Here is a 223308-nt window from a genome sequence, read left to right as displayed (position 1 = left end):
CGTTCGCCCACCGGCCGGCCATCCCCGAGAAGCTGGACCTGACCGAGGCGAAGGCGATGGGTCCCGGCGGGATCACCATCTTCAGCAACGACGGCCGCACGGCGTACCGCGCGCTCGTCACGACGCAGACGTTCGCCTCCACCGGTGAGCTCGCCACAGCGATCGTCGCCACGACGACGAGCCAGATCGACACGGTGATGGCGAGCTTCCTGGCGATCTTCCTCGGCTTCGGCGTCATCGTCATCATCGTCGGAGCCGGACTGACCCGGATGCTGGTCACGACGACGTTCTCGCCGCTGCGGGAGGTCGAGCAGACGGCCGCGGCCATCGCCGACGGCGACTTCAGCCAGCGCCTCGGCGGGGCGACCCCGAACACCGAGGTCGGCCGCCTCAACCGCTCGCTCAACACGATGCTGAACCGCATCGACCGCGCCTTCAACGACCGCGCCCGCACGATCGACCAGATGCGGCGGTTCGTGGGCGACGCCTCCCACGAGTTGCGAACGCCGCTGGTGTCGGTGCGCGGCTACGCCGAGCTGTACCGGATGGGCGCGCTGCAGACGCCGGAGGACGTCGCGCAGGCGATGGAGCGCATCGAGAAGGAGGCGATCCGGATGGGCCTCCTGGTGGAGGACCTGCTGGAACTCGCGCGCCTCGACGAGACGAAGCCGCTCGACCTCCACCCGGTCGACCTCGTGCGCATCGCGCAGGATGCCGCCATGGACGCCATGGCCGGGGCCCCCGGCCGCCGGGTGACCGTGCTGACGCCCGCTCCCGTGCTGGCCCACGCACCGTCCGACTACGCCGAGCCCGGACTGGACACCGTGCCCATGTCGCTGCCGGAGGACCTGTCCCGCCCGGCAGGCGCCACAGGCCCGATCGCCTTCGCCGGCTCGGCGCTGGCGCGGCTGCGGCGCAGCAACCGGGCACGTCGTGGCACAACGGGACCGATTGCGGTCACGACCGCCGAGAAGGTGGTCCTCGCCGCCCCGCCCGCCGAGCCCGCGATCGTGATGGCCGAGGAGAACAAGCTCCGCCAGGTCGTCACCAACCTGATGGGCAACGCCCTCCGCTACACCCCGGAGGACAGCCCGATCGAGATCGCGGTGCAGGTCGACCACCGCACGGATCGCGCGCTGCTCGAGGTGCGCGACCACGGCGAGGGCATCCCGCCGCAGATCCGCGACAAGATCTTCCAGCGCTTCTGGCGCGCCGACACCTCCCGCGCCCGCGAGACGGGCGGAAGCGGCCTGGGCCTCGCGATCGTCTCCTCGATCGTCTCGGCCCACCACGGCACTGTGGAAGTCGTGGAGACCGACGGCGGCGGCGCGACCTTCCGGGTCTCGCTGCCGCTGGTGGACGCGAAGCGGGTCGCGGAGGCGCCGCGCGCCGGAGCCTGACGCGCGAGCGCTGTCTCAGCGGCCGCCGGCGACCCGCAGCGTGGTGGCGGTGACGTAACCCGCATCCGGGCCGAGCAGCCAGGCGACGGCGGCCGCGATCTCGTCCGGGTCGGCGGCCCGCTGCAACGGGATGCCCCCGGCGTCATGCGCTCGACGCGGTCCGGGTCGCCGGTCGTGGCGTGGAGCTCGGTGTCGACCAGGCCGGGCGCGACGCCCACGACGCGGATGCCGTGCGGTCCGACCTCCTTGCCGAGGCCCATCGTGAAGGCGTCCAGGCCGGCTTTCGCCGCCGCGTAGTGCGTGTACTCCCCCGGGCTGCCGAGCGTCGCCGCACCCGAGGTGATGTTGACGATCACGCCAGCGGCGCCGGTGCGCAGGAACTCGCGGACGGCCAGGCGCGCACTGAGGACCGCTGCGACGAAGTCCACCTCGATGGTCTGGCGCACCTCCTCGGCGGGGGTGTCGGCGAGGGGCGCGTAGCGCGTGCTGACGCCCGCGTTGTTGACCAGCGCGTCCAGTCGCCCGAACCGTTCGGCAGCCACGTCGAACGGGGCCTGGATGCCAGAGTCCGTCCCGAGGTCGGCTCGGACCAGCTCGACGCGCGCACCCGTGCCGGCGACGGAGGCCGCGACGCGCTGTGCCGCCGCCTCGTCCGACCGGAAGGTGACCACCAGGTCGTATCCCGCGCCGGCCAGCCGGCGCACGATGGCGGCGCCGATCCCCCGCGAACCTCCGGTGACGATGGCGACGGGGCGCTGGCTGTCCATGCCCTCCAGCCTAGAGTCGGCCGGCCACCCACTCCACGACGGACGACGCCTGGTCGTCGGAGCCCGACACCGCGGAGAACTGGATCCAGGCGTCGCCGGCCAGGGCGTCGACCACCGTCTCGGCCGGGGTGGAACCGGAGGCGTCCGTATGGCGGATCAGCGCGGGGAGTTCGCTGCTGCCGACCTGGAGCGTGCTGCCGCTGGCGTCCGGGTCGCGGCCGACGACCAGGGCGTGGTAGGTCGCGTAGGCGGCCGCGGCGCCGCGGAGGACCGAGACCGTGCCGATCAGCGAGGAGTCCGTGTTCCCGCCCGCGCGGTACGCGCAGACGGCGGCGCCAGGGACGTCCAGGAGCGCGCTCTGCACTCCGAACGACTGCGCCGTGTCGAGGGTTGCGACCGACGGCGGGCCGTAGACGCCGGCGACGGCCTTCAGCCAGGCGGGGTCGGCGCAGGACAGCGCCTTCGCCGGGGCGGGCGTCGCCGCGCGGGCGTCGATCGCGGCGACAGTCGGGACGAACGACTGGACCAGCGCGTGGAACGCCTTCTCGTCGATGACGGAGGAGCCGCTGACGGCGTCGACCGCCAGCCACGAGCCGCCGATCAGGACATTCGTGTGGCAGGAGCTCCCGGCACCGGATGCCGGGTGCGCGCAGTCGCCGCCGCGCGACTCGCCGCCGTCATAATGTGCGCCGTTCGCGGCGGAGTCCGGGTACTGCTGGGCCAGCCGCTGCCAGCTCGCGCTCGCGTGCGGCAGGACCTGCACGGACAGCAGGTGCACGGCCGCCGGGGTGGCAGTCGCCGGGGCGCCCGCCGAGCCTGCCGGATCGTCGCCCCAGCGGCACCAGCCGCCACCGGCCGCCTGCGCACCGAACGGCCCGCGCGCCGCCGGCGTCGCGAGCGCGTCCGCCGGGGTCGTCGCCAGTGGCGCACTGCCGCCGAGCAGCGCCTCGACAGCCGGAGTCGCGGTGAAGGCCGCGCAGTCGAGGGGCGGCGCGACGTCCACCGCGGGTTCGGAGGTGACGCGCGGCGTCGTCGGCCCCGCGCCGGGCAGTCCCAGCACCTGGCAGCCGGAGAGGCAGAGCAGCGCGGCTGAGAGCGCGGCCGTCATCGCCACCGCTCCCGACCACCGTCTCGCCGTCATGCTCCCCCTCGATCGAGTCGACGATAACAGCGAAGAGGGCGCCTCCCGCGAACGGGAGACGCCCTCTGATACTGCGTGTCGGCTGGACTCAGAAGTCCATGCCCGCGCCCGGGTCGCCCACCGGCGCCGGGTTCTTCTCGGGCTTGTCGGCGACGACGGCCTCGGTGGTGAGGAACAGTCCCGCGATGGACGCGGCGTTCTGCAGCGCCGAGCGGGTGACCTTCACCGGGTCGTTGATGCCGGAGGCCAGCATGTCGACGTACTCGCCGGTCGCGGCGTTGAGGCCGTGGCCGACCGGGAGCTCGCGCACCTTGGCGACGACGACGCCGGCCTCGAGGCCCGCGTTGACGGCGATCTGCTTCAGCGGAGCCTCGATCGCGACCTTGACGATGTTCGCGCCGGTCGCCTCGTCGCCCTCGAGCGACAGCTTCTCGAACGCGGTCTTGCCGGCCTGGATGAGGGCCACGCCACCACCGGCGACGATGCCCTCCTCGACGGCGGCCTTCGCGTTGCGGACGGCGTCCTCGATGCGGTGCTTGCGCTCCTTGAGCTCGACCTCGGTGGCCGCGCCCGCCTTGATGACGGCGACGCCGCCGGCGAGCTTCGCGAGACGCTCCTGGAGCTTCTCACGGTCGTAGTCCGAGTCGGTGTTCTCGATCTCGCCGCGGATCTGGGCCACGCGGCCGGCGATGGCCTCGGGGTCGCCCGCGCCCTCGACGATGGTGGTCTCGTCCTTGGTGATGACGACCTTGCGGGCCTGGCCGAGCAGGTCGAGGGTGACGTTCTCGAGCTTGAGGCCGACCTCCTCGGAGATGACCTGGCCGCCGGTGAGGATCGCGATGTCCTGCAGCATGGCCTTGCGGCGGTCGCCGAAGCCCGGGGCCTTGACGGCGACGGACTTGAAGATGCCGCGGATCTTGTTGACGATCAGGGTGGCCAGGGCCTCCCCGTCGACGTCCTCGGCGATGATGAGGAGCTGCTTGTTGGCCTGGATCACCTTGTCGACGATCGGGAGCAGGTCCTTGATCGAGGAGATCTTCTGGTTGGCGATGAGGATGTACGGGTCCTCGAACACCGCCTCCTGGCGGTCCTGGTCGGTGACGAAGTACTGCGACAGGAAGCCCTTGTCGAAGCGCATGCCCTCGGTCAGCTCGAGCTCGGTGCCGAAGGTGTTCGACTCCTCGACGGTGACGACGCCCTCCTTGCCGACCTTGTCGATCGCCTCGGCGATGATCTCGCCGATGGTGGTGTCGCCGGCGGAGATGGACGCGGTGGCGGCGATCTCGGCCTTGGTCTCGACCTCCTTGGCGCTGGAGACGAGCTCGTCGGTGACGGCCGCGACGGCCTTCTCGATGCCGCGCTTCAGCGTGATGGGGTCGGCGCCGGCGGCCACGTTGCGGAGGCCCTCCTTGACGAGCGCCTGAGCCAGGACGGTCGCGGTGGTGGTGCCGTCGCCCGCGACGTCGTCGGTCTTCTTCGCGACCTCCTTGACCAGCTCGGCGCCGATCTTCTCGTACGGGTCGTCGAGCTCGATCTCCTTCGCGATGGAGACGCCGTCGTTCGTGATGGTGGGAGCGCCCCACTTCTTCTCGAGGACGACGTTGCGACCGCGCGGGCCCAGCGTCACCTTGACGGTGTCGGCCAGGATGTTGAGGCCGCGCTCGAGGCCGCGACGGGCGTCCTCGTCGAAAGCAATGATCTTTGCCATGTGTTTCTCGTCCCTCCCGGACGTCTGCGAAAGATTCCGTTTATTAGCACTCGATCAGATGGAGTGCTAAAGCGATTCTGGCACTCAGGCCCGGGGAGTGCAAGGCGAGCTGTCCGCGCATAGAAGAGGAGCGCCGCCCCGAAGGGCGACGCTCCTCTTATTGGTCTTGCCGATCGCTGCGTACTACAGCGGACGCACCGACTCGGCCTGCGGGCCCTTGTTGCCCGAGCCGACCTCGAACTGCACCTGCTGGCCCTCTTCGAGAACCTTGTAGCCGTTCATGTCAATTGCGGAGTAGTGAACGAAAACGTCCTGTCCCCCACCTTCGACGGTGATGAATCCGTAGCCCTTTTCAGCGTTGAACCACTTCACGGTCCCGTTCGCCATGCATTACTCCCATTGCTGTGTCGCTCGCCCGGTCCAGCGCCGCGCGTTGACTCCCGATCCTAATGCTTGCAATAGCTGTTCACGCCAGTCTTTTCGCCAATCCGTTACGAAATCGGCTCAAAGTTAAACACGCGTGAAACAAAGGGATGAACGCGCGTCCACGCGCGGAACGACGCGGTGTCGGCCGTTGTACTGTCAGCCCGTGTAGTCGCTGCCGACGACGACGGTCAGGTCGGCCCCGCTCGCGGCGAAGTCCTGCGTGAGCGCGATGGTGGCCCCCGGGAGCGACTGCGCCACCCCGAGGGCGGCGGCCTGGTTCTTGGCGTCGGAGTAGTAGACGATCGTCTGCGTCAGGTCCTGCTTGTCGGCGTTCGCCACCGCGCCGATCTTCCAGCCGGCCTTCGTCAGGGTGTCGCCGACCTTGCCGCCGAGGCCCGAGGTCGTGGTGCCGTTCAGCACGTTCACCGTCAGCGACGGGTCGACCGTCGGGACGATGGTCGGGGTCGGCGTGGGAGTCGGGGTGTGGGTGCCGCTGGCGCTGGGCGAGTTCGGCGACCCGTGGAAGGAGATGGAGCCGCTCACCAGCGAGAGCCCGAAGATCCCCGCGGCGACGAGGACGACGACGGCGAACGCGGCCCAGCCGACGGCGATCCAGCCGCGGCCCTTCGGCCGGGGAGCCCGGTGCGCACCGACGCGCTGCAGACCGTCGGGGATGTCGTCGAACCGGTCTCTCGGGTACTTCTCTGCCATCTACAGGTGTTTCCTCGCGGTGTCAGTCGCCGGACGGGAGTGTCCGGGATCGCCGTGCTGCCAGCCGGGTCTCGCGCAGCCGGAGCAGGCGCTTGACGAGCATGGGGTCGTGCTTGAGCGCCTCCGGCCGGTCGATCAGCGCTCCGAGGAGTTGATAGTACCGGGCGGCGGAGAGGCCGAACTCCTCGCGGATGGCCTGCTCCTTGGCGCCGGCATGCCGCCACCATTGACGCTCGAACGCGAGGATTGCGGCCTCACGGTCGGTCAGACCGCTCGCGTCCGGCGCAGGGATCCGGTGGTCCGCAGCCTCCGCCACGTGCACCGCCTCCCCTCACCGTCTTCGAGTCAGCCCTTCCCCGCGCTCGCGCCTCATCCTAGGGGCGCTGTCCTGTGCGTTACCAGTTTGCGCGCGGCACGTCGCCTCCCGAAACAGGGAACAGCAGCGCGGGCGCCGCCGTTTAGGCTGGGGACGGACGACGAAAGGAACGCACGATGAGCGCATCGCACGACGAGGCCGCGCAGGGCACGTACGGGGTCGAGAAGACCGACGAGGAGTGGCGCCGCGAGCTCAGCCCGGAGCAGTACTCGGTGCTGCGCGAGGCGGGCACCGAGCGGCCGTGGACCGGGGAGCTCCTCGACGAGGGCCGCGCCGGCCTCTACACCTGTGCCGCCTGCGGGGCGGAGCTGTTCAAGTCGGGCACGAAGTTCGACAGCGGCTGCGGCTGGCCGAGCTTCTACGAGTCGATCCGGCCGGAGGCCGTGCAGCTCCTCGAGGACGACAGCCTGGGCATGGTGCGCACCGAGGTGCGCTGCGCCAATTGCGGATCGCACCTCGGCCACGTGTTCCCCGACGGCTTCGGCACCCCGACCGGCGACCGCTACTGCATGAACTCGATCTCGCTGAACTTCGCGCCGGAGGCCTGATGGCCGACCTCGTCGCGCGGGTGGCCGCCCGGCGGTCGTACTCGCGCGTGACGCCTGCGGCGCCGACCCACGAGCAGTTGCTGCCGCTCGTGGCCGCCGCCGGACGGGTCGCCGACCACTCGGCGCTGCATCCGTGGCGCGTCATCGAGCTCCGCGGCGACGCCCGGGTGCGGCTCGGGCAGGCGTTCGTGAAGGACGCGAAGGCGACCGGCGAGGAGGCCGAGAAGCTGGCGGCCAAGCCGCTGCGCTCCTCGCTGCTGCTCGCGATCGTCGCGGTGCGCACGAAGAGCGAGAAGGTGCCCGGCTGGGAGCAGGACGCGGTAGCCTCCGGCGTCGCTCACCTCCTCAGCCTGCTGCTGCACGACGCCGGCTGGGGCGTGATGTGGAGGACCGGCCACCACACCCGGTCCAAGGCGGTGCACACGATGCACGGCCTTGCCAAGAACGAGCGGCTGCTCGGCTGGCTCTACGTGGGCGGCGTGCCGGAGGACGGCAAGGAGGGCCACCGCACCTCCATCGACCCGGAGCGCTTCCTCAGCACCCTCGACTGAGCACGGCGCGCCCCCGACTGAGCACGCCGGCGCTACTCGACGGCCTCTCGCCTGCGGCCCCAGCGCACGCTCGCCACGGCGACCGCGACGAGCGCGAGCAGCGTCCCGGCGACGGTCGAGAACGCGACAGGCGCGGGCGAGCTCGGTGCGAACACATCCAGGAGGAGCGCGGTCACCAGCTGGCCCGCCACGGTCGCGAGGCCCAGCAGCAGCACGCCGGTGATCCGGACGAGCAGCGCGGCGGCCGCGATGAACACGCAGCCGATCGCGCCGCCGAGGTACAGCCACGGCTCGCTCGGCAGCGGCTTCGGGAGGCCGCGCAGGCTCCAGTCGACGGCCATGATCACCAGGAGCACGGTCGTCCCGACGACGAAGTTGACGAAGGTCGCGGTCAGAGCGCTCTCGGCGACCACCCGCACCTGGCCGTTCACGGCCTGCTGCCAGCCGAGCCCCAGTCCCGCGATCAGCGGCAGCAGCATCAGCCAGATCGGCACCGGGCCGCCGAGCTGGGCGGACACGGCCCAGGTCACGGCGCCGAGGGCGATCAGGGCGCCGGCGAGGCGGGCGGGCGTGATCGGGCGGCGGCCCCCTGGACCGAGGCCGATCCGGTCGAGCACCAGGCCGCTGACGGTCTGCCCGGCGACCACCGCGACCGTGAACAGCGCGACGCCGAGCACCGCGGCGGCGACGCCCTGTGAGAGCACCAGGAAGGCGCCCGCGGCGCCGCCGGCGACGTACCACCAGGGCAGCTCACGCGCGCGCAGCGCAGCGACGACCCGGCCGAACCCGCGCCGGCCGGCGGGGGCGACGGCCATCGCGACCACCAGGATCACGAGTCCGGAGCCGAACGAGATGACGGCGGCGGTGACCCCGTCGTCCAGCCGCTGGCCCAGCTCGCCGTTGATGCGGGACTGGAGGGCGACCCCCGCTCCGCAGACGATGGCGCAGACGAGCGCGAGCCAGAGGGGGAAGGAGCGGGAGGTCACTCCCCCAAGCCTAGGGGGCTGAGCGGACGCCCAAGGAGCGGGCGATCAGGGGGCGGACGATCAGGGTGCGGGCGCCTCGCCGTCGGTGGGCGACGGGTGCGGGAGCCAGGGGATGTTCTCCTCGGGCGCGACGTCCTTCTCGAAGTCGAGGTCGTAGTCGTCGCCCTGCTCCACCGCATCGGGCTTGTCGGCGTCGTCGGGCTGCTCTGCGCTGTGCTTGTCGGTCATCCCCTCACCGTACCCGGCGCCTCGTCGGCGAGGAAGGACAGCGGCGACTCGATCGCGTCGGCGATCTCACGTAGGAACCGCGCCGCCACTCCGCCGTCGGTCACGCGGTGGTCGAACACCAGGCTCAGCTGCACGATCCGGCGCGCGACGACGGCGCCGTCGACCACCCAGGGGCGCTCGATGACGCGGCCGATGCCGAGGATGGCGACCTCCGGATGGTTGATGATCGCGGCACTGCCGTCCACGCCGAGGCTGCCGTAGTTGTTCACCGTGAACGTGGAGCCGGTGAGGTCCGCGGGCGGGAGCGCGCCGTCGCGCGCGGCGGCGGCCAGGCGGCCGAGCTCGGCGTCGAGTTCGCGGATGCTGGCCCGGTCTGCGCGGCGGATCACCGGGACGAGGAGTCCGCGCGGGGTGTCGGCGGCGAAGCCGAGGTTCACCCCGAAGAACAGCTCCAGGCCGTCGCCGGCGGCGGTGACCCGGCCGCCGAGCTCGGGATGCCGCGCGAGCGCGCTGAGTGCGAAGCGCGAGACGAACGCGAGCATCGACGGCGGCTTGCCCGACCTGGCGAGCGTCTGCCTGGCCTCCCACAGCTCGGTGGCGTCCACGTCGACCCAGACGGTGGCCTCCGGAATCTCCGAGCGGCTGCGCGTCATCGTCTCGGCGACGGTGCGGCGGAGCCGGGAGAACGGGGTGACGGAGGCGATGTCGAGGCCGGTGCGGGGGTCGGCGCCGTGGTCGGTCTCAGCCGCAGCGGGCGTCGGACGGCTGGCGGGGGCGGCCGGCGCGGTCGCTTTGGCCGCGGCGAGCGCGGCCTCCACGTCGCGACGGGTGACGACGCCGCCCGCGCCGCTCGGGGTGAGCGAGGCGAGGTCGATGCCGTGGGTGTGCGCCAGCGCACGGACGACGGGCGACACGACGGGGACGATGCGGCTGGGCGCGCCTGCGGTCACGCCCGTGCCGCGCTGGGCGGCCCGGCCGCGGCGGCGGGCGGTGGCGTGATCGGTGGTGCCGTAGCCGACGAGGACCGCGCCGGAGCCGGCGGCGACGGGCTCGGGGGCCTCCGCTTCCTCCCGCACTTCCAGCAGCGGCGAGCCGACCATGATGGTCTCGCCCTCCGCGCCGTGGCAGACGGCGACGACTCCGGCGTACGGGGACGGCACCTCCACGACCGACTTGGCGGTCTCCACCTCGGCGATCGGCTGGTCCACCGTCACCGTGTCGCCGACCGCCACCAGCCAGCGGACCAGTTCGGCGTCGGCGAGTCCCTCGCCCAGGTCGGGCAGCTCGAAGACCTTCATGCGTCCTCCCACTGCAGGCTGTCGACCGCGTCGAGCACCCGGTCGACGCCCGGCAGGTAGAAGCGCTCCAGCTTCGGCGGCGCGAACGGGGTGTCGAAGCCGGTCACCCGGCGCACCGGCGCCTCCAGGTAGTGGAAGCAGCGCTCGGAGACCCGGGCGGCGATCTCGGAGGCGACGCTGGCGAAGCCGGGCGCCTCCGCGACCACGACCGCGCGGCCGGTCGCGCGGACCGCGGCGCACACCGTCTCGTCGTCGAAGGGGGTCAGGGTCCGCACGTCGACCACGGCCAGGCTGCGGCCCTCCTCGGCCGCGGCCTCCGCTGCGGCGAGCGCGACCGGGACCGTCGGCCCGTAGGCGATGAGGGTCGCGTCGGTGCCCTCCCGGGCGACCCGCGCGCGGCCGAGCTCCGGCAGCGGCGCGGACGTGTCGACCTCGCCGGTCGACCAGTACAGCTTCTTCGGCTCCATGAAGACGACCGGGTCCGGGGAGGCGATCGCGGCGCGGAGCAGGCCGTAGGCGTCCTGCGGCGTCGCCGGCGACACCACGGTCAGGCCGGGCGTGTGGACATAGTAGGCCTCGGAGGAGTCGGAGTGGTGCTCGACGCCGCCGATCCCGCCCGCGAACGGGATGCGGATGACCATCGGGAGGCGGACCTTGCCACGGGTGCGATTGCCCATCTTGGCGACGTGGTCGACGATCTGCTCGAAGGCCGGGTACGCGAAGGCGTCGAACTGCATCTCGACCACCGGGCGCATCCCGTTCATGGCCATCCCGACCGCGGTGCCGACGATGCCGGACTCGGCGAGCGGAGTGTCGAAGCAGCGCTGCTCGCCGAAGCGCTTGGTCAGGCCGTCGGTGATGCGGAAGACGCCGCCGAGCGTGCCGACGTCCTCGCCGAAGACGAGGACCGCCGGGTCCTCCGCGAGGGAGTCGGCGAGGGCGCGGTTCAGGGCCTGCGCCATCGTCATGGTCGCGACGGCGGGCTCCGCGGGGTGCTCGGGTTCGGGCTGCCGGTCGGCGGGGGCGTCGTGCATGAGCGTCATCGGGCGACCCCCTCTGTGCTGGTGCGGGACTGTGCGGCACGGGACTCGGCGGCGATCTCGGCCGCCAGCAGCTCGGACTGCTCGCGCAGCTGCGAGGTCGGCGCCGCGTAGACGTACTCGAACAGGTCGAGCGGCTGCGGCTCGGCGTCGGCCATGATCCGGGTGCGGAGGTCGACGGCCACACGCTCGGCCTCGGCGCGGAACTCGGCGTCGTCGTCGTCGGTGAGCGCGCCCTCGGCGGTCAGCCAGGTGCGCAGGCGCAGCAGCGGGTCGCGTGCGATCCACGGCTCCACCTCGGCGGAGGTGCGGTAGCGGGTGGCGTCGTCGGCGTTGGTGTGCGACTTCATCCGGTAGGTGAGGGCTTCGACGAGCGTGGGGCCGCCGCCTTCGCGGGCCTCGGTGACGGCCTCCCCCAGCACCGCGAGCAGCGCTGCGAGGTCGTTGCCGTCGACCAGGCGGCCGCGCATCCCGTAGCCGACGCCCTTGCGCGCCAGGCTCGGGGCCGCGGTCTGCCTGCTAAGCGGCACGGAGATCGCGTAACCGTTGTTCTGGACGAGGAACACGACGGGGAGGTGGAACACGGCCGCGAAGTTGAGCGCCTCGTGGAAGTCGCCCTCGCTCGTCGCGCCGTCGCCGCACATGGCCACGACCACGGTGTCCTCGCCGCGCATCCGGGCGGCGTGGGCGAAGCCGACCGCGTGCAACAGCTGGGTGGCGAGCGGGGTCGCCTGCGGGGCCACCCGGTATTCGTTCGGGTCGTAACCGGAGTGCCAGTCGCCGCGCAGCAGCAGGAACGCCTCGAACGGGTCCACACCGCGGGAGACCACGGCGACCGAGTCGCGGTAGGTGGGGAACAGCCAGTCCTGCTCGCCGAGGACCATCGCGGCGGCGACCTCGCAGGCCTCCTGGCCGTGCGACGACGGGTAGACGGCCAGCTTGCCCTGCCGCACCAGCGCGTCGGCCTGGTCGTTGAGCCGCCGGCCGAGCACGAGGCGGCCGTAGCCGTCGCGCAGGAGGTCGGTGGGCGGGAACGTGTAGTGCTCGTGCGGGTGGCCCGAGCCCTGCTCGTCGATGAGCCGCAGCGGGGTGTCGCCCGGCATCAGATCGTCGGCGTGCATCTGTTCTCCTTCGAAAGACGTCGCTGATCATCAGAATGACTTCACTGGACCTCCTTTGCCAGGTGTGTGAGAGTTTCGAGACGAATGGATGCGAAGCAGCGCCATCGATGCCAAACTGTCTCCCACCATGGACGACATCGACACCCGCATCGTGGACGCACTGCGCGCCGACGGCCGCGCCTCCATCACGGCCGTCGCCGAGGCGGCGCACGTCTCCCGCGCCAACGCCTACGCCCGCGTCTCCCGCCTGGTCGAGGAGGGCGTGATCACCGGCTTCACGGCCAAGGTCGACCCGCGCCGCTCCGGACGCGCGTCGTCGGCGTACGTGACGATGCGCGTCGAGCAGGCGGCGTGGCACGACCTCCGCGAGCGGCTGCGCGCCATCCCGGAGGTCGAGCACTTCGCGCTGGTCGGCGGCGACTTCGACGTGATCCTGCTGGTGCGCGCCCGCGACAACGAGGACCTGCGGCGCGTGGTGCTGGAGGAGCTGACGACCATGCCGTCGGTCCGTGACACGAAGACCTCCCTCGTCTTCGAGGACCACGACCTGCGGTAGCGGCGCACATTCGTGCCGAATGTCGTGAATGGCAGCGCGATTCGCGACATTCGTGCCGAATGTGGGTGTGCGGCGTGCGCGACATTCGTGCCGAATCGTGCCCGCGGCGCTACGCTCACGCTATGGCGAACCCTGCGGCGGGCGCGGTCACGTCGGAGCTGACGGTCGGGGACCTGATGGCCCTCGCCCGGCTGGACGACCGCGCGGCCGTCGACGGCCTGACCATGGCGCTGACCTGGCGGTACGAGCACACGATGACGCTCGCGAAGGCGCTCGCCGCCGCCGGATCGGGAGTCATCCTCTCGCTCGTGGTCCCGGTGCTGCAGTCGAATCCGGGGGTGAACCCTGTCCCGGTCGCCGCGTGGCTGTGGGTGCTGATCGCCGGGACCGCCACCATGCTGAGCGGCGGCGTCTTCTACGTGCTCGCGCGTCGGGCACAGCGGACGTTCGTGCTGGCGCAGGGGCTGCTCGCCGAGCTGCTGGCGCTGCGACAGCCGCCCGCGCCGCCCAGCACAGCACCGGGAGCGCAGCCGTGAGCACCACCATCGTCGTCGTCCTGGCCTCCTTCGTCGTCGTGCTCGCGCTCGCCCTCACCGTCGCCGCGCTGATCGTGCGCGCCTCCCGGCTGCGCTCCGACCGCGACCGCGCCGCCGCGCTCGGCGGCCCCGCCGCGTGGAGCGCCCTCGACGGCATCTCGCTGTCCGGCTACGCCGACGACGCCGGGGTCCGCGCCGCCGTCGACCACTTCCTCACCGCCGGCCGGCGCGGATGAGCGGCGTCTCCCTCCCCCGGCTGCCCGTCGCCGGCGACCGGGATCCGTCGCGGGCGCACTGGATGGAGCTGTTCTTCGACCTCGTGTTCGTCGCGCTGGTCGGGCAGCTCGCGCACGGACTCCACACCGAGCCCTCGTTCGGGACGCTCGCGGTCTTCGTGGCGCTGTTCGCGTCGGTGTGGTGGTCGTGGGTGAACCTGACCTTCGTCGTGGACGTGTCGCCGCAGCTCAGCGCGCGGCGGCTGTCCATCGTCATGCTGATCGCGATGTTCGCCGTCGGCGCGCTCGCGGTCGCGGCCCCGGAGGCGGTCGGCGACCGGGCGTGGCTGTTCGCGGCGGGCAACGCGGCGCTGCGGGTGCTGCTGCTGGTGGTGTGGATCGGCTTCTCCTGGTCCAACGGCAGGGCCTCGCGGGTCCGCATCCTCGCCTACAACGGGCTGACGGCCGTGATCTGGCTGGTGTCGATCGCCCTCCCCTCGCCCGCGGACTACGTGCTCTGGGCGGTCGCGATCGTCCTGGAGATCGTGCTGCTGACCGCGACGTCCGGGAGCTGGGCGGCGATCGCGCTCGACCGGCTGAACGTCGAGCACCTGTCCGAACGGTTCGGGCTGCTGGTGATCATCGTGCTGGGCGAGTCGGTGCTGAGCATCGTGGACGCGGTCAGCGGCGCGTGGACCGTCGCGGCCGGGATCGTCGGCGTGCTCGGCCTGCTGCTGACCTCCGGGCTGGCGTGGTCGTTCTTCCTCTACGGCGTCGACGCGATGACCAGCGGGCTGGAGCGGCTGCTGGAGGCCGGCGACGCGCGGACGATCCGGGACACGGTGGCCTTCCTGCCCTTCCTGCTGCTGGCCGGGGTGACCGCGCTGTCCGGCGCGCTCGCGGAGGGGATCGCGCATCCGGGCGAGGCGCTTCCGCCCGCGCTGGCGGTGTCGCTCGGCGGCGGGATCGCGCTCTTCTACCTGACGAACGCGGTCATCGCGCGGCGCTACGGCGACCCGTGGCGGGTGGTGCTGCGCTGGGCGACGCCGGCGGTCGGGCTGTCGGCGGCGCTCGCGGTCGCGGCGCTCTGGCTGCCGGCCGCGGCCGCCATCGCGTGCGCGGTGGTGATCCTGGGGGTGGTCGTCGCGTCGGCGGAGCGCGCCTCGCGGGCGCGGCGGTTGCTCGCCGGTCGGGGTTCTGCGACTATTTACTAGCTGAACGTTCGTTCGGTAATTCGCATTCGAAGGAGCTGCGATGCCCGAGGCCTACCTCGTCGGCGGTGTCCGTACCGCGGTCGGACGCTATGGCGGAGCATTGGCGGGCGTCCGGTCCGACGACCTCGCCGCCCTCGTCGTCGCCGAGGCGGTGCGGCGCGCGGACGTGGACGGGTCGGCGCTCGACGACGTCATGCTCGGCGCCGCGAACCAGGCGGGCGAGGACAACCGGAACGTGGCGCGCATGGCCGCGCTGCTGGCCGGCCTCCCCGACACCGTGCCGGGCGTCACGGTCAACCGGCTCTGCGCGTCCGGCCTCAGCGCCGTGACCCTGGCCGGTCAGGCGATCCGCGCGGGCGACGCCGACCTGATCGTGGCGGGCGGAGTGGAGTCGATGACCCGGGCGCCCTGGGTGCAGGCGAAGCCCGCGCGCCCGTGGGCGAAGCCGGGGCCGCAGTTCGACACCTCCATCGGCTGGCGCTTCACCAACCCGCGGTTCCTGGAGCGCGACAAGGCCACCTACTCGATGCCGGAGACGGCGGAGGAGGTCGCCCGGCTCGACGGGATCAGCCGGGAGGACGCCGACGCGTTCGCCCTGCAGAGCCACCGGCGCGCGGCGGCGGCGACCGACGCGGGTCGCTTCGCCGGCGAGATCATCCCGGTCACGACCGCCGCCGGGGAGGTCACGGCCGACGAGAGCATCCGCCGCGACACCGACGCGGCGGCCCTCGCTGCGCTGCGGCCGGTGGTCGCGGGCGGCAGCGTGGTCACAGCGGGCAACTCCTCGCCGCTGAACGACGGCGCCTCCGCCATCGTGGTCGCGAGCGGCGACGCCGTGCAGCGCTACGGCCTCCGCCCGCGCGCCAGGATCGTCGCCTCGGCGAGCGCCGGCGTCGCGCCGGAGGTGATGGGGCTCGGCCCGGTCCCCGCGACCAACCGGGCGCTGGAGCGCGCCGGCCTGGAGCTCGGCGAGATCGGCAGCATCGAGCTCAACGAGGCGTTCGCCGCCCAGGCGATCGCGTGCCTGCGCCGGCTCGGCCTCGACGACGACAGCGGCCGGGCGCGCGTGAACGCCGACGGCGGGGCGATCGCGCTCGGGCACGCACTCGGGTCCAGCGGCGCGCGCATCCTCGTGACGCTGCTCGGCCGGATGGAGCGCGAGCAGTCCCGGTACGGCCTGGCGACGATGTGCGTCGGCGTCGGCCAGGGCGCGGCCCTGATCGTGGAGGCGCTGTGATGACCGAGCCGACGACCCTCCTCGTCGCCGAGGGCGCCGACCGCGTGGTCGCGACGCTGAACCGTCCCGAGCGGCGCAACGCGATCGACCAGCGGATGGTGGACGAGCTGCACGAGCTGTGCGAGGACCTGGAGCGCGATCCGCGCATCCTGATCCTCACCGGTTCGGAGGGCGTCTTCGCGTCCGGCGCCGACATCGCCGAGCTGCGTGAGCGCACGGCGGCCGACGCCCGCCGCGGGATCAACGCGACGATCTTCATCCGGATCGCGGAGCTGCCGATGCCGGTGATCGCAGCCCTCGACGGCTATGCGCTGGGCGGCGGCGCCGAACTCGCCTACGCGGCGGACTTCCGGCTCGGCACCCCGCGGCTGCGGATCGGGAACCCGGAGACCTCGCTCGGGATCATCGCGGCCGCCGGCGCGCTGTGGCGGCTGCCGCAGCTGGTCGGCGAACCGCTCGCGGCCGAGATCACCCTGGCGGGCCGCGTGCTGAACGGCGAGGAGGCGCTGGCGGCCGGGCTCGTGAGCGACCTGTTCGAGCCGGGTGAACTGCTCGCGGGCGCGCACGCCCTGGCCGACCGGATCGCGAAGAACGACCCGCTCGCGACGCAGTACACGAAGCGCGTCCTCCGCGCGCCGCTGAGCGACCATCCGCGGGCCGAGCGGGAGGCGCAGGCCGTGCTGTTCGAGTCGGCGGAGAAGCACAGGCGGATGACGGAGTTCCTGGAGCGGAGGAAGCGATGAGCGACCGGACGGCAGGCGTCCCCGGGCGGGTCGGCGTCCCCGAGCACGTCGGAGTGATCGGCGGCGGCCGCATGGGCGCCGGCATCGCGCACGCGTTCCTGATGGCCGGCGCCCGGGTCGCCGTCGTCGAGCGCGACGCCGCCTCGGCCGACGGCGCCCGTGAACGGGTGGAGGCCGCCGTCGACGGCAGCGTCCGACGCGGCGCGACCGCCCCGGCCGCCGACCGCCTGATCGCCACGACCTCCTGGGACGCCCTGCGCGGCGCCGCCCTCGTGGTGGAGGCCGTGCCCGAGCTCCCCGAGCTCAAGCACGACGCCCTCCGCCGCGCCGAAGAGCTGCTGGAGCCGGACGCCGTGCTGGCGAGCAACACCTCCTCGCTCTCCATCGACGGCCTCGCCGAGTCGCTGAACCGGCCGGGCGGCTTCCTCGGCATGCACTTCTTCAACCCCGTGCCGGCCTCTGCGCTGGTGGAGGTCGTGGCCGGGCAGGCGACCGCGCCGAGCGCCGTCGACCTCGCCACCGGCTGGGTGGCCGCGCTCGGCAAGACGCCGATCGTGGTGCGCGACTCCCCCGGCTTCGCGTCGTCGCGGCTCGGCGTGCTGCTCGGACTGGAGGCGGTGCGGATGGTCGAGGAGGGCGTCGCCTCCCCGGAGGCCATCGACGCGGCGATGACCCTCGGCTACAAACATCCGGTCGGGCCGCTGCGGCTCACCGACATCGTCGGGCTGGACGTGCGGCTCGACATCGCCGACTACCTCGCGGGCGAGCTCGGTCCGCGCTTCGAGCCTCCCGCGCTGCTGCGCCGGATGGTCGCGGACGGCCTCCTCGGCCGCAAGTCCGGGCGCGGGTTCTACGACTGGAGCGGCGACGAGGCGGCGGGCGGCTCCCCGCTCACGCGCGCTCCGGAGCGTCCACGATGAGGTTCGTGATGCGCACGGTGCACAGCCGGTTGCCGTCCTCGTCGGTCAGGACCACCTCGTGCGAGGTCACCTTCCTGCCGAGCCGGATGGCGGTCGCGACGCCGGTCACCAGACCGCTGCGCGCCGACCGGTGGTGCGTGGCGTTGATGTCGAGCCCGACGGCGCTGCGGCCGGGCCCGGCGTGGATGACGGCCGCCCACGAGCCGAGAGCCTCCGCGAACGCCACAGAGGCGCCGCCGTGCAGCAGCCCGAACGACTGGCGGTTGCCCGCCACCGGCATCGTCGCGACGACGCGCTCCGCGGATTGCTCCAGGATGCGCACGCCCATCTTCTCGTCGAGCTCGCCGAGCTCGATCGTCCAGTCTCCATCGGCCACGGCACCAGCCTATGTCCGATCCACCGATGTCCGATCCAGCGGAGCGCCGTCGCTCCCGACCCTCCCGGGAGGTACCGAATCATGAGTCTGCCCAGCTACCTGCGCGATCAGTGGTGGAGCCCCGCGTCCGACGACGGCGCGGCCGAGGTGCGCGACGCCTCTACCGGCGAACTCGTCGCCCGGGTCAGCGCAGAGGGCGCCGACCTGGCGGGAGCGCTCGACTACGCGCGCACGGTCGGCCAGGCTTCGCTCGGCGAGCTGACCTTCCACCAGCGCGCGGTGCTGCTGAAGCGGATGGCGCAGGTGCTGACCGAGCGCAAGCAGGAGCTGTACGACCTCTCCGCCCGGGCCGGCGCCACCCGGACGGACGCCTGGATCGACGTGGACGGCGGCATCGGAGCCCTGTTCACCTACTCCTCGAAGGGCCGCCGCGAGCTCCCGAACGCGCAGGTCGTCGTGGACGGCCCTGCGGAGTCGCTGGCGAAGGACGGCTCCTTCCTCGGCCAGCACATCTTCACCCGGCTGCCCGGCGTCGCCGTGCAGATCAACGCGTTCAACTTCCCGGTCTGGGGGCTGCTGGAGAAGTTCGCGCCGTCCTTCCTGGCCGGGATGCCGACGCTCGCGAAGCCGGCGACGCCGACCGCGTACGTGGCGGAGGCGATGGTGCGCATTCTGGTCGAGTCCGGCCTGCTGCCCGCCGGGACGCTGCAGCTCGTCAGCGGCGGCGTCCCCGGGCTGTTCGACCACCTGCGGCTGGGCGACCTGGTGGCGTTCACCGGGTCGGCTTCCACCGCCGAGCGGCTGCGCGCGCACGACGCGGTGCAGACCGGCGGGGTGCGGTTCACGAGCGAGACGGACTCCATCAACGCGTCGGTGCTCGGTCCGGACGCCCAGCAGGGGACACCCGAGTTCGACGCCTACGTCAAGCAGCTGGTGGTCGAGCTGACCGCCAAGGCCGGCCAGAAGTGCACGGCGATCCGGCGCGCGATCGTCCCGGCGGCCGCCGTGGAGGCCGTGCTCGGGGCGGTCCGCTCGCGGATCGAGGAGCGCGTCGTGGTCGGTGATCCGCGTGCGGAGGGCGTCACCATGGGCCCGCTCGCCTCGCGCGAGCAGCGCGCGGAGGTGCTGCGCCAGGTGGCGCGCCTGGTGGAGGCCGGCGGCGAGCTCGCGATCGGCGGGCTGGACCAGCCGAGCGTCCGCCGCGGAGACGGCAGCGTCGGAGTCGAGCTGGAGGGCGCCTTCGTCGCCCCGATCGTGCTGCGCTTCGCCGACGCCCGCACGCCGGAGGCGCACACCGTGGAGGCCTTCGGCCCGGTCGCGGCCGTGCTGCCGTACGAGACGGCGGCGGAGGCGGCGCAGCTCGTCGCGCTCGGCGGCGGCTCGCTCGTGACCAGCGCTGCGACGCACGATCCGGCGTTCGCCCGCGAACTGGTGATGGGGACCGCGGCGTACAACGGCCGCATCCTCCTGCTCGACCGCGACGACGCGCGCACCTCCACCGGGCACGGCTCGCCGATGCCGCACCTCGTCCACGGCGGCCCGGGCCGCGCGGGCGGCGGCGAGGAGCTGGGCGGCATCCGGGCGGTGCTGGGCCACATGCAGCGCACGGCCATCCAGGGCTCCCCCGACCTCCTCACGGCCGTGACCGGCGTGTGGCACGAGGGCGCCGCCGCCGCGACCGACGGGCCGCACCCGTTCCGCAAGTCGCTCGCGACGCTGCGGATCGGCGACCAGGTGCAGTCGGAGTCGCGCCGCGTCACGCTGGACGACATCGAGACGTTCGCGACCTTCACCGGCGACACGTTCTACGCGCACATGGACGAGGAGGCCGCGGCCGCGAATCCGTTCTTCCCCGGCCGCGTCGCGCACGGCTACCTGCTGGTGTCGTGGGCGGCCGGGCTGTTCGTGGACCCGGCTCCCGGGCCCGTGCTGGCGAACTACGGGCTGGAGAACCTGCGGTTCATCACGCCGGTCTCGCCCGGCGACAGCATCCGGGTGGCGCTGACAGCCAAGCAGATCACGCCGCGCGAGACGGACGAGTACGGCGAGGTGCGCTGGGACGCGCGCATCCTCAACCAGAAGGACGAGCTCGTCGCCTCCTACGACGTCCTCACCCTCGTCGCGAAGGAGTAGGTCAGGCGGGGGTGCGCAGGGCGAGGGCGAGGATCGTGTCGGCCAGCTCGCCGGGTGTGACGGGTCCCGCGGGGTCGTACCACTCGGTCAGCGAGTTGATCATGCCGAACAGGAGGCGGGCGACCACGGCCGGGTCGGCCTCCACCCGCAGCGAGCCCTCGTCGCGCGCCTCCGCCACCAGGGCGGCGACGGCGTGGTCGAACGCGCGCCGGCGCTGCAGCGCAGCCCGCTCGACCTCGGTGTTGCCGCGCACGCGCAGCAGCAGGGTCACGTACGGGAGGCGGTCGGCCAGCACGAGCACGGCCTCGCGGAGCACCTGCGCGAGCCGGTCGGCGGCGGTGCCCGTGGTCTCCTCGGCCGAGCGCAGCGCGCCCTCCAGACCGTCGAGGGCCTCGTCGAGCGCAAGGGCGAGCAGTTCGTCCTTGGAGGCGACGTGGTGGTAGATCGCCGACTTGGACAGCCCGAGCCGCTCGGCCAGCATCCCGATGGAGGTCGCGTCGTATCCGTGCTCGTTGAAGGCGGCCACGGCGACTTCGAGGATGCCGCGCTGGTCGTAGCCGGGCCGGCCCCGGCGCAGGGGCTCGGCCGTCCGGGTGTCGGTCACCTGGCAAGTGTGGCACGAACCCGCCTGCCGCGCATATACTGAACGAACGATCAGTCAGTATTGATTGGAGCGCCGAGTTCGATGACGAACGCAACGGAGACCACCATCCCCACCGACGACGACGCGGCAGGCGAGGCCCTGTTCGAGCAGCTCATCGCCGCCGATTCCCGCATCGAGCCGCGCGACTGGATGCCTGACGCCTACCGGCGCACGCTCATCCGGCAGATGTCGCAGCACGCGCACTCCGAGATCATCGGAATGCAGCCGGAGGCCAACTGGATCAGCCGCGCCCCGAGCCTCAAGCGCAAGGCCATCCTGATGGCCAAGGTGCAGGACGAGGCGGGCCACGGCCTCTACCTCTACTCCGCGACGCAGACGCTCGGCATCACGCGCGACGAGATGACAGAGCAGCTCATCACCGGCGCCGCCAAGTACTCCTCGATCTTCAACTACCCGACCCTGAGCTGGGCCGACATCGGCGCGATCGGCTGGCTGGTCGACGGCGCGGCGATCTGCAACCAGGTGCCGCTGTGCCGGTGCTCGTACGCCCCGTACGGCCGCGCTATGGTGCGGATCTGCAAGGAGGAGTCGTTCCACCAGCGGCAGGGCTTCGAGATCCTGCTCACGCTCATGCGCGGCACGCCGGAGCAGCAGCGGATGGCGCAGGACGCGGTGAACCGCTGGTACTGGCCGTCGCTGATGATGTTCGGGCCGCCGGACGCCGACTCCCCCAACTCCGCGCGCTCGATGGCGTGGAAGATCAAGCGGTTCTCCAACGACGAGCTGCGGCAGCGGTTCGTCGGGATGCTCGTCCCGCAGGCCGAGGCGCTCGGCGTGACCTTCCCCGACCCGGACCTGAAGTGGAACGAGGAGCGCCAGGCCTACGACCTCGGCGAGATCGACTGGAGCGAGCTGCAGCGCGTCATCGCCGGCGACGGCCCGTGCAACGCGCAGCGGCTGCAGCGCCGACGCGACGCGCACGAGGACGGCGCGTGGGTGCGCGAGGCGGCCGCAGCCTATGCGGAGAAGAAAGCTCAGAAGGCCCGGACCCAGGAGGTCGCGGCATGACCGCCGACAAGCCCAGCACCGACAAGCACGGGGCCCACGAGGTCTGGCCGCTCTGGGAGGTCTTCGTGCGCGCCTCCCGCGGCCTCAGCCACGTCCACGTCGGCTCGCTGCACGCTCCGGATGAGGAGCTGGCGGTGCGCAACGCCCGCGACCTCTACACCCGTCGCGGCGAGGGCGTCTCGATCTGGGTGGTCCGCTCCGACGCGATCACCGCGAGCGACCCGGACGCCAAGGACGCCTTCTTCACCTCGCCGGAGGGCAAAAACTTCCGGCACGCCACCTACTACACGGAGAGCGAAGGGGTGAAGCACCTGTGAGCGACAGCCACGACCACGGCCACGACGACGACCAGCACGGCCACGTCGAGCTCAGCACCGTGACCCTGTCGGCCGAGTTCGTCGCCGACGAAGCCACGGCCTCCCCCGACGTCGCGGAGTACGCGCTCTGGCTGGGAGACGACTCCCTCGTGCTCGCCCAGCGGCTCGGCTGGTGGATCTCCCGCGCTCCCGAGCTGGAGGAGGACGTCGCGCTCGCGAACATCGCCCTGGACCTGCTCGGCCACGCCCGGTCGCTGCTGCGTTACGCCGGCAGCGCCACCGAACGGTCGGAGGACGATCTGGCCTACTGGCGCGACGAGCAGGACTTCCGCTCCGCGCACCTCTTCGAGCAGCCGAACGGCGACTTCGCGCACACCATCGTGCGGCAGGTCGCCGTCGCCCACTACCTGTTCGAGCTGTACGAGCGGCTGCGCGCTTCCGAGGACGCGGTGCTCGCCGCGATCGCCGGCAAGGCGGTCAAGGAGGTCGCCTACCACTGCGACCACGCCGACCAGTGGGTGCTGCGACTCGCGCTCGGCACCGACGAGTCGCGCCGCCGCACGCTCACCGCGTTCGACGACCTCTGGCCGTACGTCGCCGAGCTGTTCCGCGACGAGCCGCTGATGGACCGGCTGGAGGGCGTGGCCCCGCGGCCGTCGACGCTGCGCGACGCGTTCGACGCCGCGGTCGCGCCGATCCTGGCGGAGGCCGAGCTGGAACTCCCGTCGACGTTCACCGCGGCCGGCGGCGGACGCGAGGGCCGGCACTCCGAGCACCTGGCCCCGCTGCTGGCCGAGATGCAGGTGCTCACCCGCTCGCACCCCGGAGCGACCTGGTGACCGGGCACGCGGCCGAGGCCGGCCGGGCCTGGGCGGCCGCCGCGGCGGTGCTCGACCCCGAAGTCCCCGTACTGACCATCGACGACCTGGGCGTGCTGCGCGAGGTCACCGTGACCGACACCGGCGTGGACGTCGTGCTCACCCCGACCTACTCGGGCTGCCCGGCGATGGACGCGATCCGGGAGGACGTGGTGCGCGCGCTCGCGGCCGAGGGCTTCTCCGACGTGCGGGTCAGCCTCGCGCTCGCTCCGGCGTGGACGACGGACTGGATCAGCGACCACGGCCGCGCCGCGCTGCGCGACTACGGCATCGCGCCGCCGCCCGGCACCGGCCCGGTGCGGCTCACGCTCGCGATCAAGTGCCCGCACTGCGGCTCGCTGAAGACCAGGGAGATCTCGCACTTCGGCTCCACCGCGTGCAAGGCGCTCTTCGTCTGCGACGGGTGCGGCGAGCCGTTCGACCACTTCAAGGCACTGTGAGGTCCCGCTGATGGCGCGTGCGCGATTCCACACGCTCGCGGTCGCCGACGTGCGCCCGCTGACCGCCGCGAGCGTCGAGGTGACCTTCGCGGTCCCCGAGGAGCTGCACGGCGAGTACGACTACCTGCCCGGCCAGCACGTGGCCCTCCGCGCGACCGTCGAGGGCAAGGAGCTCCGGCGCAGCTACTCGATCTGCCGGCCGCCGCTGCCCGGCCGGATCAGCGTCGCGATCAAGCGCGACCTGGGCGGCGCGTTCTCCACCTGGGCGACCAGCGAGCTGCGCGCGGGCGACCGGATCGACGTGATGAGCCCGCAGGGGACGTTCACGATCGACCTCGGGGCGCTCGACGGCGTCCACGTCGCCGGCATCGCGGCCGGGTCGGGCATCACGCCGCTGATGGCGCTGGCCTCCAGCGTGCTGGCGGCCTCCGACACCAGCTCGTTCACGCTCGTCTACACGAACCGCACGGCGATCGACGTGATGTTCCTGGAGGAGCTGGCCGACCTCAAGGACCGCTACCCGTCGCGCCTCGCGCTGCACCACGTGCTCTCCCGCGAGCAGCGCTCCGCTCCCCTGCTCTCCGGCCGGATCGACGAGGATCGGCTGCGCACCATCCTCGACGCACTGCTGCCGCCGGACACGGTCGACCAGTGGTTCCTGTGCGGACCGTTCGAGCTGGTGCAGCTCTGCCGCGACGTGCTGGAGACCTACGACGTGCCGCGGTCCAGCGTCCACTTCGAGCTGTTCACCACCGGCGAGCCGGGCGAGGTCCGCGGCGACGTCGGCCACCCCGTCGTCGTGCACGACGGCGAGAAGACTGCGGAGATCGAGTTCACGCTCGACGGCCAGACCACGACGGTGACCACGCCGGTGGACGCCAACGAGTCGGTCCTCAACGCCGCGCTGCGGGTGCGGCCGGACGTGCCGTTCGCCTGCACCGGCGGCGTCTGCGGGACCTGCCGCGCGCGCCTGCTCTCCGGCGACGTGCGGATGACCGAGAACTACGCGCTCGAGCCGGAGGAGCTGGAGGCCGGGTACGTGCTCACCTGCCAGTCGCACCCGCTCACCGAGAAGGTCGCAGTGGACTATGACGTCTGACGCAGTGATCGAGGAGGCGCAGTGATCGAGCTCGGCATCCAGGACGGCATCGCGCGCGTCACGCTGAACGCGCCGGAGCGGCTCAACGCGCTCGGCCCGGACGACCTCCGCGCCCTCGACGCCGCCTACGCCGAGGCCGAGGCCGCCGGGGTGCGCGCGCTCGTGCTGCGTGGCGAGGGCCGCTCGTTCTGCGCCGGCCGCGACATCGCGGGCGTCGACCCGGCGACGGACGACGTGACCGGCTACCTCGACGGTCTCGTGACGCCGCTGCTGCGCCGGATGAGCGCCTTCCCGGCCCCGACCTTCGCCGCCGTCCGCGGCGCGGCGCTCGGCGTCGGCCTCGGCCTGCTGGTCGCGACCGACGTCGTCTACGTCGCCGAGGACGCCAAGGTCGGCTCGCCGTTCGCCGCCCTGGGCGCCGCCCTCGACTCGGGCGGCCACTGGCTGCTGGTCTCCCGGCTCGGCCCGCACCGCGCGCTCGACCTCATCTACTCCGGCCGGCTGATCTCCGGAGCGGAGGCCGTGGCGGGCGGGCTGTTCAGCCGCGCGCTACCGTCCGGCGAGGTGGAGGCCGCGGCGGAGGAGGCCGCGACAGCCGCCGCACGCGGGGCGACGCAAGCCTTCCTGGCGAGCAAGCGCATCGTCGCCGGCCTGCGCGACGGCGACCTCGACCTCTGGTCGTCGGTCGCCGCCGAGAACGCCGCGCAGGCGGAGCTCCGCGAAACCGCCGACTACCGCGAGGGCTTCGCCGCCTTCCAGCAGAAGCGGCGACCGGACTTCCGCGGTCGTTGACCAGCGTCCGTTACGGAACGTGACGGGAGGGGTGCAAGCGCCGCGGCAACGCATGCATTCTGGACGGCATGACCCGGCAGATCCGTTTCAACGCGTTCGACATGAACTGCGTCGCCCACCAGTCCTCCGGCATGTGGCGTCACCCCGACGACCAGGCCTGGCGCTACAAGGACCTCACCTACTGGACCGAGCTCGCGAAGCTCCTGGAGCGCGGCACCTTCGACGGGATCTTCATCGCCGACGTGCTCGGCACCTACGACGTCTACGGCGGCAGCAACGAGGCCGCGATCCGCCACGGCGCGCAGGTCCCGGTCAACGACCCGCTCCTCCTGGTCTCGGCGATGGCGCTGGTGACCGAGAACCTGGGCTTCGGCGTCACCGCCGGAACCGCCTACGAGCACCCGTACCCGTTCGCCCGCCGGATGTCGACGCTCGACCACCTGACCAACGGCCGGGTCGGCTGGAACGTGGTCACCGGCTATCTGCCGTCGGCCGCGCGCAACATGGGTCACGACGACCAGTTGCAGCACGACGACCGCTACGACCACGCCGACGAGTACCTGGAGGTGCTCTACAAGCTGTGGGAGGGCTCGTGGGAGGACGACGCCGTCATCCGCGACCGGGAGTCCGGCGTCTTCACCGACCCGGCGAAGGTGCACGAGATCGGCCACCAGGGCAAGCACTTCACGGTCCCGGGCATCCACCTCTCCGAGCCGAGCCCGCAGCGCACACCGGTGATCTACCAGGCCGGCGCGTCCAAGCGCGGCATCTCGTTCGCGGCTGAGAACGCCGAGGCGATCTTCGTCGCGGCCTCCACCAAGGAGGGCCTGAAGGAGACGGTCGGCAAGCTCCGCGACGCACTGGAGGCCGCCGGCCGCGACCGTTACTCCGCCCGCATCTACACGCTGCTCACGATCGTCACCGACGAGACGGACGAGAAGGCGCAGGCCAAGTTCGAGGACTACCTGCAGTACACGAACGACGAGGGCGCGCTGGTCTTCATGTCGGGCTGGATGGGCGTCGACCTGTCGCAATACGACCTGGACGAGCCGATCGGCAACGTCAAGAGCAACGCCATCCAGTCGGCGGTCGCCAACTTCCAGCGGCCGAACGCCGAGGGCGGCGAGTGGACGGTGCGGGACATCGGCCGCAACGGCGTCATCGGCGGCCTCGGCCCGTACATCGTCGGCGGCGCGGTCAGCATCGCCGACCAGCTCCAGGAGTGGGTCGAGGAGACCGACGTGGACGGGTTCAACCTGGCCTACGCGATCACGCCCGGCACCTTCGAGGACATCGTCGAGTTCGTCATCCCCGAGCTCCGCAAGCGCGGCGCCTACCCGGAGGAGTACGCCGAGGGCACGCTGCGCAACAAGCTGCACGGCGCGGGCGACCGGCTCCCGGAGGACCATCGCGGCGCGAAGTACCGGATCGGGACGCAGGTCCCGCAGGCCTGAACACGCGGCGGCCGCGGGTAGACAGCGTCGTCTGTCTGCCCGCGGCGTCGCGCGCGCCGCACAATGCGCGCAAGGCGGGCATGGGCTTCGAAGATGTCCGCCTCCACGGCGCCCGCCGTGCGGGTAACACGTCGGGCGCCGTGCTCGTGCGTACGCCGGACGCGTGCCTCAGTGCGCGACCCCGGCGGCGTCGCTCAGCAGCCGGTCGACCGCCGCCCGCGGGATCGGGATCCAGCTCGGCCGGTGCCGTGCCTCGTAGGTGATCTCGTAGACCGCCTTGTCGAGCTCGAACGCCGCCAGAAGCTCGTGGAACTCGTCCAGGACGTCCCCGGCGACGCTCGCGTAGCCCTCCAGATACGCCGTGCGGGCGTCGGCCGCCCACGTCGACGCGTCGACGGGAGGCTCACGCCGGGCGAGCGATCCGGCGACGTAGTCGAACGAGCGCAGCATCCCGGCCACGTCGCGCATGGTCGCGTCGGGGAGGGCGCGCTCGGCGAGCGGGCGCAGCGGCTCGCCCTCGAAGTCGATGAACTGCCAGCCGCGCTCCGGCGAGAACAGCACCTGGCCCAGGTGGAGGTCGCCGTGGATGCGCTGCAGCACCGGCAGCGGCGCCGCGGCGGCCGCCGCGTAGACCGACGCGATCTCCGCGCGCAGCGTCTCGACCTCCGGCACCTCCGTGGTCGTGATGGTGAGCCGCTGGAACATCCCGTCGAGGGCCGCGCGCACGTCCTCGGTCTCCGCGCGCTTCGTCGGCAGCACGCCCGCGAGCAGCCGGTGCAGCTCCGCGGTGCCGGCGCCCAGGGCGTAGGCGCGCTCGGTGAAGTCCTCGCCCGACTCCGCCGCGCCGACAGCCAGCTCCCAGCCGTCTTCGGCGCCGGGCACGAAGTCCTGCATCAACGCCAGCTCCCCCGCCGCCGACGCGCCGTCGGGCGCCGGCCACGACCCGGTCAGCCACCCCAGGAGGGCGGGCGTGCGCTCCGAGCCGCCAGCGGTCAGCGCCGCCAGGGTGGAGATGTCCGGGTTCTCGCCGTCCTGCACGACCCGGAAGACCTTCACGAGCGCAAGCCGGTCGCCGAGCTCGGCGACGATGGAGGTGTTCGACTGCTCCGCCGAGAGCCGCCGCGACGACAGCACGGGGATGCGTTCGCCGAGCGTGTGGCCGCCCGCGCGGGCGTGCTCGCCGTCGGCGGCGCCCGCTCCGGTCATCAGCGCCGCGAGCGCGGCGACGTACGCCTCCTCGACCGGTCCGTCGTAGAGGTGGCGGCCGCCGGCCTCCCCCACGTACCCGGCCGGGTCGCCGTCCCGCTGCACGCGCGCCACGAGCGGCACCTGGTACACGCGGGGCGTGCGGGGCGCGTCGTCGCAGAAGAAGTGCGTGACGATCCGGGATCCGTCATCCGCCGTCTCGGGTGCGCGTTCGAGTTCGAAGGAGCCCAGGAGCCGCAGCCTCGGTTCGAACGCCTTGGTCGAGTACCAGCGCTGGCGGCGCATCCACGAGCCCACCAGCTCCGTCAGTTCCGTCATGTCCTGAACCGTACGCCCCTCAGCGGGTTCCGACGATGACCCCCCGTGCCGCGAGGAACGGGTACGGGTCGATCTGGACGCCGTTCACGCGGACTTCGAGGTGGAGGTGGCAGCCGGTGGAGAGCCCCGTCGTGCCGACCTGCGCGATGGGCTGCCCGGCGTCGACGTGCTCGCCGACCGTCACGCCGATCCCGCCGTCCCGGATGTGCCCGTAGGCGGTCTCGACGCCGCCGCCGTGGTCGATGAGGATGAAGTTGCCGTATCCGCCGTTCGGGCCGGCTGCCAGGATGGTTCCGGCGGCCGCGGCGACGATGGTCGTGCCGCAGGCGGCGCCGATGTCGTCGCCCGGGTGGAAGAGCGCGGTTCCGAGCGGACGCGAGGGCCGGGGGCCGAACGGGTCGGTCATCGGGCCGTGCACCGGCAGCGCCCAGCCGGTCGCGATGGCGGACGGATCGACGGTGAGCGCCTGCCAGCCCGTCCCGGCGGTGAGCACGGTGGGCAGCTGGGCGAGCGCGGCGGAGGCCGAGTCGACCTGGGCCTGGGCGTCGTCGACGGCCTGCTGGCTGGCGTCGACGTCGATGCCGGCGAGCGCGGCGGCCGCATGCTTCGCCTGGCCGCTCAGATTCGACGCGGCCTTGGCGTCCGTCGACGCGTCGCGCAGCGCGGCGACCCGATCGCTGGAGAGCGTGTTGAGCCGGTTGACGGCGCCGAGCTTCGTGAGGAGGTCGCCGTTCGTCCCGAGCACCGCAGCCAGCGGGTCGGAGCCGAGACCCTTCCAGCCGGCCGCGCGGATCAGCGCGGTCGCGAAGGCGGCGGAGGCCGCGGCCTTCTTCTTCGCGGCCTTCGCCTGGGCGGCGAGCGCGTCGGACGCGGACTGGGCCTGGGTCTGCTCCCGCTGCACGCCGAGGTTGGCGTTCGTGGCGTCGGCGAGCGCCTGCTGCGCGGAGGCCAGGTCGCTGGCCAGCTGGGCCGCCTGCTCCACCTGCGCGGTGTCGGACTGGACGGTTCCCGTGAGGTCGGGCGGGATGAGCAGTGGGATGTCGTCGGTCGGGGCCGGGGTGTCGGACGGCGATGGCGTGGGCGTCGGCGTCGGCGTGGGCTTCGGAGTGGGTGTCGGCGTGGGGGTCGGCGTCGGGGTCGGCGTGGGCGTCGGAGTCGGCGTCGGAGTCGGCGTCGGCGTCGGAGTGGGCGTCGGGGTCGGCGAGGGTGTGGGCGCGGGTGAATCGTCCGGGTCGGGTGTCGGCGTCGAGGTGCTGCAGTCCTGCCCCTGGCAGTCGTCGGCGGATGCCGGAAGCGGAGCGAGCAGGAGGCCGGTTGCCAGGAGTACCGCCGCAGCGTGGGCCAGCGGCCTCAGCACCGGCCGCTCGTGCAGCGGGGAGCCTCCGGCGACGACACCGCGAAACCCGGCGGGCCCTCCGGGAAAGGGCAGCCGATCACCGGAGACGAGTGCCGGATCGCGGCGGACGCGGCCCCGATCGCCGCGGCGCGGAGGTTCGCGTCGTGTCAGCAGTCTGAAGCGCGCCAACGCATCCCGCATGATCACGCGGGCCCCCGACGGGAGTCGGGCCGGCCCGTGCTCCGATCCTTTCACCGGGCGGCCCTGCGGGACAATCCCTCGTAGGAGGGTCGGATGCGTCTCTCAGCCTCGGCACGCTAGCGTGAAGCCTTGTGACCGACAGCACCGAGACCATGCGACCCCGTCGTGCCACCCGCAAGTCCGGCTGGAAGGTCCTCCTCCGCGACGTCGTCGTGATCTTCGTCATCGCGGTGCTGGTCTCGTTCCTGATCAAGACGTTCGTCGCGCGGTCGTTCTACATCCCCTCCGGGTCGATGGAGAACACCCTCCAGATCAACGACCGGATCATCGTCAACGAACTGCAGCCGTCGGTCTTCCCGCTGTCGCGCGGCGACGTCGTCGTTTTCAAGGATCCGGGCGGCTGGCTTCCCGCCGCGGCGCCGCAGACCGGCAACCCCATCCAGCAGGGCGTCGGCGCGGTGCTCGACTTCGTCGGCCTCGGCGCCTCGGACAGCGACCAGCACCTCGTGAAGCGGCTGATCGGCCTCCCGGGCGACCACATCACCTGCTGCAACGCCCTCGGCCAGATGAGCGTGAACGGCGTGCCGCTGAAGGAGCCGTATGTGCTGCTGCCCGCGGGGCAGCAGGCCGTGTCGGCCAAGCCGTTCGATGTGACCGTCCCGGCCGGGAAGATCTGGGTGATGGGCGACAACCGCTACAACTCGGCGGACTCCCGGTACCACATGGACGACCCGACGAAGGGCTTCGTTCCGATGAACGACGTGGTCGGCCGGGCATTCGTGGTGAGCTGGCCGGTGAGCCACTGGACCTGGCTCAGCAACTACCCTGCGACGTTCGCCGGCACGGAGACCAAGAACAAGTAGCGGGTCAGACCCGCTCGGCGCGCCCCAGCCGCCAGTACCCCATGAAGGCCACGCGCCCGCGGTCGATCCCGTGCCCGCGCACCAGGAGTCTGCGCAGCGTCTTGACGACGCCCGACTCGCCGGCGATCCAGGCGTAGAAGCCGCCGGCGGACCGCGCGGGGCCGGAGAGCTCCGGGCTGTCCCAGAGGATGTCCGCGTCCACGTCGACGTCCTCCAGCCGCTGCGCGCGACCGGCCGCGGCGGCCGCGACCACGTCGGGATGCCCGGCCAGCCAGCCGGTCACCGCGGAGATGAGACGGCCTCCGTGCTCGCCGCCCTCGCGCGCGAGCCAGGTGACCTCGACGTGGCGTCCAACGCGCAGCGGAAGCACGTCGGCCGCCGTCGGGACCTCGATGAACGCGTGCGCCCTGCGCGTCGGCGGCAGCCCCTCCAGGATCGAGGCGATCGCCGGCGCCGCGGTCTCGTCGCCCGCCAGCAGCAGCTCCGTGGCCTCCCCCGGCCGCCAGTCGATCCCCACCCCGGAGTGCGGACTGAGGGCGTCCGGCCCGATCACCACCAGCTCGTCGCCCATCGTCGCGCCGGCGAGCCACCGAGCGGCCGGGCCGCCGTCGCCGTGCACGACGAAGTCCACGTCGAGCCGGCGCTCGCGCGGGTCGACGTCGCGCACCGTGTAGGTGCGGAACGGGTTGCGCCTGTGCTCAGGCAGCGCACGCCACTGGTCGTACCAGTCCCCCGCGTCGAGCGGGCTGAACGTGCCGTCGGGCAGCGGGAAGACAAGCTTGATCCGCTGGTCCAGCCGCTCCGTGCCGAAGGTCTCGAAATCGTCGCAGGCGAGGCTCACACGCGCGAAACCGGGGCTCAGCCGGCGGATCGCCACGACCTCCGCGCGGTACGGCCGGTACGCCGGGCGGTCCGTCAGCGGCGGGGCGAGCACGGGCACAGCGGTTCCCTTCGGGCCGGTGGGAGGGCGGGACAACGAGTAAGGTAAGGCTACACTAACCGACTCGGCAAACGCTGGACGGCTCCGGCCGCCGCACAGTATCGTCGGCCCCGTGACGACCGCGCACCACCACCCGCTGCTCGGGAGGGACGCGCGCCTCGTCATCCTGATCACCGGCGTGCTCGCGGGCGCCGCCGTCGGCTTCCTGCACATCCTCGACTACGAACTGGGCAGCGACACCAAGCGCGAGCTGCTCAGCCCGCAGCTCTTCCTGTACGGCCCGGCCGCCGCCGGGGTCGGCTTCCTCAGCGCGGCCGTCCACTACGCCTGGTTCGCCCGCGCCCGCCCGGGGGGCGTGCACTGGTGGCGTCACGTCTGCGCCACGGCGAGCGCGTTCGTCGTCGCTTTCGTCGGCTACACCCTCCTCTGGCTGACCACCCCGGCGACCTACCTCGGCTGGTTCAGCGAGCCGCTCGGCGCCGGGGTCGTGGCGGGGACGGTGGAGTATGTCGTCCACCGGCTCATCCGGGAGAACGGAAATGTCGACCGGCGGCCGCTCCGTTCGACGTCCCAGTGAACCGACAACCGATTTACGAAAGGACACCACGCGATGAAGTACATGATGTTCGTGATCACCGACTCCCAGCCGGACACCGAGAGCGACGAGTCGGACGTCGACCTCTGGGTGGACCCGCTCGACGCCAGCGGCAAGCGGATCATCGGGGAGGTGCTCCAGCCGCAGTCCGAGTCGCGCGTCGTCCGCGTGCGCGACGGCAAGCGCTACGTGACCGACGGGCCCTTCACCGAGACGAAAGAGGTGATCTGCGGCTTCGACATCCTGGAGGTCGAGGACCTGGACGAGGCCATCGAGATCGCCTCCCGGCACCCGATGGCCCGCAACGGCCAGCTGGAATTGCGGCCGTTCATGGTCTGGGAGTGAGCGGGGCTCCCCCTAGACTCGGCGGATGGCCGTCGTCCCTCTGCTGATCCTCGTCTTCTTCGTCGTCGCGCTGATCGACATCATCCTGCGCGACAGCAGTCAGGTGAAGCACCTGCCGAAGGTGGCCTGGATCTTCATCGTGATCCTGCTGCCGCTGATCGGCGGGGTCCTGTGGTTCGCCATCGGGCGCGAGTACGGCGGCACGTTTTCGCGCCCGCGGCGGACGACGGTCGCGCGCGGGTACCAGGCGCCGGTGACGCGACCACTGTCGACCGAGGAGCAGCTCGCCGCGCTCGAGCGCGAGATCGAGGATGACAAGATCCGGCAGCTGGAGGCCGAGCTGCGCGACCGCCGCGACCTCGACCCCTCCTGACCTCTGCCGAGGGGCGTCAGAAGTCGGTGTGGCCGAGGCGCGGTTCGGGGACGAAGTCCGCGGTCGCGTCGGCAGCGGACTCCAGCTCCAGGATCACGAGCTCGTTGCGGCCGGCGCGAGTGACCGGCGCGGGGACGTGCAGCGTCTCCTGGGGGCCTCGGGTCCAGTAGCGGCCGAGGTTGAAGCCGTTGATCCAGGCGACACCCTTTCCCCAGCCGGTGGTGTCGAGGAACAGCGTCCCCGCCTCCTCCAGCTCGAAGCTCGCGCGCGCGAACACCGGCCCGGCGAGCCGCTCCGGCTCCTGCTCCACGGCGGCGCCTGCGGCGTCGAGCTCGGCGCGCACGGCGTCCAGCGACGGCAGGCGCAGCGGCAGGACGCTCCAGCGGCAGAGGCTCTCACCGTTCAGCCGCGCGGGGCCGATCAGGCCCTTGGGCTCACCGATCCGGGGGCCGTAATCGACGCGGCCCTGGTCCTCGACCAGCACGGTCAGTGTGCCGCGGCTCGGTGAGAGGGTGATCGCACTGTCGTGGTGGTCGCGGGCGAGCACGCCGACGCGTGTGGACCCGACGAACACGTAGGCTCGGTCGCGCACCTCCCCGAACTCGAGGACGGCGGGCTCGGTCGTGTCGATCTCGGTGCGGTACAGCCCGAGGCCCGCGTAGTGGCCGAGCGCGTCGAACGTCGGCAGGTCATCGGTGTGCTGCCAGTCGCCCAGCTTCGGGGCGACCGCGAACAGCGGCACGGCGTCGAGGAACGGCACGCTGAACGCGGGTGCCGCGGCGGCGACGACGGGCTCCTCCGCCGGCACCGGCGCGTGCTTGGCGATCACCTCGCGGAATGCCCAGAACTTCTCGGTCGGCTCCCCCGCCTCATCCAGTGGGGCGTCGTAGTCGTAGCTCGTGACGATGGGCTGGTAGACGCCCTTGTCGTTGGCGCCGTTGGTGAAGCCGAAGTTGGTGCCGCCGTGGAACATGTAGATGTTCACCGACGCGCCGAGCGCCAGCAGCTCGTCCAGGTCGGCGGCGGACTGCTCGACGGACGTCGTGTGGTGGTGCGCGCCCCAGTGGTCGAACCAGCCGTCCCAGAACTCGGAGCACATCAGCGGTCCGGCCGGCTGGTGCTCGCGCAGGGTGGCGAGCCGCTCGCGCGAGCGGGAGCCGAAGGAGGCCGTCTTGAGCAGGCCGGGCAGCGAGCCGTTCTCGAGCATCGCCGGCTCGGGCTGGTCGACGGTGGTGAGCGGCACCGTGATGCCCGCGCCCTGGAAGACCTTCACCAGGTGCCGGAGGTAGTCCTTGTCGTCGCCGTAGGCGCCGTACTCGTTCTCGACCTGCACGAGCAGCACCGGGCCGCCCTCGGTCACCTGCAGCGGGCGGACGATTGCGAGCACGCGCTCCAGGAACGCAGTGACCGCCGCGAGGAACACCGGCTCGGAGCGCCGGATGCCGACGGACGGGTCGGTGAACAGCCAAGCGGGCAGCCCGCCGTTGTCCCACTCGGCGCAGATGTACGGGCCGGGCCGCACGATCGCGTGCATCCCCTCCTCCTGCACCGTGCGCAGGAAGCGCGCGAGGTCGAGCGCGCCCTCCGCCGTCCACTCGCCCGGCTGCGGCTCGTGGGCGTTCCACGGCACGTACGTCTCGACGGTGTTCAAGCCCATCAGCCGCGCCTTGCGGATGCGGTCGGCCCAGTCGTCGGGGTGGACGCGGAAGTAGTGGATCGCCCCGGACAGGATGCGGTGGGGACGGCCGTCGAGGAGGAAGTCGTCCCCGGCGATCTCGAAGGTGCTCATGTGCTCTCTCCTCCCTCGGGCGCCCGCCGAACGGCGGACGCCCGAGGGCCGGGACTGTTTCTTGCGGCGGAGGGGGATTACTTGCCGGTGACCGTGAAGCCCTGCTGGTTGCCGTAGCTGACCAGCGCCTTCTGCCAGGCCTGCAGGCCGGGGTTCAGGCTGGAGTTCGACGTGTACGACTGGCCGACGGTGTCGCCGTAGATGCTGTTCGCGTAGACCTGGAAGGGCAGGTACTGCCACCCGGTCGAGACGTTCTTCGCGCCGTCCACGAGCACCTCGTTGATCTTCTGGCCGCCGAAGTACTCCGGAGCCTGGGCGAGGAAGTCAGAGGAGTTGAGGTCCTTGGTCGTGGACGGGAAGCCGCCGGACTGCAGAAACACCTTGATCGACGCCGGGTCGTTGTTCAGCCACTTGAGGAAGCCCGCGGCGAGCGCCTGGTTCTTCGACTGCTTGAGCACGACCTGCGCACCGCCGCCGTTCTCCGCGTTCGTCGGGGTGCCGTCGTAGGTGGGGATGGGCGCGACGCGCCACTGGCCGGAGCCGTCCTTGACCGAGGACTCCAGCACGCCGGGCATCCAGGCGCCGGTGACCAGGGTCGCGATCGAGCCGTTGCCGAGCGCCTTGAACCAGTCGTCGCTCCAGCCGGGGACGGTGGAGAGCAGCTTGCCCTGCACCAGCTTGTCCCAGGTGGCGGTCCACTTCTTGGTGCCCTCGTCCTGCAGGTTGATCGACACCTTGGTGCCGTCGACCTGGAACGGCCGGCCGCCGGCCTGCCAGATCATCGAGGTGGTGAAGCCGGAGTCGCCCGAGTCGCTGGTGATGTAGGCGTTCGGGTCGGCGGCGTGCAGCTTCTGCGCGTCGGCGACGTACTCGTCCCAGGTCTTCGGCACGGTCAGGCCGTACTTGTCGAAGACGGTCTTGTTGTAGAACATCGCCATGGGGCCGCTGTCCTGCGGGAGGCCGACGAGCTTGCCGCCGACGTTCACGGAGCCCCAGGGCCCGGGCGTGTAGTCGCTCTTCAGCGAGTCGAAGCCGTACTGCTTCAGGTCGACGAGCGCGTCGCCGAGGGCGAACTGCGGGATGGCGTAGTACTCGACCTGCGCGACGTCGGGCGCGCCCGAGCCGGCCTTGATGGCGTTCTGGAGCTTGGTGTACTCGGTCGTGTTGGTGCCGGCGTTGACGAGCTTGACCTTCACCTTCGGGTAGGCCTTCTCGAACGCGGCGACCTGGGCCTCGGCGGACGGCGTCCACGACCAGTACGTGATGGTGCCGCCCTGCTTGAGGGCCGCGTCGATGTCGGAGGCGCTGCCGCCGCCGGAGTTGGAGCCCGACGAGCACGCCGCGAGCGACGCGCCGATGACGGCGGTCGCCACGACGGCTGTTGCGACGCGACGGAGGCTCCGTGAACGCAGGATGCGCTTCATGGTGGTGTTCCTTTCACTTCCTTGTGGGTGGGAGGGAGGTGCTGTGTTCACTGCTTGACGCTTCCGGCGGCCAGACCCGACTGCCAGTAGCGCTGGAGCACCAGGAACGCGGCCACGATCGGGATGATCGTGACGAGCGAGCCGGTGATCACGAGGTTGAAGATCGGCTGGGCACCGACCCCGGTCGCCTGCGCGCTCCACTGGCTGAGGCCGACCGTGAGGGGGTACCAGGTCGGATCGCTCAGCATGATGAGCGGCAGGAAGTAGTTGTTCCAGGTGGCGACGATCGCGAACAGCGCGACGGTCACGACACCGGGGGCGAGGAGGCGGAGGGAGATGGTGAAGAAGGTGCGGAACTCGCCCGCGCCGTCCATCCGGGCGGCCTCCAGCAGCTCGGTGGGGATCGCCTCGCTGGCGTAGGTCCAGATCAGGTAGAACCCGAACGGGCTGATCAGCGACGGCAGGATGACCGCCCACGGGGTGTTCGTGAGCCCCACCTGGCTGAACATGAGGAAGGTCGGGACGGCCAGCGCCGTGCCGGGCACCGCGATCGCGCCGAGCACGATGGCGAACACCGCCCGCTTGCCGGGGAAGTTGAACTTCGCCATCCCGTAGCCGGCGACCGTCGCCAGCAGGGTCGCCCCACCCGCTCCGACGACCACGTAGAGGAGGGTGTTGCCCAGCCACTGCAGGAAGATGCCGTCGCGGTACGTGAACAGCTGCGCGATGTTCTGGAAGAGGTTGAAGTCCTTGCCGAACCAGAGCCCGAAGGACGAGTACAGGTCCGGCTGGCTCTTGGTCGCGTTGACGATCAGCCAGATCAGCGGCACGAACGAGTAGATCGTGAACACGATCATCACGATCGTCAGCGCGGTCGACTTGCGGCTGCGGCGGCCGGAGGCCGGTGCGGCCGCGCGGGCGACGCGGTTGGATCGGGCGGCGGCGCGGGAGGGCGCCTTGCGTGTGCGTTCGGTGAGCGCGGTCATCAGCGGACCTCCTTGCGCGAGCCGCGGAGCTGGACGACGTAGGCGATCACCGCGGTGATGACGCCCATCACGATCGCGACCGTGGCCGCGTAGTTGAACTGCTGACCGGCGAACGACAGGTTGTAGGCGTACATGTTGGGGGTGAAGTAGCTGCTGATCGCGTTGGGCGCCAGCTGCTTGAGCAGGTTCGGCTCGTTGAAGAGCTGGAAGCTGCCGATGATCGAGAAGATCGTCGCGATGACGATCGCGCCGCGCACCGCGGGCAGCTTGATGCTGAACACGGTGCGGAACGCGCCGGCGCCGTCGATCTCGGCGGCCTCGTAGAGCTCGCCCGGGATGACCCGCAGCGCTGCGTAGAAGATCAGCATGTTGTAGCCCATGAACTCCCAGGTCACGATGTTGCCGATCGAGCCGAGGATCCACTGGCCGGCGAGCGGGGCCAGCTGCGTGCCGAGCAGGTGGTTGACGCTCGCCGTCAGGCCGAACTGGTCGCCGTAGATGAAGCCCCAGATCAACGCGGCCACGACGCCGGGGACGGCGTAGGGCAGGAACAGCGCGATGCGGAAGAAGCCGGCGCCGTGCAGGCGGGCCGAGTCGAGGGCGAGCGCCGCGACGAGCGAGAGGGCGAGCATGATCGGCACCTGGACGACCAGGAAGAGCGCGACCCGGCCGAAGGACTCCCAGAACTTCCCGTCCTGCAGCAGCGCGACGTAGTTGTCGAGCCCGACGAACGCGTTGCCGCCGATGAGCTGCTGGCGGAAGAGGCTGAGGTAGAGGGCGTAGACGACCGGCGCGACGATCATCAGGGCGAACACGACCAGGAACGGGGCCACGAAGGCCCAGCCGCGCCAGTCTCGGCGCGGGCGGCGGAGGCGCCGCCGCGGCGCGGACGCCGGCGGGGCCGTCGGCGTGAGGGACGTCGTTGTCATGGCCTTCCTCGGTGATTCGGTGCTCGCCGCCCCTGCCGGTGCATCGCGGCGGTCGCGGCAGATGTTTACGTCAACATCTGGTTGCATACCCTAGCATGTTGACGTCAACATGATGCAAGCGCAGTTTTCGACCCCCGGTCCGTCGACCCGGTTCCGGCGGGATCCTTCACCAGAATGGGGAGCTATGACCGAGTCGATCGCCGACCCGGCGCCCGCACGCCGCGGCGGACGCACCCGCGGCCCGTCGCTGGGCGACGTCGCCGCGCACGCCGGCGTCTCCACCCAGACCGTCTCGCGCGTCGCCAACGGCCTCACCAACGTGGAGGCCGCCACCCGCGACCGGGTCCTGGCCTCCATGCAGGCGCTCGGCTACCGCCCCAACCGCGCGGCGCGGGCGCTGCGCTCCGGGCTCTTCCGCAACCTCGGCGTGGTGATGTTCACGCTGTCGTCCTACGGCAACATGCGCACGCTCGACGCGATCGCCGTCTCGGCAGCGACCGCCGGCTACTCGATCACCGTCGTGCCGGTGGAGCGACCCACCCAGCAGGACGTCAGCATCGCTTTCACCCGGCTGCTGGAGCAGGCGGTGGACGGGATCATCATCGTCATCGAAGCGCACATCGTGGACCGCGCCGACGTCGAGCTGCCGTCCGGGCTCTCCGTCGTCGTCATCGACTCCACCGAGCGTCCGGACTACCCGCAGGTGGACACCGACCAGGCCGAGGGCGCACGCCAGGCCACCGAGCACCTGCTGTCGCTGGGCCACGAGACCGTGTGGCACATCTCCGGCCCGGCCGACTCGTACTCGGCGGCCCGCCGCGAGCAGGCCTGGCGGGACACTCTGGAGGCCGCAGGCGCTCCGGTGCCTGAGGTGTTCCGCGGCGACTGGTCGACGGCCGCGGGATACGGATACGGCCGGGAGATCGCCGCACGCCCCGAGATCACCGCGGTGTTCGCCGCGAACGACCAGATGGCGCTCGGCGTGCTGCGCGCCCTGCACGAGGCGGGCCGCCGCGTTCCGGCCGACGTGAGCGTGGTCGGCTTCGACGACATGGCCGAGTCTGACTCGTTCTGGCCTCCGCTGACCACCATCCACCAGGAGTTCGAGGCCACCGGCCGCCGGGCGGTCGAGCTGCTCATCGCCGAGATCGAGGGGAGGCCGGAGCCGGTGCGCTCCTCCGTCCTCCCGACCCGGCTCATCGTGCGCAACAGCAGCGGCCCAGCCCCCGCCTGAACCCCCGCCCCCTCCGCCGAAGGGCACGTAAACGCCCCTAAAGCGCGCTTTTGGGGGCGTTTACGTGCCCTTCGATCGTCGAGCGGAGGTATTCGGCCCAGGTGATGCGGCCACGCTCGGCGTCGGGGCCGGCCAGGTTGGCGTCGGTGCGGTAGGCCGCGCCGACCTTTCCCGGCAGCCCGAAGCGCACGAAGCGGCGGCGCAGGCCGCGTGCCTCGGCGTACCGGCGCAGCAGCTCCTCGGCCTCCAGCACCTCCGGGCCGGCCAGCTCCCCCGCGAGCCCCGCCGGCTCCCCCAGCGCGAGCTCGGCCAGCCGCTCGGCGACCTCCTCCGCGTCCACCGGCTCGAAGCGGATGCGTGGGGCCGGCGCGACCGGCAGCTTCGTCAGCCCGGCCGCCATCCGCAGCACGAGCTGGTGGACCTGCGCCGCGCGCAGCACGGTCGACGGGACCGCCGACGCCGCGAAGATCGCCTCCACCTGCTCCTTGGCACGGAAGTAGCCGATCGGCATCCGGCCGGCGCCGACCACGGAGAGCGTCAGCACGTGCCGCACACCCGCGCGCTCAGCAGCCGCTGTGACGTTCGCCGCTGCGACGTCGTCTCCCTTCGCGCCGCCGGCGAGGTGGACGACGACCGCCGTGCCGGCCATCGCGGCGCCGAGCCCCGCTCCGGTCATCACGTCGCCGGTCAGGTGATCGGCGCCCTGCGTCGCAGCGTCGGGCGCGTGCCGGGTCAGCACCCGCACGACCGCGCCGCGTTCCTCCAACAGCGGCACCAGCCGCCGCCCGATGGTGCCGGTCCCGCCGGTCACCAGGATCCGTCCGTCCATTGTCCCCTCCTGTCACATCGAGGCACGCCGCCTCGTCGATAGGGTGACGACCGAGCCACGGAGGATGTGACATGACCGAGAACGACGCGAGGCTTCTCGACCGGTTCGAGACCGCCCGGCCGCGGTTGCGCGCGATCGCGACCCGGCTCCTGGGCTCGGCAGCCGACGCCGACGACGCCGTGCAGGAGACCTGGCTGCGCCTCCAGCGGGCGGACGCCGCCACGATCGACAACCTCGACGCCTGGCTGACGACGGTCGTCTCCCGGGTCTGCCTCGACCAGCTCAAGAGCGCGCGACGCACCCGCGAGCGTTCGTGGGAGGTCCTGCCCTGGCAGGACGAGCCGGTCTCCGACCTCGGGGACCCGGCGGAGCTGGCGGCGCTCGGCGACCGGGTGAGCGTCGCGCTCCTGGTGGTCCTGGAGACGCTGTCGCCCGCCGAACGCCTCGCGTTCGTGCTGCACGACGTCTTCGGCCTCCCGTTCGAGGAGGTCGCCGCCGCGCTCGACCGGTCCCCCGACGCCGCGCGCCAACTGGCCTCCCGCGCCCGCCGCCGGCTCCGGGACGCGCCGCCCGCCCGGCCGTCCCGACGCGAGCAGCGCGGCGTGCTCGACGCGTGGCTGCGCGCCGTCCACGAGGGCGACCTCTCCGCGCTGCTTGCCCTGCTCGACGAGGGGGCCGTGCTGCACGCCGACTACGGCCGCGGCCGGCTGCAGACGCTCGTGGGCGCCTCGGCCATCGCCGAGCAGGCGACCCTCGCCGCGCGCCTCGCGCAGAGCTCGGTGCCGGTGCTCATCGACGGCCGGCCGGGCGTCGCCGCGGTGGTCGACGGCCGGGTGGTCTCGGTGATGGCCTTCGACATCTCCGACGGTCGCATCGTGGGGCTGGACGTGCTGTTCGACCCGGCACGCCTGGCCGGCGTGCGGGTCTAGCCCGCCCCTCGCTCGACCACCTCGAACCGGTTCCCGTCCGGGTCCGTCGCCTGGAACATCGCCGGCACCCCCGGCCAGCGCAGCAGCTCCCCCACCGCCACCCCGCGCCGGGTCAGCTCCTCGTGGGTGCCGCCCGCGTCCAGGCTCTCGAACCGGATGCCCGTCTCCACCCCGGCCGGAACGTCCGCGCTCGCGACCACGAGCGACACCGACACCGCCGACCCGGGCGGCGCCAGCATGATCCAGCGCCCGTTCGGCAGCGGCGCGTCCACGCGCACCTCGAAGCCGAGCACGTCCCGGTAGAAGGCCAGGGCGACGTCCTGGTCCGCCACGGGGATGCCGATGGTGTTCACCCCGATGATCCCAGCGTCCGTCATGAGCGCATCCTCCTCCTCTCACCGCTGCCTGTCATCCGCAGTGACCGGAGGAGACCCGGCCTTCGCAACACCGGATCTCCTCCGCTCCCTGCGATCCCCGGGCGCGTCGGCCCGGAAGTCCTCCGTTGCCTCAGCGCCCCACCAACGGCCTGACCTCAATCCCCCCATGCCCCTGCCGCGCCTCCGCCAGCGAGCTCGCCAGAGCGACCGCCTCCTCCTGGCTCGCGGCTTCGATCACGTAGAAGCCGCCGACGACCTCCTTGGACTCCGAGAACGGCCCGTCGGTGGGCCGTGGCTCACCGTCCGGGCCGGTGCGGACCGTCGTCGCCGTGGAGGACGTCTGCAGCTCCCCCGCCGAGCGCACCCCCGAGCCCGCCTTCTCGTTGAACGCCCGATGGGCCGCGTCGACCGCGGCGCGCCCGTCGGCGTCCAGGGCGTCCCAGCGGGTCTCGTCGCCGTAGATGAGGATCAGGTAGCCGGTCATGTCTCTCCCTTTCGTGGATGCCGAACACCTGGACGTCGAACGGGCGGGGCGCCTTTCGACACCGGGCTGCACTTTCGACACCGGGCGCACTGTCGACAGCGGATATACTGCTCAGGTCCGGCCGTCCAACGGCCCGGTGCTCGAAAAAAGGGCACGAAGCCGCGCTCGGCGAAGCAGCAGCGCGCGAGACACATACGGATCATCGCACCTCCGTTCCCGTCTCGAAAGGCACTGCCATGCCGTCCGTCTCCGCCCACGTCGCCACCACCCTCGCCCGCCACGTCGACCAGGTGTTCGGGGTGATGGGCAACGGCAACGCGCACTTCCTCGACGCCCTGGAGCGCGAAGGCACCGTGCCGTACACGGCCATGCGGCACGAGGCCGGGGCCGTCGTCGCGGCCGACGCGTACCACCGCGCGTCCGGCCGGCTCGCCGCAGCCACCGCCACCTACGGCGCCGGGTTCACCAACACCCTGACCGCGCTCGCAGAGGCCCGCCAGGCGCACATCCCGCTGGTGCTTGTCGTCGGCGACGAGCCCACCTCCGGCCCGCGCCCGTGGGGAGTCGACCAGATCGCCCTGGCCAGCGCGGTCGGCGCGCGCACCTACACGGTCGGCCGCACCGACGCCGCGGCGACGACCGCCATCGCGGTCGAGCACGCGCTCACCTACCGCGTCCCCACCGTCCTCGCCATCCCGTACGACGTGGCGACGCGGGAGGCCGGCCCGGTCCCCGAGACACCGGCGCTCGCCCTCCCCGCGCCGCTCGCTCCCGCCGGACCCTTCGCCCGCGGGGCGATCGCGGACGCCGCCGCCGCGCTCGCGAGCGCCGAGCGGCCGGTCCTGCTGGCCGGCCGCGGCGCCTGGATCGCCGGCGCGGGCGACGCGCTCGGCGCCCTCGCCGACGCGACCGGCGCCCTCACCGCCGGCACCGCGCTCGGCCGCGGCGTCTTCCCCGACACCCGCTACGACCTCGGCGTCACCGGCGGATTCGGCGCGGAGGGCGCGATGGAGGCGGTCCGCTCGGCCGACGTCGCCGTGGTCTTCGGCGCCTCGCTCAACCAGTTCACGATGCGCTTCGGCGACCTGTTCGCCCCCGGCACCCGCGTCATCCAGGTGGATGTCGCCCCCGCCGCCACACACCCGAACGTCGGCGCGTACCTGCGCGGCGACGCCCGCCTGATCGCGGAGGCGCTGGTGGAGGAGCTGCGCACCCTCGGCGCCACGCCCTCCGGCTGGCGGGAGTCGGCCGACCTCCCGGCCCTCCGCGAGCGCCCGGTCGGTGACGGCCTGGCGGCGGACGGCCGCCTCGACCCGCGCACGGCCGCGGCCCGCATCGCCGAGCTGCTGCCGGAGGACCGCGTCGTCGTCTCCGACGGCGGCCACTTCATCGGCTGGGCGAACATGTACTGGCCTGTCGCCTCGCCGGACCGGATGATCATGGTCGGCACCGCCTACCAGTCGATCGGTCTCGGCTTCCCGAGCGTCGCCGGCGCCGCGCTCGCGCATCCCGCGTCCACGATCGTGCTCACGACCGGTGACGGCGGCGGCTTGATGGCGCTGGCCGACCTGGAGTCCGCGGTGCGCGTCGCCGGGGGCCGCGGCGTGTGCGTGGTCTGGAACGACGCCGCCTACGGCGCGGAGGTCAACCTCTACGGCCTGAAGGGCCTCGCCCAGGGCCCGATGCGCATCCCCGAGGTCGACTTCGCCGGCCTCGGGGCCGCGGTCGGCGCGGAGGGCGTCGTGGTCCGCACCCCGGACGACCTGGAGGCGCTCGCCCGCTGGGCCGCGCGGCCGGCGTCCGAACGGCCGTTCCTGGTGCTCGACCTGCGGATCTCCGGAGCGGTGATCGCGCCGTACCAGGAGGAGATCATCCGCGTGAACTCGTGAACGGCGGGTGACGTCCGCCGTGGCGCACTGACCGATCCCGCCCGATGGCCGATAGTGACTGACGTACCTCCCTTCGCCGGTCCGTCGTAAGTCGTCAGGAGTGCCATGCCCGAGTCAGCGCCCCGTCCCGCCCGCCACCGGGAGTCCGGTCACCGCGTCCGCGCCGCGGCCCGGAGGCTGCTCGGGCGGTTCCGCCAGGGCCGAGCCGTGCACCGGAGGCAGGCCGTCGTCGCCGCGCTGGCCGTCGCGGGTCTCGTCGGCGCCGGTGCGGTCGCGACCTCCGGGGCGCTGGCCGCGGCGACGCCGCGCGTGGAGGTGACCTGGACGACCGCGAACGCGTGGACCACCGGCTTCCAGTCGGCGATCACGGTCGCCAATGGCACCGGCACGACGCTGAAGCCGTGGCAGGTGCGGTTCGACTTCCCGCACACCCTGGTCAGCATCTGGTCGGCCGTCTCCACAGCGTCCCCCGCCGGGACGCTGACCGTCGGCGCGCCGTCGTGGGCGACGAGTCTGGCCCCCGGAGGCTCCGCCCAGTTCGGGCTGACCGCCACGCGCGCCGGGTCCGCGGCGATCGTGCCGGCCTCGTGCACGATCGTCGGCCTGCCGGCCGGCGCGAGCCTGCCGTGCTCGGTGAACGGCGGAGCGACGAGCGGGAGCTCGCCCACCCCGACCCCGACTCCCACTCCGACTCCGACGCACACGCCGACACCCACTCCGACTCCGACTCCCACCCCCACACCGGCTTCCGGCGCCGGCCTGGCCGTCACCTGGACGGTCACCTCCGAGTGGACCTCCGGCTTCCAGTCGTCCGTCGTCGTCGCCAACGCCTCGACGACGAGCCTGTCGCCGTGGCAGCTCGCCTTCACGACCGCGGACGGCGTGGTCAGCCTGTGGGACGGTACGGCCGCGACCACGAGCGACGGCTTCCGCGTGACCGCCCCCTCCTACGCGACCACCCTCGCCGCCGGCGCGACCGCGACCTTCGGCCTGACCTCCAGCAAGGCCGCGGGAGCCCCGCTCGTCCCGACAGCCTGCCGGGTCGTCGGCGCGAACCTCCCCTGCTCGATCAACGGAGGCGCGGCCAACGGGGGCGCGACGCCGACGCCCACGCCGACTCCGACCCCCACCCCGACTCCGACTTCCACGCCGACCCCGTCGCCCACCCCCGGCGCCGGCTCCGGCCTCCTCATCGCGCCCTACGTCGACATGGGCCTCTGGCCGACCGCCGACCTCACCTCGTTCGCGTCGTCGGCGGGCGTGCGCTCCGTCACCGCCGCCTTCATCGTCGCCGACCGCAGCAGCGCCTGCTCGCCCACCTGGGCCGGTTACACCGCGTACACGATCGGCGGAAGCCAGGACTTCCGCTCCGACATCACGGCCTTCCAGGCGCAGGGCGGCCGCGTCGTCGCCTCCTTCGGCGGCGCCGCCAACGACGAGCTCGCGCGGGTCTGCACCGATCCCGCCCAACTGCTCGCCGCCTACAATTCGGTGGTGTCGCGGTTCTCACTCGACCGGGTGGACTTCGACATCGAGGGCGCCGACGTCTCCGACTCCGCGTCGAACGTCCGCCGCGCCTCCGCCGTCGCCGCCCTCCAGCGCCAGCGTGCCGCGGCGGGGCACCCGCTGCAGGTCACGCTCACGCTGCCGGTCATGCCGTACGGCCTCCTCGCCAGCGGCCTCCGCACCGTCTCCGAATTCACCGCCGCCGGCGTGCAGCTCTCGGCCGTGAATCTGATGACGATGGACTACGGCACCGGGGTGACCGACATGGGGAAGGCCGCCATCGACGCCGCCACAGCGACCGCGGGCCAGCTGAAGTCCGTCGCCCCGTACGCCTCGTGGTCCGACGCCCAGCGCCTCGGCCTGGTCGCCGTGACGCCCATGTTCGGCCTCAACGACACCGGCGAGCAGTTCACCCTCGCCGACGCGACGACCGTGGGACGCTACGCCAGGGCCAACGGGCTCGCCGGCCTGAGCTGGTGGGAGCTGACCCGCGACCAGCCGTGCGCATCGGGCGTTCCCGCTTACATGTGCTCGGGGACGAGCCAGCCGCGCTGGGCGTACTCGCGGGCGTTCGTCGCGGCAGCGGGCTGACCCGGTCCCGCGTCAGCGCCTCACCGCGTCCCGACGATCGGCGAGGCCGCCTGCTCGGCCTCGTGATCCGGTCCGAGCGGGATGCCGGAGCGATCCCGCAGCAGCAGCGTCGCGACCAGTCCGACGAGCGTCATCCCCGCGAGGTAGAGCGTCACGGAGAACGTCGTCCCTGTCGCCTGCGCCAGCGCCGCCGCGATCGTGGGGGCGAACGCACCGCCGAGGATGGCCCCGATCGCGTAGGAGATGGACACCCCGGAGAAGCGGATCGACGCCGGGAACAGCTCCGCGTAGTACGCCGCCTGCGGTCCGTACGTCAGGCCGAGGCCGAGAGTGAGCACCGCGATGCCGCCGAAGAGCGACCCGACGCTGCCGAGCCCCACCAGCGGGAACAGCAGGAAGACCCCGCAGAGCTGCACGATCCAGCCGAGGACGTACGTGTTCCGCCGGCCGATCCGGTCGCTCAGCCACCCCGCGAACCAGGTCGACAGCAGCCAGGTCACGGCGGAGCCCGCGACCGCCCACAGCACCGGCCCGCGGTCGAGCGCGAGCGGCCCGTCCGGGTTCGTCGCATAGTTCTGGATGTAGCCGCCCGTGGTCATGTACCCGACGGCGTTGTTGCCCGCGAAGATCAGCGCCGCGATCACGACCAGCGGCAGGTGCCTGCGGAACAGCTGCGCGATCGGCGTCCTGGTCTGCTCCTTGCGCGTCGCGATCTCCCGGAACACCGGGCTCTCCTCGACCTTCCTGCGGATGTACTGGCCGACCAGGATGAGCGCGACCGAGAGCAGGAACGGCACCCGCCAGCCCCACTCCAGGAAGGCCTGGCCCGGCGCGATCACCGCCATCAGCGCCATCGTCCCCGACGCCAGCAGCAGGCCGAGCGGGACGCCGATCTGCGGGGAGACCCCGAACAACCCGCGGCGGGCGGTCGGCGCGTGCTCCACGGCCATCAGGACGGCGCCGCCCCACTCGCCGCCGGCGGAGACGCCCTGCACGATGCGCAGCAGGATCAGCAGGATGGGCGCCGCGATCCCGATCGCAGCGTAGGTGGGCAGCAGGCCGACGAGCGCGGTCGCGACGCCCATCGTCACCAGGGTGAGCATCAGCACGAGCCTGCGCCCGTGCCGGTCGCCGAGGTGACCGGCGATGAAGGCGCCGAGCGGGCGGAACAGGAAGCTGATGCCGACGGTCAGGAACGCGAGGATCGTCGCGAACTGCGGGCCGGCCGGCTCGAAGAACAGCTCGCCGAAGACCAGCCCGGCCGCGGCCGCGTAGACGAAGAAGTCGTACCACTCGACCGTGGTGCCGACGACGGTGGCGAACACGACCCTGCGGCGATCGGTCGCGGCCGCGAAGCTGCCGGTGGGGGTGAACGCGGCCTCCGGTGCGGAACCCGGAGGCGTGTGATTCGGGAGGCTCATGCGGCGGACTCTCTTTCGTGCGACGTCGTCGTCGGGCGCGCCGATCTGGCTCGAAACGCTCCAGCGATTGTATACGGTTTCATGTCAGATTTGAAGCGGACACCGGTCGCGCCCACGACCGACCCGCACGATGCGAAAGAATGGGCGCATGGAGAGCACACCTGAGGACGCGGGCGCACCGGACGCATCGGACTCACCGAGTGCGCCCGGCGCCCCGGCCCCGCACTCGCAGACGCTCTCCCGCGGCATCCGCGTCCTGGAGGCGCTGGCCGACGCCGACCGCCCGCTCACCATCGCCGAGCTCGCCGCCGCCCTCGGCGTGCACCGCTCGATCGTCTACCGGATCCTCCGCACGCTCGAGGACCACGGCCTCGTCGTCCGCAACCCGGCCGGGGCCGCGCTGCTCGGGCCGCGCATGGCGACCCTCGCGCGCGCCGTCTCGCGCGACCTCCAGTCCGCCGCCGTCCCGGAGCTCGGCGCCGTGGCCAACGAGCTCGGCATGACCGCCTTCCTCGCCGTCCTCGACCGCGGGGAGGTCGTCACCCTGGTCAGCATCGAACCGTCGCACGCGCACGCCGCCGTCGCCCAGCGGCCGGGGACGCGGCACCCGATCACCACCGGCGCGCCGGGCATCGCCCTCCAGTCGGTGCTCAGCGAGCCGCAATGGGCGGAGCTGCCCGACGGCCACCCGCGCGACGAGGCGCTTCAGGCCCGCGGACGCGGCTTCGCGACCTCCCACGACGAGGTCATCCCCGGCCTGGCGTCGGTGGCGGTGCCGCTCGTCGTGCACGGCCAGCCGCTCGCCGCGCTCGCGGTCGTGTACGTCGCGAACGGGCGGGATGTCGCCGCGATCGGCGAACGGCTCGGCCAGGCGGCCGCGGTCGTGGCCGGCGAGCTGCGCTGAGCCGGCCGCGACTCGGACCGCCGGAGCCTCAGACCGCCGGAGCCTCCGCCTCCTCGCGCACCGCCAGGATCGGCGCGAAGAACTGCCCCAGCTCGGTGTACTGCTCCAGCGGCAGCACCTGCGCCACGTACTGATCCGGCCGCACCACCACGATGACGCCGTCGCGGTCGACGCCGCGCGCGTCGAACACGTCGTCGCCCGGCGCGATCGCGTACACCTTCTCGTAGTCGATCAGGTCGAACGGCCCGGTGCGCGGCAGGAACGCCTCCGGCACCCGGCCGAGGTCGACGCCCGTGTGATCCTGTTGGTAGACGACCTTCACGTCGAACCACGCGTCCACGTCGGCGTCTCGCGGGCTCGCGGCGAGCGGCGACTGCGGCGAGGTCGTCAGCCAGTCCGCGAACGCCGGCACCAGCGCCCCCTCCCCCGCCGGCGCGGCGTCGGCGAACACGTAGATCCGCCAGCGGCCGTCCGCCGTCGCGTGGTGCCCGAGGTGAACCGGGTTGGTGTCGCAGACGCGCTCCACGATCGGCGACTTGAACCGCTTGCCGATCGGGAAGCCCGTCGCGAGCCCCTGGTGCTCCGGCTCCCCGACAATCAGGGACGGGGCGTACTCGGTCAGGAACCCGGCCGGGAACTCCGCGGTGCGCACGTAGAAGTCCTCCAGCTCGGACGGGTCCTTCAGATCCTCCGGCTTGGTGGCCATCAGCGTCGACCACTCCTTGTCGAAGTCGATCAGGTTCTTGGCGACCACGTGCCGCTCCGCCGAGTAGGTCGCCAGCAGCGACTCCGGGCTCCGGCCCTGCAGCACGTGGCCGAGCTTCCAGCCGAGGTTGAAGCCGTCCTGGATGGACACGTTCATCCCCTGCCCGGCCTTCGCGCTGTGCGTGTGGCAGGCGTCGCCCGCGATGAACACGCGCGGCGTCCGCGACCCGAGCGCGTCGAGCGGGATGTCGTCGAACCGGTCGGTCAGCCGGTGGCCGACCTCGTAGACGCTGTGCCAGGCGACGTTGCGCACGTCGAGCGTGTACGGGTGCAGGATCTCGTTCGCCTTCGCGATGATCTGCTCCATGCTGGTCGCCCGCACCGCGCCGTGATCGTCCTCGGCCACGGAGCCCAGGTCCACGTACATCCGGAACAGGTAGCCGCCCTCGCGCGGGATGAGCAGGATGTTGCCGTACTCGGACTGGATCGAGCACTTGGTGCGGATGTCGGGGAAGTCGGTGACCGCGAGCACGTCCATCACGCCCCAGGCGTGGTTGGCCTGGTCGCCCGCGAGCGTGCAGCCGATCGACTCGCGCACCTTGCTGCGCGCGCCGTCCGCGCCGACCACGTACTTGGCGTGGACCACCCGCTCCTCGCCCGCGTTCTCACCCGTGGTGCGCGCGAGCGTCACCGCGACCGGGTACTCGCCCTCGTCCTCCACCCGGAGGCCGCGGAACTCCCAGCCGTAGTCGGGCCGCATCCGCGTAGGGCCGTTGCCCATGAATTCGCTGAAGTAGTCGAGCACGCGCGCCTGGTTGACCAGCAGGTGGGGGAACTCGCTGATCCCGGTCGGGTCGTCCGCCGCGCGGGCCGCCCGCACGATCCGGGTGGGGTCGGCCAGGTCCGGCTTCCAGAACGCCATCTCGGTGATCCGGTACGCCTCCGCGGTGATCCGCTCGGCGAAGCCGAACGCCTGGAAGGTCTCCACGCTGCGGGCCTGGATGCCGTCGGCCTGCCCGATCTCCAGCCTCCCGCCGCGGCGCTCCACCAGCCGGGTGCTCACGCCGGGGAACTGCGCGAGCTGGGCGGCGGCGACCATCCCGGCCGGCCCGGAGCCGACGACGAGCACGTCCATGACCTCCGGCAGCTCCGGAGACCAGGCCGGCCCGGCCGCGGGCAGCACGTGGGGGTCGCCGGAAACATAGCCGTGGTGGTGGAACTGCATGGGGAGGCTCCTCACATCGTCGTGATACGTGTTCTATATCCGAACGACTGATTCGGATAACGCACAACCAGGATAGACGGCGCGACGGCAACCGACAAGCACGGCAGCGGCGGCGCATGAAGGACGGCACGAAGAGTTTCGGGGAGACGGAGCCGACTGCGAGGTTCGAACTCGCGACCGCTCGCTTACAAGGCGAGTGCTCTACCAGCTGAGCTAAGTCGGCGAAATGACGGACGCCCGTCGCGAACCATCCTAGGGGATGTGCGGCGGGCGCCCAGGTGCCTGGCGAGAAGGCCGGGGTCAGCTCTTCGCGCTCGGCGACGGCGTCGGCGTGGAGGTCGACGAGTACTCGTCGCCCTGCGCCTGGAGCACGAACGCCTTGAAGTCGTCGGCGTTCGTCAGCGAGCCGGTGTACGGCTTGCCGTTGACCAGGACGAGCAGCGCGTTCGTCATCTTCTTCACGCTGGAGTTCGGGATCGGGCCGCTGAGCGCGCGGTCGCTGGCGGAGCCGACCCAGGTCTTGAACCGGCCGTCGTCCACGCACGAGTCGATGTCCGACGGCGAGGCTCCGGAGGCCGCGGCGAGCTTCTTGAGCTGGTCGTCGGTGAGCCCGGGGCCGCCCTCCGCCGGCTGGTTCTCGAACAGGGTCTGGTTGAAGGCCCAGAACGACCGGGGCGAGTAGTTCGCGACGCAGGCCGCGGCGTTCGCGGCGCGCAGCGAGTACCGCGTGCCGGCGGAGTGGCTGGTGTAGATCGCGACCGGGTGCATCTCGACCGTGACCGCGCCGTCCTTCACCAGGGGTTGCAGCTGCTTCAGGTTGGTGCGCTGGAACTCGCCGCACAGCTTGCACAGGTAGTCGGCGTAGATCCGGATGTCGACGGAGCTGCCGTTCGGGTCCGGCGTGCTGGCGATCGGCTTCGCGTCGGCCGCGAGCGCCGGGGTCGCCTTGACCTTCAGGCCGGAGCCGACGACCACGCCGTCGCTCGCCATGTTCTTGGGGCCGGGCACGGTCGGCCGGATGGCGCCCATGATGACCACAGCGACGATGGCCGCGATCGCGAGGACGCCGATCACGATGCCGCCGGACAGCAGGGTCTTGTTCCTGCGGTCCCTGCGCTGCTGGCTCGTGCGGAGCTGTCGGGCTTTCTCCCGCGCGGCCGCGCGGACGTCGCCGCTGCGGCTCTCGTCGGGGTCGTTCATGGAACTCATATCTCGGGGGAATCGGCTCTCGGGGTAGGCGGAGCGGCGCGCGGGGGGACGTGCCGCCTGATGTGGCGTGAGCAGACGCAACCAGACGACCTTATTGCGGCATTCTGGGAATAGACCAGACATACCCCGCTCACGTCCCGAGCGCCACCTGCACGTTGCCCCCCGAGTGCGGGACGCCGGCCCTCCACGGCCTCCCGGAGACACGTGGTGAAGAGAGCGCTTCGGATGCCTTACTATGGGGGTCGTGGCATCGACGCCCCTGGACGTCGACGCCACGTCTATTCCATTCACAACGGATCGTCCGGCACGTACCTGCCGGTGAAGGAGACAAAAGAAAAATGGCGACTGTCACCTATGACAAGGCGACCCGGCTCTACCCGGGTTCCAACCGCCCCGCGGTCGACGCTCTCGACCTCGACATCGCAGACGGCGAGTTCCTCGTCCTGGTCGGCCCCTCCGGCTGCGGAAAGTCCACCTCGCTCCGCATGCTCGCCGGCCTCGAAGAGGTCAACGACGGCAACATCTTCATCGGCGAGCGCAACGTCACCGACGTCCCGCCGAAGGACCGCGACATCGCGATGGTGTTCCAGAACTACGCTCTGTACCCGCACATGACGGTCGCCGAGAACATGGGCTTCGCCCTGAAGATCGCCGGCGTCGGCAAGGACGAGCGCGCCTCCCGCGTTCTGGAGGCCGCCAAGCTGCTCGACCTGGAGCCCTACCTCGGCCGCAAGCCGAAGGCACTCTCCGGTGGTCAGCGTCAGCGCGTCGCCATGGGCCGCGCGATCGTCCGCTCCCCCCAGGTGTTCCTCATGGACGAGCCGCTGTCGAACCTCGACGCCAAGCTCCGCGTCCAGACCCGTACCCAGATCGCGTCCCTGACCCGCCGCCTCGGCGTCACCACGGTCTACGTCACCCACGACCAGACCGAGGCGCTCACCATGGGCGACCGCATCGCGGTCCTCAAGGACGGCGTGCTGCAGCAGGTCGGCACCCCGCGCGACCTGTACGCGCAGCCGAAGAACGTCTTCGTCGCCGGCTTCATCGGCTCCCCCGCCATGAACCTGTTCACCGCGGACGTCACCGACGGCGGCATCAAGTTCGGCAACTCGGTCGTCCCGGTCGAGCGCGACGTGCTCGCCAGCGCCGGCAACACCGTCACCATCGGTGTCCGCCCGGAGGACGTCGTCGTCTCCACCTCGGAGAGCGGCGGCCTGAAGGTCGCGGTCGACCTCGTCGAGGAGCTCGGCGCCGACGGCTACCTCTACGGCCACTCGGAGGTCGACGGCAAGCGCACCGACATCGTCGGCCGCGTCGACGGCCGCGTTCACCCGAACGCCGGCGACACCGTCTACATCACCCCGAAGCCGGGCCACGTCCACCTCTTCCACGCGGAGTCGGGCGAGCGTCTCGGCGGCGCCGTCGTCGACTGAGGTCGTCGCAGCTGATCCTCACTCTGCCGCAGTCCGGTCCCGGGCTGCGGCAGAGTGCTTTCCGCCCCCACCCGCTTCTGGAAGGCGCCTCATGGCCGGCTCTGTCAACATCACCGCGGCGACCGTCGATCCCGCCCTGCTCGATCTGCCCTGGAACCTGCCGCTGGACCAGTGGTCGAACGAGCACATCGCGCTGCTCCCCAAGGGCATCAGCCGCCACCTCGTCCGGTTCGCGAACCTGTCCGGCTACGTCATCGCCATCAAGGAGACGACCGCCGAGATGGCGCAGCGCGAGTACGAGATGCTGCGCACCCTCCAGCGCCTGGACGTCCCGTGCGTCGACCCGGTCGCCGTCATCAAGAACCGGACGGACGACGACGGCGATGCGCTGAACGCCGCGCTGGTCACCCGGCACCTCAAGTTCTCGCTCCCGTACCGTGCGCTGTTCTCCCAGACCCTCCGCCCCGACACGGCGACGCGCCTGGTCGACGCCCTCGCGGTGCTGCTCGTGCGCCTGCACATCGTCGGCTTCTTCTGGGGCGACGTGTCGCTCTCGAACACCCTCTTCCGCCGCGACGCCGGCGCCTTCGCCGCCTACCTGGTGGACGCCGAGACCGGCCAGCTCTACGACGGCGGCCTCTCGAACGGCCAGCGCGAGAACGACCTGGAGATCGCCCGCGTGAACATCGCCGGCGAGCTGATGGACCTGGAGGCCGGCGGCCGGGTGGACGAGGAGCTCGACCCGATCAAGGTGTCGAACGGCATCGTCGCCGCGTACCGCTCGCTGTGGAAGGAGCTGACCGGCAGCGAGTCGTTCTCGTCGTCGGAGCGCTGGCGGATCAGCCAGCGCGTGGAGCGCCTGAACGAGCTCGGCTTCGACATCGAGGAGCTGGCGATCAAGACCTCCGACGAGGGCACGACCGTCCGCATCCAGCCGAAGGTCGTGGACGCCGGCCACCACTCCCGCCGCCTGCTGCGCCTGACCGGGCTGGACACCGGCGAGAACCAGGCCCGCCGCCTGCTGAACGACCTGGACTCCTACTCGGCGACCCTTGGCAAGCGCGGCCTGGACGAGGAGGCGATGGCCCACGAGTGGCTGATGCGCGTCTTCGAACCCGTGGTCCGCGCGATCCCGTCCGACCTGAAGGGCAAGCTGGAGCCGGCGGAGGTCTTCCACCAGCTCCTGGAGCACCGCTGGTTCATGTCGCAGGCCGAGGGCCGCGACGTGCCGCTGGCGGAGGCGCTGACCTCTTACATCAACGACATCCTCCGCCACCGCCGCGACGAGGCCACGGTGGTCGGCCCGCCGACCGAGACGCTCAGCATCCCGGTGATCGGCGGAGCCACCACCGCGGAGATCGACGACGACGAGGACGACTGGCGGTCGAAGGTCTGAGGCCGTCGGGCCGGCCGCCGCGCCGCCTCGTCAGCGCTTCGCGCTCTTCCCCTCGGCCCGCAGCTTCGAGATCTCGTAGAGCGTGACGCTCGCCGCGATTCCGGCGTTGAGGGACTCGGTCGAGGCGGAGATCGGGATGGACACGACCGCGTCGCAGGTCTCGGTGACGAGACGCGACAGGCCCTTGCCCTCGCTGCCGACCACGATCACGACCGGGCGGTCGGCGAACGAGAGCCCGGGCAGCGACGTGTCGCCGTCGCCGTCGAGTCCCAGCACGAACACGCCCGCCTTCTTGAACTCCTTGAGCGTCGCGGTCAGGTTGGAGGCCATCGCGACGGGGGTGCGTGCCGCGGCGCCCGCGGAGGTCTTCCAGGCCGAAGCCGTCATCCCGACCGAGCGGCGCTGCGGGACGATGACGCCCTGGCCGCCGAACGCGGCGGTCGAGCGGATGATCGCGCCCAGATTGCGCGGGTCGGTGATCCCGTCGAGCGCGACGAAGAGCGGGGTCTGGCCCTTGCGCAGGGTGAGGTCGAGCAGCTCACCCGGGTGGGCGTACTCGTACGGCGGCACCTTGAGCGCGACCCCCTGGTGCACGGCGTCGCGGCCGGCGAGCCGGTCGAGCTCGGGGCGCATTACCTCCAGCACCGGGATGGCGCGGCCGGTGGCGATGGAGAGGATCTCCTTCATCCGGTCGTCCATCTCGACCCGTGCCGCGATGTAGAGCGTGGACGCCGGGATCGCCGCGCGCAGTGCCTCCAGCACGGAGTTGCGGCCGGTGACGATCTCGCTCTCGTCACCGCTCTTCGCCCGGCGGGCGGCGCCGGACGCACCGCGCGGGGCGCCGTCGCGACCGCCGCGCTGCTCGGCCTTGGCCGCGGCGCGTTCGCGCAGCTGCTTGTTCTTGTACGCGACGTGGTACTCGCGATCCTCCGCCTTCGGCGTCGGTCCGCGGCCCTCGAGCGCTTTGCGGCCGTGGCCGCCGGTGCCGACCTGGGCGCCCTTCTTGCTCTTCCTCACGGCCCCGGCGCGGGGCTTGCCACCCGAGTTCTTCATGCTTCGATACTCCAATGCGACCCCGACGGGGTGTCTTCGATACTGATACCCGCGGCGGTCAACTCGTCGCGGATGCGGTCTGCTGCCGCGAAGTCGCGCGCCTGGCGCGCCTCCTGGCGGTCTTCGAGCAGGCGGCCGATGAGCGTGCCGAGCGCGTGCTCGGCGGCGCTCGAACCGGCGGTGCGCCAGTGCGGCGAGAGCGGGTTGATGCCGAGCACCTCGGTCATCGCGAGGACGTGGCCGCGCGCGGCCGCGGCCGCCTCCAAGTCTTCCGCATCCAGCGCCGCGTTTCCTGAGCGAACGGTGTCGTGCAGCACGGCGAGCGCCTGCGGGACGGCGAGGTCGTCGTCCATCGCCTCCGCGAACGCGCCGGGCACGACCTCCACGCCGCTGCCGGCGAACCGCGTGCCGGCGAGCCGCCGGTCGACGCGTTCGAAGAAGCCGGCGATGCGGTCGAGTGCTGCCTCCGCCTCGCTGAGCGAGCCGTCGTGGTAGTCGATGGTCGACCGGTAGTGCGCCGACCCGAGGTAGTAGCGCACGACCAGCGGACGGGCGGCGCCGAGCAGATCGGCGGCGTAGACCGAGTTGCCGAGCGACTTGCTCATCTTCTGCCCGTTGACGTGCACGAGTCCGTTGTGCACCCAGTACGACGCGAAGGCGTCGCCCGCGGCCGTCGACTGAGCCAGCTCGTTCTCGTGGTGGGGGAAACGCAGGTCGAGGCCGCCGCCGTGGATGTCGAACTGCGGCCCGAGATAGCGGCGCGACATCGCGGAGCACTCGATGTGCCAGCCCGGCCGGCCGTCGCCCCACGGCGACGGGAACGACGCCGACGCGGGCTCCTCGGCCTTGCGTCCCTTCCACAGGGCGAAGTCGCGGGGGTCGCGCTTGGCCCGCGGGTCGGCGTCGGCCGCGGCCTCCATGTTGTCGATGCTCTGCCGGGTCAGCTCGCCGTAGGACGGCCAGCTCGTGACGTCGAAGTAGACGTCGCCCGAGCCGTCCTCGGCGGCGTAGGCGTGCCCGCGCTCGATGAGGCGGCCGATCAGCTCCTGCATCTGCGGGATGCTGGCGGTCGCGCGCGGCTCGTAGGTGGGCGGCTGGACGCCGAGCGCCGTGTAACCGGCCGTGAACTCCAGCTCGAATCGGTAGGCGAGCGCCCACCACTCCTCCGAGCCGCCCTGCGACTGGGCTGCCAGCGCGTTGACGAGGATCTTGTCGTCGATGTCGGTGACGTTGCGCACCAGCGTCACGTCCAGCCCGCGGTACGCGAGCCAGCGCCGCAGCTGGTCGTACACCAGGGCCGACCGCAGATGCCCGATGTGCGGAGACGACTGCACCGTCGGCCCGCAGACATACATGCCCACCGCACCCGGGCGCAGGGGGACGAAGTCGCGCAGGGCGCCGGCCTTCGTGTCGAAGAGTCGCAGAGTCACGGCACAAGCCTACGGGTCGCGGCATCCGCCGAGCGATCGATGACCGAAGAGGTGGAGAAGTCAGTCCAGCGGCGCGGCTGTGGAGGACGTCAGGTCGCGGCGCGCGCCGCGAGCGCCTCGTTGACCGGAGCGAACGCGACCCGGTCGAAGATCAGCTCGATCTCGGTGATCCTCCCGTCGCGCACCGACACCAGCTCGACGCACGGCACCGCGCCCGCCGCGGTGTCGGTCACGAAGTCGTAGACGACGCAGGCGCGGTCCCCGTCCGCGAAGACCTCCCGCACGTCGTTGCGCACGAGCGCGGGCAGCAGCCGCTCGAGCGCAGCCATCCACTCCCGTTTCCCGATCGTCCCTCCCGCGAAGCGCGCGGCGAGCCCATCGGCCAGCAACCGGTCGACCGTCTCCAGCTCATGGGCGCCGACGGCCTCGATGTACTCGCGTGCGATGGCCGCGTTCGCTGTCTCGGTCATGTCCTCTCCCTTCCACAAGTCAGGATAAGTACAAACCATCATTTGTGCTAGCCTGAATCCGACAGGAGACTCATGCCGCAGACCGCCACCGACTCCAGCGCCCACGACCCCGCCGACCAGTCCCTGGACGCCGCGCTCACCGCCCTCGCGGACGCGAACAGGCGCGCCATCCTCGCCGCGCTCCGCGACGGCCCGACGCCCGTCGGCCGGCTCGCCTCCGGGCTCGGCCTCTCGCAGCAGACCACCTCCCACCACCTCGGGGTCCTCCGTCGCGCCGGCCTGGTCTCCGCGAGCCGCGAGGGCACCCGGCACCTCTTCGTCGTGGACGACGACGGCCTCGCCGCCGTCCGCTCCTACCTCGACGACTTCTGGCCGAGCCGCCTGGCCGCGCTGAAGGCGGCCGTCGAGAGCCGTGAGGAGACCCCGGATGCCTGAACACCGGTCATCGGTCGACATCGCGGCGTCGCCGGACACCGTCTTCGCCTATCTCGTCACGCCGGAAGGCCTGACCGCGTGGATGGGCCAGCACGCGGTGCTCGACCCGCGGCCGGGCGGCGAGTTCACCGCCGACATCGCCGGCAGCCCGATCCGCGGGCGGTTCCTGGAGGTCGACGAGCCGCACCGCGTGGTCGTCAGCTGGGGTGTGGCCGGCAGCCCCGACCTCCCACCCGGCGCATCGACCGTCACGTTCACGTTGACGCCGATCGCGACGGGGACGCGCGTGCAGGTGCACCACGCCGGCCTCCCCGAGCCGCGCGTCGCCGGCCATCGCGCCGGCTGGGCGCACTTCCTCCCGCGGCTGGCCGTCGCCGCGAGCGGCGGGGACCCGGGCGCGGACGTGTGGAGGCCGCTCGCGCCCGCCGACTGAGAGCAGCGAGGCGCCCTGCGCGGTGGGAGAGGCAGCCCTGGTGCGGCGAAGAACCGCGCGCCCGCGCGCCTAGCGCGGGCGCGCGCCTAGCGCGGGAGCAGCAGCGCGGTCGCGAAGACGGCGATGCCCTCCCCGCGCCCGGTGAAGCCCAGACCGTCGGTCGTCGTCGCCGCGAGCGACACCGGAGCTCCGAGGATCCCCGACAGCAGCTGCTCCGCCTCCACCCGCCGCGGCGAGAACTTCGGGCGCTGCCCGATGAGCTGCACCGACACGTTGCCGATCCGGTAGCCCGCCTCCTCCACCAGCCGGCGCGCCTCCGCGAGGAACACCTCGCCGTGCGCGCCCGCGAACCGCGGGTCGCCCGTACCGAACACGCCGCCGATGTCCCCGAGGCCGGCGGCCCCGAGCAGGGCGTCGACGATCGCGTGGCACGCCGCGTCCCCGTCGCTGTGGCCCGACAGCCCCGGCTCGTCGGGCCAGTGCAGGCCGGCCAGCCAGAGCTCGGCGGACGGATCGAAGGCGTGCGTGTCCGTCCCGAAGCCGATCCGGGGAACGGCGGAGGGCGCGACCAGGTCGCGCGCGCGCTGCAGGTCCCACGGCGTGGTGATCTTGAACGCCTCCGTCGCACCGGGCAGCACCGTCACCCGGTGCCCGGCCGCGGCGACCAGGCCGGCGTCGTCGGTCTCGTCGGTGGTCGCGGCGGCGTACGCAGCGAGCAGCTGGTCGCGCGGGAACCCCTGCGGCGTCTGGACGGCGGCCAGCGTCGAGCGGTCCACGGTCTCGTGGACCGAGCCGTCGCCATGGACGCGCTTGATGGTGTCGCTGACCGGGAGGCCGGGGATGACCCCGTGCCCCGTCTCGATCACGGCGTCCACCACCGCGTCGAACAGTGCGGAGGGCGCGAGCGCACGGGCCGCGTCGTGGACGAGGACCACCTCGACGTCGTCAGTGATCACCGCAAGCCCGGCTGCGACGGACTGCTGGCGGGTGACACCGCCCGCGACCACCTCGACAGAGCGGCCGAACACACGCTGCGCGACCGCCGCAGCCTCGGCGACGCGGTCCGCGGGCACGACGAGCACAGGAGCGGCCGGCGACCGCATGCCGCGCACGGTATGCAGCGACCGCTCCAGGAGCGTCTTCCCGTCGAGCTCCACGAACGCCTTCGGCACCTCGGCCCCCAGGCGCGTGCCCGAGCCGGCGGCGACGACGACGACCGCCACGCGCGGTCCAGTGTTGCTGTTCACGTCACGAGACTACCCGGGCCGACCCTGCCGCCCCAGGAACGCCGGAAGGCCCGCGACCGAAGTCGCGGGCCTTCCGAAAGCAGGTGAATCGCGGGTTAGGAGGCGAGCACCTCGTCGAGGAGGCTGGAGGCCTTCTCGTCGTCGGTCTTCTCCGCGAGGGCGAGCTCCGAGATGAGGATCTGCCGGGCCTTGGCCAGCATGCGCTTCTCACCGGCGGACAGGCCGCGGTCCTGGTCGCGGCGCCACAGGTCGCGGACGACCTCGGACACCTTGATGACGTCGCCCGACGCCAGCTTCTCCAGGTTGGCCTTGTAGCGGCGGGACCAGTTGGTCGGCTCCTCGGTGAACGGGGCGCGCAGCACCTCGAACACGCGGTCGAGGCCCTCCTTGCCGATGACGTCGCGCACACCCACGAGATCCACGTTCTCAGCGGGGACCTCGATGGTCAGATCGCCCTGAGTCACGTTGAGCTTGAGGTACAGCTTCTCTTCACCCTTGATGATTCTTTTCTTGACCTCGGTGATCGTTGCAGCACCGTGATGGGGGTAAACGACGGTTTCGCCAACCTCGAAAAGCATAGATATGTTGTCCCTTCAGCAACGAATAGGATACCACACGAGGCACATGCTAAGGTTCGCCCCTGCGCCTCCTGGGAGGCCGGGGAGCCCTGTCGGCATACGGTAAACTCGTGCTCAAACCGCTTCGTCACACGGCATCAGCGCGCCGTCGAGCGGAACGATTCGGAGGATCATCCAGTGAAAGCTCGCGTCGCGGCGTCCATCGTCCTCGCCCTGGCGGTCGCAGCCGGCACAGCCGGGTGCGGATTCATCGCACCGCAGGCCACCACGAAGCACTACGACGCGAGCGACGGAGTCAGCGGCAACGTCGGGCAGATCGACGTGCGCAACGCCTTCATCGTCACCGACGGCGTCGGCGGCAAGGTCGGCAACCTGGTGGTCAGCCTGGTGAACACCGACAGCAAGAGCCACCGCGTCGCCATCACGTCGGCCGGCTCCGGCAGCGCCGCGTACGTCACCGTCGAGCCGGGCCAGGTCAAGAAGGTCGGCGCCCAGCCCGACAAGGCGTCCTCCAGCAACGTCTTCCTCACCCCGTTCGACGCGCTGCCCGGCAGCAACTACGACGTCTACTTCCAGTACGGCGACGAGACCGGCGTGAAGCTGCAGGTCCCGGTCCTCGACGGAGGCCTCCCGGACTACAAGGACCTCGTGCCGCCGACCATCCTGCCCGCGCAGGGCTGACGCCGGCGCGACCCGGACACACGGAAGCCGCCCTCGCGATGCGCGAGGGCGGCTTCGTCGCGTCGGAGCAACCGCCGTCAGGCGTTGAAGCGGTACCCGAGCCCGCGCACCGTGACCAGCATCTGCGGGTCGGACGGGCTCTCCTCGATGCGCGAGCGGATGCGCTTGATGTGCACGTCGAGCGTCTTGGTGTCGCCGAAGTAGTCGCTCCCCCACACCCGGTCGATCAGCTGACCGCGCGTGAGCACGCGCCCGGCGTTGCGGAGCAGCAGCTCCAGCAGCTCGAATTCCTTCAGCGGCATGGAGATCTCGTCGCCCTTGACCGCGACCGTGTGCCGGTCGACGTCCATGCGGACCGTTCCGGCCTCCAGGATGCCGTCATCCTCCAGCTCGGCCTCGTCCACCCGGCGGCGCAGCACGGCGCGGATGCGGGCCAGCAGCTCCCGCGAGGAGTACGGCTTGGTGACGTAGTCGTCCGCGCCGAGCTCGAGGCCGACCACGATGTCCACCTCGGAGTCCTTGGCGGTCAGCATGATGATCGGCACGTTGGAGCGCGTGCGGATCTCGCGGCAGACCTCGGTGCCGGGGATGCCGGGGAGCATCAGGTCGAGCAGCACCAGGTCGGCGCCGGCGCGGTCGAACTCCGCGAGGGCCGTCGGGCCGTCTTCGGCGACCGCCACCTCGTAGCCTTCGCGCTTGAGCAGGTACGCGAGCGGCTCGCTGAGCGCGGCCTCATCCTCGACGAGCAGGATCGCTGTCACAGGTTCTCTCCAATCGGGGGACGGACGGTGGCGGCCTCGGGCAGCCGGATGGTGAAGGTGGAGCCTCGGCCCGGCTGCGACCAGACCCGGACCTCCCCGCCGTGGTTCTGCACGGCGTGCTTGACGATCGAGAGGCCGAGCCCGGTGCCCCCGGTGTTGCGGGAGCGGGCCTGGTCCACCCGGAAGAAGCGCTCGAAGACGCGGTCGAGATCCTCCTCCGGGATGCCCTCGCCCTGGTCGGTGACCGCGATCTCCACGACGCCGTCGACCGTGCGCACGCCGATGCCGATGCGGGAGTCCTCCGGCGAGTACTGGATCGCGTTCGAGATGAGGTTGTGCACGGCGGTCACCAGCAGCGCCTCATTGCCGAGCACGATGGCGTCCTTCTCGCCGCGCATCGCGATCTCGATCTGGCGCGACTCGGCCGCGACCTTGTTCTGGTCGATGGCGGCGCGGACGACCTTCTTCGCCGACAGCTGCTCGGCGTCCCCCAGCGCGTCGGCGGCCTGGAGGCGGCTCAGCTCGATGATGTCCTGGGTGATGCGGGCGAGGCGGGAGGCCTCCTCGCTCAGCCGCAGCGCGAACCGGCGCACCTGCTCCGGGTCGTCGGAGGCGTCGTCCAGCGCCTCGGCGAGGAGGCCGACCGCGCCGATCGGGGTCTTCAGCTCGTGGCTGATGTTCGCCACGAAGTCACGGCGCACCGACTCAAGCCGGAACGACTCGGTGCGGTCCTCCGCCAGCAGCAGGATGTACCGGGACCCGAGCCGTGCGACCCGCACGCTCAGGTGGATGTTGGCGTCGCCGAACGGTCCGCGCGCGAGCTCGCATTCCTCGGTGACCGGCTCGCCGGTGCGGCGCACGCGGTCGACCAGCTCGACGAGGTGCGGGTGGACGAGCGCGCCGTTCCACACCAGCCCGATCGCGTGTGCGCCCGGGGACGCCTTGATGACGTTGTTGGACGGGTCGATCACGATGCCGGCCGACTCCATCGCGTCGAGCACCTGGTCGACGCCGTCGGGGACGGCCGGATTGGAGACCGCGGCGGCGTGGTCCCCGCGGCGCGCGGCGATGTGGAGGATCCAGACGAACCCCGCGCCGACGGCCAGCCCCAGGCCGAGCGAGAGCAGCACCAACCAGGCGGAGTCCATAGTTGAAGCGTAGGTGATGCCGGGAGGCGCGCCGTGACCGATGCGGCTCTGCGCCGCGTGTTTTCGCGGGTACGTTAGACAGTGTTCAGCCCTACGGCACCATCCGTTAACCTCCCGAAGCGACCATGCTGAACGGGGTCATCCGACCCCTGTATCCCGCGTGCCCGCGCACGCCCAGGAAGGACCTCATCCCATGCGCGAAGTTTTCCAGCAGGAGCTGGCCGACGTTCAGGACCGTCTGGTCGAGATCGCCGAGCTTGTCGTCCGCTCGATCCGCAGCGCCACGGAGGCGTTCAACGAGTCGGACGTGTCCCTCGCCGAAGAGGTGATCGCCAACGACCACCGCATCGACGAGCTCACGGTGCTCCTGGACGAGCTCTCCATCCAGATCCTCGCCCGTCAGCAGCCGGTCGCCCGCGACCTCCGCATCGTCGTCAGCGCCCTGCGCATCAGCGCCTCGCTGGAGCGGATGGGCGACATGGCCGAGCACATCGCCCAGCTCGCCCGCTACCGCTTCCCGGACAAGGTGGTGCCGAAGAGCCTCCGCTCGACGTTCGCCGAGATGGGCCGCCTCGACGTGCAGATCGCCGAGAAGCTCGCCGAGCTGCTGCGCAGCCAGGACATCCGCCTCGCAGACGAGATCCGCAACGACGACGACGACATCGACGAGCTGCACGCCAGCGTGTTCGACAAGGTGCTCGGCGAGACCTGGAAGGGCCAGGCCGTGGACACCGTGGATGCGACGCTCGCGAGCCGCTACCACGAGCGCTTCGCCGACCACGCGGTCTCCATCGCCAAGAAGGTCCAGTACCTCGCCACGGGCGACTGGGCTCCGGAACTGGCCGGCTGAGGCCTCCCTCTCTCGACGCACACCGCCGAGCACGCGAATCGATCGCGTGCTCGGCGGTTCTGTCTTCCGCTCCTTCTTGCCGGATATCTGTTCTCGGATGTCAGACGCATTATGATGGACCGATCAGACGGCGATCTCGTGGGGAGAGGTGCACATGGCGGGGCGGTCACCGGGAAGACGCAGAGCGAAGCTCGTCCGAATCGTGTCCGTGCCCGTGCTGCTGGCGGCGCTGGTCGCCGGCTTCCTGATCCTGAACGACGACGCCGCGCACCGCGTCGGCGATTTCCGGCCGACCGTGGGGTTGGTGAACGAAGACCTCGCCGCCGCGTTCAACGATCAGGAGTACGCGTTCGGCGCCTCCTTCGTCGACCGCATCTCGAAGGATTCCGAGTACAACTGGACGGTGGTCTCCCGGCCCGTCGCAGAGAAGGCCTACAAGGACGGATCGGTCGACGCCGTCCTGTACATCCCCCGGTCGTTCACACACGACATCCTGACGCTCCAGGAGACCAGCCCGACCAAGGCGACGGTCGAGTTCCGGCTCCGGCACCAGCCGGACGACAGTGCGGACCGGCTGCTGGAGAGCAGGATCCGCGGCATCGTGCACGACTTCAACCAGGGCGTCGTCACCATGTACTACGCCTCGCTCGCCGACAACATCGCCCAGGCCGACGGGCAGATGAGCGCCACACTCGGCATCCAGAAGGCGCTCATCGCCGCCCTCGCGTCGGACGTGCAGGAGCCGTTCTCGACCACCATGCCGAATTTCGAGAGCCTCATCGCGAGCGCGTCCGGCCTGAAGGACGTCAACGCCGCGACCATCGAAGCGCAGAAGGCCTACGCGACATCGGTGATTGACCTGCTCGCCAGCAACAGCGAAGCCCTCACAGGCCAGCTGCCGGGGATCGAGGCGTACGCCGACCGGCAGCAGGAGATCGCAGGGATCAACGCCGACAACAGCAACAGGGGAATCGCCGACCAGGCCGAGTCCGACCGCGATTTCTACGGCGACCAGTTCGATCGGTTCAGGACCGGGATGCTGTGCAGGCTGAGCGGCCCCGACGCGGCCGACGCACCTGAGGCCTGCCTGAACCCGGACGGCGCCGCTCCCCTGCCCCTGCAGCACCGGGTCGCCGAGCTCCGGCAGGCGATCGCACAGTTCTCCGACGGCCACGCGCTCTCCCTCGCCGGCATCGTCGACAGCCTCGACCAGAGGATCACCGGTCTGCGGGTCGTCGAGTATCTGTTGGATCCTTCGGCGCAGCCGACGCCCCCGGCTGGGCGCGACGCCCCATCGGTTCCGGCTGTGCCCCTGGAGCCGGCACAACCCACCGCGCCCGTCCACCCGGTGATCCTCCAACTCCTGCACGACGAGATCGTCGCACTGGAGGCCATCCGGGACTCCCTCGACCCGAGCACCGCACCGGCGCCCCTGTTCGAACCCGAGCTGGCGAACCTGGACGGCTGGTACGCGGACATGCTCAACACCGTCACGAACGCCGCCCTGACGCCCAACGCGGTCAACTCCCTCGAAGTCCAGGACTGGAGCGCGTACGCGCCAGACGCCTCCGGGGTGTACGTCGACACCAGCGATCAACTGACCAACGACATCACCGCGTTCATCACGCAGTCCACGGAGACCAGCGCCAGGCTCACCACCGCCTCAACGACGGTCCCCGACAACTCCAGCCAATTCGAGGCGCTCCTCCAGAACTCGACCAGCACGTCCACGGGCGCCGAGAGGGTGCTCAACGGGGTGAACAAGCTGCTGTCCTCGGGGACCAACGGCCTCGCGGAGAACCAGGCCTACTACGCGAACTTCGCCACCGTCTTCGCAAACACGAGAACACCGGGCGTCGACACCGGCAACATCTACGCCTTCTTCTCCGCCCCGATCGACGCGAAGAACGTCACGGGCGAGCGGACGACCGGGTCAAGCGACGCCGACCCCGCCGGACTTCTGGACCTGAAGTGGTTGATCGTCTTCGCAGGAGGACTGGTCGCCGGCACGCTCGCGACGGCGCTCGGCACCGCGTTCCGGAAGCGGAAGAAGGCCTGACCTCGAGGTGACTCTGGTTCAGGGGTGAGCTGCAGATGCTCGGTCGCGAGTCATCCATAGTCTTCACCTCGGTCACAAAGCGCTGATTGCATGAGGCACCACACCCCGAAGGCAGCCAGCAGGAAAGCGACGTACTGCATCGGTATTCCGAAGAGGGTGTGTCGGTTTCTTCGAGGGATGCCGGCTGGGCTGGCCCGGGCCGCAAGAGAATCGGCCGCGCACAACAAGGTCGTCCGGCTGCGCAGGGCGTTGGGCCCTGGCGGCGACATTGCGCCGGCATACCTCGACAGCCAGACCGGTGCGACTAGGACCGGGCCGCACGTCTGAGAGTGATACGGACTCGTTCAGTCGTTCGGCTGGGAGTACCCCACATACACGGATACGGACGGCGAGGCGTCGCGATGCACGACGTGCACGAAGGGTGAGTTGATCACCAGACCGTTCGCGTCCAGGATCCCGAGAAGCTGCGCGTAGACCTGTTCGGTCCGGTTCTCGAAATCGCCGCCCACCACCCCGTGCAACAGAGGGGACATCTCGAAGTACGAATGGAAGAACAGCCCGGGTTCGTCATCGAACGTGCCCTGCCGAATGGGGAGGAACATCTCGATATCGACAACCTCGTCCAGGGGTACGTTGTTCAGACTGTAGAAGAAGGGACCCTGCGGGTCGTATCCCCTCTTCGCAATCGCCGACGCGAACTCCTCGAACCGCGCGGCCAGCTCGCTGAAGTGAAACGTCTCACGAGAACTCACCACGTTCTGGTAGGCCAGCCTCTCTCCGAATGCCACTCGTTGCTGAGGGGCCTCCTCCATCACGGCTTCTCCGCTTCGACGTAGAGGTCCAGCATCGTGTCGCCGTAGACGTCGAGGATGACGTGATAAATGGTCTCGACTCGGAATCCCGCTGCGGTTACGGCTTCGGCGATCTCTGCGTACGGCACAGGCTCCTCGACGTCGACGTGCCTGTAGAAGAACTTCGTGTCGAGATCGATCCGCTCGCGAAACTCGAAACCGGTCCCCTCGGCTCCCACGAGGTTCACGCGGTTGCCCAGAGTCGTCATGATCGTGAACTCACGCGAATCGGGGAGCCCGCGAAAGACCATCGGGCCTGTCGTGTAATAGCCATTGCTCACCAGCGCGCGCCGGAAGTCATCGACGGTGTCGTCGATGATCTCCAGCAACTCATCGCCGTGGCGAAGATCCATTCTCAAACTGACGACATTGTTCAAACTCAACTCGCGACGGCTCAACTCCACTCGCGACCTTCCTTCCGTCACTCTTCTTCATCGCCTAAAAGCGCAGGTATTTGGCCAGGACCCAGAACGCGGCTATCGCCACCACGATCCCCACCAGCCAGAGAACGACCTTCCGCGTCAGCCTGCGCCGCTCCTGCGCCGGCATCCTCGGGGGACGCACCTCCCAATAGACGCGATCCTTCAACTTCAGATACGCGAGATACGAAAACTCCACCGGAAGACTCGGCAGCACACACGCGAAGAAGATCAGCCCGATTGCTCCGAGAGCATTGGTCAGGTACTGGCCCGATGTCAACAGGTTCGGCACCACCGCGATCACACCGAACGTGATCCATAAGATCTTCGATCGCCTGGATTTGGACACGGCCAAATAGTTGCCGATCGTGCGTTTCTCCGAATGGCCCGCGCGCAAACGGCGTCGCAGCCGAATCACGTGGACCGCAGTCGCGCTCACCACAATCGCCGATGCCACGACGCAGCTGACGATGAATACCTCTGCACGGTACTCGTCCTCGTTACTGTCGATGAACGTCACCATGGGGAGGGTAAGCAGGCAGACGCTGTAAACCATCACGAGCGCACCGAACGCCATCACGATCGAGAACATCGCCTGGAACCGGAACAACAGGCTCCTGAACACGGACAGGATCAATACAACGACGCTCAATCCGATGAGCACTAGATTCACGTCGCGGAAGAACCACAGCGCTTCGTGGCCTCGGACGCCGCCCGGTGGGTTGAAGAAGTAGCTCAAGATACCTAGCAGGACGATATTCAGGATCGACAATGCAGCGAGTTGACGCAGGGATCCGCGCGAATTGGCCAGAGCCTGAAAGTAAGCGCGATTAGCATCCTCACGAGTGGATTGGTGGTTCACGCGATCTGTCACAATCTCACCGGTATGCCTTTTTCATCGCGTCTTTGGCGGCATCCGTCGCGGAGGCACCGCCCCAGAGAGGCAGATCCAACACAACTCCGACGAACAGTCCGACGCCCGCTCCCACCACGGTGCCAAGCGGGGGCAAGAAGAACGACCCGGCCACTGCTCCAACGCCGGCGGAAACGGCAGCGCTTGCCAAGTCGACTCCGGTATCCACCGCAAAGTCCGCTCCGTCGTACTCCTGGGCACCGTCACGGAAGTACGTATCGGCGTTGCCTGCAACCGTCAGCAGGGTGCCTGCCGCGCCGAGCCCCTTACCGAGCTTGCCGATCTTGGAGGCGTCTTTCCACCCGTGGAAGTCATCGACAGGGCTGGCCAGGCCTCGCACACCGGCCCCGATCGGCTGCCTGTAGTGGTCGATGCGTACCCCGGTGGCCTCATTGAAGCGATTGCCCTGACGGAAGATGAAACCCTTCTGCACCAGGCCGTTGGACTCGAAGAGGTACCGTTCGCCCCACCGCACCCGGCCCTGTGCGTCCTTGGTGAGCTGCTTGTCGCCCAGGAAATTGAGGATGTCCCGCCTGGTCGCCAGCGCCCCGACCCCGGAACCGAGAGTACCGGCGACGCTGAGCCGGATCTTGGTGTTGTCGAGCTGGTTCAGAAGCGCGATGGTGTCGCCGGTGACCGCAGCGAGGTTGTCCAGCCTGTCCAGAAACAGGCCCTTCGTCGCAGAGTCGAACTGCTGCAGCGCCTGTATCCTGCCCTCCAGATCACGAACATCGGTCTTCAACTGATCAAGCACCAGCTCCAGCTGCACGTTCTTGGCTGTGAGCGCCTCCGACAACCCGGGCACCGCCGTCGAGGAGTCCGCGGCAACACGGTTGACGTCGATCTGATGCACGGTCGCGTCCCGCTGGCGCTTGGACGCCGCTAGTTGCTTCTTCAGCTCGTCTTCCTTCAGAACCCCGAAGGCGCTGATCTTGGAGTCTTCCGCCGTGAACTTCTCCAGATCGCCTCGAACCGACTCGAGCTCATTTCTCGCATCGGTGATACAGGGAGCGATGACCGACGCGAACAATGCGCGAACGGCGGAGTATCCCTTGCCCGAGAGTTGTCCGCCCACGAGCCTGCTCGTCAAATGGCCTGTCGCCTTCTGCGTCGCGTCGAGAACCGAAGTGGCGGCCGCGAGGTTGGCCGACAGTGCGTCCCTCACGCTGCTCGAATCGGCGGAATTGTAGATCAACCCCACGTTGCACCTGCCTTCTCCGCACGCAGGCGCTCCAACTCCGCCTCCGACTCCAAGCGCACCTCGCGCGCCGTCTCTTCCAACAGCTCGACCATTTCGCTTGCGAGCTGCCTCACGTACGCATCGACTTCTCTTCGCGCCGCTAAGCCTTTGTGAACGAAGTAGTTCTTCGTACCGATGTCGTGCGCGGCATGCTCATAGAGAGCCGACTCGGCCCGCATGACCTCCCGATACGCTTCCCATTCCTGCTCGAGATGACGAATCGTCGAGAGCTGCGCCATAGCGCGGCTCTCGCAGGCAGCGATTTTCTGGGCGAGCTCACCGGGGCTCGATGAGGAGGGACTGTTCATCGTGCTTCGCACCAGGCTCCGGCGTCCCCGCTATCGCGCTCCTCGATCTCCGTCGCGAGAGCCGTGACGTTTCCGGCCTGCTTCTTCACACCGGAAACCAACTCGGAAATGCTGTCCAGGATCGAATTCGCGACAGTCGCCCCATCCACGGTGCTAGAGACGTTGCTTGTCCCCACCGTGGCCTGCTGAGCTCGCCCCACGACTTCCACCTGCGCGAAACCCGACGCCGCTTCCTGCGCCGCACCGACATTCGATGAAACCTTCACGGCTTCTTCCCCCGATCCTTGCTTGCCAGTCTCCGAAGCTCGAAGAACGGGTCCCTGGGGTTCCCCGCAGCGTCACCGCCGCCGGCGTCATCCGACACCTCGGGAATCGCCGTCAGGGATTCGGCGAAGTGATTCGCCTCAGGCTTCATCACCCGTCGCCCGTTCTCCATCTGATCCAGGAGGTTCTCGAGGAAGGACGTGTCGGCGTCGTCCGTGTAACCCTCGAACACGACCTGCTGGATCGCGTCGACGAGGATCGGGAAGGTCTCCTGATCCGGCGCCTCGCCGAAGGGGTGCGGTGCCACCAGATAGCGGGGAACCACCTCAGTGCGCTCCTTATCCGGCCGGAAGGCCCCGCGCGCGAGGACCACGAACAAACCGGAGACACCCGGCGTCTCCAGCCGAACAATCGATCCCAAACCCAGCAGCCCGCCCTGGAGTTCCAACGACACCATCACTCTTCGCTTTCGCTCACCGTCGGCACGACGATCTGAAAGAGCTCGTCATCCGTGAACGAGTGCAACACGTTCTTCGCCTGCGCCTCCCTCTTCACGGAGGGCGGCAGGTTGTCGACGAACCGTTGCGCGCTCAGATCTCCGCCGAAGAGGATCCGGTCGACGTTCTCCTTCACGGTGGCGACGAAGCCGAAGGCGCTGTTCAGCTTCGACATGTGATCCAGGACGATCACCTGGGTGCTCGTGCCACCGCCGCCCAGAAGGTCGGCGACCTGGTCCATCGTGAGCATCGCTTTGTCGAAGACATCCGCTGCACCGTTGATCACGACACAGCGCCGGACCTCCGACCCCTTCTCCGCCAGATCGGTCAGTGCCGCCTTCACCGCAGCGGAGTGACTCTTGAGCAACGCCTTGCCCACATACAACGACGCGGTCGAAGCCAGGCTCGGCTCCAACGCACCGCTCGCGTCGATCACGACGAGGTCGCTGCCGGCCACTACCTCGGCGATTTGACCGATCAGGAACGGATACAGCAGAGCAGACTGCCTCGACGTCTCGGGGAAGATCGCAAGCGCGTCCCCTCGGAACAGCTCGAAGCTCTCGGAAGCGGCGCTGGCCTTGTTCAATCCCAACAGGAGCGAATGCGGCGACCGCGTAACCCCGACGCCGAACGAATCCGTGCTGACTTCCGGTGGCACCATCGGAATCTTGCTCGGCCGCTCGCTCGTCCACCCCGCGTCCAAGGCAGCGACCTGCTGTTCGAGCGCCGCAAGTGTTGCTGCACTGTCGTCGCCCGGTGCCGGGAGGTAGATCTGAATCGCCGTGGGCCGGTCAATCAAGAGCTGACCCCGACCTGGGATGTCGGCTTGCGTCAGCCGCTCCCTGCCCATCACCTGCGCGAGGTCGCTCTCGTCATTCACGTACAGGCAGAGCTTCGTCGGGATGTTGCTCAACATGTTCATGCGCACGCCGCCTACGCGGCTCGCGCTCATCACGAGGAACACGCCCAGCGCGGAGCCCTCCCGCAACACCTGCAGCAGGAGCGAGTCGATCGCATCCTTGCGTCGATCGTTCGCCGTCAGATTGTCGTAGCCGTCGAGCACGTTCAGAACGACCGGCAGATCACCGCCGGTTTTCGCCCGGTACTGCTCGAGATTCGCGACCCCGGCTTGCTTGAACAACTGTTTGCGAATGCCTAGGGTGTCCGCAACGGAGTCCATCATCTTGCCGAGCTTCTCGGCCTCTTCGAGCGTGACGATGTCCGCCACCTGCGGAAGATCTCGGAGGGGCAGAAGTCCGTTGTTGCCGAAATCGATGAGATTGACATGAATTCGGTCGGGAGTGCAGGTCGTGGCGAGGTTCACGACGAGCGTCTGCAGCGCCGTCGACTTGCCGTACCCGGGGCTGCCGAAGACGACCGTGTGACCCTCACGCATGAGGTCGAACTCGTAGTTCTCCTGCGCCTGGTGCGCCGGAATGTCGAGGAGCCCCAGAGGCACACGCAATCCGATTCCCGGCTCTGAGGGGGACGAGAGGATGCGCCCCGCCAGGCTCGGCAACCACGGCTTGTCCGGCTGCGTGAGCCCGCCACCCTGGAAGATGCCGGCGATCGTGTCGATGACCGCCTCCAGCTGCGAGGGCAGCTCGCTCGTGTCCTTGCCCTGCTCGACGTCCTCGTCGGGGTCGTAGAAGAGTTCGTATTGGCCGAGCTGGTTGATCGTGTAGATGCGCTCGTCCACCTTCTCGGTGACCTGTGCGTCCGGGTCGTAGGGCACCCCGGCGTAGCCGCTCTGGAAGAGTTCGTACACCTCGTTCTGGCCGACCTTCAGGTAGCCGCGGCCGGGGTTCGTGATGTGCGCGGCGTCCGTGGTCTTCAGCAGTTCGTTCGAGTCCTGCTCGCCCGCCATCTTCAGGGCGATCTTCGAGGTCGAGTTCGCCTCGATCTGGTCGTTCACGACGCCGCTCGGTTTCTGCGTCGCGAGGATCAGGTGCACGCCGAGGCTTCGGCCGATCCGGGCGACCGAGGTCAGCTCGTCCAAGAACTCCGGCACATTGGCCTTCAACTCGGCGAACTCGTCCGACACGAGCACCAGGTGCGGCAGCGGCTTCGTCGGGTACTTGACCTCCGGCTTCGGGTCGTGCCGTTGCTTGTACAGGGTCATGTAGGCGTTGATGCTGTTCACGCCGTAGACCGCGAACTCGCGCTGGCGCTTGTCGAGCTCCGCCTTGATGCTCGCCAGCGCTCGGGCCGTGCCCGCGCCGTCGAGGTTGGTGATGGCGCCCATGAAGTGCGGCAGCCGGTCGAGCGTGTTGGCGATGCCGCCGCCCTTCCAGTCGATGATGAGCATGCCCACGTCCTCTGGCGAGAAGTTGATCGCCAGGCCGATCAGGTACGTCGTCAGGAACTCCGACTTGCCCGAACCCGTGGTGCCGCCGACCAGCGCGTGCGGGCCGTGCGCACGCTCGTGCAGATCCCAGTACACGTGATCCGACTTGCCGCGCCAGCCGATCAGCGAACGGATGGACTTGTTCGGTTCGGCGCTCGCCCAGCGGTCGGCGATCCGCAGTTCGTCGACCGTCTTCACCTCGTACTGCTCCAGCAGGCTCAGCGCCTCCGGGACCGCGTTCTTCTCGACCTCCAGATGGTTCAGATTCGAGAGCTTGCGGAGCGAGTGCTCGAGGCCCCGAGGCGAAATGTACGGCGTGAACGGCGTCGCGACGTACACGCCGATGTCGGTCACGAGCTCGCCCGTGACGTGGTGCGGCGCCTGGATGAGGGCGGTCACCGTCTCGGGCAGCAGCTTCGCGTCCTCGCTGCACCAGATCACGGTGACGCCCAGCGCGCTCATGTCCTCGGCGAGCAGCTCGTTGATGCCGTGGCCGGCCAGGTGACGGTCGTCGGAGATGGTGAAGACGTAGTGCGGCGCGAACTGGGGCTTCTGCGTGCCCGCGTCCTTCAGGGCCTGCTTGCGCTTCTGGAGCAGCTGGTAGAAGCCGTTCAGCACCACGTCGCGCAGCCTGTCGTTGTGGACCAGACCGCGCAGGTTCAGCTCGTGCAGCGTGAAGTGCGGCAGCAGCCGCCACGCGCTCCACGTCTGCGTGTAGGCCTCCCGCGAGAGCAGGCTGATGAAGTTCACGTCCCGGTACGAGTGGAAGAAGGCCGTCTGGAACAGCAGCGACTGCAGGTGATCGGTGACGACGCCGGCAGGGCCGACGAACCCGAGCGTCTGGCCCACCAGCCCGAGCGGAGTCGGCACGTCACGTTGGGTCCGGAATCCCGCCGCGAGCTCCGATACGCGCTGCGCTTCGACGCTCGCGTCCTTCTCGCTCACGTCGGAGGACACCTTCACGGCGGAGGGGCGATCGGACAACCCCAGCGAGACGCGCAAGAAGTCCTTGTTGAACCGCTGCCGCTCGTAGATCCTCGGGTCGTACCGCTCGACCATGGCCGCGAGCTCCTGCGGGCTCGGCTGCTGATAGCGCTGCACGGCGCGCTCGTCGTCGTACGCCTGGGAGACCTGGGCGACGGTCCGCACGAGGTATCGGGTGTAGTCGTCCTCGGCCGTGAGCGCTGTCGCCGCGGCCTCCCGCCGCTCGGTGACGTACTGCGACACCGTGAACGACGCTGTCAGCAGGGTGGCCAGCCCCATGCCCAGCATCATCGCCGGGTTGCTCCCGATGACCATCGTCGTCACGCCGGAGGCCACGATCATGAAGAACGGCGGCACCACCATCCGCAGGAGCCGGTTCTTCGGTTTCGCGCCCGGCTTGTCCGGCCCCTGCAGGGCGAACTCCGCCTCCTCGACCTCCAGGTTCAGCTTCGGGGACCTCCGGTAGTCGGGAAAGTCCACCGGGAACTCCCGCTCCGGCGGCTGCACCAGCAGCGTCGCGTGATCGAACACCACGTCCGAACCGAAGGTGGTGAGCTTGAACTGCGTCGGCCGCTTCTCGAGGATGAAGCCGGCGGTCAGCACCACCGTGCCGACGTCGAGATCGCAGATCCGCCGCCCCGAGACCGCGACGCCGTCGACGTACACGAGCTGACCCCGCGCCTCCACGATCAGCGAGTCCTCGTGCACGATCAGCGTCGGCGACCCCGATGCGCGGATGCCGGCGTAAGGCACATCGCCGATCACGAGGCCAGTGCTCGTGTCGGTGACGAAACAGTCGGTGCGGGCGTCGGCGACGGGCACCACGACGCATTCGAGCGCGCCGACCGTTCTCCGTCCGGCGCCGATCAGCTCCCCGTCGACGTACAGGGCCTCGTTGATCACGCTGAACTTGTGGCTGTCGTGCTCGACGAACGGATGCTCGTCGGTGAGGGTCAGCCGGACGGCTCTCTCACCGTCGACCACGAACACGAGGAACAGCAGCTGACTCGGATCGAGCCGCGAGTCGAGGGCCGCACTCCGGACGCCCGCAAGCGGCTCCGTCTCGAACACGCTCATTCCGCCGCCGCCGTGTCGCTCGTGCCCTCCAGCTTCGACGTCAGCTCGTCGATGGCTTTCGCATACTCATCCAGGCGCTTCTGCTTCTCACCGCCGGCCATCTGGGAGTTCAGCTTCGTGGACTGGTACAGGTCGGTGTAGGCGAGCAAGGTGAGCTGATCGTCTCCGAGGTTCTGCGCGTAATCGAGGGCCTGCTCGAACTCACCGCGGCCGATCGCGATCCAGTAGTTCAGGGTGACGTCGTCGGACTTCTGGGAGATGGTGTTCAGGACCGCCTGCTTCTGCGTGACGGTGAGGTCGTCCAGGTTGACGCTCGACACCGCCAGCACATACTTCGCGGACGCCGGCAGCGAGGTGGCTGCGAAGCCTTCCAGCTCCGTCAACGTGCCGCCGTAGTCGTTCGCGAGGAATCGTGCCTGGGCGGCGACGACCGCGTCCTGGAGGCGGTTGTGATCTGCGGTCTGCCACGCGAACACGCCGGCGACCGCCGCGGCCGCCAGGCCGAACGCACCGACGAGCCGGTACCCCGCGTACCGGCGCTTCGGGACGCTGACCCTGCGAGACTCGACCTCCGCCTGCTCGGCTCTCAGCTGCGCGTCGATGAACGCGAACAGTTCGTCGGCCGTCGTCGTCTCCCGCACGGCGGTGGAGAACGCGTCCGGCAGGGCCGCCGCCCCGTCGAGGAGCTGCTCGAAGGCGATCTTCGGTCGGAACACGTGCAGCACCATCGCCCGCAGCGACGCCAGGAAGTGCGTCTCATCGAACGCCATCGGGGCGAGCATGCCCTGGAGGCCGCAGTGCACCACCCGGAGCAGCCCGCCGTTGAGATACACGTTGCCGGGGTGGATCACCGGCACGCGGAAGCCGTCGCGATAGCGGACGCACGCCACAAGCTTCTGGGCCAGCGACAGCCGATCCAGCCTGGTCCTGGCCCGGCCTACGGCGTCCCCGAAACTGATCTCGCCGTCGCTGAGGTCGTAGTCGAGCTCGAGCCCGGTGTCCGTCTCGCGCGCGTCGACGTAGCGGGAGATCACATCGAGGCACGCACCCCGGTAACCGTTCTTGTCCACGCTCGCGTGCAGCCGGCCGGAGCTCACCTCGAGCTCGAGAGCCGTTCCGTCCAACTCAATACGCATTACCTGGTCCCGTCACAATCTGAAGGCGGTCGCCGTTGGCGATCCCGAAAGAGGAGATGAAGTCGTGCCCGCTCACCGCGAGGGCCTTGTCTTCGAGCGCGAACGAGAATCCATCCGGCAGGACCGTCCCTTTCGCGGTGAACGCGTCCTGGATCAGCTGCCGCAGCCGGTCGAACCGGACAGCGGCGGGCACGAGGAGGTCGATCTGCCGGTGGGCGTACACGAGGGTGATCTCGATCACGACGTCAGCCGGCTTCGTCTGGCCCAGAATCGTCCCAGCACGATGCCCCCCACCAGAACCAGCGGCACTGCGACCACGAAGATCACGCTGAAGGGGACCGGGGACTGCTCGTGCTCCTCCGACGACGCCGCGATCACGTCGGAGGAGTAGCCCTCGAACAGCGCCGCCCTCACCGACTGAAACTGCTCGCCGGACGATCGGGTCGTGGCGAAGTCCAGCTGCTCGACGATGCCCAGGCGTTCAGCGGACTGAGACCGTTGCCGCTCCGCCCGCGCGGAGAGCCGGTCGGAGAACAGGCTGCTGCGAATCGGGAACTCCCCGGAGGAACCGGCCCCGACCGACTCATTGACGAGAACCGTCGTGTTCAGGCTCAGCCTGCCCGCGTCGTCGGAGTCGTCGGCGACGGCTGAGACGGCGGGCGGGCCGACGGTCAACACGACCGCAAGCGCGCCCGCCGCGAGACCGGCGCCGATGAGCCGGTCAGAAGCCGAAGCTCTGCGCATCCTGCGCGTCACGCTCGGCGATGGTGTCGGCGTACTTGTTCAGCTGCTCGTTGATGTTCACCAGGAGCTCCTCGAACTTCTTGACGCTCTCGTGCAGCTGGTTGTACTGCTCGAGATAGGCCTGGAAGGCCTGGCCCTTCCACTGCTCGGCGATGGTCGAGTTCATCTGGTTGACCTTCTGGATCGCCTGCTCGATCTCTTCCTTCGAGCGGGTGTAGACCTGAGCCTGCTGCTTCAGTTCTTCCGGCGTTACGCTGATCTGGCCCATGACACGTCTCCTATTTCGACACAAAAGCACTACCGCAGATACGGAGTATTTCGGTCGACGCTATAAGCGATGATCGCTTCGTGTCAAATCTCACACGTGAAATGTGGCCTATATGCCACATATCCACAGCCTCAGGCGAGCGGGATGCGCGCGGCGACCCTCCGCCGTGAGCCCGGCGCGCGCTCGACGAGCGCCAGTTCAGTGAGGGAGGCGTGGTCGCCCGGAGCGAGCGCGGCCGAGCGCTGGTCGCTCGCGTGCGGGCGGTAGCCGGTGCGGATGTGGCGCTGGTCGGCGATGACCGCGCCCGCGGCCTCCAGGGCGTCGACGCACGCGGCGTGCAGCGCGAGGAGCGCCGGCGACGGCCGCACCAGTGTGACCGGCACCGCCCGCCGATGGCCGAACGACGCACGGGCCCCGGCGACGACGGGGATGCGCGGCCCGTGCGGCAGCAGCGCGGCGATCGCGGGGGCCTCCAGCCCGGTCTGGAACGGCGGCACGACGGTCACGTGCAGCGGCCAGTCCCCCGCCGCGAACTCCCCCGGAACAACGACGTCGCCGCCGCGTTCCGGCAGGAACGCGACGACGACGAACGACGGGACGGTCGTGAGACCTACTTCTTGCCCTGGGCCGCGACCGCGGCGGCGCCGGCGGCGGCGGCCTCCGGGTCGAGGTACACGGCGGGCTCGATCGGCGCGAAGGTCTCGTCGAGCTTGTAGACCAGCGGGATGCCGGTCGGGATGTTGAGGTCGGCGATCTCCTCGTCGGAGATGCCGTCGAGGTGCTTCACGAGCGCGCGCAGCGAGTTGCCGTGCGCCGTGACCAGGACGGTCTTGCCCTCGGCGAGGCTGACGGTGATGTCGGACTCCCAGTACGGCAGCATCCGCGCGATGACGTCTTTCAGGCACTCGGTGCGCGGCAGGTCGTCGCCGAGGTCGGCGTAGCGCGGGTCGTTCGCCTGCGACCACTCGCTGTCGTCGGCGAGCGGCGGCGGCGGGACGTCGAACGAGCGGCGCCAGAGCTGGAACTGCTCCGGGCCGTACTTCTCCAGGGTCTCCGCCTTGTCGAGGCCCTGCAGCGCTCCGTAGTGTCGCTCGTTGAGACGCCAGGAGCGCTCGACCGGGATCCAGAGCCGGTCGGCCACGTCCAGCGCGATGTTCGCGGTCTGGATCGCGCGGGTGAGGACCGACGTGTAGAGGATGTCGGGGGTCAGGCCGGACTCGGCCAGGAGCTCGCCGGCGCGGGTGGCCTCGGCGACGCCCTGCTCGCTGAGCCGGACGTCGACCCAGCCGGTGAACAGGTTCTGCTGGTTCCACACACTGTTGCCGTGGCGGAGGAGGATCAAAGTGTAGGGGGTGGGCATGCGAATAATCTTGTCACATGCCCTCCCCGTCGTTCCGCCCGCCGGGCGTGGTCGGATCGGTGACGCGCGGCACCACCAACACGAACCGGCTGCGGAGGGTGGACCGCTGGATCGCCGCCCTCCCGGAACTGCGCCGCACGGGCGATCCGCTGGTGGTCGACCTCGGCTACGGCGCGAGCGGGGTGACGGCGTTCGAGCTGCAGCACCGGCTCGCGAAGGTCCGCCGGGACGTGGAAGTGCTCGGGCTGGAGATCGACCCCGGCCGGGTCGCCACGGCGCTGGCCCAGCTGGAGGACGTCCGCACCGGCAGCACAGGCTTCGACCCGCGGGCGCGGGTGGGCTTCGCCGTCGGCGGCTTCGAGGTGCCCCTTCCCGCCGGCCGGCACGCTGCGGTGATCCGGGCGTTCAACGTGCTGCGCCAGTATGACGAGTCGGAGGTCGCGGCCGCCTGGGAGCGGATGCTCGGCCGGCTGCAGCTCGGCGGCGCGCTCGTCGAAGGCACCTGCGACGAGATCGGGCGCATCGCCAGCTGGGTCACTCTCGACCGGACGGGACCGCAGACCTTCTCGATCTCGCTGCGGCTGCGGGAGCTCGACGCGCCGAGCGTCGTGGCCGAGCGGCTGCCCAAGGCGCTCATCCACCGGAACGTCCCCGGCGAGCGCGTCCACGCCTACCTCGCGGACCTCGACCGGCTCTGGCGGGTCCACTCGCCGCTCGCGGCGTACGGGCCGAAGCAGCGGTGGATGGCGGCGGCGCAGGGGATGCGCGACGCGGGCTGGCCGATCGTCGGGGGGCGCGCGCGGTGGCGGCTGGGGGAGCTCACCGTCGCGTGGGAGGCGGTCGCGCCGGCGTAGCCAACGGAGGAGATCCGCCGCGCAAAACCCGCCGAAGTCGATCAACGGAGGAGATCGGGACCTTGCGAGGGCCGATGTCCTCCGTTAGTTGCGGTGGACAGGGGTGGGGTGGTGGTGGAGGGGGTCAGGGCTGCGGGGGGCGGGGGGTGCGGGTGACCGCGCCCAGGCGCGGCAGGTGCGGGACGTGGGCCTCGGCTCCGGCCTCGGGAGGCACCACGACCTCCTGCGCGGCCGCGATCGGCGTGCCGTCGGCGTCCACCGTCAGCGTCGCCGCCGCGTCGGTGCTGCGCTTGACGATCGCGAGCGCGATCGGGCCGAGCTCGTAGTGCAGCGCGGACGAGGTGACCGTCCCGACCACGCGTCCGTCGAGCGTGACCTCCGCGCCGCGCGCCGGGTGGACGCCCTCGGACCCGTCGAGGTGCAGCATCACCAGCCGGCGCGGGGGATGGCCGAGGTTGTGCACCTTGGCCACGGTCTCCTGACCGCGGTAGCAGCCCTTGGTGAGGTGGACGGCCGTGCGCAGCCAGTCGAGCTCGTGTGGGATGGTGCGCTCGTCCACCTCGGTGGCGAAGCGCGGACGCCAGGCGGCGATCCGCAGGGCGTCGGCCGCGAGCGTTCCGGCGGCCGTCAGCTCTCCCGACTCCACGCGGGCGACGATCGACGGGAGGGCGTCGCGCGGCACGACCCGCTCGCTCCAGCTCCAGCTCGCGCCGGGGTGCTCGCCGCGCGCGTACTGGTGGCCTCCGGGAGTCACCGCGTGCCACGGATCGTGCCAGATCAGCGGCACGCCGTTCGGAGCCGCGATCGGCAGCGGAGGCTCCCCCAACGTGCCGATGGTCGCGAGCGTCTCGGTGTGGTCGGCCAGCTCCACGCGCAGCATGAAGCGCATCGAGTCCAGCCAGGCGAGCAGGCCGGTGGCCTCCGGCCGGTCGACCAGCAGCCACAGGGTCGTGCCATCCTCGATCAGCCGGACGGCGTGCTCCACGCGGCCGGTGACGTCGAGCAGCAGGGTCTCGGACGACTCCCCCGCCTGCAGGCCCAGCAGCGACTGGCTGGTCAGCGAGTTCAGCCAGCTCAGCCGGTCGGGACCGGTGATCGAGAGGACCGCACGGTCGGACAGGTCGACGATTGCCCCGCCGTCGAGCAGGGCGCGCTGCTCCGCGAGCGGGCTGCCGTAGTGGGAGGGCACTCCCGCGTCGGCGATGTCGACCGCGCCGGGGAGGGTCAGGAAGGGGGACGCGTCCACGTCAGTCGACCTTGGCGAGCCGGGCGGAGGCGTGCGTGCGCAGCTCCTGGCCGAGCGCCGCGATGTCCCAGGCCCAGAGCAGGTGGTTCTCGACGAGCCCGTAGAGGCGGGTCGCCGCGCTGTACTCCTTGGCGCCGGCCGTCCGCACGACCGCGTCGGTCGCCAGGTCGATGCGCGGGCCGTTCACCTGGCCGATGTAGAGCTCGCTCACGCCGTCCGGGTGGATGATCGCCACGTCGATGTCGAAGCCGCCGCTGGAGGCGCGCAGCGTCTCCACCGCCTGCGGGGTGCCGAACGGCCGGGTGCCCTGACCGGGCAGCATCGCCGGGCCCGGGTCGCCCTCGACCAGGGTGCGGCTGAGCCGCCAGTAGCCGGTCTCCGCGGCGAGCGGGGTGCGGTCGTCGTCGAGCACCCACGAGGTCGCGGAGTAGTTGAGGTAGGCCTCGCCGTCGTGGCTGAAGCTCACGCGCTGGCCGAACTCCAGCTGGGTGTGCTCCTCGCCGGCGGCATAGTCGACCACGCCGCTCCCCTCCCAGACCCCGATCAGCCAGGAGAGCGGGACGAGTTCGGCCGGAAGGTCGGTGGGGAGCTCGATCATGCCTAGCGCTGGCCGCGGAAGAGGTTGTAGACCACCACGCCGGAGACACCGAGGATGGCGAGGGTGGCCAGACCCAGCAGGCCGATGAAGAAGAGTTCGAGAGCGACGAGCATACGGTCAGTCTAGTCAGTGCCCGAGCGTGACGAGGCCGAGGATGCCTCCGATGACGCCGAGGATGACGAAGCTCCCGGTCAGGGTGGTCGCGAGGCGGTTGACGAAGCCGTCCTTGCGCTGCGTGGCGAGCTGGGCTCCGAACGAGACGATCACGCTCACGCCGAGGGCGAGCGACAGCCAGGAGGCGTACTGGATCGGGTGGGAGAGGAACGCGATGAGGACGCCGAGGACGAGGGCGAGCAGCCACACCCCGCCGACGCTCAGCGCGCCCATCGAACGCGGCATCGGCTCGGGAGGCGGTCCCGCCGCGGCGGCGGGACCGAGAAGGCCCGGATCGGACGGCGTCTCGCTCATCCCTCTATTGTGCCCCGCGCGGAGGCGAGGCCGCCTCCCCAGCTCTCCTTTCTGTTTCATGGCTGCCCCCTTCTGTTTCACGGCTGTCAGGCGCCGTAAGCGTTTCCGGTAGCATTGCCGCACGAAGACGGGCGAGGAGGATACTGGGTGGCGCAGCTGTTGATCCTCACGTCCGCCCCCGACGCGGATGCGCTCCCGGCTCTCGGCCTCCTCAGCCACCGCGTCCGGCAGATCCCCGCCGAGCCCGCCTCGCTGGTCAACGCTCCCGCCTGCGATCTCATCTTCGTCGACGCCCGCCGCGACCTGGCGAGCGCCAAGTCGCTGTGCAAGATCCTCACCACGACCGGCATCACGGTCCCGCTGCTGCTGGTGCTCACGGAGGGCGGCCTCACCGCCGTGAGCGCCGACTGGGGAGTCAACGACGTGGTGCTCGACACCGCCGGCCCGGCGGAAGTGGACGCACGGATCCGCCTCGCGATCGGCCGGCAGACGCAGGAGCATTCGCAGACGAAGATCCAGGCGTCCGGCATCACCATCGACGAGGCGAGCTACTCGGCCAAGGCGCATGGGAAGGCGCTCGACCTCACCTTCAAGGAGTTCGAGCTGCTGCGGTTCTTCGCCACGCACCCCTCGCGCGTGTTCACCCGCGAGCAGCTGCTGAGCGAGGTGTGGGGCTACGACTACTTCGGCGGCACGCGCACGGTCGACGTCCACGTGCGGCGGCTGCGGGCCAAGCTCGGCGACCTGGAGTCGCTCATCGGGACGGTCCGCAATGTGGGCTACCGCTTCAATGTGTACGAGGACGAGAACGACCGGTTGCCCTCGTCTGTGCGGCCCTGACGCAGCCCTGACCTGTCCCTGCGCGACGGCTGTCCTCCACAGTCGGACGGCGTCGTCGTTTCTCCACAGTTAACCGAACCCCGTGCCGCCAGCCGGTCGCGCGGTGCCATGATGGGGGCATGGACGGCGAGCGCACTGCACTGGACAACGGCCTACTCGACAACGGGCTGAGCGGCAGCCTGGGCAGCGACTTCGACGACGATTTCGCCCCCTTCATCTACGAGCCGGACCCGACGCTGCCGGACGACCGCTACCTCGACCGCGAGCTGAGCTGGCTGGCGTTCAACCAGCGCGTGCTGGAGCTCGCGGAGGACCCGCTGCTGCCCGTCCTGGAGCGCGCCAACTTCCTCGCGATCTTCGCCAGCAACCTCGACGAGTTCTTCATGGTCCGGGTCGCCGGGCTCAAGCGCCGCATCGCGACCGGGCTCGCGGTCCCGACCAATGTCGGACGGGCCCCGCAGGACGTCCTGGCCGACATCTCCGAGAAGGCCCACGTGCTCCAGGTCCGGCACGCCAAGGCGTACCGCGAGCTCGTGCTGCCCGCGCTGGAGGCCGCGGGCATCACCGTGTCGTCGTGGGACGAGCTGGACGAGGCCGACCGCGTGCAGATGCGCGAGGTGTTCTCGCAGCAGATCTTCCCCGTGCTCATGCCGCTCGCGGTCGACCCGGCGCACCCGTTCCCCTATATCTCCGGCCTGTCGCTGAACCTCTCGGTGCGCGTGCGCAACTCGCGCACCGGCAAGGAGCAGTTCGCGCGCCTCAAGGTGCCGCAGATGCTGCCGCGCTTCGTGCGCATCGACCAGCGCGAGGGGCTCGGGCAGGTGCGCTTCCTGCGTCTGGAGGACCTGATCGCCAACCACCTCGGCGACCTCTTCCCCGGCATGGAGATCCTCGACCACCACGTCTTCCGGGTCACCCGCAACGAAGACGTCGAGATCGACGAGGACGAGACCGAGAACCTCATCCAGGCGCTGGAGCGCGAGCTGCTGCGCCGCCGGTTCGGGCCGCCCATCCGGCTCGAGGTCACCGACGACATGGACGACGTCACGCTCGGACTCCTGGTGCGCGAGCTCGACGTCACCGAGCAGGAGGTCTACCGCCTCCCCGCACCGCTGGACCTCGGCGGCCTGTTCGACCTGGCGCGCATCGACCGGCCGGACCTGCACTATCCCAACCACGTGCCGACCACGGCGCCGCAGCTCATGCCGAGCGAGCCGAACGCCAAGCCGGACGTCTTCGCCGCCGTCGCGCGCCAGGACATCCTGCTGCACCACCCGTACGAGTCGTTCGCGACGAGTGTGCAGGCCTTCCTCGAGCAGGCGGCGGCCGACCCGCACGTCCTCGCCATCAAGCAGACGCTGTACCGCACCTCGGGCGACAGCCCGATCGTGGAGGCCCTGATCGACGCCGCCGAGGCCGGCAAGCAGGTGCTTGCCCTGGTCGAGATCAAGGCGCGGTTCGACGAGCAGAACAACATCTCCTGGGCGCGCAAACTCGAGAAGGCCGGCGTGCACGTCGTCTACGGGCTGGTCGGGCTCAAGACGCACTGCAAGCTCGCGCTGGTCATCCGCGAGGAGAAGGGCGTCCTCAAGCACTACAGCCACATCGGCACGGGCAACTACAACCCCAAGACCTCCCGCATCTACGAAGACCTCGGCCTGCTGACGGCGGACGACCAGGTGGGCAAGGACCTCACCCGGCTTTTCAACGAGCTGTCCGGCTACGCGATCGAGAAGAAGTTCAAGCGCCTCCTGGTCGCGCCGCTGCACCTCCGCAAGGGGCTGCTGAAGCGCATCGACACCGAGGCGGCGAACGCCGCGGCCGGCCGGCCCTCCGGCATCCGCATCAAGCTCAACTCCATCGTGGACGAGGCGATCATCGATGCCCTGTACCGCGCCAGCCAGGCCGGCGTGCCGGTGGAGCTGTGGGTGCGCGGCATCTGCGGGCTGGTCCCCGGGCGCGAAGGCCTCTCCGAGAACATCCGGGTCCGGTCGGTGCTCGGCCGGTATCTCGAGCACTCGCGCGTGTTCTCGTTCGTGAACGACGGCGACCCGCACGTCTACATCGGCAGCGCCGACATGATGCATCGCAACCTCGACCGTCGTGTCGAGGCGCTGGTGCGCCTGGCCGACCCCGAGCACCTCGCCGAGCTCGACCGCCTGTTCGACCTCGCGTTCGACGAGCGCACCGCGGCGTGGACGCTCGCGGAGGACGGCGTCTGGACCCGCCGCCACCTCGACGAGAACGGCGCGCCGCTCACCGACCTCCAGACCAAGCTGCAGCAGCAGGCCGCCCACCGGCCGCGTTCGTCCCGCACGGGAACCAGGCGGTGAGCCTCGCCGTCTACGCCGCGGGCGCCCTCTGCTGGCGCGTCGTGGACGACAAGATCGTCGTGCTCGTGGTTCACCGCACCAAGTACGGCGATGTGACGATCCCCAAGGGCAAGGTCGATCCGGGAGAGACGCTTCCGCAGACGGCCGTGCGCGAGATCCTCGAAGAGACCGGGCTCGCCGTGACGCTCGGCGTGCCGCTCGGGACGTCCGCGTACCCGCTCAGCTCGGGGCGCGACAAGATCGTCCACTACTGGGCGGCGGAGATCGCCGATCACGCGATCGAGCGCTCGACCTTCGTCCCGAACTCCGAGATCGCGGCGATCGAGTGGGTCTCGCTGAAGAAGGCGCGGACCTACCTGACCTACGAGCGCGACGTGGAGATCGTGGAGGCGTTCGAAGCGCTGGTGCGCCAGGGCATCACCTCCACGTTCGCGCTCATCGCGCTGCGGCACGGCAAGGCCGAGCCGCGGGGCGCCTGGGCCGGCCCGGACGCCGCCCGACCGCTCACCGACCGTGGCGTCAAGCAGGCCGCGGGCGACGTGGCGACGCTGCTCGCCTGGCGCCCCAAGCGCATCCTCACCAGCGACGCCGTCCGCTGCGTCGCCACGGTCGCGCCTCTCGCCGCGGCGACCGGCGTGAAGCCGCGACGCGAGCCGGGAATCAGCCAGGACGCCTTCGAGGAGGGCGACGGCGACGTCCGCACGGTCATCGGCAAGCGGGTCCGCTCGCGGAAGACCGCGGTGCTCTGCAGCCACGGGCCCGTGCTGCCCGAGATCCTGCGCGAGATCGCGCTGGCCACCGGCACCATGCCGGGAGGCTATCTGAACGACGCCGCCGACCTCGACACCGGCGGGTTCTCTGTCGTGCACCTCTCGGCGACCAACCCGTCGTCGGGGATCGTCTCGATCGAGACGTACGCGCCAGCGGTCGAGTGAGCGCAGTGAAATACTGATCTTTATTTGAGATTCCTCATGCTCAGGCGCTAGGTTCGTACCGTCGCTTCGCTCGATGCGACGTACCGACCAGGGGGAAGAATGCTTTCTACCACTCGCACTCGCCTGACGCTCGGCGCCGCAGCTGCCGCTGCCGTCGTCGGCGGGCTGTTCATCGCCGCCCCGGCGAACGCCGCCACCGGCGAGATCACGCTCGCGAACGAGACGTTCACCGCAGGCGACTGGGGCACGGGCCTCGACGTCTCCGGCTCCGGCTTCACGCCGGACGCCACCGTCACCATCTCGGTGACCTACACCGACGGCGACGTCGTCCTCGGCAGCCAGGACGTCACCGCCGACGCGTCCGGCGCATTCGCCGACGAGGTCTTCACGCCGAGCTCGGAGCTGCCGCTTCCCGCCAACGGCGAGGACGTCGTCGTCACGGCCACATCGGACGCGGACGACACCTCGAACTCGGTCACGCTCGCCGTCCTCGCCCAGAAGGGCATCGCCGCCAACACCACGACCATCTCGACGGAGGATCTGACCAACCCGGACGTCGGGATCGAGATCTCCGCCGGCGGCTACACCCCCGATGAGACCGTCACGCTGTCGACCGTCTACAACGGCGAGACCCTGCCGGAGAACACCTTCGTCGCCGACCGCAGCGGACGCGTCTTCGCGGGGGTCTACCTCGCACAGGGCACCGCAGAGGCCGGCCAGCTGGTGTTCACCCTCACCGGCGCGACCTCGAACGTGGCCCAGTCGATCACGATCACCGTCACCGGAGACACGATCGAGCAGCCTGGCACGCCCACTCCCCAGCCGGCTCCGGCCCCGGACTACACCACTAAGGGCAAGCTGCCCGTCGTCAGCGGCTGAGAGCCGGAACGACCGCACAGCGGGGTGGACGCGTTCAGCGTCCACCCCGCTTCTCGTGAACCCCACCCGCTATGGAGCACACCATGAAACGCACCCTCGCCGCGTCCGGCGCCGCCCTCCTCGCCCTCGTCGCCCTCGCGGCGTGCTCCCCCGCGACGCCCGGGGCGACCACCACCCCGACCGCCACCCGGACGCCCGCCGCCGGGCCGGCCCTCCCGCCTGCGCTGACGCCGTCCGCGATCGCCGCCCTCGCCGCCACGGAGTACGACGCGGTGATCCCCGGCCTGCTCGCCGCCCCGGCGGAACCGCGGATCACCGGGGCGTCCACAGTCGCGTTCGACACTCCCGTCTACGGCGCGGACTTCACCACCGCCGTGGCGCGCATCCCGGCCAAGGATTTCCTCGGCAAGCCGACCGTCGTCGTCCCGGTCATGACGAAGGGCGACTGGTCGATGGTGCTGACCGCCAGCCGTCAGATCCTCCCGTCCCAGGCCGGCGACGGCGCCTCCGCGCCGGCGCAGACCGCGGCCTGGGTGCCCACCTCGGCGCTCACGGCGACCGGCTCGCTGCCGCACCGGGTCGTCGTCTCGGTCTCCGCGCAGACGCTGACCATCACCGACGCGAAGGGGAAGGCCGAGCAGAGCTTCCCGGTCGGGGTGGGGACCGCGGAGACGCCGACGCCGACCGGGGCGACCGGCTACCTCCAGGCGCGTTACCTCGATCCGGCGCAGGGCCAGTCGACGCACCGGATCCAGCTCACGTCGCTGCACGCGACAGCCGCGGACGAGCCGTACGGCGGGTCCGACGGCGGGTCCGACGGCGGGTTGATCGGCATCCACTACCAGGACATCGCGTCGGGAGCGGTCTCGCACGGATGCGTCCGGCTGGGCGCCGACGCGATCGCCGCGGTCGACGCGCTGAAGCTCGGAACACCGGTCACGGTCGTGGGCTGACGAACGGCCCCCGCGGGCGCAGAACGACGGCTCTACCCCGCGGGGCCGCTGGGCTCACGCACCAGCTAGCCAACCCTTGTTTACCTTCCGTTTACCACTGCGGGGGACTCTGGACAGACACCGGGCATAGCGTCTCACGCGGGTCGCACCGACCCCGTCCTGTTGTTACTGATCCCCGGAAGGGACAACTGTGAAACTGAAGCGTCTTGGCGTTCCCGTGGCACTCCTCGCCGCCGCCGCCATCTCCCTCACCGCCTGTGCGTCGAACGAGGGCAGCACCCCGGCGACCACCACGGCAAAGCCGTCGAACCTCTCCGGCACGCTGAACGGCATCGGCTCGTCCGCTCAGGGCGCCGCGCAGACCGTCTGGGCCGCAGGCTTCCAGCAGGCCAACCCCAAGGTCACCGTCAACTACGACCCGCAGGGCTCCGGCGCCGGCCGCAAGAGCTTCATCTCGGGCGCGGCGGACTTCGCTGGCTCCGACGCCGCGCTCAGCACGGCCGAGCTCGGCGGCACCTTCGCCGGCTGCGCCGCGGGCGCCAAGGGCATCGACCTCCCGGTCTACATCTCCCCGATCGCCATCGCGTACAACGTCGACGGCGTGAAGGACCTCAAGCTCGACGCCGACACGATCGCCGGCATCTTCTCGGGCAAGATCACCACCTGGGACGACGCGAAGATCAAGGCGCAGAACTCGGGCGCTACCCTCCCGTCGGCCCCGATCACCGTCGTGCACCGCTCCGACGACTCGGGCACCACCCAGAACTTCACCGACTACCTGTCGGCGAACGCCCCGACCGTCTGGACCGCCCCGGTCTCCCAGACCTTCCCGTTCCAGGTCGGCGACGCCGCTAAGGGCACCTCGGGTGTCGCGGACGCCACCAAGAACGCGAAGAACTCGATCACCTACATCGACGAGTCCGGCTCGGCCGGTCTCTCGATCGCGCAGATCAAGGTCGGCGACACCTACACCAAGATCAGCGCCGACGGTGCTGCCAAGGTCGTGGCCGCCTCCCCGATCGCCTCGGGCCGCGACACCAACGACCTGGCCATCCAGATCAACCGCAAGGACACCTCCAAGGGTGCCTGGCCGCTGGTGCTCGTCTCCTATGTGGTCGCCTGCCAGCAGTACAAGGACGCCGCCAAGGCGGACCTGGTGAAGGGCTACGTCGACTACATCATCTCCAGCGACGCCCAGAAGGCCGCTTCGGACCAGGCCGGCTCGGCCCCGCTCGCGAGCGACCTGTCCTCCAAGGTCAGCAAGGCTGTCGCCAGCATCAAGTAACACCCCGGCCGCTCGGCCTGGACCGCACCCGGTCCAGGCCGAGCGGCGCACTACACTCACCCTTCGGGGAACCCGATGAGAGAAAGCAACGAATGACCGCCGGAACCGCAGGAGCCATCAGGCCGAAGGCGAAAGTCCGCCTCGGCGACCGCGTCTTCTCCACCTCGACCGTCGTGGCCGGATCGCTGATCCTCGCCACCCTCGCCGCCGTCGCGCTCTTCCTCATCATCCAGAGCATCCCGGCCCTCTCCGCCGGCGCCGGCCAGCTGCCCAACAACGCCACCAACTTCTGGGCGTGGGTCTGGCCGCTGGTCTTCGGCACCATCTGGGCGGCGCTCATCGCGCTCATCATCGCGACGCCGCTGTCGATCGGGATCGCCCTCTTCATCTCGCACTACGCGCCCCGCCGCGTCGCACAGACCCTCGGCTACATCATCGACCTGCTCGCCGCGGTCCCGTCGGTCGTCTTCGGCCTCTGGGGCATCGCGACCCTCTCGTCGTTCGTCCAGCCCTTCTACGCCTGGCTCGGCCAGTACCTCGGCTGGTTCCCGCTCTTCGCGCCGCCGATCTCCGGCACCGGTCGCACCATCCTGACGGCCGCCATCGTGCTCGCCGTGATGGTCATCCCGATCATGACCGCGATCTGCCGCGAGATCTTCCTGCAGACCCCGCGCCTGCACGAGGAGGCCGCGCTCGCGCTCGGCGCCACGAAGTGGGAGATGGTCCGCATGGCCGTCCTCCCGTTCGCCCGCAGCGGCATCGTCTCGGCGATCATGCTGGGCCTCGGCCGCGCGCTCGGCGAGACCCTGGCGATCGCGATGGTGCTCTCGCCGGCGCTGATCGTGAAGTTCGCCGTCCTGCAGGCGCAGAGCCCGAACACCATCGCCGCGAACATCGCACTGCAGTTCCCGGAGGCCACCGGAGTCGGCGTCAACGCCCTCATCGCCTCCGGCCTGGTGCTGTTCGTGGTCACCCTGCTGATCAACATGCTCGCGCGTTACATCGTCAGCCGCCGTGCGGCCTTCTCTGGAGCGAACTGATGGCCGCCACCACGACCGCGACCGCGGGTCCCCGCCCGCTGACCAACTCGTACACCGCAGGCAAGCTGCCGCGCTGGACACCCTGGGTGATGCTCGTCGGCTCCTGGGCCGTCCTCATCGCCGTCTTCGCGATGCTCGCGGCCAGCGGCGCCACCAAGGGCTTCAACATCGTCGGCGCGGTGTTCTTCGGAACCGTCCTGTTCGACGTCGCGATCTACACGACCTCGCTGCTGGTGGAGGGCAACCGCAAGGCCAAGGACCGGCTGGTGACCTCGCTGGTCGCGACCGCGTTCATCATCGCGCTGCTGCCACTGATCTCGCTCGGCTGGACGGTCGTGGCCCAGGGCCTCGCCCGGTTCGACATCACGTTCTTCTCCGAGTCGATGCGCAATGTCATCGGCGACGGCGGCGGCGCGCTGCACGCCATCGTCGGCACGCTGGAGATCACGCTCATGGCGGCGATCATCTCGGTGCCGATCGGCCTGCTCACCTCGATCTACCTGGTCGAGTACGGCCGCGGCGTGCTCGCCCGCGGCATCACGTTCTTCGTCGACGTGATGACCGGCATCCCCTCGATCGTCGCCGGTCTGTTCGCCTACGCGCTGTTCGCGCTCTTCTTCGGCCCGGCCATCCGCAACGGCTTCATGGGATCGGTCGCGCTGTCCGTGCTGATGATCCCGGTCGTCGTGCGCTCGAGCGAGGAGATCCTGCGGATCGTCCCCAACGAGCTGCGGGAGGCCTCCCTCGCGCTCGGAGTGCCGAAGTGGCTGACCGTGCTGAAGGTCGTACTGCCGACGTCGCTCGCCGGACTCGTCACCGGTGTGATGCTCGCCATCGCCCGCGTGATCGGCGAGACCGCGCCACTGCTGATCGTCGCCGGGTTCACCACGAGCATGAACTACGACCTGTTCAACGACCGCATGATGACGCTGCCGGTGTTCGTGTACACGCAGTACACGCAGGCGGCCGGCCTGCACGCGCAGGCCTCCATCGACCGCGCCTGGACCGGCGCGCTCACGCTGATCATCATCGTCATGCTGCTCAACCTCATCGGCCGGATCATCGCGAAGGCCTTCGCCCCCAAGTACGGCCGCTGACCGCGGACTCCACAGCTTCAACCCGAAGAACGCAGACAAGGAAAAACGTGTCCAAGCGCATCGAAGTCAACGACCTCAACGTCTACTACAGCAAGTTCCTCGCCGTCGAGGGCGTGTCGCTCACCATCGAGCCCCGGACGGTGACCGCCTTCATCGGCCCGTCGGGCTGCGGCAAGTCGACCTTCCTCCGCACGCTGAACCGCATGCACGAGGTCATCCCCGGCGCCTACGTCGACGGCGAAGTGCTGATCGACGGCAACAACCTGTACGGCACCGGCGTCGACCCGGTGCTGGTGCGCCGCCAGGTGGGCATGGTGTTCCAGCGTCCGAACCCGTTCCCGACCATGAGCATCCGCGACAACGTGCTCGCCGGCGTCAAGCTGAACAACCGCCGGATGTCGAAGAGCGAGTCCGACGACCTGGTCGAGAAGTCGCTGCAGGGCGCGAACCTCTGGAACGAGGTGAAGGACCGCCTCAACCTTCCGGGCTCCGGCCTGTCGGGCGGCCAGCAGCAGCGTCTGTGCATCGCGCGCGCCATCGCCGTCTCCCCCGACGTGCTCCTGATGGACGAGCCGTGCTCGGCCCTCGACCCGATCTCCACCCTCGCGATCGAGGACCTGATCGAGGAGCTCAAGAACGACTACACGATCGTGATCGTCACCCACAACATGCAGCAGGCCTCGCGCGTCTCCGACCGCACCGCGTTCTTCAACATCGCGGGCACGGGCAAGCCGGGCAAGCTCATCGAGTACGCAGACACCAACATGATCTTCTCGAACCCGACCGAGCAGGCCACCGAGGACTACGTCTCCGGCCGCTTCGGTTGATCCGCCGCGCGGTATGAGCGAGGCCCACGGGATGTCTCGTGGGCCTCGCTGCGTTCCGGGTGGCCGGGACTTCTCAGGAGGTGATCGCGACGATGGGCTTCGTGGTCGGCTGCTTCGAGCCTCCGCTCGGCTCGATCGTCATTCCGACGGTGTCACCCGGTGACATGGTGCCGCTGAGGACGCGCCAGGTCGCGACGTGGCCGGCGGCGTCCATCGTCCCGGCCGCGGTCGCCGCGCCGCCCCGGATGTACCAGAGCTCGTAGGTCTTGCCCCCGGCGAGCTTCGGGAGGTCGGTGGCGACGAGCGCGGACTGGCCGAGCTGGGCCGACCAGACGAGCGTCGCCGTGCCGCCGCCGGCGATGTCGGCGGTGCTGCGCTGGGTGTCCGGTGCGGCGTTGAGGGCGGCCAGGGCGGAGGACTGCTGCTGCTGGTAGGAGTCGCTTCCGGCGAGGGAGACGCCGACGAAGGCGCCCGCGATGAACAGGACGACGGCAGCGGCGGCGGATGCGAGTATGGCGCCGGGGCGCTGGAACCAGCGGCGGGCGGCGCGGCGCTCGGCGGGCGTCTGGGCGTGGGTTTCCGCGGGCGCGGGGGCCGGTGCGTCGGATCGCGCGGCGGGGGCGGCCTCCGTCAGCGGTCGCGCCTCCGGCTGCGTCTGCGTCGGCGCTTCGGTCTCCGGGGCGAGCTGGGGAGTCTCGGCGATCCGCGCGAACAGGGCGGCCTTCATCGCCGACGGCGGCTCGACGGGCTCCGCCGCGAGCGCGAGCTGGGCGGCCACCTCCTCGAAGTCGTCCGCCTCGCGGGCGTCGTCCGCGCCGAGGCGAGCACCGAGGCGTGTGGGGTCCACGCTGTCGCGTTCGTCGGTCATCGTGTCACCCCCAGTTCGTCGCGCAGCCGTATCATCGCATCCCGCAACCGGGTTTTGGCTGTGCCGAGGGGGATGCCGAGCTCGGCCGCGAGCTCGCTCTGCGTGAGCCCGCCGTAGTACGCGAGCGCGACGGCCTGGCGCTGCGCCTCGCTCAGCTTCGCCATCGCCACCTCCACTCGTTCGTGCTCCACCCGGACTTCCACGGTCTCCGCCACCACGTCGAACGCGGTGGGCAGATCGCGGATGCCCACGGCGGTGTCCCGGTCGTGCGAGGCCTGGGACGCGCGGATGCGGTCGATCGCCCTCCGGTGGGCCATCGTCAGGATCCAGGTGAGCGCTCTGCCCTTATTCGGATCGAACCGCGCAGCGGATTGCCACGCCTCCAGGAAGACCTCCTGAGCGACCTCCTCGGACTGCGCAGCGTCGATCAGGACGCGCCGGATCAGGCCGAGCACGCGGGGCGCCGTGCGGTCGTAGAAGTCGGAGAACGCGCGCTGGTCGCCCTGCGCGGTGCGCAGGAGGAGGCCGTCGAGTTCGGCCGCCGGGGCGTCCTCCACCGTGTGTTCTCCGCTCGTTCGCCGCCCGATGTCGTCATCGACAGTAGACCACACTGCGGTGAGCGGGCCCGCAACAGGCGGGAGGGCATGAAAGAGCCGGACCGCAGAACGCCTCTCGGCGCGAGGCCGCTCGAAGCGGCAAGTATTGGAGCCCGGGGTTACTGCGGTCCGGCTTCGTCAAGCATACAGGAGGCCGCGGCGGGCTTCACGGCGTGGCGTTCGCAGGGAGAGAACGGCGAGCGGGAATACCGGAGCCCTGCCCGTCTGCGCTCAGTCGAGCGAGTCGGTGCGCCAGAGGCGCGCACAGGCCGTCAGCTCCTCCGCGGTGCGGGTGAACCGCAGGGCGCGCGTGGTGAGCTCGCTCGCCCGCTCGGGGTCGAGCGGGTCGCGGTCGTCGGCGACGGACAGGCATCCCGCCGCCGTCACCCGGCAGAACGCGGCCGCCCGGTCGAGCGCGACGGCGAAGTCACCCTCGAACACGCCGCGCAGGATGCGGTCGGCGAGCTCGGTCACCTCCCCCGGCCCGGCCGGCGTCGGCGCGCCTGCGACCACGGGGTCGATGGAGGCGATGACCTCGGTGCCGCGCTGGTACAGCTGTGCTGTGCCCTCGGCGTCCTGCCGGATCAGCAGCCGCAGCAGGTAGATCCGCCACAACGCCCCCGGCAGGCTCTTGGGGTTGGACCGCGCCCAGAGCTCGGCGATCGCGTCGATGCCGTGCTCGTCGGTGTACGCGACCAGCCGGTCCACGATCTCCGGGTCCGGGTCCTCCCTGACGCGCGCGAGCAGCGCCTGGGCGGTCTCGTGGGCGACCTTGCTGATCTGGGCGGGATCATCCCCACCGAGAAACGCCTCGAACATCCCCCCGGGAAACAGCGTGGGCTTGTGATATCGATCGGGCATCCCCCCATTCTGCCCCGGCACGGAGAGGTACGGAATCCACGCTAGATTAGAGGACGAGGGCCTCTAGCTCAGTCGGTAGAGCATCGGACTTTTAATCCGCGGGTCGTGGGTTCGAGCCCCACGGGGCCCACCCAGTAAATCAAAGGGATCCAAGCCCATCGGCGGCCGAATCAGGCTTCACGATTTCGGGATTTGCCCACACTTTGCCCACAACTTCTGGAGAGCCAAGACGGCTCAATGCGTCCCCAACGGCATCCAGGTCATCGTCGAAGAGGTCGGCGTAGACGTCGAGGGTCATCGCCGCAGAGGCGTGACCGAGCATCCGCTGCACTGCCTTCACGTTGGCGCCCGCCGAGATTGCCAGGCTCGCGGCCGTGTGGCGGAGATCGTGGACAGTCGGTCGCAGCAGGTCGGGGTGGCTATCGGCCAGGGTGTCTGCTGCTTTGTCGAAGGCCTTGCGCTTCCAGTTGTTGACCCGCAGCGGGCGGCCGTAGGGCGACGTGAAGAGCAGGTCGCGTGAACCCTTTGACGCGACGAGGGCCCGTAGTTGGTCAGTCAGGAACGATGGGAACGGCACGCTGCGTTGCTGGTGGTTCTTCGGCGAGCCGTAGACCAATCGGCCATCGGCGAGCTCGACCACGGCTCGATCGACCTGGATGCGCCGGCGGGTGAAGTCGACGTTGCGGCACTCCAACGCCGCGAGCTCTCCCCAGCGCAGGCCGGTGTATCCCAGGAACAGCACCACAAGGCCCTCTGAGCCGCACAGAGCGGCCAGCTCGTGCAACTGGGCATGGGTGAGGTACGGATGCTTCTTCGACCGGATACGGGGCAGCCGGATACCGTCGGCGGGATTTCGACCCAGGCGGCCGTCGCGAACCGCGTACTTCAGAATCATCGAGAAGACCCGGTGGTACGAGCGGACGGTGCGGGCGCCTACACGGCTGTTCTCGTCCGAGATCCACGACTGGATGTCCGAGTGGGTGATCGCGTTCAAGGGCGTGGAGCCCCATCGCGGTTGGAGGCGCCCGCGAGTGATGGAGGCGTAACCCTGCAACGTGCTGGGCTTGACCTGCACGAGCGAGTCGATCCACTTCTCGCTCCACGTTTCGAAGTTGACGCCGGCGCGTGCGGCCGGCACATAGTCGCCGCGCGCCTTGGCCAGCTCCAGCGAGGCCAGGTACAGCTCGGCGTCGCGCTTGGTGCGGAAGCCGCGCTTGTCGGTCTGCTGGTGTCCGGGCGTCCGGTACCGGACCCGGTAACGCCGTCCAGCGACGGTCTCGTATGCGCTGATGCTCCCCATTGACCTCACCCCAGACTCGAGTCTCCAACCGTGCACCGACACTGCGCGGCTCGCAGGAGAGGCCAGCTCGGAGAACTTGCCCCTCACTTACACGTTGTCGTTCCGGGCTGGAAACGGCGCGCAAATCAGACCTTGGTAGAAATCACACAGCTTCTTGATCCGCCCCGACGCCCGATGGTGGCGCGTTGAGAGATCGTGTCAAGGGCGCTGCGCGTCGCTCCGCGATGCAGCGGAGCTGCACCCTTGACTCGGTCGCTCAGCGCGCGAGGATGCCTTGGGCGGGGCGGTCGAGGAATTCGGATCTCGAATGCGTCGCAGATTCCCACTAGACGGCACTCGATTGCGATAGCTTCGCACCGTGGATGTAAGCAGCCAAGGAGCCCCGCCTGACGCTGTGTCGGCAGCGCGGATTCACCCTCACTGGCTACCGCGACTCGGCGTGCTCCTGCCCACAGGAGTCGTCTCGATCTCATCTGTCGCCGCCCTGCAACGGAACTTCAACGCCGGCGGCGTAACCGTTGCCACCGTCTTCATCTTGGCGAGCCTTTACGTCGCAGCCCGATGGGTGCTGTTCGCGGGAATCCGACGACACCGCGATCGAGTCATCGTCACCGGAATGTTTTGGTCGCGCAGTATCCCCTTGCGACAGGTCGACCGCGTAACCGGTGCCTACTCGTCCATCCACTGGCACACCCGATCAGGCATCAGACTGATCACCCCGCTGAGCGCTCTGTGGTCGAAACCACGCCCCCTCCAAGACGTGACGCAGTACAACAACAAGCAGCTCAGCATGCTTCGCGGGTGGGTCAGAGAGGCCAAGAAGGCCGGGGCGCCTCAATGGATGGACCGCGTCTGAGCTGCCCTGGGAGAAATCACGCGGCCTAACCGCGTCAAGAGCGCTGCGCGTCGCTCCATGATGCAGCGGACCTGCACCCTTGACACGGTCACTCCGGGCGCGAGGATGCCCCGTGCGGCACCCAGGAGTCTTACTCCTTGCTCTCAGGAGCCGCATGGCGACCGCCGCCCGACGCCGGGCGGTTTTGAGGGCTTTGGTTTGTGGCGCAGGTAGTCGGAAATCAGGTACGTGGCCACCGCGGCCAAATAGGCGAGACCGACGAACCATGCAAACGGGTTGGCCCCGAATACCTTCGCGGGACCGATGTACCCGATCAGCGGAGTGAGGATGACTGCGGGGGCCAAGAAGACGATTAACCAGACTCGTCTGGCTCTGTCCCCGCGGGCTGCACTCATGTTGCGAACCTAGCGCAATGGCGGAGCCCTTCTGAGCGGACACGAATCGATAGGACAGGGATCTGTTTCGGGAGAGAACGAGGCTGACCAGAGAGACGAAGACAAAGAAGAGAAACCAGAGCCAGACGAGACCAAGGACGAAGGAACAGCAGAACTAGAAAACGAAAAGGAGACCCCAAGCCGAGCGAGAAAGGAGCCAAGAGCAATGCACGCAGGCACTTTAAGTGGTGTCCTTCGGCAGCCCAGTGAATGACAGGGGTCGCGTGTAAACCAGGTTGCGTGGCAAAACGGGGGCGTTCCGGAGAGGCAAACCGGCGCGAAGCGTCCTACGCGCGGCTACGCCAAGCACACGACGCTGCCGCTGCGCGGCACGCTGAAGACCGCGACCGGGAGGCCGCCAAGCGGCACGCCGCCGACGCGATGTTGAAGCTCGAGGCTAAGTGGGGAACACGCGTCGACGCCCTCAAGCGACTCTCCGAGGTATCGCGGTCGATCGATCGACTTCGCCGTGAGCAGGATGCAGCGCTTCTCGAACGCGACGAGTTAATCGCACAACTTCGCGAGGTCGGCGAGACTTGGAATTCGCTGGCCGCGCAGACGCGCTTGAGTCGCCAAGCCCTCAGCAAACGCACTCTCTGATTAGTCGACTCGCCCATTTTACAAAGTCCACAATCTCAACAAAGTCCACAGGATATGCTGGTTCTATGAAGAACGATCCCGATGATGCATACATCAACGTTCGAGAGACGGCTCGCCTCCTCGGCGTGCACGAAAACACGGTGCGCAACTGGGCCGCAACTGGCGTTCTCGTGTCTGCGCGAATTCCGGGCTCTCGCTACCTTCGCTTCGAACGGGCAACAGTCATGAGAATGCAAGGGGAGCGTGGGTCAGCCGCATCAGCAATCGGACCCGCTCTTCGCACCGAGGGCCCCGAACTTGTAACGGCAAACGAGCTCAACAGATGGGCCGACTCGCAAGATTCGAAGGGCGCATTCCCTGATCTCATGCGTCGGCTCCTGGCTTCGACGCCCGGAATCACGAACCTCGAGGTTCGCGCATACGAAGGAGTTGCAGGGCATGGTTGGGACGGCCGAGCGACGTCGACAGGAAGCTATATTCTGCCCCCAGGTGAACTGCGGTTTGAGTTCGGAACGAACCGCGACTCGAAAACGAAGGCAACTTCTGACTTCGAGCATCGAGATAAAGATTCATCTCTGACCTTCGTTGCTGCCACGCCTCGAAATTGGCCCGGCGGGGCGCAGTGGGCGGACGAGCGACGATCTGAGCACAAGTTTGCGGACGTGAAGGCGATCGATGCCCACGTCCTTGAGCAGTGGTTGATTCAGACGCCGTTCGTTCACTACTGGATCTCGGAGCGCCTTGGATTCAACCCGCGAGGAGCCCGAACACTGGAGCGCTGGTGGGCGGACTTCTCCTCCCGCACGCATCCGAAGCTACCGGGCGACCTGTTTGTCGCCGGGAGAAGAGCTCAGGCGGAAGCGCTTCGGGACTCTGTGGCAGGCGCGCCGGACGGGGAGATCACGGTGGTTCAGGCGCCGTGGCGCGACGAGGCGTTGGCATTCGTATTCGCCTCGCTCGAGTCGGACACGCAGATCTTGCAGCGGACGATTGTTGTTGACGACTCGGCCGCTTGGGAACGAATAATCCAATCAGTTACTCCGCTCGTTCTGGTGCCGCTATTCGACGGGGCAACCGAAATCGACCACGCTCTCGAGCGAGGTCACCATGTGGTTGTCCCTGCCAGTCAGGACGAGATCGTTCGCCATCCAAAGCTGATCTCACTTCCGAAAATCGGCCGTTCAGCTGCGAACGAGGCCCTCGCAGAGGTGTTCCCTGCGCTCGATCAGCGCCAGCAAGTAGTTGCCCTCGCGCGACGGAGCATGCCCGCGCTTGTGCGGCGATTCAGCCGCGATCCGCGATTCAAAGCTCCGGATTGGGTCACAGAGGGCCAGACGACGTCGATTGTTGCGCCGCTGGCGCTCGTCGGCCGTTGGTCAAATTCCGATGGTGATCTCGCCGCCCTCGAGACCCTGACCAGGCACACTCGCGACGAGATAAGTCGCCAACTGCAGCGGCTCTCGCCGCGGCAGGATGCACCGTTCATTCGCTCGGCGGGAAGCTGGCGCCTAACGTCTCCAACGGAAGCAGCGCTACTTCTCTTTCCCATGCTGACTCCTGCTGAGCTCGACCGGTGGGCTTCAATCGTTCCCACCGTGCTCCTTGCTGACGACCCGTACGAAGGTATGGACACTGTCGCTCGCCTCACCGCGAGCGCTAAAGGAACGCGTCCCGAGTTCTCCGAAACGCTAGCGAAGGGCGTATCTGGGGGCCTTTCTCTTGCGGCGTCAGTGACCGACGAAATTCTTAACGGCCAAGAGGTTCAGCGTGTCGTTGACAGAATCGTGCATGACCTGCTCGAAGCAGCTGCCGCTGACCCGACCGGTCGCACGTGGCGTCGCCTGTCGCCGTCACTCCCCGACCTCGCCGAGGCATCGCCGGACATCTTCATCCGCGCAGTCGAACTTGACCTCGACCGTCAGGAACCAATTCTCCGGTTGATGTTTGAGGACGCGACCTCTGACGCCTTAGGTCCGTCGTCCTCGCATCCGAGTCTGCTCTGGGCTCTTGAACGCTTGAGCTGGTCGCCAACTTATTTCGGTCAAGCCGCCGACCTCCTGGCGAAGTTGGCCATGGTAGATCCGGGTGGCAAGCTCAGCAACCGTCCCATCGAGAGCCTTCTGCGCATCAGCTATGGCTGGATTGCGAATAGCGGTGGGGAGTCGAACGCCAAGATTGCGGTAGTCGAGCGAGTGCTCCGACGCGACTCAGAGACCGGCTGGAAGCTGGTCCTTGGACTGTGGCCCTCATCACACATGACGGCGTTCCCGCCGGCGCAACCTGCTTATCGCGATTGGGCGCCCCAGAGTACAAGCGTCTCATTTGCCGACTGGGGTGAGTTCGTCCACCGCCTCTCGGAACTCGCGATCGGCGCGGCCGGCGACGACCCGCGTCGTTGGGTAGAGATCATCCCGCACGTCGACGAGTTGCCTCCGCGAGATCGGGAGCAGGTTCTGAGTTGCCTTCGCGACGTCGTCGGGAAACAGTGCTGGAGCGCAGAATCCAGGTTTGAGGTCTGGGACGCCCTGAGGACCGAATTGAGCCATCACGAGGAGTTTCCGGATGCCCAATGGTCCTTGTCGCCGGACCAGCTCGCCACCTACCACGAGCTTGCCGAGTTGCTCGAGCCGCAAGGCGACCCTCGCAAATTCGCCAACCTCTTCCAGTGGCGCGTGACAATCCCGGGCGTCAACTCTGATGAACCTGAATACGCATCTCAGCTTGCTCGCCTGAGGAATGAGGCCGTGGCATCCGCCATCGCGGCAGGAAGGGACGCGCTCACTGCTCTGACCCGCGAGGCCAAGCTCACAAACGAGATCAGCGCAATCCTCGCCACCCGAGACGATGCTCCACTCGACACCATCGTCAGCTGGCTGAGTTCGGGCGACAACATCCTCATCAATGCGGCCCTCATCTTTATGAACCTGAAGATGCTGAACGAGGGCCTGGCGTGGCTCGAGCGGACGCTGTCGATGCCTGGATTCGATGATTCGACGGCACGATCGCTTCTCATGGCAGCCGTCCCGTTCTCCCGGCAATTCTGGGAGCACATCGACACCGTGGGTGACGACCTTGCCGAGCAGTACTGGTCGCGGATCAGCGGCATCCGTGCGCCTCGCGAGGAGTGGAGCGATGCTGTCGATGTACTCGTTGCCCATGGACGCCATTGGAAGGCGCTCGAACTTCTGAGCTTCATGCTTCACGAGAAGCTGGCGGTGTCTGTCGAGCAGGTAAAGGGGACGTTCGAGGCGATCGTTTCCGGCACCGATACGCCCCAGGATCCCACGATGGACGGATACTACGCGCAGCAGCTTCTTCAGTTTTTGGAAGACTCCGTACCTGATGACACGGACCTCCCGCGGTTCGAGTTCACCCTGTTTCCGCTTCTCTACGACAATCAGCCGTCTGGGGCGCTCTATCGCTTGCTTGCGCGAGATCCCATGGAGTTCGTTCGGATGATCCAAGCGATATATCGGGCTGAAGGTGAGCCGAAACGGCCTCTGTCGGCACGAGAGCAGGCATTCGGTCACCTCGCATTCAATGTTCTTCGTGAGTGGACGACGCTGCCCGGCCAGCGCGGAGACGGCACCATCGACGGCGAGGCTCTGATCGAATGGGTGCGGACTGCCCGTCTCGCCCTTTCGGACAGCGGCCGGGGTGCCGTTGGGGATGAGCAGATCGGCGAGGTGCTTGCAGCCAGCCCTGTCGGAACGGACGGTATCTGGCCCGCAGAAGCAGTTCGAGAAGTCATTGACACACTTGGAAGTCCCCGAATCGACACGGGCATTCACATCGGTCGATCGAATCGGCGAGGAATAACGAGCCGAGATCCGTTCGAGGGAGGCGACCAGGAGCGAGCGCTCGAGAAGCAATACCGAGCAGATGCTGACGTGATCGCCACGCGATGGCCTCGCACCGCACGGGTACTCCGCGGCATCGCGGACTCCTATCGCGATGAAGCTACAGCCCACGACCTCGAAGCCGAAAGTTGGAGCGACGACGGATAGTCGGTGTCCTCAGCGGAGATGAGTCCTACTCGAGAGCCCCCACTCTTTGGCTGGACACTCAAGCAGTCACCGCCGCTCCTTCGCGACCGGTATAAGAAAGCCTTGACCGCGAGCGCTGGAACCGGGCCGATCAAAAAGCCAACGATTGGCATCAGGACCGCGTGAGGCTGCGGTTGTAGCCCCGAAAAGCTGAGTGGTACGATATCTTGTACCACTTGGAGGAATCATGGCCATCACAGCAAGCGAGGCTCGCAGCGATCTGTTCGGCCTCATCGAACGCGTCAATCTCGACCAGACCGAGGTCGAGATCACGTCCAAGCGTGGTTCGGCCGTGCTGATGTCGAAGGACGAGTACGACTCGCTGCTCGAGACCACCTACCTCCTGCGCTCGCCCAAGAACGCACGGCGCCTCATCGACGCCATCGAGAGCGCACGAGCCGGAGACATCACCGAGCACGACCTGACTAGTGAGTGACCGCAAGCTCGCCTGGACCGCCGGCGGCTGGGAGGACTACCTCTACTGGCAAGGCCAGGACCGTCGAACCCTCAAGCGGATCAACCTCCTGATCGAAGACATCCTCCGCGACGACCCGTTCGACGGCGTCGGCAAGCCGGAGCCGCTGAAGCACGCGCTGGCTGGGGCGTGGTCACGACGCATCGACGAAGCCAACCGCCTCGTGTATCTGGTCGACGACAACTACGTCATCGTTCTGCAAGCTCGCTACCACTACTGATCCGACATAGTTGAGCCTGTGAGCGTGAGGATCCATATTCCGGACGACGTGGTCATCGACGACGAGATTCCGGAACCATTGCCAGGTGTAGACATTCCTCTTATGGCGGTTCGGCTGGGTTGGATGTGGACAGCCGACGGGAGTGACGAATCGTATGACGGAGTAGTGGAGTGGTCCAGAGCTGACGACCTCAATCAGCTAGTCGAGACCGTGTTTGCTACGTCGACATTCAAGGCTCTGACTCAGGACGCCGCCGACGGTCGCCTTCCCGAGGTAGGCGACCGGATCACGCTGCGCGGAACTTTGTCCTGTGTGCGGTCATACGAGTTCGAAGCTTTCGGTCTTCCCGACATTCGACAGCCGTGGCGGGTTACCGCGCTCCTTTCGCAAGATCGGGACGGATACCTGATCGAGGCAGAGCCGATCCCTCCCCAAGGGTCGCGTGCCCACAATTTGCCCACACCTGTATGAGATCACCTGGGGTCATAGAGATCTCAATGCGCTCCAAAAGTGCGGAATTCCGCGGATCTTCCGAGCCACGACTCACCTGGCGCGGGCCCCGAGCGGACTTTTAATCCGCGGGTCGTGGGTTCGAGCCCCACGGGGCCCACCCAGTAAGTCACAACCCGGGGTCAATCGGGCAGACGGCTAGGGAGCGAGACGCTCACCTCCACGATGGCGTCGTTCCCTTCCACGTGGTGCGGGTCACCGTAGTGTGCGACATCGCTGCAGTAGAGCGGGACGTCCGCGTTCCGGTAGATGGAGATCCGGAGGCCTTCACCTGAACCGAATGACTCGGCGGGTGCCGGTCCTTCAGGGTCTTCCGGCCCCATCGGGGTGACGGTGTACCCCTGGTCGGCGGCCGTCCTCCTCAGGTCGTCGGAGACGGCGACCGATTCGGGGACGAGGTAGTAGGCCGTCGACCACGGGACGGCGTTGTCCCAGCCGTACCCTGCATCACCGTTGGAGCAGAGCTCGGTGCCCCCCGCCTCCACGAGTGCGGCATCGAAAGGCTTGATTCGGGCCTCGGCGGCGTTCGAGGCGAACGGATGGAAGATGCCGACCGCGACTACGACCGCGAAAACGACCACGGCGACCATTCCGAGCGCGAGAACCGACCCGACGACGATCGACGCGACGATCAGCGGTCGCCTCCATTCGGTGTTCCGGTCGCGGCCGTAGAACTGCTGATCCCCCATGGGGGAAGCGTATGGGAGGGAGTCCCGGGCGAGACATCCCCCGTCCGGGCGGCCCGCCGCCACGGGGACAGCACCCGCCATCCGCTCTCCGGAGCGTCCGGGCCCGGTGGGGAGTTGGTGACTCGCAGCCGGTCGAGCGGCTTACGCGAAGTGCGACCACCAGAACATGACGGCGTAGAACAGGAACCCCACGGTCCCGACGATCATCCCGGCGATGGCCAACCCGCGACCGCGCGCCCGGCCCTGCGATGCCGCGCGGAAACCGCGGGACGCGAGGAGGACTCCGAGCAGGCCGAGGAATCCGAAGACGAACAGGCTCACGCACGAGATCACGAAACCCCAGATCGCCTGCTGGCTGAACGGCAACGGCGGCGCCACCGGCCGGGCCTCAGCGCTTGCCTGCGGGAAGGGGGTGAACTCGGGCTCGTCCATGGCATCTCCTCGTGGGCCGCGTCGTCGCGGCGGCCTGGCGCGACTCTAGCAGCCCGCCGACACGCCCCGGGACCCGGCGCGGGCGGGTCCACGCACCTGCATCACGACGAAACAGAACGGGCCCCGAGCGTGTCGCCCGGGGCCCGTTCCGTGGGGGTCCGCTTACGCCACCGGCCGCCTACGCCACCGGCCCCTGGGCCAGCGTCACCTGCGCCGACTGGGAGGCGCCGGACGCGTCGGTCCAGGCGATGCTCACGCTGTCGCCCGGGTGGAGGGCGGCGAGCGCGGTCGTGAGGGCCTGGGCCGAGTCGATCGCGGTTCCGTTCACTGCAGTGATCGTGTCGCCGGCGGTGAGGCCGGCGGAGGCGGCCGGGCCGCCGGAGACGACGCCCGAGATGGTGGCCCCGCTGGCCGAGACGGAGGATCCGGAGGAGCCGTAGCCGTACCCGGCAGCCGAGTTGTCCGTCGACGCGACCTCCACCCCCAGGAACGCCGGGTAGCCGATCGTCACCGTGGACGACGCCTGGCCCGAGGTGATCTCGCCCGCGATGGTGAGCGCGTTCTGGATCGGGATGGCGTAGCCTTCGGTCGCGCCGCCCTGCGCCGCGGCGGTGTCGATGCCGATCACCTGGTCGGACGCGTTGAACAGGGGGCCGCCGGAGTCGCCGGCCTGGATGTCGGCGTCGGTCTGGATCAGGCCGTTCAGCGTCTCCGAGACGGCCGTCTGCTCGGCCTGCGTTGTGATGGTCTGGTCGAGCGCGGTCACGGTCCCCGGCGAGGCGGACGGCGTGCCGCCCGTGCCGCCGGCGTTCCCGACGCCGGTGACCGCGTCGCCGACGGCCGCGTCGCCCGCGGTGTCCAGGTTCGCCGTGCTGAGGCCGGAGGCGTTGCTCAGCTGGAGCACGGCGATGTCATCGGTGGAGTCCGTGCCGACCACGGTGGCCGTGTACTGCGCTCCGGTCGCGACGACCGTGACGCTGATGCTGGTGGCCTGCTCCACCACGTGGTTGTTGGTGAGGATCTCGCCGCTGGAGGTGAGCACGAGGCCGGTGCCCGCGCTCTCCGCCTGCGCGTAGCTGAGCTGGGACGTGATATCGACGACACCGACCTCCTCGGCGGCGGTGGCGCTCGCGAGGTTGGAGGAGCCGGAGGAGGACGAACCCGACGACGAGCCGGAGCCGGAGCCGGACGAGCCGTAGCCTCCGCTGCTCCCGTAGCCGTAGCCGTACCCTCCCGAGCCGAACCCGTTCCTGCTCAGCGTGTTGTGGACGCTGCCGGACGTGGTGGAGGCGGTGGTGGAGGCGGACCCGGCGGTGTAGGCCAGCGCCCCGAGCCCGAACGCCGAGCCCACGGCGACGGTCGCGGCGACCGCGGTGCAGACCACGATCACCGGCCGGCGTCGGCTCCGCGCTGCGCGCGCTGGTGCGGCGGGGGCGGGCTGTGCCGCACGATGCTCTGCTGCTACGGGGGGAACTCCCTCGACCTCGTCCATGACTGTGGTCCTCTCGACTTCAGGCTTGATGTCGACAGCACACCGCATCCGAGTGGGAGGCCGTGATGGGGAGGTTTTGACTCCGCCGGGAGAAAACTAGAGATTCCTATGAATCGGGTCACGCCGAGGTCACGCGAGGACGCTCACGCCACCCCGGTGACCCGCCCCCGCTCCAGCACGTACCCCACCGCCACGGCCCCCGCGATGCAGAGCATGATCGGCGCCAGCATGTCCGGGCCCTGGTTCGTGAACTCCATCACCAGGAGCAGCGCCGTCAGCGGTGCGCGCATCGTCACAGCGAGGAAGGCCGCCGCGCCGAGCAGGGCGAAGGCCGCGATCGGCTCGCCGGGCCAGAGCAACTCCCACACGCCGCCGAGTGTCAGGCCGACGCCGGCGCCGATCGCGAACGACGGGGTCAGCGTGCCGCCGGCGGCGCCCGCCCCGATGGTCCCGACCGTCGCCGCGGTCTTGACCACGGTCGTCAGCAGGATGACCAGGACGGGCAGCGACGCCGACAGCGCGAGCTGGCCGAGGGAGCGGCCGTTGCCGAGGATCGCGGGCAGCCAGAGCGACACGACGCCGACCGCGGCGAAGACGAGCGGCATGACGATGAGGATGCCCCACGACTTCGGCCGGTGATTCTGGGCGAAGCGGGTCAACCGCACGAAACCGACGGCGGCGAAGCCGATGATCGGGCCGGCGAGGATCGCCCACACCACGATCTGCGGGCGCAGCGGGATCTGGTGCACGAGGTACAGCGGGTTGGCCGGCACCACCAGCCGGGCGACGAGTGCCGCGATCGCCGAGGTGGCGAGCGCGGGCAGCACCGTGGCGAAGCTGATCTCGGCGAGCAGGATCTCGATGGCGAAGACCGCGCCGCCGAACGGGACGTTGTAGACGGCGGCCAGGCCGGCGCCCGCGCCGCAGGCGACCAGGATGCGGCGCTCGCGTGCGCTCACGCCAGCGCGCTCGGACAGCCAGGACGCCCACCAGGCGGCGATCTCGCGCGGGGCGACCTCCCGGCCGATGGAGGCGCCGAGGCCCACGATGATCACCTGGAGGGCGGAGTTGAGGAGGGTGACGACGGCGGGCATCCTGCGGCCGCCGACCGCGGCCTCCACCGACACGATGGCGTGGCCGGGGCTGCGGCGTCCCCAGCGGCGCAGGAAGAACCAGCCGACCGCGCCGAGGATGCCGGCGAGGACCAGGGCGATGACGCGGTTCGCCGGCGGGGCTTCGAGGAGCCCCTCCAGGAAGGTCCCCTCCGAGTACCCGAACGCCAGGTGCTGGATGGTGTGGAGGCCGAGGTAGACCAGCCCGCCGCCCACTCCCGCGCCGACGCCGACGAGCGTGGTGACGACGACGAGCCTGATCAGCCAGGCGGGCGTGGCGCGCGAGGGCACGCGTCGGGAGGTGGGCACGCTCCCAGGCTACTGCCAGCCGTGACGCGTTCCGGTCACGGGGCCGCGAGGCCGCCGACCGTGAGCAGGTTCACCGTCGTGGCCGTGCACGCCGTGAAGTCGGCGTCCTTCACGAACAGCGAATCGGTCGCCCCCGGAGGGTAGACGCGGAACCCGTCGGCGGGCTGCGGCTTGCAGTCCGAGTCGGAGTAGTTCCCGGCCTGTGCGATCCGCAGCGGCGCCTGCGCGGTGCCTCCCGGCTGCAGGACGACCGTGTCGTGCGGGGTGCTGCGGTCGAACTGGGCCGGGCTGCCGAGCTGGGTGCCATTGCCGTTCCCGACGAACGAGACACCGGGCCAGCCCTGCAGCGAGCACTGCGATGAGCCGTTGTTGGTGAGGATGAGGGTGACCTCCACGTGGCCGGCCGCGCCGCCTCCACCCTTGCCGATGCTCCCGGCGAGGTCGGACGTGGCGCACTGGCCCTGGACGGGCTGCGAGGTGCTGGTCGCGGTCGGGCGCGGTGAGTCGGATGCGGCGTCGGGCGTGCTGACCGACGAGGCGGGCGACGACGACGGGTTCGTGCCTGCGGCGCAGCCGGCGAGGCCCCAGGCGAACGCCGCGGCGAGCGCGAGGGCGAGAGCGGGCCGGGCGATGGAGGCACGAGTCGAGGCGGACATGCACTATTCTCAGCACGCCCGGGCCCCGGCTCGTGCGAGGACTCGCCGCCCCGGGCCGAGATGCACTGGCAGTATGAAGGCATGAGAGCGCTCGGGACCTGGCTGGCACGCTTCTGGACGGTCGTCGTCCCCGTCATCGGAGTGGTCGTCCTGGTGGCGTTCTGGACGGTCGAACTGCAGCCGGTCGCGGTCGCGCTGATCGCGGTCGTGCTGGCCGGGACTGTGCTCGCCGCCGTGCAGCACGCGGAGGTCGTGGCGCACCGGGTGGGCGAGCCGTTCGGCTCCCTCGTGCTGGCCGTGGCGGTCACGATCATCGAGGTGGCGCTCATCGTGACGCTGATGACGACGGGCAAGGACTCCGCGACGCTCGCCCGGGACACCGTGTTCTCCGCGGTGATGATCACGATGAACGGGATCGTCGGCCTCAGCCTCCTGCTCAGCGCCAGCCGCAAGGAGACCACGACGTTCAACGCGCAGGGCAGCGGCGCCGCGCTGGGCACGGTGACGGCGATGGCCACCCTCACCATGGTGCTGCCGACGTTCACGGAGGCGACGCCGGGACCGGAGTTCTCGCCGGGGCAGCTCGCCTTCGCCGCGATCGCGTCGGTCGCGCTGTACGGGATGTTCGTCTTCACGCAGACGTTCGCGCACCGCGACTTCTTCCTCCCGGTCTCGCCCAAGGGCACGCCGCTGACCGAGGACAGCCACGCCGACGCGCCGACCACCCGCACCGCGCTGATCAGCGTCGGCCTCCTGCTCGTCGCGCTCGTCGCCGTGGTCGGGCTGGCCAAGCTGGAGTCCACCCCGATCGAGCGCGCCGTGACCGGGATCGGCCTCCCGCAGTCGTTCGTGGGCGTCATCATCGCGCTGCTCGTGCTGCTCCCGGAAGGCATCGCGGCCTCGAAGGCCGCGCGGCGCAACCGGATGCAGACCAGCCTCAACCTGGCGCTCGGCTCCGCGATCGCGAGCATCGGGCTCACCATCCCAGCGATCGCCGTCGCGTCGATCTGGCTGCCGGGGCCGCTGCACCTGGGGCTCGGGTCGTCTCAGATCGTGCTGCTGATCCTCACGGTGGTCATCAGCATCCTGACGATCATGCCGGGGCAGGCGGCGCGCATCAAGGGCGGCATCCACCTGATCGTCTTCGCCGCTTTCATCTTCCTGTCGATCGTGCCGTGACGACGGCGCGGCGTACGCTCCGACCATGAGCGAACGCGACTCCCGGGTGGACGCGTACCTGGCGCCGCTGCCGGCCTGGCAGCAGGAGGTCTTCGGCGAGCTGCGGGACATCCTGCACGCGGCGGACCCGGAGATCGAGGAGACGATCAAGCGCAGCGTGCAGCCGTACTTCGTGCTCGACGGGAACGTGGCGGCGTTCCTCGCGGCGAAGGACCATGTCAACCTGTTCGTCTACGACGGTGGGATCGTCCCCGACCCTGCCGGGCTCATCACGGCCGGCCACGACAACACGACCGCGCGCACCGTCGGCTTCCGGGAGGGCGACCCGATCGACCGGGAGGCGCTGCTGGTCTTCCTGCGGCGGCTGATCGCGGACAACCGCGCGGGCGGCTGGCGCAAGCTCACCGGGCGGCGCTGACCGCCGCGTCCCGCAATGCCGCGTCCCACAGTGTCTCGGCAGCGAGCCGGGCGGCCAACGGTGTCCCGCCGCACAGCGCAGCGCTCGCGGACGCGCCGTCGAACAGCAGTGTGAGCTGGACGGCGAGCACGTGCGGCGAGGCTGCCCCTGCTGCCTCGGCCTGGCGCTGGAAGTACGCGGTCAGCTCGCCCTTGAAGTGCTGCGCCACCTGCGCGGCCGGGTGGTCCCTGTCACGGAGCTCGGTGGCGACGTTGACGAACGGGCAGCCGAAGTAGTCGCCGGCCTCCGCGGCGCGATGGAGGGCGTCGTAGACGTGCAGCACCCGCTCGCGCGGGGTCCGGTCGTCGTCCCCCTGGCTGAAGTAGCCCGCGACCACGCGTGGGCCGTACTCGGTGAGCATGTCTGCGACGATCGCGTCCTTGCTCTCGAAGTGCTGGTAGATGGAGCGCTTGGAGACCTGGGCCTCCTGGGCGAGCCGGTCGACCCCGACCGCGTGGACGCCCTCACGGATGAAGAGCCGGGCGGCGGCGTCCAGCACACGCTCCCGGGGCTTCGGGCGCGGGATGGTCGTCGTGGTCATGCGTCGATTCTAGAGGCCGGGTTGCAGAAAGTAAACCGATCTGTGTACATTGTCGGAAACAGATCGGTTTACTTTTGGAGGAACAACCATGACCGACATCACCGGCCGCGTCGCACTCGTCACCGGCGCCAACCGCGGGCTGGGCGCCGCGTTCGTCGCCGAACTCCTCGAGCGCGGCGCCGCGAAGGTCTACGCCGCGGCACGCCGCCCCGAATCGGTCGTCGTCACCGACCCGCGCGTCGTCCCGCTCGAACTGGACGTGACCGACGCGGACAGCATCCGCCGGGCCGCCGAGGCCGCGACGGACGTGACGGTGCTCGTCAACAACGCCGGGATCGGGGTGAACCAGTCCCTGGTGAGCGGAGACCTGGACGCCATCCACCGCGAGTTCGACACCAACTTCTGGGGGCCGGTCCTCGTGACCCGCGCCTTCGCACCAGTGATCGCCGCCAACGGCGGGGGCGCGATCGTGAACATGCACTCCGCGCTGAGCTGGTACGCAATCGGCTCCTACAGCGCGGGCAAGGCGGCGCTGTGGTCCGCCAGCAACTCCGCCCGCGTCGAGCTCGCGCCGCAGGGCATCCAGGTGGTCGGTGTGCACGTCGGCTACGTCGACACCGAGATGGCCGCGCACGCGGACGGCTACAAGGTGCCGCCGGCGCAGGTCGTCGCCGAAGCGCTCGACGCCGTCGCGGCGGGAGACGCGGAGGCGATCGTCGGTGAGACCGCGCAGCAAGTGAAGGCGGTGCTCCACCAGGACGTGCGCGTCCTCTACCCCCAGCTCGCCAGGTAGGAGTCCGACGCGAAGCCGCGCGGCCGGATGCCCCACTGTGCGGTCCAGGTCTCGCCCGGCTCCACCCAGCGCAGACCCTGACCGGTGTTGAGCGCGTTCGCCGGGGCTGTCATCGGCTCCACGGCGAGCGCGACCTCCCCGGCCTCCTTCGTCGCGAAGGCCCGGTGGGTGAACACCTGGACGTAGGCGAACGACGCGTCGCCCCACAGCGTGACCGTGCGGCCGTCCGCCGCGGAGAGCACGTGCTCGACGGGCGAGCGCAGGTCGCCGAAGCCGTCGTTGAGGTCGAGGTCGGCCACGACGCCGCCCTCGGAGAGGTCGAACCGGGTGCCCGCGACGGGCGCTTCGCCGGTCACGTTCAGCCGGTCGTCGGTCTCGAACCGGGTGCCGGCGTGGACCGTCAGCGTGAGCTGCGTCGCCGGGACGTCCCCGATCCGGAGGTACGGGTGCGCGCCGATGGCGACCGGCGCGCTCCGCTCACCGCGGTTCGTCACGGTGTGCGTGACCGTCAGGCCCTCCGTGTCGAGCTCGTGCGTGACCGTGGTGTCGAGGATGAACGGGTAGCCGGCCTCCGGGTAGATCGTCGCCGCCTGGGTCACCGCCGAGTCGGTGCGCTCGACCAGCGCGTACGGGCGGTGGCGCAGGAGCCCGTGCGACGCGTTGCCGAGCGCCGGCTCGGTGAGGGCGAGCCGCTGCGGCACGCCGTCCAGCTCCCAGACGCCGTCCTTCACCCGGTTCGGCCACGGCATCAGCACGATGCCGTCGGCCGAGGGCGGCGTCGAGTCCTCCGGGAAGGGCTCCAGGATGTCCACTCCCCCGTACCGGAGGGTGCGGAGGCCGGCGGCCACCTGCGTGACCGTCGCGGTCAGATCGCCGAACTCGAGGTCGTACTGTTCTCCGGTCGGTGCGCGCATGGGGACAGCGTATTCCTAGGCGATGGTCACGGGCAGGCCTGCGGCCCGCAGCGCTCGCACGGCGTCCGCGTCGGCCGACTCTCCGGTGACGAGGCCGGCCACCTCCTCCAGCGCGGCGATGCGGCCGACGTGCGTACGGCCGAGCTTGGAGCCGTCGGCGACGACCAGAGCACGGCCCGAGGAGGCCACCATGACCCGTTTGAGGTCGGCCTCCGGGAGGTTCACATTGGTGATCCCGCCCACGGGGTCGACGCCCGTGCAGCCGATGAACGCCAGGTCGGCGTGGACGCGCTCCAGCAGCATCGAGGCCAGCGGCTCGACCAGAGAATGCTGCAGCGGCCGAAGCGTGCCACCGGTGACGACCACCTGGAAGCGCGGGATGGCCCGCTCCAGTTCGAGCGCGATGGTGAGGCCGTTGGTGATGACCGTCACGTCTTCCAGGTCGTCGCGATCGGCCAGGGTGCGAGCGATCGCGGCGGTCGTGGTGCCGACGTCGAGCAGGACGCTGCTGCCGGACGCGACCAGCGCCGCGGCGGCCGCGCCGATCCTGCGCTTCTCGTCGGCGGACGACTCCAGCGCCTCCTCGAAGCTCGCCTCGCGCGTGCCCGCACCGCGGAGCACGGCCCCGCCATGGACGCGGCGGATGCTCTGCTGGGCGTCGAGGGCGTCGAGGTCGGAGCGGACTGTGACGTCCGAGACCTGGAACGCCTCGCTCAGTTCAGCGACGCGGACGAACCCGGTGCGGCCGATCAGGTCGAGCATCCGCTCGCGGCGGAGGGCGGCGGGCAGCGGTTCGCTCATACCGGCAATGCTCCAGCGCTTACGTTTACTTGTCAATCCGCAAGTCAATCGGTACATTTGCTTTCGGAAACGAAAGGTAAGCATGGCCGCCATCACGAAGCGCCCGCACCGCCTGTCCGACGGTCGCGACCTCATCTACTACGACGACCCGGACTCCGCCCTCGACCCCGAGCGCGCCCCCGACCTCCGCGAGCCCGCGCCGCGGCCCGCCACCGCGACCATGCGCCAGGACCCGCTGACGGGCGAGTGGGTGTCCATCGCCGCCGCCCGGCAGAATCGCGTCATGCTGCCGCCGGCCGAGTTCGACCCGCTGGCGCCGGCCACGCCGGCCAACCCGTCCGAGATCCCGAGCGTCTACGACGTCGCGGTCTTCGAGAACAAGTCGCCGTCGTTCGGCCCGCTGCTGGAGGACGCGAACCAGCCCGTCGACCTCGACGACCTCACCGCTGTCGGCCTCGAGCGCACGCGCACCTCCGTCGGCCGTTGCGAGGTCGTCTGCTTCAGCCCCGCCACGACCGGCTCGTTCGGCAGCCTCACGCCGACCAGGGCGCGCACCGTCATCGAGGCGTGGGCCGACCGCACCGCCGCGCTCTCCGCCCTCCCGAACGTGCGCCAGGTGTTCCCGTTCGAGAACCGCGGGGAGGCCATCGGCGTCACCCTGCACCACCCGCACGGGCAGATCTACGCGTACCCGTACATCACCCCGCGAACGAGCGCCCTCATCCGGTCGCTGGAGAGCTACGGGCCGACGCTGTTCGCGGACATCCTGGAGCGCGAGCGCGCGTCGGAGCGGGTCATCCTCGCCGGCGAGCACTGGACGGCGTACGTGCCGTTCGCCGCGCGCTGGCCGATCGAGATCCACGTGCTGCCGCACCGGCACATCCCCGACCTCGCCGCCACGTCGGAGGCCGAGCGTGACGAGCTCGCCACCCTCTACCTGCGCGTGCTGCGCGGCGTCGACGCGCTCTACGACTCCCCCACGCCCTACATCGCGGCGTGGCACCAGGCGCCGGTCGACGCGCACCGCGACGACATCCGGCTCATGCTGCAGCTGACCTCCCCCCGCCGCGGCGCGGATAAGCTGAAGTTCCTGGCCGGCTCCGAGTCGGCGATGGGCGCGTGGATCGGCGACATCCCGCCCGAGCAGGCCGCCGCCGCGCTCCGCGAGGCCGTCGCCCGCGCCGACCGCGACGACCCGGTGGGCGAGCTGCCCGCCGGCATCTCCGGACTCGTGACCGTCCCCGCTCCCACCTCCACCCCCGAAGGAAAGATCCCCGCATGACCGACCTGCGCACCGGCGTCCGCGACGACTTCGTCTCGATCTTCGGCCGGGAACCCGACGGCGTCTGGTCGAGCCCCGGCCGGGTGAACCTGATCGGCGAGCACACCGACTACAACCTCGGCTTCGTGCTGCCGTTCGCGATCAACCGCCGCACCGTCGCTGCGCTCGGGCTGCGCGACGACCGCACCGTCCGGGTCGGCAGCACCTTCGCGGACGAGCTGGTGGAGATCGACCTCGACCGGCTCTCCCCCGACGCCCTCGACGGCTGGTCGGCCTACCCGCTCGGCGTCGCCTGGGCGCTCGGCGAGTTCGGCGCCGACCTCGCGGCCGTGCCGGGCTTCGACCTCCTGCTCGACTCCAACGTCCCGGTCGGCGCCGGCCTGTCGTCGTCCGCCGCGATCGAGGGCGCGACCGCTCTCGCGCTCAACGACGTGTGGCGGCTGGGCCTCGACCGCCAGACGCTCGCCCGCGTCGGCCAGCGCAGCGAGAACATCGTCGTCGGCGCCCCGACCGGCATCATGGACCAGTCCGCTTCGCTGCTCGGCCAGCAGGACGCCGCGGTGTTCCTCGACTGCCGCTCGCTGGAGTCGCAGATCGTGCCGCTCGGGCTCGAGGAAGCCGGCCTCGCCGTCCTCATCGTGGACACCGGCGTCACCCACGCGCACGCGACCGGCGGCTACGCCGAGCGCCGGGCGTCGTGCGAGGCCGGAGCCGCGGCGCTCGGAGTCGAGTCGCTGCGGGACGTGAGCGTGGACGACCTCCCGCGCGCCCGCGAGCTCCTGGACGACGTGACCTTCCGCCGGGTGCGGCACGTCGTGACCGAGGACCAGCGCGTCCTCGACACCGTCCGCATCCTCCGCGAGAGCGGCCCGACCGCGATCGGCGACCTGCTGGACGCCTCCCACGTCTCCATGCGCGACGACTTCGAGATCTCTGTCCCGGAGCTCGACCTCGCAGTGGAGACTGCGCAGGCCAATGGCGCGATCGGCGCCCGGATGACCGGCGGCGGCTTCGGCGGCTCGGCGATCGCGCTGGTGCCGGTCGACGCGCTCAGCCGCGTGCAGGTCGCGCTCGACGGGGCGTTCGCGGAGCACGGCTTCGGCCAGCCGGAGCTGTTCACGGTGAACGCGTCGGAGGGCTCGCGGCGCGAGAGCTGAGGCCGTTCATCCTCCCGTCACGCGGATTCGCCAGAATAGGACGATGAGCGCACCGGAGATCACCTGGCTGAGCCCCGACACGGTCCAGGTCCGCCAGCCGAAGTCGTCGCACTGGGAGGCGCCGTTCCTGTTCCTGCTGTTCGGGCGGGAGCGGGCGCTGCTCATCGACACCGGGGCGACGAACGACGAAGCGGTGTTCTCGCTGCGCGCGACGATCGACCGGCTGACGGCGGAGTGGCTGCGCCGCAACCCGGCCGTCTTCACCCGGCCGTATCCGCTCGTCGTGGCGCACAGCCACGCGCACCGCGACCACATCGCCGGCGACCCGCTGCTGGCCGGCCGGCCTGGGACGACGCTGGTCGGGACCACGCCCGCACAGGTGATCTCCTTCTTCGGATTCCGCTCCTGGCCGGAAGAGACGGTGGAGTTCTCGCTCGGCCGTCGCACTGTCGACGTTATCGGCGGCCCGGGGCACGAACCCTCGGCCGTGGCGTTCTTCGACCGCGAGACCGGCATCCTGTTCTCCGGCGACACGGTGCTGCCCGGGCATCTGTATGTGCGCGACCGCGCGCAGTACCGGGCGACGATCGAGCGGCTGATCCGCTTCCGGGACGCGCCGACCGCGCCCGTACGGGAGCTGCGCGGCGCGCACGTCGAGATGTCCGACACCCCCGGCGTCATCTACCCGCCCGGGACGCTCGACCAGCCGGACGAGCTGCCGCTTGCGCTGCCGCCGCGCATCCTCGACCGGGTGCTGTCGGCGCTGGACGAGGCGGGCGACGAGCCGGGGGCGCGCGTCGTGCGCCGGCGGTTCGTGCTCGTCGACGAGTGACCGCCGCCGCATCGTAAGGTGTGGGCATGACCATCATCACGCTCACCGACGGCTCCACCCCCCGCGTCGCGGACGACGCCTTCGTCGCGGCCGGCGCCGTGCTCGCGGGACGGGTGCGGCTCCTCGCGGGCTCCAGCGTCTGGTACAACGCGGTGCTGCGCGCGGAGGCGGAGGACATCGTGCTCGGCGAGCGCAGCAACCTCCAGGACAACGTGTCGTGCCATGTCGACCACGGCTTCCCGCTGACCATCGGCGCGGACGTCTCGGTCGGCCACAACGCCGTGCTGCACGGCTGCACGATCGAGGACGGCGTGCTGGTCGGGATGCACGCGACGGTGCTGAACGGCGCGGTCGTCGGCGCGGGCTCGCTGCTGGCGGCCGGGACGGTCGTTCTCGAAGGCGCGGTCATCCCGCCCGGATCGCTGGTCGCCGGAGTCCCCGGCAAGGTACGCCGCGAGCTCACCGAGGAGGAGCGCGCCGGCATCCTCCGCAACGCGAAGGCCTACCTCCAGCACGTCACGGAGCACCCGGCGGGCTGAGAGGTCCTAGGCCTCGGCGGGCTCGACCGGGCCGGGCTCGCCGCCGGTGATGCGGACGAGCTCGTCGAACGTCGTCGGGAAGACCGTGTGCGCGTGGCCGGCGGCGGCCCAGACCTCCGGGTAGCCGGCGAGCGCCACGTCCACGACCGTGCGCAGCCGCTCGGGATGCCCGAGCGGAGCGACGCCGCCGATCGTCTGGCCGGTCGCGGCCTTCACCGTCTCGGCGTCCGCGCGGCGGATGCGGCCGCCGAGCCGTTCGCCGAGGAACGCGGTGTCGACGCGGTGCGCGCCCGAGGTCATCACCAGCAGGGGCTCGCCGTCGATCGTGAAGACCAGGGAGTTGGCGATCGCCCCGACCTCCACGCCCAGCTCGGCAGCGGCCGAGACCGCGGTCGGCGTCGCGGACTCGAACCAGCGCACGCGCGGCTCGATCCCGGCCTCCAGCAGCGCGGCCTGCACCCGCTCGACGGCGGGATGCGTGCGCTCGTCCGCGGTCATGCCAGCGCCCGCTCCGCGGACTCCACCACGTTCTGCAACAGCAGCGCGCGCGTCATCGGGCCGACGCCGCCCGGGTTCGGCGAGACCCACGCGGCGACCTCGGCCACGTCGTCCGCCACATCGCCGGCGACCTTGCTCTTGCCCGTCACGGGGTCCTCCACCCGGCTCACGCCGACGTCGAGGACGATGGCGCCCGGCTTCACGTTGTCGGCGGTGACCAGGCCGGCCACGCCCGCGGCGGCGACGATCACGTCCGCGCTGCGCAGGATGCCGTCGAGGTCGACCGTGCCGGTGTGGGTGAGCGTCACGGTGGCGTTGTACTCGCGGCGGGTGAGCAGCGAGCCGATCGCGCGGCCCACGGTCACGCCGCGGCCGACGACCACGACGTGCTTGCCGTTCAGGTCGATGCCGTGCCGCAGCATCAGCTCGATGACGCCGCGCGGCGTGCACGGCAGCGGCGTCGTGATCGGCCGGTTGACGTTCAGCACCAGGCGGCCCAGGTTCGTCGGGTGCAGGCCGTCGGCGTCCTTCGCGGGGTCGACCAGCTCCAGGATCGCGTCGGTGTCGATGTGCGACGGCAGCGGGAGCTGGACGATGAACCCGGTGCAGTCCGGGTCGTCGTTCAGGTCCTCGACTACGGCCTCGAGCTCCGCCTGCGAGATGTCCGCGGGCAGGTCGCGGCGGATGGAGGCGATGCCGACCTCCGCGCAGTCGCGGTGCTTGCCCGCGACGTACCACTGCGATCCCGGGTCGTCGCCGACCAGGATCGTGCCGAGCCCCGGCACGACGCCCTGCTCGCGCAGCGCGCTCACGCGCCCCTTCAACTCCGCCTTGATCTCGGCCGCCGTGGCCTTCCCGTCCAAAACCTTCGCCGTCACTCCGGCCTCCATCCATCTGTTCCTGAGTTGTGCACGCGACAACGCCGTGCCGTCCCGTGCACAACTGGCGGAACGGATGGAGTGGGTGGGGCTAGATGGAGGACGGCAGCTCGACGGGGAAGGCGTCCTGGCCGGACGGGGTCAGGCCCGGGTAGAGCGGGAACGCCGCCGTGAGCGCGTCGACGCGGGCGCGGAGCGCCTTGGTGTCGGCGCCGGGACGCAGCGCGAGCGCGATGATGTCGGCCACCTCGGTGAACTCGGTGTCGCCGAACCCGCGGGTCGCGAGCGCCGGCGTGCCGATCCGGAGGCCGGAGGTCACCATCGGCGGGCGCGGGTCGAACGGCACGGCGTTGCGGTTGACGGTGATGCCGACCTCGTGGAGGACGTCCTCCGCCTGCTGGCCGTCGAGTTCGGAGTGGCGCAGGTCGGCGAGCACGAGGTGCACGTCGGTGCCGCCGGTGAGGACATCGACGCCGACCTCGCGCGAGTCGTCGGCGGTGAGGCGCTCGGCGAGGAGCTTGGCGCCGCGGACGGTGCGCTCCTGGCGGTCCTTGAACTCCTCGGTCGCGGCGAGCTTGAACGCGGTCGCCTTGGCGGCGATCACGTGCATGAGCGGGCCGCCCTGCTGGCCGGGGAAGACGTTCGAGTTGAGCTTCTTGGCGAGCTCCATGTCGCGGCTGAGGATGAAGCCGGAGCGCGGGCCGCCGATGGTCTTGTGCACGGTCGAGCTGACGACGTCGGCGTGGGGCACGGGCGACGGGTGCAGCCCGGCGGCCACGAGGCCTGCGAAGTGCGCCATGTCCACCCAGAGCTTGGCGCCCACCTCGTCCGCGATCTCGCGGAACGCGGCGAAGTCGAGCTGGCGCGGGTAGGCCGACCAGCCGGCGATGATGACCTGCGGCTTGTGCTCGATGGCCTTGTCGCGCACGACGTTCATGTCGACGGTGAAGGACTCCGGGTCGACGCCGTAGGCGACCGCGTTGTAGAGCTTGCCGGAGAAGTTGAGCTTCATCCCGTGGGTCAGGTGGCCGCCGTGCGCGAGCTCCAGACCGAGGATGGTGTCGCCGGGGGTGGCGATGGCCGACAGGACGGCCGCGTTGGCGGACGCGCCGGAGTGCGGCTGGACGTTGGCGTACTCGGCGCCGAACAGGCTCTTCGCCCGGTCGATCGCCAGCTGCTCGGCGATGTCGACGTACTCGCAGCCGCCGTAGTAGCGGCGGCCCGGGTAGCCCTCGGCGTACTTGTTCGTCAGCACCGAGCCGACGGCTTCGAGAACCGCGCGCGGAACGAAGTTCTCCGAGGCGATCATCTCGAGGTAGTCGCGCTGGCGGCCGAGCTCGAGCTGCAGCACCTCCGCGATCTCGGGATCGACCTCCGCCAGCGGGGCGGTGAAGGTGGACGGAAGGGTGTCGGTCACAATCGGCTCCTTGAAAACAGGGATGGACAATCGTCGTGCATCGACCCAGGCGCGCGGCCGAATCCATCCGTTCGTTCGAGGTAACCGTTGTCGCTCCCCGATGGTGACCATCTGAGCGCCAGTCGCGACGTGAGCAAGCATAGCAAAGGGGCGCGGATCGGGCCCCTGCTCATCCGCTGGAGGCCTTGCTGATTAGTTAGGAGGCCTGCGATACTCGCTCAAGGTCGTCCCGCGGGTGGGCAGCGCCGGCCGAAACCCCGAGAATCCCCCTGACGTGGTTAGGAGCATCCGTGGTCGTGCCTCGTCCCGCCCAGCTCGAGAACACGGGCGACGCGCCCTTCACGCTCCTCCCCGGAGCCAGGATCATCGTGGCGGGCCCCGGCGCCGACGCGGTCGGCCGGCTGCTGCGCGTCGAGCTCGCCACGGACTGCCGGCGCGAGCTCGCCGTCGTCCACGAGCCTCCCGCGTTCGGCGACATCGCCATCGTGATCGCGGACGACGAGGGACCGGCCGGGCACCCCGCCGAGGGGTACACGCTGGAGGTCGCGGCCGAGGGCGTGCGGATCGGCGCGGCGACCGCCGCCGGCGCGTTCTGGGGCGTCCAGACGCTGCGCCAGCTCGTCCCGGCGGAGTGCGAGGGCGACCCGCTGACGGTCGAGGCGGTCCGGCTCGCCGACCACCCGCGCTTCGCCTACCGGGGCGCCATGCTCGATGTGGCGCGCCACTTCTTCCCGGTCGCCGACGTCAAGCGATTCATCGACGCGATCGTCCTACTGAAGGTCAACCACCTCCACCTGCACCTCACCGACGACCAGGGCTGGCGCATCGAGATCGCCTCCTGGCCGGAGCTGACCCGGATCGGCGGCTCGACGGGCAGCGACGGCAGCCACGGCGGCTTCTACACGGTCGACGACTACCGCGACCTGGTCGCCTACGCCGCCGAGCGGCACGTCACGATCGTCCCAGAGCTCGACATGCCGGGACACACGAACGCGGCGCTCGCGTCCTACCCGGAACTCAACCCGGACGGCGTCGCGCCCGCGCTCTACACGGGGTCGAGGGTCGGCTTCAGCACTCTGCGCACCGGGGATCCGGTCACCGACGGCTTCGTGCGCGACGTGGTCCGCGAGGTCGCCGCCCTCACGCCCGGCCCGTACCTGCACATCGGCGGCGACGAGTGCCTGAGCACGTCGGCGACGGACTTCGAGACCTTCGTCCGCCGGGCGGCGGAGCTCGTCGCGGAGGCGGGCAAGATCCCGGTCGGCTGGCACGAGATGGGCCGGGCCGGCGGGCTCCCCGAGGGGACCGTCGGTCAGTACTGGTCGTTCCGCACGCCGCGCGACGACGCGGCCGAGGAGGCGCTCGCGTTCGTGCGGGGCGGCGGCGCGGTGATCATGTCGCCGGCCGATGTCGCGTACCTCGACATCGTGTACGAGGAGGGCGACCCGATCGGCCAGGACTGGGCCGACGGCCCGACGGACCTGCGCAGCTCGTACGAGTGGGATCCGGCGCGGATCGTGCCGGGCCTCGGCGACGCGCACATCCTCGGCGTGGAGGCCCCGGTCTGGACGGAGACCATCGCGACGATCGAGGAGGTCGAGCGGATGGTGTTCCCGCGACTCGCCGCCGTCGCTGAGATCGGCTGGTCGGAGGCCCCCGCCGACACGGCCGACGTGCTGTCGACGCGCGACTTCGAGGACTTCGCCCACCGGGTCGAGCGCCTCGCGGAGCACTGGGACGCGCTCGGGACGGCGTATCGCCGGGTGGCGGAAGTGCCCTGGCCGGAGGACGCCACCCGCTGAGGCGCGGCCCCCGGAGGATGTGAAGGAGCCGGTGACCTGTGAGGTCACCGGCCCCTTTCCGTCGGCGGGCGTCAGGCTCGCCGGGTCGCGATCGTCACGCGGCGGCGGTCTCCGCGGTGCGACGACGACGACGGACGAGCATCAGGACGACGCCCGCGCCCACGAGGAGCACGGCCGAGCCGGCGATGCCCGCGATCGCGATGTCCGAACCGGTCATCGCGAGGCCACCGCCGTTGCCGTTGCCGTTGCCGCCTGCACCGGCGCCCGCGCCGTTGTCGTTGTCGTTGCCGTCGCCGGTCGGGTTCGCGACCTTCACCACGAAGGTGTCCCAGACCGAGCCGTCGGCCTTGAGGGCCTGGAAGGTGTACTGAGCGCCCGCCTGCATGGGCATGACGAACGCGAAGGTGTGCGACCCGTCGTCCTCCGCCGACTTGCTGAACTCCGCCGTCGTGTCAGCCGGGACGTCGGTCCGCAGCGAAGCGGTGGTCGCCGTGTGCCCGTTCACGCCGGTGAGGGTGTGTGTGACGGTCTCGTTCGCGTCGTACGCGCCCGCCGGAGCGGTGTACGTGACCGTCTCACCCGGGTCGACGAGGTACTTGTCGAGCGAGCCGTGCAGCTCGTCGTTGTTCTGGTAGTCCGCGTTGGCGGCAGCCGCGGGCGCGAGCGCCAGTGCCAGTGCGACGAGGCCGCCGAACAGTTTCTTCTTCATGGGTTCTCCTTTGTAGGGGATGGTGGAACGGGCCGGCCGGAGCGGTTCGGTCAGCCGCAGGTCCCGGGCTCGGCGTAGTGCTCGAACTCGGTGGCGGTGGGGGTGGCGACGATGCGCTCGACGGTCGGTGAGCGCGTGGGCAGGGCGGCGAACTCGGCGACGACGACCGAGACCGCCCCCGGGGCGAGATCCACCGTGGCGATCGACACGGAATGGCCGTCGATCACCCGCGTGATGGCGGTGACCGCCTCGCCGTCGACGCTGACGCGCGTCGGACGCAGGCTGTCGGTCGTGGCGAACTGCACCTGCGTCCGGATGTGCCCGGTCGTCAGGTCCGGTACGTGCGGCCCGGTGACCACCCACGGGTACGAGGCGATGTCCTCGGGGGCCGTCGACACCAGCGTCGCGGTGGCCGTGACGGTGCGGCCGGTCTTCTTCCCCGTGCTGGCCTTCCCTGTGCTGGCCTTCCCTGTGCCGCTCTTCCCGGTGTCGCCGGCCGACGGGGTCGCGGCCGGAGCGTGGCAGGTGGCGGTGACGGAGCCCTCGAGGAAGGTGTCCATCTTGCCGGCCGTCTCGTCGGCCAGGAAGACGCCGACGGGCGCTCCATCGTCGGTGAGCTGGGCGAGCGGTCCCGCGAGCGGGCCGCCGGCGAGCTCGCGCTGCAGTTCGCCGTCCGCGAGCCAGATCGAGATCCTGCCCTGGTCGACGGCCATGCCCAGCGCCTTCAGCACGGGCACGGTGCCGGTCCCCGCGCCGAACAGCTTGTCGAACATGACGCGCGTGAGCTCGCCGAAGAAGGCGTCCTGCTGATCGCGGCCGCCGATCTCGAGGTAGACGTCCCGGAGGAGGACCTTCGACGCGTTGTCCTTGTTCAGAACGCGCCCGTCGACCGTGATCGGCCCGGTCGCCTCCAGCAGCAGGCCGATGGACGCGGTGTCGATCGACACCACCCCGTCGAGCTCGGCGCCGAGCGCCGCGCGCCAGTGGGCGGCCGTGAGCTCGCCGCTCCGCGAGAAGTCGGGCGTGAGGTTGACGTTCTGGATGTAGCTCCCGAGCCGCGTGCCGAAGAGCGCCCGTTCCTCCGGGGTCACCGGGATCGCCGCGCCGGCGGGCGGGTTCAGATCCTCGGGGACCAGCTGCCGTCCCAGCTCGATGCGGCCGCCGTCGGCGGTCAGCTCGGACATGGCGCCGGCGATCCCGCCCGTGGTGCGGAGCTCGGCGTTGTTGTTGAACAGCAGCGCGTAGTTCTTCGCGCGGGCCCCGCCGATCGCGCCGGGGAGCACGCGGGCGGCGACCGAGAGCGAGGAGACGGTGCCGTGGAGCCCGTCGACCAGTTCCTCGGCCTCCCGGACGCCGGAGGCGAGCGGGGGAAGGAGAGGACCGGACTCGGCCTCGCGCAGCATCGTGCGGCCGCGTTCCAGCGCGCGTTCCGCCGTGCGGAGCCCCGCGGCGGCGCCTGCGACGGTCTCGGTGTCGACCGTGCGGTCGGCGAGGGACACAGCGGTCTCCAGCCGTGCGAGGTCGGTCACCACGGGCGTCAATCCCCTGCCGACGGCCTCGTGGAGCGCTTCGACGGTGAGCCGATATGAGCGGAGGTTGGCGCCGACGAACGGGACGATCTCGGATGCACGCCAGACGACGTCGCCGGTCAGTCCCTCGGCGTCCTCCAGGCGTGCGGCGACCGCGCGGAGCCGGTCGCTGCGCGAGGCGGCGGACACCGGGTCCGCGGCGACCGCCGCGACGGCCGCGCTCGCCTCGGCGCGCGCTGCTGAGACGTCGCCGTACGAGATGGCGGCACGGGCGCCCACCCATACCGAGCAGGCGACGACGACGAGCGCCAGGGCGCCGAGCGAGAGGAGCACGACGCGCTTGGCGCGCGCGGGCCGGGCCGCTCTCGCGCGGCGGCGCGTTCGACCGCTCATGGGTACCCGATTCCTTTCGACATCGGGACCCATGCTGTCGTCGGCACGCGAGCGGATCACGGCCGATTCGCGGATTTACGTGCGTCCCGGTCGAGGTTCCGTGCAGATCGCGATACCTTACGTGGAGCGGCTTACATGGTGCGTATTACCGTGGCCCCAGCAGTCCAATCCCACGTCTTCTGGAGCCAGCCGATGATCGATCCCCGCGCCGCGGCGTCCGCTCTGCTCGCGGGCAGAGAGCGGATCCTCGCGCTCGTGCGCGAGCTCCTGTTCTCCAGCGACGCCGACGTCGATCTGGTCGGTCCCCGGCACAGCGGGCGCTCGACGGTGGTCGACGCCGTGGCGTCCTCGGCGGTCGACGCGCGCCGAACGGTTCTGCGCGTGAACGGCGTCCGCTCATTGCGGGAGAGCCCGCTCGCGGCCCTCCACGCCGCCGGATTCGGGGTCGTCCCCTCCGGCGAGCGCCGTACCGCCTCTCCCCTGCAGCAGGCCATCGACGCCCTCACGGCCGTGCTCGGGTCCGGTCCGGCGGCGCTCCTGCTGGACGACGCGGACCTCCTGGACGACGCCTCGACCGGCGCGATCGACGCCGTGCGCCGCGCGACGCGCACACCCGTGCTGCGCACCCGCGCCCGCATGGACGACGGGTCGTCGGCCGCCTACGTGATCGAGCTGGAGCCGCTCGAGTACGGCGAGCTGCGGTCGGTCGTGGTCGAGCGGCTCGGCGCGCCGGTCGATCCGGGTGCGATGAGCCGCGTGTACTCCCTCTGCGGCGGCAACGTCGGCCTCGCGCTCGCGCTCACCGAGCTCGCCGTCCTCGAGGGCCGGCTCGCCCTCCGCTCCGGCGCGTGGTGTGCGACCGGAGAGCTGTGGAGCAGATCGCTCCGCGGCGCCCTCGAAGGGCAGCTCTCCGGGCTCGCCGCGGCCGAGCGCGCGGCGCTCGAACGGATCGCCGTGACCGGCGCCGGCGATGTGGCCTCGACGCGCGGCCTGGTCGACCCCGTCGCCCTGGACGGGCTCGCCGCGGCCGGCGTCCTCCGGATCGTGCCTCATCGCGGGCGCAGGCTGATCGCTCTCGACCCGCCGGTGCTGGGAGCCCATCTTCGTGACCGCGCCCAGGTGGACGCGCCGCGCACGGACGCGGCGTTCGTGCAGTTCGTGCACGCCGCCGCGGACTCCCTCCGCGAGGAGTCGGCGGCGGCCTGGCGCGAGCGGCCCGAGCCAGCGACGGCACTCGGGCTCGCGCGCGCCCTGATGGCGGACACCGGTCTGGCGCCCGGCTGCGGGGCCGAGCTGGACGCCGTGCTGACCGCCTCCGCGGAACTGCCGGGCGATCCGCTCGACGTGGCGGAGCTCGCCGTGCTCCGCGCCCGCCGATCGGTCGCCCTCGGCGCGGCGCCCGGCGCCGCCGTCGACGCGCTGCGCGCGGAGATCGCCGGGCTCGGCCCGTTCGAGCGGCTGGCCGACGCCGCAGCGGTCATGCTCGCCGTGGAGATCGGCGCCGAGCCGGCTGTGCAGGAGGAGCGGCTGCGCGACGACCCCGATCTTCCGCCTCCTGTCCGCTCCCGGCTGATCGAGGCGGCCCGCGCCGTCGCCCTGCGGCGTGGACGGTTCGAGGACGCGGTCCGACTCCTCGACACGCTCGCCGCGGTGCCCGGCGCGTCCGCGTCCTCCCGCGAGGCCGCCGCGCACGCGTATGCGCTCCTCGGCGCGGGGCGGCACGCCGACGCCGTCGCCTGGGCCGAACGCGGCGCGGCCGCCGCCCGCGAACGTCTCGACGCCGGCGCGGTGCGCGAGCACAGCGTCGCACTCGGGCTCTGCCATCTGCTCGCCGACCGCCCCACCGACGCGGCCGGCGCGCTCACGACGGCGTCGGCGCTCGGCACGCCGGCCGTCCCCGGCGCGGCGATCCAGGTCGCGCTCAACGTCCTCACGGCCGTGATCGCCGTGCGGCGGGGCGACACGTCGCTCGCCGAGCGCATCCGCGACGAGCTCGCCGCCGGGCTCCCCGCGTCGTCCGGCGAAGGCGCGCCGTCCGCCGTGCGGGTGGGGGTGCAGTGGGTCGAGGCTCAGCTCGCCGCCGGGCGGGGGCGCCCCGACGAGGCCGCCGAACTGCTCCGCGAGCTCTCGTCCACCCTTTCGCTGCACGGCGAGCTGCCCACGGCCGCGCTCGCACTGCTGACGTCGCTCGAGCACGCGATCGACGACGCGGGGCTGGAGGAAGCGCGCGCGTTGCTCGAGCGTCAGCAGTCCGAGCTCCACGACGCTCACCTCGCGTTCGTCCGTGCCCGTGCGGAGCCTGGCGGGGTGGACCTCCCCGCGCTCGCGGAACGTCTCGCCAGCACCGGCCGGGCCGGGCCGGCCGCGGCGCTTCAGTGCCCGACGGGAGAGGCCACGGACAGCGGGGGGTTCTTCTCGACGCCGATCGCCCTGACCGATCGCGAGCGCGAGATCACCAGACTTGTGGCCGCCGGGCTCAGCAATCCGGAGATCGCCTCCCGGCTCGTCCTCAGCGTCCGCACCGTGGAGAGCCACGTCAGCAGGGTGATGCGCAAGACCTCGGCGGCGAACCGCGGCGAGCTGGTGGCGCTGGCGGTGCGGCTCGCGCCGTAGTCCGGCAGCTCAGGGATAGCCCACGAACCACAGCAGCACGAGCGCCGCCGGTTGCAACGCGATCCCCACCGTGAGCACGATGGTGCGTGCCCTCCGGTTCCCGGTCAGGCCCGGCGCGCCCGCCAGGGGCGCCAGCGGCATGAGGAGGCGGAACAGGCTCTGCTGGGGCAGGAAGACCGCGAACAGGTAGAGAGCGTAGCTGGCCGCGTACGCCACCACCTCCGTCCCCAGCGCGCGGATGCTGGGGCGGTTCAGCAGCCAGACGTATCCGCCGATGGCGGCCACGACGAGCAGGGCGCCCGCGACGCTCGCGTACCGCCAGGTGAAGAGGAACCACGGGGTCAGCGGGACGAACGCGACGCGTCCGATGAAACCGGTCCACCAGGACAGCTCGGTCTCCACATAGGCGCCGGGCGTCCCGGTGACCGTCGCCGCGATCAGCGGCCAGGCCAGTCCGGCCACGGCGGTCGCCGCGCCGGCCACGATCATCGCCGCACGCTCGTGCGCGCCGAAGGGCTCGCCTCCGCGGCGTGCCCGGAGTGCGCGGATCAGGAACACGATCCCGAGGGCGAGCGGAAGGGCGAGCTCCCCTGGCCGCGTGAACGCGGCTGCGACCCCGAACGGGATCACCGTCCAGTACCTCCGCGTCATCATCGCCAGCAGCGCGGCGAACAGCAGGAGGAAGAACAGGCTCTCGGCGTAGGCGATCTGCAGGACGAACGACAGCGGCCCGAAGCAGAAGAACACGGCCGCCCACAGACCGCTGACCGAGCCGACCCGCGACGCGACGACCCGGTAGAGCACGAGACTGGCGGCCGCCCCGCAGAGCACGGCGACCAGCACGCCCGCCGCAGGGAAGCCCAGCCCGGTCGCCGTCATCAGCGCACGCACGATCAGCGGATACAGCGGCAGGAACGCCCACTCGTTCTGCTGGACGTCCCCGTCGGAGTCGACGGGCAGCGTCGACGGGTAGCCGTGCTCGACGATCCGCCAGTAGTACGAGGCGTCCCAGGTCCCCGCGAAACCGAGGAAGGTCGGGTGCGTCTGCGGGCTTCCGCCCTCCCAGTGCATCGCACCCGCGACCAGATACAGCGCCAGCATGAGCAGGGTCGTCAGCACCCGGGAGGCCGCATAGACGCCGAGGACGCCGGCCCACCAGGGCATCTCCCAGCGGAACAGCCGCACGCGGGCGGACTGGGTCACGGGCCCGGCGGGATCCGCCGGGTGCAGCGAACTCGTGATACCGGCCGTCATCGTCTTCGATGCTACTCCGCGCGGATGCAGTGGTGCATCGGCGCAGTTCTGCGTATCGGGGCGCCCGCGTCGCGCCACACGCGCGGGCGCCCCAGCCGGGGAACGCTACTTCACGCTGCCCGCCGTCAGGCCTCCCACCAGGCGCTTCTCGATGAGCGCGAAGAGGATGACCACCGGGATGACCGCGACGACCGAGACCGCGAAGACGTACTGCCAGGCCGCGTCGTACTGGCCCACGAACTTCGTGAGCGCCACCGACAGCGGCTGGTTCGCGTCCGTGGACAGGATGACCAGGCTCGCCGCGAACTCGTTCCAGGAGGCCACGAACGTGTAGATGATCGCCGTGACGATGCCCGGCCAGACCAGCGGGAGCTGGACGCGCAGCAGCACCGTCCACTTCCCCGCGCCGTCGAGCTGGGCCGCCTCGTCGACCTCCTTGGGCACGCCCGCGAAGAACGTGTGCATGATCCAGATCGCGAATGCCAGGTTGAAGGCGGCGTTGACCAGGATCATCGCCAGCCAGGTGTCGTTGATCCCGAGCGCCACCATCTCCTTGAACAAGCCGGTCGCCAGCACCGTCGGCTGCAGCATCTGCGTGACGATCACCAGGAACAGGAACACCCCGCGGCCCGGGAACCGGAACCGCGCCGTGTAGTACGCCGCCGGCACGCAGACCAGGAGCACGAGCACCGTCGCGAACACCGAGATCACGATGGTCGAGATCAGGTTGAGCGGCAGCGGTGTCTCCGGGGTGGACCACATGGTGATGTAGTTCTCCGGGTGCCACTGCGTCGGCAGGTAGGTCGGCGGGACGGCGAGGATGTTGTCCCTGCTCTTGAACGAGCCGACCAGCATGATCAGGTACGGCGCGATGAAGACCAGCGCGATCACGACGCCGGCGATCACCTTGCCCGCGACCCGCCAGGAGAAGCCCGAGCGCGGGCGGCGGCGGGGCGCGGAGGCGCGCGCGGGCGCTCCGGCGAGCGCGACGGGGGCTGGCGCGGTCACGAGACCTCCTTCATCGGCTTCACGATCCACAGGTAGAGCGCCACGACCACCAGCACGATCAGGAAGTTGATCACGCTGAGCGCGCTGGACAGGTCGATGCGCTGCTCGTTCTGCAGCAGCTTGAACACGTACGTGGTCGTCGTGTCGGCCTTGTAGCCGGGGATCGAGCCGGTCATCAGCTTGAGGATCGGCAGCGAGTTGAAGACGTTGATGATGTTGATGAGGCTGGCGAGCGCGATCGCGGGACGCAGGTTGGGCAGCGTCACCCCGAAGTAGGAGCGCACCGCCCCCGCGCCGTCGACCTTGGCAGCCTCCAGCATGTCGCCGGGGATGCCGGCGAGCCCGGCCAGGATCGTATACGTGGTGAACGGCAGCGACACGAACACCGCGATCGCGATGGACGACAGGAACGCCGGCAGCGGCTCCTTGGTGAAGCCGAACGGCTGAGCGAGCAGGTGGATGTCGACCAGGAACTTGTTGATGATCCCGTAGAACGGGTCGAGCCCGTAGACGAACACCGTCGTGGTCATCACGACGCTCGCCGCCCACGGGACGATGATCGCCATCCGGACCCAGCGCCGGCCAGGGAAGTTCTTGTCGAGGAACTGCGCCAGCGCCAGCGAGATCACCACGGTGATGACCACCACCGAGACGACCCAGATGAACGTGTTGAGGAGGATGCCCGGGACCTCCGGGCGGGAGAGCACCGTGACGTAGTTCTGCAGGCCGACCGATCCGTGGTCGACGCCGGCGACCGAGATCTTCCGCGTCGAGTTGAAGATCATGTAGCCGGCAGGGAACAGCACGATGCCGAAGATGAGGATGAGCGCCGGCAGCGTCCAGGGCACCGCGTTCCACAGCGTGGTGGTGTTGCCGTGCCTGGCGCGCGGCGCCCCGCGACGGGGACGGCTGGTGGCCGCCCCCGTCGTGGTCGTTTCGATCGTCGAGCTCATGCCGCTGTTACTGGCCCGAAGCCTTCGACTGGATGGACTTCAGCAGGTCGGACGGGTTCGCGCCCTGGCCGAGCTGGCCGATCTGGCTCTGGATGGCGCCCTGGGCGGCCGACCAGTTCGGGTTCGTCGACGGGTAGAACTTGGCGTTCGGCAGCAGGTCGAGGAACGGCTTGATGGTCTCGTCCGAGCCCATCTTGTCCGCGCCGGACTTGGTGGTGGGCAGGAAGCCCTCCTCTCCGACCCACTTCGTGTACACGGCCGGCGTGTAGAAGTAGTCGAGGAACTTCTTGATCGCGTCCTTCTTGTCGGTCTTGTTCTTGAACGCCATCAGGTGGTCCGCGACGCCCAGCGTGAAGGCCGAGCCGTCCTTGGTCGGGATCGGCGCGATCCCGTACTTGAGCGACGGGTTCTTGTCCTTGATCTGGCCGACGATCGGCGGGAGGCCGATCTGCATGCCGAGCTGGCCCTGGATGAAGACGTTCATCAGCGGCGTGCGGTTGGTCGAACCGGGGTTCGCCTCCGTCAGGCCCTGGTTGATGATCTTCTGCATCTCGGTGGCGCCGGTGACGTTCTCCGCGCTGTCGATCGTCAGCGTCTTGGCGTCGCCGTAGCCGCCGCCCGCGCCGTAGAACCAGATCGCGGTCTCGGCCTGGGCCTCCTCGGCGCCGAGCGGCATGCCGTACGGCGTCACGCCCGCGGCCTTCAGCTTGGCGGCGTCGGCCTCGAAGTCCGCCCAGGTCTTGGGCGGGTCGGTGATGCCGGCCTTGGCGAAGTCGTCCTTGTTGTAGAACAGGGCGCGCGCCGAGGCGATGAAGGGCAGGCCCCACTGGGTGCCGTCGATGCTCGCGTTCTTGTTGAACGCCGGCTGGAAGTCGTTGAGCGTCTGGGACGAGACGATGTCCTTGGCCGGGTAGAGCAGGTCGTCGGCGGCGAAGCCGGCGAACGCGTCGATGTTCAGGATGTCCGGCTGCTTGCCGGCCTGGATGCGCGTCTTGATGACGTTGTTGATGTCCGTCCACGACTCGACGTCGAGGTTGACCGTGATGCCCTTGTTGGCGGCCTCGAAGTCCTTGATGATGCCCTGCCACTCGGCCTTGGTGTTGTCCGAGTAGCTGGCGACCATCAGGTTGAGCTGGCTGCTTCCGCTTGCCGAGCCCCCCGAGCCTCCACTGAAGCCGCAGGACGCGAGCGTCAGGGTCGCGACCGCCGCTGATGCGACGGCGGCTGACCACCGCAGAGACTTCTTCATCGACTTTCCTCACTCTCGATAAGGATCCCGGACCGTCGCCGAAGGTGCTGCAGGTGCGCGACGGTGCGTATCTGGATGATGCTTCGTGATCCATTTCGCGAAGAAACAATCACATGCACTCAATTGATGCTCGAATAATTGCGCATACCCGGGGTGCGCGTCAAGGAACCCGAGCCAGATCGTTACATGGGATTTACATGGACGCCACGGATTCCCAGCCCACCCGGGGTTAACGATTGAAATTGATCAGTAGACAGAGATAACGCTCATAAGCAATCATTGACCTGACCGAATCGTCGCGCACGACGTGGGCAGCCACGCGAACCGACCGACAGGAGCGAGCAGTGACAGACATCCCCCAGGAAGCGCACGCGGAAGCGCACGCGGAAGCGCGCGCGGGAGCGCACATGGAGGCCGAGCTGCGCTCGCAGCCGGAGACCTGGGCCCGCGCGGCCGCACTCACCGACGAGCAGGCGCTGCTCCCCGCGTCCGGCCAGCGCATCGCGGTCGTCGGCTGCGGCACGTCCTGGTTCATGGCGCAGTCGTACGCGGTGCTGCGCGAGTCCGCCGGTCACGGCCTCACCGACGCGTACGCCGCCTCCGAGGCCGTGCTCGACCGCGACTACGACGCGATCGTCGCCATCAGCCGCTCCGGCACGACGACGGAGGTCATCGAGCTGCTCGACGCTGTCCGGACCAGGCCACGTCGGCCGCGGACGATCGCGCTGGTCGGGGCTCCAGGGACTCCCCTCCCCGACCTGGCGGACGACACGATCCTGCTGCCCTTCGCCGACGAGACCTCGGTCGTCCAGACCCGCTTCGCGACGACGGCGCTCGCGCTGATGCGCGCCTCCCTCGGTCACGACCTCGGCGCCGCCGTCGAGCAGGCCGCCGCGGTGATCGACGAGGACCTGGACGACGCTCTCGTCTCGGCCGACCAGTACAGCTTCCTCGGCGCCGGCTGGACCGTCGGCCTGGCCCACGAGGCCGCGCTCAAGATGCGCGAGGCCTCCCAGTCCTGGACCGAGTCGTACCCGGCGAAGGAGTACCGGCACGGGCCCATCGCGATCGCCGCTCCCGGCCGCGTCACCTGGATGCTGGGCGACGCCCCCGCCGGGCTCGCCCAGGACGTCGCGGCCACCGGCGCACGGTACGAGGACGCGCCCATCGACGGCCTCGCCGACCTGGTCCGCGCGCAGCGCGTCGCCTTGGAGCGCGCACGCCGCGCCGGGCTCGACCCCGACCGTCCCCGCAACCTGACCCGCTCCGTCATCCTGACCCCGTGAACACGCAGGCCGCCCCGCACGACGGGCCCGGAGCCGGCGACGGCCTCGGCCCCGGAGCCGCGGTGCTCGCCTTCGACGTGGGCGGCACCGACCTCAAGGCCGCGCTCGTGGACTCGGCCGGCCGCATCGTCGACCTGATCCGGCGCCCCACGCCGCTCGACGGCGAGCGCACCGGCGAGGCCGTGGTGGCCGCGACCGCGGAGCTCGCCGCCGCGTTCCGGCGCGCGCACCCCGACGTCGTCCCGGCGGCGGCGGGACTCGTCGTCCCGGGCCACGTGGACGAGGAGACCGGCGTCGGCGTGTTCTCGGAGAACCTCGGCTGGCGCGACTTCCCGTTCCGCGACCGCGCGGCGGAGGCGTACGGGATGCCGGTGTCGTTCAGCCACGACGTGCGCGCCGCGGGCGAGGCCGAGTACCGGCTCGGCGCCGCGGCGAGGTTCCGCGATGTCGTCGTGATGGCGATCGGCACCGGGATCGCCGGAGCCATCTTCATCGACGGCACGCTGTTCACCGGCGGCGGCATGGCCGGCGAGATGGGCCACTCCCGCGTCGCGGACGGCCCGGAGTGCGCGTGCGGCGGTCGCGGCTGTCTGGAGGCCGTGGCCTCTGCCGCGGCGATCGCCCGCCGGTACACCGCGATCAGCGGCGTCCCCGTCGCGGGGTCGCGGGAGGTGCTGGCGCGGGCGCGCACCGGCGACCCGGCCGCGCAGACGATCTGGGACTCCGCCCTCGACGCCCTCGCGCTCGACCTCTCGCACACCGTCGCCCTGCTCGCGCCGGAGGCGGTCGTGATCGGCGGCGGCCTGGCGCAGGCCGGCGACGAGCTGTTCCTGCCGCTGGCCCGGCGCCTGGACGACATCCTCACCTTCCACCGGCGGCCGCAATTGATCCCGGCGCGCATCGGCGAGAACGCCGGCGTGATCGGCGCGGCCCTGCGGGCACGGGAGATCCTGGCCCCGGCCGAGGCCGACGCGCTGAAGGCCGTCCGATGATCCTCACCGTCACCCCCAATCCCGCGATCGACCTCACCTACCGGGTCGCCGCACTGGAGCCGGGCGAGACCCACCGGGTCGCGCCCCCCGCCGCACGCGCGGGCGGCAAGGGCCTCAACGTCGCACGCGTGATCGCGCAGACCGGCGGCCCCGCGTTCGCGCTGACCACCGCCGGCGGCGCATCCGGGCTGCGCCTGGCCGACGACCTGGAGGCGACCGGCCTCCCGTCCGAGCTGATCCCGGTGGCCGCGCCGACGCGCAGCAGCGTGGCCATCGTGGACGAGGCCTCCGGAGTAGCCACGATCTTCAACGAGACGGGCGCCGCCCTGTCCGCCGCCGAGTGGACCGCGCTGCGGGAGGCGGTCGAACGCCTCGCCGTGCCGGCCACCGCGATCGTCGGGTCGGGCAGCCTCCCGCCCGGCGCGCCCGGGGGCTTCTACGCCGACCTGGTGGCGGCCGCACGACGCAGGGGCATCCCGAGCGTCATCGACGCGAGCGGCACGCCGCTCCTCGCCGCCGCGGAGGCGGGCGCCGACGTGGTCAAGCCGAACCGGCGCGAGCTGGCCGAAACGGTCGGCTCTGACGATCCGGTCGCCGGCGCGCGCGTCCTGCTGTCGGCCGGCGCCGGGCTCGTGCTGGTGTCGCTCGGCGCCAACGGGATGCTCGCGGTGAGCGCGGACGGCGTGCGGTCCGCCCGGCTCCCCCGGCCCCTCTCCGGCAACGCGACCGGAGCGGGTGACGCGGCCGTCGCCGCCCTCGCGACCGCCGTCGCCGCCGGCACGACCGACCCCGCCGTCCTCGTCCGCCGGGCCACCGCCTGGTCGGCCGCCGCCGTCGTCGCCCCGCTCGCGGGCGAGCTCGACCCCGCCTACCCGGACTACGAGGCGCGCCTCGTGACCTCCTGACACCGACCGACACGACAGACACCGACCGGAGCCGCGCATGCCCCTCATCCCCACGCTCGACCTCCTGCACGGGGCCGTCGCCGCGCGCACCGGCGTCGCCGCGTTCAACGTCATCCACCTGGAGACCGCCGAGGCGCTGGTCGCCGCGGCGGAGGAGACGCACCGCCCGGTCATCCTGCAGATCTCGCAGAACTGCGCCGACTACCACGGCGGCCTCGACCCGATCGCGCGCGGCACGCTCGCCCTCGCCGCGGACTCCTCGGCCCATGTCGCCGTGCACCTCGACCACGCGGAGGACGCCGAGCTGACCCGCCGGGCGATCGACCTCGGGTTCGGCTCTGTCATGTTCGACGGCTCGACGCTGCCCTACGACGCCAACGTCGCCGCCACCGTGCGGGTGGTCGAGTACGCGCACGCCAACGACGTGTCGGTGGAGGCGGAGCTCGGCGAGATCGGCGGCAAGGACGGCGCGCATGCCCCCGGCGTCCGCACCGACCCCGCGGAGGCGCGCCGGTTCGTGACGGAGACCGGCGTCGACGCGCTGGCCGTCGCGGTCGGCAGCTCGCACGCGATGACCGAGCGCACCGCGCAGCTCGACCTCGACCTGATCGGCTCGCTCCGACACGCCGTAGCCGTTCCGCTGGTCCTGCACGGCTCCAGCGGGGTCGCGGATGAGACGATCGAGTCGGCGATCAGCTCCGGCATCACCAAGGTCAACGTCTCCACGCACCTGAACCGCTTCTTCACCGACGCGATCCGCGCCTTCCTGCGCGCGAATCCGGAGGTCGTGGACTCCCGGCGATACGTGCGGGAGGGACGCGCGGCCGTGGCGAAGGAGGCGGCGCGCCTGATGACCCTGTTCGACGTCGCCGCCGGCGCGGCGAGCGGAACGGAGACTGCACAGCGATGAACAGAGCGGAACGGCTCAACGCCGTCCTCGACCTCCTGGCCGAGTCGGGCCAGGTGGAGGTCGAGGACATCGTGGCGAAGCTCGACGTGTCGGCGGCGACCGCGCGGCGCGACCTGGACGCCCTGGCGTCGCAGCAACTGTTGACGCGCACGCGCGGCGGGGCGGTCGGCCAGTCGGTCGCCTACGACCTCCCGATCCGCTACAAGCGGGAGCAGCACGCGCCGGAGAAGCTGCGGATCGCGCAGGCGGCGAGCGCGCTCGTGCCGCGCGGCGCCGTGGTCGGGCTCTGCGGAGGGACGACCAGCACCGCGGTCGCGACCGTGCTCGGGTCGCGGCCCGACCTGATGGAGCCGTCGCCGCATCCCAACCTCACCGTGGTCACGAACGCCATCAACATCGCGGCCCAGCTGGTGATGCGGCCGCAGATCAAGACCGTCGTCACTGGGGGCGTCGTGCACGCGCGCTCGTACGAGCTGGTCGGTCCGTACAGCGACGTCGTGCTGGAGAAGATCACGATGGACATCGCGTTCATCGGCGTCAACGGGATCGACCCGCTCGTCGGCGCGACGGTGCACGACGAGGGCGAGGCGAGCGTCAACTCGCTCATGGCCCGCCGGGCGACCCGCGCCGTCGTGGTGGCGGACTCCAGCAAGATCGGCCGCAAGGCGTTCGCCACCCTGGGCGGACCGAAGCTGCTGACGACGCTCATCACCGACGACGGCATCACGGCGGAGCAGCGGGCCGCGTTCGTGGAGGCCGGCTTCGAGGTCATCGTCGCGTGAGCCCTGTGCACGTCATCCACTCCGCCCGCCTCGTCAGCGACGGCCGCACGATCCGCAACGCCTGGGTGCTCTTCGACGGCGAGCTCGTCGCCGCCACGGGCGTCGGCGACGACTGGCTCGCGGCGGTGGCCGGCGAGCCGTCCGCGGTGGTCACCGACGCCGACGGCGGCTGGCTCACGCCCGGCTTCATCGATCTCCACGGGCACGGCGGAGGCGGCGCGGCGTTCGACGACGGCGCGGACGCGATCCGCACGGCGATGGCCCTGCATCAGCGCCACGGCACGACGCGCTTCGTCGTCTCGCTGGTGACCGCGACGGTTCCCGAGCTCGCCGAGCGCGTGCGCGCGGTGGCCGCGCTGGCGGCGGAGGACCCGCGCGTGCTCGGCTCGCACCTGGAGGGCCCGTTCCTCGATGTCGCGCACAAGGGTGCGCACGACCCGGCGCTCCTGCGCCCGGCGACGCCCGCGGACATCGAACTGCTGCTGGAGGCCGCGGCCGGCACCCTGCGTCAGATCACGCTCGCCCCCGAGCTCCCGGGCGGATTGGACGCCGTGCGCGCCTTCGCGGCGGCGGGCGTCGCGGTCGCGGTCGGGCACACCGGAGCCGGCTACGAGCAGACCCGCGCCGCGTTCGACGCCGGCGCCACGATCCTGACGCATGCCTTCAACGGCATGGACGGCATCCACCACCGCGCGCCCGGTCCCGTCGCCGCCGCGACGCACACGCCGGGGGTGACCGTGGAGGTCATCAACGACGGCATCCACGTGCATCCCGAGGTAGTGCGGATGGCATTCGCCTCCGCCCCCGGCCGCGTCGCGCTGATCACCGACGCGATGGCCGCGGCGGGCGAGGCCGACGGCGACTACCTGCTCGGCGCGCTGCGCGTGGAGGTTCGCGACGGCGTCGCCCGCCTGGCCGAGGGCGGGTCGATCGCCGGCTCCACGCTGACCCAGGACGACGCGCTGCGACGGGCCGTGCGGGAGGTCGGCGTGACCGTCGAGGAGGCCGTCCGCGCGCTCACCGAGACGCCGGCCGCCGCGATCGGGCGCGGCGCCGACCTGGGCCGCCTCGCGCCCGGGTACGCGGCGGACGCTGTGCTGCTGGACGACGACTTCCGGGTGCTGCAGGTGTGGACGGCGGGGGCGCCGGTTCCGCGGTGAGTAACGGGGAATCGCCGCGTCCGCCCGGCCGCTACCCTGGACGGATGGACTCCGCCTCCGCCAATCCCGCGACCTCGAATCACTGGGTGCTGACTTTCAGCTGCGCCGACCGTCCCGGCATCGTCCACGCCGTGTCCGGCGCGATCGTGGCCGCGCGCGGGAACATCACAGAGAGCCAGCAGTTCGCGAGCACTGACACCGGGCGCTTCTTCATGCGCCTCCAGGTGGAGTCCGTCGCCGACCGCGCCGAGTTCGAGCGCGCGCTCGCGCCCGTCGTCGAGCGGTTCGCGATGACGCACCGCGTCGACAACGTCGGGCGCCCGCTGCGCACGCTCGTGCTGGTCTCCACCGCCGCGCACTGCCTCAACGACCTCCTGTTCCGGCAGCGTGCCGGCCAGCTCCCTGTCGAGATCCCGCTCGTGCTGTCCAACCACGGCGCGCTCGGCGACCTCGCCGGGTTCTACGGCGTCCCGTTCGAGTCGCGGCCGGTGACCGACCCGGAGTCGAAGGCCGCGTTCGAGGCGCGCGTCCTGGCCGCCGTCGAGGAGCACGACATCGAGCTGGTCGTGCTCGCCCGCTACATGCAGATCCTCTCCCCCGGGCTGTGCGAGAAGCTCGCCGGCCGGGCGATCAACATCCACCACTCCTTCCTGCCGGGCTTCAAGGGCGCCAACCCGTACCGCCAGGCCCACGCCCGCGGCGTCAAGCTGATCGGCGCGACCGCGCACTTCGTCACCAGCGACCTGGACGAGGGCCCGATCATCGAGCAGAACGTCGTGCGCGTCGACCACACCCGCAGCGTGCCCGAGCTGGTCGCGATCGGCCAGGACGAGGAGTCGCGGACGCTGACGCAGGCGGTGAAGTGGTTCGCGGAGGACCGCGTGCTGCTCGACGGCGCGCGCACGATCATCTTCCGCTGAGCGCCCTCGGCCCGCGCTCAGCCACGACCGACCCTGATCGGTAGAATGGCGCGGTGACCACGCACGACCAGCAGACCCCGATCAAGGTCGGGCCCAACGACATCCTCCGCTTCGTGCTGGAGCTGTTCGCCATCGTCTCGCTGGCTATCTGGGGCTTCGCCGCGTGGCCGCTGCCCTGGAACATCGTCGTCGGCATCGGAGCGCCCGTGATCGCGATCCTGCTGTGGGCGCTGTTCCGCTCCCCCAAGGCCGTTCTGCACGTGGACCCGTTCGTCAAGGCGATCGTCGAGCTCGTCGTGATGGGCTCGGCCGCCTTCGCCTGGTGGAGTCTGGGGCAGCCGATCGTCGCGCTGGTGTTCGCGGTCGTGGCGACCGTGAGCGGCGTGATCAACGGGCGGCGCGAGTTCGCATGACCGGCATCGTCGTCCATGACGCCCGCAAGGTGGATGCGAGCGGACGGGTCGACGAGTTCTGGATGGTCGCCGACGACGGCGTGATCGTCGCGACCGGCTCCGGCACGGGCTGGCACGAGGCCGCCCGCGTCCCCGGCCGCGAGGTGATCGACGCCGGCGGCCACTGGCTGACGCCCGGCTTCATCGACCTGCACTGCCACGGCGGCGGAGGCCACCCGTACGACGACGGCCCGGAGGAGATGCTCGCGGCCCTCGCGACGCACCGCGCCCATGGGACCACCCGCGCGCTGGTGTCGCACGTCGCGAACCCGCTGGCCTCCCTGCGCGAGCGCCTCGGCGTCGTGGCCGACCTGACGAAGGTCGACCCGATGGTGCTCGGCTCGCACCTGGAGGGGCCGTTCCTGGCCCGCGAGCGACGCGGCGCGCACGACGACGCCTTCCTCCGCGACCCCGGCCCCGAGATGGTCGAGGAGCTGATCGGCGCCGCCCGCGGCACCCTCCGCACCGCGACCATCGCACCCGAGCTGCCGAACGCGCTGGAGGCCATCGGCGTGCTCATCGAGGCCGGCGTCGTCGTCGGCATCGGCCACACGGCGGCGGACTACGAGCAGGCGAAGCTCGCGTTCGAGGTGGGCGCGCGGCTGCTGGTGCACGCCTTCAACGCGATGAACGGCATCCACCACCGCGCCCCGGGCCCGGTCATGGCGGCGATCGAGAACCCGGAGGTCACGCTCGAGCTCATCCTCGACGGCCTCCACGTTCACCCCTCGGTGGCGGGCCTGCTGTTCCGGGAGGCGCCGGGACGGGTCGCCCTGGTCACCGACGCGATGGCCGCGGCCGGCGCCTCGGACGGCGACTACCGCCTGGGCGGCCTGAACGTCAGCGTCCGGAACGGCCTGGCCGTGCTCTCCGGCACCACCACGATCGCCGGCTCGACCCTGACCCAGGACGCCGCCCTCCGCAACGCGATCACCCTCGTCGGCCTCGACCCGGTCACCGCGGTCACCGCGGTCACCGCGACCCCGGCAAAAGCGCTGGGCGAGTCCCGCCTCGGCCGCCTCCACACCGGCTACGCCGCCGACGCGGTGCTGCTCGACCACGACTGGCACGTCCAGCAGGTCCTGGCCGCCGGCCACCTCCTGTAGCCGCCCCGCACCTCCCACTCCCCGCACTCACCTGCAGCCAACGGAGGACCTCCCACCTCCCCAGCCCCCGATCTCCTCCGTCACCTGCCATTCCCGGGCGTGTCCGCCCCGAACTCCTCCGTTACCCACACGCGCACGGGGATGTGGCGAACGGAGGACATCCGGGTCGTGAGCATCCGAAAACGCAGTCAACGGAGGACATCCAGGGGTGGGGAGGCGGGTGGTCCTCCGTTCGCTGCGGCGGGCGCGAGAGCGAGTGGGAGGGCGCGGGAGGGGACGGCGGTGGGCCGCGGGTTAGAGTTTCTGCCAGGCGGGTTTGTGGTCGTAGGCGTAGCGGTAGTAGTCGATGTTGCGGAGGCGGGAGGCGGCGGCCTCGTCCACGAGCACGGTGACGTGCGGGTGCAGTTGGATGGCCGAGCCCGGGTTGGAGGCCGACACCGGGCCCTCCACCGCCCCGGCCAGCGCCTCCGCCTTGCCCTCCCCGAACGCGAGCAGCATCAGGTGCCGGGCCCGCAGGATGGTGGAGAGCCCCTGGGTGATGCAGTGCATCGGGACGTCGTCCTCGCTGTCGAAGAAGCGGGCGTTGTCCTTGCGGGTCTGCTCCGTCAGGGTCTTCACCCGGGTGACCGACGCGAACGAGGAGCCGGGCTCGTTGAAGCCGATGTGCCCGTCGGTGCCGATGCCCAGCAGCTGGACGTCCACACCCCCGGACTCTGCGATCGCCTTCTCGTAGTCGGCTCCGGCGTGTTCGATCGTGGCGAGGGCGCCGTTGGGGACGTGGATGAGCGAGGGGGTCAGCCCGAGCGGTTCCACGACCTCCCGGGTGATCACCGCCCGGTAGGACTCGGGGTGCCCGGCCGGCAGCCCTACGTACTCGTCCAGGGCGTAGCCGCGCACGTGCGACACATCGGTGCCGGACGCGCCGATCCGCCGGGCCAGCGCCCGGTACGCCGGCAGCGGGGTGGACCCGGTCGCCAGCCCCAGCACCGCGTCCGGCTTGGCGGCGATCAACCGCAGGATCGACTCCGCCGCGAGCTCGCCCGCCGCGTCCTTGTCCGCCACCACCACGACTTCAGCCATCTGCTCCTCCAACGAGCGCCGCACCCAACGCGGCAACGGGTGTTCCTTCCGGGACGAGGCGCACCCGCCGCGACAGCGCGAGCGACGCGAGGAACGGGGACGTCTCCGCCCATCCGTCGAGCACCTCGTGGACGTCGCAGAGCAGCCGGTCCCCGAGATGACTGAGGCCGCCGCCGATCACCACGGTGTCGACGTCGACGGTCAGCACGAGGACCCGCACCGCTGCGGCGATGCCCTCGGCAAGCCTAGCCGTGATCGCCCGCGCCTCGCGGTCCCCGTCGGCGGCCGCCGCGAACAGCGAGCGCGCCGGGAGCGGGTCGTCGGTGCGCCACTGCCGGGCGATGCCGGAGCCGCTGGCCACCGTCTCTAGGCAGCCGCGCTGGCCGCAACCGCACAGGGCGCCCGCGGGGTCGACCGGGAGGTGGCCGATCTCGCCCGCGACGCCGCTGGCGCCGCGCCAGAGCCGGCCGTCCACGACGATGCCGGCGGCCATCCCGGTGCCGAGGTTCAGGTACGCCATCGTGCCGCCGAGGCCGAGGAGGTGGAAGGCGCCGAGCGCCGCGGCCTTCACGTCGTTCTCGACGCGGACGCCGACGCCCAGCCTCCCGGCCAGCTCGCCGCCGAGCGCGAGCCGCTCGACGCCGAGGTTGACCGCGTGCGCGACATGGCCGGAGGCGCTGTCGACCATCCCGGGGATGCCGATGCCGATGGAGGTGAAGCCGCCGGCCGGGAGCCCGGTGAGCTCCCCGATCCTGGCCACGGCGGCGACGGCGGTCTCCACGACCGCTGCGTGGCCGAAGCCCGTCGCCAGGCGGACCCGCTGCGCGAGGCCGCCCACGTCGTCGACGGCGACGGCGTCGGTCTTGGTGCCGCCGATGTCGATGCCGAGCCTCACGGGGTATGCCCGTCCACGGCCTCCGGAGCGGCCGGCTCGCCGTCGAGCAGCTCGATCAGCGCGCGCCCGACGAGGCGGGAGGCGCCGAAGGTCGCGATGTCCGCATACCGGCGGTCGTCGCTCGGCCAGCCCATGTCCACGACGAGCACGTCCCGCTCGGCACGCAGCCGGTCGATCGCCGCACGGGCGAAGGCGTGCCGGTGGTTGTCCTTGCCGACGACGAGCACCGGCGACTGCGCGGCGAGCACGAGATCGGGATGGTCGCCCTCGGTGAACACCACCAGCGGGTTCGCCGCGAACGCCGACGAAGCGCCGGACGCCTCCGCCGCGACCTCCGCGAACGGACCCCACGGCGCCTCGCCGATCGCGATGTTCGCGACGGTGTCGACGCGGACGACCGAGTACCGGCCGTGGTGCGCCCGCAGCCAGGCGGCCGCGTGCCCGGAGATGTCGAAGGCCTCCACCGCGCGTCGCACGTCGGCGGGATCGATGACGCCCGCGCCGCCTGCGACCTCGTGCGCGGCGCCGTCGGTCCGGACCGCGAGCGCGAGCCCGAGCACCCGCCCGGCCGCCTCCTCGATCCGGGACACGGCCACGCGACCTTCCGCGACCGCGGCCAGCACCGCGTCCTCGATCTCCGCGAGCTGCGCGTCGGTGTTCTCTGTGCCGATGCAGAGCAGGTCGCAGCCCGCCGCGAGGGCCAGCACCGCGGCCTCCGGGATGCCGCGCTCCCCGCTCGCGCCGTGCATGTCGAGCGCGTCGGTGACGACGACGCCGCCGAAGCCGAGCTCGTCGCGCAGGAGGCCCTCGACGATGGTGCGGCTGAACGTCGCGGGCAGGTCGGGATCGATCCGCGGCAGCAGGATGTGCGAGGTCATCACGGTGCGTGCGCCCGCGTCGATGACGGCGCGGAACGGCTCCAGCTCGCGCTCGCGCAGCTGGTCCAGAGTGAGGTCCACGACCGGCAGCTCCAGGTGCGAGTCCGCGGCGGTGTCGCCGTGCCCCGGGAAGTGCTTGGCGCACACCGCGACGCCGGCCGATTGGAGCCCGCGCGTCCACGCGGCGCCCTGCTCGGCCACCACGGCGGGCAGCGAGCCGAAGCTGCGCACCCCGATGACCGGGTTGTCCGCGTTGGAGTTGATGTCGACGTCCGGTGCGAAGTCGAGGTTGACGCCCGCCGCGTGCAGCTCCTCGCCCACCCGCCGGGCGATGCCCTCGGTGTACGCGTCGTCGCCGAGCCGGCCGAGCACGGCGTTCCCGGGGAAGGGCGAACCGGTCTCGTAGTACAGCCGGGTGACGTCGCCGCCCTCCTCGTCGATCGCGACGATCGCGTCCGGGTTGGCGGCGTAGATCGCGTCCGTCAGCGCCCGGAGCTGGGCGACCGACTCCACGTTCTGACCGAACACGCACACCCCGCCGAGGCCGTTCCGCAGGCGCTCCTCCAGCCACGCGGGCAGCGTGGTCCCGACGAAACCGGGCAGGAGGGTCGCCGCGATGCTGCGACGGAGGGCGGTGTCGGTCGCGCTGGGCTGGGTGACCGACATCCCGCTCACCCCTTGACCGCCCCGCTGACCAGCCCGCTGGTCATGCGTCCCTGGACGATGAGGAAGAAGATGATGACCGGCACGGCGACGAGCGTGGAGGCCGCCATCACCTGTCCCCAATCGGTCGCCCGCGACGCCGACTGCTGGATGAAGCCGCGCAGCCACAGCGGGAGCGTCTGGCTGCTGTTCTCCTGCAGGATGACCAGCGCGACGGTGAACTCGTTCCAGGCCTGCAGGAAGGCGTAGACACCCGAGGCGACGAGGCCCGGCGCGAGCAGCGGGAACGTGATGCGCAGGAAGGCCTGCGTGCGGCTCAGCCCGTCCACCATCGCCGCCTCCTCGAGGTCGGCGGGGATCCCGGCGACGAAGCCGCGCAGCATCCAGATCGTGAACGGCACGACGGCCGCGATGTAGATGATGCTGACGCCGACCACGGTGTTCAGGAGGCCGAGCGAGCCCATCAGCTTGTACTGCGCGATGAACAGGCCCTCCGCCGGCAGCATCTGGATGAGCAGCACGGCGAGCACGAACGACGTGCGCCCGCGGAACTTGAACCGGCTGATCGCGAGCGCCGCGAGGAAGGCGAACGCCAGGCAGAACACGACGGTGACCAGCGCGACGACCACGCTCATCCCGAGCGCGGGGAAGAACGTCCCGCCGTTGACGACGGCCGTGAAGTTGTCGAACGAGCCGCCGAACGGCAGCCACGTGGGCGTCGTGCTCTGCAGCACGACGTTCGGCAGCAGAGAGGAGTTCAGCATCCAGTAGACCGGGAACACCCAGATCAGCCCGAGCACCACGGCGAGCGCGCCGAGGAGGATACGGCCGGGGCGGACCTTCTGCTTGAGCTTGCGGTCGCCGGCGACGGTGGTCATGACTGGTCCTCCTTGAGCAGGTGGCGGACGTAGAACCAGCTGAGGGCGATGGTCAGGATGAGGACGAACACCGAGACGGCGCTGGCCATCGCGAAGTCGCTCGACCCGACGCCGAGCTGGTAGATGTAAGTGCCGAGCAGGTTGGTCTCGCTGGCGATGGAGCCCTTGTCCTGCAGCAGCTTGATCTGGGTGAACACCCGCAGGTCCCAGATGATCTGCAGAAGCAGCACGATCCCGAGCACCGGCCGGATCATCGGCAGGATGATGTAGCGCAGCCGCTGGAAACCCTTCGCACCGTCCATCTGGGCGGCCTCCAGCACCTCGGTGGAGACCTGGGTGAGGCCGGCGTAGACCGAGAAGGCCACGAACGGCACGCTCATCCAGGTGACGATGACGCCGGCGACGAAGAAGAAGGAGATCGGGTTCTGCAGCCAGTTGTGGTTCTGGAAGTCCAGGCCCCAGGAGGTCAGGACGCTGTTGATGACGCCGCGGCGCCAGTCGAACAGCCAGTTCCAGACGGTCATCGCGGCGACGACGGGCATGGCCCAGGCGAGCAGGAGCGTGATCTGCAGGAAGATGCGCGGGAAGCGCGAGATGCCCGACATCAGCAGGGCGAGACCGACGCCGATCACGACGGTGACCGCGGCGGTGCTGAGGCAGAAGACGAGCGAGCGGCCGACCACGATCCACATGTAGGGGTCGGAGAACAGGGTGACGTAGTTGTCGAACCAGACGAACGGCGCGGGCTGGCCGAACTGCTGGGCGAGCCCGAAATGCTGCATCGACGTGATGAGCTGCCAGACGATCGGATAGCCGAGCGCGAGGAGCAGGATGAGGATGGCCGGCAGCAGCAGGGCGTAGGGCGTGAGCCGGCCTCGGCGCTTGCGCGGCGCGGACGGAGCGGGTGCGCTCGCGGGCGGCGCGGCGGTCACGGGTTCGCGGGTCGTCGTCACGGCGGTCCTCCTTCCGGATGGGGGTGGCGGAAAAGTCTGTGGTGAAATTCTGTCTTGAAAGTGTGGGGGCAGGAGCGAGGGCGCGGAAGGGATGGTGCTGCTTCCGCGCCCTCGCCTGCGGGGTGGTGCTAGGCGGAGCCGATCAGCCGTTCTTCACGTTGAGGAGCGCGTTGATCTTGGTGTCGTACTGCTGGGCGAGGCCCTTCAGGTCGGACGAGTCGCGGATCTTGGAGAAGAACTCCTCCATCACGTTGGCCGCCTCGACGGACGCCCAGCCGGGTGCGGCCGGGGTCAGCTTCGAGTTGGAGGCCGAAGCGATGAGCGCCTTCGCGAACTGGTCGTCGCCGAGCGAGGACATGTAGTCCGAGTTCGCCGGGCCGAGGCCGTTCTTGCCGAGCATCTCCTGGTACTCCTTGCTGAAGATGATCTTCAGCAGCGTCTTGGACAGGCCCGGGTTCTTGGACTTGGCCGAGATGCCGATGTTGGAGCCGCCGGCGAAGACCGGAGCGGGCTTGCCGTCGTTGCCCGGCAGCACGTAGGTGCCGAAGGTGTTGTCGTTCCAGGTGCGGACGGGCTTGCCGTCCTTGGTGGACAGGTCGCCGATCGACCAGTGCGCCCAGCCCGGAGCCATGATGGTGGCCGCGGCGAGGGACGTGTCACCGGTCTTGTTGTTGTTGGCGTCCACCGTCTGGTCGGTGTCGTTCAGGTAGATGTACTGGTTCGAGTCCTTGGCGTCGTTCGGCGCCTTGGACGCGTTCTTGTAGATGTCCTGAAGCTGCTGGAGGCCCTTCAGCGAGTTCGCCGAGTCGAGCGTGGCGACCCACTTGGAGCCTTCCTTCTTGGCGATGTCACCGCCGTTGGCGAAGATCCAGGAAATGCCGTCGCGCCAGTCCTGACCGCCGAGGAAGAAGCCGGAGAAGTTCGGGATCCCCTTCGGGTTCTTCGCCGTGATGTCGGCGACGGTGCTGTTGAACTCGTCGAGCGTGGTCGGCACGGACGCGCCGGCCGCGCTGTAGACGTCCTTGCGGTAGAACATGTAACGCGAGCCGAAGTAGTACGGCAGCGTGTAGTTCTTGCCGTCGACCTTGCCCGCTTCGACGAAGGACGGGAGCAGCTTGTCGCCGCCGAGGTCCTTGTACATGTCGGAGATGTCGAGGAAGGCGCCCACGTTGGTGAAGGTCGGGGACTGGGTGTTGCCCATCTCCGTCACGTCCGGCGTGTTGTTCGCGTCGGGCAGCGAGGTGGTGAGCTTGGTGACGAGGTCTCCCCAGTCCTGCTGCTCGATCTTGAGCGTGGCGCCGGTCTCCTTGTTGAACTCGGTCTTCAGGTAGTTGCGCAGCGCGTCCGGGGTGTCGGAGCCGACGAGCCACAGGGTGACCGTCTTGCCCTTGCCATCGGTGCTCGGCGCCTGGGCTCCGCCAGAGGCGCATCCGGCGAGCACGAGAGCGGAAGCCGTAGCCACAGCGGCGAGGCCGACGAGCTTTCTCTTCATTGCTGTTCCCTTCATTCGTTTCGGGCTTTCTAGGTTGGTCAGTGTGTGCGGTCGCATCACACCGTCGGTGCAGGGGTCGTGGATTGCACGGTGCTGTGTTACGAGACCCCGAGTTGTCCGGAGAGGACGAGTACGGCCGCGCCGCGCAGGACGATGTCCTGCCCCTGCGTGGTCATCCGGACCGCGAGGTCGGCGTGGTTCTCCGCCATCGTCCGGTTCCGGAGCGTGTGGATGGTCGCCTCGGCGAGGGGGCCATCGAGCAGTTCGGTCGGGCCGCTCAGGACGAGCTCCGACAGGTTGAGGGCGCCGACGACCGGCGCCAGAGAGATGCCGAGCCGTTGCCCTGCCTCGCGGAGGACCGGGGTGGCGTCGCGCCCTGCGGCCTCGGCCTCCCGGATCCCGCGCTGCAGCTGGGGCACGCTGAGCCAGTGCTCGAGCACCTGCTCGCGGGTGTAGGTCGCGTCCAGCCCGAGGTCGGTGCCGACCATGACCTGGCCGATCTCGCCCGCGGCGAAGTGGCTGCCGTAGACCAGGGTGCCGGCGATGATCAGGCCGGCGCCGATGCCGTGGCCGACGCGGATCAGCATCATGTCGCCTGTCGCGCCGCCGTAGCTGTGCTCGGCGAGCACGGCCGCGTTGGCGTCGTTCGCGACGACGACCGGGAGGCCGGTCAGCCGGTGGAGGTCGTCCTGCAGCCGCACGTCGGTCCAGCCGAGGTTGGGCGCGGTCAGGATGGTGCCGGTGAGGTCGACCACGCCGGGCGAGCCGACGCCGATCCCGAGGATCGGGGCCGTGGCCGTGGCGACGAGCTGCGCGACGAGCGCGTGCACCTTGGCGAGGGCGGCCTCCCCGGTCGCGGACACCCCGTCGCCGTCTTCGAGCGGGACCTCGGCCGTGGCGAGCAGCTCGCCGTCGAGGTCCATGACCGCGCCGCGGAAGCGGTCGTGGTCGCTGAGGTCGACGCCGACGATCTGGTGCGCGGTGCGGTTGATGTCGAGGAGGACAGCTGGCTTGCCCGGCCGCGCGGCCTCCCGCTGCCCGAGCTCGACCACGAGACCCTCCGCGAGGAGCTCGGCGACGAGGTCGGAGACAGTGACGCGCGTGAGCCCGGTCTCACGGGCCAGATCGGCCCGGCTCTGCTCTCCCGACCGGTAGAGGGTCTGGAGCACGAGCGACCGGTTGTGGCTGCGCGCGTGCTCGGGGAGCACCTTGGAACGCGGACGGAGGGCCTTGCCGGGGCCGAGGCCTCCGGCGCTGCCGAGCACGTCCGTTGTGGTCATGTTTGTTAGTAAAGCTTACGAACAAAAGAAACGCAAGCTCCGACTTCAAGTCGTTACACTCCGAGCGTGAACACCCCAGCCCCCGCCTCCGCCCGCACCCCCTTCGACCTGACCGGCTCCCGCGCCCTGGTGACCGCCGCGAGCCGCGGCCTCGGCCGCGAGATCGCGCTCGAACTCGCCGGCCAGGGCGCCGACGTCGTCCTCGGCGTGCGCGATCCGGACGGCTCGGCGGCACTGGTGGCGGAGCTCGAGTCATTCGGCGTGACGGCCCGGGCGATCCGGATGGACGTGCTCGACCTCCCCGGCTGCCGCGCGGCGATGGACGAGGTCGCCGCCGAGCTCGGCCCGATCGACATTCTGGTCAACAACGCAGGCGGCGGCGTCGACGCGCCGGCCCTGGAGGTCACCGAGGACGACTTCGAGCGGGTCTGGCAGCTCAACACCCGGTCGACGTTCTTCCTGTCCCAGCACGTCGCGAAGAGCATGCTGGCAGGCGGCGGCGGCGCGATCGTCAACGTCGCCTCTCAGGCCGGGCTGATCGCACTGCCCGGCGAGGCGTCCTACTGCGCAGCGAAGGCGGCGGTCGTCCACCTCACCCGCTGCCTCGCGGTGGAGTGGGGCCGGTACGGCATCCGGGTCAACGCGGTGGCGCCGACCTTCATCGAGACGGACGGCACGGCGAAGGCGCTGTCGGACGACGCGTTCCGCGCCGACACGATCGAGCGCATCGCGGCGCTGCACCGGATCGGGGAACCGCGCGAGGTGTCGGGAGCGGTCGCGTTCCTGGCGTCGCCGGCAGCGTCGCTGATCACGGGGCAGACGCTGGCGATCGACGGGGGCTGGACGGCCCGCTGACCGACGGCCGACGCGGGAAGACCGCGCCACCCGGCGGCGTTGACCCCGGCATCGGACGACCACTCGAAGGGAACGACCCATGAGCAGCATCCAGGACCTCCTCGACGCCAATCTCCACCGTGTCTTCGGCGAGCGCGACGCCGCCGCCCGGCGCGCCGCGATCGACAAGGTGTACACGGAGGACGTGGTCTTCACCGACCCCGACGGCACCGCGAGCGGGAGGGACGCGCTGGCCGCGAAGGCCGACGAGCTGCTGGGCGGCCTTCCGGCCGATTTCGCGTTCAGCGAGGACGGCCCGCGCTACGAGGGCGCCGGCCGGGGCGCCCTCGCCTGGGCGCTCGGCCCCGCGGGCGCGCCTGTCGCGCGCGGAGTGGACATCATCGTGGTCCGAGACGGCCGGATCTCGGAACTGCAGACCCTCCTCGTGCCGACGGCCTAGCCGGCCGTCAGCGGGTCTCCGCGATCGGCGGCGGGTTCCACCGGCCGTCGAGCGCCTCCGGCCGCGGCGCGTACAGCCGCATGATGATCCGCAGCGGCCCGGCCGGGGCTGGGAGCCAGTTGGCCGTCTTCGTGCCGCCCGGGTCCGTGGGGCCGTAGTAGAGGTCCAGCGAGCCGTCGTCGCCGTAGTGCAGCAGGTCCCGGTCGCCGAGCGCGAACCGGTCGAGCGGGTTCGGCGCCTGGAAGCTGTCCTGGTCGTACATCGTGACCGACCAGAACGCGTCGACAGGCGGGAGCTGGTCGCGCTCGAAGTGCTGCACGTAGTCGCGCTCCCCCACGATCGGCCGTCCGGCGGAGTCGGCGACGGCGATCGGGTAGATCGCGTCCTCCGGCTGGTTGGCCCCGAGACCGACCACCGTGACGGCGGCACGCTTGAGGTAGAAGTCGCCGTAGACGCCCATGCTGTCGGTGTTCATCGCCCAGCCGTTGGCGATGCGGGCCATGGTGCTGATCGCGCGGTGGTGCCGCTGCCGGGCGTCCTCCGCGCCGCGCTCCAGGGCGGCGCGCTGGTCGTCGTCGAACACACTCCCGTCGAAGTCTTCGCCGCGCACGATCCCCAGGGACGCCAGCCGGGCCAGGGCACTGAAGTCCGTCGCTTGAGGCGCGTGGACGGCGAGCAGCCGGGCGGCGTACCCGAAGAACTCCACGGCGGTGAGTCCGTTGACGATCGCGAGCGGCTCCCGGCTCAGATCGAGGCCGTCCGGGGCCACCGACACCGGCAGCGCGGTCGACGGCTGTTCGCCCTCTGGACCGCTGAGCCGGAGCCCGTCCTGGAACTCGCGGACCGCGGCATAGTCCGACGGGCCGTTCGTCTGCACCCGGCCGATCAGCCACACGTGTGCGGTCGGGGCGTCGATCCTCGTGGTCCCGTCCGGCACCTCGCCGTCCCACCCGGGCGGCGCGATCAGGAAGCGGCCGGCCGCGGTCCCCGTCGTGCGCTTGCCGGGCACGGCGAACGCGTTCGTCCACATGTCGAGCAGCGGGAGCAGGTAGTACCGGCCGCCGCTGTCCGGCACATCGAGGACGATCGGGCCGTCCGAGAGGTCGAGCCACGCCGACGAGTAGAGCGTGTCGAAGTTCGGGGCGACCACGGCGCGGAAGTCGGCGTCGGGGAAGGCGCGCGCGTGCGCGAGGGTGTTGGTTCGGCCCCGCCCGATGGCGGTGGAGTCGCCTGGCTGCGTGAAGACGCTCCGTGTCACGTCCATCGTGACGAGCGGATAGAAGTACGTGTACGCCTCGGCCGCGCGTGCGGCGACTTCGTCCGGGCTCAGTGCGATCACGGCATCCCCCTCGGCTCACGATGCGCGGCGGCATCTGCGCGGCAGCATAGGGTGCCGGTCGCGCGCGCGGGAAGGCCGTTAACGACTCGTGCCGGACGCCGTCCCCCGGGAGCGGGAGGCGGCATCCGGCACGAATGCTCGCGACGCAGCGTTACGCCACGCGCGCCTTCAGGTTCTCGCTGATCGCGTCGAGGAACTCCTCGGTGGTCAGGAACTTCTGCTCCGGGCCGACCAGGAGGGCGAGGTCCTTGGTCATCTTGCCCTCCTCGACCGTCTTCACCACGACGTCCTCGAGGGTGTGGGTGAAGTCGATGAGGTCCTGGTTGCCGTCGAGCTTGCCGCGGTGCGCGAGGCCGCGCGTCCAGGCGAAGATCGAGGCGATCGGGTTGGTGGAGGTCGGCTTGCCCTGCTGGTACTGACGGTAGTGGCGGGTAACCGTGCCGTGCGCGGCCTCCGCCTCGACGACCGAGCCGTCCGGGGTGGTCAGCACGGAGGTCATCAGGCCGAGCGAGCCGAAGCCCTGCGCGACGGTGTCGGACTGCACGTCGCCGTCGTAGTTCTTGCACGCCCAGACGTAGCCGCCCTCCCACTTGAGGCTGGAGGCGACCATGTCGTCGATCAGGCGGTGCTCGTAGGTGAGGCCGGCCGCGTCGAACTTCTCCTTGTACTCGGTGTCGAAGACCTCCTGGAAGAGGTCCTTGAACCGGCCGTCGTAGGCCTTGAGGATCGTGTTCTTGGTCGACAGGTACACCGGGTACTGGCGGTCCAGGCCGTAGTTGAACGACGCGCGGGCGAAGTCGCGGATGGACTCGTCCTGGTTGTACATGCCCATCGCGACACCGGCGCCGGGCGCCTGGTAGATCTCGAAGGACTGCGCCTCGCCGCCGTCGGCCGGCTGGAAGCTCATGGTCAGCGTGCCAGGGCCGTCGAAGGTGAAGTCGGTGGCGCGGTACTGGTCGCCGAAGGCGTGACGGCCGATGACGATCGGCTTGTTCCAGCCCGGGACCAGGCGCGGGATGTTGGAGATGATGATCGGCTCGCGGAACACGACGCCGCCGAGGATGTTGCGGATGGTGCCGTTCGGGCTCCTCCACATCTTCTTGAGGCCGAACTCCTCGACGCGGGCCTCGTCCGGGGTGATGGTCGCGCACTTGACGCCGACGCCGTGCTTCTGGATGGCGTGCGCCGCGTCGATCGTGATCTGGTCGTCGGTCTCGTCGCGCTTCTGGATGCCGAGGTCGTAGTACTCGAGGTTCACGTCGAGGTACGGGTGGATGAGGGAGTCCTTGATCGCCTTCCAGATGATCCGCGTCATCTCGTCGCCGTCGAGCTCGACGACCGTTCCATCAACCTTGATCTTGTCCACTGGTTCTCCTGAGGTCTGTGCCGTTTTTCAGCCGGAGACAGCTTACCCGAGTTCGGCAACTATCTTGACATCGAGACAGTTTTGTCAGCGTCCCGTCAGCCGGCTCCCGCCGACTATGCGCGGGTCGCCTCGCACGTTACCCTTTCGTTATGGCTGAGTTGAGACTGGAAGAGTTGAGCGCGAAGACCGTCGTCGCGGCGAACGCGCTGTCGCTGAAGCCCGGCCAGGAGCAGTTCATCGCTCCGGTGTCGTACTCGGCCGCCGCCGCGGTCGCCGACCCGTCCACGTCGTGGCAGCGCGTCGTGCTCGACGGCGACGACGTTGTCGGCTTCATCATGGGCGACTTCAACCCCTACGCCGAGCACGACGAGTTCAAGGCGATCCTCTGGCGCATCAACGTCGACGCCGACGACCAGGGCCGCGGCATCGGCACCTTCGCGGTCAAGGCCCTCGCCGCCGAGGCGCGCGACCGCGGCGTCGGCCGGCTCTACGTGATCTGGGAGTCCGGCGAGCTCGGCCCCGAGCAGTTCTTCCTGCGCACCGGCTTCCAGCCGGTCGGAGAGACGCAGTACGGCGAGACCATCGGTGCCCTCGACCTCTGAGGACAGCGCGGGCGACGACTTCGCCTCGCGCGTCCTCGCGGTCGTGGACAGCATCCCGCCCGGCCAGGTGATGACCTACGGCGACGTCGCCGCAGCGCTCGGCTCGCGCGCCGCCCGGATGGTCGGCCAGGTGATGGCGTACTACGGCGGCGACGTGCCCTGGTGGCGCGTCGTGCGCTCGAGCGGGCATCCTCCCGCGAACCACGAGCACATCGCACTGGAGCACTACCGCGCCGAGGGGACGCCCCTGCTCGGCGGCGGAAGGTCGCCGTACCGGGTGGACCTGAGGACGGCCAGGCACGACGCTCGCTGAGATCATCCTCCCGATCGATGCAAGCGCTCAGCTTCATGGTGTTGACTGGACGGGTCTGTCCATGTGAATCCGTCCCAGGAGCGTCCGTGCCCCGTACCCGTCGACTCGCCGTCGCCGTCGCCGCCGTCCCCCTCGTCGTCGCCCTCTCCGGGTGCTCTGTCGTGTCGGCGTTCACGCCGCACGTGACTCCGGCGATCTACGACACGGCCAAGGAGTTCAACGCGGCGAACACGAAGAGCATCGGCTCGCCGTCGTTCGTCCCCGATGACGCGACCGTGATCCGGGTCGACTACGACACGCACACCGGCGAGGCGATCATGACCTACACCTCGCAGGCCGTGTTCAAGAAGGACGTCTGCAAGCTCACGAACGTCGCCCCGCCCAAGCCGACCATCCAGGACAGCTGGTGGCCCATCTCCGGCATCCCGAACGCGTCGTACTCCTGCCCGGGGGGCTGGAGCGCGTTCACGGTGGCGCCGACGCAGCTGTTCGCGGTCCGCCCCGCCACCGGCTCCGCCAAGTGACCTCCGCGCCGCGGGCGATGCGCACTCAGGGCCTGCTGCCCTCGGCCACCTGAGCCGGGAGCACCAGCTCCACGATCGTCCCGAGGCCGGCGACCGACCGCACCTCGACATGGCCGCCGACGGTCTCCACCCGATCGCGCAGGCCTTCCAGCCCGCCGCCCGGCTCGATCTGAGCTCCCCCGCGGCCGTCGTCCTTCACCGTCACGGTCACCGCGCCATCGTCGCGCGTCACGAGCACCGCGCAGTTGCGGGCCTGCGCGTGCTTGGCGGCGTTGGCCAGGCACTCCGAGACGCAGTAGTAGATGGTCTCCTCGACGACGTCCGGCAGGCGCTCCGCGAGCTCGACGTGCACCTCCACCGGCGTCACGCTGCGCTGGGCCAGCTCCTCCAGCGCAGAGCGGAGGTCGCCGTCGGTCAGCACGGTCGGGTGGATGCCGCGCGCGAGCTCGCGCAGCTCCCTGAGGGCGTCCGCGAGCTGCGCCGACGCCTTCTCCAGGTCGCCGACGAGTTCCGGCTGCCCGGCGGCGCCGGCTTTCGTCGCGGCGATCCGGAGGCCGATGGCCAACGACACGAGCTGCTGCTGCGAGCCGTCGTGCAGGTCGCGCTCCAGCCGCCGCCTGGCGAGGTAGCCCTCCTCCACGATGCGCAGCCGGGACTCACGCAGCTCCTGGATGGTCTGCTCGAGCCGTCCGCGCAGCCGGTCGTTGTCGACCGAGAGCAGCAGGGCGGAGGAGACCGCGTCCAGCAGCCGGTCGTCCTGGCCGAGGGCCACGTCGTGCTCGATGAGGGCGATCGGCCCCTGGTCCGAGTCGATCGCCATCGTGGAGCGTCCCGGACGCTCGGCCCGGTCGCCGTCCGGCACCGCGTCGCCCGCGCTGGTGCGGTACGCGCGCCGGTGCTCATCCCACCAGAACACGCGCAGGGAATGGTCGTGCAGAGTGCGCGCGAGGCTCGACTCCCAGAGCGCCCTGTCCACCTTGTCGCGCGCGACGATGACGAGGTCCGCCACGCGCGAGCGCAGCCCGCGGGCGTAGAAGACTCCGCCCACGAACGCGGGCGGGATGAGCGCGATCGCGACAGGCGGGATGAACTGCAGCCAGCCGCTGTCCCAGCCGAGCGCGAAGCTGATCGAGTCCTGCACCGTGCCGTAGCACCACAGCAGCAGCGCGAGCGGCATCACGAACGACACCCGCCGGGCGGGGAGCGTGCTGGTCACCCAGCGCACCGCCAGCCGACCGGCCACGGCGAGGAGCAGGACGACGCCGACGATCCGCCACGCCACGCCGAGCCAGTAGTCGGCGTCCGGGCTCGGCAGGATGGCGTACGGGTTCGCCACGCAGCCGCAGTCGGCGGCCGACGGCGAGGAGAACAGCAGGATGCCCAGGAACCGCACCAGGAACGCGCCGCTCAGCGTGTAGGCGACGACGCGGTCGAATCGCGAGACGAGGTGGCCGCCGGGATACGTGAGCACCAGGATGCCGACCAGCACCGCCCACAGGTCGGTCACGCCTTCCACCAGCGGCCACAGCCAGCCGAGGTCGCGGGTGAGCGGATACCAGGCGCCGGCCGCCCAGAAGAACGCGGCGCCCACCATCAGCCAGCCGGGCGCCGAGCTGCGGATCGCGCGCCACGCGATGACCGCGCAGATGACGTAGTCCAGCGCGACGGCCACGAACACGATGGCCCAGCCGACGCCCTGCGGACGCGGGCCGTAGTTCCCCGTCATCGCGCTGAACACCTGCGCCAGCACGTTGACGGCGATCGTCACCGTGACGGCGGCGGCCCGCAGCCAGAGGCGCCCGGCCCCCATGGTGGCCTCAGGCGTCCCGGCCGAGGAAGCGCAGCACCGCGAGCACACGCCGGTGGCCCTCGGTGGTCTCCTCGATGTCCAGCTTGTTCATGATGTGGCCGATGTGCGACTCGACGGTGCGGAGGCTGAGGTGCAGCGCGGCGGCGATGCCCGCGTTGGACATCCCCTCCGCCATCAGCCGCAGCACGTCGACCTCCCGCGACGACAGCGACTCGACCGCCGCCTCGGTCGAGCGCGCGGCCACGAGCACCTGGACGACCTCGGGGTCGACGACCGACCCGCCGGACGCGACCGTGCGGACGGCGTTCACGAGCGCGTCGGCGTCGGCGACGCGGTCCTTCAGCAGGTAACCGGTGCCACTCCCGGCGCTCATGGCGCGGATGGCATACGACGCCGTCGTGTACATCGAGAGCAGGAGGACGCCGACCTGCGAGCCGGACGCGCGCAGCGTCTCGAGTGCGCGGAGGCCTTCGTCGGTGTGCGTGGGAGGCATCTTGATGTCGAGCACGACGGCGTCGATCGAGCCGTCGGAGCCGCCGTCGGTGCCGCCGTCGGCCGCGAGCGCGTCGAGCAGCTGCTCGGCGGTGTCCACCGACGCCACGACCTCCACGCCGCCCGCGCGCAGAATCTGCCCGATCCCCTCGCGGAGCAGCACAGCGTCATCGGCGACTGCCACCCGGAGCGGACGGGCTACCGAGTTGTCTCCCCCGACCACGCGCTCACTTTAGCAGGCCGCGAATCGCCTCACCGGTCAGGTCCGCCTTGGTGTGAAGCTGTCTGCTCCGCAGTCGGGCACGCCCTCACATCAGCAGGCTGCGAATCGCCTCACCGGTCAGGTCCGCCTTGGTGTGAAGCTGTCTGCTCCGCAGTCGGGCACGCCCTCACATCAGTAGGCTGCGAATCGCCTCACCGGTCAGTTCATCAGCAGGCTGCGAATCGCCTCACCGGTCAGCTCCGCCTTGGTGATGAAACCGTCCGCCCCGCTGTCGGAGACGCGCGTTCCGTAGTCGCGCAGCGCACGGCTCGACGTGAGCACGACCGCGGCCCCGGTCTCGTGCATCGCGGTGACCAGGTCGAATCCGTTGGCGTCGGGGAGGCCGACGTCCAGCAGCACCAGGTCGGGTGCCAGGGTACGGCTGAGCTCGACGCCGCCGGCGCCGGTCTCGGCGTCCCCGACGACGGAGAAGCGCTCCAGGGTGAGGAGCTCTGCGGCCTGAGCCCGGAACCGTGCGTGGTCGTCGACGATCACAACACGGAGGCACATGCCTCGATTCTCTCCGCGGCCTGGCATGCATCGCATCCGTGCCAGCACGCATCGGCAAACGGGTGACGCCCCGGATGCCGGTGTCCGCCCGACGGCAGGAACATATGAGACAACCTCAGTGAAGCCGGATGCCTCTCCGGTGAGCACGAGGAGAACCGAGGAGAACGCGATGTCCGCCGCAACCCGAACCGCCTACCCGAACGGCGCCGCCCGAACGGCAGCCGAGGCGGTCGCGGCGGACCTCGATGCCCTCCCGCACGACGACCTCCCGCACGACGACCGCTCTCACCACGACCTCCCCCTCGTCGTCCTCGACCTGGACCGCGCCCGGCACCGGTACACCGCGCTCCGCGAGGCCTTCCCGTGGGTCGACGTGCTCTACGACGCCAGCGCGCTCGCGCATCCGCGGCTGCTCGCGGCGGTCGCGGACGCGGACGGCGGCTTCGCGGTGACCCACGATCAGGCGCTTCCCGCCCTGCTCGCCGCCGGCGTCGGCGGCCGCCGCATCCTGCACGCCACGCCCGTCGCGCATCCGCACGAGTCGCGCGCCGCGTACGACGCCGGCGTGCGGCATTTCGTGGTCGACGCCGCACGCGCGGTGGAGTCGTTCGCCGGTGCGCCGGACGACCTCCGCGTCATCCTCCGGCTGCGGTCGGGGCTCGCAGCGCGCCCCGCGCACCGCGCCGCGGACGGCCTGACTCCGGACGACGCACTGACCGCGGCCACCGCTGCACGCGGGCTCGGCGTTCGGATCGCCGGACTCTCGCTCGCCCTCCCGGAGGACCTCGGCCCGGCCGAGTACGTGGCCGAGATCGTCCGCGCGGTCGGCGTCGCGGCCGACATCGAGGCGGTGACCGGCTTCCGGCTCCGCGTCCTCGACCTCGGCGCCGGCTTCCCCGGACGCAGCGGCGACCGCCCCGCCGAGCGCGCAGAGCTGGCTCGCGCGATCCGCGGCATCGTCGCCCCCGCGACCTCCGGCGTCACCGTCACCGCCGCGGCCGGTCGCGCCGTGACCGCGGGCTGCGTGACCGTGGTCGCGGGTGAGACCCGATGCGAAGTCGACCCTGCGACCGCCGGCGAGCTGATCGACGCGGGCGCGGAGGTCGTGGTGCTCGACACCGGATCCTCGCCGCTGCACCGTCTCCCGCTGCTCCGCCTCCCGCTGGCCCGCGCCGGCGCTCCCGATCACCGGATCTTCCGCAGAGCGCTGCGAGGCTGACCTCCACAGACCTGGCCGGCGACGGGCCGCCAACCCAACCCGTATCCAACCCCTTGGCCCGTCCCGACCACGGCGACAAGCCCCGGATCCCTCGACGAGGGCCCCGGGGCTTGTCCGTCGTGTCGCATACCGTGTGGGATGTGACATTTACACGATCCATCCTCGCCACCGCGGCGCTGAGCATCTCGGCCGCGGGCGCGGTCGGCGCCGCAGCGCCCGCGACCGCCTCTGCCTCCGTCTACACCATCACCGGCACCGTCTTCCACGACGCCGACCGCGACGGCGTGTTCGCCCTCGGCGACCTCCCGCTCGCCACCGCCACGGTCGAGCTCTACGGCAGCGCGGAGGACGCCGCCGCCCGTACCGGCGCGCTCCGCACCGTCACCACCAACGCGCTCGGCGTGTACGCGGCGGCCGCACTCCCCGCCGGCACGTACTACGCCGCGGCGAGCGCCGACGGCTACCGTTCGGGCGCCGTCGCCGAGACCACCGTCGGCGGCCTCGCGCTGGTCGGCGTCGCGGATGTCGCCGCCACCACGCAGACGGACCTCACGGCGACGGTGTTCGACGACAGCAACGGCAACGGCGTCAAAGACGCGGGCGAGGGCAACTTCGACGGCAAGACGCTGATCTTCATCGACGTCCTCGCCACCAAAAAGGCGATCGAGGACGGCTCGCTGGCCTCGATCGACGTCGGCTCCGCCATCTCGGCCGCCCTCGGCGGCTCGCTCGACCTGGGCGACGCCATCCGGTTCCGCACCACCGCGAACGGCCGGCCGCTCAGCTTCACCGATGTCCCGGAGGGGGCGTACATCGTGATGCGCTCGCCGTTCGACCTGACGATCGGCGACCTGCTCGCGAACACCTCCCGCGTCGCCGCGCTCATCGACCTGATCGGCTCGGGCAGCGCCGACGCCCTCCTCGGCATGGACCCGTCGATGCTGTCGACCGGGGACATCAGCACGACGCCGCGCAACGAGTACCTGAACAAGCTCGCCTCGGGGCTCTCCCGCGCGGTCGCCGTGGTGGACGAGGCCGACACCGAGAAGCTGCTCGGCGCCGATGCCTCCCACCAGCTCGGCTCCCTCACCGGCACCGTCGCGCAGGCGGCCGGCCTGATCTCGGCCATCCCAGCCGCCCACTTCGCCGTGGTCGACCACTGGGGCACCGGCTACCGGCTCACCGACCTGAAGGTGAAGAAGACGACGGACCTCCTGTTCGGCGTCCGCCAGCCGGTGAGCATCGCCGGCACGGTGTTCAACGACTCCAACGCCAACGGCAGGAAGGACGGCCTGGAGACCTCCGAGTCCGTCACTCTGACCGCGTACCGCGCGGACGGCTCCGTGCTCGGCTCGACCAGGACGCCATCGCTGCTCGGCTCGTACACGCTGGGCAACCTCCCGTACGACACCGACATCTACCTGGGCCTGAGTGGCACCGCGAAGACGCCGTCGGTGCGCTACACCGGCGAGGTTCCCGCCGCCCTCGCCGACGTGACCCTGATCGGCTCGTACCGCCTCGCGGGCGACGGGACCGCGAACTCCGTGTCGCAGGACCTCGGCCTCGCGACACTCACCGCGCCGACCGCGACCGTGGGCGCCGACTCGGCGGCGGGGACGGCGACGCTCACCCTGACGAACAGGACGTCGGCGGCGGTCGGCATCGCCTACAGCGTCAACGGCGGCGCGAGCACGGCCTCCACCGTCCCCGCGAAACCGCTGCTCGGCTCGGCCGGGACGCGCACGATCACCCTCACGGGGCTCGTGCCCGGTGAGAACACCGTGGCGATCGACTGGTCGGCCGGCGTCTACGAGGGTGGCGCCCTGACGCTGTCCGTGGTCCGCTGATCCGAACCGCGCTGACAGCACGAAGGTCCCGGAAGGAGCATTCCTTCCGGGACCTTCGCTGCACTACCGGATCAGACCAGCGAGTCCCGCCACGCGGCGTGGAGCTGGGCGAACCGGCCCGTGCCGGCGATGAGCTCGCCCGGCGAGCCGTCCTCCACCACGCGGCCGTGCTCCATGACGAGCACCCGGTCCGCGATCGCGACCGTCGACAGACGGTGCGCGATGATCACCGCGGTGCGGTCGGCGAGCAGCGTCTGCAGCGCCTCCTGCACCAGGCGCTCGCTCGGGATGTCGAGCGAGCTCGTCGCCTCGTCCAGGATGAGCACCGCCGGGTTCGCCAGGAACGCCCGGGCGAACGAGATCAGCTGCCGCTGACCGGCGGACACCCGGCCGCCGCGCTTGTTCACGTCGGTGTCGTAGCCGTTCGGCAGTCCCGCGATGAACTCGTGGGCGCCGACCGCGATCGCCGCCTCCTCGATCTCCTCGCGCGTCGCGTCCGGCTTGCCGAGCGCGATGTTCTCGGCGACCGAGCCGCTGAACAGGTACGCCTCCTGGGTGACCATGACGATGGCGCGCCGCAGGTCCTTCGGGTGCATGTCCCTCAGGTCCACGCCGTCGAGCGTGACCTCGCCCTCGCTCGGGTCGTAGAACCGCGAGATGAGCTTGGCCAGCGTCGACTTGCCCGCACCGGTCGAGCCGACGAGCGCCACCGTCTGCCCTGCCGGGATGTCCAGGCTGAACTCCGGCAGGATGACGCGGTCCCGCTTGTAGGCGAAGGTCACGTCGTCGAAGCGCACGTGGCCCTCCGCCGTCCACAGGTCCGTGGGCTGCACCGGGTCGGGAACACTCGGCTCCTCCTCCAGGACGCCCGAGATCTTCTCGAGCGCCGCGGCGGCCGACTGGTAGGAGTTGTAGAACATCGCCATCTCCTCCATCGGGTCGAAGAACCGGCGGGTGTAGAGCAGCGTCGCCAGCAGCACGCCGATCGCCAGCTGGCCGTCCGCGACCCGGAAGCCGCCGACGAGCAGCACGGCGCCGACCGTCAGGTTGCCGATCATCACCAGGCCCGGGTCGAAGATCCCGAACAGCTGGATGACCCGCGCGTTGACGTCGCGGTAGTCCTCGACCAGGCCGCCGAACTCCTTCTCGTTGCGCTTCTCCTTGCGGAACGCCTTGACCGCGCGGATGCCGGTCATGGTCTCCACGAAATGCACGATCAGCTTCGCCGACGCCACCCGCGAGATGCGGAACAGCACCTGCGAGCGCTTCTGGAACCAGCGGGTCAGCAGGTACAGCGGCACCAGCGAGCAGAGCAGCACGACGCCGCTCACCCAGTCGAGCCAGAACAGCGCGATCGCGATGAACAGCATGTACAGGAAGCCCTGCACGAGCTGGTTGATGCCGGAGTCCAGCAGCTCGCGGATGGAGTCCAGGTCGCTGGTCTGCCGCGAGATGATGCGGCCGGACGTGTACGACTCGTGGAACTCCAGCGAGAGCTTCTGGGTGTGCAGGAACACCCGCTTGCGCAGGTCGATCAGGATCGCCTGGCTGATCCGCGCGCTGAGCACGGTGTACCACGCGATCAGCACGGCGCCGATGACGCCGGTGATCAGGTACGCCACGCCGGCGGCGGCGACCGGGAGCCAGTTCTGGCTCTTCAGCGCCGTGATGCCGTTGTCGATGCCGAACGCGATGATCGCGGGGCCTGCCACCTGGCCGGCCGTGCTGATCACGACGACGATCGCGGTCAGCACCAGCCGCGTGCGCAGCGGGTGCAGCAGCGAGCCGAGCAGGCGGAGGGAGCGCCGGCGGATCTGCCGGCTCTCCTCCTTGTTGAGGTCGTTGCGCTCTTCGCCTTCGACGCCCAGGACGGTCGCGGTGCTCACAGGTTCACCTCCTGAAGGATCTCCTCGTCGCGCTCCTCTTCGAGGGAGGAGAGGACGAAACGGTAGTGCTCGTTGGACACGAGCAGGTCGTGGTGGGTGCCGACCGCGGTGATGCGGCCGTCCTCCAGCAGGGCGACCCGGTCGGCCAGCGTCACCGTCGAAGGACGGTGCGCGACGACCAGGGCGGTGGTGGACGCCAGGACCCGGCGGAGGGCGGCCTCCACCAGCGCCTCGGTGTCGACGTCGAGCGCCGACAGCGGGTCGTCCAGCACCAGGATGCTCGGCGCCGCGGCCACGGCGCGCGCGAGCGCGAGCCGCTGACGCTGACCGCCGGACAGGCTGAGGCCTTCCTCGCCGACCTTCGTCTCCACGCCCTCCGGGAGCTCGTAGACGAAGCCGGCCTGCGCGATCTCCAGCGCCTCGGTCAGGATCCGCTCGGCCTCCGGGGAGGCCGGGTCGAGCCCGTCGCGGCCGAGCAGCACGTTGTCGCGCACGGAGGCCGAGAACAGTGTCGCGTCCTCGAACGCCATGGCGATGGCCTGCCGCAGGTCGTAGCGGGTGAGGTCGCGCACGTCCACGCCGTCCACCTTCACCGCGCCGCCGGTCACGTCGTACAGGCGGGTGGTGAGCGCGGTCAGCGTCGACTTGCCGCTTCCGGTCAGACCGACCAGCGCCATCGTCTCCCCCGGCCGGACCGTGAGGTCGATGCCGTTCAGGAGGTCGGGGAAGCGCTCGGGCGAGTCCTGGTAGCGGAAGTGCACGTCGTCGAAGACGAGCTCACCGCGCGGGTCCGCGATCCGCTTCGGCTCAGCCGGGTCGGTGATCGTGTTGACCTCGTCCATGACCTCGAAGAAGCGGTCGGCCGCTGTGCGCGTGTCGAACGTCATCGAGAGCAGGAAGCCGATCGACTCGATCGGGAACCGCAGCACGGTGGCCGTCGCGAAGAACGCGACCAGTTCGCCGACCGTCAGCTGGTCCTGGGCGGCCAGCCAGACGCCGACCACCAGGCAGATGCCGAACGCCACGTCCGGGATCAGCAGCAGCCACAGCCAGATGCCCGCGATGGCCTTCGCCTTCTCGATCTCCGTGCCGCGCAGCTGCTCGGCCTGCGACTCGAACTTCTTGAGCGCGTGCTTGCCGCGGCCGAACGCCTTGAGGACGCGGATGCCGTGCACCGACTCCTCGACGGCCGTCGCCAGGTCGCCGGCCTGGTCCTGGCTGCGGCGGGCCACGATCGAGTACTTCTTCTCGAACACGAACCCGTAGATCCACAGCGGCACGGACAGCACCAGGAAGATCAGGCCGAGGATCCAGTTCCAGCCGATCAGGATGGCGAAGCCGACGATGATGGTGACGACGTTGACGACGAGCAGCACGATGCCGAACGACAGCCAGCGCCGGATCAGGCTGAGGTCGCTGACGGCGCGCGACAGCAGCTGGCCGCTCGGCCAGCGGTCGTGGAACGCGACGGGCAGGTCCTGCAGCTTCTCGTACAGGGCGTTGCGCATCCGCGCCTCGACGTGGGTGCCCGGGGTGAGCACGAACCAGCGCCGCAGCGAGATGAACACCGCCTCCGCGGCGCCCAGCCCGACGACGAGCAGCGCCGCCGGCCAGACGGCCGCCGGGTCGCCCGCCGAGAGCGGACCGTCGACCAGCCAGCGCAGCACCTGCGGGATGCTCAGCGCGACCAGGCTCGCCAGGAGCGCGGCGACCATGCCGAGCAGGATGCGGGGCGCCGCCGACTTGGCGAACGGCAGGATGCGGAGCAGGGTGCGCACGGTCCCCGAGCGCTTCTTCTCTTCTCTTTGCGGAGGGTGCTGATGGGTTTCAGCGATAGACATGAGTTCCGTTTTCTCTTCGTGCGTTTCTTGACTTCGTTGTTCTGTGTCGGGTCGCCTCGGACCCGGTGAGGCGTGCTGAGAGGTCGCCAAAGGATGCGTCCACGAGATCGTGACGTGCCAGGGCTACGGATGCCCTGTGCGGGGTGCCGGCGACAGTCAGCCGGAAGCGCGTACCTGCCTGGGACCTACCAGGCGGGGGCCGGCTCCGGGGACGCGGTCGCGGCGGCGACGAGCCCGAACACGGTCACGGTTCGTGTGTTCTCAGTCGTTGTCATGGCGTCCTCCCGTAGCCCGATGCGTCTTCCGAATGCTGCGACAAGGCAGCCCTACAGAATATTCCCAGCATCGCGACGAGCGCAAGAGCGAGTTTCGGATGGACGCCTGGATAGGCTGCTGGGATGGCCTGGCGCTCGTCCTCGTTCCGGATCGTCATCCTGGCGTTCGGGGTCTTCGTGGCGCTCGTCGGCGGCATGTTCTGGGCCGTCGGCGGGGCGTGGAATGCCGCTGTCCGGGCCAACGCGACCTCGTTCGAGCTGCGCGTCACCGGTTCCTCGACGCGGACGGTCGATCTGCACCACGCGACCTGCGTGCTGCGTGCCGACGGGCGCATCGTCGTGCGCAACGACCCGACCTCCCGCATCCCCGCCCAGATCGTGGCCGACCGTCAGAACGGCCGGTTCAGCACCAGCATCTCCACGGGCGACGGCGGGATGTTCATCTCCACCGCACCGTTCGTGCTCGACGGCGCGAACGTCCGCTTCGTCGCCACGGGCGGCAGCTTCACCGATCCGCGCCTGTCCGGCGAGCGGGTGGAGGCGCAGGTGGCCGGGTCCATCCCCTGCACCACCGACGCCTCCGGCGACTGAGCGCCGCCCGCGTCAGCGGATGCGGATCGACAGGCAGGTGACGCAGCCCTCGAGCTTCTCGAACTCCGAGATGTCGACCTGGATGACCGTGTAGCCGAGGTCCTCGACCAGCGCGACCGAGCCCGGCGCCGACGACGACATCAGCACGGTCGCGTCGTCCAGCACGACGACGGCGGTGCCGTGCGCCTCCGGGACCGGGAGGAAGCGCTGGAAGATCCGCGGGTCGTCCACGATCGGCTCGTAGCCGATGACGGTGCCGTCCGGGAGGGCGGTGACGGCGGTCTTGAGGTGCAGGGCCTTGGTGACCGGCACCGCGACCACCGTGTAGCCGAGCGGCGCGACGAGCGCGCGCAGCTGGCGGATGCCCTCCGCGTTCGTGCGGCCGCCGCGGCCGACGTAGACGGTGTCGCCGACCTTGAGGACGTCGCCGCCGTCGAGCGTTCCCGGCTCCTCGATGCGCTCCAGGCGGAGGCCCTGCGCGCGCAGCGCGGCCTCGGTGCCGGCGACCTCCGGCTTGCGCTCGTCGGCGCCGGGACGGCTGATCACGGCGGTGTCGCCGAAGACCACGGCCGTGTCCTCCACGAACACGGAGTCGGCGAGCTGGTCGGCGCTGGCGACCTCGACGGTCTGCCAGCCGGCGGCGGAGAGGGCCGCGACGTAATCGTCCCACTGCTTGTCGGCGAGCTCGCTGTCGACGGCCTCGCGCTCGATGTGGGTGATGAGGCCTTCGCTGAGGTTGCCGGCCGGGATGCGCACCAGGGCGATCTTGCGGGCGGTGGCGCCGCCCTGCGACTCGATGGCCCCGAACACGGCGAAGCCGGCGGTCGGGAACGCGATGGCGACGGCGAGCCAGAACGGCAGGTTGATGCCGATGAAGGAGCTCGCGATCTGGCCCCAGGCCTGCCCGGTGAGCGTGACGTTCAGCGTCGAGAACAGGACGAGCGTGCCGATCGCCGCGCTGATGAGGCCGACCAGGATGCCGGCGACGACCGCGATCCAGCGCCGGTCGTACGCGCCCAGCAGGGCCGCGATCGCCGCGAGGACGAACGCCGCGAGTGCGTTCCAGGCCACGTACGGCGTGATGCTCCCGAGCACGGCCGAGTTGAGCTGGTTCGCGACTAGCAGCACGAGCGTGGCGGCCACCAGGCCGATGGCGGCCACGGCGACGGCGGACACGAGGGAGGCGACGAGCCGGCGGGCCCAGGAGGAAGTCATGCGAAAAAGCCTATCCGACCGGTCCCTATGCGAATGCTGGTATCCCGCTGCCGGCCACGGCGGCCGGCAGCGGGATACGAATGGGCTCAGGCGTGCGCGGGCTCCCGCAGGCGCGCCAGCGCGATCTCGTCGGCGGCCTCCAGCGTGGTGATCCCGCGCTCTGCGGCCACATCGAAGACGCGCGCCACGATGTCGCCGATCGCCTCGACGCGCTCGCGGGTGTCCTCCGCCGAGGCGTCCGCCTCGTTCATCATGGCGAGGAAGATGACGCCGCCGGCGTTGACGACGAAGTCCGGTGCCCACAGGATGCCGCGGGCGGCGAGCCGCTCAGCGCCGGAGCGCTCGGCGAGCTGGTTGTTGGCCGGGCCGACGACCGCCTTGACGCGCAGCTCGTCGATCACGGTGTCGGTCAGGACCCCGCCGACGCCCGCGGGGACGAACAGGTCGCCCTCCACGCGGTGCGCCTCGTCCGGCTCCACCCAGGCGGCGCCGAGGGCGTCCGCGAGCGCGCGCTTGGCCGGGTTGACGTCGGTCACGGTGAGGACAGCGCCCTCGCTGGCAAGGCGCATGGCGATGATCGAGCCGACGTGGCCGAGGCCGAGCACGGTGACCCGGCGGCCGGCGACGTCGCGGCTGCCGGTGGCGCGCTCCAGGGTCGCGAGCAGGCCGGCGTAGACACCGGCGGCGGTCGCGTCGCTCGGCTCTCCGACGCCGCCCTCCGCGGGCGGGAGGCCGCACACGCTGGCGGTGCGGGTGGCGACGACGGACATGTCCTCGGCGCTCGTGCCGACGTCCTCCGCGGTCATGTAGCTGCCGCCCAGGCTCTCGACGGCGTCGCCGAGGTCGAGCATGACCTCGTAGCGCTCGGTCGGGCTGAGCTGGTGCCCGCGCGGCAGGTAGACGACGGCCTTGCCGCCGCCGCGGTTGAGGCCGGCTGCGGCGTTCTTGAACGTCATCCCCTCGGCCAGGCGCAGGGAGTCGGCGACGGCCTCCTGCCAGGAGTCGTAGTTCCACACGCGGCAGCCGCCGAGGGCGGGGCCGAGGACGGTGGAGTGCACCGCGATGCTGATGGTGAGGCCGCTCCGCCTCCCCTTCACCACATGCAGTGTTTCGTGCGGAAGGTCGGTGGGCAGGACGGACATCGGTGTCTCCTCGTGGGATCGCGGTGAATGCTGAGGGTCTTGTGGACCGTCGTCTATTCTCCGCGACCCCGCGAGGTGATGCAATCCGGCAGGCGCATCAGTGGAAGAAGTGGCGCTCCCCGGTGAAGTACATCGTCACCCCGGCCGCCTTCGCGGCGGCGATGACGTCCTCGTCGCGAATCGAACCGCCCGGCTGCACGATCGCGGACACGCCGGCGGCGATCAGGATCTCGGGGCCGTCGGCGAACGGGAAGAACGCGTCGGAGGCCGCCACCGAGCCCGCGGCGCGGTCGCCCGCGCGGCTGACGGCGAGGTTGCAGGAGTCCACCCGGTTGACCTGGCCCATGCCGACGCCGACGGAGGCGCCGTCCTTGGCGAGCAGGATCGCGTTCGACTTGACCGCGCGGCACGCCTTCCAGGCGAACTCGAGGTCGGCGCGCGTCGCGGCGTCGGCCTCCTCGCCGGAGACGAGCGTCCAGCCGCTCGAGTCGAAGGAGTCGAAGCGGTCCGCGTCCTGCACCAGCACACCGCCGGAGAGCTGCCGGAACTCGGTCGTCGACCGGGCGTAGCCCTCAGGCAGGCGGAGGATGCGGAGGTTCTTCTTCGTCTGCAGCAGCTCCAGCGCCTCCGGCTCGAAGTCCGGGGCGATGAGCACCTCGGTGAAGATGCCCTTCACCGTCTCGGCCATCGCGAGCGTCACCGTGCGGTTTGCCGCGATCACGCCGCCGTAGGCGGAGACCGGGTCGCACTCGTGCGCCTTGCGGTGGGCGTCGGCGATGTCGTCGGAGACCGCGATGCCGCACGGGTTGGCGTGCTTGATGATCGCCACGGCCGGCTCGGTGAAGTCGTACGCGCTGCGCAGGGCTGCGTCGGCGTCCACGTAGTTGTTGTACGACATCTCCTTGCCGCCGAGCTGCGTCGCCTGGGCGATCCCGCGGCCGGCCGGGTCGGCGTAGAGCGCCGCGGCCTGGTGCGAGTTCTCGCCGTAGCGGAGGGTCTGCTTCAGCTCGGCGCGCACTTCGAAGCGCTCGGCGAAGTCGTCGGTCGAGGGGGCCTCCCCCGCGAACCACGCCGCGACGGCGCCGTCGTAGGAGGCCGTGTGCGCGAACGCCTTGGCGGCGAGCGCCCGGCGCTGGTCGAAGCTCGTGCCGCCGGCGGCGACCGCGGCCGTGACCTCCGCGTAGTCGTCCGGCGAGACGACGATGGCGACGTTCGCGTGGTTCTTCGCCGACGCGCGCACCATGGCCGGGCCGCCGATGTCGATCTGCTCGACCACGTCGTTGCCGACCGCGCCGGAGGCCACGGTCTCCACGAACGGGTACAGGTTGACGACGACGAGCTCGAACGGCTCGATGCCCAGGTCCTTGAGCTGGTCCTCGTGCGAGGCGAGGCGCAGGTCGGCGAGCAGGCCGGAGTGGATCGCTGGATGCAGCGTCTTGACCCGGCCGTCCAGCGACTCCGGGAAGCCGGTGACGCTCGCGACGTCGGTCACGGCGTGGCCCGCGTCGCGGATGGTCTGCGCGGTGGAGCCGGTCGACACGATCTCGACCCCGGCCTCCGCCAGCGTCGCGGCGAGTTCGAGGAGGCCCGTCTTGTCGCTGACCGAGATCAGTGCGCGACGGATCGGGACGACGTCCCGTTCGCGGTAGAGGCTGGCGTCGTGGCGGGGTCCGCTCATACTCGGGAGAGCTCCTTGAGGTCGATGTGTCCGTTGGCGATGTCGAGGACGGCGTCGATGAGCAGCCGCCGCTCCACGGGTTTGATGCGTTCGTGCAGGCTGGCCTCGGTGTCGCCCGGCACGATCGGGACGCGCTCCTGGCTGATCACGGGGCCGGCGTCCACGCCGTTGTCGACCACGATCAGGCTGGCGCCGGTCTGCGTGACGCCGGCGGCGAGCGCGTCACGGACGCCGTGGGCGCCCGGGAACTCGGGCAGGTAGGCGGGGTGCGTGTTGATCAGGTGCGGCGAGAGTGCGTCGACCACGCGGGGCGGGACCAGTCGCATGAAGCCCGACAGGATGACGAGGTCCGGCTCCCACAGCCGGATCTGCTCCAGCAGGGCGTCGCCCCACTCCTCCCGGCTGTCGTAGGAGGTGAACGGGACCGTGAACGACGGGATGCCGAACTCCTCGGCATGGTCCAGCCCGTCGGCCTCGCGGTCGGCTCCCACCGCGACGACGCGGGCGGGGAACTCGGCGTCGGAGGCGGCCTCCAGCAGCGCACGCAGATTGGAGCCACCACCGGAGATCAGCACGACGATCGAGAGCACGCGACAAGCCTACCCATGCGGCGCGCCGCGGTCGGACCAGGTGACGGGAGCGGCCGGGGTCAGCGCCGGGCGCGGCCTCCGACCACGAGCCCGATGACGGCGGCGACCGCGACCTCCGCCGCCGCGAGCGCGCCGACGAGCCATGGGTTCGGCCCGACGTCGTGCAGCCGGCCGGGGCCGAGGGCGCCGGACGACCACCAGGCCAGGAGGCCGAGCTCGATGCCCGCGACGACGCCGATGCCGAGCGCGGTGAGGACGAGCGCCAGCGCTCCATCGGTCTGCGTCCTCCTCGTACCGCGGAGCAGGGCGGCGGCGAGGAACCCGGCGAGCAGCGGCACGATCACGCCCGCCAGCCCGAACGCGTAGCCATGGCTGGGGATGACGCCGAAGAGCGGGACGCCGGGGAGCGGGCCGAGCGCGGTCCCGATCGGGCTGACCGTGGAGCCGGTGCCGATCGCGAACCCGGGGCCGACCAGCCACGACATCAGCCAGATGACGAGGTTGGGCAGGAAGGCGAGCTGGGCCACGGTCAAGGCGATCCCACCGGCGACCCCGGTCTGGAGCTGCTCGTACAGGCCGATGATCGCGCCGTAGTTGCCGAAGATGAGGAGCGTCAGGATGAGAGCGGACAGCCCGATGACGATCGCGGTGGCTGCGCTGCCCGCACGGAGGGCGCCGAGGACGGCCGTGCGGACCGGGGCCGGGACCGCGGCGACCCGCGAGCGGACGGCCATGGCGACGGGAGCGGGCGCCGCTCCCCTGCCGGAGGACGACGGGCCGCCGTCGGACGTCCGGTCGACGCCGCGCTCGGCGGACTGCTCCCGTCCGCCGCGGAGCGCGGCGAACACGAAGCCGATCCCGATCCCGAGCGCGTAGACGAAGGTCGGCAGCACGAAGCCCTGCCAGAGCGACGGCTCGACGATCGCGCTTCCGGCCGTCGCGGTCACCAGGACCGAGATCAGGAAGAACACGCCGAGGGCGAAGACGGCGCCGGTCGCACGGTACGGCGTCTCGGCCGCCCGCGACCCGGTCCGCACCCCCAGGCCGGCGGTGAGGGCGGCGAAGCCCAGCAGGGCGATCGTCACCTGGAACGGCGCGGCTGCGGCGGGGAGGCCGAGCGACCCGACGAGCTGCGGGTCGAGGGACACCGTGAGGTTGACACCATGCCCGATCAGCCAGATGTCGGCCGTCGCACGCCAGACGATCGCGAAGTCGCCGGCCAGATGGTACTGGGCCGCCCACAGCACGGTGAGCGGGACGAGGCAGATCGCGAGGCCGATCGCGGCGACGATGACCGCCTCGAGCGCGGCGAGCAGGGCGACGGTTGTGCGATTCATTTCCGGATGGAGCCTACCCGCCGCGCGGCCGCCCGCCCGGCAGACACTTCGGCGCTCAGGAGACGGTCATCACCGGGGTGTCGTCGTCGGCGTTCTCCGGGATGGTGATGACCGGTCGCTGCACGAGTTCGAGGATGGCGATCACGACCGCCGCGATCACCAGCGTCCAGATGATGAGCGACGGCGTGAGCGGCCTCACGAACAGGACGACCGCCGCCGCGATGACCGCGACCGCCGCCCGCAGCAGCACCCGCTGGGCGTAGATCCACTCCCCCACCCGGCCGGTCGTGATCCCGTGCCGCTCGGCGGACTCCCGCACCCAGGTCACGCCGGAGCCGAAGAAGCCGCGCAGCTTGCGCGGCACGCCGAACGGCCCGGAGTACCAGGCGACCAGCGCGACCACGATCGCGAGCACGAGTACCGCGACCCCGGTGTCCTTCATGGCGGTGGAGACCGTCACGTAGAGCGTCGACGCGACCCCCGCGGGCACGAGCGCAGGCGAGGCCGAGGCGATGAACACGATCTTGCCGATCGCGATCGCGGAGATCACGACGATCATCGCGATGCCGAGGGCCGACGCCGCGCCGATCAGGGCGAGGGCCCGGCGGCGCGCCACGATCACGCCGAGCGCGAGCAGGCCGATCGAGACCCAGGGCAGCCACGCCCCTGCCACCACCGCGAGGTTGTAGAAGACCTGGATCGTGGGGATGGACGAGTTCTGCGCGACGGTGATGGTCTTGTCGATCGTCGGGATGCGCGACGCGAACGTGATGCCCTGGTCCACCAGCAGCTGCTTCACCCGGTCGATGATCGGCCCGAGCTGGATGCCGACCGAGCCGTCCTTCCCGATCGCGACCGCGGCCTTCGGGTCGCCCTGCATCGTCGCGACGAGCTGGGTATGGCTGGCGCGCAGGGCGTCCTGCCACACCTGGGCGAACGCGTCCGAGGCGACGAACCGGCCGACGGTGGTCTGGATGAGGGACACGATGCCCTGCGCCAGCGGCGCCTTCAGCGCGTCGAGCGCTTTCGTCGCCACCGGGCCGGTGCCGAGCCCGGTGATACCGTCGATGACCTGCGAGGTGAGCCCCGGGATGTCGACGTGCTCCTGGATGACCTTGACCGTCTCGTCCGTCACGTACGCCTGCACGCCCGGGTCCTTGGCGAGCGGTGCGTAGGTGGCGACGAACGCGTCGGTGTCGGTGAGCTGCACCTTCGCCCACGACGCCACCACCGCGACGGGCGCCAGGATCGCGCCGATCACGATGAGGACCACGGCGAACAGCGTCCAGACCCAGCCGCGCGTGTGCTTCGGCTCGGAGACGGGCGCGAGGTCGGGCAGCGGCTCGGTCGCGTTCTCGTCGAGCCTGTCGCGGAGCGCGGCGTTCTCGGCCTCGAGCGCTGCGACCCGGCGTGCCAGCTCGGCGTTCGTCAGACGTGGCATCGCATCCCCCTCCCGGACGGTTGCGCTCACTGTAGCGCCGCTGTACCGGCCGCGGGCAGGCCTCGATCCAGGCTGTGGAGAAACGGATCGGGGCCGGACTCCGTGGAGGAGTCCGGCCCCGATCGGCGGTTCGAGCGGTGCTCTTACAGCGCCGCGTAGACTTCGCGGAGCAGCGCGGCGGTCTCGGACGGGGTCTTGCCGACCTTCACGCCCGCGGCCTCCAACGCCTCCTTTTTCGCCTGCGCCGTGCCGGCCGAGCCGGAGACGATCGCACCGGCGTGGCCCATCGTCTTGCCCTCGGGCGCGGTGAAGCCGGCCACGTAGCCGACGACCGGCTTGGTCACGTTCGCCTTGATGAAGTCGGCGGCGCGCTCCTCGGCGTCGCCGCCGATCTCGCCGATCATGACGATCGCCTTGGTCTCCGGGTCGGCCTCGAACGCGGCGAGCGCGTCGATGTGGGTGGTGCCGATGATCGGGTCGCCGCCGATGCCGATGGCGGTGGAGAAGCCCAGGTCGCGCAGCTCGTACATCATCTGGTAGGTCAGGGTGCCGGACTTGGAGACCAGGCCGATCGGGCCCTTGCCGGTGATCGTGGCCGGGGTGATGCCGACGAGCGACTCACCCGGGGTGATGATGCCGGGGCAGTTCGGGCCGATGATCCGGGTCTTGTTGCCCTTCTCCTTGGCGTAGGCCCAGGCCTCGGCCGAGTCCTGCACCGGGATGCCCTCGGTGATGACGACGAGCAGCGGGATCTCGGCGTCGATGGCCTCGACCATGGCGTCCTTCGCGAACGCCGGCGGCACGAAGACGATCGACACGTCGGCGCCGGTCTTCTCGATGGCCTCCACGACGGTGCCGAAGACGGGCAGCTCGACGTCGCCGTGGGTCACGGTGGTGCCGGCCTTGCGGGCGTTGACGCCGCCGACGACCTGGGTGCCGGCCTTCAGCATGAGCGCGGTGTGCTTGGTGCCCTCGCCGCCGGTGATGCCCTGGACGATGACCTTGGAGTCCTTGTTGAGGAAGATAGACATTCTCTGATTCGTCCTTGCTTACTTCGCGGCCAGCTCGGCGGCCTTGTCGGCGCCTTCGTCCATGGTGAGTGCGAGGGTGACCAGCGGGTGGTTCGCCTCGGTGAGGATGCGGCGGCCCTCGTCGACCTTGTTGCCGTCCAGGCGCACGACCAGGGGCTTGTTGGCCTCGTCGCCGAGGATCTGCAGCGCCTTCACGATGCCGTTCGCGACCGCGTCGCAGGCGGTGATGCCGCCGAAGACGTTGACGAACACGCTCTCGACCTGCGGGTCGTTGAGGATGACGTCGAGCCCGGCCGCCATGACCTCGGCGGACGCGCCGCCGCCGATGTCGAGGAAGTTCGCCGGCTTGACGCCCTTGTGCTTCTCGCCCGCGTAGGCGACGACGTCGAGCGTGGACATGACCAGTCCCGCGCCGTTGCCGATGATGCCGACCTGGCCGTCGAGCTTGACGTAGTTGAGCCCGGCCTTCTTGGCCTTGGCCTCCAGCGGGTCGGCGGCCTCCGCATCCTCGAGCGCCTCGTGCTCGGGGTGACGGAAGTCGGCGTTCTCGTCGAGGGTGACCTTGCCGTCGAGGGCGATGATGTCGCCCTCCTCGGTGAGGACCAGCGGGTTGACCTCGACCAGCGTCGCGTCCTCGCCGGTGTAGACGTCGTACAGCTTGACGAACACGTCGGCGACCTTCGCGACCAGCTCGTCGGGGAAGCCGGCGGCCTTGGCGATCTCGGTGGCCTTGGCGGTGTCGACGCCGCCGCGCGGGTCGACCTCGATGCGGGCGAGCGCTTCGGGCTTCTCGACCGCGAGCTGCTCGATCTCCATGCCGCCCTCGACGCTGGTCAGCGACAGGTAGGAGCGGTTGGCCCGGTCGAGGAGCACCGAGAAGTAGAACTCGCGGGCGATGCGGGCGCCGCCGGCGACCATCACCCGGCGGACCACGTGGCCCTTGATGTCCAGGCCCAGGATGGCCTTGGCGGCCTCTTCGGCCTCCTCCGGCGTCTTGGCGACCTTCACGCCGCCCGCCTTGCCACGGCCTCCGACCTTGACCTGCGCCTTGACGACGGTGACGCCGCCCAGCTTCTCCGCGGCCGCGCGGACCTCCTCCGGAGTGTCCGCGACGATGCCCGGAAGGACCGGGACGCCGTACTTCTCAAACAGGTCTCTGGCCTGGTACTCGAATAGATCCACGGTTATCCAATCCGCTGATTTCCGGCGCGCTCGTGACGCTCCGGCTGTTGTCTCCTGGGCGGTCCGGCGGGAGAATAGCTCGACGCCGAGATAAATTCGCCAGTGAGAACTTTAGCGCGTCCGACTGAACAGCCCGAATCGGTTTCTCCTCCACAGGGCGAAGCGCAGGCCAACCTCTCCACGGATTCGGTCCGGGCCGCCCGCGGGCGGTCCGTCGCCGCGACCGTTGACGGCATGACACATCGCATCTCGAACCTCGTGACCGTCTTCGTCCTCGCCGGCCTCGCCGTCTTCCTCACCATGCTGCAGACCCTGGTCGCCGCGCCGGACGCCAGGGCTCTCTCCGGCGCGGGCCATGGCCCCGGCTACCTCTCCGGGGACGGCTGGTGGCTCGGCACATACCGGCTCGACGACGGCGCGCAGGGCTTCTGCCTGAACGCCGGACGGCCGAGCCCCACCGGGCACGGCTACGACTACGCCGACGCCGCGGCGCTCGGCTGGTACACGCCGGAGCAGTCGGCCTCCCTCGCCTACATCTCCCGCACCTGGGCAGGCACCGACGACAGGCTCACGGCCGCCGCCGGACAGCTCGCCACGTGGCTGGTCGCCGGGCTCGGCGGCCACACACCGGAAGAGCTCGCAGCCCGTGCCGGCTCGGACGCCGGCGCCGTGCTCGCCCGGGCGCGCGAGATGGTGGACGAGGCAGCGCGCCTCGGCTCGACCGCCGTGCGCGCGGACGCCGTGCTCGAGCTGGCGGAGACCGGGCCCGGCCGGGTCCGCGTCGAGCTCTCCGTCGTGCGGCCCTCCGGCACGGAGCTCGTCGGGCCCGGCGCCCACGTCGTGCGGGTGTCCCTCGACGGCGCCACGTTCGCCGGCGGCGCCCGAGACGCCGACGTGCCGAACGGGACCGACGTGGCGATCGTCCCGTCCGGCGACGGGCCGAGCGTGACCGTCAGCGCGACGGCCTCCCTCGACGGGCTGCCGTACGGCGACCGGCTGCTGGTCGCCGCGCCGCACGGAGACGCGCAGGCCGTGCTCGTGGCCGTGCCCGCGACGGCGGAGGCCCGCGCGGGGGCGTACACGACGGGTCCGTCGCCGCTGCCGTTCCAGCCCGTCGTCTCGACGGTGACCAGCGCTCCGGAGGCGCTGCCCGGGGCGCTGATCCACGACCGGCTCACGGTCTCGGTCGACACCGCGGACGGGCTGCTCCCGGCCTGGGGCGTCCGCGCGGTGGACGACGGCTTCGAGCCAGTGGAGGCCGTCGTGGAGAGCACGTTGTACGGCACGTTCGACGCCCCGCTCGCCGAGTCGCCGGACGTGCCGGACGGCGCCCCGAAGGTCTGCACGGTGGAGACGACGGTGGACGGCACGGGTGAGTACGACACCCCGGAATGCGCCATCCCCGCGGCCGGACACTACGTCTGGACCGAGCGGATCGATCCGGCGCGCCTGTCCTCGGGAGACGGCGGCGAGCGGATCCGCCCCTGGGCGTCGCCGTTCGGCGTCGCCGCAGAGATCACGCTGGCCTCTGTTCCGGTGGTGCCCGCGCCGGAGGAGCCCACGCCGACGACGATGGCGCCTGCCGCGCTCGCGGAGACGGGCGGTTCCTGGTCGGCGCGGGCGTGGCCGGCGGCTGTCGCCCTCGGGCTCGGCGGCGGCGGTGTCCTGACCGCCGTCCACGGGTGGCGACTGCGTCGCCGGAACGCAGGCTCCCGTTGCAGGATGGACGCATGACCACCGCCCGCACCGCCCGCGGCCCCGGGGCGACCAGGGAGCTCACGTACCGGCAGCTCGCCGGCGAGGCGCTCTGCCTCGCCGGCGGCGGCCGGGCCCTGCTCCTTCAGATCGCGCACCCGGCCGTCGGGCGCGGGGTCGTGGAGCACAGCGATTTCGCCAACCGGATGCTGGACCGGTTCCACGCGACGATGACCTTCCTCTACGCTGCGACGTTCGCGACACCCGCGGAGTTCGAGGCGGTCCGCCGTCGGGTCAACCAGGCGCACGCGCCCGTGCGCGGCGCGGCGACCGCCACGCAACCGGCCTACAGCGCCTTCGATCGGGAGCTGCAGCTCTGGGTGGCTGCGACGCTCTACGCGACGATGGCCGACCTCGGCGAGCGCGTCTTCGGGGCGCCGAGCCCTGGCGCGCGGCAGGAGCTGTACCGCGAAGCGACCCGGTCCGGCTTCGGCCTCCAGGTCCGTCCGGACGAGTGGCCGGCCACCGAGGCGGACTTCCGCGAGTACTGGGACGACATGGTCGGGCGGCTGCGTGTGACGGACGCGACGCGGGTGGTCGCCGGCCAGATCCTCCATCCGCGAGGCGTGCCGCTCTGGCTGCGGGCCACGCTCCCGGACGCGCGGATCGTCACGACCGGGCTGCTGCCGCCCAGCGTGCGGGACCAGTTCCGGCTGCCGTGGACCCCGTCGATCGAGCGGGGCTTCGAACGGCGGATGCGGGTGGCCGCGACGGTCTACCCACGGCTTCCCGACCGGCTCCGGCAGCGGCCGCGCGACCTGTACCTGCGGCGGCTGCGGCGGTCGCTGGAGGGAGGGGGCGGCTAGGCCGCCAGCCCGCGCGACCGCTCGGCCCACCGGGCGAGCAGCACCAAGCCGACCCCGATGCCGGCGCCGAGCACGGTCTCGAGCACGCGGTCCACGACCAGCGTGCTGAGCGGGGCCGGGGAGGCCAGGTGCGAGACGGCGAGCGCCATCGGGGTGATGAAGAGCAGGGCCGAGCCGTAGTGGCGGCCGACCAGCATCTCCGCGAAGAACTGGCAGACCACGATCACCGCGATCACCACCAGGGCCGGCGGCGACCACACCAGGACCAGCGCCGCCACGGCGACGCCTCCGATCGTGCCGAAGATCCGGTGCAGCGAGCGGGAGATCGAGTGCGCGGCACGCGCGGGAGGGATGACGGCGACCAGGCTCACGACGGCCCAGTAGGCGTGGCCCAGCCCGAAGGCGAGGGCGATCCCGCCTGCCAGGAGGACGCCCACCGCGTTCTGCGCCGCGGTCAGCCAGACGCGGCGGTCGCGCAGGACGGTCAGGTCCACGCCGGGGCGGCGGTGCAGCTTCTTGAGGAACACCGCTCCTGTGCGTGCGGCCTTGTCTCCGGCCCAGCGGCGCAGCAGCCAGCCCGACATCGTCAGCAGCCACGAGAACGCGGCGACGGCGGCGGCGAGGCCGATCCGTCCCCAGGCTTCCGCCGCGGGCGTCGGGATCGCCGCGCAGACCAGCAGCGCGAACACGAAGAACAGCGGCTGCGCCGGCAGCAGCTGGAAGGCCGTCGCGAAGAATGTCCCGACCACCACCACGGCCACCAGCAACACCGCGGCCAGCCACAGAGGCTCGCCCAGCACGGCGACGAGGACGCCGAGCGCAATGCTCGCGAGCAGCGCGATCGCGGCAACCGAGACGCTGCGGAGGCGGAGCCGGTACGGCTCGTTGCGGCCGTACAGGGCGGTGAACGCGCCGAACGTCGCGTACGCCGCGAGGTCGAGCCGTCCGACCGCGAACAGCACCAGCAGCGGCACCGCGACAGCGGCGGCGGCCCGGAAGCCGACCTCGACGCTCAGGGAGGCGAACTGCCTCCGCCCCAGCCTCACAGCTTGTCGATCGGTGCGATCTTGATGAGGAGCTTCTTCGCGCCCACCTTCTCGAACTGGACGTGCGCGACGCGCTTGGCGCCCTCGCCGGTGACGTTGGTCACCCGGCCGTCGCCGAAGTCGGCGTGCCGGATGCGGTCGCCCGGCGCGAGCTCCAGGTCGCCGTTGTCGCGGACCTTGCCGGTCACCCGGTTCGGCCACTCGGCCTTCGGGCGCTCGGCCGGGGCGCTGCCGCCGACCGGATAGCTCTCGTTCCAGCGGCCGGCCGTGCCGCCGATCCCGGGCCGGCGGGCGTTCAGCGCGCGCGACTGCGAGCCGCCCCGGCCGTTCGCCGCACCCGGCGACTGGCGCCAGTCGATCAGGTCCGTCGGGATCTCCTGCAGGTACCGGCTCGGCATCGCGACCGCGGTCTCGCCGAACTGGGCGCGCGTCATGGCCAGCGAGAGGAACAGGCGCTTCTTGGCGCGCGTGATCCCCACGTAGAACAGCCGCCGCTCCTCCGCCGGTCCGCCCGGCTCGTTGGCCGACATCCGGTGCGGGAGGAGGTCCTCCTCGATGCCGGTCAGGAACACGGCGTCGTACTCCAGCCCCTTGGCCGTGTGCAGGGTCATCAGCGACACGGAGCCGCTGGAGTCGTCGATCTCGTCCGCCGCGGCGACCAGCGACACCTCGGTGAGGAAGTCGACCAGCGTGCCATCCGGGTTGTTGCGCGCGAACTCGCGGGTCACCGCGACCAGCTCGTCCACGTTCTCGGCGCGCGCCTCGTCCTGCGGGTCGCGGCTGTTGCGCAGTACCTCGAGGTAGCCGCTGCCGTCGAGCAGGAAGGTGAGGACGTCCGCGACCGCCGCGACTCCCGCCGGGTTGGCCGGGTCGATCTTCGCCGCGGCCTCGTCCAGCAGCCCGGAGAGCTGCAGGATCGCGCCGGTCACCTTGGGGCCGAGGCCGAGCGAGCCCGCGTCGCGCATGGCGTCGCGGAACGTGAAGCCGTTGTCCTCCGCATAGCTGGCGAGCTGCGTCTCGGTCGCCGGGCCGATGCCGCGCTTGGGCGTGTTCAGGATGCGGCGCAGCGCGAGGGTGTCGTCGGGGTTGGCGACCGTGATCAGGTACGCCATCGCGTCCTTGATCTCGGCGCGCTCGTAGAACTTGGTGCCGCCCATGACCTTGTACGGCAGGGCCGAGCGGATGAAGATCTCCTCCAGCGCACGGGTCTGCGCGTTCGTCCGGTAGAACACCGCCATGTCCTTGTAGTCCATGCCTGCGGCGTGCAGCTTCTCGATCTCGTCCGCGACGAACTGCGCTTCGTCGTGACCGGAGTACCCGGTGTAGCCGATGATCTTGTCGCCGTCGCCGACCGCCGTCCAGAGCTTCTTGTCCTTGCGGTCGAAGTTGTTGGCGATCACGGCGTTGGCCGCGCTCAGGATGTTCTGCGTCGACCGGTAGTTCTGCTCCAGCAGCACCACCTTCGCGCCGGGGAAGTCGCGCTCGAACTCCACGATGTTGCGGATGTCCGCACCGCGGAAGGCGTAGATCGACTGGTCCGAGTCGCCGACCACGGTCAGCGAGGCGCCCGGGATGGCGCCGACCACGTCGCGCAGCTTGCTGACGTTGCGGCCGTGCTGCTCCATCTCCTCCGCGATGTCGGGCGAGACCGGCATGGTCAGCTCGCGGATGAGCGAGTACTGCGCGTGGTTGGTGTCCTGGTACTCGTCCACCAGGATGTGCCGGAAGCGGGTCTGGTACAGCGCGGCCACCTTCGGGAAGGCGCGGAACAGGAACACCGTCTCGGCGATGAGGTCGTCGAAGTCGAAGGCGTTGGCCCGGCGAAGAGCGCGGGTGTACTGCCGGAAGATCTCGAGGAACATCACCTCCTGCGGGTCGCTCAGGTTGGCCGAGCGCGCGTACGTCTCGATGTCGGTGAGCTCGTTCTTGAGCTTGGAGATGCGGCCGGAGGTCCCCGCGACGGTGAAGCCGAGCGTGTCGGCGTCCAGCTCCTTGATGATCCGTTTGAGCAGCGCGCGGGTGTCGCCGGAGTCGTAGATCGTGAAGCTCTGCGTCTTGCCGATCGTCTCGGCCTCCCGGCGCAGGATGCGGACGCACGCCGAGTGGAAGGTCGAGATCCACATGCCCTGCGCGCGGCCGCCGAGCAGCTGCTCGACGCGCTCGCGCATCTCGTTGGCCGCCTTGTTGGTGAACGTGATCGCCAGGATCTCGCTCGGCCAGGCCTCCCGGCTCTCGATGAGCCCGGCGATGCGCCGGGTCAGGACACTGGTCTTGCCGGAGCCTGCGCCCGCGACGATGAGGAGGGCGGGGCCGCGGTACTCGGCGGCCTCGCGCTGCTGCGGGTTGAGCCCCGCGAACAAGCGGTCGCTCGGGCTGCGGTGTCCGCCTCCGCTGCCGCTGCCGCTGCCGGATCCGCCGCGCGCGGCGCCGTCGCCTGGGCGCACGTCGCCCTCCCAGCCGTCGAGGATGATCGGCACGGAGGAGGGCACCGCGGAAGAGGAGGAGGGGGCGTCGGGAAGGCTCGTCATGTCTCGACACATTTTAGCCGCCGCCACCGTCATCGCGGCCGGGTGCCGGGACGCCGTCGGACGCCGGGCCGGGACCCGCGCCAGGACGCGGCCGGACGGCGGGCGCCCGACCGCTCAGCGCCCGTCGCGCACGGCCACGGCGAGGTCGGGATGGTCGGCGAACACCCCGTCGACGCCGGAGTGCAGCAGGATCGCGAAGAGCCGCCGCCAGTCGCCCCACTCGTCGTCGCGGCCCGGTCCGCGGAACTCGGCCGGCAGCATCCCGTTCTCCGGCCGGAGCGTCCAGCAGTACACGAACAGTCCGGCCGAGTGCGCGAGGTCGACCAGATCGGAGGTCACCGCGCCGATGTCGACGCCACCCTCGTCCTCGCCGAACAGCCCGACCGCCACGGAGCCCGAATGCAGGATCTGGGAGACGTCCACGCTGATGCCGTCGACCCGATCCGCCGGCGACGCCGCCGAGCCGAGGGCGTACAGCCCGCGCAGCGTCAGGTCGGAGGCGTACCCCGGCGCCGCCGCCCCCAGCGACGCGACGCGGTCGGCGGGCGCCCCCTCACCCTCCAGCAGGTAGACGCGCCTGCCCCGGAACCCGCCGTCGTGGAGGCGGCCGAGCACCGTCTTCTCGAAACTCTCGGCGACCAGCCCCGGGTGGTCCGACCAGCCCGCGTCCGCGAGCTCGGACAGGAACAGCTCGTGCAGCGGCAGCCCCGCCGCCTCGAAGTAGGTGGCGTGCTTCAGCTCGGCGACCAGGCCGAGCGCCCGGCTCGCCGCGTCGGAGGCGGCGTCCACGACCTCCAGGACGTCCGCGAGCCGGAGGATCGGGTAGCGGTCGTCGAAGGTCGCGCTCGCCTGCCGCAGCTGCGGCACCCGCTCCCGCGCGCGCAACGTGGCCAGCTCGGTCCACGTGAAGTCCTCGGTGAACCAGCCGGTCAGCGGCAGCCCGTCGACCTCCTTGGTCGTGCGCCGCGCCGCGAACTCGGGGTGGTCGGCCACGTTGGTGGTGCCGGAGATCTCGTTCTCGTGCCGAACCACCAGGACGCCGTCCTTCGTGGCGACCAGGTCGGGCTCCACGGAGTCCGCGCCGAGGGCGAACGCCAGCTCGTACGCGGCCCGGGTGTGCTCCGGCCGGTAGCCGGGCGCGCCCCGATGGCCGATCACGGACGGTCTGGAGCGGGCACGCATGTGGCGATACTAGTCGGCGGCCTCGGCCGTTCCGGTGCGCACCTGCGGGTGAAACAATCGGAAGGTGCCCGACCACGACGGTCTTCCCGCGCCCCGGCCCGAACCCGCGGCGCCCGTACCCTCAACGCCTGCGCCCGCCGCGCCCGCGCCTGCCCGGCCTGCGCCCGAGACGCCGACGGCCCACGCCTGGCGCGAGCCGACACGCGCGCTCCGACTGCACTGGGGCACGTACCGCGGCCGCTGGATCGCCGGACTCGCGATGATCGTGGTCGGCACGGCCTGCGTGCTGATCACCACCGCGTACAGCCTCCCGTTCCTGCTGGTCGGCTCGATCATGCAGCCCGCGGGCTGGGCCGTGCTGCCCTCCACCATCGGCCGGAGGGTCGCCGTCGTCGTCCCGGTGCTCGGCTTCACCTGGCTCATGCTGGGCGGCTCGGGCTTCGCCTGGTGCTACGCCATCATGCTGGCGGCCTGGCTGCTCGTGCGCCTGCGGCCGCTGCCGGCGTTCGCCGTGCTGGTGCTGCCGATCGCCGCCAGCCTGGTCCTCCCGCTGTACGTGACGACCTACGGACAGGGCTGGATCACCATCCTGGTCATGAGCGTCGTCGTGATCGGCTCGGCGTGGCTGGCCCGCGCCGGCGCGATCGCACTCGATTCATGGCAATCTGTCAGAACTCTCAGAAACCAACCCGATAGGTTGGACGCACCGAGACCGTAAGCGGTCCCCGACAGAGCGAGGAACCCATGGCACTCACCAACCCGGCATTCTCGACGAATCCGGCCTTCCAGAACAACGGGCAGGCCGGGGCGGCCACCACGGTCAGCGCCGAGAACCTCGAGCAGATGTACCAGGCGCCGTCCGCGACGTCCGCCGACACCGATCGCATGACGATCGAGGACACCATCAACAAGAGCGCGATCTCCTTCGCCCTGCTCGTCGCGGGCGCGGTGGTCGGCTGGATGGTGCCCGGCCTCTACCTCCCGGCCGCGATCGTCGGCTTCGTGCTCGCGCTCGTCAACATCTTCAAGAAGAAGCCGTCGCCCGCCCTCATCCTGAGCTACGCCGGCGTGCAGGGCATCTTCGTCGGCGGCATCTCCGGCCTGTTCGAGTCGATCTACCCGGGCATCGTCATCCAGGCGGTCATCGGCACGCTCGCGGTCGTCGGCGTGACGCTCGCGCTCTTCGCCTCCGGCAAGATCCGCGCCTCGGCCAAGGCCACCAAGGTCTTCCTGATCGCCATGTTCGGGTACCTGGCCTACTCGCTCGTCAACGTCATCCTGATGTGGACCGGCGTCACCCACGGCATGTTCGGCCTGAGCAGCGACGTCAAGCTGTTCGGCATCCCGCTCGGCGTGCTGATCGGCGTGGTCGTCGTCATCATGGGCGCCTACTCGCTCGTGCTCGACTTCGACTTCATCCAGCGCGGCGTCAAGAACCGCGCCCCGCGCATCTACGGCTGGTCCGGCGCGTTCGGGATCATGGTCACGGTCATCTGGCTGTACCTCGAGATCCTGCGACTCCTCGCCATCTCCCGCAACTAGCCCACCCCACGCAGAAGGGCCGGGATGCTGTCGCAGCATCCCGGCCCTTCGCCGTTTCACGGGAGGCTCACTCCCACTCGATGGTCCCCGGCGGCTTCGACGTGACGTCGAGCACGACGCGGTTCACCCCGTCCACCTCGTTGGTGATGCGGTTGGAGATCGTGGCCAGCAGGTCGTACGGCAGGCGCGTCCAGTCGGCGGTCATCGCGTCCTCGCTGGAGACCGGGCGCAGCACGATCGGGTGGCCGTAGGTGCGGCCGTCGCCCATCACGCCGACGGAGCGGACGTCGGCAAGCAGCACCACCGGGCACTGCCAGATCTCGGCGTCCAGGCCGGCCGCGGTCAGCTCGGCGCGCACGATCGCGTCGGCGTCGCGGAGCAGGTCGAGCCGCTCCTGCGTCACCTCGCCGACGATGCGGATGCCGAGGCCCGGCCCGGGGAACGGCTGGCGGCCGACGATGACCTCCGGCAGGCCCAGCTCGCGGCCGATCGCGCGCACCTCGTCCTTGAACAGGGTGCGCAGCGGCTCGACCAGCTCGAACTGCAGGTCCTCCGGGAGGCCGCCGACGTTGTGGTGGCTCTTGATGTTGGCCGTGCCGGTGCCGCCGCCCGACTCCACCACGTCCGGGTAGAGGGTGCCCTGCACCAGGAAGCGGATCGGGTCGCCGTCGTTCTCGGCCTCCGCGATCAGGTCGGCCTGGGCCTTCTCGAACACGCGGATGAACTCGCGGCCGATGATCTTGCGCTTGGTCTCCGGGTCGGAGACGCCGGCGAGCGCGGACAGGAACTGGTCCTGCGCGTTCACGGTGACGAGCCGCACGCCCGTCGCGGCGACGTAGTCCTCCTCGACCTGGCGGGCCTCGTCCTTGCGGAGCAGGCCGTGGTCGACGAACACGCAGACGAGCTGGTCGCCGACGGCCTTGTGCACGAGCGCCGCGGCGACCGCGGAGTCGACGCCGCCGGACAGCGCGCACAGCACGCGGCCGCTGCCGACCTGGGCGCGGATCGCGGCGACCTGGTCGGCGATGACGTTGCCGCTGTTCCAGTCGGCTGGGATGCCGGCGGCGCGGTGCAGGAAGTTCTCGAGGACGGCCTGGCCGTACTGCGAGTGCTTGACCTCGGGGTGCCACTGCACGCCGTACAGCCGGCGCTCCTCGTTCGCGAACGCGGCGACCGGGGTGTCCTCGGTGGAGGCCAGCACCTCGAAGCCCTCCGGCGCCCGGGAGACCGAGTCGCCGTGGCTCATCCACGCGGTCTGGTCGGCGGGCTGGCCGTCGAGGAGGCTGCCCGAACCGTCGGAGGCCGCCCCGGTGACCCGGACCGCGGTGGAGCCGTACTCGCGTCGGCCGGTGCGAGCGACCTCGCCGCCGAGGGCGGTGGCCATCACCTGGAAGCCGTAGCAGATGCCGAGCACCGGGACGCCGAGCTCGAAGATCGCCTCGTCGAGGTGGGGCGCGCCCTCCTCGTACACGCTGGAGGGGCCGCCCGAAAGGACGATGCCCGCCGGCCGCTTGGCCGCGACCTCCGACGCCGTCACGGTGTGCGGCACGATCTCGGAGTACACGTTGGCCTCGCGCACGCGGCGCGCGATCAGCTGGGCGTACTGCGCGCCGAAGTCGACCACCAGGACGGGGCCGGACGGCGCGGCCGAGTCGGCTCCCCCGAGGATGTCCGAGAACACTGCGTCGGTGCTAATTTGCTGCCTCCACGTACGTCGCTGCCTCGGCCTCGCGGCCGGCCAGATAGCTCTTGACCTGCTTGCTGATCCTGGCCTCCACGAAGAAGGACAGGAAGGGGATGACGCCGCCGAGGGCGATGGTGACGAACTTCGAGAACGGCCAGCGCATCAGGCTCCACAGCCGGAAGTCCGAGAACAGGTAGACCACGTACAGCCAACCGTGGGCGATGAGGATGCCCGTGCTCAGGTCGAGGCCGGTCGGGGCGACCGCGGTCTTGACCGGCACGAACGTAAGAGCGCCGTAGTTGCTGCCGGCGTAGAGCTGGTAGCCGAGGCCGTACTTCACGATCATCTCCACGCAGAGCAGCAGGAGCATGATTCCGGTGACGTAGGCGAACACCTGGTAGAACTTCAGCGCCCCGCGGATCTTCGGGAAGTCTTCGAGCTTGGGAGCGAGGGGCATGTGATTTATTCTACGTTCCCGGCGTGGGCCCTGGCGCCGCCGCCGGAGCCGCTGCCCGCTGCCGCCTCGGCCGCCAGCTCGCGCTCCTCGTCCTCCCGCTGCTTGGCGTCGCGCACGAGCCGGTACCAGAGGAAGATCGCGAACCCGGCGAAGATGATCCACTCGGCCGCGTAGAACAGGTTGAGCCAGTTGAGCTCGGTCTGCTGGATCGGAGGCGGCGAGTCGATCTTCACGAGCCCCGTCGGCGGCGTGCGGTCGACCACGTACGCGTTGTAGACGTCCATGCCGTCCACGCCGGTCCACAGGTTGTAGAGCTGGCCGACGCCGAGGTTCTTCATCGCGGTCGGGTTCTTCTTGTCGTCCGGGACCGCCGGCTGCTCGTCGGGGAGGATGCGGCCGACGAACTTCTGCGGAGCCTCCGGCTGCTCGGCGAGCTGCGCCATCACGGACTTCGCCGTCGCCTCGTTCGCCGCCCAGCCGCGGGCGACCGCGAGGGCGATGCGGTGGCCGTCGCCGGCGTCGACGTCCACGTGCGAGACGACCCACCAGCCGCTCCGGCCGTTGTTGATCCGGTCGTAGAGCAGCTGGTCGTCGCCGGCGACGACGGTGCCGGTGAACTCCACGAGCTGCCCGACGGATTTGTCGGTCATCGGCCCGTTCGGCTTCGCGACCTGCGCGAGCGGGAGCACGGTCTCGGTCGGTGCGACGACCGCCTTGCCCGACTCGATCGCGCGCTCCAGCTGCCACTGGCCGAGAGCGGCGAACCCCGCGGCGAGCGCGAGCGCGAACAGGAGGGCGCCGATCCAGCGCGGGCGCAGCATCATCTGCAGCATGGTGGTGCCGCCCTGCTGCGCCTGAGCGCCGGCCGGGCCGCCGGGGGTGGTGTCGATGGGTCAGTCCCGCTTTCGTTCGACGGTCGTGTCCTGCTGCTGCATGGCCTGCTCGACGATCCGGTCCACAGCCTGGCGCGTGTCGTCCGCGCGCGTGTCGTCGCGGCGCGTGTCGGAGTCGAGGTCGGCGGTGGCCGCCTCGACGAGTGCGATCTCCTCGTCGAGCATGGGATCGCGCTTCTTCCGCCGGTCGCGCCGCTTGGACGATCCGGACCGGAGAATCATCCCACCGATCTTCTCGGAGTTCGCTGCGAGGACGGGCCCGATCACGGCCATGATCAGCACGTAGAGGCCGGCGAACGGCACGATGCGCGCGTCCAGTCCCGCGCCGAGTGACAGCGTCGCGAGGATGAGCGCGAACTCGCCGCGGTTCTGCAGGATGACCGCGGTGTTGATGCCGGCCTGTGCTCCGAAGCCGTTCAGCCACGCGACGAACTGCCCGGCGAGGATGTTGAGCACGATCGTCATGGCGACGGCGATGAGCACCGGGCCGAGCACCGCGGGGAACTTCGCCGGATCGAGCTCCAGCCCGAAGTTGAGGAAGAAGAACGCCGCGAACACGTCCCGCAACGGGATGGCGATGTGCTCGATCTTGTTCCGGTACTTCGTCGCGCCCAGCACGAGCCCGATCAGGAACGCGCCGATCGCGTCCGTGACGCCGAGGATCTCGCCGATCCCGGCGAACAGCACCGCGAGCCCGAAGAACAGGATCGTGAACAGCTCGTCGTCCTTCGTCCGGAACAGCCGGGAGACGTACCTCCCGCCGAACCGGGCCAGCGTGAACATCACGACCAGGAACAGGAAGGCGACCGTCAGCTTGCCGACCACCGGCCAGAAGTCGGTCTCCCCGCTCAGCACGACGGAGACGATCGCGAGGTAGATCGCGATGAAGATGTCCTCCACGACCGTCACGCCGAGGATCATCGGCGTCTCGGTGTTCGGCAGGCGGCGCAGCTCGATGAGCAGCTTGGTCACGATCGCGGACGACGACGTGGCCGTCATCCCGGCGATGATCAGCGCCTCCCGCGTCCCCCAGCCGACCCAGAAGCCGAACGCGAGGCCGACCCCCATGTTGATGAGGATGTAGGAGCCGCCGGAGATGACCAGCTTGCCGAAGTTGCCGAAGAACTCGTCCTGGTCGAACTCCAGGCCCAGGTTGAACAGCAGCAGGATGAGCCCGAAGATCGCGATGAGCTCGATGTAGTTGCTCTCGAAGTCGAGCGGGAACCAGCCGGTGTGCGGGCTCGCCAGCAGGCCGACGAGCATGTAGATGGGGATCGCGGGGAGCCCCACCAGCTTGCCGAGGCGTCCGAGCACGTACGCGACGAGCAGCAGGATGCCGAGGATGATGAGGTCTTCTCCGAGATGCATGGATCAGCCTCCCGGCGGAGCGTCGGTCGTGGCCCGCACGGTCTCGCCGGTGCGGAAGAACGCGAAGGCCTTGGCGACCTTCTCCGGGGTGCCCGCGACGACGAGCGTGTCGCCGGGGAAGACTTTGAAGTCGGGCGCGGGAGCCGGGTTGGCGGAGTCCCCGCGCACGACGGCGACGACGGTGAGCCCGACGAAGCCGCGGTCGCCGGGCGCGCCGAGCTGCTGGCCCGCGATGTAGTCCTCGTAGTCGACCGAGAACCAGTCGATGCTGAGGCCGGGGATCTGGTCGAGCGCGGTCAGCGACTCGGTGATCTGGGTGCCTCCGAGGAGCTCGGCGAGCGTGTGCGCCTCGTCCTCGTTGAGACGCAGCGAGACCTTGGTCACGTCGGCGCCGTCCTCGTGGTCGGAGAACGTGATCAGGTCGCTGTGACCGGAGCGGTGCGCGATGACGCCGACCTTGCCGCCATCGTCCGTCACGAAGGTGTGCAACACCCCGACGCCGGGCAACTTCACCCGTCGAACGTCAACCATCTATCCGTCTCCATCCGTCTCGGGCACTGAAGTCCAGTTTACCGGAGGGAGGTTTCGGGCTCTTTTCGGCCGGGTGGCTCACTAGCCGGGGTGGCTCACTCCTCCTGGGGAGGCGCGTCCCCGGCCTGTGCGGCTCCGGACGGCTTCGCGGCCGCCTTCGCCGCCGGAGTCTTCGCCGACGCGGCCTTCGCTGTGCGCGTGACCGCGCTCGCCTTCGCGGCGGCGGCGTCCACGTCAACGATGTCCGGGGCCTCCAGGCGCACGCGGTCGGCCGACTCGTCGTCGGGCTGCTGCTGGCTGGCGCGCTCGGCGGCGACCCGCTTCAGGTAGGTCTGCACCTCGCGCTCCTCGCGGGCGGCATCCCAGCCGAGCACCCCGGCCATCAGCGACGCCGCGACCGGCGCCGCCGAGACGCCGCGGTCCCAGGCTTCGATGGAGATGCGGGTGCGGCGGGCGAGCACGTCCTCCAGGTGGAGGGCGCCCTCGTGGCTGGCCGCGTAGACGACCTCCGCGCCGATGTAGTCGTCCGCGCCGGGCAGCGGCTGGGCCAGCGACTCGTCCTGGCGGATCAAGGCGAGGATGTCCTCCGCCATCGTCCCGTACCGGTTGAGCAGGTGCTCGACTCGCGCCGGGTGGAGGCCGGACTCGCTCGCGATCCGCCCGCGGCGGTTCCACGCGGCCTGGTAGCCCTCGGCCCCGACCAGCGGGATCTCCATCGTCGTGCTCGCCGGGATCTTGCCGTCGAGCGCGTCCACGGCGGCGTCGATCGCATCCTTCGCCATCACGCGGTAGGTCGTCCACTTGCCGCCGGCGATCACGACCAGCCCGGGCACCGAGTGGGCGACGAGGTGCTCGCGGGACAGCTTGGAGGTCTCCTCCGACTCGCCGGCGAGCAGCGGGCGCAGCCCCGCGTAGACGCCCTCCACGTCCTCCCGGGTGAGCGGGACGTTGAGCACCTGGTTGACGTGCGCGAGCAGGTAGTCGATGTCTGCCGCGGTCGCCGCCGGGTGCGCCTTGTCGAGGTGCCAGTCGGTGTCGGTGGTGCCGATCAGCCAGTGCCGGCCCCACGGGATCACGAACAGCACGCTCTTCTCGGTGCGGAGGATCAGGCCCATCTTGGACTGGAACCGGTCGCGCGGGACCACGAGGTGGATGCCCTTCGACGCACGCACCTTGAACTGGCCGCGCTCCCCCACCATCGACTGGGTGTCGTCCGTCCACACGCCGGTCGCGTTGACGACCTGCTTGGCGCGGATCTCGAACCGCTCGCCGGTCTCCTGGTCGACCGCCTGCACGCCGACGACGCGCTCGCCGACCTTCAGGAAGCCCTCGACCCGGACGCGCGGCGCGACGTGCGCACCGTAGTGGGCCGCGGTGCGCGCGAGCGTCGCCGTGTAGCGGGCGTCGTCGACCTGCGCGTCGTAGTACGTGATCCCGCCGACCAGCGCGCTCGGGGACATGCTCGGGATGGCCTTCAGCACCTGCCGCCGGCTGAGGTGGCGGTGGTGCGGCACCCCCGGTGGGCGGAGGCCGCTGTAGGAGAAGATGTCGTACAGCATCATGCCGGCGCCGATGTAGAAGCGCTCCCAGACGTGCTTGTGCAGCGGGTACAGGAACCGGACCGGCTTGACCAGGTGCGGGGCGATCCGCTGCAGCAGGAGGCCGCGCTCGATCAGGGCCTCGCGAACGAGCCCGAAGTCCAGCTGCTCCAGGTAGCGGATGCCGCCGTGGACCAGCTTGGACGACCGGCTGGAGGTGCCGGACGCGAAGTCGCGGGCCTCCACCAGGCCGACGCTCAGGCCACGGGTGACCGCGTCGACGGCGCTGCCGACGCCGACGATGCCGCCGCCGACCACGAGGATGTCGAGCTCGGTGTCCTTGAGGGCCTGGATCGCGGCGGCGCGCTCGGCCGGGCCGAGCCGTGAGGGGTACGCGACCTCCGTCGCGGACGGGGATGCTGTCGCCATCGTTTCCTCCTCCCCGGCCGCCCTCGGCCGGAAACTAATGCCCTTGGTACGGCGCGACGACCACCTCGACGCGCTGGAACTCCTTCAAGTCCGAGTATCCCGTCGTTGCCATGCTCCTGCGCAAGGCCCCCACGAGATTCGCAGTTCCCTCGGCGACCGGTGCGGGGCCGTACAGGATCTCCTCGAGCGGGGCGACCTGGCCGACGGCGACCCGGTTGCCTCGGGGCAGCTGAGAGTGGACCGCCTCGGCGCCCCAGTGCCAGCCGCCGCCCGGGGCATCGGTCGCGCGGGCCAGCGTGGTGCCGAGCATGACAGCGTCCGCGCCGCACGCGATGGCCTTGACGATGTCGCCCGAGCTGCCGAGGCCGCCGTCGGCGATGACGTGCACGTAGCGGCCGCCCGACTCGTCCATGTAGTCGCGGCGGGCGCCGGCGACGTCCGCGACGGCGGTCGCCATCGGGGCGTGGATGCCGAGCGTGGAGCGGGTGGTCGAGGCCGCGCCTCCGCCGAAGCCGACGAGCACGCCGGCCGCGCCGGTGCGCATGAGGTGCAGCGCCGCCGTGTAGGTCGCGGCGCCGCCGACGATCACGGGGACGTCGAGCTCGTAGATGAACTTCTTGAGGTTGAGCGGCTCGACGCTCTTCGACACGTGCTCCGCGGAGACCGTGGTGCCGCGGATGACGAACAGGTCGACCCCGGCCTCCACGACGGTCTGGTAGAGCTCCTGGGTGCGTTGCGGCGAGAGCGCGCCGGCGACGGTGACGCCGCCCTCGCGGATCTCGGCGAGCCGGCGGGTGACCAGCTCGGGCTTGATCGGCTCGGAGTAGATCTCCTGCATGCGCCGGGTCGCCTTGTCGGCCGGCAGCTCGCGGATCTCGGCGAGCAGCGGCTCCGGGTCCTCGTACCGGGTCCAGACGCCCTCCAGGTCGAGGACGCCGAGCCCGCCGAGCTGGCCCATCATGATGGCGGTGGTCGGAGAGACGACCGAGTCCATCGGGGCGGCCAGGAACGGGATGTTGAACTGGTACGCGTCGATGGTCCAGGCGACCGAGACGTCCTCGGGGTCGCGCGTGCGCCGGCTGGGCACCACCGCGACGTCGTCGAAGGCGTACACGCGGCGGGCACGCTTGGCCCGCCCGATCTCAATCTCCATACTCACGGGTTCAGTCTATGGCGCGGCACTGGCAGAGTAGGCAGGTGACCGTCGACGCCGAGCCCCTCGCCCGCCTCCGCCAGCGCACCAGCGAGAAGTGGAGCCTGTACCCGGAGGACGTGCTGCCGCTGTTCGTGGCCGAGACGGACTATCCGCTGGCCCCGCCGATCGCCGCCGCCCTGCACGCCGCGATCGACCGCGGCGACACCGGCTACATCGGCGAGGACGACCGCGCCAAGAGCGCCTTCGCCCGCTACGCGCACGACACCTGGGGCTGGGAGGTCGACCCGGCCTCCGTCCTGACGACGACGGATGTGAGCGTGGTGATCGTGGAGGCGCTGCGCATGCTGATCGCGCCCGGCGACGGCGTGGTCATCACGCCGCCGGTCTACCCGCCGTTCTACGAGTTCATCCCGGAGGCGGGCGGCGTGGTCGAGGAGGTCCCGCTGCTGGACGACGGAACGACCTGGTCCCTCGACCTCGCCGGCCTGGAGCGCGCCTTCGCCGGCGGCGCCCGCGCGCTGCTGCTCTGCCACCCGCACAACCCGCTCGGCCTGGTCCACCCGCGGGCTGATCTGGAGGCCGTCGCCGCGCTGGCGGCGCGCTACGACGTCGCCGTAGTGAGCGACGAGATCCACGCGCCGCTGACGCACTCGGACGAGACGTTCACGCCGTTCCTGTCGGTGTCGGATGCCGCGCGCTCCGTCGGCGTGGCGGCCCACTCGGCGAGCAAGGCCTGGAACCTCGCCGGGGTGAAGTGCGCGCTGATGGTCGCGGCGTCTCCGGCGCGGACCGTGCAACTCCACGCCCTCCCGGTCGAGGTGGAGGTCCGCACGAGCCTGCTCGGCCGGATCGCGACGGAGGCGGCGTTCGACGACAGCCGCTCGTGGCTCGCGGGCACTCTGGAGTCGATCGAGGCGAACCGGGCGCTGTTCGGGCAGCTGCTCGCCACGCACCTCCCCGAGGCGGTCTACCGCGAGCCGCACGCGAGCTACCTGGCCTGGGTCGACTTCCGCGGGCTCGGCTGGGGCGACGAGCCGGCGGAGCGCATCCTCGCGGAGGCCCGGGTCGCGCTGGTGCGCGGGCTGGACTTCGGGCGCGAGGGCGCGGGTTTCGCGCGCGTGAACCTGGCCTGCTCCCCGGAGGTCCTGACGGAGGCGGTGGAGCGGATCGCCCGACTCCGCTGACATTCGTCACGAATGTCGCGAATCCGCGCGCGAAAGCCGCGATTCGTGACGAATCGCATGAGCCCTACCGCACCCGCTCCACCCGCGCCTCATCCCACACCGGCTCCGCCGCCTCGTACACGTTCCCGTTCGCCCCGAACACCAGGTACCGGTCGAAGCCGCGCGCGAACCAGCGGTCGTGCGTCACCGCCACCACCGTCCCCTCGTACCCGGCGAGCCCGTCCTCCAGCGCCTCGGCCGACACCAGGTCCAGGTTGTCGGTGGGCTCGTCGAGCAGCAGCAGGGTCGCGCCCGACAGCTCCAGCAGGAGGATCTGGAGGCGCGCCTGCTGCCCTCCGGACAGCGACTCGAACGTCTGCTCGGCCGACGCCGCCAGGCCGTAGCGGTCGAGGACGCGGCTGGCGGCCTCCCGGGGCATCCCGTCTCGGCGGTCGTCGCCGCGGTGCAGGATGTCGAGGAGGGTGCGGCCGACCAGTTCGGGGTGCTCGTGCGCCTGCGCGAACAGGCCCGGAGCCACGCGGGCGCCGAGCTTCGCGACGCCGGAGTGCGGCACCGGTGCGCCCGCGACCTCCGCGGAGGCCAGGTGGCCGACGGAGGGGTCCGGGTCGGTGCCGCCGGCCGCCAGGAGGCGGAGGAAGTGCGACTTCCCCGAGCCGTTGGAGCCGAGGACCGCGATGCGCTCGCCGAACCAGACCTCCAGGTCGAACGGGCGCATCAGGCCGGTCAGCTCCAGGCCGTCGCACTCGATCACGCGGCGGCCGGTGCGGGAGCCGGTGAGGCGCATCCGCACGTTCTGCTCGCGCGGGCGCTCCTGCGGAGGCCCGGCCGCCTCGAACTTGGCGAGGCGGGTCTGGGCGGCCTGGTACGCGGAGGCCAGGTCGCTGTTGTACTTCGCCTTCTCCTTGAACCGCAGCACCAGGGCCTTCAGCTTGGCCTGCTCCTCGTCCCAGCGCCGGCGCAGCTCCTCCAGCCGCGCCATCCGCTCCTCGCGGGCGACGTGGTAGCCGCCGAAGCCGCCGCCGTGCGTCCAGGTCGTGTTGCCGGCGGCGCCGAGCTCCAGGGTGACGATGCGGTCGGCGGCGCGCGCCAGCAGCTCGCGGTCGTGGGACACCAGCAGCACGGTCTTCGGCGTCGACCGCAGTTGCTCCTCCAGCCAGCGCTTGGCAGGGACGTCCAGGTAGTTGTCCGGCTCGTCCAGCAGCAGCACCTGCTCGGGGCCGCGCAGCAGCGCCTCCAGGACCAGCCGCTTCTGCTCTCCGCCGGACAGCGAGCGGACGCTGCGGTACTGGGCGCGCTCGAACGGGAGGCCGAGGGCGGCGACGGTGCAGTGGTCCCAGACGACCTCCTGGTCGTAGCCGCCGGCGTCGGCGTAGTCGGTCAGCGCCGTCGCGTAGCGGAGCTGCGTGTCCGTCTCGTCGCGCTCGACGATCGCCTCCTCGGCCGCGGCGAGCGCCTCCGACGCCCGGCGGACGGCGGCGGGCGCGACGAGCACGAGGAGGTCGCGCACCGTCCGGTCGTCGCGGACGTGGCCGACGAACTGGTCCATCACGCCGAGGCCGCCGTCGATCACGACGCCGCCGGTGTCCGGGCGCAGCTCGCCGCGGATGATCCGCAGCAGCGTCGACTTGCCGGCCCCGTTGGCGCCGATCAGCGCGGAGACGCTCCCGTCGCCGACCCGGAACGACACGTCGTCCAGGAGCGGCCTCCCGTCGGCGAGCGCGTACGAGACGCCGGAGACGTCGATGTGACCCATGGTTCCTCTTCCCCCGTGGACAAAGCCTTCCAGCTTAGGGGAAACCGGGGCGTTGGCACAGGAGGAGATCCGGACCGGGACACCCCCGAAACGCAGACAACGGAGGAGATCGGGGCCCGGAGGGGCCGGATCTCCTCCGTTGTCGGAGGGTGCTGACTCAGCGGCGGTAGTTGGGCGCCTCCACGACCATCTGGATGTCGTGCGGGTGCGACTCCTTGAGCCCGGCCGCCGTGATCCGCACGAACCGGCCGCGCTCCTTCAGCTCCGGAATCGTCCGCGCGCCCACGTAGAACATCGACTGCCGAAGGCCGCCGACGAGCTGGTACGCCACGGCGGACAGCGGGCCGCGGTACGGCACCTGCCCTTCGATGCCCTCGGCGATCAGCTGCTCGTCGCTGGGGACGTCCGCCTGGAAGTACCGGTCGCGCGAGTACGAGGTCTTCTTGCCCCGGGTCTGGAGGGCGCCGAGCGACCCCATGCCGCGGTAGTTCTTGAACTGCTTGCCATTGACGAACACCAGGTCGCCGGGCGACTCGGCCGTGCCGGCCAGCAGCGAGCCGAGCATGACGCTCTCCGCTCCCGCGACCAGCGCCTTGGCGATGTCGCCCGAGTACTGGAGGCCGCCGTCCGCGATGAGCGGGACGTCCGCAGCGCGCGCGGCCAGCGAGGCCTCGTACACCGCGGTCACCTGCGGCACGCCGACGCCGGCGACGACGCGGGTGGTGCAGATGGAGCCGGGGCCGACGCCGACCTTGATGGCGTCCGCGCCCGCGTCGATGAGCGCCTGCGCACCGGAGCGGGTCGCGACGTTGCCGCCGATGATGTCGACGTGCGAGGCGCGCGGCTCATGCTTGAGCCGGTGGATGATGTCGAGCACGCCGGCGGAGTCGCCGTTGGCGGTGTCCACCACGATGACGTCGACGCCCGCGTCGACCAGGGTCATCGCGCGGTCCCAGGCGTCGCCGAAGAAGCCGATCGCGGCGCCGACGCGCAGGCGGCCCTCGTCGTCCTTGGTGGCGTTCGGGTACTTCTCGCTCTTGTCGAAGTCCTTGACGGTGATGAGTCCGCGCAGGCGGCCGTCGGCGTCCACGAGCGGCAGCTTCTCGATCTTGTGCTCGGCGAAGATCGCGACGGCGGCGTCCGGGTCGATGCCGACCGGCGCGGTGATCAGGGGCATGCGGGTCATCACGTCGCGCACCAGCGTGGTGGAGCGCTCGAATGGGGAGACGAAGCGCATGTCGCGGTTGGTGATGATGCCGACGAGCTTTCCGTCGCCCTCCACGACCGGGAGGCCGGAGACGCGGAACTGCCCGCAGAGGAGGTCGACCTCCTCGACGGTGGCGTCGGGGGTGGTGGTCACCGGGTTGGTGATCATGCCCGACTCGGACCGCTTCACCTTGTCCACGTTCGTGGCCTGGTCCTCGATGGAGAGGTTGCGGTGGATGATGCCGATGCCGCCGTGCCGGGCCATGGCGACGGCCATGCGCGACTCGGTCACGGTGTCCATGGCGCTGGACAGGAGCGGGGTCGCCATGCTGATCCGCTTGGTCAGGCGAGTCGAGGTGTCCGCCTCGCTCGGGATGACGTCGGTGTGCCCGGGGAGGAGCATGACGTCGTCGTAGGTCAAACCGATGAATCCGAACGGATCCGCCTGGTCCATTTCACCCCTATCAAGGTCGCGCGAGTTGTGGATGATCCATGGTAACGGCACAAGCTGGGCGGATATTCCGCGGCGGAGGGCGGCGCAGGCCTCACTCCACCGTCGCCAGATCCAGCTCCGCCTGCTTCTTCCCCTGGCGCGCCGCCACGATCATGTCGACGCTCAGGATGGCGAGGGCCAGCCACACGATCGCGAAGCCGATCCAGCGCTCCGGCGGCATCGCCTCGTGCAGCACCGCGACACCGACCAGGAACTGGATGAACGGCGCGAAGTACTGGATGAAGCCCATGTAGACCAGCGGCAGCCGGCGGGAGGCCGCGGCGAAGAACAGCAGCGGGACGGCCGTGATCACTCCCGCGCCGACCAGCGCGACGGTGTGCCAGGCGCTCACCGAGCCGATGGTCAGGCCGACGGTGAGGCTGACGACCACGAGCTGCACGATGGCGACCGGCGTCAGCCACATCGTCTCCAGGGTCAGGCCGGAGACGGCGTCGACCCGGCCGCCGACGCGCTTCTTGATCAGGCCGTAGAAGCCGAACGAGAACGCGAGGATGAGGGCGATCCACGGGACCTGCCCGTAGCCGACCGCGAGCACGACGACCGCGACCACGCTGACGCCGACCGCGACCCACTGGGCGATGCGGAGGCGTTCGCGCTGGACGATGACGCCGAGGAAGACGGTCACGATCGGGTTGATGAAGTAGCCGAGGGCCGCCTCCACGACGTGCCCGCTGACGGTGGCCAGCACGTAGGTCTGCCAATTGACGTAGATGAGCGCGCCGGCGAGGCCCATCGTGAACAGGACCCTGCGGTCCTTCAGCAGGGCGCCGAAGGTGCGCCACGCGCGCGTCACCGAGAGCGCGATCGCGCAGAACACCAGCGAGAAGATCACCCGCCAGGCCACGATCTCCCAGGCGCTGGCCGGCGCGAGCGCGAGGAAGTAGATGGGGAGGATGCCCCAGAGGACGTAGGCGGAGACGGCGTAGGTCAGGCCGGACCTGCGGTGTTCGGAGAGGGGCTGCGGCACTCCCACGACACTACTCCGAACGGGCGACACGGGCGGACGCGGTGGAGGCCGGGCACGACCGCTCGCACGGACGACGAAGGCCCGGGCGCAGCAGCGCCCGGGCCTCGGCCGAAAGAAGGTGCGTCAGCGGACGACGACCGCGAGGACGTCGCGAGCCGAGAGGACCAGGAAGTCCTCGCCGCCGAACTTGACCTCGGTGCCCCCGTACTTGGAGTAGATCACCTTGTCGCCGACGGCGACGTCGAGCGGAACGCGGTTGCCGTTGTCGTCGATGCGGCCCGGTCCGACGGCGACGACCTCGCCCTCCTGGGGCTTCTCCTTCGCGGTGTCGGGGATGACCAGACCGGAAGCAGTGGTCTGCTCAGCCTCGACCTGCTTGATGACGATGCGATCTTCGAGCGGCTTGATGGAGACCGACACGGTTGACCTCTTTCTTTGGTGAACTCAGTCTTTGCGAACACAATGCGTAGGCGCGGTTTGCGTTAGCAAACTCGCACGGAGAGTGCTAACACGAGTCTAGGGGGTGCGTTAGCAGTCCCGCAACGTGAGTGCCAGAAGGTACCGTGGTCCCCATGGACCGGTCCGAACTCGTCGAGCTGCTCAGCCCCGAAGGCCTCCGGCTGCTCGACTCGCTGCCTCCGTACCGGTCCGAGAAGGACGTGCTCGGGATGGTCACCTCACTCCGCAAGCAGGGCCACTCCCCTGGCCTGGTGGCGGCTGTGCTGACGCAGGCGAAGCTCCGCAAGAAGGCGGTCGGCAAGTTCGGCGAGTTCGCCTCCCGGATGCTGTTCACCGAGGCGGGACTGGAGCAGGCGACCCGCCTCTCGGTCGCCGCGCGGCACGCCGGACGGTTCCGCGCTGCCGGACTGACCCGCGTCGCGGACCTCGGCTGCGGCATCGGCGGGGACGCCCTCGCCCTCGCAGCCCTCGAGCTGGAGGTCACGGCCGTCGACGCCGACGAGGTCACGGCCGCGATCGCCGCCTTCAACCTCGCCCCGTTCCCGTCCGCGACGGTCGAGCACCGGCGCGCGGAGGACGTCAGCCTGCGCGCGATCTACGGCGTCTTCCTCGACCCTGCCCGGCGCACAGCGGGCCACACCGACACCGACCGGCTGACCGATCCCGACGACTACACACCATCGCTCGGCTTCGCGTACGAGCTGGCGACGGGCCGCTCGGTCGGGCTCAAGCTCGGCCCCGGCTTCGACCGCGACCTCATCCCGTCGACCGCGGAGGCCCAGTGGGTGTCCGCCGACGGGCAGGTCGTGGAGCTCGGGCTGTGGTTCGGAGCGCTCGCCCGGTCGGGCATCCGGCGCGCCGCCCTGGTGCTGCGCGGCGACGAGGCGAACGAGCTGACGGCCGAGGCCGACAGCGAGGACGCCGAGACCGGCGAGCTCGGCGAATACCTGTACGAGCCGGACGGCGCGGTCATCCGCGCGCGCCTGATCGGCGACCTCGCGCGGCGCCTGGACGGCCGGATGCTCGGCGACGGCATCGCCTACATCACGGCGGACGAGCCGGTGGAGACGCCGTTCGCGGCCGGATTCCGCATCCTGGAGACGCTGCCGTTCGCCGAGAAGGACCTCAAGAAGGCGCTGCGGACGCGCGGGATCGGCACGCTGGAGATCAAGAAGCGCGGCGTGGACGTCGACCCCGCCGCGCTCCGGACCCGGCTCAAGCTGTCGGGCGACCGTCCGGCGACCCTGATCCTCACCAGGGTCGCCGGACGTCACACCGCGTTGCTCGCCGAGCGGCTGTAGCCGCCGGCGAACCTGTCACTACCGGTAGTTCGTGCTGAAGCTGGCCAGCAGAACCGCGGCCACGATCCAGAAGACGATCGCGATGACCACGCCCACGAAGCCGAGGATGATGCCGGTCAGCCAGAATCCCCTGGCCTGCGGCTCCTTCCTGCGGCCGATGAAGCCCAGGACGATCGCGGCAACCGCGAACAGGAAGCCGATCCCCCAGGCGAAGTTGAGGACGACGCCGACGATGCCGCCGACGAGCGACAGGATGCTGAGGATCGGCGACTTGGTGGCGGGCGCCGTCGCGTAGGGCTGCGCGTAGCCGGGCGCGGGCTGACCGTAGGCCGGCTGGCCGTACCCGGGCTGGCCGTACCCCGGCTGGCCGGGCTGCTGGCCGTACGGCTGCTGGCCGTACGGCTGCTGGCCGTAGGGCTGCTGCGGTTGCTGCCCATAGGGCTGCTGACCGTACGGCTGCTGCGGCTGCTGCCCATAGGGCTGCTGACCGTACGGCTGCTGCGGCGCCCCGTAGCCGGGCTGCGCCGGCTGAGCCGGCGGAACGGGAGGCGCGACCGGGGGCGTCGGCGGGACGCCGTCGGGCGCCGCGGCGGGCGGGATGTCGGAGGACGGCGGAACCGGCTGGGCCGGCGTGCTGCCGTCCGTCCCTTCGGGCTCTGGCGCGCCGGACGGGGTGTTCGGATCGGACATGCTGCCCATCTCCTTCTCTGGTGAGTTCCTGAGAAAAGTCTGTACCGAATCAATCGTCTCAGCGGCGGGAAGCCGTGTCAACGCATGCAATACCGCGCCGGCTCAGACCTCCGCGACCTGGATGTCCGTGACCGGGAGCGTCGAGTCGGCGCCGAAGTCCAGGCGGCTCGGCGCACGCCCGGCCATGATCAGCTGCGCGCCCAGGGCCGCGATCATCGCACCGTTGTCGGTGCACAGCGAGAGCGCGGGGATCCGCAGCGCCACGCCGGCCTCCGCCGCCCGCTGCACGGCGAGCTGGCGCACGCGCGCGTTCGCGACGACGCCGCCGCCGAGCAGCAGGCGGGGCACGTCGTGGTCGAGGCATGCGGCGATCGCCTTGGTGATCAGGACGTCCGCCACGGCCTCCCGGAAGGAGGCGGCCACGTCCGCGACCGGCACCTCGTCGCCGGCGTCCTGCCGCTGCTCCACCCAGCGCGCGACCGCCGTCTTGAGCCCGGAGAACGAGAAGTCGTACCTGTGCCGGTCCAGGTCCTTCGGCTTGGTCAGCCCGCGCGGGAAGCGGATGGCACGCGGATCGCCGTCGGCGGCGACCCGGTCGATCTGCGGCCCGCCCGGGTACGGCAGGCCGAGCACGCGGGCGACCTTGTCGAAGGCCTCCCCCGCCGCGTCGTCGATCGTCTCGCCCAGCAGTTCGACGTCGGACACCAGGTCGCGCACGAGCAGCAGCGAGGTGTGGCCGCCGGAGACCAGCAGCGCCACGGTCGGGACCTCGACCGCATGGCCGGGACCGCCCGCCGCGTCGAGGACGTCCGCCCCGACGTGCCCGACCAGGTGGTTGACCGCGTAGAGCGGCTTGCCGAGCGACAGCGCGAGCGCCTTCGCCGCGCCGACGCCGACCATGAGCGCGCCGGACAGTCCCGGGCCGCTGGTCACCGCGATCGCGTCGACGTCCGCGAGCTCGATCCCGGCGTCGGCGACGGCGGTGCGAAGGGTCGGGGTGAGCGCCTCCAGATGGGCGCGCGCCGCGACCTCCGGGACGACGCCGCCGTAGCGGGCGTGCTCCTCCATGGAGGATGCGATGGTGTTGGAGAGCAGGGTCGTGCCGCGCACGATGCCGACGCCGGTCTCGTCGCAGGAGGTCTCGATGCCGAGCACGAGCGGCCCGTCGCCGTGAGATCCGCCGTGCGATCCGTTCTGAGCGTCGTTCATGCGATCGTGGTCTCCGGGGTCGGGACGGTCAGGCGCATGACGATCGCATCCACCCCGTCTGGCTGGTAGTACCGCGGGCGCACGCCGATCTCCTCGAAGCCGAGCGTGCGGTACAGGTTCTGGGCGCCGGGGTTGTCTGCGCGCACCTCCAGGAACACCTCGCGGGCGCCGCGGTTGCGCGCCTCCCCGATCAGGGCGAGCATGAGCGCGCGGCCGAGGCCGTGCCGGCGCGCGCCGGGCGCGACCGCGATGGTCTGGATGTCGCCCTCGCCCGCGCCGCGCGGGGCGAGCAGCCCGGCGTAGCCGTCGATCCGATCCGGGTCGTCGAGACCGACCGCGACCAGGTAGTACCCGTGCGGGCCGGTCACCTCGGAGCGCATCGACTGCTCGGACCAGGCGTCGGTGACGAACGTCGCCGTCTCCAGCAGCATGATCGCTTCCACGTCGGCCTCCGTGGCACGGCGCAGCTGCCACGACGGAGCGCTCACGCGCTCACCCGCTTCGGGCCCGCGGACAGCGTGACATCCGGCGAGCGCAGATAGAGCGGCTCGTCGCGGTCGAACGGGAGGCCGGCGGCGAAGCGCAGCTCCGCGATCATCCCGAGCAGCCCGGCCGAGACGGTGGCGGCCTCCTCGCGCGGGAGGTCGGGATGCGGCAGCGCGTCCGGCTTGTCGAGCCCAGGGCCGTCGAGGCGCACCGGGAGGCCGTGCTCGTCCACACCCGAGTACGCCGTCCAGTAGCGCTCCCGGCGACGCGCGTCTGTCACGACCAGGAGCGGCCCGGCGTGCCCGGCCAGGTAGCGCTCGTACGCCACCGCGTCGTGGCTGACGACGGGGACGAGCGGGCGGCCGGCCCCGAACGCGAACGCGGTCGCGGCGGCGATGCCGACCCGGAGACCGGTGAACGGTCCGGGTCCCATCCCGGCCACGACGCCCGAGAGCTCGCCGACGAGCGTGCCGGAGGCGTCCAGCGCCGCGGCGATGAGGTCGCCGATCACTTCGGCGTGCCGCATGGTGTCGGGTTCCGTCACTTCGGCGAGGATGCCGCCGTCCCGGTCGACCACGGCGACACTCGTGCCCGCGGAGGTGTCGATGGCGAGGAGCATGCCACCAGCCTATTCGCCGGGTGGGCTCCGCAGGGGCCGAGCCGGGATGCGGCATCGCGCGGACTCGCCGGCCTCCCGTGTGCGAAGCTGTCGGCATGGCGTCCTCCCCGTCCGGCTCCCTCGTCTCGGCCGATGTGCGCCGCCACAACCTGGCGCTCGTGGCGCACCGCCTCGCGCAGCGCGGACCGCAGTCGCGCAGCCAGCTGGCGGACGGCACCGGACTCGCCCGCGGCTCGGTGACCGCACTCGTCGCCGCACTGGTGGAGGCCGGGATCGTGCGCGAGACGGAGGAGCCGGAGGCCGCGCCGCGCGGGACGGCCTCCCGCGGCCGGCCGCTCACGCTGCTGCGCCTGGCCGCCGACGACGTCGCCCTGCTCGTCCTGCAGCTCGACGCCGACCAGGCGACGGCGGTGCTCACGGCAGTCGACGGCCGCGCGCTGTTCCGGACGTCGGAGCACCACGGCCGGCCGATGGGCGACCCGGCGCGCGTGCTCGACGTGCTCGCCCGCGTGCTGGCCCGCACCCTCGACGCCGCGGCCGGACTCGGCAGGCGCGTGGTCGACCTGACCGTCGTGGTGTTCGCGCCGATCGGCGGCACCCCTCCCGTGGTCGTCGCCGACACCGACTTCGAGTGGGGCGTCGTGGACGTCCTCGCCGGGCTCCGGCAGCGGGTCGGGGAGCTGCCGCCCGCCACGCTCGCGAGCGACGGCACGGTCGCCGCGCTGGCCGAGCTCGCGGAGCTGGAGGCGGCGGGCGCGGGAGTCCGCGATCTGGTCTACGCCAAGAGCAACTCGGGCATCGGCGGCGCGATCGTCGCGGACGGCGCGCTCGTCGCCGGCGCGCACGGCTTCGCGGGCGCCTTCGGCCACATCGCGGTCGATCCGCAGGGCGCGCGCTGCCTGTGCGGCCAGCGCGGCTGCCTGGTCACCGTCGCCGGCCCGGATGTCGTCCTGGCCGAGGCCGGCCTGGCCGCGGAGGTCGCCGAACGCGGGCTGACGGACGCGCTGCGCGAGCTGGTCGCCCGCATCCAGGCCGGGGAGGCCCGCGCGAGCGCCGCGTGGGAGGCCGCACTGCCGTGGATCGCGCACGCCCTGCGCATCGTGACGATGACCGTCGACCCCGAAGTCGTCGTGCTGGACGGCTACTGGGCAGACCTGGCGGAGTCCATCGCCGGCGCGTTCGCGCTGGACGGCCCGGCGATCGCCGCGACCGCGACGCCGATCGCCGTCGTGCCGGGGCGCCTGGGCGAGGATGCCGCCCTGCTCGGCGCGGCCCGCGTCGCCCGCGACGCCCTCCTCTACGATCCCCTCGCGCTGGTCACGATCGGTGCGCCTTTCCCGACGATTTGATTCGATACTTGAATTAATCGCGGTCATGCGTCATGCTTACGCGGGTAATCACATCCCCGAAAGGACCGACCGTGACGACGATGTCATCGAGCTCCCCCGATCCAGCACCCCTCTCACCGGCCACCGCCGCTGCGACCGAGACCGACGCGGCGGACACCGCGGGCACCGTCAGCCCGCTCGCGCGCCGCGGGCTGCTCCCCTCGCTCGCGATCACCTCCCTGGTGCTCTTCGCGACCTACTCCGGCCTGATCAGCGTGCTGCTGCCCAACCAGGTCACGAACATCGACCCGGCGCACAAGGTCGGCAACCTCGCGATCGTGACCACGACCTCCTTCGTGTTCACGCTGTTCGCGCAGCCGATCGTGGGCGCGTTCAGTGACCGCACGCGCTCCCGGATGGGCCGCCGCGCGCCGTGGATGGTGATCGGCACCGCCGTCGCCGCCGCTTTCCTGATCGGCCTGGGCTCGCTGCAGTCCATCCTCTGGATCACGGTGTTCTGGGTCGTCATCCAGGTCGCCCTCAACGCGATGCAGGGACCGCTCAGCGCGATAACCCCCGACCGGTTCCCGCGCAGCCGCCGGGGCATGGCCTCCGCGATGGTCGGGATCGGCACCATGGCCGGCAGCACCATCGGCGTCATCGCCGCCGGCATGCTCGCCTCGAACGTCGGGGTCGCTTACTCCGCGTTCGGGATCGTCGTGCTCCTCGTGACGCTCGGCTTCGTGCTCTTCAATCGCGACTACTCGAGCAAGAGCATCGAACTGCCGCCGTTCCGCTGGAGGGCGTTCTTCGCCGGGTTCTGGATCAACCCGCGCAAGCACCCCGACTTCGCCTGGGCGTTCGCGGCGCGGTTCCTGTTCATCCTCGGCTACTTCGTGGCCTTCAGCTACCAGCTCTTCATCCTCACCGACTACATCGGGATGTCGCTGAAGCAGGCGAACGCGCAGATCGGCGTGATCAGCATCGCGTCGCTCGTCACCACCGTCGTCTCGGTCGCCCTGGCCGGCTGGCTGAGCGACAAGCTCGGCCGTCGCAAGGTCTTCATCTACCTCGCCTCCGTGCTGATGATCGTCGGCCTCGCGATGCCGCTGCTGATGCCGACCATCACAGGGATGCTGCTCATGTCGGCGATCAACGGCTTCGGCTTCGGCCTCTACATGGCGTGCGACACCGCCCTGATGACCGAGGTGCTGCCCGGCGGCGGCGTCGCGGCCGCCAAGGACCTCGGCATCCTGAACGTGGCGACGAACATCCCGCAGGCGCTCAGCCCCGCGATCGCGGCGCTGCTGATCGGCGCGCTCGGCGGCTACCCGGCGCTGTTCGTCTTCGCGATGGTGTGCGTCGCGCTGGCCGCCCTCGTCCTCATCCCCATCAAGTCCGTCCGCTGAGAAGGAGAATCCCCGTGACAGACAGCACCCTCGACCACCCCGAAGTCACCATCTCCGCCGGCCGCGTGCGCGGGCGATGGCGGGACGGCTCCGCCGCCTTCCTCGGCATCCCGTTCGCAGAGCCGCCGGTCGGCGACCTCCGCTTCGCCGCCCCCGTCCCGCACCGCTCGTGGGAGGGCGTCCTGGACGCCGGAGAGCACGGCGCGACCCCGCAGCGCACGGCACTCGCCGAGATCACGCTCATCCCCGAGCCGTCGTACCCCGGCGAGTCGACGCTCAATGTGGACGTCTTCACGCCCCGGCCCGGCGACACCGCCGCCGCGCTGCCCGTGCTGGTCTACATCCACGGCGGCGGCTACGTCGCGGGCTCCCCCGCCAGCCCCTGGTACGACGGGCTCGCGTTCAACCGCGACGGCGTCGTGACGGTCAGCGTCTCCTACCGTCTCGGCTTCGACGGTTTCGGCTGGATCGAGGACGCGCCCACCAACCGCGGCATCCTCGACTGGATCCTGGCGCTGGAGTGGGTCCGCGACAACATCGCGGCTTTCGGCGGCGACCCGGCGTCGGTCACGATCGCCGGGCAGTCGGCGGGCGGCGGGGCGGTGCTCACGCTGCTGACCGTTCCGCGCGCCGCGAGCCTGTTCCAGCGCGTGTACTCGATCTCGGGCACCACGGCGAGTGTGACCCTGGAGGACGCGGAGCGGTACGGCCGCGCCCTCGCCGCCACGGCCGGGGTCGCGCCCACCCGCGCAGGCCTGTCCACGCTGACCGAGGAGCGCATCCTGGCCCTGCAGGCCGAGGACGACGCCGTCACCTCACCGGACGCGCCCGCCGACCCGCTCGCACCGCTTCGCGCGCTGGCCTCCGGCTCGGCACTGCGCTGGGCCCCGGTGGTGGACGGCGACCTCGTGCCCGCCGCCATCGGGGACGCGATCGCGGACGGCGTCGGCGCCGACAAGTCCCTCGTGCTCGGCGCGACGGACAACGAGTTCAACATGGCCGTCACCGAGCTCCGCGACGCCCTGGCCGGCGCCGACCCGGCGGGGCTGCTGGCGACGATCGGCGTGCCGGAGGACGCCGCGGGCGCCTACGTCGCCGCGCACGCCGGGCTCGACGCCGCCGGGACGCTCGGGCAGTTCGTCACGGACGCGATGTTCCGCGCGCCCGCCCGTGAGATCGCGGAGTCCCGCGCGGCGGCGGGGGTCCCCGCGTGGATCTACCGCTTCGCCTGGACGTCGCCCACCTTCGGCGCGGCCGTCCACTGCCTGGACGTCCCGTTCTTCTTCGACTGCCTGGACAGCGAGCGGGTGGGCTACATCGCGGGCGAGCAGCCGCCGGCCTCCCTGGCGGACGAGGTGCACGGCGCCGCGGTGCGGTTCATCGCGACGGGCGACCCCGGCTGGCCGGCGTACACGCTGCCCGAGCGCGACGTGCAGGTGTTCGATGTCCCGACCACGGCCGTGGGGGACGGCCTGGCCGACGTCGGCGTGCTTCAGAGCGCACGCTGACGTCCAGCGCCCCAGCACCATCGAGGGGCACGTAAACGCCCCTAAAACCCGGTTTTAGGGGCGTTTACGTGCCCCTCGGCGGTGCTCAGGACTGCCAGCGGGGGCCGAAGCCGGTCACGGTGACCGTGCGAGGCTCGTCGGCGTCGAGGTCCACGTCGCCGAGGTCGACCTCGGAGAGGTCGTCGCCCGCCGCATCGGCGGCGCCGGTCGGCCGCACGATGTCGACCTCCAGCCACGACTCCGCGACGCCGTCGAGCATCCCGCCGCCCCACTCGACCACGACGACCGAGCCGGTGAAGTCGATGTCGAGGTCGTCCAGCTCCACGGCGCTGCCGAGGCGGTAGGCGTCGACGTGCACCAGCGGTGCGCCGTCCGCGAGGCTCGGGTGCGTGCGGGCCAGCACGAAGGTCGGGCTCGTGACCGGGCCGCGGACGCCGAGGCCCTCGCCGATCCCCCGGGTCAGCGTCGTCTTGCCGGCGCCGAGCGGGCCGGTCAGCACCAGGAGGTCGCCGGCGCCGAGCATCCCGGCCAGTTCGAGTCCCAGCTCGTGCATGGCCTCGCCGGTGTCGACCGTGCGCTCGAACAGGACGCGGCTGGTCACGCCGGACCCCCGCGGTAGCTGCGGCGCAGCCGGCCGCCCAGCCGGGTGACGATCTCGTAGTTGATGGTGTCGGCCGCCTCGGCCCAGTCGTCCGCGCCGGGGACGCCCTCGGCGGGGTCGCCGAACAGCACGACCTCGTCGCCGACCGCCACCTCGGCGTCACCGACATCCACCACGAACTGGTCCATCGCGACGCGGCCGGAGACCCGGTAGCGCTGCCCGGCGATGGACACCGGGCCCCGGCCCGACGCGTGGCGCGGGATGCCCTCGGCGTACCCGAGCGGGACGAGCGCGAGCGTGGTCTCGGCCTCTGTGCGATACGTGTAGTCGTACGAGACACCGGTGCCCGCGGCAACTCGCCGGACCGCCGCGACGCGGCCGCGCAGCGTCATCGCCGGGCGCAGTCCCAGCTCCGCCGCCGACGCGGCGCCGAACGGGCTGAGGCCGTAGACGGCCAGCCCGAACCGCACCAGGTTGAAGCGCGACTCCGGGAGGCTGAGGGCCGCGGCGCTGGCGGCGATGTGAAGCAGCGACGGACGGAGTCCGGCGGCCTCCGCGCGCTCGACTCCCCACGAGAACAACGCGATGGCGGCGCGGTCGTCCGCGGGCGACGCGTTCGACAGGTGGCTGAACAGGCCCCGCACGACGAGCGTCCCCGACTCTTCGAGCTCGCGCGCGCGGGCCACGACGGACTCCCATTCGGACGCGGGGACGCCGTTGCGGCTCAACCCGGTCTCGAGCTTGAGCTGCACGAACGCCGGGCGGGAGACCGTGCCCGCGGCGGCCGCGGCCTCCAGCTGCGCGCGCGACGATATCCCGACGTCGATACCGGCGGCGACGGCAGCGGCGAAGTCCTCGTCGGGGTCGTGCAGCCACGCGAGCACCGGGGCGTCGACGCCCGCCGAGCGCAGCGCCAGCCCCTCGGAGATGTCCGCGACGCCGAGCCAGTCCGCGCCGCCCGCGAGCGCAGCGCGGGCGCATTCGACCGCTCCGTGCCCGTAGGCGTTCGCCTTGACCACGGCCATGACGTGCTCTGTGGCGACGATCTCGCGCAGGCGCGCGACGTTCGCGGTCACCGCGTCCAGGTCGACGACGGCCTCCCGGAATCCGCCGCTCACGCGTCGCGCTCCAGCACGACGAACGCGGACGCGATCCCGGCGTCGTGCGACATCGTCACGTGGATGCGCGCGATGCCCCGCTCGGCGACCTGGCGTCCGACCACGTTGTGCAGCACGAAACCCGGGTTCCTCTCTTCGTCGGGCACGATCTCCATGTCGTGCCAGCGCACGCCGTGCGAACCGCCCAGCGCCTTGATGAGCGCCTCCTTGGCGGCGAACCGCGCGGCGAGGGAGTGCACCGGCAGGCCGCGCTCCGCCTCGGTGAAGAGACGCTCCCGCAGCTTCGGGCTGCGTTCCAGCGATCGGGCGAAGCGCGCCAGATCGACGACGTCGATCCCGATGCCGGCGATCACGGCCGCTCCTACTCCACGGTGACGGACTTGGCCAGGTTGCGCGGCTGGTCCACGTCCAGGCCCTTGGCGGCCGACAGCTCCATGGCGAAGATCTGCAGCGGCACCACCGACAGCAGCGGCTCGAACAGCGGCGCGGCGAGCGGGATGCGGATGACCTCGTCGGCGAACGGCAGCACGGCGGCGTCCCCGGCCTCGGCGATCGCGATCACGCGGGCGCCGCGGGCGCGGATCTCCTGGATGTTGGAGACGACCTTCTTGTGCAGCTCGTCCGACCAGCGGGGGCTCGGCACGACGACGAACACGGGCTGGCCCGGCTCGATGAGCGCGATCGGGCCGTGCTTGAGCTCGCCGGCGGCGAAGCCCTCGGCGTGGATGTACGCGAGCTCCTTGAGCTTGAGCGCGCCCTCCAGGGCGATCGGGTAGCCGACGTGGCGGCCGAGGAAGAGCACGGAGCGGGTGTCCGACATCCAGTGCGCGAGCTGGGCGATCGTCGCGTGCGACTCGAGCACGGTGGCGATCTTCTCCGGCACGGCCTGGAGCTCGGCGACGGCGTCGCGCTGCTGCGCGGCGGACAGGGTGCCGCGCACCCGGCCGAGGTGGAGGCCGAAGAGGTAGAGCGCGGTGATCTGCGCCACGAACGCCTTGGTCGAGGCGACCGCGACCTCCGGGCCGGCGTGCGTGTAGAGCGCCGCGTCGGACTCGCGCGGGATGGTCGCGCCCTGGGTGTTGCAGACCGAGATGGCCTTCGCACCGGCCTCGCGGGCGTACTTGACCGCCATCAGCGTGTCCATGGTCTCGCCGGACTGGCTGATCGAGATGACCAGCGTGCCGTCGGTGAGGACCGGCTCGCGGTAGCGGAACTCGTGGCTGAGCTCGACCGTGACGGGGACGCGCGCCCACTTCTCGATCGCGTAGCTGCCGACCAGACCCGCGTACGCGGCGGTGCCGCAGGCGACGATGGTGATGCGGTCGATGCCCTCGAGGAAGGCGTCGCCGATCGCGTCGAGCTCCGGGATGTGCACGGCCTCGTCGACGATGCGGCCGCGCAGCGTGTTCGCGACGGCGTCCGGCTCCTCGGCGATCTCCTTGGCCATGAACGACGACCAGCCGCCCTTCTCGGCGGCGGAGGCGTCCCAGGCGACCTCGAACGGCTCCACCTCGACCGCGGCGCCGGCGAAGTCGGTCACGGTGACGGATTCGGGGGTGATCGTGACGATCTGGTCCTGGCCGATCGCGAGCGCCCGGCGGGTGTGCTCGACGAACGCTGCGACGTCGGAGCCGAGGAAGTTCTCGCCCTCGCCGAGACCGATCACGAGCGGGGAGTTGCGGCGCGCGCCGACGACGACGTGCGGCTGGTCCTGGTGCAGCGCGAGGAGCGTGAACGCGCCCTCGAGGCGGGAGACGACGCGCTGGAACGCCTCGCTCAGGTCGCCGGTGGCGCGGTACTCGCGGCCGAGCAGCACGGCCGCGACCTCGGTGTCCGTTTCGGACTCGAACGCGAAGCCGTCGGCCAGCAGCTCGTCCTTGAGGCTGGCGAAGTTCTCGATGATGCCGTTGTGGATGACGGCGAGGCGGCCCTCGTCGCCCAGGTGCGGGTGCGCGTTGCGGTCGGTCGGGCCGCCGTGCGTCGCCCAGCGGGTGTGGCCGATGCCGGTGCCGCCGTTCGGGATGGGGTTGGCCTGCAGGTCGTCGGCGAGCACCGAGAGCTTGCCGGCCTTCTTGGCCGTCCCGAGGCGGCCCTCGGGGTCGATGACGGCGACGCCGGCCGAGTCATAGCCGCGATACTCGAGGCGCTTCAGGCCGCCGAGCAGCACCTCCAGGCTCTTGTCGGTACCGACGTACCCCACGATTCCACACATGCACCCGAGTCTAACCTGGGCGCACCTTAGACTTGTCGCCTATGGCTGAGAACGGCGCCGCTCGCGGCGGATCCACGGCGAACGGCGAGTCCAGCACCCCTTTCGTGGAGCTGAGCCGTTCCGACTGGGCCGAGCTGGCGCAGAACACCCGGCTGCCGCTCAAGGAGACCGAGATCGTGCAGTTGCGCGGCCTCGGCGACCCGCTGGACCTGCGGGAGGTCGAGGAGGTCTACCTGCCGCTCAGCCGGCTGCTCAACCTGTACGTCGGCGGCACCAAACAGCTGCACCGCGTCACGAGCGACTTCCTCGGGGAGCGCGCGCAGAAGACGCCGTTCGTGATCGGCGTCGCCGGGTCGGTGGCCGTGGGCAAGTCCAGCATCGCGCGCCTCATGCGCGAGCTGCTCTCCCGCTGGGACGACACCCCGCGCGTCGAGCTCGTCACGACCGACGGGTTCCTGCTCCCGAACGCCGAGCTGGAGCGGCGCGGCCTGATGGAGCGGAAAGGCTTCCCGGAGTCGTACGACCGGCGCGCGCTGCTGCGGTTCGTCACCGAGGTGAAGAGCGGGGCTCCGGAGGTCCGCGCTCCGTTCTACTCGCACCTCAGCTACGACATCGTGCCGGACGCGGAGATCGTGGTGCGCCGTCCGGACGTGCTCATCGTGGAGGGGCTCAACGTCCTCCAGCCCGCGGGCGGCGGCAACCGGCTCGCGGTGAGCGACCTCTTCGACTTCAGCGTGTACGTCGACGCCAGGACCCGGGACATCGCGCACTGGTACGAGGAGCGCTTCCTGAAGCTCCAGCGCGGCGCCTTCGCCAACCCCAAGTCGTACTTCCACCGCTACTCGCAGCTCACCGAGGAGCAGGCGCGGGCGCGCGCGGCGTCGATCTGGACGGCGATCAACGAGCCCAACCTGATCCAGAACATCCGGCCGACGCGCTCCCGGGCGAAGCTCGTGCTGCGCAAGGAGGCCGACCACACGGTCAGCTCCGTGCTGCTGCGCAAGCTCTGACCGGGGTCCGCACGCTTCGAGTCCAGAGGATGCGAGCACACAGGGCGCGTGCTCGAAGACTCTGGCCCGCCCCTCCGGCATCCCGTAGGCATGAGGCATGGCTACACCACGCTCGCACGCCGCCCAGCTCTTCGGTCAGCGGGTGCGCTCGGCCCGGATGGCGCTCGGCGTCAGCCAGGAGGAGATCGCCCAGCTCGCGGACATGCACGTCACCAACTACGGGCGCGTGGAGCGCGGCGAGGCCAACTCGGAGCTCCACACCATCGTGCGGCTCGCGACCGCACTCGACCTCGATCCCGCCGTGCTCGTGACCGGGCTGTACGGCGACGGCATGCTCCCCGATCGGGAGCACGCCTTCTCGGTGGCCGACTTCATCGCGGCGAAGCGCGCCCAGGAAACGCACTAGGCGTATATATGCGCCATGAATGCGTACACATAGTCTTCGCACTCTGGGAAAAGACCACGCGGGACCGCAGAGTAGACGCATGTCGTCCCCGCGCTTCGAGGCAGCCCGCATCCTGGGCGACCGGCTCAGGAGCCGGCGCGTCGAGCTCGGCCTCTCGCAGTACGAGGTGGCCAACCTCAGCCAGGTCGACGTCGCCAACTACGGCAAGGTCGAACGCGGCACCGGGAACCCGACCCTGCTGACACTGCTGCAGCTCGCCGTCACGCTCGAGACCGAACCGGGCGCACTGCTCGAGGGGCTGGCCGACACGGCGCTCCTGCCGGAGCGCACGCGGCCCTTCTCGGTGTCCGATTTCGTGCGCGAGCGGAACGCCCGGCTCGACCGCGAGGCCGCCGCGGACTGACCGGCTGCCTACGCGCCGGCGGCCGCGGCCGGACCTTCAGACGCCCAGCCGCTCCCGCACGACGTCCGCCAGCTCGTTGGCGAGGCGCTCCGCCGTGTGCTGGTCCGCGGCCTCCACCATGACGCGCACCAGCGGCTCGGTGCCGGACGGGCGCAGGAGCACCCGGCCGGTGTCGCCCAGCGCCGCCTCGGCGGTCTGGACGGCGAGCTGCAGCGGCTCGTCGGTGTGCACGGCGTGGTGGTCCACGCCTTTCACGTTGACCATCACCTGCGGATACACGGTCATCACCTTGGCCAGCTCGGACAGCGGCTTGCGCTGGCGCGCCATCTCGCTGAGGAGGTGCAGGCCGGTGAGGATGCCGTCGCCGGTGGTCGCGAACTCGCGCATGATGACGTGGCCCGATTGCTCGCCGCCGAGGGCGTAGTCGTTCTGGTTCATCTCCTCGAGCACGTAGCGGTCGCCGACGGCGGTCTCCACGATCCGGATGCCATGCTCGCGCATGGCGATCTTGAGGCCGAGGTTGCTCATCACGGTGGCGACGAGCGTGTCGTCGGTGAGCTTGCCGCGCTCCTTCATGCCGACCGCGAGGATCGCCATGATCTGGTCGCCGTCGACCACGTTGCCGTCGGCGTCGATCGCGAGGCAGCGGTCGGCGTCGCCGTCGTGGGCGATGCCGACGTCCGCGCCGGCCGCGAGGACGGCCTTCGCCAGGTTGTCGAGGTGGGTGGAGCCGACGCCGTCGTTGATGTTCATGCCGTCGGGCGAGTCGCCGATGACGGTCACCCGGGCGCCCGCGTCGGTGAACACCTCGGGCGAGATGCCCGCGGCCGCGCCGTGGGCGCAGTCGAGCACGACGTGGATGCCGTCGAGGCGGTGCGGGAGGCTCGCGAGCAGGTGCACGACATAGCGGTCCTCCGCGTCCGCGAAGCGGCGGATGCGGCCGACCTCGGCGCCGGTCGGAGTCAGCTTCTCCATGTCGAGGTGCTGCTCGATGCGGTCCTCGACGACGTCGGGCAGCTTGGTGCCGCCGCGCGCGAAGATCTTGATCCCGTTGTCGGGAGCCGGGTTGTGGGACGCCGAGACCATCACGCCGAAGTCGGCGTCGAAGTCGGCGATGAGGAAGGCCGTGGCCGGCGTCGGGATGACACCGGCGTCGTAGACGTCGATGCCTGAGCTGGCCAGCCCGGCCGCGACGGCGGCCGAGAGGAACTCGCCGGAGACCCGGGGGTCCCTGGCGACGATCGCCAGCGGGCGCTTGCCCGCGGCGCGCCGCGCCTCGGCGCTGCGGCCTCGCGTCAGGACAGCAGCAGCTGCCTGCGCGAGGCCGAGCGCCAGGTCGGCGGTGAGCGTACCGTTCGCGAGTCCGCGGACTCCGTCGGTTCCGAAAAGGCGGGGCATGAACCGAAGCCTAGACGCTGGGGTGCGTCAACGCTTGGAGAACTGCGAAGCCTTGCGGGCCTTCTTGAGACCGGCCTTCTTGCGCTCGGTGACGCGCGCGTCGCGGGTCAGGAAGCCGGCCTTCTTGAGGGTCGGACGGTTGTTCTCGCGGTCGATCTCGTTCAGCGCACGGGCGATGGCGAGGCGCAGCGCGCCGGCCTGACCCGACGGGCCGCCGCCGGTGATGCGGGCGACGACGTCGTACGAGCCGATGAGGTCGAGGATCTTGAACGGGTCGGTGATGAGCTGCTGGTGCAGCTTGTTCGGGAAGTAGTCCGCGAACTCACGGCCGTTGACCGTGATGGTGCCGGAGCCCGGGACCAGGCGCGCACGCGCGATGGCCTCCTTGCGACGGCCCACGGCCGCGCCGGGCACGGAGAGGACGGGACGCGGGGCGGCAGGAGCCGCGCTCTCGGGGGTCTCGGTCGAGTAGGACTCGACGTTGTCGGCCTGGGCCGAGTCGATGCTGTCTGCGATCTTCGCCACGGTGGTGATAATCCTTTGTCTTTAGTCAGTCGTGAAGGTCTGGATCGCTTACTGGGCGACCTGGCCGAGCGTGTACTGCTTCGGCTGCTGGGCGGCGTGCGGGTGCTCGCTTCCGGTGTAGACCTTCAGCTTGCGGAGCTGGGCGCGGCCGAGCGAGGTCTTCGGCAGCATGCCGCGGACGGCCTTCTCGACGGCGCGGACCGGGTTCTTCTCGAGGAGCTCCGAGTAGGTGGTGGCCTTGAGGCCGCCCGGGTAGCCGGAGTGGCGGTACGCCTTCTTCTGCGCCGCCTTCTGGCCGGTGAGGGCCACCTTGTCGGCGTTCACGATGATGACGAAGTCGCCCATGTCCATGTGGGGGGCGAAGGTCGCCTTGTTCTTGCCGCGCAGGATGGCGGCGGTGTGGCTGGCGAGACGGCCGAGCACGACATCGGTCGCGTCGATGACGACCCAGTCGCGCTGGATCTCGTCTGCCTTCGGGGTGTAAGTGCGCGTCACAGTAGTGGCTGCTTTCTGTATCGAACGGAGGAGTTCGTGAATCCCACTCCGATGGGGGTTGCCGTCTCGACGAGACGGGAACCGAAGCCGGTGGAGGGCTCACGTTCGTGGGTCGCGCCGCAGTGTGGCGCCGACACCAAACATCAATAGTACGCGACACGCCCGGAGGGGGTCAAACCGAGGCGGTACGGCACGTCAGAGCGAGCGCATCCCGCGGGTCTGCTCGGCCCGCAGCGCGAGCTCCGCGTCGTCCGGGTAGCCCACCTCCATCAGGGTCAGCCCGCGGGCCGGCATCACCTTGAAGGCGCTGGTGCGCACGCGCTCGTCGCGGAGCTCGACCAGGTCGCCCGGCGTCAGCGATCCCTCGCCGACCTCCACGCAGGCGCCGACCAGCGCGCGGACCATGCTGTGGCAGAACGCGTCCGCCACGACCTCCCCCACCAGTACGCCGTCGTCGTCGCGGCGCCAGGAGAAGTCGAGCAGGGTGCGGATCGTCGTCGCCCCCTCGCGCGCCTTGCAGTAGCTGGCGAAGTCGTGGAGGCCGAGCAGCCCGTGCGACGCGAGGTCCATCGCGTCGGCGTCGAGGTCCGCCGAGACCCAGGCGGTGCGGTGCCGCTGCAGCGGGTCGCGCAGTGCGAGCCGGTCGGCGACGCGGTACTCGTAGCGCCGCCAGACCGCGGAGAACCGGGCGTCGAACCCGGTCGGCGCCTCCGCCGCGCGCAGCACCACGACGTCGGCAACCGGTCCGAGGATGCCGTTCAGCCGGCGGGCCAGCGCCTCGTGCGCCGTCAGCGGAGGCCGCTTCCCGTGCGGCTTGCGCAGCACGGCGACCTGCTCCGCCGAGAGGTCGACGTGGGCGACCTGTCCGCGCGCGTGCACGCCCGCGTCGGTACGGCCGGCGACGGTCAGCAGCGGCGCGTCGCCGGCGCGCCGGAAGATCGTGGCGAGCGCGGCCTCCAGCTCGCCCTGCACCGTGCGGAGCGCGGGCTGGCGGCCCCAGCCGTTGAAGTCGGTGCCCTGGTAGGCGATGTCGAGCCGGAATCGCGTCGCCTGGTCGGTCATCCCTCGATTCTAGGGAAAGGGACTCAGTACTCCCGGACCAGCGCGGTCTCGCCGAACGTCGTGACGAACCCCATCCCCGTGTAGAGACTGTCCGCGCCGGTCGGGCTCGCCGCGTCGACGTCGAGGACCGCCTTCTGCCAGCCGCGGCGACGGCTCTCGGCGAGCACCGCGCCGAGCAGCGCCGGCGCGATCCGGCGGCCGCGGTGCGCGCGGGTGACGGCGACCGTGGAGATGTAGGGGCCGGAGAAGCCCTGCCCCGCCCAGTCGTCCTCGTTCACATCCGAGAGGACGACACCGGCGACGTCGTCCCCCGCCAGCGCCACGAACGACACCTCGGGGGCGAACGTCCCGCCGATCAGCGAGGCCCACTGCTCGTCGCTCAGCGGCTGGCTCCCCCAGTGGTCGAGGAAGGCCTCGTCGCGGGCGGCGTGCACGGCGTCGGCCAGCTCGGCCGCGAACGGCACGATCCGCACGTCCTCCGTCGGGGTCACCTCCGGGATCGGCTCGGCGAGGTCGCGCTCCATGGTGTGGAACCAGCGGACCGCCGTGAAGCCGGCGGCCGTCAGCAGCCGCTCGCGGTCGGGAGCGCGCCGGTCGGCGTACCCCACCAGCCAGCCGGGCAGCACGGAGTCGAGGGCGGCGAGCTTCTGCTCCCCGCGCGCCCGCTGCCAGGCGATCAGCTCGCGGCCGATGCCCTTCCCGCGGTGATCGGGATGCACGGCGCCGTTCATGAACTCGCGCACGAGCGTGACCTGGCGCGGCGGCTCCAGCACCGAGCCGACCGCGAGCACCGCGCCGTCGTGTCCGACCGCGAGGAGGGTGTCCCGGTCGAGGTCGAGGAAGCTGAAGGCGAGCTCGTCCTCCAGCTCCTCGCGCGTAGTGAGGTAGTTCGGGTGGTCGCTCGCGTCGCTCGCGCGCAGCACGGCGAGCACCGCGTCGACGTCGGCCGCCGCGATCGGGCGCCACTCGGCGACCAGCGGATGCCGCGGCCGGTAGGTCGGCGGCGCCTCCACGCGCTCGTTCAGCGGTGGAAGGTGCGCTTCGACGATCTCCGGCCCCGGCATCCCGCCAGCCTAGCGGCGGCCGGCTCGCCTAGCGGCGGCCCAGCTCCGCCGTCGGCGTCTTCGCGGTCTCCCGCGCCGTGAGCGCCGCCAGCGTCACCACCACCGCGATCACCGCGGTGAAGACCGAGATGACGACCCAGCCGTCCGGCCCGGTGCCGCCCATCGCCGTGACGATGCTCGGCGCGAAGCCGGCCATGAGGAAGCCGAGCTGCGTCCCGATCGCGACGCCGGAGAAGCGCACCTCGCGCGGGAACATCTCGTTGTAGAACGACGGCCAGACCGCGTTGGCCGCGGCGTAGCCGAAGGAGAACACCGCCACCGCGAGCAGGAACGTGACCCAGACCTCCGAGCCGGACATCGACTGCAGGTAGAACGGCATCAGCACGGCGCTGACGAGCGCGCCGTAGATGAAGACCGGCTTGCGGCCGATCCGGTCGGCGAGCATCCCGAACAGCGGCTGCGTGACGAGCGCCACGATGTTGGCGACCACCACCAGCCAGAGCGTCACCGACGCGTCGAGCCCGGCGTCCGTCCCGTAGGCGATGGCCAGGTTGCCGAACACGGTGGAGACCGCGGCGATCATGGCGAGGACGACGACGCGCAGCACATCACGCCAGTTCGTGCGCAGCAGGCCGACCAGGGGGAGCTTCTCGATCTCACCGCCCTCCGCGGCGCTGACGAACTCGGGCGACTCCGGCAGCGACTTGCGCACGACGAACGCGACGACGACCACCACGGCCGACAGCCAGAACGGGATGCGCCAGCCGACGGAGTACAGCACATCCTCCGGCAGCGACATGATCGGGATGAAGGCGATGGCCGCGAGGACCTGGCCGCCCTGCGTGCCGGTCAGCGTCCACGAGGTGAAGAAGGCACGGCGGCCCTCCGGCGCGTGCTCGAGCGTCATGGAGCTGGCGCCGGCCTGCTCGCCGGCGGCGGACAGGCCCTGCAGCAGCCGGCAGAACACCAGCAGCACCGGGGCGAGCCAGCCGACCGTGTCGAAGGTGGGCAGGCAGCCGATCGCGAAGGTGGAGAAGCCCATCAGCGCGAGCGTGAAGACCAGCACCTTCCTCCGGCCGATCTTGTCGCCGAAGTGCCCCAGGATCACCGCGCCGACCGGGCGCGCCACGTAGGCGAACCCGAACGTCGCGAACGACATCACGCGCGCGGTGGTGTCGGCGTCCGGGAAGAAGATGTGCGGGAAGATCAGCGCTGCGGCCGACCCGAAGATGAAGAAGTCGTAATACTCGACGGCCGAGCCGAGGAATCCGGCGAAGGCCGCGCGCACCGGTGTGCGGGTGCGCGTAGGGGCAGGGGCGACGGTGGTCATCGTCGACACTCGTTTCTTTTTGGGGCTATTCGATCCGCCGGGAGCGTCCCGGCAGGGATCAACGGTCTGCGGTCAGGAGCGCGACGATCATGTCGCCGAGCATCCGCCGGTAATGCGGGGCGCGCGCCTGGTTCAGCAGATCGCGGCCGAAGAGGTACCCGAACGTGTGGCGGTTGGCCACCGGGAAGACGCAGAAGGAGCTGATCGCCAAGTGCACGTCGGTGGCGTCGAGGTCGTCGCGGAACACGCCCGCCGCCCTCCCGCGCCGCAGCACCTCGTCGATCAGCTCGAGCGCCGGGAGCGCGAGGCTCTCCGGCTCCCCCACCTCGCGCAGGAACGCGGCGCGGTGGATGTTCTCGATCGCCACGAGCCGGACGAAGTCCTGACGGCTGGTGTGGTGGTCGAAGGTCCGCTCGGCGATAGCACGGATGGCCTCCACCGGCTCGAGATCGGAGACGTCGAGCTCCTGCTCGTACCCGCGCATCTCGGCGTAGGCGGCCTCCAGCACGCTCACGTAGAGCTGCTCCTTGCCGCCGAAGTAGTAGTAGATCATGCGCTTGGTCGTGCTCATCCGGCGCGCGATCTCGTCCACGCGGGCGCCGGAGTAGCCACGGTCGGCGAACTCCTGGGTCGCCACGGCCAGGATCTCGGCACGCGTGCGATCCGCATCGCGGATCCGCTCGTGATCCAGCCTGGCCATCCCGCCTCCTCGCTAATGAACTATCTGGTACGTTAAGAAACCCCGCGGCGCTTTGTCAAGCGCGGTTCCGCGCGGTGGGCGCACGCGGTGGTCGAGGAGGACGCATGAGCGTAGTCGGAGAGTCGTACCTGGTCGGGCTCCTGGGCGAGGGCGTGCTGCCCTCCCTGACGCCGCCACTGCACGAGCGGGAGGCCGACGAGCAGGGGCTGCGCTATCTCTACCGGCCCATCGATCTGCTCGCGGTGGACGGCGGGGGCGAGGTGGACGCGACGATCGCCCGGGTGTTGGACGGCGCCGCCCTGCTGGGGTTTAACGCCCTCAACATCACCCATCCGTGCAAGCAACGCGTCCTCGCCCACCTGGACGAGGTGACCGCCTCGGCGGCGGCGATCGGCTCCGTCAACACCGTCCTGCTCGCGGACGGCCGGCGCGTCGGCCACAACACCGACGTCACCGGTTTCGCCTCCGCGCTCCGCGACGGCCTGCCCGACGCGGACCTCGGCCACGTCGTCGTCATCGGCGCCGGCGGGGCCGGGGCCGCCGTCTCGGCCGCGCTGCTGGAGGCCGGCGCCTCCCGGCTCACGGTGGCGGACCTCGACGCCGAGCGGGCGGGCGCACTGGCCGCCTCGCTCGTGCCCCGATTCCCGGCGGCCACGGCCTCCGGTGTCTCGCCGGACGTCCTCGCGGACCTTCTGGGCGACACGACGCGCCCCGTCACCGGCCTGGTCAACGCCAGTTTCGTCGGCATGCACACCCACCCAGGCATCCCGCTCGACGCCGGACTGCTACGGCCGGACCTCTGGGTGGCGGACGTCGTCTACCGCCCGGTCGACACCGAGCTCCTGCGCGCGGCCAGGGCGGCCGGCTGCCGCACGCTCGATGGCGGCGGCATGGCCGTCGGGCAGGCGGCGGACGCCTTCCGCCTCATCACCGGGGCAGAGCCCGACCGGGAGCGGATGCGCGCGCACTTCGCCGCGATGATCCAGGAGGGCCGCTGATGCGCACCTCCATCGCGACCGTGTGCCTCTCCGGGACGCTCCTGGACAAGCTCCACGCCATCGCCGACGCCGGGTTCGACGCCGTCGAGCTCTTCGAGCCCGACCTGATCGCCGCGCCGCAGTCGCCGGAGGAGGTGCGAGCGCTGTGCGACCGGCTCGGGCTGGAGATCGCGCTCTACCAGCCGTTCCGCGACGCGGAGGGCGTGACCGAGGCCGAGTTCGCGCAGGTGCTGCGTCGGGCCGACGCGAAGTTCCGGCTCATGGACCGGCTGGGCGTCGACACCATCCTGCTGTGCAGCAATGTCGCCACGGCCACCGTCGACGACGACGCCGTCTCGGCCGGTCAGCTGGCGCGCCTCGCCGACCGCGCCGAGACCTACGGCAAACGCCTGGCGTTCGAAGCCCTCGCCTGGGGCCGCTACATCGACGACTACCGGCGGGCCTGGCGCATCGTGGAGCGGGCGGACCATCCCGCGCTCGGGGTGTGCCTCGACAGCTTCCACATCCTCTCCCGCGGCCACGACCCCGCGGACATCGAGCGGCTCCCGGGCGGGAAGATCTTCTTCGTCCAGCTCGCGGACGCCCCGATCCTGTCGATGGACGTGCTCTCGTGGAGCCGCCACCACCGGCTGTTCCCGGGCGAGGGCGGCTTCGACCTCCCCGTCTTCGTCGGCCACACCCTGCGTGCCGGTTACACGGGTCCGCTGTCGCTGGAGGTGTTCAACGACGTGTTCCGGCAGACCGACCCGGCCCGGACCGCGCGGCACGCCCTCCGGTCGCTGACCGTGCTGGAGGACGCTCTCGGAAGCGAAAGGGAGCGTTCCGCCCGCGAGCCGCGCGGGCTCGACCAGGTGGAGGTCAAGGCCCAGGACACCGACGCGGTCGCCGCCGTGCTGGAGCGGATCGGCTTCGCGCCGCGCGGTCGCCACGTCACGAAGCCGGCGTGGCTCTACGCCGCGGGCGAGGCTCGGATCGTCCTCAACGAGCACAACGCCGCGGGCACGAGTCCGCATGTCGCCGGCTTCGGCATCCGCTCCGACCGGCCGGAAGAGGCCGCCGCGCGGGCGGAACGGTTCGGGGCGCAACGCGCGCACCGCCGGGTTCTCGCCGGCGAGGCGGACCTCCCGGCCGTGCTCGCGCCCGACGGCACGGAGATCCTGATCAGCGGACCGGAGAGCGGCTCCGCATGGCCGGCGGAGTTCTCCGGCGGTCGCGGGACCCCCGACCCGGCGATCCTCGGAGTCGACCACGTCAACCTCACCGAGCCCGCCGCGGACATCGAGGAGGCCGTGCTGTTCTACGGCACGGCGCTCGGCCTCGGCCGTGAGTCGTCGGCCGAGCTAGCCGGCCCGGCCGGTCTCGTCCGCAGCCAGGTCCTGCGCTCGGACGACGGCGCGGTGCGCCTCGCGCTGAACGTCGTCCCGCCGTTCGCCGAGCGCCCGGCGACGGCATCCCAGCCGCACGCGCAACACGTCGCGATCGCCTGCGACGACCTCCACGGGCTGGTCGGCCGTGCGCGAGCCCGCGGGCTGCGCACCGTTCCCGTCTCGGCGAACTACTACGACGACCTCGCCGCCCGCTTCGAGCTGCCGCCGGGCGAGCTGGAGCGGCTGCGCGACGCGGGCCTGCTCTACGACCGCGACGCGTCGGGCGAGTACCTGCACTGCTACACGGAGACGGTCGGCGCCGTGTTCTTCGAGCTGGTCGAGCGGCGCGGCCGGTACGACGGTTTCGGCGCGGCCAACACTCCCGTCCGGCTTACCGCGCAGCACGCGTCGCGCTGACGGGGCTACGCCTCCACGCGCTCGGCATCCGACTCGCCCGCCGGCGCGCGGCGTGGAGCACGAATGCCGCCGATCAGCAACGCCAGCACCGCGACCGTCACCAGCACCCAGCCGACGAGCCCGTTCGCCGCCGGGAGATAGCCGCCGAGGAGGACGACGCCGACCCCCACCATCGCCACCGCCGACCAGAACGCCGCGAGCACGAGCGGCAGCGGGCGTCGGGCGGCGCGGGGCCAGCGCTTCTCCAGCCGCGGCACGACCAGGCAGGCGAGCGCCACGAACGCGGCGATCGCGAGGATCCACACCGGCCGGGTGGCCCACCACGACGGCGACAGCACCGGAGGGAAGGGCAGTCCGAGCGCCAGCTGGATGCCGACCACCGCGGCCATCGCCACCGTGTGCCAGAGGTAGATCACCATCCCGAACAGGCCGAACACGAACACGACCGCGAGGACGGGACGCACGGCCATGGCCCGCCGGATCGCCGGCTGCAGGAGCGCGAACAGCGACACCTGGCCGAGCGAGAGCAGCAGGATGCACAGCGTCGGCGGGTTCAGGTTGGTGAGCATGTCGTACGAGTAGCCGGCGAACGCCACCAGCAGGCCCATGGCCGCGTAGGAGGCGGCCGCGAGACCGACGAGCAACCACCGGCTCGCGCGCTCGAACCAGCCGTCCCGCAGCAGGAAGCCGAGCTGCTGGGCGAACAACCAGACGAAGCCCCAGTTCAACGCCGCGACGGGCAGGCCGCCCGCACGGCTCAGGAGGTCGACCATCGCGGCTCCCGCCGCCAGGGCGGTGAGGGTGCGCAGCGGAGCGCGCTCGTGGAGTGCGGCCATCGCCGGAACGCACGCGCTCACCCCGATGTAGACCGCGATGAACCAGAGCGGCTCGGCCAGCCGGTGCGCGAGCTGCTCGAGGAAGGTCCCGTCCGCGCCGGACAGCGCCATGATCGCCAGCACCGCGCCCACGGCGGGCATGACCAGCACGACCGGCTGCGCCAGCCGCCGCGTGCGGGAACGCAGATACGCGGAGGACGTGGCGCCGTCGCGGCGCATCCGCCGCCACTGGCCGAGCGCCGCGAAGCCTCCGCAGAAGAAGAACACCGGCATGATCATCAGCGGCCACGTCGCCCAGGCGAGCGGCCGGAATCCGGCGAGGGCGTTGAAGGCGCCGAGCGGGTCCCCGCCGATGCCCAGCTGCAGCGCGTGCAGGAGCACCACGACCGGCAGGCACATCGCCCGCGCGAAGTCCACCGACAGATCCCGTCCAGCCGGAACGCGCAGCGTCACGGATCGCCCCCTTCGATTCGCACGTGTGGAATCTCAGATGCTACCGGTGTTGAGGGGATGTCGCCGCGCGACATGCGAAGAGCCCCGCATCCGTTCGGATGCGGGGCTCTTACAGCGCTAGCGGAAGGCTCAGGCCTTCTCGGCCTCCGCCTCGGCGGTGGTCTCCTCGGCGGCCTCGGCGTCGCCGGTGGCCTCCTCGACGACCTCGGCTTCAGCGGCGGCGGTCTCCTCGGACGTGGTGTCCTCGGCGGCCTCGTCCTCGACGACCGGCTCCTCGGCCGGAGCGGCCTTCGGGGCAGCGGCCTTCTTGGCCGGCTTCGCCTTCGGGGTGACCGGCTCGAGCACGAGCTCGATCTGCGCCATGGGGGCGTTGTCGCCCTTGCGGTAGCCGAGCTTGGTGATGCGGGTGTAGCCGCCCTCGCGCTCCGCGACCAGCGGGGCGATCTCGGTGAAGAGCTCGTGCACGACGGTCTTGTCGCCGATGACCGCGAGGACGCGACGGCGAGCGTGCAGGTCGCCGCGCTTCGCGAACGTGATCAGACGCTCGGCGTAGGGACGCAGGCGCTTGGCCTTGGTCTCGGTCGTCTTGATGCTCTTGTGGGTGAAGAGCGCAGCGGCCAGGTTGGCGAGCATGAGGCGCTCGTGCGCGGGACCGCCTCCGAGGCGGGGGCCCTTGGTGGGCTTAGGCATGATCGGTTATCTCCAGTAATTGAAAAGTCGAAGGCTTCGCTGACGCGGCCTCAGATGGTGGTCTCGTCTTCTTCGTACCCGCTGTAGAAGTGGGCGCCGTCGAAGCCGGGGACAGAGTCCTTGAGCGACAGGCCCATCTCGGTCAGCTTGTCCTTGACCTCATCCACCGACTTCTGGCCGAAGTTGCGGATGTTCATGAGCTGCGTCTCCGACAGCGACACGAGCTCGCTGACGGTGTTGATGCCCTCGCGCTTGAGGCAGTTGTACGAGCGGACCGACAGGTCGAGGTCCTCGATCGGCATCGACAGCTCGGAGCTGAGCACCTGGTCGACCGGCGCGGGGCCGATCTCGATGCCCTCGGCCGCGCTGTTGAGCTCGCGGGCCAGACCGAACAGCTCGACCAGCGTGCGGCCGGCGGACGCGATGGCGTCGCGCGGGCTGATCGCCGGCTTGGTCTCGACGTCGACCACGAGGCGGTCGAAGTCGGTGCGCTCGCCGGCACGGGTGGCCTCGACGCGGTAGGTGACCTTCAGGACCGGGGAGTAGATCGAGTCGATCGGGATCTGGCCCGCCTCGGAGTACTCGTTGCGGTTCTGCTGGGCCGAGACGTAGCCGCGGCCGCGCTCGATGGTCAGCTCGACCTCGAACTTCGCCTTGTCGTTCAGCGTCGCGATGACCAGCTCGGGGTTGTGGATCTCCACGCCCGCCGGAGCCGAGATGTCCGCCGCGGTGACCTGGCCGGAGCCGGTCTTGCGGAGGTAGGCGGTGATCGGCTCGTCGTGCTCGCTGGAGACGACCAGACCCTTGATGTTCAGGATGATCTCGGTGACATCCTCCTTGACACCCGGGACGGTGCTGAACTCGTGCAGCACGCCGTCGATGCGGATGCTGGTCACGGCGGCGCCGGGGATGGAGGAGAGCAGGGTGCGGCGCAGCGAGTTGCCGAGGGTGTAGCCGAAGCCCGGCTCGAGCGGCTCGATGACGAACCGCGACCGGAACTCGGAGATGTTCTCTTCGGTGAGCGTAGGACGCTGTGCAATGAGCACTGTTGATTCCTTTCGGCTGAGTGTCCGCTATATGACACTCGCGTGAGTGAGGTGGGGTTCGTCACGCCGTCAGGCGGCGGTCCGGGGAGGACCGCCGCCTGGGCGGACGTGGAAGAGAACTAGACGCGGCGACGCTTCGGCGGGCGGCAGCCGTTGTGCGCCTGCGGGGTGACGTCGTTGATCGAGCCCACCTCGAGGCCGGCGGCCTGGAGCGAGCGGATCGCGGTCTCGCGGCCCGAGCCCGGACCCTTGACGAAGACGTCGACCTTCTTCATCCCGTGCTCCTGCGCCTGACGGGCGGCCGACTCGGCTGCCAGCTGCGCGGCGAACGGGGTGGACTTGCGCGAGCCCTTGAAGCCAACTCCACCGGAGGACGCCCACGAGATGACCGCACCGGTGGTGTCGGTGATCGAGACGATGGTGTTGTTGAAGGTGCTCTTGATGTGGGCCTGGCCCACAGCGATGTTCTTCTTTTCCTTCTTGCGCGGCTTGCGAGCGGCCGACTTGGGTGCTGCCATTTTCTTTCTCCTTCAGTCCTGTTGTCGGCCTAGCGAGCCTTCTTCTTACCGGCGACGGTGCGCTTCGGGCCCTTGCGGGTGCGCGCGTTCGTCTTGGTTCGCTGGCCGCGGACCGGGAGGCCCTTGCGGTGGCGGATGCCCTCGTAGCTGCCGATCTCGACCTTGCGGCGGATGTCGGCGGCGACCTCACGGCGGAGGTCACCCTCGACCTTGAAGTTGCCCTCGATGAAGTCGCGCAGTGCGACGAGCTGGTCGTCGGTCAGGTCCTTGACGCGGATGTCGCCGGAGATCCCGGTCTCGCGAAGGGTCTGGAGCGCACGCGTGCGCCCGACGCCGTAGATGTAGGTGAGTGCGACCTCCACGCGCTTCTCGCGCGGGATGTCGACGCCTGCTAGACGTGCCATGGTGTGGCTTCTCCTGTGATGAGTGGAGGTCTTCAGCGATCCCGGTGCCCCGGCCTCCTCCGAGGGTGTCCCCCGCATCCGCGCTAGACGGATGCGGGTTCTGGGATCGCTTCGTTATTGAGTTGAGTCGTGCTGGCTGCGATCAGCCCTGGCGCTGCTTGTGGCGCGGGTTCTCGCAGATGACCATGACCCGGCCGTTGCGACGGATGACCTTGCACTTGTCGCAGATCTTCTTGACGGAGGGGTTGACCTTCATAGTTGTTACCTTTGTTCGCTGTCCTCGTACCTCGCCAGGGGCTACCCGGTGGCGTGGCCGTTACTTACAGCAGTCCGTTACTTGTAGCGGTAGACGATCCGGCCGCGGGTCAGATCGTAGGGGCTCAGCTCCACGATCACGCGATCCTCGGGGAGGATACGGATGTAGTGCTGACGCATCTTGCCGGAGATGTGGGCAAGAACCTTGTGACCGTTGGTGAGCTCCACGCGGAACATCGCGTTGGGGAGCGCCTCGATCACAGATCCTTCGATCTCGATGACACCGTCTTTTTTGGCCATAGCCTCACTGTCGCTACTAGTAGTGGATTGCTGGTCGTGCGTTGACTGGCGCCGGACATGCAGAAAGCACGCCTAAGACACCAAGGATCAATCTTATGGGATGCCGGCGCATTTCGCCAATTCTGGGTTATCATCCGCGCCCGCTCTGAGCGAACAGGGCCGGAAACCGCCCGTCACGGGATCGGCGTGGGCGTGATCCCGAACGGCGCGAGCCCTGCGGCTCCACCGTCGACCGCGGTCAGCACCCAGAT

The 223308-nt window shown here is 70.6% G+C and carries 219 protein-coding genes, 3 tRNA genes, 1 pseudogene and 1 riboswitch (2 of these 224 cut by a window edge); of the genes and pseudogenes, 92 read left to right on the top strand and 131 right to left on the bottom strand.

Annotated features, from left to right (window positions below):
- Window positions 1-1400: the 3' portion of a sensor histidine kinase gene (locus F1C12_RS20785; protein WP_185276700.1), read on the top strand. It extends 310 nt beyond the left edge of the window; 1400 of the gene's 1710 nt are visible here — the last part of the coding sequence; its start codon lies beyond the left edge, outside the window; its stop codon occupies window positions 1398-1400.
- Window positions 1401-1415: 15 nt separating this feature from the next.
- Here F1C12_RS20785 and F1C12_RS22805 read toward each other — a convergent pair.
- The 6 genes and pseudogenes from F1C12_RS22805 to F1C12_RS20755 all read right to left on the bottom strand — a co-directional run bounded on the left by F1C12_RS22805 (window position 1416) and on the right by F1C12_RS20755 (window position 6475).
- Window positions 1416-2167, bottom strand: a pseudogene (locus F1C12_RS22805) (SDR family NAD(P)-dependent oxidoreductase).
- A gap of 10 nt (window positions 2168-2177) precedes the next feature.
- Window positions 2178-3308, bottom strand: coding sequence for a hypothetical protein (locus F1C12_RS20775; RefSeq protein ID WP_185276699.1), 1131 nt, complete (start codon window positions 3306-3308; stop codon window positions 2178-2180).
- 88 nt (window positions 3309-3396) lie between these two features.
- A complete protein-coding gene (gene groL / locus F1C12_RS20770) occupies window positions 3397-5016 on the bottom strand; it encodes a chaperonin GroEL (protein WP_185276698.1) in 1620 nt (539 codons plus the stop codon).
- Window positions 5017-5199: 183 nt separating this feature from the next.
- The gene (locus tag F1C12_RS20765) at window positions 5200-5403 is read right to left on the bottom strand and encodes a cold-shock protein (RefSeq protein ID WP_055914585.1); all 204 of its coding nucleotides are present in this window, start codon (window positions 5401-5403) and stop codon (window positions 5200-5202) included.
- A gap of 195 nt (window positions 5404-5598) precedes the next feature.
- The gene (locus tag F1C12_RS20760; RefSeq protein ID WP_185276697.1) at window positions 5599-6153 is read right to left on the bottom strand and encodes a LytR C-terminal domain-containing protein; all 555 of its coding nucleotides are present in this window, start codon (window positions 6151-6153) and stop codon (window positions 5599-5601) included.
- A gap of 22 nt (window positions 6154-6175) precedes the next feature.
- Window positions 6176-6475, bottom strand: a complete 300-nt coding sequence (locus F1C12_RS20755; protein WP_185276696.1) for a DUF3263 domain-containing protein — start codon at window positions 6473-6475, stop codon at window positions 6176-6178.
- Between the two features lie 170 nt (window positions 6476-6645).
- Here F1C12_RS20755 and msrB point away from each other — a divergent pair, with 170 nt between their 5' ends.
- Window positions 6646-7077 carry a peptide-methionine (R)-S-oxide reductase MsrB gene (gene msrB, locus F1C12_RS20750; protein ID WP_185276695.1) on the top strand — a complete coding sequence of 144 codons (432 nt, stop codon included), beginning with the start codon at window positions 6646-6648 and terminating at the stop codon, window positions 7075-7077.
- Entirely contained in the window at window positions 7077-7628 is a 552-nt protein-coding gene (locus F1C12_RS20745; RefSeq protein WP_185276694.1) for a nitroreductase family protein, read from the top strand. The genes msrB and F1C12_RS20745 overlap by 1 nt, the downstream gene beginning before the upstream one ends.
- 32 nt (window positions 7629-7660) lie before the next feature.
- Here the strand turns inward: F1C12_RS20745 and F1C12_RS20740 are convergent, their stop codons facing one another.
- From F1C12_RS20740 to F1C12_RS20720, 5 genes are read right to left on the bottom strand one after another with little or no spacing between them, the layout of a single operon-like run.
- On the bottom strand, window positions 7661-8614 hold the full coding sequence (locus F1C12_RS20740) for a DMT family transporter (protein WP_185276693.1): 954 nt from the start codon (window positions 8612-8614) through the stop codon (window positions 7661-7663).
- A 60-nt stretch (window positions 8615-8674) separates the two neighbouring features.
- Complete coding sequence (locus tag F1C12_RS20735; RefSeq protein WP_185279116.1) at window positions 8675-8842, bottom strand: hypothetical protein; 168 nt, start codon at window positions 8840-8842, stop codon at window positions 8675-8677.
- Window positions 8839-10140: a dihydrolipoamide acetyltransferase family protein gene (locus tag F1C12_RS20730; protein WP_185276692.1), complete on the bottom strand. Its 1302-nt coding sequence runs from the start codon at window positions 10138-10140 to the stop codon at window positions 8839-8841. Before F1C12_RS20730 ends, F1C12_RS20735 begins: the two co-directional genes overlap by 4 nt.
- Window positions 10137-11183: an alpha-ketoacid dehydrogenase subunit beta gene (locus F1C12_RS20725; protein ID WP_185276691.1), complete on the bottom strand. Its 1047-nt coding sequence runs from the start codon at window positions 11181-11183 to the stop codon at window positions 10137-10139. Before F1C12_RS20725 ends, F1C12_RS20730 begins: the two co-directional genes overlap by 4 nt.
- Window positions 11180-12301 (bottom strand): thiamine pyrophosphate-dependent dehydrogenase E1 component subunit alpha, encoded by a 1122-nt coding sequence (locus F1C12_RS20720; RefSeq protein ID WP_185276690.1) that lies wholly within the window; start codon window positions 12299-12301, stop codon window positions 11180-11182. Before F1C12_RS20720 ends, F1C12_RS20725 begins: the two co-directional genes overlap by 4 nt.
- A 127-nt stretch (window positions 12302-12428) precedes the next feature.
- Between F1C12_RS20720 and F1C12_RS20715 the strand changes: the two genes are divergently transcribed.
- The 7 genes from F1C12_RS20715 (at window position 12429) to F1C12_RS20685 (ending at window position 17722) form a co-directional block, all read left to right on the top strand.
- A complete protein-coding gene (locus tag F1C12_RS20715; RefSeq protein ID WP_185276689.1) occupies window positions 12429-12857 on the top strand; it encodes an Lrp/AsnC family transcriptional regulator in 429 nt (142 codons plus the stop codon).
- 122 nt (window positions 12858-12979) lie between these two features.
- The gene (locus F1C12_RS20710) at window positions 12980-13393 is read left to right on the top strand and encodes a hypothetical protein (protein ID WP_185276688.1); all 414 of its coding nucleotides are present in this window, start codon (window positions 12980-12982) and stop codon (window positions 13391-13393) included.
- Window positions 13390-13629, top strand: coding sequence for a hypothetical protein (locus F1C12_RS20705; RefSeq protein ID WP_185276687.1), 240 nt, complete (start codon window positions 13390-13392; stop codon window positions 13627-13629). Before F1C12_RS20710 ends, F1C12_RS20705 begins: the two co-directional genes overlap by 4 nt.
- Entirely contained in the window at window positions 13626-14822 is a 1197-nt protein-coding gene (locus F1C12_RS20700) for a low temperature requirement protein A (protein WP_185276686.1), read from the top strand. The genes F1C12_RS20705 and F1C12_RS20700 overlap by 4 nt, the downstream gene beginning before the upstream one ends.
- Before the next feature lie 40 nt (window positions 14823-14862).
- Entirely contained in the window at window positions 14863-16059 is a 1197-nt protein-coding gene (locus F1C12_RS20695) for a thiolase family protein (protein WP_185276685.1), read from the top strand.
- Window positions 16059-16802: an enoyl-CoA hydratase/isomerase family protein gene (locus F1C12_RS20690; protein ID WP_185276684.1), complete on the top strand. Its 744-nt coding sequence runs from the start codon at window positions 16059-16061 to the stop codon at window positions 16800-16802. The genes F1C12_RS20695 and F1C12_RS20690 overlap by 1 nt, the downstream gene beginning before the upstream one ends.
- The gene (locus F1C12_RS20685) at window positions 16799-17722 is read left to right on the top strand and encodes a 3-hydroxyacyl-CoA dehydrogenase family protein (protein ID WP_185276683.1); all 924 of its coding nucleotides are present in this window, start codon (window positions 16799-16801) and stop codon (window positions 17720-17722) included. Before F1C12_RS20690 ends, F1C12_RS20685 begins: the two co-directional genes overlap by 4 nt.
- Here the strand turns inward: F1C12_RS20685 and F1C12_RS20680 are convergent.
- The gene (locus F1C12_RS20680) at window positions 17694-18050 is read right to left on the bottom strand and encodes a PaaI family thioesterase (RefSeq protein WP_258046270.1); all 357 of its coding nucleotides are present in this window, start codon (window positions 18048-18050) and stop codon (window positions 17694-17696) included. The two genes, F1C12_RS20685 and F1C12_RS20680, sit on opposite strands and share 29 nt — an antisense overlap.
- A 129-nt stretch (window positions 18051-18179) precedes the next feature.
- Between F1C12_RS20680 and paaZ the strand changes: the two genes are divergently transcribed.
- Window positions 18180-20231 carry a phenylacetic acid degradation bifunctional protein PaaZ gene (gene paaZ / locus F1C12_RS20675; RefSeq protein ID WP_185276681.1) on the top strand — a complete coding sequence of 684 codons (2052 nt, stop codon included), beginning with the start codon at window positions 18180-18182 and terminating at the stop codon, window positions 20229-20231.
- A 1-nt stretch (window position 20232) separates the two neighbouring features.
- On the opposite strand, the gene F1C12_RS20670 is transcribed toward paaZ, so the two are convergent.
- Window positions 20233-20835 (bottom strand): TetR/AcrR family transcriptional regulator, encoded by a 603-nt coding sequence (locus F1C12_RS20670; RefSeq protein WP_185276680.1) that lies wholly within the window; start codon window positions 20833-20835, stop codon window positions 20233-20235.
- An 81-nt stretch (window positions 20836-20916) separates the two neighbouring features.
- On the opposite strand from F1C12_RS20670, the gene paaA reads away from it, so the two are divergent.
- From paaA to F1C12_RS20635, 7 genes are all read left to right on the top strand, one after another.
- Window positions 20917-21903 carry a 1,2-phenylacetyl-CoA epoxidase subunit PaaA gene (gene paaA / locus F1C12_RS20665; RefSeq protein WP_185276679.1) on the top strand — a complete coding sequence of 329 codons (987 nt, stop codon included), beginning with the start codon at window positions 20917-20919 and terminating at the stop codon, window positions 21901-21903.
- Window positions 21900-22220, top strand: coding sequence for a 1,2-phenylacetyl-CoA epoxidase subunit PaaB (paaB, locus tag F1C12_RS20660; protein ID WP_185276678.1), 321 nt, complete (start codon window positions 21900-21902; stop codon window positions 22218-22220). The genes paaA and paaB overlap by 4 nt, the downstream gene beginning before the upstream one ends.
- Window positions 22217-23059: a 1,2-phenylacetyl-CoA epoxidase subunit PaaC gene (gene paaC, locus F1C12_RS20655; RefSeq protein ID WP_185276677.1), complete on the top strand. Its 843-nt coding sequence runs from the start codon at window positions 22217-22219 to the stop codon at window positions 23057-23059. Before paaB ends, paaC begins: the two co-directional genes overlap by 4 nt.
- Window positions 23056-23538 carry a 1,2-phenylacetyl-CoA epoxidase subunit PaaD gene (gene paaD, locus F1C12_RS20650; RefSeq protein WP_374939540.1) on the top strand — a complete coding sequence of 161 codons (483 nt, stop codon included), beginning with the start codon at window positions 23056-23058 and terminating at the stop codon, window positions 23536-23538. The genes paaC and paaD overlap by 4 nt, the downstream gene beginning before the upstream one ends.
- Before the next feature lie 10 nt (window positions 23539-23548).
- Window positions 23549-24637 carry a 1,2-phenylacetyl-CoA epoxidase subunit PaaE gene (gene paaE, locus F1C12_RS20645; RefSeq protein ID WP_185276676.1) on the top strand — a complete coding sequence of 363 codons (1089 nt, stop codon included), beginning with the start codon at window positions 23549-23551 and terminating at the stop codon, window positions 24635-24637.
- Window positions 24638-24658: 21 nt separating this feature from the next.
- Entirely contained in the window at window positions 24659-25429 is a 771-nt protein-coding gene (locus tag F1C12_RS20640; RefSeq protein WP_185276675.1) for an enoyl-CoA hydratase/isomerase family protein, read from the top strand.
- A gap of 68 nt (window positions 25430-25497) precedes the next feature.
- On the top strand, window positions 25498-26883 hold the full coding sequence (locus F1C12_RS20635) for an LLM class flavin-dependent oxidoreductase (protein WP_185276674.1): 1386 nt from the start codon (window positions 25498-25500) through the stop codon (window positions 26881-26883).
- Between the two features lie 168 nt (window positions 26884-27051).
- Here the strand turns inward: F1C12_RS20635 and F1C12_RS20630 are convergent, their stop codons facing one another.
- Both F1C12_RS20630 and F1C12_RS20625 read right to left on the bottom strand, forming a co-directional pair.
- Window positions 27052-28407: a maltokinase N-terminal cap-like domain-containing protein gene (locus F1C12_RS20630; protein ID WP_185276673.1), complete on the bottom strand. Its 1356-nt coding sequence runs from the start codon at window positions 28405-28407 to the stop codon at window positions 27052-27054.
- 19 nt (window positions 28408-28426) lie between these two features.
- Window positions 28427-29764, bottom strand: coding sequence for a M23 family metallopeptidase (locus F1C12_RS20625; protein WP_258046040.1), 1338 nt, complete (start codon window positions 29762-29764; stop codon window positions 28427-28429).
- Window positions 29765-30096: 332 nt separating this feature from the next.
- Between F1C12_RS20625 and lepB the strand changes: the two genes are divergently transcribed.
- Window positions 30097-30807, top strand: coding sequence for a signal peptidase I (gene lepB / locus F1C12_RS20620; protein ID WP_185279095.1), 711 nt, complete (start codon window positions 30097-30099; stop codon window positions 30805-30807).
- Between the two features lie 4 nt (window positions 30808-30811).
- Here the strand turns inward: lepB and F1C12_RS20615 are convergent, their stop codons facing one another.
- Window positions 30812-31747: a siderophore-interacting protein gene (locus F1C12_RS20615; RefSeq protein ID WP_219732661.1), complete on the bottom strand. Its 936-nt coding sequence runs from the start codon at window positions 31745-31747 to the stop codon at window positions 30812-30814.
- 112 nt (window positions 31748-31859) lie between these two features.
- Here F1C12_RS20615 and F1C12_RS20610 point away from each other — a divergent pair, with 112 nt between their 5' ends.
- The 3 genes from F1C12_RS20610 to F1C12_RS20600 are packed head-to-tail and all read left to right on the top strand — an operon-like array spanning window position 31860 to window position 33060.
- Window positions 31860-32324 (top strand): hypothetical protein, encoded by a 465-nt coding sequence (locus F1C12_RS20610; protein ID WP_185276671.1) that lies wholly within the window; start codon window positions 31860-31862, stop codon window positions 32322-32324.
- 33 nt (window positions 32325-32357) lie between these two features.
- Window positions 32358-32687, top strand: a complete 330-nt coding sequence (locus tag F1C12_RS20605; protein WP_185276670.1) for a YciI family protein — start codon at window positions 32358-32360, stop codon at window positions 32685-32687.
- 25 nt (window positions 32688-32712) lie between these two features.
- On the top strand, window positions 32713-33060 hold the full coding sequence (locus tag F1C12_RS20600; protein ID WP_185276669.1) for a PLD nuclease N-terminal domain-containing protein: 348 nt from the start codon (window positions 32713-32715) through the stop codon (window positions 33058-33060).
- 16 nt (window positions 33061-33076) lie between these two features.
- Here the strand turns inward: F1C12_RS20600 and F1C12_RS20595 are convergent, their stop codons facing one another.
- The 4 genes from F1C12_RS20595 to F1C12_RS20580 form a co-directional block, all read right to left on the bottom strand.
- Window positions 33077-34849, bottom strand: coding sequence for a glycoside hydrolase family 35 protein (locus F1C12_RS20595; protein WP_185276668.1), 1773 nt, complete (start codon window positions 34847-34849; stop codon window positions 33077-33079).
- Window positions 34850-34926: 77 nt separating this feature from the next.
- Window positions 34927-36273, bottom strand: coding sequence for an ABC transporter substrate-binding protein (locus F1C12_RS20590; RefSeq protein WP_185276667.1), 1347 nt, complete (start codon window positions 36271-36273; stop codon window positions 34927-34929).
- A 47-nt stretch (window positions 36274-36320) separates the two neighbouring features.
- Window positions 36321-37259 (bottom strand): carbohydrate ABC transporter permease, encoded by a 939-nt coding sequence (locus F1C12_RS20585; RefSeq protein ID WP_185276666.1) that lies wholly within the window; start codon window positions 37257-37259, stop codon window positions 36321-36323.
- On the bottom strand, window positions 37259-38188 hold the full coding sequence (locus F1C12_RS20580; RefSeq protein WP_185276665.1) for a carbohydrate ABC transporter permease: 930 nt from the start codon (window positions 38186-38188) through the stop codon (window positions 37259-37261). The genes F1C12_RS20585 and F1C12_RS20580 overlap by 1 nt, the downstream gene beginning before the upstream one ends.
- A gap of 184 nt (window positions 38189-38372) precedes the next feature.
- On the opposite strand from F1C12_RS20580, the gene F1C12_RS20575 reads away from it, so the two are divergent.
- Window positions 38373-39422 carry a LacI family DNA-binding transcriptional regulator gene (locus F1C12_RS20575; protein WP_185276664.1) on the top strand — a complete coding sequence of 350 codons (1050 nt, stop codon included), beginning with the start codon at window positions 38373-38375 and terminating at the stop codon, window positions 39420-39422.
- 37 nt (window positions 39423-39459) lie between these two features.
- On the opposite strand, the gene F1C12_RS20570 is transcribed toward F1C12_RS20575, so the two are convergent.
- Window positions 39460-40251 (bottom strand): SDR family oxidoreductase, encoded by a 792-nt coding sequence (locus F1C12_RS20570; RefSeq protein WP_185276663.1) that lies wholly within the window; start codon window positions 40249-40251, stop codon window positions 39460-39462.
- Window positions 40252-40322: 71 nt separating this feature from the next.
- Here F1C12_RS20570 and F1C12_RS20565 point away from each other — a divergent pair, with 71 nt between their 5' ends.
- Window positions 40323-41180, top strand: a complete 858-nt coding sequence (locus F1C12_RS20565) for a sigma-70 family RNA polymerase sigma factor (RefSeq protein WP_185276662.1) — start codon at window positions 40323-40325, stop codon at window positions 41178-41180.
- On the opposite strand, the gene F1C12_RS20560 is transcribed toward F1C12_RS20565, so the two are convergent.
- A complete protein-coding gene (locus F1C12_RS20560; protein ID WP_185276661.1) occupies window positions 41177-41557 on the bottom strand; it encodes a VOC family protein in 381 nt (126 codons plus the stop codon). The genes F1C12_RS20565 and F1C12_RS20560 overlap by 4 nt on opposite strands.
- A 130-nt stretch (window positions 41558-41687) precedes the next feature.
- A complete protein-coding gene (locus F1C12_RS20555; protein WP_185276660.1) occupies window positions 41688-42041 on the bottom strand; it encodes a YciI family protein in 354 nt (117 codons plus the stop codon).
- 236 nt (window positions 42042-42277) lie between these two features.
- On the opposite strand from F1C12_RS20555, the gene F1C12_RS20550 reads away from it, so the two are divergent.
- On the top strand, window positions 42278-43930 hold the full coding sequence (locus tag F1C12_RS20550; RefSeq protein ID WP_185276659.1) for a thiamine pyrophosphate-binding protein: 1653 nt from the start codon (window positions 42278-42280) through the stop codon (window positions 43928-43930).
- 105 nt (window positions 43931-44035) lie between these two features.
- Window positions 44036-46027, top strand: coding sequence for a cellulose binding domain-containing protein (locus F1C12_RS20545; protein ID WP_185276658.1), 1992 nt, complete (start codon window positions 44036-44038; stop codon window positions 46025-46027).
- 20 nt (window positions 46028-46047) lie between these two features.
- Here the strand turns inward: F1C12_RS20545 and F1C12_RS20540 are convergent, their stop codons facing one another.
- Window positions 46048-47448, bottom strand: a complete 1401-nt coding sequence (locus F1C12_RS20540; protein ID WP_185276657.1) for an MFS transporter — start codon at window positions 47446-47448, stop codon at window positions 46048-46050.
- 148 nt (window positions 47449-47596) lie between these two features.
- Between F1C12_RS20540 and F1C12_RS20535 the strand changes: the two genes are divergently transcribed.
- Window positions 47597-48352: an IclR family transcriptional regulator gene (locus F1C12_RS20535; protein ID WP_185276656.1), complete on the top strand. Its 756-nt coding sequence runs from the start codon at window positions 47597-47599 to the stop codon at window positions 48350-48352.
- A gap of 28 nt (window positions 48353-48380) precedes the next feature.
- Here the strand turns inward: F1C12_RS20535 and F1C12_RS20530 are convergent, their stop codons facing one another.
- The 3 genes from F1C12_RS20530 to F1C12_RS20520 form a co-directional block, all read right to left on the bottom strand.
- Entirely contained in the window at window positions 48381-50282 is a 1902-nt protein-coding gene (locus tag F1C12_RS20530) for an FAD-binding monooxygenase (protein WP_185276655.1), read from the bottom strand.
- 150 nt (window positions 50283-50432) lie between these two features.
- Window positions 50433-50505 (bottom strand) — tRNA-Thr (locus tag F1C12_RS20525).
- Between the two features lie 77 nt (window positions 50506-50582).
- Window positions 50583-51482: a DsbA family protein gene (locus F1C12_RS20520; RefSeq protein WP_185276654.1), complete on the bottom strand. Its 900-nt coding sequence runs from the start codon at window positions 51480-51482 to the stop codon at window positions 50583-50585.
- Window positions 51483-51829: 347 nt separating this feature from the next.
- Here F1C12_RS20520 and F1C12_RS20515 point away from each other — a divergent pair, with 347 nt between their 5' ends.
- Window positions 51830-52924, top strand: a complete 1095-nt coding sequence (locus tag F1C12_RS20515) for an ABC transporter ATP-binding protein (RefSeq protein WP_185276653.1) — start codon at window positions 51830-51832, stop codon at window positions 52922-52924.
- A 91-nt stretch (window positions 52925-53015) separates the two neighbouring features.
- Window positions 53016-54320, top strand: coding sequence for a DUF4032 domain-containing protein (locus F1C12_RS20510; protein ID WP_185276652.1), 1305 nt, complete (start codon window positions 53016-53018; stop codon window positions 54318-54320).
- Between the two features lie 30 nt (window positions 54321-54350).
- Here the strand turns inward: F1C12_RS20510 and rlmB are convergent, their stop codons facing one another.
- The 3 genes from rlmB to F1C12_RS20495 form a co-directional block, all read right to left on the bottom strand.
- Window positions 54351-55373 (bottom strand): 23S rRNA (guanosine(2251)-2'-O)-methyltransferase RlmB, encoded by a 1023-nt coding sequence (rlmB, locus tag F1C12_RS20505; protein ID WP_185276651.1) that lies wholly within the window; start codon window positions 55371-55373, stop codon window positions 54351-54353.
- Window positions 55370-56803 carry a cysteine--tRNA ligase gene (gene cysS / locus F1C12_RS20500; RefSeq protein WP_185276650.1) on the bottom strand — a complete coding sequence of 478 codons (1434 nt, stop codon included), beginning with the start codon at window positions 56801-56803 and terminating at the stop codon, window positions 55370-55372. Before cysS ends, rlmB begins: the two co-directional genes overlap by 4 nt.
- Before the next feature lie 89 nt (window positions 56804-56892).
- Window positions 56893-57273 carry a nuclear transport factor 2 family protein gene (locus F1C12_RS20495; RefSeq protein WP_185276649.1) on the bottom strand — a complete coding sequence of 127 codons (381 nt, stop codon included), beginning with the start codon at window positions 57271-57273 and terminating at the stop codon, window positions 56893-56895.
- A 72-nt stretch (window positions 57274-57345) separates the two neighbouring features.
- On the opposite strand from F1C12_RS20495, the gene F1C12_RS20490 reads away from it, so the two are divergent.
- Entirely contained in the window at window positions 57346-57708 is a 363-nt protein-coding gene (locus F1C12_RS20490; protein WP_185276648.1) for an ArsR/SmtB family transcription factor, read from the top strand.
- Entirely contained in the window at window positions 57701-58141 is a 441-nt protein-coding gene (locus F1C12_RS20485) for an SRPBCC family protein (protein WP_185276647.1), read from the top strand. The genes F1C12_RS20490 and F1C12_RS20485 overlap by 8 nt, the downstream gene beginning before the upstream one ends.
- Before the next feature lie 86 nt (window positions 58142-58227).
- Here the strand turns inward: F1C12_RS20485 and ispD are convergent, their stop codons facing one another.
- Entirely contained in the window at window positions 58228-59388 is a 1161-nt protein-coding gene (ispD, locus tag F1C12_RS20480; protein WP_185276646.1) for a 2-C-methyl-D-erythritol 4-phosphate cytidylyltransferase, read from the bottom strand.
- Between the two features lie 95 nt (window positions 59389-59483).
- Window positions 59484-59966: a CarD family transcriptional regulator gene (locus F1C12_RS20475; protein WP_021763858.1), complete on the bottom strand. Its 483-nt coding sequence runs from the start codon at window positions 59964-59966 to the stop codon at window positions 59484-59486.
- A gap of 177 nt (window positions 59967-60143) precedes the next feature.
- Here F1C12_RS20475 and F1C12_RS20470 point away from each other — a divergent pair, with 177 nt between their 5' ends.
- A complete protein-coding gene (locus F1C12_RS20470; protein ID WP_185276645.1) occupies window positions 60144-60647 on the top strand; it encodes a hypothetical protein in 504 nt (167 codons plus the stop codon).
- 77 nt (window positions 60648-60724) lie between these two features.
- Here F1C12_RS20470 and F1C12_RS20465 read toward each other — a convergent pair whose 3' ends face one another.
- Complete coding sequence (locus tag F1C12_RS20465; protein ID WP_185276644.1) at window positions 60725-61408, bottom strand: response regulator transcription factor; 684 nt, start codon at window positions 61406-61408, stop codon at window positions 60725-60727.
- A complete protein-coding gene (locus F1C12_RS20460; RefSeq protein ID WP_185276643.1) occupies window positions 61405-62556 on the bottom strand; it encodes a sensor histidine kinase in 1152 nt (383 codons plus the stop codon). Before F1C12_RS20460 ends, F1C12_RS20465 begins: the two co-directional genes overlap by 4 nt.
- Before the next feature lie 193 nt (window positions 62557-62749).
- Between F1C12_RS20460 and phoU the strand changes: the two genes are divergently transcribed.
- Window positions 62750-63406: a phosphate signaling complex protein PhoU gene (phoU, locus tag F1C12_RS20455; RefSeq protein ID WP_185276642.1), complete on the top strand. Its 657-nt coding sequence runs from the start codon at window positions 62750-62752 to the stop codon at window positions 63404-63406.
- Window positions 63407-63614: 208 nt separating this feature from the next.
- Window positions 63615-65465 carry a hypothetical protein gene (locus F1C12_RS20450; RefSeq protein ID WP_185276641.1) on the top strand — a complete coding sequence of 617 codons (1851 nt, stop codon included), beginning with the start codon at window positions 63615-63617 and terminating at the stop codon, window positions 65463-65465.
- A gap of 344 nt (window positions 65466-65809) precedes the next feature.
- On the opposite strand, the gene F1C12_RS20445 is transcribed toward F1C12_RS20450, so the two are convergent.
- From F1C12_RS20445 to F1C12_RS20380, 14 genes are all read right to left on the bottom strand, one after another.
- Window positions 65810-66277 carry a DUF5085 family protein gene (locus F1C12_RS20445; protein WP_185276640.1) on the bottom strand — a complete coding sequence of 156 codons (468 nt, stop codon included), beginning with the start codon at window positions 66275-66277 and terminating at the stop codon, window positions 65810-65812.
- A complete protein-coding gene (locus F1C12_RS20440) occupies window positions 66277-66720 on the bottom strand; it encodes a hypothetical protein (protein ID WP_258046038.1) in 444 nt (147 codons plus the stop codon). The genes F1C12_RS20445 and F1C12_RS20440 overlap by 1 nt, the downstream gene beginning before the upstream one ends.
- Before the next feature lie 34 nt (window positions 66721-66754).
- Window positions 66755-67609 (bottom strand): hypothetical protein, encoded by an 855-nt coding sequence (locus F1C12_RS20435; protein WP_258046037.1) that lies wholly within the window; start codon window positions 67607-67609, stop codon window positions 66755-66757.
- 4 nt (window positions 67610-67613) lie between these two features.
- Window positions 67614-68849: a hypothetical protein gene (locus tag F1C12_RS20430; protein WP_185276639.1), complete on the bottom strand. Its 1236-nt coding sequence runs from the start codon at window positions 68847-68849 to the stop codon at window positions 67614-67616.
- The gene (locus tag F1C12_RS20425) at window positions 68840-69127 is read right to left on the bottom strand and encodes a hypothetical protein (protein ID WP_185276638.1); all 288 of its coding nucleotides are present in this window, start codon (window positions 69125-69127) and stop codon (window positions 68840-68842) included. The genes F1C12_RS20430 and F1C12_RS20425 overlap by 10 nt, the downstream gene beginning before the upstream one ends.
- A 65-nt stretch (window positions 69128-69192) precedes the next feature.
- The gene (locus F1C12_RS20420; protein WP_185276637.1) at window positions 69193-69462 is read right to left on the bottom strand and encodes a hypothetical protein; all 270 of its coding nucleotides are present in this window, start codon (window positions 69460-69462) and stop codon (window positions 69193-69195) included.
- Window positions 69459-69917 carry a DUF4176 domain-containing protein gene (locus tag F1C12_RS20415; protein ID WP_258046036.1) on the bottom strand — a complete coding sequence of 153 codons (459 nt, stop codon included), beginning with the start codon at window positions 69915-69917 and terminating at the stop codon, window positions 69459-69461. The genes F1C12_RS20420 and F1C12_RS20415 overlap by 4 nt, the downstream gene beginning before the upstream one ends.
- Window positions 69917-74365 (bottom strand): type VII secretion protein EssC, encoded by a 4449-nt coding sequence (gene essC / locus F1C12_RS20410; RefSeq protein WP_185276635.1) that lies wholly within the window; start codon window positions 74363-74365, stop codon window positions 69917-69919. The genes F1C12_RS20415 and essC overlap by 1 nt, the downstream gene beginning before the upstream one ends.
- Window positions 74362-75501 carry a type VII secretion protein EssB gene (gene essB, locus F1C12_RS20405; protein WP_185276634.1) on the bottom strand — a complete coding sequence of 380 codons (1140 nt, stop codon included), beginning with the start codon at window positions 75499-75501 and terminating at the stop codon, window positions 74362-74364. Before essB ends, essC begins: the two co-directional genes overlap by 4 nt.
- A complete protein-coding gene (locus F1C12_RS20400) occupies window positions 75491-75742 on the bottom strand; it encodes an EsaB/YukD family protein (protein ID WP_185276633.1) in 252 nt (83 codons plus the stop codon). Before F1C12_RS20400 ends, essB begins: the two co-directional genes overlap by 11 nt.
- Window positions 75739-76257, bottom strand: a complete 519-nt coding sequence (locus tag F1C12_RS20395) for a hypothetical protein (protein ID WP_185276632.1) — start codon at window positions 76255-76257, stop codon at window positions 75739-75741. The genes F1C12_RS20400 and F1C12_RS20395 overlap by 4 nt, the downstream gene beginning before the upstream one ends.
- On the bottom strand, window positions 76223-76513 hold the full coding sequence (locus F1C12_RS20390) for a WXG100 family type VII secretion target (protein WP_179605143.1): 291 nt from the start codon (window positions 76511-76513) through the stop codon (window positions 76223-76225). The genes F1C12_RS20395 and F1C12_RS20390 overlap by 35 nt, the downstream gene beginning before the upstream one ends.
- Before the next feature lie 131 nt (window positions 76514-76644).
- Window positions 76645-77019, bottom strand: coding sequence for a hypothetical protein (locus tag F1C12_RS20385; protein WP_258046035.1), 375 nt, complete (start codon window positions 77017-77019; stop codon window positions 76645-76647).
- A gap of 104 nt (window positions 77020-77123) precedes the next feature.
- Window positions 77124-77873, bottom strand: coding sequence for a phosphoglyceromutase (locus F1C12_RS20380; RefSeq protein WP_185276631.1), 750 nt, complete (start codon window positions 77871-77873; stop codon window positions 77124-77126).
- A 17-nt stretch (window positions 77874-77890) separates the two neighbouring features.
- Here F1C12_RS20380 and F1C12_RS20375 point away from each other — a divergent pair, with 17 nt between their 5' ends.
- Window positions 77891-78727, top strand: coding sequence for a class I SAM-dependent methyltransferase (locus tag F1C12_RS20375; RefSeq protein ID WP_185276630.1), 837 nt, complete (start codon window positions 77891-77893; stop codon window positions 78725-78727).
- Between the two features lie 124 nt (window positions 78728-78851).
- Here the strand turns inward: F1C12_RS20375 and ygfZ are convergent, their stop codons facing one another.
- The 3 genes from ygfZ to F1C12_RS20360 form a co-directional block, all read right to left on the bottom strand.
- A complete protein-coding gene (gene ygfZ, locus F1C12_RS20370; RefSeq protein WP_185276629.1) occupies window positions 78852-79973 on the bottom strand; it encodes a CAF17-like 4Fe-4S cluster assembly/insertion protein YgfZ in 1122 nt (373 codons plus the stop codon).
- Window position 79974: 1 nt separating this feature from the next.
- Window positions 79975-80571: a nitrobindin family protein gene (locus F1C12_RS20365; protein WP_185276628.1), complete on the bottom strand. Its 597-nt coding sequence runs from the start codon at window positions 80569-80571 to the stop codon at window positions 79975-79977.
- A 126-nt stretch (window positions 80572-80697) separates the two neighbouring features.
- Window positions 80698-81039, bottom strand: coding sequence for a hypothetical protein (locus F1C12_RS20360; RefSeq protein WP_185276627.1), 342 nt, complete (start codon window positions 81037-81039; stop codon window positions 80698-80700).
- 147 nt (window positions 81040-81186) lie between these two features.
- Between F1C12_RS20360 and F1C12_RS20355 the strand changes: the two genes are divergently transcribed.
- From F1C12_RS20355 to pstB, 9 genes are all read left to right on the top strand, one after another.
- Entirely contained in the window at window positions 81187-81879 is a 693-nt protein-coding gene (locus F1C12_RS20355) for a response regulator transcription factor (RefSeq protein ID WP_185276626.1), read from the top strand.
- A gap of 119 nt (window positions 81880-81998) precedes the next feature.
- Window positions 81999-84212 carry an RNA degradosome polyphosphate kinase gene (locus F1C12_RS20350; RefSeq protein ID WP_185276625.1) on the top strand — a complete coding sequence of 738 codons (2214 nt, stop codon included), beginning with the start codon at window positions 81999-82001 and terminating at the stop codon, window positions 84210-84212.
- Entirely contained in the window at window positions 84209-85147 is a 939-nt protein-coding gene (locus F1C12_RS20345) for an NUDIX hydrolase (RefSeq protein WP_185276624.1), read from the top strand. Before F1C12_RS20350 ends, F1C12_RS20345 begins: the two co-directional genes overlap by 4 nt.
- Before the next feature lie 99 nt (window positions 85148-85246).
- Window positions 85247-86026, top strand: a complete 780-nt coding sequence (locus F1C12_RS20340) for a hypothetical protein (protein ID WP_185276623.1) — start codon at window positions 85247-85249, stop codon at window positions 86024-86026.
- Between the two features lie 83 nt (window positions 86027-86109).
- Window positions 86110-86979, top strand: coding sequence for a L,D-transpeptidase (locus F1C12_RS20335; protein ID WP_185276622.1), 870 nt, complete (start codon window positions 86110-86112; stop codon window positions 86977-86979).
- A gap of 190 nt (window positions 86980-87169) precedes the next feature.
- Window positions 87170-88264 carry a phosphate ABC transporter substrate-binding protein PstS gene (pstS, locus tag F1C12_RS20330; protein WP_185276621.1) on the top strand — a complete coding sequence of 365 codons (1095 nt, stop codon included), beginning with the start codon at window positions 87170-87172 and terminating at the stop codon, window positions 88262-88264.
- 92 nt (window positions 88265-88356) lie between these two features.
- Complete coding sequence (gene pstC, locus F1C12_RS20325) at window positions 88357-89304, top strand: phosphate ABC transporter permease subunit PstC (RefSeq protein WP_185276620.1); 948 nt, start codon at window positions 88357-88359, stop codon at window positions 89302-89304.
- Complete coding sequence (pstA, locus tag F1C12_RS20320) at window positions 89304-90401, top strand: phosphate ABC transporter permease PstA (protein WP_185276619.1); 1098 nt, start codon at window positions 89304-89306, stop codon at window positions 90399-90401. Before pstC ends, pstA begins: the two co-directional genes overlap by 1 nt.
- A gap of 47 nt (window positions 90402-90448) precedes the next feature.
- Complete coding sequence (gene pstB, locus F1C12_RS20315; protein ID WP_185276618.1) at window positions 90449-91228, top strand: phosphate ABC transporter ATP-binding protein PstB; 780 nt, start codon at window positions 90449-90451, stop codon at window positions 91226-91228.
- Window positions 91229-91301: 73 nt separating this feature from the next.
- Here pstB and F1C12_RS20310 read toward each other — a convergent pair whose 3' ends face one another.
- From F1C12_RS20310 to F1C12_RS20300, 3 genes are all read right to left on the bottom strand, one after another.
- Entirely contained in the window at window positions 91302-92096 is a 795-nt protein-coding gene (locus tag F1C12_RS20310) for an anti-sigma factor (protein ID WP_185276617.1), read from the bottom strand.
- Entirely contained in the window at window positions 92093-92653 is a 561-nt protein-coding gene (gene sigK / locus F1C12_RS20305; protein WP_185276616.1) for an ECF RNA polymerase sigma factor SigK, read from the bottom strand. The genes F1C12_RS20310 and sigK overlap by 4 nt, the downstream gene beginning before the upstream one ends.
- A gap of 270 nt (window positions 92654-92923) precedes the next feature.
- Window positions 92924-93553, bottom strand: a complete 630-nt coding sequence (locus F1C12_RS20300; RefSeq protein ID WP_185276615.1) for a DNA-directed RNA polymerase subunit beta — start codon at window positions 93551-93553, stop codon at window positions 92924-92926.
- 57 nt (window positions 93554-93610) lie between these two features.
- Here F1C12_RS20300 and F1C12_RS20295 point away from each other — a divergent pair.
- Window positions 93611-93683 (top strand) — tRNA-Lys (locus tag F1C12_RS20295).
- Window positions 93684-93692: 9 nt separating this feature from the next.
- Here F1C12_RS20295 and F1C12_RS20290 read toward each other — a convergent pair.
- Window positions 93693-94853: a tyrosine-type recombinase/integrase gene (locus tag F1C12_RS20290; RefSeq protein ID WP_185276614.1), complete on the bottom strand. Its 1161-nt coding sequence runs from the start codon at window positions 94851-94853 to the stop codon at window positions 93693-93695.
- A gap of 439 nt (window positions 94854-95292) precedes the next feature.
- Here F1C12_RS20290 and F1C12_RS20285 point away from each other — a divergent pair, with 439 nt between their 5' ends.
- The 7 genes from F1C12_RS20285 (at window position 95293) to F1C12_RS20255 (ending at window position 102094) form a co-directional block, all read left to right on the top strand.
- Entirely contained in the window at window positions 95293-95709 is a 417-nt protein-coding gene (locus F1C12_RS20285; RefSeq protein WP_185276613.1) for a hypothetical protein, read from the top strand.
- 674 nt (window positions 95710-96383) lie between these two features.
- Entirely contained in the window at window positions 96384-96743 is a 360-nt protein-coding gene (locus F1C12_RS20280; RefSeq protein WP_185276612.1) for a hypothetical protein, read from the top strand.
- A 65-nt stretch (window positions 96744-96808) separates the two neighbouring features.
- Window positions 96809-100750, top strand: a complete 3942-nt coding sequence (locus F1C12_RS20275) for a helix-turn-helix domain-containing protein (RefSeq protein WP_185276611.1) — start codon at window positions 96809-96811, stop codon at window positions 100748-100750.
- A gap of 226 nt (window positions 100751-100976) precedes the next feature.
- On the top strand, window positions 100977-101225 hold the full coding sequence (locus F1C12_RS20270) for a type II toxin-antitoxin system Phd/YefM family antitoxin (protein WP_185276610.1): 249 nt from the start codon (window positions 100977-100979) through the stop codon (window positions 101223-101225).
- Window positions 101218-101484: a Txe/YoeB family addiction module toxin gene (locus F1C12_RS20265; RefSeq protein ID WP_185276609.1), complete on the top strand. Its 267-nt coding sequence runs from the start codon at window positions 101218-101220 to the stop codon at window positions 101482-101484. The genes F1C12_RS20270 and F1C12_RS20265 overlap by 8 nt, the downstream gene beginning before the upstream one ends.
- Before the next feature lie 18 nt (window positions 101485-101502).
- On the top strand, window positions 101503-101955 hold the full coding sequence (locus F1C12_RS20260; protein WP_185276608.1) for a hypothetical protein: 453 nt from the start codon (window positions 101503-101505) through the stop codon (window positions 101953-101955).
- A 62-nt stretch (window positions 101956-102017) separates the two neighbouring features.
- Window positions 102018-102094 (top strand) — tRNA-Lys (locus F1C12_RS20255).
- A gap of 22 nt (window positions 102095-102116) precedes the next feature.
- On the opposite strand, the gene F1C12_RS20250 is transcribed toward F1C12_RS20255, so the two are convergent.
- The 5 genes from F1C12_RS20250 to F1C12_RS20230 all read right to left on the bottom strand — a co-directional run bounded on the left by F1C12_RS20250 (window position 102117) and on the right by F1C12_RS20230 (window position 106684).
- Window positions 102117-102683, bottom strand: coding sequence for a hypothetical protein (locus F1C12_RS20250; protein WP_185276607.1), 567 nt, complete (start codon window positions 102681-102683; stop codon window positions 102117-102119).
- A gap of 141 nt (window positions 102684-102824) precedes the next feature.
- A complete protein-coding gene (locus tag F1C12_RS20245) occupies window positions 102825-103115 on the bottom strand; it encodes a DUF4190 domain-containing protein (RefSeq protein ID WP_185276606.1) in 291 nt (96 codons plus the stop codon).
- A gap of 178 nt (window positions 103116-103293) precedes the next feature.
- Window positions 103294-104607, bottom strand: coding sequence for a S1C family serine protease (locus F1C12_RS20240; protein ID WP_185276605.1), 1314 nt, complete (start codon window positions 104605-104607; stop codon window positions 103294-103296).
- 143 nt (window positions 104608-104750) lie between these two features.
- Window positions 104751-106028 (bottom strand): chloride channel protein, encoded by a 1278-nt coding sequence (locus tag F1C12_RS20235; RefSeq protein ID WP_258046034.1) that lies wholly within the window; start codon window positions 106026-106028, stop codon window positions 104751-104753.
- Between the two features lie 35 nt (window positions 106029-106063).
- The gene (locus F1C12_RS20230) at window positions 106064-106684 is read right to left on the bottom strand and encodes a DUF4232 domain-containing protein (RefSeq protein WP_185276604.1); all 621 of its coding nucleotides are present in this window, start codon (window positions 106682-106684) and stop codon (window positions 106064-106066) included.
- Window positions 106685-106765: 81 nt separating this feature from the next.
- On the opposite strand from F1C12_RS20230, the gene F1C12_RS20225 reads away from it, so the two are divergent.
- The gene (locus F1C12_RS20225; protein ID WP_185276603.1) at window positions 106766-107863 is read left to right on the top strand and encodes a calcium:proton antiporter; all 1098 of its coding nucleotides are present in this window, start codon (window positions 106766-106768) and stop codon (window positions 107861-107863) included.
- Between the two features lie 25 nt (window positions 107864-107888).
- Window positions 107889-108281 carry a DUF1801 domain-containing protein gene (locus F1C12_RS20220; RefSeq protein ID WP_185276602.1) on the top strand — a complete coding sequence of 131 codons (393 nt, stop codon included), beginning with the start codon at window positions 107889-107891 and terminating at the stop codon, window positions 108279-108281.
- Here F1C12_RS20220 and F1C12_RS20215 read toward each other — a convergent pair.
- Window positions 108265-108861: a TetR/AcrR family transcriptional regulator gene (locus F1C12_RS20215; protein ID WP_185276601.1), complete on the bottom strand. Its 597-nt coding sequence runs from the start codon at window positions 108859-108861 to the stop codon at window positions 108265-108267. The two genes, F1C12_RS20220 and F1C12_RS20215, sit on opposite strands and share 17 nt — an antisense overlap.
- An 88-nt stretch (window positions 108862-108949) precedes the next feature.
- Here F1C12_RS20215 and F1C12_RS20210 point away from each other — a divergent pair, with 88 nt between their 5' ends.
- Window positions 108950-109654 carry an SDR family oxidoreductase gene (locus F1C12_RS20210; protein WP_185276600.1) on the top strand — a complete coding sequence of 235 codons (705 nt, stop codon included), beginning with the start codon at window positions 108950-108952 and terminating at the stop codon, window positions 109652-109654.
- Here F1C12_RS20210 and F1C12_RS20205 read toward each other — a convergent pair.
- Complete coding sequence (locus F1C12_RS20205; RefSeq protein WP_185276599.1) at window positions 109633-110568, bottom strand: aldose 1-epimerase family protein; 936 nt, start codon at window positions 110566-110568, stop codon at window positions 109633-109635. The genes F1C12_RS20210 and F1C12_RS20205 overlap by 22 nt on opposite strands.
- Before the next feature lie 15 nt (window positions 110569-110583).
- Entirely contained in the window at window positions 110584-111369 is a 786-nt protein-coding gene (locus tag F1C12_RS20200; RefSeq protein WP_185276598.1) for a DeoR/GlpR family DNA-binding transcription regulator, read from the bottom strand.
- Between the two features lie 82 nt (window positions 111370-111451).
- Between F1C12_RS20200 and galT the strand changes: the two genes are divergently transcribed.
- From galT to F1C12_RS20180, 4 genes are read left to right on the top strand one after another with little or no spacing between them, the layout of a single operon-like run.
- The gene (gene galT / locus F1C12_RS20195) at window positions 111452-112651 is read left to right on the top strand and encodes a galactose-1-phosphate uridylyltransferase (RefSeq protein WP_185276596.1); all 1200 of its coding nucleotides are present in this window, start codon (window positions 111452-111454) and stop codon (window positions 112649-112651) included.
- Window positions 112648-113808 (top strand): galactokinase, encoded by a 1161-nt coding sequence (gene galK, locus F1C12_RS20190; protein WP_185276595.1) that lies wholly within the window; start codon window positions 112648-112650, stop codon window positions 113806-113808. Before galT ends, galK begins: the two co-directional genes overlap by 4 nt.
- 43 nt (window positions 113809-113851) lie before the next feature.
- Complete coding sequence (locus F1C12_RS20185) at window positions 113852-114640, top strand: MBL fold metallo-hydrolase (protein WP_185276593.1); 789 nt, start codon at window positions 113852-113854, stop codon at window positions 114638-114640.
- 26 nt (window positions 114641-114666) lie between these two features.
- A complete protein-coding gene (locus tag F1C12_RS20180) occupies window positions 114667-115179 on the top strand; it encodes a gamma carbonic anhydrase family protein (RefSeq protein WP_185276592.1) in 513 nt (170 codons plus the stop codon).
- Between the two features lie 6 nt (window positions 115180-115185).
- Here the strand turns inward: F1C12_RS20180 and F1C12_RS20175 are convergent, their stop codons facing one another.
- The 3 genes from F1C12_RS20175 to glyA form a co-directional block, all read right to left on the bottom strand.
- A complete protein-coding gene (locus F1C12_RS20175) occupies window positions 115186-115677 on the bottom strand; it encodes a YbaK/EbsC family protein (RefSeq protein ID WP_185276591.1) in 492 nt (163 codons plus the stop codon).
- Entirely contained in the window at window positions 115674-116555 is an 882-nt protein-coding gene (locus F1C12_RS20170; RefSeq protein WP_185276590.1) for a bifunctional methylenetetrahydrofolate dehydrogenase/methenyltetrahydrofolate cyclohydrolase, read from the bottom strand. The genes F1C12_RS20175 and F1C12_RS20170 overlap by 4 nt, the downstream gene beginning before the upstream one ends.
- A 91-nt stretch (window positions 116556-116646) precedes the next feature.
- Window positions 116647-117972, bottom strand: coding sequence for a serine hydroxymethyltransferase (gene glyA, locus F1C12_RS20165; RefSeq protein ID WP_308457994.1), 1326 nt, complete (start codon window positions 117970-117972; stop codon window positions 116647-116649).
- A 36-nt stretch (window positions 117973-118008) separates the two neighbouring features.
- Window positions 118009-118108, bottom strand: a riboswitch (ZMP/ZTP riboswitch).
- Window positions 118109-118262: 154 nt separating this feature from the next.
- On the opposite strand from glyA, the gene F1C12_RS20160 reads away from it, so the two are divergent.
- The gene (locus F1C12_RS20160) at window positions 118263-119774 is read left to right on the top strand and encodes a family 20 glycosylhydrolase (RefSeq protein WP_185276589.1); all 1512 of its coding nucleotides are present in this window, start codon (window positions 118263-118265) and stop codon (window positions 119772-119774) included.
- Window positions 119775-119868: 94 nt separating this feature from the next.
- Here the strand turns inward: F1C12_RS20160 and F1C12_RS20155 are convergent, their stop codons facing one another.
- Window positions 119869-120483, bottom strand: coding sequence for a hypothetical protein (locus tag F1C12_RS20155; protein ID WP_185276588.1), 615 nt, complete (start codon window positions 120481-120483; stop codon window positions 119869-119871).
- A 50-nt stretch (window positions 120484-120533) separates the two neighbouring features.
- The gene (locus tag F1C12_RS20150; RefSeq protein ID WP_185276587.1) at window positions 120534-122405 is read right to left on the bottom strand and encodes a DUF4012 domain-containing protein; all 1872 of its coding nucleotides are present in this window, start codon (window positions 122403-122405) and stop codon (window positions 120534-120536) included.
- Window positions 122406-122597: 192 nt separating this feature from the next.
- Here F1C12_RS20150 and F1C12_RS20145 point away from each other — a divergent pair, with 192 nt between their 5' ends.
- Window positions 122598-125018, top strand: coding sequence for a helix-turn-helix transcriptional regulator (locus tag F1C12_RS20145; protein ID WP_185276586.1), 2421 nt, complete (start codon window positions 122598-122600; stop codon window positions 125016-125018).
- A gap of 9 nt (window positions 125019-125027) precedes the next feature.
- On the opposite strand, the gene F1C12_RS20140 is transcribed toward F1C12_RS20145, so the two are convergent.
- The 4 genes from F1C12_RS20140 to F1C12_RS20125 all read right to left on the bottom strand — a co-directional run bounded on the left by F1C12_RS20140 (window position 125028) and on the right by F1C12_RS20125 (window position 129482).
- A complete protein-coding gene (locus F1C12_RS20140; RefSeq protein WP_185276585.1) occupies window positions 125028-126272 on the bottom strand; it encodes a mannosyltransferase family protein in 1245 nt (414 codons plus the stop codon).
- Between the two features lie 105 nt (window positions 126273-126377).
- Window positions 126378-127280, bottom strand: coding sequence for a carbohydrate ABC transporter permease (locus tag F1C12_RS20135; RefSeq protein WP_185276584.1), 903 nt, complete (start codon window positions 127278-127280; stop codon window positions 126378-126380).
- Window positions 127277-128233 (bottom strand): carbohydrate ABC transporter permease, encoded by a 957-nt coding sequence (locus tag F1C12_RS20130; RefSeq protein ID WP_185276583.1) that lies wholly within the window; start codon window positions 128231-128233, stop codon window positions 127277-127279. Before F1C12_RS20130 ends, F1C12_RS20135 begins: the two co-directional genes overlap by 4 nt.
- Window positions 128234-128240: 7 nt before the next feature.
- Window positions 128241-129482: an extracellular solute-binding protein gene (locus F1C12_RS20125; RefSeq protein ID WP_185276581.1), complete on the bottom strand. Its 1242-nt coding sequence runs from the start codon at window positions 129480-129482 to the stop codon at window positions 128241-128243.
- A 407-nt stretch (window positions 129483-129889) separates the two neighbouring features.
- On the opposite strand from F1C12_RS20125, the gene F1C12_RS20120 reads away from it, so the two are divergent.
- The 9 genes from F1C12_RS20120 (at window position 129890) to nagA (F1C12_RS20080) (ending at window position 137995) form a co-directional block, all read left to right on the top strand.
- Complete coding sequence (locus tag F1C12_RS20120; protein WP_185279089.1) at window positions 129890-130768, top strand: SIS domain-containing protein; 879 nt, start codon at window positions 129890-129892, stop codon at window positions 130766-130768.
- A 62-nt stretch (window positions 130769-130830) separates the two neighbouring features.
- The gene (locus tag F1C12_RS20115) at window positions 130831-131760 is read left to right on the top strand and encodes an ROK family protein (RefSeq protein ID WP_185279088.1); all 930 of its coding nucleotides are present in this window, start codon (window positions 130831-130833) and stop codon (window positions 131758-131760) included.
- Window positions 131757-132665 (top strand): 1-phosphofructokinase family hexose kinase, encoded by a 909-nt coding sequence (locus F1C12_RS20110; protein ID WP_185276580.1) that lies wholly within the window; start codon window positions 131757-131759, stop codon window positions 132663-132665. Before F1C12_RS20115 ends, F1C12_RS20110 begins: the two co-directional genes overlap by 4 nt.
- A gap of 37 nt (window positions 132666-132702) precedes the next feature.
- A complete protein-coding gene (locus tag F1C12_RS20105) occupies window positions 132703-133575 on the top strand; it encodes a class II fructose-bisphosphate aldolase (protein WP_185276579.1) in 873 nt (290 codons plus the stop codon).
- Window positions 133572-134357: a DeoR/GlpR family DNA-binding transcription regulator gene (locus tag F1C12_RS20100; protein ID WP_185276578.1), complete on the top strand. Its 786-nt coding sequence runs from the start codon at window positions 133572-133574 to the stop codon at window positions 134355-134357. Before F1C12_RS20105 ends, F1C12_RS20100 begins: the two co-directional genes overlap by 4 nt.
- Window positions 134354-135517 (top strand): N-acetylglucosamine-6-phosphate deacetylase, encoded by a 1164-nt coding sequence (gene nagA, locus F1C12_RS20095; protein WP_185276577.1) that lies wholly within the window; start codon window positions 134354-134356, stop codon window positions 135515-135517. Before F1C12_RS20100 ends, nagA (F1C12_RS20095) begins: the two co-directional genes overlap by 4 nt.
- 44 nt (window positions 135518-135561) lie before the next feature.
- A complete protein-coding gene (gene purU / locus F1C12_RS20090; protein ID WP_185276576.1) occupies window positions 135562-136437 on the top strand; it encodes a formyltetrahydrofolate deformylase in 876 nt (291 codons plus the stop codon).
- Between the two features lie 53 nt (window positions 136438-136490).
- Window positions 136491-136850 (top strand): YrdB family protein, encoded by a 360-nt coding sequence (locus F1C12_RS20085; RefSeq protein ID WP_185276575.1) that lies wholly within the window; start codon window positions 136491-136493, stop codon window positions 136848-136850.
- The gene (gene nagA / locus F1C12_RS20080; protein ID WP_185276574.1) at window positions 136847-137995 is read left to right on the top strand and encodes an N-acetylglucosamine-6-phosphate deacetylase; all 1149 of its coding nucleotides are present in this window, start codon (window positions 136847-136849) and stop codon (window positions 137993-137995) included. Before F1C12_RS20085 ends, nagA (F1C12_RS20080) begins: the two co-directional genes overlap by 4 nt.
- Window positions 137996-138289: 294 nt before the next feature.
- Here nagA (F1C12_RS20080) and F1C12_RS20075 read toward each other — a convergent pair whose 3' ends face one another.
- The 7 genes from F1C12_RS20075 to F1C12_RS20045 form a co-directional block, all read right to left on the bottom strand.
- Window positions 138290-139075: a glucosamine-6-phosphate deaminase gene (locus tag F1C12_RS20075; RefSeq protein ID WP_185276573.1), complete on the bottom strand. Its 786-nt coding sequence runs from the start codon at window positions 139073-139075 to the stop codon at window positions 138290-138292.
- A complete protein-coding gene (locus tag F1C12_RS20070) occupies window positions 139068-139970 on the bottom strand; it encodes an ROK family protein (protein ID WP_185276572.1) in 903 nt (300 codons plus the stop codon). The genes F1C12_RS20075 and F1C12_RS20070 overlap by 8 nt, the downstream gene beginning before the upstream one ends.
- The gene (gene nagZ / locus F1C12_RS20065; protein ID WP_185276571.1) at window positions 139967-141514 is read right to left on the bottom strand and encodes a beta-N-acetylhexosaminidase; all 1548 of its coding nucleotides are present in this window, start codon (window positions 141512-141514) and stop codon (window positions 139967-139969) included. Before nagZ ends, F1C12_RS20070 begins: the two co-directional genes overlap by 4 nt.
- A 5-nt stretch (window positions 141515-141519) precedes the next feature.
- Complete coding sequence (locus tag F1C12_RS20060) at window positions 141520-142389, bottom strand: carbohydrate ABC transporter permease (RefSeq protein ID WP_185276570.1); 870 nt, start codon at window positions 142387-142389, stop codon at window positions 141520-141522.
- Window positions 142386-143342, bottom strand: a complete 957-nt coding sequence (locus tag F1C12_RS20055) for a carbohydrate ABC transporter permease (RefSeq protein ID WP_258046033.1) — start codon at window positions 143340-143342, stop codon at window positions 142386-142388. The genes F1C12_RS20060 and F1C12_RS20055 overlap by 4 nt, the downstream gene beginning before the upstream one ends.
- 142 nt (window positions 143343-143484) lie before the next feature.
- Window positions 143485-144834, bottom strand: a complete 1350-nt coding sequence (locus F1C12_RS20050) for an extracellular solute-binding protein (RefSeq protein ID WP_185276569.1) — start codon at window positions 144832-144834, stop codon at window positions 143485-143487.
- 98 nt (window positions 144835-144932) lie between these two features.
- Window positions 144933-146114: an ROK family transcriptional regulator gene (locus tag F1C12_RS20045; protein WP_185276568.1), complete on the bottom strand. Its 1182-nt coding sequence runs from the start codon at window positions 146112-146114 to the stop codon at window positions 144933-144935.
- A 66-nt stretch (window positions 146115-146180) separates the two neighbouring features.
- Between F1C12_RS20045 and F1C12_RS20040 the strand changes: the two genes are divergently transcribed.
- Both F1C12_RS20040 and F1C12_RS20035 read left to right on the top strand, forming a co-directional pair.
- Entirely contained in the window at window positions 146181-146969 is a 789-nt protein-coding gene (locus F1C12_RS20040) for an SDR family NAD(P)-dependent oxidoreductase (protein WP_185276567.1), read from the top strand.
- Between the two features lie 79 nt (window positions 146970-147048).
- The gene (locus F1C12_RS20035; protein ID WP_185276566.1) at window positions 147049-147408 is read left to right on the top strand and encodes a nuclear transport factor 2 family protein; all 360 of its coding nucleotides are present in this window, start codon (window positions 147049-147051) and stop codon (window positions 147406-147408) included.
- 7 nt (window positions 147409-147415) lie between these two features.
- On the opposite strand, the gene F1C12_RS20030 is transcribed toward F1C12_RS20035, so the two are convergent.
- Complete coding sequence (locus tag F1C12_RS20030) at window positions 147416-148747, bottom strand: DUF1254 domain-containing protein (RefSeq protein WP_219732660.1); 1332 nt, start codon at window positions 148745-148747, stop codon at window positions 147416-147418.
- A 151-nt stretch (window positions 148748-148898) separates the two neighbouring features.
- Window positions 148899-150113: an NADP-dependent isocitrate dehydrogenase gene (locus F1C12_RS20025; protein ID WP_185276565.1), complete on the bottom strand. Its 1215-nt coding sequence runs from the start codon at window positions 150111-150113 to the stop codon at window positions 148899-148901.
- A gap of 149 nt (window positions 150114-150262) precedes the next feature.
- On the opposite strand from F1C12_RS20025, the gene F1C12_RS20020 reads away from it, so the two are divergent.
- From F1C12_RS20020 to F1C12_RS20010, 3 genes are all read left to right on the top strand, one after another.
- A complete protein-coding gene (locus F1C12_RS20020) occupies window positions 150263-150715 on the top strand; it encodes a GNAT family N-acetyltransferase (RefSeq protein WP_185276564.1) in 453 nt (150 codons plus the stop codon).
- On the top strand, window positions 150699-151028 hold the full coding sequence (locus F1C12_RS20015) for an MGMT family protein (protein WP_185276563.1): 330 nt from the start codon (window positions 150699-150701) through the stop codon (window positions 151026-151028). Before F1C12_RS20020 ends, F1C12_RS20015 begins: the two co-directional genes overlap by 17 nt.
- 86 nt (window positions 151029-151114) lie before the next feature.
- On the top strand, window positions 151115-151552 hold the full coding sequence (locus F1C12_RS20010; protein WP_185276562.1) for a hypothetical protein: 438 nt from the start codon (window positions 151115-151117) through the stop codon (window positions 151550-151552).
- A 25-nt stretch (window positions 151553-151577) separates the two neighbouring features.
- Here F1C12_RS20010 and F1C12_RS20005 read toward each other — a convergent pair whose 3' ends face one another.
- The 3 genes from F1C12_RS20005 to F1C12_RS19995 all read right to left on the bottom strand — a co-directional run bounded on the left by F1C12_RS20005 (window position 151578) and on the right by F1C12_RS19995 (window position 154626).
- Window positions 151578-153362, bottom strand: coding sequence for a sensor histidine kinase (locus tag F1C12_RS20005; protein ID WP_185276561.1), 1785 nt, complete (start codon window positions 153360-153362; stop codon window positions 151578-151580).
- A gap of 7 nt (window positions 153363-153369) precedes the next feature.
- Window positions 153370-154077 (bottom strand): LuxR C-terminal-related transcriptional regulator, encoded by a 708-nt coding sequence (locus tag F1C12_RS20000; protein WP_258046032.1) that lies wholly within the window; start codon window positions 154075-154077, stop codon window positions 153370-153372.
- Between the two features lie 198 nt (window positions 154078-154275).
- Window positions 154276-154626, bottom strand: coding sequence for a response regulator (locus F1C12_RS19995; protein WP_185276560.1), 351 nt, complete (start codon window positions 154624-154626; stop codon window positions 154276-154278).
- Window positions 154627-154795: 169 nt separating this feature from the next.
- Between F1C12_RS19995 and F1C12_RS19990 the strand changes: the two genes are divergently transcribed.
- Window positions 154796-155845, top strand: coding sequence for a hypothetical protein (locus tag F1C12_RS19990; RefSeq protein ID WP_185276559.1), 1050 nt, complete (start codon window positions 154796-154798; stop codon window positions 155843-155845).
- 140 nt (window positions 155846-155985) lie between these two features.
- Window positions 155986-157692, top strand: coding sequence for a hypothetical protein (locus tag F1C12_RS19985; protein WP_185276558.1), 1707 nt, complete (start codon window positions 155986-155988; stop codon window positions 157690-157692).
- A 71-nt stretch (window positions 157693-157763) separates the two neighbouring features.
- Here the strand turns inward: F1C12_RS19985 and F1C12_RS19980 are convergent, their stop codons facing one another.
- Both F1C12_RS19980 and F1C12_RS19975 read right to left on the bottom strand, forming a co-directional pair.
- Window positions 157764-159578 (bottom strand): ABC transporter ATP-binding protein, encoded by a 1815-nt coding sequence (locus F1C12_RS19980; RefSeq protein ID WP_185276557.1) that lies wholly within the window; start codon window positions 159576-159578, stop codon window positions 157764-157766.
- Window positions 159575-161419, bottom strand: a complete 1845-nt coding sequence (locus tag F1C12_RS19975) for an ABC transporter ATP-binding protein (RefSeq protein WP_185276556.1) — start codon at window positions 161417-161419, stop codon at window positions 159575-159577. The genes F1C12_RS19980 and F1C12_RS19975 overlap by 4 nt, the downstream gene beginning before the upstream one ends.
- A 398-nt stretch (window positions 161420-161817) precedes the next feature.
- On the opposite strand from F1C12_RS19975, the gene F1C12_RS19970 reads away from it, so the two are divergent.
- Window positions 161818-162285, top strand: coding sequence for a hypothetical protein (locus F1C12_RS19970; protein ID WP_185276555.1), 468 nt, complete (start codon window positions 161818-161820; stop codon window positions 162283-162285).
- Between the two features lie 12 nt (window positions 162286-162297).
- On the opposite strand, the gene ddaH is transcribed toward F1C12_RS19970, so the two are convergent.
- The 8 genes from ddaH to sucC all read right to left on the bottom strand — a co-directional run bounded on the left by ddaH (window position 162298) and on the right by sucC (window position 171901).
- Window positions 162298-163500 (bottom strand): dimethylargininase, encoded by a 1203-nt coding sequence (gene ddaH, locus F1C12_RS19965; RefSeq protein ID WP_308457993.1) that lies wholly within the window; start codon window positions 163498-163500, stop codon window positions 162298-162300.
- A gap of 86 nt (window positions 163501-163586) precedes the next feature.
- Window positions 163587-164642, bottom strand: a complete 1056-nt coding sequence (locus tag F1C12_RS19960) for a Glu/Leu/Phe/Val dehydrogenase family protein (protein ID WP_185276554.1) — start codon at window positions 164640-164642, stop codon at window positions 163587-163589.
- 97 nt (window positions 164643-164739) lie between these two features.
- The gene (purH, locus tag F1C12_RS19955; RefSeq protein WP_185276553.1) at window positions 164740-166320 is read right to left on the bottom strand and encodes a bifunctional phosphoribosylaminoimidazolecarboxamide formyltransferase/IMP cyclohydrolase; all 1581 of its coding nucleotides are present in this window, start codon (window positions 166318-166320) and stop codon (window positions 164740-164742) included.
- A complete protein-coding gene (purN, locus tag F1C12_RS19950; protein WP_185276552.1) occupies window positions 166317-166910 on the bottom strand; it encodes a phosphoribosylglycinamide formyltransferase in 594 nt (197 codons plus the stop codon). The genes purH and purN overlap by 4 nt, the downstream gene beginning before the upstream one ends.
- Window positions 166911-166969: 59 nt before the next feature.
- Window positions 166970-168247 carry a cell division protein PerM gene (locus tag F1C12_RS19945; protein WP_185276551.1) on the bottom strand — a complete coding sequence of 426 codons (1278 nt, stop codon included), beginning with the start codon at window positions 168245-168247 and terminating at the stop codon, window positions 166970-166972.
- Between the two features lie 55 nt (window positions 168248-168302).
- Complete coding sequence (locus tag F1C12_RS19940) at window positions 168303-169688, bottom strand: hypothetical protein (protein WP_185276550.1); 1386 nt, start codon at window positions 169686-169688, stop codon at window positions 168303-168305.
- 143 nt (window positions 169689-169831) lie between these two features.
- The gene (gene sucD / locus F1C12_RS19935; protein ID WP_185276549.1) at window positions 169832-170719 is read right to left on the bottom strand and encodes a succinate--CoA ligase subunit alpha; all 888 of its coding nucleotides are present in this window, start codon (window positions 170717-170719) and stop codon (window positions 169832-169834) included.
- 18 nt (window positions 170720-170737) lie between these two features.
- The gene (sucC, locus tag F1C12_RS19930; protein ID WP_185276548.1) at window positions 170738-171901 is read right to left on the bottom strand and encodes an ADP-forming succinate--CoA ligase subunit beta; all 1164 of its coding nucleotides are present in this window, start codon (window positions 171899-171901) and stop codon (window positions 170738-170740) included.
- Window positions 171902-172135: 234 nt separating this feature from the next.
- On the opposite strand from sucC, the gene F1C12_RS19925 reads away from it, so the two are divergent.
- Together F1C12_RS19925 and F1C12_RS19920 are read left to right on the top strand one after the other, a co-directional pair.
- Window positions 172136-173635 carry a hypothetical protein gene (locus F1C12_RS19925; RefSeq protein ID WP_185276547.1) on the top strand — a complete coding sequence of 500 codons (1500 nt, stop codon included), beginning with the start codon at window positions 172136-172138 and terminating at the stop codon, window positions 173633-173635.
- A complete protein-coding gene (locus tag F1C12_RS19920) occupies window positions 173632-174462 on the top strand; it encodes an oxygenase MpaB family protein (RefSeq protein ID WP_185276546.1) in 831 nt (276 codons plus the stop codon). The genes F1C12_RS19925 and F1C12_RS19920 overlap by 4 nt, the downstream gene beginning before the upstream one ends.
- On the opposite strand, the gene F1C12_RS19915 is transcribed toward F1C12_RS19920, so the two are convergent.
- The 3 genes from F1C12_RS19915 to F1C12_RS19905 all read right to left on the bottom strand — a co-directional run bounded on the left by F1C12_RS19915 (window position 174459) and on the right by F1C12_RS19905 (window position 179218).
- Window positions 174459-175508 (bottom strand): FUSC family protein, encoded by a 1050-nt coding sequence (locus F1C12_RS19915; protein ID WP_185276545.1) that lies wholly within the window; start codon window positions 175506-175508, stop codon window positions 174459-174461. The two genes, F1C12_RS19920 and F1C12_RS19915, sit on opposite strands and share 4 nt — an antisense overlap.
- Window positions 175505-178036 carry an ATP-dependent helicase gene (locus F1C12_RS19910; RefSeq protein WP_185276544.1) on the bottom strand — a complete coding sequence of 844 codons (2532 nt, stop codon included), beginning with the start codon at window positions 178034-178036 and terminating at the stop codon, window positions 175505-175507. The genes F1C12_RS19915 and F1C12_RS19910 overlap by 4 nt, the downstream gene beginning before the upstream one ends.
- Window positions 178037-178150: 114 nt before the next feature.
- Window positions 178151-179218: a glycerophosphodiester phosphodiesterase family protein gene (locus F1C12_RS19905; protein WP_185276543.1), complete on the bottom strand. Its 1068-nt coding sequence runs from the start codon at window positions 179216-179218 to the stop codon at window positions 178151-178153.
- Between the two features lie 64 nt (window positions 179219-179282).
- On the opposite strand from F1C12_RS19905, the gene F1C12_RS19900 reads away from it, so the two are divergent.
- Both F1C12_RS19900 and F1C12_RS19895 read left to right on the top strand, forming a co-directional pair.
- The gene (locus F1C12_RS19900; RefSeq protein ID WP_185276542.1) at window positions 179283-179936 is read left to right on the top strand and encodes a hypothetical protein; all 654 of its coding nucleotides are present in this window, start codon (window positions 179283-179285) and stop codon (window positions 179934-179936) included.
- 26 nt (window positions 179937-179962) lie between these two features.
- Window positions 179963-180760, top strand: a complete 798-nt coding sequence (locus tag F1C12_RS19895; RefSeq protein ID WP_185276541.1) for a Bax inhibitor-1/YccA family protein — start codon at window positions 179963-179965, stop codon at window positions 180758-180760.
- A 67-nt stretch (window positions 180761-180827) separates the two neighbouring features.
- Here the strand turns inward: F1C12_RS19895 and guaA are convergent, their stop codons facing one another.
- The 7 genes from guaA to F1C12_RS19860 form a co-directional block, all read right to left on the bottom strand.
- The gene (guaA, locus tag F1C12_RS19890) at window positions 180828-182441 is read right to left on the bottom strand and encodes a glutamine-hydrolyzing GMP synthase (RefSeq protein WP_258046031.1); all 1614 of its coding nucleotides are present in this window, start codon (window positions 182439-182441) and stop codon (window positions 180828-180830) included.
- 10 nt (window positions 182442-182451) lie between these two features.
- A complete protein-coding gene (locus F1C12_RS19885; protein ID WP_185276540.1) occupies window positions 182452-182901 on the bottom strand; it encodes a DUF3817 domain-containing protein in 450 nt (149 codons plus the stop codon).
- Between the two features lie 5 nt (window positions 182902-182906).
- A complete protein-coding gene (locus F1C12_RS19880) occupies window positions 182907-183734 on the bottom strand; it encodes an SURF1 family cytochrome oxidase biogenesis protein (RefSeq protein WP_258046030.1) in 828 nt (275 codons plus the stop codon).
- Between the two features lie 60 nt (window positions 183735-183794).
- On the bottom strand, window positions 183795-185162 hold the full coding sequence (locus F1C12_RS19875; protein ID WP_185276539.1) for a cation:proton antiporter: 1368 nt from the start codon (window positions 185160-185162) through the stop codon (window positions 183795-183797).
- Window positions 185163-185165: 3 nt separating this feature from the next.
- Window positions 185166-185693, bottom strand: a complete 528-nt coding sequence (locus F1C12_RS19870; protein WP_185276538.1) for a cation:proton antiporter regulatory subunit — start codon at window positions 185691-185693, stop codon at window positions 185166-185168.
- 95 nt (window positions 185694-185788) lie between these two features.
- Window positions 185789-187660: a glycerol-3-phosphate dehydrogenase/oxidase gene (locus F1C12_RS19865; RefSeq protein WP_258046029.1), complete on the bottom strand. Its 1872-nt coding sequence runs from the start codon at window positions 187658-187660 to the stop codon at window positions 185789-185791.
- A gap of 34 nt (window positions 187661-187694) precedes the next feature.
- Window positions 187695-188813 carry a GuaB3 family IMP dehydrogenase-related protein gene (locus F1C12_RS19860; RefSeq protein ID WP_185279081.1) on the bottom strand — a complete coding sequence of 373 codons (1119 nt, stop codon included), beginning with the start codon at window positions 188811-188813 and terminating at the stop codon, window positions 187695-187697.
- 44 nt (window positions 188814-188857) lie between these two features.
- Here F1C12_RS19860 and F1C12_RS19855 point away from each other — a divergent pair, with 44 nt between their 5' ends.
- A complete protein-coding gene (locus F1C12_RS19855) occupies window positions 188858-190000 on the top strand; it encodes a MalY/PatB family protein (protein WP_219732659.1) in 1143 nt (380 codons plus the stop codon).
- A 64-nt stretch (window positions 190001-190064) separates the two neighbouring features.
- Here F1C12_RS19855 and F1C12_RS19850 read toward each other — a convergent pair whose 3' ends face one another.
- From F1C12_RS19850 to groES, 4 genes are all read right to left on the bottom strand, one after another.
- Window positions 190065-191753, bottom strand: a complete 1689-nt coding sequence (locus tag F1C12_RS19850) for an ABC-F family ATP-binding cassette domain-containing protein (RefSeq protein WP_185276536.1) — start codon at window positions 191751-191753, stop codon at window positions 190065-190067.
- A gap of 157 nt (window positions 191754-191910) precedes the next feature.
- A complete protein-coding gene (gene guaB, locus F1C12_RS19845) occupies window positions 191911-193413 on the bottom strand; it encodes an IMP dehydrogenase (RefSeq protein ID WP_185276535.1) in 1503 nt (500 codons plus the stop codon).
- Window positions 193414-193504: 91 nt separating this feature from the next.
- Entirely contained in the window at window positions 193505-194440 is a 936-nt protein-coding gene (rarD, locus tag F1C12_RS19840; protein ID WP_185276534.1) for an EamA family transporter RarD, read from the bottom strand.
- Between the two features lie 123 nt (window positions 194441-194563).
- Window positions 194564-194860 carry a co-chaperone GroES gene (gene groES, locus F1C12_RS19835; RefSeq protein ID WP_022889766.1) on the bottom strand — a complete coding sequence of 99 codons (297 nt, stop codon included), beginning with the start codon at window positions 194858-194860 and terminating at the stop codon, window positions 194564-194566.
- A 152-nt stretch (window positions 194861-195012) separates the two neighbouring features.
- Between groES and F1C12_RS19830 the strand changes: the two genes are divergently transcribed.
- Window positions 195013-196200, top strand: a complete 1188-nt coding sequence (locus F1C12_RS19830) for a THUMP-like domain-containing protein (RefSeq protein ID WP_185276533.1) — start codon at window positions 195013-195015, stop codon at window positions 196198-196200.
- 18 nt (window positions 196201-196218) lie between these two features.
- Here the strand turns inward: F1C12_RS19830 and F1C12_RS19825 are convergent, their stop codons facing one another.
- The 4 genes from F1C12_RS19825 to tsaB form a co-directional block, all read right to left on the bottom strand.
- The gene (locus F1C12_RS19825; protein ID WP_185276532.1) at window positions 196219-196890 is read right to left on the bottom strand and encodes a DUF4190 domain-containing protein; all 672 of its coding nucleotides are present in this window, start codon (window positions 196888-196890) and stop codon (window positions 196219-196221) included.
- 102 nt (window positions 196891-196992) lie between these two features.
- A complete protein-coding gene (gene tsaD / locus F1C12_RS19820) occupies window positions 196993-198099 on the bottom strand; it encodes a tRNA (adenosine(37)-N6)-threonylcarbamoyltransferase complex transferase subunit TsaD (RefSeq protein WP_185276531.1) in 1107 nt (368 codons plus the stop codon).
- A complete protein-coding gene (rimI, locus tag F1C12_RS19815; RefSeq protein ID WP_374939537.1) occupies window positions 198096-198587 on the bottom strand; it encodes a ribosomal protein S18-alanine N-acetyltransferase in 492 nt (163 codons plus the stop codon). The genes tsaD and rimI overlap by 4 nt, the downstream gene beginning before the upstream one ends.
- The gene (gene tsaB, locus F1C12_RS19810; protein ID WP_185276530.1) at window positions 198584-199204 is read right to left on the bottom strand and encodes a tRNA (adenosine(37)-N6)-threonylcarbamoyltransferase complex dimerization subunit type 1 TsaB; all 621 of its coding nucleotides are present in this window, start codon (window positions 199202-199204) and stop codon (window positions 198584-198586) included. The genes rimI and tsaB overlap by 4 nt, the downstream gene beginning before the upstream one ends.
- 95 nt (window positions 199205-199299) lie before the next feature.
- On the opposite strand from tsaB, the gene F1C12_RS19805 reads away from it, so the two are divergent.
- From F1C12_RS19805 to F1C12_RS19795, 3 genes are all read left to right on the top strand, one after another.
- The gene (locus tag F1C12_RS19805; RefSeq protein WP_185276529.1) at window positions 199300-200553 is read left to right on the top strand and encodes an ROK family transcriptional regulator; all 1254 of its coding nucleotides are present in this window, start codon (window positions 199300-199302) and stop codon (window positions 200551-200553) included.
- Window positions 200554-200633: 80 nt separating this feature from the next.
- A complete protein-coding gene (locus F1C12_RS19800) occupies window positions 200634-201941 on the top strand; it encodes an MFS transporter (RefSeq protein WP_185276528.1) in 1308 nt (435 codons plus the stop codon).
- Between the two features lie 14 nt (window positions 201942-201955).
- Entirely contained in the window at window positions 201956-203449 is a 1494-nt protein-coding gene (locus tag F1C12_RS19795) for a carboxylesterase/lipase family protein (RefSeq protein WP_258046028.1), read from the top strand.
- 85 nt (window positions 203450-203534) lie between these two features.
- On the opposite strand, the gene tsaE is transcribed toward F1C12_RS19795, so the two are convergent.
- The 4 genes from tsaE to glmS are packed head-to-tail and all read right to left on the bottom strand — an operon-like array spanning window position 203535 to window position 207380.
- On the bottom strand, window positions 203535-204002 hold the full coding sequence (tsaE, locus tag F1C12_RS19790; RefSeq protein WP_185279078.1) for a tRNA (adenosine(37)-N6)-threonylcarbamoyltransferase complex ATPase subunit type 1 TsaE: 468 nt from the start codon (window positions 204000-204002) through the stop codon (window positions 203535-203537).
- 44 nt (window positions 204003-204046) lie between these two features.
- Window positions 204047-205168, bottom strand: a complete 1122-nt coding sequence (gene alr / locus F1C12_RS19785) for an alanine racemase (RefSeq protein ID WP_185276527.1) — start codon at window positions 205166-205168, stop codon at window positions 204047-204049.
- On the bottom strand, window positions 205165-205521 hold the full coding sequence (locus F1C12_RS19780) for a holo-ACP synthase (RefSeq protein ID WP_185276526.1): 357 nt from the start codon (window positions 205519-205521) through the stop codon (window positions 205165-205167). Before F1C12_RS19780 ends, alr begins: the two co-directional genes overlap by 4 nt.
- Window positions 205522-205529: 8 nt before the next feature.
- Window positions 205530-207380 (bottom strand): glutamine--fructose-6-phosphate transaminase (isomerizing), encoded by a 1851-nt coding sequence (gene glmS, locus F1C12_RS19775; RefSeq protein WP_185276525.1) that lies wholly within the window; start codon window positions 207378-207380, stop codon window positions 205530-205532.
- Window positions 207381-207421: 41 nt separating this feature from the next.
- On the opposite strand from glmS, the gene coaA reads away from it, so the two are divergent.
- The 3 genes from coaA to F1C12_RS19760 all read left to right on the top strand — a co-directional run bounded on the left by coaA (window position 207422) and on the right by F1C12_RS19760 (window position 209199).
- On the top strand, window positions 207422-208390 hold the full coding sequence (gene coaA / locus F1C12_RS19770) for a type I pantothenate kinase (protein WP_185276524.1): 969 nt from the start codon (window positions 207422-207424) through the stop codon (window positions 208388-208390).
- A 97-nt stretch (window positions 208391-208487) separates the two neighbouring features.
- Complete coding sequence (locus tag F1C12_RS19765) at window positions 208488-208796, top strand: helix-turn-helix domain-containing protein (RefSeq protein ID WP_185276523.1); 309 nt, start codon at window positions 208488-208490, stop codon at window positions 208794-208796.
- 79 nt (window positions 208797-208875) lie between these two features.
- Entirely contained in the window at window positions 208876-209199 is a 324-nt protein-coding gene (locus tag F1C12_RS19760; protein ID WP_185276522.1) for a helix-turn-helix domain-containing protein, read from the top strand.
- A 36-nt stretch (window positions 209200-209235) separates the two neighbouring features.
- Here the strand turns inward: F1C12_RS19760 and glmM are convergent, their stop codons facing one another.
- From glmM to F1C12_RS19725, 7 genes are all read right to left on the bottom strand, one after another.
- Window positions 209236-210597 (bottom strand): phosphoglucosamine mutase, encoded by a 1362-nt coding sequence (gene glmM, locus F1C12_RS19755; RefSeq protein WP_185276521.1) that lies wholly within the window; start codon window positions 210595-210597, stop codon window positions 209236-209238.
- A 27-nt stretch (window positions 210598-210624) separates the two neighbouring features.
- Window positions 210625-211122, bottom strand: a complete 498-nt coding sequence (rpsI, locus tag F1C12_RS19750) for a 30S ribosomal protein S9 (protein ID WP_185276520.1) — start codon at window positions 211120-211122, stop codon at window positions 210625-210627.
- A gap of 48 nt (window positions 211123-211170) precedes the next feature.
- Window positions 211171-211617: a 50S ribosomal protein L13 gene (rplM, locus tag F1C12_RS19745; RefSeq protein WP_185276519.1), complete on the bottom strand. Its 447-nt coding sequence runs from the start codon at window positions 211615-211617 to the stop codon at window positions 211171-211173.
- Window positions 211618-211812: 195 nt separating this feature from the next.
- Window positions 211813-212679, bottom strand: coding sequence for a tRNA pseudouridine(38-40) synthase TruA (gene truA / locus F1C12_RS19740; protein WP_185276518.1), 867 nt, complete (start codon window positions 212677-212679; stop codon window positions 211813-211815).
- 23 nt (window positions 212680-212702) lie between these two features.
- A complete protein-coding gene (locus F1C12_RS19735) occupies window positions 212703-213743 on the bottom strand; it encodes a GNAT family N-acetyltransferase (protein WP_258046027.1) in 1041 nt (346 codons plus the stop codon).
- Between the two features lie 28 nt (window positions 213744-213771).
- Window positions 213772-215073 (bottom strand): MFS transporter, encoded by a 1302-nt coding sequence (locus F1C12_RS19730; protein WP_185276517.1) that lies wholly within the window; start codon window positions 215071-215073, stop codon window positions 213772-213774.
- 58 nt (window positions 215074-215131) lie between these two features.
- Window positions 215132-215773, bottom strand: coding sequence for a TetR/AcrR family transcriptional regulator (locus tag F1C12_RS19725; RefSeq protein WP_185276516.1), 642 nt, complete (start codon window positions 215771-215773; stop codon window positions 215132-215134).
- A 104-nt stretch (window positions 215774-215877) separates the two neighbouring features.
- On the opposite strand from F1C12_RS19725, the gene F1C12_RS19720 reads away from it, so the two are divergent.
- Window positions 215878-216771 (top strand): shikimate dehydrogenase, encoded by an 894-nt coding sequence (locus F1C12_RS19720; RefSeq protein WP_185276515.1) that lies wholly within the window; start codon window positions 215878-215880, stop codon window positions 216769-216771.
- On the top strand, window positions 216771-218555 hold the full coding sequence (locus tag F1C12_RS19715; protein WP_185276514.1) for a bifunctional sugar phosphate isomerase/epimerase/4-hydroxyphenylpyruvate dioxygenase family protein: 1785 nt from the start codon (window positions 216771-216773) through the stop codon (window positions 218553-218555). The genes F1C12_RS19720 and F1C12_RS19715 overlap by 1 nt, the downstream gene beginning before the upstream one ends.
- A gap of 5 nt (window positions 218556-218560) precedes the next feature.
- Here the strand turns inward: F1C12_RS19715 and F1C12_RS19710 are convergent, their stop codons facing one another.
- From F1C12_RS19710 to map, 8 genes are all read right to left on the bottom strand, one after another.
- Window positions 218561-219844, bottom strand: coding sequence for an acyltransferase family protein (locus F1C12_RS19710; protein WP_185276513.1), 1284 nt, complete (start codon window positions 219842-219844; stop codon window positions 218561-218563).
- 129 nt (window positions 219845-219973) lie between these two features.
- Window positions 219974-220534 (bottom strand): 50S ribosomal protein L17, encoded by a 561-nt coding sequence (gene rplQ, locus F1C12_RS19705; protein ID WP_185276512.1) that lies wholly within the window; start codon window positions 220532-220534, stop codon window positions 219974-219976.
- Window positions 220535-220584: 50 nt separating this feature from the next.
- Window positions 220585-221580, bottom strand: coding sequence for a DNA-directed RNA polymerase subunit alpha (locus F1C12_RS19700; protein ID WP_185276511.1), 996 nt, complete (start codon window positions 221578-221580; stop codon window positions 220585-220587).
- A 119-nt stretch (window positions 221581-221699) separates the two neighbouring features.
- Entirely contained in the window at window positions 221700-222098 is a 399-nt protein-coding gene (gene rpsK, locus F1C12_RS19695; protein WP_018191944.1) for a 30S ribosomal protein S11, read from the bottom strand.
- A 29-nt stretch (window positions 222099-222127) separates the two neighbouring features.
- On the bottom strand, window positions 222128-222502 hold the full coding sequence (gene rpsM / locus F1C12_RS19690) for a 30S ribosomal protein S13 (protein WP_179605016.1): 375 nt from the start codon (window positions 222500-222502) through the stop codon (window positions 222128-222130).
- Window positions 222503-222644: 142 nt separating this feature from the next.
- The gene (rpmJ, locus tag F1C12_RS19685; RefSeq protein WP_011186712.1) at window positions 222645-222758 is read right to left on the bottom strand and encodes a 50S ribosomal protein L36; all 114 of its coding nucleotides are present in this window, start codon (window positions 222756-222758) and stop codon (window positions 222645-222647) included.
- Window positions 222759-222835: 77 nt separating this feature from the next.
- Window positions 222836-223057, bottom strand: coding sequence for a translation initiation factor IF-1 (gene infA / locus F1C12_RS19680; protein WP_011186713.1), 222 nt, complete (start codon window positions 223055-223057; stop codon window positions 222836-222838).
- A 173-nt stretch (window positions 223058-223230) separates the two neighbouring features.
- On the bottom strand, window positions 223231-223308 hold the 3' end of the coding sequence (gene map, locus F1C12_RS19675) for a type I methionyl aminopeptidase (RefSeq protein ID WP_185276510.1). Its footprint extends 753 nt past the window's final position; 78 of the gene's 831 nt are visible here — the last part of the coding sequence; its start codon lies beyond the right edge, outside the window; the stop codon is at window positions 223231-223233.

The organism is Leifsonia shinshuensis (assembly GCF_014217625.1).
Classification (GTDB): domain Bacteria; phylum Actinomycetota; class Actinomycetes; order Actinomycetales; family Microbacteriaceae; genus Leifsonia; species Leifsonia shinshuensis_A.
This window is presented reverse-complemented; position numbering and strand designations above follow the sequence as displayed.

What these genes read in the sequence shown, in the direction of transcription:
- F1C12_RS20775 (WP_185276699.1), bottom strand. Translation starts at nt 3,308, where the DNA reads ATGACGGCGAGACGGTGGTCGGGAGCGGTGGCGATGACGGCCGCGCTC.
- groL (WP_185276698.1), bottom strand. Translation starts at nt 5,016, where the DNA reads ATGGCAAAGATCATTGCTTTCGACGAGGACGCCCGTCGCGGCCTCGAG.
- F1C12_RS20765 (WP_055914585.1), bottom strand. Translation starts at nt 5,403, where the DNA reads ATGGCGAACGGGACCGTGAAGTGGTTCAACGCTGAAAAGGGCTACGGA.
- F1C12_RS20760 (WP_185276697.1), bottom strand. Translation starts at nt 6,153, where the DNA reads ATGGCAGAGAAGTACCCGAGAGACCGGTTCGACGACATCCCCGACGGT.
- msrB (WP_185276695.1), top strand. Translation starts at nt 6,646, where the DNA reads ATGAGCGCATCGCACGACGAGGCCGCGCAGGGCACGTACGGGGTCGAG.
- F1C12_RS20745 (WP_185276694.1), top strand. Translation starts at nt 7,077, where the DNA reads ATGGCCGACCTCGTCGCGCGGGTGGCCGCCCGGCGGTCGTACTCGCGC.
- F1C12_RS20735 (WP_185279116.1), bottom strand. Translation starts at nt 8,842, where the DNA reads ATGACCGACAAGCACAGCGCAGAGCAGCCCGACGACGCCGACAAGCCC.
- F1C12_RS20730 (WP_185276692.1), bottom strand. Translation starts at nt 10,140, where the DNA reads ATGAAGGTCTTCGAGCTGCCCGACCTGGGCGAGGGACTCGCCGACGCC.
- F1C12_RS20725 (WP_185276691.1), bottom strand. Translation starts at nt 11,183, where the DNA reads ATGACGCTCATGCACGACGCCCCCGCCGACCGGCAGCCCGAACCCGAG.
- F1C12_RS20720 (WP_185276690.1), bottom strand. Translation starts at nt 12,301, where the DNA reads ATGCACGCCGACGATCTGATGCCGGGCGACACCCCGCTGCGGCTCATC.
- F1C12_RS20715 (WP_185276689.1), top strand. Translation starts at nt 12,429, where the DNA reads ATGGACGACATCGACACCCGCATCGTGGACGCACTGCGCGCCGACGGC.
- F1C12_RS20710 (WP_185276688.1), top strand. Translation starts at nt 12,980, where the DNA reads ATGGCGAACCCTGCGGCGGGCGCGGTCACGTCGGAGCTGACGGTCGGG.
- F1C12_RS20700 (WP_185276686.1), top strand. Translation starts at nt 13,626, where the DNA reads ATGAGCGGCGTCTCCCTCCCCCGGCTGCCCGTCGCCGGCGACCGGGAT.
- F1C12_RS20695 (WP_185276685.1), top strand. Translation starts at nt 14,863, where the DNA reads ATGCCCGAGGCCTACCTCGTCGGCGGTGTCCGTACCGCGGTCGGACGC.
- F1C12_RS20690 (WP_185276684.1), top strand. Translation starts at nt 16,059, where the DNA reads ATGACCGAGCCGACGACCCTCCTCGTCGCCGAGGGCGCCGACCGCGTG.
- F1C12_RS20685 (WP_185276683.1), top strand. Translation starts at nt 16,799, where the DNA reads ATGAGCGACCGGACGGCAGGCGTCCCCGGGCGGGTCGGCGTCCCCGAG.
- F1C12_RS20680 (WP_258046270.1), bottom strand. Translation starts at nt 18,050, where the DNA reads ATGGGCGTGCGCATCCTGGAGCAATCCGCGGAGCGCGTCGTCGCGACG.
- paaZ (WP_185276681.1), top strand. Translation starts at nt 18,180, where the DNA reads ATGAGTCTGCCCAGCTACCTGCGCGATCAGTGGTGGAGCCCCGCGTCC.
- paaA (WP_185276679.1), top strand. Translation starts at nt 20,917, where the DNA reads ATGACGAACGCAACGGAGACCACCATCCCCACCGACGACGACGCGGCA.
- paaB (WP_185276678.1), top strand. Translation starts at nt 21,900, where the DNA reads ATGACCGCCGACAAGCCCAGCACCGACAAGCACGGGGCCCACGAGGTC.
- paaE (WP_185276676.1), top strand. Translation starts at nt 23,549, where the DNA reads ATGGCGCGTGCGCGATTCCACACGCTCGCGGTCGCCGACGTGCGCCCG.
- F1C12_RS20635 (WP_185276674.1), top strand. Translation starts at nt 25,498, where the DNA reads ATGACCCGGCAGATCCGTTTCAACGCGTTCGACATGAACTGCGTCGCC.
- F1C12_RS20630 (WP_185276673.1), bottom strand. Translation starts at nt 28,407, where the DNA reads ATGACGGAACTGACGGAGCTGGTGGGCTCGTGGATGCGCCGCCAGCGC.
- lepB (WP_185279095.1), top strand. Translation starts at nt 30,097, where the DNA reads ATGCGACCCCGTCGTGCCACCCGCAAGTCCGGCTGGAAGGTCCTCCTC.
- F1C12_RS20605 (WP_185276670.1), top strand. Translation starts at nt 32,358, where the DNA reads ATGAAGTACATGATGTTCGTGATCACCGACTCCCAGCCGGACACCGAG.
- F1C12_RS20600 (WP_185276669.1), top strand. Translation starts at nt 32,713, where the DNA reads ATGGCCGTCGTCCCTCTGCTGATCCTCGTCTTCTTCGTCGTCGCGCTG.
- F1C12_RS20595 (WP_185276668.1), bottom strand. Translation starts at nt 34,849, where the DNA reads ATGAGCACCTTCGAGATCGCCGGGGACGACTTCCTCCTCGACGGCCGT.
- F1C12_RS20590 (WP_185276667.1), bottom strand. Translation starts at nt 36,273, where the DNA reads ATGAAGCGCATCCTGCGTTCACGGAGCCTCCGTCGCGTCGCAACAGCC.
- F1C12_RS20585 (WP_185276666.1), bottom strand. Translation starts at nt 37,259, where the DNA reads ATGACCGCGCTCACCGAACGCACACGCAAGGCGCCCTCCCGCGCCGCC.
- F1C12_RS20580 (WP_185276665.1), bottom strand. Translation starts at nt 38,188, where the DNA reads ATGACAACGACGTCCCTCACGCCGACGGCCCCGCCGGCGTCCGCGCCG.
- F1C12_RS20575 (WP_185276664.1), top strand. Translation starts at nt 38,373, where the DNA reads ATGACCGAGTCGATCGCCGACCCGGCGCCCGCACGCCGCGGCGGACGC.
- F1C12_RS20570 (WP_185276663.1), bottom strand. Translation starts at nt 40,251, where the DNA reads ATGGACGGACGGATCCTGGTGACCGGCGGGACCGGCACCATCGGGCGG.
- F1C12_RS20565 (WP_185276662.1), top strand. Translation starts at nt 40,323, where the DNA reads ATGACCGAGAACGACGCGAGGCTTCTCGACCGGTTCGAGACCGCCCGG.
- F1C12_RS20560 (WP_185276661.1), bottom strand. Translation starts at nt 41,557, where the DNA reads ATGACGGACGCTGGGATCATCGGGGTGAACACCATCGGCATCCCCGTG.
- F1C12_RS20555 (WP_185276660.1), bottom strand. Translation starts at nt 42,041, where the DNA reads ATGACCGGCTACCTGATCCTCATCTACGGCGACGAGACCCGCTGGGAC.
- F1C12_RS20550 (WP_185276659.1), top strand. Translation starts at nt 42,278, where the DNA reads ATGCCGTCCGTCTCCGCCCACGTCGCCACCACCCTCGCCCGCCACGTC.
- F1C12_RS20545 (WP_185276658.1), top strand. Translation starts at nt 44,036, where the DNA reads ATGCCCGAGTCAGCGCCCCGTCCCGCCCGCCACCGGGAGTCCGGTCAC.
- F1C12_RS20540 (WP_185276657.1), bottom strand. Translation starts at nt 47,448, where the DNA reads ATGAGCCTCCCGAATCACACGCCTCCGGGTTCCGCACCGGAGGCCGCG.
- F1C12_RS20535 (WP_185276656.1), top strand. Translation starts at nt 47,597, where the DNA reads ATGGAGAGCACACCTGAGGACGCGGGCGCACCGGACGCATCGGACTCA.
- F1C12_RS20530 (WP_185276655.1), bottom strand. Translation starts at nt 50,282, where the DNA reads ATGCAGTTCCACCACCACGGCTATGTTTCCGGCGACCCCCACGTGCTG.
- F1C12_RS20520 (WP_185276654.1), bottom strand. Translation starts at nt 51,482, where the DNA reads ATGAACGACCCCGACGAGAGCCGCAGCGGCGACGTCCGCGCGGCCGCG.
- F1C12_RS20515 (WP_185276653.1), top strand. Translation starts at nt 51,830, where the DNA reads ATGGCGACTGTCACCTATGACAAGGCGACCCGGCTCTACCCGGGTTCC.
- F1C12_RS20510 (WP_185276652.1), top strand. Translation starts at nt 53,016, where the DNA reads ATGGCCGGCTCTGTCAACATCACCGCGGCGACCGTCGATCCCGCCCTG.
- rlmB (WP_185276651.1), bottom strand. Translation starts at nt 55,373, where the DNA reads ATGAAGAACTCGGGTGGCAAGCCCCGCGCCGGGGCCGTGAGGAAGAGC.
- F1C12_RS20495 (WP_185276649.1), bottom strand. Translation starts at nt 57,273, where the DNA reads ATGACCGAGACAGCGAACGCGGCCATCGCACGCGAGTACATCGAGGCC.
- F1C12_RS20490 (WP_185276648.1), top strand. Translation starts at nt 57,346, where the DNA reads ATGCCGCAGACCGCCACCGACTCCAGCGCCCACGACCCCGCCGACCAG.
- F1C12_RS20485 (WP_185276647.1), top strand. Translation starts at nt 57,701, where the DNA reads ATGCCTGAACACCGGTCATCGGTCGACATCGCGGCGTCGCCGGACACC.
- F1C12_RS20475 (WP_021763858.1), bottom strand. Translation starts at nt 59,966, where the DNA reads ATGCTTTTCGAGGTTGGCGAAACCGTCGTTTACCCCCATCACGGTGCT.
- F1C12_RS20460 (WP_185276643.1), bottom strand. Translation starts at nt 62,556, where the DNA reads ATGGACTCCGCCTGGTTGGTGCTGCTCTCGCTCGGCCTGGGGCTGGCC.
- phoU (WP_185276642.1), top strand. Translation starts at nt 62,750, where the DNA reads ATGCGCGAAGTTTTCCAGCAGGAGCTGGCCGACGTTCAGGACCGTCTG.
- F1C12_RS20445 (WP_185276640.1), bottom strand. Translation starts at nt 66,277, where the DNA reads ATGGAGGAGGCCCCTCAGCAACGAGTGGCATTCGGAGAGAGGCTGGCC.
- F1C12_RS20425 (WP_185276638.1), bottom strand. Translation starts at nt 69,127, where the DNA reads ATGGCGCAGCTCTCGACGATTCGTCATCTCGAGCAGGAATGGGAAGCG.
- F1C12_RS20415 (WP_258046036.1), bottom strand. Translation starts at nt 69,917, where the DNA reads ATGGTGTCGTTGGAACTCCAGGGCGGGCTGCTGGGTTTGGGATCGATT.
- essC (WP_185276635.1), bottom strand. Translation starts at nt 74,365, where the DNA reads ATGAGCGTGTTCGAGACGGAGCCGCTTGCGGGCGTCCGGAGTGCGGCC.
- essB (WP_185276634.1), bottom strand. Translation starts at nt 75,501, where the DNA reads ATGCGTATTGAGTTGGACGGAACGGCTCTCGAGCTCGAGGTGAGCTCC.
- F1C12_RS20390 (WP_179605143.1), bottom strand. Translation starts at nt 76,513, where the DNA reads ATGGGCCAGATCAGCGTAACGCCGGAAGAACTGAAGCAGCAGGCTCAG.
- F1C12_RS20380 (WP_185276631.1), bottom strand. Translation starts at nt 77,873, where the DNA reads ATGCCCACCCCCTACACTTTGATCCTCCTCCGCCACGGCAACAGTGTG.
- F1C12_RS20375 (WP_185276630.1), top strand. Translation starts at nt 77,891, where the DNA reads ATGCCCTCCCCGTCGTTCCGCCCGCCGGGCGTGGTCGGATCGGTGACG.
- F1C12_RS20365 (WP_185276628.1), bottom strand. Translation starts at nt 80,571, where the DNA reads ATGATCGAGCTCCCCACCGACCTTCCGGCCGAACTCGTCCCGCTCTCC.
- F1C12_RS20360 (WP_185276627.1), bottom strand. Translation starts at nt 81,039, where the DNA reads ATGAGCGAGACGCCGTCCGATCCGGGCCTTCTCGGTCCCGCCGCCGCG.
- F1C12_RS20350 (WP_185276625.1), top strand. Translation starts at nt 81,999, where the DNA reads ATGGACGGCGAGCGCACTGCACTGGACAACGGCCTACTCGACAACGGG.
- F1C12_RS20340 (WP_185276623.1), top strand. Translation starts at nt 85,247, where the DNA reads ATGCTTTCTACCACTCGCACTCGCCTGACGCTCGGCGCCGCAGCTGCC.
- F1C12_RS20335 (WP_185276622.1), top strand. Translation starts at nt 86,110, where the DNA reads ATGAAACGCACCCTCGCCGCGTCCGGCGCCGCCCTCCTCGCCCTCGTC.
- pstC (WP_185276620.1), top strand. Translation starts at nt 88,357, where the DNA reads ATGACCGCCGGAACCGCAGGAGCCATCAGGCCGAAGGCGAAAGTCCGC.
- pstA (WP_185276619.1), top strand. Translation starts at nt 89,304, where the DNA reads ATGGCCGCCACCACGACCGCGACCGCGGGTCCCCGCCCGCTGACCAAC.
- F1C12_RS20310 (WP_185276617.1), bottom strand. Translation starts at nt 92,096, where the DNA reads ATGACCGACGAACGCGACAGCGTGGACCCCACACGCCTCGGTGCTCGC.
- F1C12_RS20300 (WP_185276615.1), bottom strand. Translation starts at nt 93,553, where the DNA reads ATGCCCGATCGATATCACAAGCCCACGCTGTTTCCCGGGGGGATGTTC.
- F1C12_RS20290 (WP_185276614.1), bottom strand. Translation starts at nt 94,853, where the DNA reads ATGGGGAGCATCAGCGCATACGAGACCGTCGCTGGACGGCGTTACCGG.
- F1C12_RS20275 (WP_185276611.1), top strand. Translation starts at nt 96,809, where the DNA reads ATGAAGAACGATCCCGATGATGCATACATCAACGTTCGAGAGACGGCT.
- F1C12_RS20270 (WP_185276610.1), top strand. Translation starts at nt 100,977, where the DNA reads ATGGCCATCACAGCAAGCGAGGCTCGCAGCGATCTGTTCGGCCTCATC.
- F1C12_RS20250 (WP_185276607.1), bottom strand. Translation starts at nt 102,683, where the DNA reads ATGGGGGATCAGCAGTTCTACGGCCGCGACCGGAACACCGAATGGAGG.
- F1C12_RS20245 (WP_185276606.1), bottom strand. Translation starts at nt 103,115, where the DNA reads ATGGACGAGCCCGAGTTCACCCCCTTCCCGCAGGCAAGCGCTGAGGCC.
- F1C12_RS20240 (WP_185276605.1), bottom strand. Translation starts at nt 104,607, where the DNA reads ATGGACGAGGTCGAGGGAGTTCCCCCCGTAGCAGCAGAGCATCGTGCG.
- F1C12_RS20230 (WP_185276604.1), bottom strand. Translation starts at nt 106,684, where the DNA reads ATGTCCGCCTCGACTCGTGCCTCCATCGCCCGGCCCGCTCTCGCCCTC.
- F1C12_RS20225 (WP_185276603.1), top strand. Translation starts at nt 106,766, where the DNA reads ATGAGAGCGCTCGGGACCTGGCTGGCACGCTTCTGGACGGTCGTCGTC.
- F1C12_RS20220 (WP_185276602.1), top strand. Translation starts at nt 107,889, where the DNA reads ATGAGCGAACGCGACTCCCGGGTGGACGCGTACCTGGCGCCGCTGCCG.
- F1C12_RS20215 (WP_185276601.1), bottom strand. Translation starts at nt 108,861, where the DNA reads ATGACCACGACGACCATCCCGCGCCCGAAGCCCCGGGAGCGTGTGCTG.
- F1C12_RS20210 (WP_185276600.1), top strand. Translation starts at nt 108,950, where the DNA reads ATGACCGACATCACCGGCCGCGTCGCACTCGTCACCGGCGCCAACCGC.
- F1C12_RS20205 (WP_185276599.1), bottom strand. Translation starts at nt 110,568, where the DNA reads ATGCGCGCACCGACCGGAGAACAGTACGACCTCGAGTTCGGCGATCTG.
- F1C12_RS20200 (WP_185276598.1), bottom strand. Translation starts at nt 111,369, where the DNA reads ATGAGCGAACCGCTGCCCGCCGCCCTCCGCCGCGAGCGGATGCTCGAC.
- galT (WP_185276596.1), top strand. Translation starts at nt 111,452, where the DNA reads ATGGCCGCCATCACGAAGCGCCCGCACCGCCTGTCCGACGGTCGCGAC.
- galK (WP_185276595.1), top strand. Translation starts at nt 112,648, where the DNA reads ATGACCGACCTGCGCACCGGCGTCCGCGACGACTTCGTCTCGATCTTC.
- F1C12_RS20185 (WP_185276593.1), top strand. Translation starts at nt 113,852, where the DNA reads ATGAGCGCACCGGAGATCACCTGGCTGAGCCCCGACACGGTCCAGGTC.
- F1C12_RS20180 (WP_185276592.1), top strand. Translation starts at nt 114,667, where the DNA reads ATGACCATCATCACGCTCACCGACGGCTCCACCCCCCGCGTCGCGGAC.
- F1C12_RS20175 (WP_185276591.1), bottom strand. Translation starts at nt 115,677, where the DNA reads ATGACCGCGGACGAGCGCACGCATCCCGCCGTCGAGCGGGTGCAGGCC.
- F1C12_RS20155 (WP_185276588.1), bottom strand. Translation starts at nt 120,483, where the DNA reads ATGAAGAAGAAACTGTTCGGCGGCCTCGTCGCACTGGCACTGGCGCTC.
- F1C12_RS20150 (WP_185276587.1), bottom strand. Translation starts at nt 122,405, where the DNA reads ATGAGCGGTCGAACGCGCCGCCGCGCGAGAGCGGCCCGGCCCGCGCGC.
- F1C12_RS20145 (WP_185276586.1), top strand. Translation starts at nt 122,598, where the DNA reads ATGATCGATCCCCGCGCCGCGGCGTCCGCTCTGCTCGCGGGCAGAGAG.
- F1C12_RS20140 (WP_185276585.1), bottom strand. Translation starts at nt 126,272, where the DNA reads ATGACGGCCGGTATCACGAGTTCGCTGCACCCGGCGGATCCCGCCGGG.
- F1C12_RS20130 (WP_185276583.1), bottom strand. Translation starts at nt 128,233, where the DNA reads ATGAGCTCGACGATCGAAACGACCACGACGGGGGCGGCCACCAGCCGT.
- F1C12_RS20125 (WP_185276581.1), bottom strand. Translation starts at nt 129,482, where the DNA reads ATGAAGAAGTCTCTGCGGTGGTCAGCCGCCGTCGCATCAGCGGCGGTC.
- F1C12_RS20120 (WP_185279089.1), top strand. Translation starts at nt 129,890, where the DNA reads ATGGAGGCCGAGCTGCGCTCGCAGCCGGAGACCTGGGCCCGCGCGGCC.
- F1C12_RS20110 (WP_185276580.1), top strand. Translation starts at nt 131,757, where the DNA reads ATGATCCTCACCGTCACCCCCAATCCCGCGATCGACCTCACCTACCGG.
- F1C12_RS20105 (WP_185276579.1), top strand. Translation starts at nt 132,703, where the DNA reads ATGCCCCTCATCCCCACGCTCGACCTCCTGCACGGGGCCGTCGCCGCG.
- F1C12_RS20100 (WP_185276578.1), top strand. Translation starts at nt 133,572, where the DNA reads ATGAACAGAGCGGAACGGCTCAACGCCGTCCTCGACCTCCTGGCCGAG.
- purU (WP_185276576.1), top strand. Translation starts at nt 135,562, where the DNA reads ATGGACTCCGCCTCCGCCAATCCCGCGACCTCGAATCACTGGGTGCTG.
- nagA (WP_185276574.1), top strand. Translation starts at nt 136,847, where the DNA reads ATGACCGGCATCGTCGTCCATGACGCCCGCAAGGTGGATGCGAGCGGA.
- F1C12_RS20075 (WP_185276573.1), bottom strand. Translation starts at nt 139,075, where the DNA reads ATGGCTGAAGTCGTGGTGGTGGCGGACAAGGACGCGGCGGGCGAGCTC.
- nagZ (WP_185276571.1), bottom strand. Translation starts at nt 141,514, where the DNA reads ATGTCGGTCACCCAGCCCAGCGCGACCGACACCGCCCTCCGTCGCAGC.
- F1C12_RS20060 (WP_185276570.1), bottom strand. Translation starts at nt 142,389, where the DNA reads ATGACCACCGTCGCCGGCGACCGCAAGCTCAAGCAGAAGGTCCGCCCC.
- F1C12_RS20050 (WP_185276569.1), bottom strand. Translation starts at nt 144,834, where the DNA reads ATGAAGAGAAAGCTCGTCGGCCTCGCCGCTGTGGCTACGGCTTCCGCT.
- F1C12_RS20045 (WP_185276568.1), bottom strand. Translation starts at nt 146,114, where the DNA reads ATGACCACAACGGACGTGCTCGGCAGCGCCGGAGGCCTCGGCCCCGGC.
- F1C12_RS20035 (WP_185276566.1), top strand. Translation starts at nt 147,049, where the DNA reads ATGAGCAGCATCCAGGACCTCCTCGACGCCAATCTCCACCGTGTCTTC.
- F1C12_RS20020 (WP_185276564.1), top strand. Translation starts at nt 150,263, where the DNA reads ATGGCTGAGTTGAGACTGGAAGAGTTGAGCGCGAAGACCGTCGTCGCG.
- F1C12_RS20005 (WP_185276561.1), bottom strand. Translation starts at nt 153,362, where the DNA reads ATGGGGGCCGGGCGCCTCTGGCTGCGGGCCGCCGCCGTCACGGTGACG.
- F1C12_RS19995 (WP_185276560.1), bottom strand. Translation starts at nt 154,626, where the DNA reads ATGTGCCTCCGTGTTGTGATCGTCGACGACCACGCACGGTTCCGGGCT.
- F1C12_RS19990 (WP_185276559.1), top strand. Translation starts at nt 154,796, where the DNA reads ATGTCCGCCGCAACCCGAACCGCCTACCCGAACGGCGCCGCCCGAACG.
- F1C12_RS19975 (WP_185276556.1), bottom strand. Translation starts at nt 161,419, where the DNA reads ATGTCTATCGCTGAAACCCATCAGCACCCTCCGCAAAGAGAAGAGAAG.
- F1C12_RS19970 (WP_185276555.1), top strand. Translation starts at nt 161,818, where the DNA reads ATGGCCTGGCGCTCGTCCTCGTTCCGGATCGTCATCCTGGCGTTCGGG.
- ddaH (WP_308457993.1), bottom strand. Translation starts at nt 163,500, where the DNA reads ATGACTTCCTCCTGGGCCCGCCGGCTCGTCGCCTCCCTCGTGTCCGCC.
- F1C12_RS19960 (WP_185276554.1), bottom strand. Translation starts at nt 164,642, where the DNA reads ATGTCCGTCCTGCCCACCGACCTTCCGCACGAAACACTGCATGTGGTG.
- purH (WP_185276553.1), bottom strand. Translation starts at nt 166,320, where the DNA reads ATGAGCGGACCCCGCCACGACGCCAGCCTCTACCGCGAACGGGACGTC.
- F1C12_RS19945 (WP_185276551.1), bottom strand. Translation starts at nt 168,247, where the DNA reads ATGAATCGCACAACCGTCGCCCTGCTCGCCGCGCTCGAGGCGGTCATC.
- F1C12_RS19940 (WP_185276550.1), bottom strand. Translation starts at nt 169,688, where the DNA reads ATGCCACGTCTGACGAACGCCGAGCTGGCACGCCGGGTCGCAGCGCTC.
- sucD (WP_185276549.1), bottom strand. Translation starts at nt 170,719, where the DNA reads ATGTCTATCTTCCTCAACAAGGACTCCAAGGTCATCGTCCAGGGCATC.
- F1C12_RS19925 (WP_185276547.1), top strand. Translation starts at nt 172,136, where the DNA reads ATGACACATCGCATCTCGAACCTCGTGACCGTCTTCGTCCTCGCCGGC.
- F1C12_RS19920 (WP_185276546.1), top strand. Translation starts at nt 173,632, where the DNA reads ATGACCACCGCCCGCACCGCCCGCGGCCCCGGGGCGACCAGGGAGCTC.
- F1C12_RS19910 (WP_185276544.1), bottom strand. Translation starts at nt 178,036, where the DNA reads ATGACGAGCCTTCCCGACGCCCCCTCCTCCTCTTCCGCGGTGCCCTCC.
- F1C12_RS19905 (WP_185276543.1), bottom strand. Translation starts at nt 179,218, where the DNA reads ATGCGTGCCCGCTCCAGACCGTCCGTGATCGGCCATCGGGGCGCGCCC.
- F1C12_RS19895 (WP_185276541.1), top strand. Translation starts at nt 179,963, where the DNA reads ATGGCACTCACCAACCCGGCATTCTCGACGAATCCGGCCTTCCAGAAC.
- F1C12_RS19885 (WP_185276540.1), bottom strand. Translation starts at nt 182,901, where the DNA reads ATGCCCCTCGCTCCCAAGCTCGAAGACTTCCCGAAGATCCGCGGGGCG.
- F1C12_RS19880 (WP_258046030.1), bottom strand. Translation starts at nt 183,734, where the DNA reads ATGCTGCAGATGATGCTGCGCCCGCGCTGGATCGGCGCCCTCCTGTTC.
- F1C12_RS19875 (WP_185276539.1), bottom strand. Translation starts at nt 185,162, where the DNA reads ATGCATCTCGGAGAAGACCTCATCATCCTCGGCATCCTGCTGCTCGTC.
- F1C12_RS19870 (WP_185276538.1), bottom strand. Translation starts at nt 185,693, where the DNA reads ATGGTTGACGTTCGACGGGTGAAGTTGCCCGGCGTCGGGGTGTTGCAC.
- F1C12_RS19865 (WP_258046029.1), bottom strand. Translation starts at nt 187,660, where the DNA reads ATGGCGACAGCATCCCCGTCCGCGACGGAGGTCGCGTACCCCTCACGG.
- F1C12_RS19860 (WP_185279081.1), bottom strand. Translation starts at nt 188,813, where the DNA reads ATGGAGATTGAGATCGGGCGGGCCAAGCGTGCCCGCCGCGTGTACGCC.
- F1C12_RS19850 (WP_185276536.1), bottom strand. Translation starts at nt 191,753, where the DNA reads ATGGGTCACATCGACGTCTCCGGCGTCTCGTACGCGCTCGCCGACGGG.
- guaB (WP_185276535.1), bottom strand. Translation starts at nt 193,413, where the DNA reads ATGGACCAGGCGGATCCGTTCGGATTCATCGGTTTGACCTACGACGAC.
- F1C12_RS19830 (WP_185276533.1), top strand. Translation starts at nt 195,013, where the DNA reads ATGGACCGGTCCGAACTCGTCGAGCTGCTCAGCCCCGAAGGCCTCCGG.
- F1C12_RS19825 (WP_185276532.1), bottom strand. Translation starts at nt 196,890, where the DNA reads ATGTCCGATCCGAACACCCCGTCCGGCGCGCCAGAGCCCGAAGGGACG.
- tsaD (WP_185276531.1), bottom strand. Translation starts at nt 198,099, where the DNA reads ATGAACGACGCTCAGAACGGATCGCACGGCGGATCTCACGGCGACGGG.
- tsaB (WP_185276530.1), bottom strand. Translation starts at nt 199,204, where the DNA reads ATGCTCCTCGCCATCGACACCTCCGCGGGCACGAGTGTCGCCGTGGTC.
- F1C12_RS19805 (WP_185276529.1), top strand. Translation starts at nt 199,300, where the DNA reads ATGGCGTCCTCCCCGTCCGGCTCCCTCGTCTCGGCCGATGTGCGCCGC.
- F1C12_RS19800 (WP_185276528.1), top strand. Translation starts at nt 200,634, where the DNA reads ATGTCATCGAGCTCCCCCGATCCAGCACCCCTCTCACCGGCCACCGCC.
- tsaE (WP_185279078.1), bottom strand. Translation starts at nt 204,002, where the DNA reads ATGCACGAGCTGGGACTCGAACTGGCCGGGATGCTCGGCGCCGGCGAC.
- glmS (WP_185276525.1), bottom strand. Translation starts at nt 207,380, where the DNA reads ATGTGTGGAATCGTGGGGTACGTCGGTACCGACAAGAGCCTGGAGGTG.
- coaA (WP_185276524.1), top strand. Translation starts at nt 207,422, where the DNA reads ATGGCTGAGAACGGCGCCGCTCGCGGCGGATCCACGGCGAACGGCGAG.
- F1C12_RS19765 (WP_185276523.1), top strand. Translation starts at nt 208,488, where the DNA reads ATGGCTACACCACGCTCGCACGCCGCCCAGCTCTTCGGTCAGCGGGTG.
- F1C12_RS19760 (WP_185276522.1), top strand. Translation starts at nt 208,876, where the DNA reads ATGTCGTCCCCGCGCTTCGAGGCAGCCCGCATCCTGGGCGACCGGCTC.
- glmM (WP_185276521.1), bottom strand. Translation starts at nt 210,597, where the DNA reads ATGCCCCGCCTTTTCGGAACCGACGGAGTCCGCGGACTCGCGAACGGT.
- truA (WP_185276518.1), bottom strand. Translation starts at nt 212,679, where the DNA reads ATGACCGACCAGGCGACGCGATTCCGGCTCGACATCGCCTACCAGGGC.
- F1C12_RS19735 (WP_258046027.1), bottom strand. Translation starts at nt 213,743, where the DNA reads ATGCCGGGGCCGGAGATCGTCGAAGCGCACCTTCCACCGCTGAACGAG.
- F1C12_RS19730 (WP_185276517.1), bottom strand. Translation starts at nt 215,073, where the DNA reads ATGACCACCGTCGCCCCTGCCCCTACGCGCACCCGCACACCGGTGCGC.
- F1C12_RS19725 (WP_185276516.1), bottom strand. Translation starts at nt 215,773, where the DNA reads ATGGCCAGGCTGGATCACGAGCGGATCCGCGATGCGGATCGCACGCGT.
- F1C12_RS19720 (WP_185276515.1), top strand. Translation starts at nt 215,878, where the DNA reads ATGAGCGTAGTCGGAGAGTCGTACCTGGTCGGGCTCCTGGGCGAGGGC.
- F1C12_RS19715 (WP_185276514.1), top strand. Translation starts at nt 216,771, where the DNA reads ATGCGCACCTCCATCGCGACCGTGTGCCTCTCCGGGACGCTCCTGGAC.
- rplQ (WP_185276512.1), bottom strand. Translation starts at nt 220,534, where the DNA reads ATGCCTAAGCCCACCAAGGGCCCCCGCCTCGGAGGCGGTCCCGCGCAC.
- rpsK (WP_018191944.1), bottom strand. Translation starts at nt 222,098, where the DNA reads ATGGCAGCACCCAAGTCGGCCGCTCGCAAGCCGCGCAAGAAGGAAAAG.
- rpsM (WP_179605016.1), bottom strand. Translation starts at nt 222,502, where the DNA reads ATGGCACGTCTAGCAGGCGTCGACATCCCGCGCGAGAAGCGCGTGGAG.
- rpmJ (WP_011186712.1), bottom strand. Translation starts at nt 222,758, where the DNA reads ATGAAGGTCAACCCCTCCGTCAAGAAGATCTGCGACAAGTGCAAGGTC.
- infA (WP_011186713.1), bottom strand. Translation starts at nt 223,057, where the DNA reads ATGGCCAAAAAAGACGGTGTCATCGAGATCGAAGGATCTGTGATCGAG.